The organism is Nocardioides sp. SR21 (assembly GCF_022761125.1).
GTDB lineage: Bacteria > Actinomycetota > Actinomycetes > Propionibacteriales > Nocardioidaceae > Nocardioides.
Window position 1 is genome coordinate 166,597 of the sequence record NZ_JAKWJR010000003.1, and the last position, 224,959, is coordinate 391,555.

Consider the following 224,959-nt stretch of genomic DNA (forward strand, 5'->3'; position numbering starts at 1 on the left):
ACCAGGCCTCCCCGCTCGGGCAGATCCTGGACCCGGTCGCCGACCGGCTCTACATCCTGGCGGTCGTCGTCGGGCTCGCGCTGCGCGACATCATCCCGTGGTGGGTGGCGCTGTCCCTGCCGTTGCGGGACCTGCTGCTGTGGGGGCTGGTGCCGCTGCTGCGCACCCGGGGCTACAGCGCCCTGCCGGTGCACTTCCTCGGCAAGGCCGCGACGTTCAACCTGCTCTACGCCTTCCCGCTGCTGCTGCTCGGCGACGGCGACGGCACGGTCGCGACGCTCGCCAACGTGTTCGGCTGGGCGTTCGCGCTGTGGGGGATCGGTCTCTACTGGTGGGCGGGGATCCTCTACGCCTGGCAGGTCCGCACCCTGCTGAGGACGACCGAGCGGCGACGGGCCGAGACCGATGCCTGACACCACCGACCGGGTCAACACCCCGCTGCTGACGCTGATCACGCAGCAGTCCCTCGACGAGGACTACCAGGCCGTCGCCGAGCGTCGCGCCGCCGGGAACGGTGGTACGCCGCCGCGGCGGCGTCCGGCTCGCACCGCGGGGATCGTGGTCGCCGCCTTCGGGCTCCTGGTCACGGTCGCAGCCGTGCAGACCAACGCGAACGAGGGCGTCCAGAGTGCTGGCCGCGAGTCCTTGATCCAGCAGATCGACGCGAGCAAGAGCGACCTCGCCCACCTGCAACGGCGCATCGTGCGGCTGCGCGAGCACAACCTGGCCCTGCAGAGCCGGTTCGACGACGTGGCCTCCGAGCAGCAGGAGGCCGTCGTCCGCAACGAGCGGCTGGCCGCGGGCTCCGGCTTCGGCCCGGTGCAGGGCCCCGGCGTCCGGGTGACGGTCGACGACTCGCCGACCGGCGGCCTGGTCGTCGACCACGACCTGCGCCCATTGGTCAACGGCCTGTGGGACGCCGGCGCCGAGGCGATCTCGGTCAACGGCCAGCGGCTCACGTCGCGCTCCGCGATCCGCAACTCCGGGAACGCCATCCAGGTCAACTCCCGGCCGCTGTCGCCGCCGTACGTCGTCCAGGCGATCGGCGACCCGCTGACGCTCGAGGCGAACCTGATGGAGACGACCGGCGGGCTGCTCTTCCGCGACCGGGTCACCAGCTTCGGGTACCCCTGGGACATGGACACGGTCGACGACCTGCAGCTCCCGGCGGCGCCCGCCAAGCTCCTCCGGTTGCGCAACGCCGCCGAGGGCACCGCAGTGCAGAACCTGAACGACGACAAGACCGAGCAGAAGATGGAGGCTCCGCAGTGATCGCAGCTCTCGGGTTGCTGGTCGGGATCGTCCTGGGCATCGTGTTCCAGCCCGACGTCCCGCTCGGCCTGGAGCCCTACCTACCGATCGCGGTCGTCGCCGCGCTCGACGCCGTGTTCGGCGGCCTGCGCGCGTACCTCGACGGCATCTTCGACGACAAGGTCTTCGTGGTGTCGTTCGTCAGCAACGTCGTGATCGCGGCCGGCATCGTCTACCTCGGGGACAAGCTCGGCGTCGGCGGCCAGCTCTCCACGGGCGTGATCGTCGTCCTGGGCATCCGGATCTTCTCCAACGTCGCCGCCATCCGAAGGCACCTGTTCCATGCCTGACCACGACCCGACCCCGGCCCCGACTCCGGCACCGACCCCGGGGCCCGACGAGCAGCCCACCGGGCGGGAGCGGCTGCGCCGTGCCCTGACCCGCCCGAGCCGCGGGCAGGTCGTGGTCGCCGTGCTGCTCGCCGCCGTCGGCTTCGCCGCGGTCACGCAGGTGCGCTTCAACGACGTCGACAACTCCTACGGCAGCCTGCGCGAGCAGGACCTGATCGACGTGCTCAACGGCCTCGCGGTCACCAGCCAGCGCGCCGAGGCCGAGATCGCCCGGCTCGAGAGCACCCGCGACGACCTGCTGTCGGACACCGGTGCCCGCGAGGCCGCGCTGGCCCAGGCCCAGAAGGACGCGGACACGTTCTCGATCCTGGCCGGGCTGGTCCCGGTCACCGGCCCCGGCATCCGGATCACCGTCACCGAGACCGACGCCCCGGTCGAGGTCCAGGACATGGTCGACACCTTCCAGGAGCTGCGCACCGCCGGCGCCGAGGCGATCCAGGTCAACGGCCAGGTCCGCGTCGTCGCCAACACCGCCGTCGAGGACGCGACCGGGGGGCTGCTGATCGGTGGTGAGCTGGTCACCTCGCCGTACGTCATCGACGTGATCGGCGACCCGGACACGCTGTCCTCGTCGGGAGTCGAGTTCCCGTCCGGTCCTCGGGACCTGTTCGAGGAGGACCGCGCCACCGTCGAGGTCGAGAAGCTCTCGTCGCTCGACATCGAGAGCACCGTGAAGCTGCCCCGGACCGAGTTCGCGGACCCCGCGCAGTAGGGTCTGCGTCATGTACCCCGAGGACCTCAAGTACACCGTTGAGCACGAGTGGGTTCGCCGGCCCGGCGAGCACGAGGGCTCGGTCCGCATCGGCATCACCGAGTACGCCCAGGACGCGCTCGGTGACATCGTCTACGTGTCGCTGCCGGAGGTGGGCGAGACCGTCGCCGCCGGCTCGACCTGCGGTGAGCTCGAGTCGACCAAGTCCGTCAGTGACATCTACGCCCCGGTCTCCGGCGAGGTCGTCGCGCGCAACGACGCGCTCGACGCGACGCCGGAGCTCGTGAACAGCGACCCGTACGGCGGCGGCTGGCTCTTCGAGGTCGTCCCGACCGACGCCGGCGAGGTCGACGGTCTGCTCGACGCGGCGGCCTACCAGGGCACGCTGGCCGGCTGAGCCCGTCTGGCCGATCTGGCCTTGCTCGGCTCGATCTGGCTGATAGGTTCGGGGCAACCGTCAACCTCAAGCCAGCCTTGAGGGTTTGCGACCCGATCTCGAAGGACTGACCGATGCCGTTCTGCACCTCGTGTGGCACGCGGAACCCCGACGACGCACGCTTCTGCTCGCAGTGCGGCTCCCCGCTGGTGGCCGCCGCGCCGGCAGCCGGTGACGTCGGCGGCGAGTCCACCGCGACGATCTCGATCGGCATGGACAAGGCCGAGACGTCGGACCGCCAGCTGAACCCGGTCGACGAGGCCGCGGTCGACGCGCTGCCCGCCGGGCACGCCCTGCTGGTCGTCCAGCGCGGCCCGGGCTCCGGCAGCCGGTTCCTGCTCGACGTGGACGTCGTGCATGCCGGCCGGCACCCCGAGAGCGAGATCTTCCTCGATGACGTCACCGTGTCGCGCCGGCACGCGGAGTTCCACCGCGACGGTGAGTCCTTCACGGTCAGTGATGTCGGCAGCCTCAACGGCACCTACGTCAACCGCGACCGGATCGACCGCGTCCGTCTCAACGACGGTGACGAGGTCCAGATCGGCAAGTACCGCCTGGTGTTCTTCGCGGGGCACTCGAGTTGAACATGGCTTCCGGGGCGGCCGCCTCCGGGCGGGCGCGGATGAACATCGGGGAGGTCCTCGACGAGTTGCGTCCGGACTTCCCCGGGATCACCATCCCCAAGATCCGGTTCCTCGAGGACAAGGGTCTGATCAAGCCCGAGCGCACCCCGGCCGGCTACCGGAAGTTCTCCCACGACGACGTCGACCGGCTCCGCTACGTGCTGCGCATGCAGCGCGACCACTACCTGCCGCTCAAGGTGATCGGCGAGCACCTCGACGCCATCGACCGCGGCCTCGAGCCGCCGCCGATCGACCCCGTCGTCCCCACGGTCCCGAAGGTGAGCCTGGCCGCCGACGGTCTGCCCAGCCCGGAGTCCTTCCTGCGCCGCGACCAGGTCCGCCTCTCGCGCCGTGAGCTGGTCAAGATCGCCGAGATCTCCGAGGAGCTGCTCGACCAGCTCGAGTCCTTCGGGCTGGTCTCGGCCTCCCGCACCGGCCACTACGACACCGACGCGCTGGTCGTGGCCCAGACCGCCCGCGAGCTCGCGGACTACGGCTTCGAGCCGCGGCACCTGCGCGCGTTCAAGACCGCCGCCGACCGCGAGGTCGGCCTCGTCGAGCAGGTCGTCGCACCGCAGAAGGCGGGCCGCGACACCGCCGCCGCGGCTCGTGCCGCCGAGACGGTCTCCGAGATCGCCGCTCTGTCGGTGCGGCTGCACGCCACCCTGGTCAAGGCAGGTCTCCGCTCCCGCTAGCCACTGTGACCACCGGAGTAGGGTGACCACGTGCGCGAAGTCGATGTCATGGGAGTCCGGGTCGAGATGCCTTCGAACCAGCCGATCGTGCTGCTGCGCGAGGTCTCGGGGGAGCGCTACCTGCCGATCTGGATCGGGGCCGTCGAGGCGACCGCGATCGCGTTCGCGCAGCAGGGCGTGGTGCCGCCACGGCCGCTGACGCACGACCTGTTCAAGGACGTCCTCGACGCGACGGGCACCGAGCTCACCGAGGTCCAGATCACCGACGTCAAGGACGGCGTCTTCTTCGCGACCCTGGTGTTCGGCTCCGGTGAGGAGGTCAGCGCCCGACCCTCGGACTCGATCGCGCTGGCCCTGCGCACCGGTACCCGCATCGTCTGCTCGGAGGAGGTGCTCGACGAGGCCGGCCTCGCCGTCCCCGCCGAGCAGGAGGACGAGGTCGAGAAGTTCCGCGAGTTCCTCGATCAGGTCACCCCCGAGGACTTCGACGCCCACTGAGAGCCCCGATCGCACGCACCTGGCGGCGTTGTCGTCGCTCGACGTCCGCTCCGCTCCCAGGACGCCTTCGTCTCGTCAGTCACACCTGAATCACGCGTAACACTGACCCTCAACCTGAGGTTGAGGGTTGCGACACGCCGCCGCCGTCGTTGACCGGGATCGCAACGGGGGCCTACCTTGAACTGTCTCTGTTGTAACTCCAACGCTGTGGTGCCCTCGGGCCGGACGGCACCTTCCCCGGGAGTTACGCGCAAACGGAGTAGCCGCGGAGGACCTGTGAACGAGAACGAGCAGCTGGACAACGCAGAAGCAGCTGTCGCTGCGCAGACCGCGGAGGAGCAGGGTCTGCTGTTCTCCGACGACGTCTCGCCGCTGCCGAGCGACACCGGCTACCGCGGCCCGACCGCCTGCAACGCGGCCGGCATCACCTACCGCCAGCTCGACTACTGGGCGCGCACCGGCCTGATCGAGCCGACCGTCCGTGGCGCCAAGGGCTCGGGCTCGCAGCGGCTCTACTCCTTCCAGGACATCCTGCTGCTCAAGGTCGTCAAGCGGCTGCTCGACGCGGGCATCTCCCTGCAGCAGATCCGCACGGCCGTCCAGCACCTGCGCGAGCGCGGCACCGACGACCTGACCCGCGTCACGCTGATGAGCGACGGTGTCTCGGTCTACGAGTGCACCAGCAACGACGAGATCATCGACCTGCTCCAGGGCGGCCAGGGCGTCTTCGGCATCGCGATCGGCGGTGTGTGGCAGGAGATCGAGGGCACCCTCGCCGAGCTGCCGAGCGAGCGCACCGCGGAGGCCGACGCCGAGCCGGCCGCCGGCGACGAGCTGGCTGCTCGCCGTGCGGCCCGCAACGCGGGGTAGTGGGCTCCATCCGTTAGTCTGGTCTCGCTGACAATCCCACGCGGGAGAGTCTCCGTCCGGCCAGGGCGGAGCGCCGAAGGGGCAATTCCTCCCCGGAACCTCTCAGGCGCCAGGACCGCGAGGATCAGGCAACTCTGAAGGTGCCCCAGAAATCGTGGGGAGCGCGCTGACAGAGGGGGAGGCACCCGAACTCATTTCGAGGAGCCCCCGTTGACCGACCGTCCCACCCTGACCGAGCTGGACGGCGCGCTGCCGTTCGTCGAGCGCCACATCGGCGTCCGCGAGTCCGACGTCGCCGTGATGCTGGAGCGTCTCGGCTTCGACTCCCTCGACGCGCTGATGTCCGCGGCCGTGCCCGGCGGCATCCGCACCGCCGCCGAGCTGGACCTGCCGACGGCACTGAGCGAGGAGGCCACGGCCCGCGAGCTGCGCCAGATCGCGCACGCGAACCGGCCGGGCGAGGCGATGATCGGCCTCGGCTACCACGCCACCATCACGCCGCCGGTGATCCGCCGCAACGTGCTCGAGGACCCGAGCTGGTACACCGCGTACACGCCGTACCAGCCGGAGATCTCGCAGGGTCGGCTCGAGGCGCTGCTGAACTTCCAGACCGTCGTCGGCGACCTCACCGGTCTCCCGACCGCGAACGCCTCGCTCCTCGACGAGGGCACCGCCGCCGCGGAGGCGATGACGCTGGTACGCCGCGCCAACCGGAAGGCGTCGGGCCCGTTCGTGGTCGACGCCGACGCGCTGCCGCAGACGATCGACGTCGTGCGGACCCGCGCCGAGGCGATGGGCATCGAGGTCGTCGTCGCGGACCTCGCCGAGGGTCTGCCCGACGGCGAGCTGTGCGGTGTCCTGGTGCAGTATCCCGGCGCCTCGGGCCGGGTCCTCGACCCGCGCGGCGTGATCGAGCAGGCCCACGAGCGCGACGCGCTCGCCGTCGTGGCTGCCGACCTCCTCGCGCTCACCCTGCTCGAGTCGCCGGGAGCGCTCGGCGCCGACGTCGCGATCGGCTCCAGCCAGCGCTTCGGCGTCCCGCTGTTCTACGGCGGCCCGCACGCCGGCTACATGTCGGTCGCCGCCGGCCTCGAGCGGCACCTGCCCGGACGCCTCGTGGGCGTCTCGGTCGACGCGGAGGGACGCCCGGCGTACCGCCTCGCCCTGCAGACCCGCGAGCAGCACATCCGCCGTGACAAGGCGACCTCGAACATCTGCACCGCCCAGGTGCTGCTCGCGGTCGTCGCGTCGATGTACGCCGTCTACCACGGTCCCGAGGGGCTGCGCTCGATCGCGATGCGCACCCACCGGTACGCCGCGGTGCTCGCCGGGGCGCTCGCCGACGCGGGCTTCCCGGTCGAGCACCAGGAGTTCTTCGACACCCTCACGGTCCCCGTCTCCGGGGCGGCCGACGTGGTGGCCTCCGCCCGCGCGCTCGGCGTGCAGCTCCGACTGATCGACGCCGACCACGTCGGCATCACGACGTCGGAGTGCACCACCCGCTCGACGATCAGCAGCGTGCTCAAGGCGTTCGGGGTCTCGACGGGCTCGACCACCGGGACGCTCGACCTCGACGCCGTCGACGCGGCCACCGCGGACGCGCTGCCCGAGCCGCTGCTGCGCGAGACCGAGTACCTCACGCACGAGGTGTTCTCGACGCACCACAGCGAGACCGCGATGCTGCGCTACCTGCGCAAGCTCTCGGCCCGCGACTACGCGCTGGACCGCGGCATGATCCCGCTCGGCTCGTGCACGATGAAGCTCAACGCGACCACCGAGATGGAGCCGGTCTCGCTGCCGGGCTTCGCCGACCTGCACCCGTTCGCCCCGGCCGAGGACGCCGCCGGCTACCGGCAGCTGGTCAACGACCTCGAGGGCTGGCTGGCCGAGGTCACCGGCTACGACCGGGTCTCGATCCAGCCGAACGCCGGCTCGCAGGGTGAGCTCGCTGGCCTGCTCGCGATCCGCGGCTACCACCGTGCCAACGGCCAGGCCGCACGCGACGTCTGCCTGATCCCGTCCTCGGCGCACGGCACCAACGCCGCGTCCGCGGTGATGGCCGGCATGCGCGTCGTCGTGGTGAAGTCCACCGACGACGGGGCCGTCGACCTCGACGACCTGCGCGCGCAGTGCGAGGCGCACTCCGAGGACCTCGCCGCGATCATGGTGACCTATCCGTCGACGCACGGCGCCTACGAGGACACCATCTCCGAGCTGTGCGCGATCGTGCACGAGCACGGCGGTCAGGTGTACGTCGACGGCGCGAACCTCAACGCGCTGCTCGGCTACGCCAAGCCCGGAGAGTTCGGCGGCGACGTGTCGCACCTGAACCTGCACAAGACGTTCTGCATCCCGCACGGCGGCGGCGGCCCCGGCGTCGGCCCGGTCGCGGTCCGCGCGCACCTCGCGCCGTACCTGCCCTCGCACGCGATGCACCCCGAGGACGCCAAGCGCGCCGGCATCGGCCCGATCAGCGCGGCGCCGTACGGCTCCGCGGGCATCCTGCCGATCTCGTGGGCGTACATCCGGCTGATGGGCGCCGCGGGCCTGACCCGGGCGACCGCGGTCGCCGTGCTGTCGGCGAACTACATCGCAGCGCGGCTGGGCGAGGCGTACCCGGTCCTCTACCGCGGGCACGGCGGGCTGGTCGCCCACGAGTGCATCCTCGACCTGCGCGGGATCACCAAGGACACCGGCGTCTCCGTCGACGACGTGGCCAAGCGGCTGGTCGACTACGGCTTCCACGCGCCGACGATGTCGTTCCCGGTCGCCGGCACGCTGATGGTCGAGCCGACCGAGTCCGAGGACCTCGCCGAGATCGACCGGTTCGTCGACGCGATGATCGCGATCAAGGGCGAGATCGACCGGGTCGCCGCGGGGGAGTGGACCCCGGAGAGCTCGCCGCTGCGCGGCGCTCCGCACACCTCGCGCGCGCTCGTCGGCGAGTGGGACCGGGCGTACTCCCGCGAGCTCGCGGTGTTCCCGACCGGCATCGACCCCGACAAGTACTGGCCGCCGGTCGCGCGCATCGACCAGGCGTACGGCGACCGCAACCTGGTCTGCGCCTGCCCGCCTCTGGAAGCATTCGCTGAGTGACCGCCTCCGTCTCTGACTCCACCGGCCGCCGGCTCCTGGGCCGGCTCGCCAACGCCCAGTCCACCGGGAAGCTCCCGTCCGTCGTCGGTGGCGTGGTGCGCGACGGTGAACCGGTGTGGTTCGGGACGTACGGCGGTCCTGCGGTCGACGGGCACGACCCCTTCGACGTGCAGTACCGGATCGGGTCGATCACCAAGACCATGACCGCGGTGCTGATCCTGCAGCTGGAGCGCGACGGCCGGCTCACGCTGGACGATCCCGCCTCCACGCTGCTCGGCGACGTCGGGTACGCCGACCGCTCGCTGCGCGACCTGCTCGCGCACAGCTCCGGCATGCAGTCCGAGCCGGCCGGCTCGTGGTGGGAGCGTTCGGCGGGGCTGTCGTTCGACGAGCTGGCGGCGCTCCACGACGGATCGGGCGCGGCGTTCGCCGCCAATGACCGGTTCCACTACTCCAACCTCGGCTACGCGCTGCTCGGCGAGGTCGCCGCGCGGCTGCTCGGCTGCACCTGGTGGGAGGCCGTGCTCCAGCGGGTTCTCACGCCGCTCGGCATGGGCCGGACGTCGTACCTCCCCGAGGGTGCGGCCGCGCAGGGCCAGTCCGTGCACCCGTACGACGGCACGTTGGTCCCCGAGCCCGCGACCGACACCGGCGCGATGGCCCCGGCCGGCCAGGTGTGGGCGACGATCCAGGACCTCGCGACGTACGCCGCGTTCCTGGGCCAGGGGCACCCCGACGTGCTGACGATCGAGGAGCTCGACCGCGCCTACGTGCCGCAGTCGAGCACCCCCGAGGACGGGCTCAGGTCCGTGCACGGGCTGGGCTTCCAGGTCTTCGCGGGCGGCTCGGGCACGCTCGCCGGGCACACCGGCTCGATGCCGGGGTTCCTCGCGACCGTGCTGGTCGACCGGAAGCGGCGCACCGGTGGCGTGGTGCTCGCCAACGCCACCGCCGGCTACTCACCGGCCGCGATCGTGATCGAGCTGCTCGACGAGCTGGAGCGCTGGGAGCCGGCGCTGCCCGAGCCGTGGCGCCCCTCGGCCGGCGTACCCCCGGAGCTCGCCGGCGTCCCCGGCGTGTGGCACTGGGGCAACACGCCGTTCGTGTTCGCGATGGAGGGCACCCGCCTGACAGCCCGCCGCAACGGGATGGCGGCGTACTCCTTCGAGGTGCGCGACGGACGCGTCCTGGGCGTCACCGGCTACCACGCCGGCGAGGAGCTGAAGATCGTGCGCCGGGCTGACGGGACCGTCGGTCACCTCGACATCGCGACGTTCATCTACACACGGACGCCGTACGACCCGGAGGCGCCGATCCCGGGCGGACTGCCCTAGCGCCCTCCGACGGCGGCGATGCTGATCGAGCAGCCGCTGCCGCGAGGGCCCTGGGGCGCGGAGGGACCGGCGAGCTCGATGCCGCGCAGCCGACCTCGGTCGGCGACCCCGCCGTTGCCGATGTAGGCCGTCCAGGCGATGTCGTGGCGCTCCACCCGGACCACGCGGGAGTCGTGGGCCGGCACGCGCACCCGGCCGTCCTGCCGGCATCCGGTCCGGTCGGTGGCCCGGAACCTGATCGCCTGGTCGTTCGTGTTCGTCACCTTCAGGACTCCCGGCCGGCCGGCGACCTTGGTCACCGCGACGGGGGAGACGGGACGTACCGTGACCGTCAGGGTCGCCGGGGTGAGCCGGGTGCGGCTGCAGACGTAGTAGTCGATGGTGTGCGTTCCCCGGGTCCTGTCGTCGCTGCTCACCAGGAGGCGCCCGGCCGGGAAGCCGTACACCGACATGTCCAGCGCGTAGACCGCCGGCACCTGGGACGACACGATGTCGAACCCCGGGAGCCGGCACACGGCGAGGTCGTCCCCGGTCGGGTCGCTGTCGTTGGTGAGCACGTCGATCTCGCGGGACTCGCCGGGCCAGACCGTGATCGCGTCGTCGACGACGACCGGGGCCTGCGGGTCCACCTCGTCGGCGAGTGCCGGCGAGGTCGTCGCGAGCGTGATGCCGAGGGTGAGTGCGACCAACGTGGTGAGAGCGCGTGCCTTCATGTGTTCCGTCCCGAGCTAGAAGTTCGAGCAGAACGGTAGGTCACGCGCCCTCGCCACGCGGCGTTTCCGGTCAGTCGACCGTCGACTCCTTCGTGACCTGGAGGTCGTACACGAACGCGTTGTCGCAGTCGAGCGGCACCGAGGTGCCCTTCCAGGTGAGCGTCAGGTCGTTGGCCAGCCGGCGGTGGGTGCCGTCGATCGTGATGTGCTGGCCGGCGTCGTCGTGCTCCTCGTGGACCGGGGTCTTCTTGCCCACGGCGCGCGCGGTGCCCTCGACGACGGCCTTCTTGCCCTTCAGCTTGAGGACGCCGCGCACGTCGCGCCCGTCCTTGAAGGCCTTCGTGGTCTCGCGGAGGCCGCCGGCGACGTCGCCGTCGGCGATCACGATCTGGATCGTGTTGCCGTAGGTGTTGTTCTCGTAGAGCGAGGCGTAGACCTCCTCGCCCCGCCAGGTGCCGGAGCACTCGAGGAGGATGCCCTTCTCGTTGGTGGTGGTCGGCTCTCCGGCGTACGCCGCGGTGCCCGAGCCGAACAGGCTCGAGGTCGCGACGACGGCCAGGGCGCCCGTGATCAGCTGGGTGCTGCGCATGACGGTTGTTCTCCTGTGTGTCGTGGGTGACTGTCAGGAGGGATACGCCCGGACCTGCGGTCCGGTTGCATGCGAGTTTCGACTGGGCCGAATACCGGCCGACTTGTGGGCCGACTTGTGGGCCGACTACTGGGCCTGGGACACGCTCGACATGTTGAAGTCCGGCACCCGCAGCGCCGGCATCGCGGTGCGTGAGAAGTAGTCGTCGCCCCACTCGCGGCTGAACGCCGGCACGGTGGCCGAGGCGTGCGTGAACCGGTTGAGCAGGTCGATCGGGCTCTCGTTGAAGCGGTAGTTGTTCACCGCGCCGGTGATCTCGCCGTTCTCGACCAGGTAGACGCCGTCGCGGGTGATGCCGGTCAGCAGCAGCGACTGCGGGTCGACCTCGCGGATGTACCACAGGCAGGTCAGCAACAGGCCACGCTCGGTGCCGGCCACCAGGTCCTCGATCGACCCGCTCGCGCCGTCGACCGCCAGCACCAGGTTGTCGATGCCCGGAGTCACCGGCTGCTCGGTCATCGCCGCGGAGTGCCGCGTCTGGATCAGCGACGTCAGCTCGCCGTCGCGGATCCAGTCCGTGCGGCCGAGCGGCAGGCCGTTGTCGAACACCGACTCCTCGTTGCCCGAGCTCGTGGCCGACGCGAACGGCTGGCACTGGAGACCGGCGTACGCCGGGTCCGAGAACAGGGTGACGCCCGTCTTCGCGATCCGGTCGCCGAGCCGGGTGCCACCACCTCGCCGGCTGTAGACCGACTGGCCCTCGTGCGCGGTGCGCGCGCCGGCGTACCAGTAGGCGTCGATCATCAGGTCGGCCATCGCGGTCGGCGGCAGGATCGTGTCGTAGCGCCCGGCGGGCAGGTCGACCTGGCGCTCGGCCCACCCCAGGCGCCGGGTGAGCTCCGCGTCGATCGCCAGCGGGTCGACGTCGCTGAAGTCGCGCGTCGCCGCACCGACCCAGGCGCTGCGCGAGAGGTCGGCGGACTTGGCGGTGCAGCCGACGTGACCGGTCGGCTGCACGTGGCGCAGCCGCACGCCGGTCGTCGAGCCGAGGTACGTCGTGGTCAGCTCGTGGTTGACGAAGCCGTAGAGCACGCGCTGCTCGGCGGCCGCGCGGCGGAACGCCTCGCCGAGTGCCGGTGCGAGAGCGTCGTACACGTGGATGTCCGTCGGCTCGGAGGCGGCGTCCCAGTCAGGGGAGACGGCGTCGCGGACCAGCTCGTTGGCGTCCTCGGCGGGTGACGCCGCGCGGGCGGCGCGGTCGGCCGCCTCGACCAGCGCGGTCACGCCGGCCTGGGTCGTGACGCTGCCGGTCATCGAGCCGGTCGCCGTGCCGACGAAGGAGATCACGGTGACGTCCATGCCGGTCATCACGCCGTTGGTCGTGAGGGTGTTGTTCGCCCAGCGCAGGTTCGCGCTGGTGCGGTCGTGGACGATCACGACGCAGTCGTCGGCCGTGCTGGTCGCGACGGCGTGCTCCACGAACGTCTGGGGCGTGCTCATCAGTGACCCGCCTCCTCGGTGGTGTTCAGGATCCGTACGCCGCGGAACAGTGAGGTCGGACAGCCGTGGCTGACGCTCGCGACCTGTCCTGGTTGGGCCTTGCCGCAGTTGAACGCCCCGCCGAGCTCCCAGGTGTCCGGGCCGCCGACCGCCTCCATCGAGTTCCAGAAGTCGGTCGTCGTGGCCTGGTACGCCGCGTCGCGGACCTGGCCGACCAGCTCGCCGTCGCGGATCGCGTAGAAGCGCTGTCCGGTGAACTGGAAGTTGAAGCGCTGCATGTCGATGCTCCACGACTTGTCGCCGACGACGTAGAGACCGCGTTCCACGCGACCGATCAGCTCGTCGGTGGACGGTCCGTCGGCAGCCGGTTGGAGCGAGACGTTCGCCATCCGCTGGATCGGGATGTGCCCGGGGGAGTCGGCGTACGCGCATCCGTTGGATCGGCCGGCATTCAGCTCGGGCAGCATCCGGCCCATCGCGCGGTCGAGCTGGTAGCCGACGAACACCCCGTCGCGGACGATGTCCCACGACTGGGTCTGCACGCCCTCGTCGTCGTAGCCGATGGACGCGAGGCCGTGCTCGACGGTGCGGTCGCCGGTCACGTTCATGACCGGCGAGCCGTACTGCATGGAGTTGAGCCTGTCCGGCGTCGCGAACGACGTGCCGGCGTAGTTGGCCTCGTAGCCGAGCGCGCGGTCGAGCTCGGTGGCGTGCCCGATCGACTCGTGGATCGTGAGCCAGAGGTTCGACGGGTGGATCACCAGGTCGTAGGTGCCGGCCTCGACGCTGGGCGCCTTCAGCTTCTCGGCGAGCAGCTCGGGGACCTGCTCGATCTCGGCGTCCCAGTCCCAGGCGCCGGCGCCGCCGGTGAGGTACTCCCAGCCGCGGCCGACCGGGGGAGCGATGCTCGCCATCGAGTCGAACGTGTCGGCGCCGGCACCCATCGCCTCGAACCCGGGATGCACGCGGACCCGCTGCTGGGTGGTGCGGGTGCCGGCGAGGTCGGCGTAGTACTTGTGCTCCTCGACCTGGAGCAGGTGCGCGGAGGCGTGGTCGACCGCGGCGCCGGTGCGCAGCCGGTTCGTCCAGTCGACGAGCAGCGCGGCCTTCTCGGGGATCGGGACCTGGAACGGGTTCACGTCGTACGACGAGATCCACTCGACGTCGTCGTACACGGGCTCGTCGGCCAGCTCCACGGGGGCGGTGGTCATCTGCGCGGCGACCCGGGCGACCGCGACGGCGCTCTCGGCGACGCGGACCGCCTCCTCGGGAGTGAGCACGACGCCGGATGCGAAACCCCAGGCGCCGCCGTGGATCACGCGGACCGCGAAGCCGAGGTCCTCCGTGTCGTTGGCGCCCTGCAGCACGCCGTCGCGCACCGCGAGCGTCTGGTAGCGGACCCGCTCGAACCGGAAGTCGGCATGCGTCGCGCCGAGCTCACGGGCTCGGCCGAGCGCGGCGTCGCCGAGGCTGCGGTAGGGGAGGGAGGTGAACGTCGGATCGAGGGCGCGGCCGTTCATGGTTCGAACCTATCGGGTACCGGCTCTCCATGGCTGACGACACCAAGAAGCTCGTGGACCTGCTCGACGACATGCCGATCGGGATGCTGACGACGTTCGGGCCGGAGGGCCCGCGCAGCATCCCGATGGCCCGCCAGGAGGTGGAGCCGGACGCGGACCTGTGGTTCATCACCGTCAAGGACTCCGCGCACTCGCGCGCGATCGCGGCCGACCCGCGGGTCTCCCTGACGTTCACCGCACGCGACTCGTGGGTGGCGGTCTACGGCCGGGCCACGCTCGTGGACGACCGCGCCAAGCTCGCCGAGCTCTGGACGACGTTCGCGGAGGCGTGGCTCCCCGGCGGGCCGGACGACCCGAACGCCGTGCTGCTGCGTGTCGACGTCGAGAGCGGGGAGTACTGGGACACCCCTGGCGGCACGATCGCCTCGCTGCTGAGCTTCGCGAAGACCAAGCTGACCGGCGAGACGTACGACGCCGACCACGGCACCGTCAGCGGCTGATCGCGAGGCTCGAGCCGTGCCGTGACTTGCTGACCGCGAGCTGGGTGGGGATCCGGTCGCGCATCTCCGCGACGTGGCTGACCACGCCGACCACCCGGCCGCCGTCGCGCAGCGAGTCGAGGGTGTCCATCACGTCGTCGAGCGTGTCGGCGTCGAGGCTGCCGAAGCCCTCGTCGACGAACAGCGTGTCGAGGTCGGCGCCCCCGGCCTCCTGGGTGACGACGTCGGCGAGGCCGAGCGCGAGGGCGAGCGAGACCACGAACGTCTCGCCGCCGGACAGGGTGGCCGGGTCGCGGGCCTCGCCCGACCAGTCGTCGCGGACCAGCAGGCTGAGCCCGCCGCGGGTCTCGCCTGCGCCTCGGCGGCCGGTGTGCTCGAGGGAGTAGCGCTGGTCGCTCATCCCGCAGAGCCGGGCGTTCGCGGCCGCGACCACCTGGGTGAGCCGGTAGGCGAGGACGTACGCCGAGAGCCGCATCTGCAGGGGGTTGTCCGCTGACTTGCCCTCGACGAAGCTCGACAGGCTCGTGACCAGCGCGAGCTCCTCGCGCAGCGGTGCCCCGTCGGCCAGCGCCTGCTCGAGCTCGGCGACGAGCGAGGCGAGGCGCTCGGAGAGCGTCCGCCAGCGGGCCTCGTCGGCCCGCGCCGCCCCGAGCGTGTCGAGGGCTGCCGCGTGGGCGTCGCCGAGCGCCACCAGGTCGGGGAGCACGGCGGCCGCGACCTCGTCGGCGCCCGGCTCGGTCAGCACGGCGGTGACCGCGGCGAGCCGGCGGTCGTGCTCGGCGACCCGGCGGGCGAGCTGGTCGTACTGGCGCTGGTCGAGCGCCGCCTCCAGTGCCTCGTCGTCGGAGCCGAAGCCCGCCTCGAGGGTGGCGCTGCTGAGTGCCGCCTCGGCCTCGGTGACGGCGGCCCGCGTGGCCGCCAGCCGGTCGAGTGCGCCGAGCGCGGCGCGGGAGTCCCGCTCGGCCGCCTGGCAGGCGGCGAGCCGCGTCTCGTCGTACTCCGCGAGCTCGAGCGTGAGCGCGGCGGCCTCGGTCGTGAGGGCGTCCAGCGTCGCGGCCACGGCGCCGGCCTCGGTGGCGATCTCGGCCGGCACGACGTCGATCCGCTCCCGCGCGGCCTCGAGCGCGCCGGTCAGGACCCGAACGTCGTCCTTGTGGGCGAACTCCGCGACCGCGGCGTCGTCGGCGGACTTCTGCGCGGCCTTCTCGGCCGTCTCGTCGGGAGCGTCGTGGGACGCGACCGCCTTGTGCGGATGCTCGCAGGAGCCGCAGACGGGGCACGAGCCGCCGACCACGAGACCGGCCGCGATCTCGGCCGCCATGCCGTTGACGCGCTGCTCCCGCAGCCCGATCGCGTGCTCGCGCCGGTCGAGGGTCTGCCGGCGCGCCGCGGCGTACGCCGCCTCCGCCTCGGCCAGCTGGGCGCTCAGCGAGACCACGGCCGCGCGGGTCTCGGCGCGGGCGCGCTCACCGGCGTCGGTGAGCTCGACCGCCCGGCGCTCGAGGCGGGAGACCTCGGACCGGACCGTGCGGAGGCGCTGCGCGCGCGGCTGGAGGGCGCGGATCCGGGCGGCCTCGTCGACGGCGGCGGCCAGGGCCAGGTCGAGCGCCTCGCGGTCGGTGGCGGTGACGGCGGAGCGGGCCGCACTGTGGGTCCGCCGGGCCGTGACGGCGACGCGGTGGAGCGGGACGACCCCGGCAGCCCGTCGGGCGGCGGCGAGGCGCGCGCGGGCGGCGTCGTGCTCGGCCGACTCGCCGACCAGGCGGGTGTGCTCAGCGCGAGCGGAGTCGAGGCGGGCGCGCTGCTCGGTCAGGGCCCGGGCCGCCTCGACGCAGGCGCGTGTCGCCGCCTCGGCCTCCGCGGCACCGGAGGCAACGGTGGCCGTCTCCGCGGCCCGGGTCGTGGCGTGGTCGCGCAGGCCCTGGGCCCAGCCGGCGAGGTCGTGCTCGGGCGGGGCGGTGGCGGTCGCCTCGCTGACCCGGCTGACCAGGTCGGCGACCACGGTGTCGGCGGCCTCGGACCGGCGGCGCAGCGCGAGCCGGTGGTCGCGCAGCCACTTCTCGACGTCCTCGAAGCGGCCGGTGCGGAAGAGCTGCTGGAGCAGCTGGTGCCGCTCCTCGGAGCGGGCCCGGAGGAACGCCTGGAACCGGCCCTGCGGGAGCATCGCGACCTGGGTGAACTGGCCGACGTTCATGCCGAGCAACCGGGTCACGAGGTGTCCGGTCTCGTCGAGGCGCGTGGAGTGGGTGAGCCACTCGCCGTCGGTGCGCTCGGCGATGGAGACGGAGGCCTGCTCCGTCGTCGTGCCGGTGCCGCGCTTCTTCGGTCGCTCCCAGGCGGGGGAGCGGACGATGCGGAAGCGGCGTCCCGACAGCGTGGCCTCCAGCGTCACCCGCGGCCGGGCGTCGGGTGCGGCCTGGTCGGAGCGGAGCCGCCGCGCGGAGCCGCGGTCACCGGGCACGTCGCCGTACAGCGCGAAGCAGACGGCGTCGAGCACGCTGGTCTTGCCGGCGCCGGTGGGGCCGGTGAGCAGGAACAGCCCCGCGTCGGAGAGCTGGTCGAAGTCGACCGTGACGGTCTCGGCGAAGGGGCCGAACGCGGTGACCTCGAGGGAGTGCAGCCTCATCCGGCGGCCCCGGAGACGAGCACGTCGAAGTCGGGGTCCTCGCAGCAGGCGTCGACCGCCGTCTGCAGGAGCGCCGACTCGGCCTTCGTGGCCGGGGTGCCGCGCAGGTCGGCCACGAAGTCGAGCGCGATCGCGTGGTCGGATCGGCCCTGGGTGCGCGCCACCGGGACCCGGAGCCGGTCGCCGCCGGTGGGCTCGAACGCGATCACGAGCGTGTGGGGGAAGCGGTCGCGGAGCCGGTCCATCGCCTGCAGCGGGCGGGTGCTGTCGGTGAGGGTCGCGTGGACCCAGGCGTCCTCGTGCTCGGTGATCGTGAGGTCGTGAAGCAGGTCGTCGAGGCTGCCGCGGATGCGCGCGAGCCGCCTCGGGACGGGGGCCTCGATGAACTCGGCGGCGGTGACGCCGTCGCGGCCGAGGTCGACCAGCCAGGAGCCCTTGCGGTGGTTGGCCTCGGAGAAGGAGTAGGCGAGCGGCGAGCCGGAGTAGCGCACCGTGTCGGTGAGGGTGTGCCGCCCGTGCAGGTGGCCGAGCGCGGTGTAGTCGACGCCGTCGAAGACGCTCGTCGGGACCAGGCTGACGCCGCCCACGCTGATGTCGCGCTCGGAGTCGCTCGGCTGGGCGCCCGCGACGAAGGCGTGGGCCAGGACGACGGACCGGGCGTTGCGCCCGGCCTTGTCGGCGTTGATGCGCCGCATCGCCTCGGTCAGCGCGGCCTCGTGGGAGCGTCCGGCCAGCCCCCACGGCTCGCGGACCGAGTCGGGGTCGAGGTAAGGGATGCCGTAGACGGCGACCTGGCCGTGCTCGTCGTCCAGGAGGACCGGGGCGCCGACCCCGCCGGCGTCGGTGCGGATGAACACCCCGGCGGCGTCGATCAGCCGCGAGCTGAACCCGAGCCGCTGGGCGGAGTCGTGGTTGCCGCTGGTGAGCACCACCTGCGCCCGGCTCGCTGCGAGCCGCGCGAGGGTCTCGTCGGCGAGGCGCACCGCGTCGACGTGGGGGAGGGCGCGGTCGTAGATGTCGCCCGCGACGACCACCAGGTCGACCCGCTCGCTCTCCACGACCGCCACGAGGTGGTCGACGTACGCAGCCTGGTGCCCGAGCATGCCCTCCCGGTGGAAGGACCGCCCGAGGTGCCAGTCAGACGTGTGGAGGATGCGCACACCGCCACGCTAGGAGCGAGCACCGACAGTACGGCGCTCACACGCCGGGATCAGGTGTAACGAACACAACGCTCGGGCGAGGCGAACCCGTAGAGCACCAGCCCGGCGTCGGCCGCCAGCCGCACCGACAGCGACGTGGGAGCACCGACGGCGACGAGCGAGCCGATGCCGGCCGCGACCGCCTTCTGCACCAGCTCGAAGCCGGCGCGGCCCGACACGACGAGGCACGCCTCGGCGGGCGAGGCGCCGGTGAGCACGCGGGAGCCCGTGACCTTGTCGACCGCGTTGTGCCGTCCGACGTCCTCGCGGACGACCAGCAGCGTCCCGTCGGCGGTGGCCAGCCCGGCGGCGTGCACCCCGCCGGTCCGCTCGAACAGCGGCTGCTGCGAGCGCAGCAGCGACGGCAGGCCGCGCACGACGGCGTCCGAGGGCAGCTCGCCCGACCACGCCGAGGAGGCGGGGGCCGACAGCGCCTCGGCGATGCTGTCCTTGCCGCACACCCCGCACGCCGACGAGCCGGAGCCGCCGTGCCGGTGCCCGGGGTCGCGCAGCGGCGGACCGCTCAGCGTCACCGTGACGACGTTGAGCTCCTGCTCCGCGGTGAGGTCCTCGTCGGTGCAGTAGGCCACGCCGTGGACGGCGGCAGGAGGCGCCAGCCCTTCGTGCACCAGCCATCCGGCCGCGAGCTCGAAGTCGTGGCCGGGCGTCCGCATCGTCACCCACACCCGCCGCGCGGGCGCACCGGGCCAGGTCAGCCGGACCTCCAGCGGCTCCTCGGTCGCCAGCCGGTCCTCAGGACGGCGCTCCGACGACGGCGTGATCTCGTGCACCCGCGCCCGGACGGTGGGTCCGGGACGTCGGGCACGGTCGGGACTCACGAGTGCGGGAACGCCTTGCGTACGGCGAGCTTGCGGGCCAGCTCGTCGGCCCGGTCGACCAGGCGTCGGCGTACCGAGAGGTCCAGCGTCTGGTCGGCGGCAGCCGCGCGGGCGCGCTCGAGCAGGTCCTCGGAGAGGACGTTGCCCGGGAAGTAGAACTCCGCGGCGTCGGCCAGCACCCATCCGCTGCGCACCCTGACGGTCTCGGGAAGGTCGGTGAAGTACCTGTCGACGTACGGCGCCGTGATCGCCTCCTGCCCCCCGCGCCACATGCCCGAGGCCGCGGCCTCGAGCTCGTAGTTGGGGACGTCGACCTCGCCGGTGAACCGCGCCCACGCCCAGGCCTTCGCCTCGGCGTCGGGCAGCGACGCGACGGCGAGCGTGTGCTCGACGCGCGAGCGGGCGGTCGGCTCGGCGTCGAGCGCGCGCTGCAGCTCGTCGCGGTCGGCAGCGCCGATCGCGGCCAGCCGGACGAGCACCTTCCAGCGCAGGTCGAGGTCCATGTCGATGCCGACCGGGGGCACGGCGAGCCAGCCGCGCAGGATCGCCTCGTCGTCGGCCGAGCGGATCGCCGCTCGCAGCGCGGCGAGCTGGCGCTCGGAGCCCGGCGTGGCCGCGACCATCGCCTCGAGCGCTGCCTCGTGGACCCGCGCGGCAGCGCCCGTCGGGGCGAGCGGCACCACCCAGGAGAAGACCCAGGTCCAGGTCCGGCGCAGCGTGTCCTCCGGGTCCTCGACGGGCGGGCTGGCGACCACCAGGTCGAGCACGTCCGCCGGGTCGATGGCCGCGTTGTGCAGGGCGCTGCGGACGTTGTTCCAGACCCCGGCGCGCAGGTGGCCGTCCTTGACGTCGGCCAGCAGCGGCACCAGGGAGCGGACGGTGGCCGGGTCGGCCTGGGCGACCGCCCAGGTCTCGTCGTACGCGTCGATGACCACCGGCGCGCCCTCGGGCACCACGAACGGGGTCTCCGGCCCGGTGACCTCGACCGTCCGGTCCTCCCAGGCCCCGTCGACCGCGACCGCGGCGCGGAACGTGTGGGTGCGCTCGGCCGGGTGCTCCGCCGGAGGAGTACGCCGGATGACGCCCGCGGCACGGTCCAGCACCAGCGCGTCGGGACCGGCGGTGCGCAGCCAGTTCGACGTGAACGACGACAGGTCGCCGGCGCCGGCCCGCTCCCAGCTCTCGAACAGGTCGTGCATGGTCGCGTTGCCGAAGCGGTGCCGCGTGAAGTGGTCGATGGCGCCCGCGAAGAACACGTCGTCGCCGAGCGTCGCGTTGAGCTGCTTGAGGACCGCGGAGCCCTTGGAGTACGAGATGCCGTCGAAGTCCTGCAGCGCGGCCGACGCGTCGAACGCGCCGTTGCCCGCGACCGGGTGCGTGCTCGGGCGCTGGTCGGCGACCAGGCCCCACTGGCGCCGGGCGTAGGCCATGTCGGACCAGACGTCGGCGTACTGCGTGACGTCGGCGGTGACGCGGTTGCCCATGTACTCCGCGAACGACTCGTTGAGCCACAGGTCGTCCCACCACTTCGGCGTGACGATGTTGCCGAACCACTGGTGGGCCATCTCGTGCGCCAGCGTGGTCGCCCGGGCGATCCGCATGCCGCGGGTGACGCGCGAGGAGAAGATCAGCGGGTCGCGGAAGGTCACGCAGCCCGGGTTCTCCATCGCCCCGGCGTTGAACTCCGGCACGAACGCCTGGTGGTAGTCGCCGAACGGGTAGCGGATCCCGAACAGCCGGTGGAACTCGTCGAAGCACTGCTTGGTCATCGTGAACAGCTCGTCGGCGTCCGCGTCGAGGTCCTTCGCGACGCTGGCCCGCGCGGACAGCCCGAGCGGGATGCCGTCGTGCTCGTCGCGGATCAGGTGGTACGGCCCGGCGACCAGCGTCACGAAGTACGTCGACAGCGGCTGGGTGCGCTCGAACTCCCACACCCCCTTCTCGGGGTTGGACCCGGGCGCGTTCCCGATCACCACCCAGTCCTCGGGAGCGCGGACGTGGAACGTGTACGGCGCCTTCAGGTCCGGCTGGTCGAAGCACGCGAAGATCGTGGGCGCGGCGTCCATGAACGACATGCCGTAGACGTAGCTCTTGCCGTCGGCCGGGTCGACGCTGCGGTGCAGCCCCTCGCCGTCATTGCGGAACGGCATCACGGCGTCGACGACCAGCTCGTTCGCGCCCGCGACGGTGTCCAGCGGCAGCCGGCCGCGCTCCAGCAGGTCCGGGTCCAGCACGACGCCGTTGAACCGGATCTCGTTGACCCGCGTCGGCTTCAGGTCGACGAACGTCGCCCCGCCGCGGCTGGTGAACCGGATCGTGGTCACGGAGCCGAAGGTCCTCTCGTCGCTCGCCAGGTCGAGGCGGATGTCGTACTCCTCGACGGTGAGGAGGTCGAACCTGGCGACGGCTTCGGTGTGCTGGAGGCTCTGGTAGGGGCTGGTCACGCCGCCACCATATGTCCGGGCCTATCGTGGGCACGTGGAGGAGGGCAAGCAGGCGCTCCTCGCCCTGATCCGCGAGTCGGTGATCGGCGAGGACCACGTCATGGAGACGCCGTACGGCCCGCGACGGGTGACGTACGCCGACTACACCGCGTCGGGCCGCGCGCTGGGCTTCATCGAGGACTTCATCCGCGACGAGGTGCTGCCGAGCTACGCCAACACCCACACCGAGTCCAGCGGCACCGGCCTGCAGACGACCCGGCTGCGCGAGGACGCCCGGGCGATCATCCACGAGTCGCTCGGCGGCGACGAGGACACGGTCGTGCTGTTCGCCGGCTCCGGGTGCACCGGGGCGATCGCGAAGCTGATCGGGGTGCTCGGGCTCCGCGTCCCGTCGGTGCTCGACGACGCCCACGCGCTCACCGAGCGGATCCCGCCCGCGCAGCGACCGGTCGTGTTCATCGGACCGTACGAGCACCACTCCAACGAGCTGCCGTGGCGCGAGTCGATCGCCGACGTGGTCACGATCCGCCAGGACATCGACGGCGGCGTCGACCTGAGTGACCTCGCCGAGCAGCTCGAGAAGTACGCCGACCGCCCGCTGCGGATCGGGTCGTTCTCCGCCGCCTCGAACGTCACCGGCATCGTGTCCGACACCGCCCGCATCGCCGAGCTCCTGCACGAGCACGGAGCCCTCAGCTTCTGGGACTTCGCCGCGGCGGCGCCGTACGTCGACATCACGATGGGTGCGGCGGAGGGCCGGCCGCTGTCGTACAAGGACGCGGTGTTCCTGTCGACGCACAAGTTCATCGGTGGGCCGTCGACCCCGGGCGTGCTGGCCGCGCGCCGCGAGCTGTTCGCGAACCGCGTGCCGGACGTGCCCGGCGGCGGCACGGTGTCGTACGTCAACGACGACGACCACGCCTACCTCGCCGACCCCACCCACCGCGAGGAGGGCGGCACGCCCGCGATCATCGAGTCGATCCGCGCGGGCCTGGTGTTCCAGCTCAAGCAGGCGGTCGGCACCGACACGATCCGCGAGCAGGAGGAGCGGCACCTGGAGCGCGCCGTCAGCGCCTGGCGCGACGAGCCGGGGATCGAGCTGCTCGGCAACCTCGACGCCGAGCGCCTCTCGATCGTGTCCTTCATCGTCCGCTCGCCCTCGGGCCGCTACCTCCACCACAACTACGTGGTCGCCCTGCTCAACGACCTCTTCGGCATCCAGTCGCGCGGCGGCTGTTCCTGCGCGGGACCGTACGGCCACCGGCTGCTCGGCATCGACATCGACCGCTCCCACGAGTTCGAGCGCGAGATCACCGGCGGCTGCGAGGGCATCAAGCCGGGCTGGGTGCGGATCAACTTCAACTACTTCGTCTCCGACGCGGTGGTCGACTACCTCATCGAGGCGGTCCGCCTCGTCGCCCGCGACGGCTGGAAGCTGCTCGGCGACTACTGCTTCGAGCCGACCTCCGGCCTCTGGCGCCACCGCGACGGCGTCGTCACCCCGCCGCTGAGCCTGCGGGACGTCTCGTACGCCGGCGGCCGCGCCTCGATGCCCACGAACCGGGCCACCGGGGGAGAGGACCTGCTCACCGAGCACCTGCGCGAGGGGGCGGAGATCCTCGCCGCGGCCCCGTCGCCGGACCTGGCCTCGCACCCGGGTCACCTGAGCGCCGACTTCGAGCACCTGCGGTGGTTCGACCTTCCGGCGTCGAGCCTGCGAGAAGCCGAGTAGAAGGTCAGGCGAGCAGTCGCGCGACCGAGGAACGAGGTCGCGGCCGACGTATCGAGGCCGTCCGGCAGCAGGCGAGCGATCCACCGCACGTTGCCGGGCAGCTCGTCGTCACAGGTTCACCATGTGATGCAGGTGAACCGACACTTCTCATGGCGTGCAGACCATGTGAAGTGCAGGTTCGGCCACATCACATGGTGAACCTGCGGCGGGAGGTACGACGCCCCCACCGTAACCGCCGACGAACGCCGCTCGTTGCCTGCGCATGGGACTCGCGATCAGGACGCTGGCGGCTGTGACGCTGCTGCTCGGCCTCGCCACGCCCGCGAGCGCGGGTGACCAGCGCGCGGTGCTGGACCCCGGCCCCGACCTGCGCCGCGTCGTGTTCGTCGGCAACAACTGGGAGGGCACCGCCGACCTCCTCGCTCCCGGGAGCTTCGAGCGCCTCGGCCGCATCGACGTGGTGCCCGACAGGGAGGAGCGGATCCGGGAGATCGCGACCGACCCGTACCGACTCGCGTACTTCCTGGCGATCCGCGCGCTGATCGGTGAGGGCCACGACCAGTACGTCGACGACATGTACTCCTCGCCCGACGGCCGGCTGCTGGTCGTCTCCCGCCCGTCCTTCGCTGACGTCGTCGCGATCAGCCTCGACACCGAGGAGATCGTCTGGCGCTTCGAGGTCGACGGCGTCCGCTCCGACCACATGGCGATCTCGCCCGACGGCAGGCACGTGGTCGTCAGCGCCTCGACCGCCAACGTCGTCCACGTGCTCCGCGTCCGGGACGGCAAGGAGATCGGCCGCTTCCCGTCGGGCGGCTCGCCCCACGAGAACGTCTACATCGACGGCGGCAGGCGGATCATCCACGCCAGCATCGGCATGGTCTACAGCCCGCTCGACGACCCGGTGCTCGACCCGACCAAGCAGGAGCGGCGGCTCCAGATCGTCGACGCGAGGACGTTCGAGGTGCTGCGCACCTACGACCTGCGGGCCGCGCTCGACGAGGCGGGCCTGGAGGACACCAGCACCGCCGTACGCCCGATGACGCTCTCGCCGGACGACCGGAGCGTGTACTTCCAGCTGTCCTTCCTGCACGGGTTCGTCGAGATGGACCGCGCCACCGGCAGGATCACCCGGGTCAAGAACCTGCCGAACCTGGTGCCGGAGATGCCCAGGGAGCAGTACCTCCTGGACTCCGCCCACCACGGCATCGCGATGAACCCGAGCGGCACCAAGATCTGTGTCGCCGGGACGATGTCCGACTATGCGACGGTCGTTGACGCCGACACGCTCCGTCGCGGACCGCTGCTGAAGAAGGCGGACGGCAAGCCGTACTGGTTGACCCAGAGCTGGGACGGCCGGTACTGCTACATCTCGTGGAGCGGCACCGACGAGGTCGCGAAGATCTCGTACCGCACCCAGAGGGTCGTCAAGACGGTCCCGGTCGGCGACCACCCGCAGCGGGTGCGCAACGGCGTCGTACGACGTGGGTTCCTCTAGTCAGCCGCGAGCGACGTAGTCGGACTTCGCGATCTCGTCGTTCGCCTCGGGCTTCACCTGGGCGTCCCGGTCCGCCTCGACCACCGCGATGAGGCGGAGCGCACCGTAGTTGCCCTTCGACAGGCATCGCGACGGCAGGTCGAAGATGATCGTCGGGAGAGAGCCGGCGAAGCCCTGACGCAGCTTCAGCCCGGGGCACCGGAGCCGGGTGTTCTTGCCGGCGCCGTCGTCGGTGACCGCCTGGTCGAGCAGGAAGGTCCGGGACTTGCCGGCCGGCCGGAACCGGCTGACGATCCGCACCCCATCGCCCTGGCGCGGCTTGACGTTCACGAACAGGTCGCCGTCGCGGGTGGCGTCCTCGACGGTGAGCTCGATGCGGAGGTGCAGGTCGTTGTTGCTCGCGGTGAACCCGAGCAGGTCGAGCGGCGCCTCGGGACTGTCCCCCTGCGGGTCGGGAACGGTCACCTGCGCCGCGCCCGCGGGCGCGGCTGACAGTGCGAGGGCGGTGACGACGGAGATTGCAACGGTGCCGAGAGCGCGCTTCATGCAGGGAAGGTGCCTCGTGGCGCCGCCGCGAAACCTCGCGTCCTGGATCAAGCCCGTGGGCGCTCCGCGCACACGAGGGCACGCCCTCCGGCTCAGGACACTAGAGCCGGACCAGCATCTTCCCGGTGTTGTCGCCGCGGTGCAGGCCGAGGAACGCGTCGACGGCGTTGTCGATCCCGTCGACGACGGTCTCGCGCCAGGTGAGGGAGCCGTCCGCGACCCAGCCGCCGGCGCGCTGGTAGAACTCCGAGGCGGCATCGCCGTGGTCGGTGACGATGAAGCCGCGCAGCGTCAGGCGCTTGCTGACGAACATCATCATGTTGCGAGGGCCGGGGGAGGGCGCCTCGGCGTTGTACTCGGCGATCGCGCCGCACGCGGCGATCCGCCCGAAGTCGGCCATCGCGAAGATCGCGGCCTCGAGGTGGTCGCCGCCCACGTTGTCGAAGTAGACGTCGACCGGCGCGTGCTCCCGCAGCTGCTTGCCGATCGGCGCGGCCTTGTAGTCCAGGGCGACGTCGAAGCCGAGCTCATCGGTCAGCCACGCGCACTTCTCGGGGCCACCGGCGGAGCCGATCACCTTCGCGGCACCGAGCTGCTTGGCCATCTGGCCGGCGGCCGACCCGACCGCGCCGGCCGCGCCCGAGATGAAGACGGTCTCGCCCTCCTTCATCTCGGCGATCCGGGTGAGGCCGACGTACGCCGTCATCCCGGGCATGCCGAGGGCGCCGAGGTACGCCGACGCGGGGACCTGCGAGACGTCGACGCGGCGGACCGCGGCGGCCGGGAGCAGCGCGTGGGTGCGCCATCCGGCCTGGTGCAGCACGGTGTCGCCGACCGCGAGGTCGGGGGTGCCGGAGGCGACGACCTCGCCGACCGCGCCGCCGTCCATGACGGCGTCGAGCCGGAACGGCGGCACGTACGACTTCACGTCGTTCATCCGGCCGCGCATGTACGGGTCGACCGACATGTACGTGTTGCGCACCAGCACCTGGTCGGGGCCGGGGTCGGGCAGCGTGGTCTCGACGGTCCGGAAGTCGTCCGGCGTCGGCCAGCCCTGCGGTCGGGAGGCCAGGTGGATCTCGCGTGCGGTCGTCATACCGCGATCCTGCCAAAGCCTCCCGAACCGCCGGCGTCAGCCCTGGAGGGCCAGGGCGAACTCCACCTTGCCGGTGGGGTCGACCGCGGCATCGAGGATCTTGTCCTCCAGGAGCACGGCCGCGGACTCCTCGACGTAGACGGTCGCTCCCGCCTGCTCGACGACCTGGTCGCCGGGTGCGCCCTCCTGGGCTGCGGAGATCGCGAACGCGGGCTCCGGTCCGGGCTCGGAGGTGATCCGGAGACCGGCGGTCTCGGCGACCCCGGGCTGCGAGGTGATCTCGTTGACGATGGCACTGGCGTTCTCGGTGAGGGTGAGCATGCTCGCCTTCCACGTTGCGGTCAGTTGTCCTTCCACCGTGACAAATCGGGCGGAAGGAGACAACCGGGCGCCGATCCCGGGCGTGTCGGCGGTCTGGCACGCTGTGCGCATGACGACCTCGGAGACGAGCCCGGACACGCTGCGCCAGATCGACCTCACCAAGATGGGGGAGGGCCGCTACCGGGCCACGAACCAGCGCGGCGGCGTGCTCCCGATCGGCTCCGGCGCCGACCCGGACTTCACCCCGGTCGAGCTGCTGCTCGCGGCGCTGGCCGGCTGTGGCGCGATCGACGTCGACCTCATCACGGGCAAGCGCGCCGAGGCCACGTCGTTCGCCGTGCACGCCCAGGGCGACAAGATCCGCGACGAGCACGGCAACCGCCTGGTCAACCTCCAGATCACGTTCGACGTGCGCTTCCCCGAGGGCGCGGCGGGCGACCAGGCACGCGAGGTGATGCCGCGCGCGCTCGCCCAGACCCGCGACCGCCTGTGCACGGTCGGCCGCACCGTCGAGGTCGGGAGCCCGGTCGAGTACGTCGAGGCGCCGCGGTGACGAGAGCCCGCTGGGCGCTGGGTCGCCAGGACGGGCGCCGTTTCGTCGTCACCGGCGCCAGCAGCGGGCTGGGCCTCGAGACCGCACGCGCGCTGGCCGCCGCGGGCGGCGAGGTGGTGCTCGCCGTACGCAACACCGACAAGGGTGGGACCGCGGCGCGGTCGATGACCGGCATGGTCGAGGTACGCCGCCTCGACGTCGCGGACCTGTCGTCGGTGCGGGAGTTCGCCGGCTCGGTCGGCCCCGTCGACGTGCTGGTCAACAACGCCGGGGTGATGGCGGTGCCGTACGGCCGGACCGTCGACGGCTTCGAGACCCAGCTCGGCACCAACCACCTCGGCCACTTCGCGCTCACCAACCTGCTGCTGCCGTCGATCTCCGACCGTGTCGTGGTGATCTCCTCCGACGCGCACGCCCGCGGCGAGGTCGACCTCGACGACCTCGACTGGCAGCGCCGGCGGTACAAGCCGTTCCGCGCCTACCGCGCCTCGAAGCTGGCGAACCTCCTGTTCCTGCTCGAGCTCGACCGGCGCCTGCGCGAGACCGGCTCGTCCGTCCGTGCCGTCGGCGCGCACCCCGGCTCGACGGCCACGTCGATCACCGGCAACACCGGCAACCGGTTCAAGACCTGGGTCGGCTCGTGGGGCCACAAGCTCGCCGGGATGCCGGTCGAGCGCGGCGCGCTGACCACGCTGTACGCCGCGACCGTGGACGTGCCCGGCAACACCTACATCGGCCCCGACGGCTTCCTGGAGATGCGCGGCTGGCCGACGGAGGTCGGCCGGAGCGCCACAGCCCGCGACACCGTCCTGGCGCGCGGGCTGTGGGAGCGTTCGGAGGAGCTGACCGGGGTCCGGTTCCCGCTCTAGTTCTCGACGGTGGCCGACTCGATGTCGACCGGGGTGGCCGGCGGGCCGTCGGGAGCGCCGGTCGTGGTGCCGGCGTCGCCGATCTCCTGGACGACCGCCAGGCCGTCCTCGTCGACGGTGCCGAACACGGTGTACGACGCGGGCAGCGGCGTGTCGCCGTACACGATGAAGAACTGCGAGCCGTTGGTGTTCGGGCCGGCGTTCGCCATCGCCAGCGTGCCGGCCGGGTAGGTCTCGTCACCGGTGAGCTCGTCCTCGAACGAGTACCCCGGGCCGCCGGTGCCGGTGCCCGTCGGGTCGCCGCACTGCAGCACCGCGATCCCGGACTCCGGGGTCGTGAGGCGGTGACAGGTGGTCCCGTCGAAGTAGCCCTGCTCGGCGAGCGAGACGAACGAGTGGACCGTGCACGGCGTCGCGTCGGCGTCGAGCTCCAGGCCGATGTCGCCGGCCGAGGTGGCCAGCGTGACCTCGACGGTCCCGGTCTCGGTCGCCAGCTGCGACGGCTGCTCCACCTCCTTGGAGGCGCCCTGGGTGTCGGCCGGGTACAGGCACTCGACGCCGGTCGTGGGAGCGGGGTCGCTCGCGGAGGCGTCCGAGGACTCGTCGCTGCCGGAGCAGCCGGCGAGGGCGAGGACGGTGGTCAGGGCGAGCGCAGCGGTGCGAACGAGCATGCGGAGATCGTAGGGGAGCGGCTCAGGAGTTGCGCCCGCGCCCGGCCACCGGCCACCGGAGCAGGTCGTCGCCGGTGTCGGCCCAGAGCTCGTCGACCAGGTTCACGGCGTTGCAGACGTGGTTCGGTATGACGTCCACCTGGCTGCCGAGTGGAGGCAGCGGCGCCCCGCCCAGGTCGACCACGGCGTGGTGCTCCGAGAGCTGCACGACCCGCGCGTCGGGGTGCTGGAGCAACCGGCCGAACCCGGTGGCGTACGCCGCCCGGTCCGCGCCGAGCAGCTTGCTCCCGCTGTCGAGCACGAGCCGACCGCCCGCATGGCTGACCACCGTCGCGCGGCACGTCAGCGCGATGCGGTCGGAGCCGACCGTGCCGAGCTCCCACTGCTGCGCGTCGTTGAAGACGTAGACGCCCGGGCGCAGCTCGGTCAGCACGCCCGTGTCGGAGTCGGCCAGGCTCGGGGTGGAGCCGCCGCTGACCACCTCCGGCTCGATGCCCGCCGCCCGCAACGCGCCGGCCGCCACCGCGAGGGCGCGGGCCTCGTCCTGGGCCGCGGCGGCCCGGCCGTCCGGCGCGTAGCTGTGCCCGGGGAACGTGAACACGCCCCGCACCTCGACGCCCGCCTGGGCCACCTCGGCGGCGCGCTGCGGCGGACCGCCGCTGCGGTGGTGGCCGCTGTCGACCTCGACCAGCGCCGAGACGCGGTCACCGAGCAGCCGGCCGGCGTTGGCCGCGCCGGCGACGGAGTCGACGCCGATCGTGACCCGGGCGCGGTCGGCCAGGGCGCGCAGCCGCTCGGCGGCACGCGCGTCGACCCACAGCGGGTACGCGATGAACACGTCGTCGAACCCGGCGTCCACGAACGCCTCGGCCTCGCCGATCGTCGCCACCGTGATGCCCTGCGCTCCTGCCGCGACCTGCATCCGCGCGATCTCGACGCACTTGTGCGTCTTGACGTGCGGTCTCAGCGCGACGCCGATGGCCGCCGCCTTCTCGATGTTCGCGGCCAGCCGGGCGACATCGACCCGCAGGTACGGCGTCGGTGGCGCGCTCACATCTCCTCGTGGGTGTCCGGGTCGCCGCCGAAGAGCCGGCCGTCGGGGCGGCCGAGCGCGGTGATCGCCGCGACCTCGTCGTCGGTGAGCTCGAAGCCGAACACGTCGAGGTTCTGCCGCTGCCGCTCGGGTGTCGCGGACTTCGGGATCGGGACCGCGCCGAGCTGCACCTGCCAGCGCAGGATCACCTGGCCGGGCGTGACGCCGAGCCGCTCCGCGGCCGCCGCGACCGGCGGCTCGGCGAACGGCGCCCGGCGCTTGCCGAGCGGGCTCCACGACTCGGTGCGGATGCCGTACTTCTCGTTGGCGTCCCGCATCACCGACTGCGGGAAGTAGGGATGCAGCTCGATCTGGTTCACCGCGGGCGTCACGCCGGTCTCGTCGATGATCCGCTCGAGGTGCTCGGCGCTGAAGTTCGAGACGCCGATCGAGCGCACGAGTCCCTGCTCCTGCAGGTCGATCAGTGCGCGCCAGGCCTCGACGTACTGCCCGACCGAGGGGTTCGGCCAGTGGATGAGCTGCAGGTCGAGGCGTTCGAGGCCGAGCCGCTCCAGCGAGCCGTGCACGCTGGCGATCGCGTCGTCGTACCCGTGGTGCCGGCCCGGGATCTTGCTCGCGACGACGAGCTCGTCGCGGTCGAGGCCGGAGCGGCGGATCGCCTCGCCGACCTCGGTCTCGTTCTCGTAGTTCACCGCGGTGTCGATCAGCCGGTAGCCGTTCTCGATCGCGCTCTGGACCGCCGCCACGCCGTCGTCGCCGCGCAGCGGGTAGGTGCCGAAGCCGATCGCGGGGAGGGCGGTGCCGTCGTTGAGGGTGTGGGTCGGGATCGCCATGGGATCAACGTACTCAGGCATCGCCGGGCGTCGCGTCGTGCCCGTCCTCGCCGTCGGTACGACGGTCCTCCTTCATCTCGGCCTCGTAGAGGTGTCGTCTGCCGCCCACGAGCTCGTCGCGGGCGGCCCGCTCGAGCTCACGGAAGGCGGCGTAGTAGCCGTCGTCGTACTCCTCGACGACCTGGAACGTCCAGCGCCCGTCGAGCACGTTGCGACCCACGAGCTCCCGCTCGATGCGGTCGGCGAGCTCGGTGTGGCCGGCGTGGCGGAGCTTCGCGACGGCGTCGCCGAGGGTCAGGTCGGCGGTGCCGGAGAGGCGGTGGAACGTGTAGAGGTGCCCGCGCGCGATCTCGATCGCCTCGAGCGCCTCGGAGAGCCGGCCGAGCGCCTCGACCGTCGCGTCGGAGACCCCGTCGGGACGCCGGTGGTCGGCGTCCGGACCGGTCATCCGGCGAGGACCCGTTCGGCAGAGACGGCACCGTGCTCGGACTCGATCGCGTCCGCGAGCCTGCGGGTGTCGTGCTCGGAGACGTCGACGCCGACCTCGCCGAAGCCCTTGCGGAGCTCGGCCTCGACGGTGCCCTCGGGCGCGCCGTCCTGCCAGGAGGTCACGCGGTCGACCACGTTCTGGATGGCTTCCATCTTCTCGTCAGTCATGACGAGGGCGTACCCGGTCACCCCGTCGTGCACGCGCGTCCGGCAGGCTTCCTTCGTGACCGCCGCCGACGTCCTGTCCTCGATCTGGGACGACGTCACCGGCTCCCAGCCCGCGCCCGCCCAGCTGGAGGTGCTGCTGACCGCGGTGGCCGCCGCCCTGGTGGTGGTGCTGCCGTGGACGTGGCGGATCGGCCGGCACGTCGTCACGATCGCGCACGAGGGTGCGCACGGCGTCGCCGCGCTGCTGAGTGGCCGCCGGCTCTCCGGGATCCGGCTGCACTCCGACACCTCCGGTGTGACCGTGTCCCGTGGCCGGCCGACCGGGCCGGGCATGGTCGCCACCGCGTTCGCCGGGTACGTCGGCCCGGCACTGCTCGGCCTCGGAGCGGCGTACCTGCTGCACCGTCAGCACGCGTTGGCCGTGCTGTGGCTCGTGGTGCTCCTGCTGGCGCTGCTGCTCGTCCAGATCCGTAACTTCTACGGGCTGTACGCCGTCGGGATCGCCGGCGCCGCGGTGTTCGCGGTGAGCTGGTGGGGGAGCGAGACCGTGCAGTCGCTGGCGGCGTACGCCGGCACCTGGTTCCTGCTGATCGCGGCGCCCCGGCCGGTGCTCGAGCTGCAGACGCTGCGGCGCGCCGGTGGCGCCCGCACGTCGGACGCCGACCAGCTGGCGCGGCTGACCCGGGTGCCCGGCCTGGTCTGGGTCGGGATCTTCCTGCTCGTCACCTGCGGCTGCCTGTTCGTGGGCGGCCGGTGGTTGTGGGCCGCGGCGTAGGGTCGAGCGCGTGCGCATCGGCATCCACTACGCGAACTTCACCCACCCCGACTGGCAGTCCACGCTCCTCGATCGGCTGACCGCGACGGCCCGGGCCGCGGACCAGGGCGGCGCGGCGTGGTTCACCGTGATGGACCACTACTTCCAGATGGAGAACCTCGGCGGTCCGCCGGAGCCGATGCTGGAGGGCTACACGACGCTCGGCTACCTCGCGGGCCAGACGTCGGACGTGCGGCTCGGCCTGCTGGTGACCGGCGCGACGTACCGCCATCCGGGTCTGCTCGCCAAGATCGTCACGACGCTCGACGTGCTCTCGGAAGGCCGGGCGATGCTCGGCATCGGCGCCGCCTGGTACGACCGGGAGCACGAGGGCCTGGGCGTGCCGTTCCCGCCGATGAGCGAGCGGTTCGAGCGGCTCGAGGAGACGCTCGAGGTCGTGCAGCAGATGTGGTCGAGCAACGACGGGAGCTACGAGGGCCGGCACTACCGGCTCGCCGAGACTGTCAACGTCCCGCCGCCCGTGCAGGACCCGCACCCGCCGATCCTGATCGGGGGGAGTGGTGAGAAGAAGACGCTGCGCCTGGTCGCCCAGCACGCCGACGCGTGCAACCTGTTCGGCGAGAACCCGGCCGCGATCCAGCACAAGCTCGACGTCCTGCGCCGGCACTGCGACGACGTCGGCCGCGACTACGACACGATCGAGAAGACGATGATCGTCGAGACCGACCCGCTCCGGGACACCGACGCGTTCGTGGCGTCGATGGGGGAGTACGCCGCCCTCGGCATCGAGCTGATCACGCTGGCGCCGATGGCCGACGACCCGGCCGGCTGGACCACGGCGGTGTGCGCCGACGTGCTGCCGCGGCTCGCGGAGCTCTGAGGACGCGGAATGGTCACCAACCGCAGATTGGGAACGCTCCCGGCTGCGGTTGGTGACCATTCGGTGCGGTGAGCCGGCGATGCGGTGGGCCGGCGCTCCGTCGGCCCCGCTGCGGCTTCTGGTGGCACGGAATGGTCACCAACCGCAGATCTCGGCCCCGCAAACGTGCGGTTGGTGACCATTCCGCGCACCTGAGTCGCACGAATGGTCAGAGAACCTTCGTCCCGTACATCTCGCCGAGCGGGTCGGAGATCAGCTCGACGCGGGTGCCGTCGGGGTCGCGGAAGTAGATCGACGTGCCGCTCTCGTGGAGGTACTCCACGCCGGCGGCGTCGAGCTTGCCCTTGAGCCGCGCCCAGTTCTCGGGCGCGACCGAGATCGCCAGGTGGTGCAGGCCGCCGAGCACCTCGGCGTAGGGCCCGACGCCGAGGCCCGGGAAGTCGAAGAACGCGATCAGGTTGCCGTTGCCGATGTCGAAGAAGAAGTGGTTCGAGCCCGGGTAGTCACGGTTCTCGAACAGCTCGGTGAGCGGGAACTCCAGGAGCTCCTGGTAGAACCGCACGGTCGTCTCGACGTCGGCGACCACGATCGCGACGTGGTGGACCCCGCGCGCCGACGACGCCGGCCGGGTCTCCTCGGGGGCGAGGTAGGTGTCGCGGATCCGGGTCCGCTCGGCATCGATCGCGGCGAGGGCGGCGGCATCGGGGGCGCTCATAGCGCGACGGTAGCCCTCGCCTCACCGGCCGCGCCAGCCGTCTCGTCCCCGGTCGCGAGCGGGAACCGCGCGGCGGTGGTCCACGGGCCGTCGGGCGCGGCCTGGGTCATCAGCGTGACCGCGCGGGCGGTCGAGCGGATCGGCAGGTGCTGCTTCACGTAGAGCTCGGCCAGCTCCATCTCCTCGAGCTGCTCGCCGTGCCCGACGGTGAGGTGCGGCACGACGTCGGCGTACAGCCCCGCGAACGGCGGGAACTCCGGGTACGCCGCGTGCACCAGCGCCGTGAGAGCGCGGAACGGCGCCGGGTCCTCGGGCGCCAGCCACAGCACGTGGCGGTCGAACCACGCGGTGCGCGTGAGGGCGATGTCGAACGCCGGGACCGCCCCGAAGAGCGCGGTCAGGTGCTCCAGGACGGCGCCGTCGATCCGGTCCGGCGGGAGGAACGGGAAGAGCACCGTGAAGTGGGCCGGCACCCCGCCGCGCGCGTTGACGTCGAGGGCGTCGCGGTGGTGCGAGACGGCGGCCTCGGACTCGGGGACCTCGACGATCAGTCCGCTGTGGGGGCGCGGCTCGGGCATGGCGGAAACCTAGGGGAGAGGGCGAGGGAGGCGGTGCATTTCTGCACAGGTACCCACGTTGGCGGCCGATAGGAACCGACAGCAACTGGTCGCCAACGGATTGGCGACAGGTCCAGACAGCACTCGGACCGACAGCCAACGGAATGGAGTCCCAGGTGACGCGCGCACTCGTCGCTGCTGCACTCACGGTCGCGCTCGGCGCACCGCTGGGGACCTCCGTCATGGCCAACGCGAGGACGGCCGACGCCGTCGACAGCGCACGCGTGTCCGGCGTGGTCACCGAGCTCGTCGCAGAGGCACCGGACCACGCCAGGGGAGGGGAGGAGACGGACCTCGCGCTCGCGACCCCGGACGGCTTCGTCCCGCTGGCCGACGGGATCGACGTGGCGCCCGGCCAGCACGTGACGGCCGAGGTGCGCGGCGGCGAGGCCGCCGACGTCGTCGCCACCCGAGCGGCCCGCGAGGGGTCGACTCCTGCCGTTCTCGATCGCCGGGTGTACGTCGGCATCGTGTCGCCCGCCGGCTACACGCTCGCCGACAACACCAACACGGTCGCGTCGGTCCAGCGGACCCTGGCGAGCGCCAGCGACTACTGGGGGAGCCAGACCGGGGGAGCCGTCACCTTCGAGTACGGCGGAACGCTGGGCAAGTACGTGTCCGAGCACCCGTGCGGCGACACCACGGCGATGTGGAACGAGGCGATCGAGAAGTTCGCCGACGAGGGCGTCGACGTGCTCGGGCCGGGGCGGTACCTGATGCTGGTGGCTCCGACCGGGTCGTCCGCGACCGACGACTGCCAGTACGGCTACGGCACGCTGGGCGGGCTCGAGGCGGCTCGCAACGCGACGTTCGTCTCCGACGACAACCAGTCGCTCTACGCCCACGAACTGGGCCACAACCTGGGCCTGGCGCACGCGAGCGCGCTGCGCTGCGCCGGCGCGCAGGACGGCGTGTGGAACGGCCGGACCTACGGCTCGAACTGTGCACGGTGGCGCTACGAGGACCTGCTCGACGTGATGGGCTACTCGGGGAAGCGGTACGGCGAGGGCAACCTCAATGCCCCGCACCTCGACGACCTCGGCCTGGACCCGGGCGCGATCCGCGCCGTCGCCGGTCCGGCGACGGTCACGATCCCGCCGCTGTCCGACACCACGGCGCCGGGCCGAGGTCTCAGGCTCACGGACACCAACGGCGAGCGCTACTACGTGGAGTACCGAACGGCCACCGGCCGGGACGCGGTGTGGTCGCTCAATCCGTACAAGCCCTCGCTGGGCGTGCTGCTGTACCGCGAGGACCCGTCGGCCTACCACCTCCACGGCAGCTACCACCTCGATGCGACCCCGCTGGGCACCGACTCCTTCGACTACGACCGCGCACTGCTGCCCGGGACGATGTTCACGACCGGCACCGGGACGCTGACCGTGACCACGATCAGGCAGGACGAGAACGGCGCGGTCGTCGAGATCGCCGGGGGAGCGTCCGACGTCGATCCCGAGCTCCCGGTCGGCAGCTCCGCTCACAAGGTCCGGCTGAGCGGCCCCAGCGTCGCGCGCCGCAGCGGGTGGGTGCGGCTGACCGCCGTGGTGCTCTCGGAGACCGGTGCCGTCGTACCGGGCAGCCGGGTCAGCTTCCAGCGCAGGACCGACGAGGGCTGGCGCACGGTCCGGACGACGACGACGTCGCGGAAGGGCGTGGCCCGGGTCAAGGTCCGGCTACGACAGTCGACGACCTTCCGGGTCGCGGCCGGTACGCCGGTGGCCCCGAGCCGCAGCGTGACCGTGCGGCTGCCGCGGACACGCAGCTAGGTGAGCCACGAGGCGTAGAAGATCCCCAGCCCGACGGCGGCACAGATCGCCGCGATGATCCAGAAGCGGATCACCACGGTGACCTCGTCCCAGCCCACGTGCTCGAAGTGGTGGTGGATCGGGGCGATCCGGAAGAGCCGGCGGCCGGTGCCGGTGAGTCGCCTGCTCAGCTTGAAGTAGCCCATCTGCAGCATCACCGAGAGCGTCTCGATCACGAACAGCCCGGCGATGACCGCCATCAGCAGCTCGGTGCGCGACATGATGGCCAGCCCGGCGAGGGCGCCGCCGAGCGCCAGGGACCCGACGTCGCCCATGATGATCCGCGCGGGCTTGGCGTTCCACCACAGGAAGCCCACGCACGCCGCGGCGATGGCGGCGGCGAACACCGCGAGGTCCAGGGGATCGCGCACCTCGTAGCACTGCGCCTCGACGGTCGTGGGCCTCGAGGAGCCGCACAGCTGGTTGTTCTGCCAGATGTTCACGACGACGTACGCGCCGAAGAGCAGCGCGGACGTGCCGGCGAGCAGGCCGTCCGCACCGTCGGTGAGGTTCGCGCCGTTGGACGTCGCGGTGACGATGAACCAGATCACCAGCAGCGTGACGACCAGCGGGAGCTTGACGCCGAAGTCATGCGTCGTCGAGAGGTACTGCGACGCGGGCCGGACGCCACGCTCGTCGGCGAAGAAGCTCGTGGCCAGGACGCCGAACACCAGGGCGACCAGCGTCTGGCCGGCCAGCTTGGCGCGGCTGCTGAGGCCCTGGTTGTCCTGCTGGTAGACCTTGATGAAGTCGTCCAGGAAGCCCACGGCGCCGCAGCCGAGCAGGAGCAGCACCAGGAGCCAGGCGCTGGCGCTGGGGGAGCCACCGGTCGCGAACGTCGCGACGAGGTACGCCGCCACGGCGCTCAGCAGGATCACCAGCCCGCCCATGGTCGGCGTGCCGCGCTTCACGTGGTGCGTCGACGGGCCGTCGACACGGATCGGCTGCCCGAATCCCTGCCGGGCGAAGTACCCGATGGCGTACCGGGTGCCGAGCAACGAGCAGACCATCGCCAGGGTGCCGCTGAGGAGGATCGCCCGCATTGACCTCATTCTGGGCCAGGGGCGGGGCAGAGCGGTCGAGGCGCACCGACCGGCTCCCGCCTAGGCAAGATGACATAATGTCAGTTATCGGCGGTATATCCAGGAGTCGGGACGAACGTCGACACCGGTGTAGTTTTCCCGCATGAACCGCAAGGACCTGCCCTGGGGATGGATCATCCTCGGCCTGCTCGGGCTCTGGTTCCTCGGGATCAACCTCGCGGACGGCGACTGGACGATGGTCGCCCTCGCTGCGTTCGTCGTGGTCTTCTCGGTGGTCCGGATCATCCGGCGACGTACGCCGCCAGGTGCTGCCCGGTGAGCGTCTTCTTCTTCGCGCCGACCAGGTCGGCGGGCGTGCCCTCGTAGACGACCTTGCCGCCGTCGTGACCGGCGCCCGGGCCGAGGTCGATGATCCAGTCGCCGTGCGCCATCACCGCCTGGTGGTGCTCGATGACGATCACCGACTTGCCCGAGTCGACCAGCCGGTCCAGCAGCCCGAGCAGGTTCTCGACATCGGCGAGGTGGAGGCCGGTCGTGGGCTCGTCGAGGATGTAGACGTCGCCCTTCTCCCCCATCTGCACGGTCAGCTTCAGGCGCTGCCGCTCGCCGCCGGACAGCGTGGTGAGCGGCTGGCCGAGCGTGATGTAGCCGAGGCCGACGTCGACGAGCCGCTCGAGGATCTTCGCCGCGGCCGGGATCCTCGCCTCGCCGTCGCTGAAGTGCGCGAGCGCGTCGGTCACCGACATCTCGTGGACCTGCGCGATGTCCTTGCCGCCGAGCGTGTGCTCGAGCACCTCGGCCTTGAACCGGCGGCCCTCGCACTCCTCGCACGGTGACTCGACGGTGGCCATCGGGCCGAGCTCGGTGAAGATCACGCCAGCGCCGTTGCAGGTCGAGCAGGCGCCCTCGGAGTTGGAGCTGAACAGCGCCGGCTTCACGCCGTTGGCCTTGGCGAAGGCCTTGCGGATCGGCTCGAGGAGACCGGTGTAGGTGGCCGGGTTGCTGCGCCGTGAGCCCTTGATCGCGCCCTGGTCGATGACGACGACGCCGTCGCGCCCGGCGAGCGACCCGTGGATCAGCGAGCTCTTGCCGGAGCCCGCGACGCCGGTGACGACGGTCAGGACGCCCAGCGGGACGTCGACGTCGACGTCGACCAGGTTGTGCGTGCTGGCGCCGCGCACCTCCAGCTGACCGGTGGCCGAGCGGACGGAGCCCTTGAGCGAGGCGCGGTCGTCGAGGTGCTTGCCGGTGATCGTGCCGCTCCCGCGGAGGCCGTCGATGTCCCCCTCGAAGCAGATCGTGCCGCCCCCGGTGCCGGCCCCCGGGCCGATGTCGACGACGTGGTCGGCGATCGCGATCGTCTCCGGCTTGTGCTCGACCACCAGCACCGTGTTGCCCTTGTCGCGCAGCTGGCGCAGGAGGCCGTTCATCTGCTCGATGTCGTGGGGGTGCAGGCCGATCGTGGGCTCGTCGAAGACGTAGGTCACGTCGGTGAGGGACGACCCGAGGTGCCGGATCATCTTGGTCCGCTGGGCCTCTCCCCCGGACAGCGTGCCGGCCGGCCGGTCGAGGGACAGGTAGCCCAGCCCGATCTCGGAGAACGAGTCGAGCAGGTGCTGCAGCCCCTTGAGCAGCGGCGCGACGGACGGCTCCTTCAGCGCGCGCACCCAGTCGGCGAGGTCGCTGATCTGCATCTCGCACAGGTCCGCGATCGACTTGCCGTGGATCTTGGACGCCCGCGCCTCGGGCGTCAGCCGGGTGCCGTCGCAGTCGGGACACGTCTGGAACGTCACCGCCCGCTCGACGAACCGCCGGATGTGCGGCTGCATCGCCTCGGGGTCCTTGGAGAGCATCGACTTCTGGATCTGCGGGATGATGCCGTTGAACGTGAGGTTGACCCCCTCGACCTTGATCTTGGTCGGCTCGGCCCACAGCATCGTCTCGAGCTGCTTCTTGGTGAAGGCCTTGATCGGCTTGTCCATCGGCAGGCCCATGCCCTCGAAGATCCGGCCGTACCACCCGTCCATCGAGTAGCCCGGCACCGTGAGGGCGCCCTCGTTCAGCGACTTCTCGTCGTCGTACAGGGCGGTCAGGTCGATGTCGTTGACCCTGCCCATGCCTTCGCAGCGCGGGCACATGCCGCCGAGGTAGATCTCCTGCTTGGCGACCTTCCGCTCGGTGCGCCCGCCCTTCTCGGTGGTCATCATCCCGCTGGCCTTGCGGGTGGGGACGTTGAAGGAGTACGCCGTCGGCGGACCGACGTAAGGGTCGCCGAGGCGGCTGAACAGGATCCGCAGCATCGCGTTCGCGTCGGTCGCAGTGCCGACCGTCGAGCGAGGGTTGGCCCCCATCCGCTCCTGGTCGACGATGATCGCCGTCGTGAGGCCCTCGAGGTGGTCGACCTCGGGGCGGGCCAGGGAGGGCATGAAGCCCTGCACGAACGCGCTGTAGGTCTCGTTGATGAGCCGCTGCGACTCCGCCGCGATCGTCCCGAACACCAGCGAGCTCTTGCCGGACCCGGAGACCCCGGTGAACACCGTCAGCCGGCGCTTCGGGATCTCCACGCTGACGTCGCGCAGGTTGTTCACCCGGGCGCCCTGCACGCGGATCAGGTCATGGCTGTCGGCGGCATGCGTCGTCATGCGGGCATTCTCTCCATCGTTCGTGGCCAACGTTCGGGATCAGTCGTCGGGGAGGGCGGCGAACGCCTTCTTCGTGTCCTTGTACCAGCCCATCCCCTTGATGGGGTGCTTCCACCGGCCGCGCATGTCCTTGTTCGCGGGCACGTGCGCCTCGTCGCCGGCGGCGACCATGTCCTTGAGGTGCTGGTCCTGCTGGTTGATCACGGCGTCGGCGTCCTTGCCCTGGAACGCCTGGTCGCAGGGGCCGCCCATCTGGCGGCAGGTCATCGTCTTCATGTCAGGCCACCTGTCGGATGCGGACGGTGTTGCCGGCCGGGTCGCGGAACGCGCAGTCCCGCAGGCCGTACGGCTGGTCGATCGGCTCCTGGATCACCTCGGCGCCGGTGGCCTGCACGGTATCGAACGTCGCGTCGACGTCGGTGCTGGCCAGCAGGATCCAGCCGTAGGTGCCCTTGGCCATCATGTCGCCGATGACCCGGCGCTCGTCGTCGGTGATGCCCGGGTCCACCGCGGGCGGCCCCAGCAGGATCGACGTCTCCGGCTGCCCCACGGGTCCGACGACGATCCAGCGCATCGTCCCTTCGCCGTGGTCGGAGCGGACCTCGAAGCCGAGGGCGTCGCGGTAGAACGCCACGGAGGCGTCCGGGTCCTCGTGCGGGAGGACGGTGGTGTGGATGGTGAGGTTCATGACGCTCACGCTAGGGGCGGATCGCCGGCGGGCGCTTCTCGATTCCTGATCGGTCTGATGACCTGCTTGACCACGCACGGCGGCACGCCGTCCATCTCGCGCGCGGCGTCCCGGTAGGCGCTCGGCGACATCCCGACCAGCTCCTTGAAGCGGGTGCTGAACGTGCCCAGGGACTGGCAGCCCACCTCGAAGCAGACGTCGGTGACGCTCAGGTCGCCGCGCTGGAGCAGCGCCATGGCCCGCTCGATGCGGCGCGTCATCAGATAGCTGTACGGCGACTCGCCGTACGCCGCCTTGAACGCGCGACTGAGGTGGCCGGCGGACAGGTGCACACCGCGGGCGAGCGCCTCGACGTCGAGCGGTTGCGCGTACTCGCGGTCCATCCGGTCCCGCACCCGGCGCAGCAGCACGAGCTCGCGCCGACGCTGCTCCGAGGCGGGGGTGCTGGTCACAGCTGGATCGTCCCATCTGTCTCAAGTCGAGGGCGTCGCTGCCGATGTATCCAGCATGCCGGACAGCGCTCCTGTCGGGTGATGAGGAACAGGGACCGAAGCAAGGTCGGCGAAGGAGGAGCACCATGTGGGACACCGTCACGGACAACGTCGTGCACCTGACGCACGACCTGCCGTGCCTGCACTGTGGGCACGCGCCGCACACCTACCTCCCCTGCGGTGACAGCTGCGACTGCCACCCGCTGAAGGCGTCCTGACCCGAGCTACTCCAGCTCGTCCGCGCAGCTCGTGGCGTCATCGGTCGCCGAGCTGACCACCCAGCCGCCCTGGTCGGTGCGCGCCGCGGTGACGTACCAGCCGGCGCCGTCCTCGTTGGTGATCGACACCTCCGTGGCGGCCGGGTCGCCGTCGTCGGCGATCACCCAGTCCTCGACCGGCGGCTCGGGCAGTCCCCCGTGGGTCCCGAGCCAGGACTCGAGCGCCTGGATCGGCGTCTCGGCGCCGTCCCCACCGAGGTCGGGTTGGTAGGCCTGGCCGTCGCAGCCGTCGTCGGAGCAGCCGGTCGGCAGCGCCACGAGGAGCACACAGCTCAAGAAGCCGGCCGCGAGCCGGGACGACGAGTGCACGCGCACAGCATGACAAGGCATCCCGGCCGCGTCCGCCGAACGCCGAGACGACGGAGAGCACCCCAGGCCCGAACGGACTACGCGACATCCCCCGGGTGGGTCATTCGTCCGGGTTCGCGCCCCAACGGTCGCTGCCGTCCCTACCGTCACAAGCGAGGTTCGTACCGCTCGTCGAGCGATGGACGAACCGCATTGGGGGGCTTCAGCGAGGCGTGGGGGGAGGTAGAGCCATGTGGGACACCGTCCAGACCAACACGGTGCACTTGTCGCACGACATGCCATGCCCACAGTGCGGGCATGCCCTCCACACCTACCTTGCGTGTGGAGACAGCTGCGACTGTGTGCCGGCGCGCATGCCGGGTCGGTCCGCCGACCTGGTCGCCGTCTGACCTCGCCCTCACCGACCCCCATCAGGAACGTCGGACGTAGCGCGATCCACGCTTCCTCCGACTGGGTCGACGGTCGCCAACCCGCTTGAGCACGGGCAGTTCCGGGCGACCGTCGACCTATCCCGATCCTGGCCCTGATCCTGGCCCTGATCCAGGCCCCGCTCCCCTGCGCCCGGGCGCGTCGCGGACCCACTACGATTCCGCTCATGGCGACTCCCGTGAAGACCGGCAGCAACGTCCCGGCGACCGCGACCACGATCACCCCGGCCGAGCCCGTGCACGTCGTCGGCCCGGTGGGCTGGGTGCTGATCCTCTCGTCGGGGATCGGCCTGATCCTCGCGACCTGGATGCTCTACCCGCTCGACGCCGAGGGCATGTGGGCCGGCTACCGCGGCGGGTTCACCGCGACCATCGTGGTCACCTGCGCGATGGCGCTGTGCTCCTCGCTCCCCAAGAAGCCGATCATCGGTCTGCTCGGCATCTGCGGCATCCTGCTCGTCCTGTTCGGCGTGTTCCTCGACAACTCGCACGTGGTCTTCCTGTCCGAGGTCATCGCCGGCGCGGTGCTCCTCGCGGGCACCGGGATGTACGCCGCCGGCAACCGGGACTGAGCCGGCGCCTGGGCGTCAGGGCTCGATCAGCACCTTGATCGCGCGCCGCTCGTCCATCGCGCGGTAGCCCTCGGCCACCTCGTCGAGCGGCAGCGTGCTGTCGAAGACCAGTCCGGGCTGGATGCTGCCGTCGAGCACCTTCGCCAGCAGCTCGGGCATGTACTTGCGCGTCGGCGCCATGCCGCCCCCGAGACCGATGTTGTTGACGAACATCCGGCGTACCGGGAGCGTCACGCCGTGCGGGGCGCCCACGAAGCCGACCCGCGAGCCCGGCCGGGCGATCTGGAACGCGGTCCGCATCGAGTCGTCGGTGCCGACGCACTCGAGGACGGCGTCGGCCCCCACTCCCCCGGTCAGCTCCATGATCGCGGCCACGCCCTCGTCGCCCCGCTCGGCGACGATGTGCGTGGCGCCGAAGGTCCGCGCCACGGCCTGACGCGGCTCGTGCCGCGACATCGCGACGATCGTCTCGGCGCCGAGCATCGAGGCGGCGAGCACGCCGCACAGCCCGACGGCACCGTCACCGACGACGACCGCCGTACCTCCCGGGCGGACGCCCGAGGTGACCGCGGCGTGCCAGCCGGTCGGCATCACGTCGGAGATCGTCAGCACCGACGGCAGCAGGGACTTGTCGGGCACGCCGTCGGTCTTCACCAGGCTGCCGTCGGCCTGGGTGACCCGGGCGTACTCCGCCTGCCCGCTGGCGGTGAACCCGATGTTGTCGCAGGCGTTCTGGGCGCCGTACTGGCAGTGCGGGCAGGTGTTGTCGCAGTGGTCGAACGGCACGACGACGAAGTCGCCGGGCTTGAACGAGCGCACGTCGGCGCCGACCTCCTCGACGATCCCGACGCACTCGTGGCCGATGGTGTCGCCGGCGGTGACCGGGTTCTCGCCGCGGTACGGCCACAGGTCCGAGCCGCAGATGCACCCGGCGACGACCTTGACGATGGCGTCGGTCGGGGCGCTGATGGTCGGGTCGGGAACTTCGGTGACGCGGATGTCGCGGGTACCGTGGATGGTGGTGGCGCGCATGTCCGCCATCCTCGCAGGGGCTCCCCCGGCCCCGCGACTCGCCCGGACCTGGCGAAGTTGCGTTATCTCATATGTGAGTTACCGTGGCGGTATGACTGAGGGATACAAGAATCGCATCGGGAACCTCATTCGCGACGCCCGCAAGCACCGCGGGCTCACCCAGCACCAGCTCGCGGATCTCCTCGGCACCAGCCAGAGCGCGATCAACCGGATCGAGAAGGGTCACCAGAACCTCTCGCTCGAGATGATCGCCCGGATCGGTGCCGCCCTGGACTCCGAGATCGTCGCGCTCGGCGCCGGCCCCACGCACCTGCGGGTGAACGGGCCGACCACGCTGTCCGGCGAGATCGACGTCAAGACCTCCAAGAACGCCGGCGTCGCGCTGCTCTGCGCCACGCTGCTCAACCGGGGTCGCACCACGCTGCGCAAGGTCGCCCGGATCGAGGAGGTCAACCGCCTCCTCGAGGTGCTGACCAGCCTGGGCGTGCAGTGCCGCTGGCTCAACGACGACAACGACCTCGAGATCATCCCGCCGAAGGAGCTCGACCTCGACCACGTCGACGCCGAGGCCGCGCGCCGTACCCGCTCGATCATCATGTTCCTCGGCCCGCTGCTGCACCGCGCGGACGTCTTCGAGCTGCCGTACGCCGGTGGCTGCGACCTCGGCACCCGCACGGTGGAGCCGCACATGGCCGCGCTGCGGCCGTTCGGCCTCGAGGTGAAGGCGACCGAGGGGAGCTACCACGCGCAGGTGAACCGGGCCATCGAGCCGGGCCGGCCGATCGTCCTCACCGAGCGTGGCGACACCGTCACCGAGAACGCGCTGATGGCGGCCGCGCTGCACCCGGGCACCACCGTGATCCGCAACGCGTCGTCGAACTACATGGTCCAGGACCTCTGCTTCTACCTGCAGAGACTCGGCGTCACCGTCGAGGGCATCGGCTCCACGACGCTCACCGTGACCGGGCTCGAGGACATCGACGTCGACGTCGACTACGCGCCCAGCGAGGACCCGATCGAGGCGATGTCGCTGCTCGCCGCGGCCATCGTCACGCAGTCCTCGATCACGATCCGCCGGGTCCCGATCGAGTTCCTCGAGATCGAGCTCGCGCTGCTCGAGGAGATGGGCTTCCAGTACGACCGCTCCGAGGAGTACGTCGCCCTCAACGGCCACACCCGCCTGGTCGACCTGACCACGAAGCCGTCCCAGCTGCACGCTCCGCTGGACAAGATCCACCCGATGCCGTTCCCGGGCCTCAACATCGACAACCTGCCGTTCTTCGCGGTGATCGCGGCGGTCGCCGAGGGCCAGACCCTCCTGCACGACTGGGTCTACGAGAACCGCGCGATCTACCTCACCGACCTGAACAAGCTCGGCGCCAAGGTCAAGCTGCTCGACCCGCACCGCGTGATGATCGAGGGTCCGGTCTCGTTCACCGGCACCGAGCTCGTCTGCCCCCCGGCGCTCCGCCCGGCGGTCGTGATCCTGCTGGCGATGCTCGCCTCCAAGGGCACCTCGGTGCTGCGGTCGACGTACGTCATCCACCGTGGCTACGAGGACCTCGCCGAGCGCCTCAACCACCTCGGCGCCTCGATCGAGACGTTCCGGGACATCTGAGCTGCCCCGGCCGGAGTGTGCGAAGGCCGGGACCCAGCAGCCAGATTGAGTAGCCGCGACCGGCGTATCGAGATCTCCACTCGGTCCCGATACGTCCGTCGCGGCTTCGTTCCTCAGCCGCGGGGCTACTCGACCCGGTGACCGCGTCCGAGACTTCGCAAGCTCAGTCTCGGGTCACTCGAACAGCGTCTCGACCCACGCCCGCGGCGGGGCCTTGGCGGCCGGGGGCGCGGTCATGTCGGCGGTGATGCGCGGCATCGGCGCGGTGTGCTGGCCGGCGTGGCGGTGCCAGTCGTTCTCGGCCTCGATCAGGTCACCGAGCTCGGCGCGCGCCAGGAAGACCCCGTGCCCGGCCGGACACTGGCTGATCCCGCCCTCCCCCACGGCGGCGGCGATCGCGCGGGTGACCATCTCGGCGCTGCAGACAGGACAGGTCAAGGTCTCCATGCTGCGACGCTACCGGGGTGGTTGATACTGCACCAGTGACCTCGCCGCGGACCGGTTTCCCCTTTCTCGACACGGTGCTCGACCAACCCGGATCCGTCCTCGCCTACGCCCACCGCGGCGGCGCCTACCACCCCGAGATCGAGGGCCTGGAGAACACGCTCGCCGCGTTCCGGCACGCCGTGGAGCTCGGCTACGACTACCTCGAGACCGACGTGCACGTCACTCGCGACGGGGTGCTGCTGGCCTTCCACGACAGCGTCCTGGACCGGGTCACCGACCGCGTCGGGGAGATCAGCCGGCTCAGCCACGCCGAGGTGCGCGGTGCGCTGGTCGGCGGCCGCGAGGCGGTGCCGACGCTCGCCGAGCTGTTCGACGCCTTCCCGGCCGCCCGGTTCAACATCGACCTGAAGTCCGACGGCGCTGTCAGCGCGCTGGCCGACTTCGTCGCCGCTCGCCAGGCATGGGACCGGGTCCTGGTGGGCTCGTTCTCCGCGAGCCGGCTGCGCCGCTTCCGGGCGTACGCCGCCGGGCGGGTCCCGACGTCCGCCTCCCCGCTCGAGGTCGTGCTCTGCCGGCTGCTGCCGCTCGCCCGCCTCGGCCGGTTCCAGGCCTACCAGGTCCCCCACCGCCGCGGCCGGGTCCGCGTCGTCACCCCGGGCTTCGTACGCCGGGCGCACGCCGCCGGTCGGCACGTCCACGTGTGGACGGTCGACGACCCCGCCGAGATGCACGAGCTGCTCGACCGGGGCGTCGACGGCCTGTTCACCGACCGCACCGACATACTCAAGGACGTGCTGATCGAGCGCGGCCAGTGGAGGGGCGAGCGATGACCGCGGAGCAGCTCCAGGAGCAGAAGGCCTGGTACTGGTACGACTGGGCCAACAGCGCCTTCGTCACCACCACCGCCGCGGTGCTGTTCGCGCCGTACCTCACCGCCGTCGCCGAGAAGGCCGCGTGCGGCCGCGCGACCGACGAGGACGCCGGCTTCAAGTGCACCCAGGACCTGCACGTCCTCGGCCTCGACGTCTCCGCGGGCTCGCTGGTCTTCTACCTCGTCACCGCGTCGACGATCCTGTCCGCCCTGGTGCTGCCGATCGTCGGCGCGGTCGCCGACCGCAGCGCCCACAAGCCACGGCTCCTCGGCGGCTTCGCCTGGGCCGGCAGCCTGATGGCGGCGGCGATGTTCCTGGTCGCGGGCTCGAACTGGCAGCTCGGGGCGGCACTGCTGGTCCTCGCGACGCTGTGCCTCGGCGCCAGCCTGGTCGTGTACGACGCCCTGCTCGTCGAGGTCGCCGAGCCCGACGACCGCGACCGGGTGTCGTCGCGCGGCTGGGCGCTGGGCTACCTCGGCGGCGGCCTGCTGCTCGCGGCGAACTTCGTGCTGCTCACCGTGATGAGCGACAACACCGAGCTCGCGGTGCGGATCAGCCTGCTGTCGGCCGGCATCTGGTGGGCGGTCTTCACGATCATCCCGGTGCGCGGCATCCGCTCCCGCCCGCCGGTCAACCCCGTGGCCGAGCGGGGCGGCCTCCTCCAGTCGAGCTTCGGGCAGCTGTGGCGCACGCTGAAGGACCTGCGCCGCTACCCCGTCACGCTGACGTTCCTCGTCGCCTACCTCTTCTACAACGACGGCATCCAGACCGTGATCTACGCGGCCTCGGTGTACGGCGAGAAGGAGCTCGGCTTCGAGAAGAGCACCGTGCTGCTGGCGTTCCTCGTCGTGCAGTTCGTGGGCATCGGCGGAGCGCTGCTCTTCGGGCGCGTCGCGAAGGTCCGCGGCGCCTACCGCGTGATCCTGGCCGGGCTCTTCATCTGGCTGGTCGTGGTCGTCGGCGGCTGGCTGGTCCCGAACGAGAACCTCGCGCTGTTCCTGCTCCTCGCGGTGGCCATCGGGGTCGTGCTGGGTGGAACACAGGCGCTGTCGCGCTCGTTCTACAGCCAGCTCATCCCCCGCGGCCGCGAGGCGGAGTACTTCTCGCTCTACCAGGCGTGCGAGCGAGGCACGAGCTGGATCGGCACCCTGGTGTTCGGTCTCGTGCACCAGTGGACGGACTCCTACCGCCCGGCGTTGCTGGCCCTGATGCTGCTCTTCGTGATCGGCATCGTGTTCCTCCTGCGCGTCGATGCGCGCCGCGGCATCGAGGAGGCCGGGAACCCGCTCCCGAGCGTCGTCTGAGAGTCTTCTAAGGATGTGAGTTCACCCACCCTGGCGATTCCCGGAATCTTGTCCTCGCCAGTACCGTTGAACTGGTTGAGACGTCATCAAGACGGGTAAGCGTCTTGATTCCAGCGCACATGTTCTCCATGTTCGTGCGCTGCAGGTCCGACTATCCGGGGGAACAGATTCGGGAGGTGGCTCATGGCAGAGCGCACACTGCGTGGAGCGCGGCTCGGGGGCCAGAGTTTTGAGGACGAGCGCGGCATCGAGTTCGCCGCTCGTCAGCAGGTTGGTTACCGGTGCCCGCAGGCGCACGAGTTCGAGATCACGATGTCGGTCGAGGCCGACGTCCCGGCGGTGTGGGAGTGCCCGCGCTGCGGTGCCGAGGCGCTGAGCGTCTCGGGCATCGTGCCCGAGGTGAAGGCCGAGAAGCCGGCCCGCACCCACTGGGACATGCTGCTGGAGCGGCGCTCGGAGAAGGAGCTCGAGGACATCCTCAAGGAGCGCCTCGAGCTGCTGCGCGGCGGCGAGATCGGTCCCGCGCACCTGCACCGCGCGAACCAGAAGAAGAAGAAGGTCTCCTGACAGCAGGCCACGCCGAGCGTGGGCTGCGTCGTCAGGCAGGCGACCAGCGTTCAGTCGTCGTCGACGACCTCGCCCCGGACCACCGGGCCCTGACCAGGGCTCTGGGGTCCGGGGCGCTTCACGTCCAGGACCGTGATCCGGCTCGCGACGACGGCCGCCAGCAGCCGCCGGAACAGCGGCCGTGTGAACGGCAGGATCAGCAGGATGCCGAACGCGTCGGTGACGAACCCCGGCGCCAGCATCAGCGTGCCGCCCACGAGGATCAGCGCGCCGTCCGCGAGCTCGGTGGCGGGCATCCGCCCGTCCTCCAGCGCCTCGCGCAGGCCGCGCCAGGCCCGGCCGCCCTCGTGCTTGATCAGCCAGGCGCCGAAGATGCTGTCGGCCACGAGCAGCAGCACCGTCCACCAGGCGCCGATCACCTGGCCGACCTGGATGATCACGTAGATCTCGACGATCGGCACGATGATGAACATCGTGAACAGCACGGCCGGCAGGATCGACCGGCGCCGGGTGGCCATCAGCGTCGTCCCCAGGCGCGGCGTACCTGCGCGGCCCGCTCCCGCAGACCCCACACGGTGATCCGCTTCAGCGACTCGGTCGCGACCGCGCCGCTCATCTTCGAGTCCCCACGGACCCGCTCGACGAACTCGATCGGCACCTCCCGGACCGTGAGCCCGGCCGCCAGCGTGCGCGCGACCATGTCGGTCTGGAAGACGTAGCCGGTCGACTCCACCGAGGCGAGGTCGATCTTCTCGAGTGTCGTACGCCGGAACAGGCGGTAGCCGGCCGTCGCGTCGCGGACCTTGATGCCCAGGAGCATCCGCACGTACAGGTTGCCGCCGCGGGAGAGCGCCTCGCGCCGCCGCGGCCAGTTGACCACCGAGCCGCCCGGGATCCAGCGGGAGCCGATCACGAGGTCGGCGCTGCCCAGGGCGTCGAGCAGCAGGTGCAGCTGCTCGGGCTGGTGGGAGCCGTCGGCGTCCATCTCGCCGATCACGTCGTAGCCCGCGTCGAGCGCGACCTGGAAGCCGTGGAGGTACGCCGCACCGAGCCCCGCCTTCTCGGTGCGGTGGAGCACCGAGACCGCGCTGTCGGCGGCCGCCAGCCGGTCGGCGATCGTCCCCGTGCCGTCGGGCGAACCGTCGTCCACGACGAGGATGTCGACCTCGGGCTGCGCGGTGCGCAGCCGACCAACGATCCACTCGAGGTTGCTCGCCTCGTTGTAGGTCGGGATCACGACGACCACCCGTCCCAAGCTCACCCGTTCGTCCCTTCGCTCGCGGTGGCGGCCAGCGGGACGTCGGAGCCTGGCGGGCCGTCGTCCTCGGCCTGCTGCCGGTTCCGGCGCCGACCATACGGGACCTTGGCCGAGAGAAGGGTGACCACGAGGCCAACGGCAGTCAGCGCGACGAGGAACCGCCCGGGCCACGCGCCCATCCGCACGGCCGGCGTGATGCTGGTGGTCAGGCCCATCGTCTCGACCATCGCCGCCTGGGTGCGCGGGTCCGCGGTGGCCACCACGCGGCCGTCCGGGGCGATCACGCCGGAGATGCCGTTGGTCGACGCGACCGCCAGCCACCGGCCGGTCTCGATGGCCCGCAGCCGGGTGATCGCGAACTGCTGGTCGATCTGGTCGGTGTGGATGAACGTCGCGTTGCTGGTCTGCACGGTCAACAGCTCGGCGCCGTTGCGGATCTGGGCGTAGATCGCGTCGTCGTAGGCGACGTCGAAGCAGATCGAGTTCGCCACCGGGACGCCGGCGACAAGCAGCGGCTCCTCCCGCGTCCCGGCCAGCATGTCGCGCCCGACCATGGTCAGCCGCCCGATCTGCAGGCTGTCGAGGTAGCGGCGGAACGGGATGTACTCACCGAACACCACGGGGTGGTGCTTGGTGTACCGGTCCCCCGCGCCTGTGACGGGATCCCACACGATGCCCTGGTTGAGCACGTGGTCGGGACCGGCGTCGACGATCGCGCCGACCATGATCGGCACGCCGATCGCGGCGCTCGCCGTCCGGATGTTCGCGTTGATCTGGACGTCGCGGAACGGGTCGACCGCCGTGGAGTTCTCGGGCCAGAGCACGAAGTCCGGGAGCGGCTCGGCGCCCGCCTCGACGTCGTCGGCGAGCCGGCTGGTCAGGTCGACGAGGTTCTGGGTGACCTGGCGGTGGTCGAACAGGATGTTGTCGCCGTTGCCGGGGACGTCGGGCTGGATCGCCGCGACCGTCACCTCGCCGGACGACTCGCTCTCCCAGCCGACGACCACGGGCACCAGGCTGACCAGCACGAGGCCGGCGAGCACCCCGCCGGCGATCCAGCGCTCGCGCTCGCGCGCGACCACGATCCAGGCGAGCAGCGTGCCGCTGAGCGCCAGCAGGAAGCTGACCCCGGTGCTGCCGATCCACGGGAGCGCATCGGCGACCGGGGTGTCGACGACGGCGAAGCCGAGCCGGCCCCACGGCATCCCGCTGAACGGCCAGTGGGTGAACCACAGCTCGTTTGTCACCCAGGCAGCAGCGACCCACAACGGCCAGAGGCCGTGTCGCTGCAGCACCGCGGTGGCCGCACCGAGGACGGCGAAGAAGAGGGACTGCCAGATCGAGAGACCGATCCAGGCGTCCGGCCCGACGGTGCGCATCCAGAAGAGCAGCACGAACTCGAACCCGAGACCGAACGCCCACCCCACCAGCAGGGCCCTGCGAACGCCCAGATCGCGGCAGCTGAGCACGAACCCGGCGACCGCGAACGGGATCAGGACCGGCAGCGCCACCGGCTCGAACGCGAGCGCCAGCGCAACGCCGGAGGCGAGGGCAGCGAGAAGGCGGATCGGCACGTCTAGAAAATACCGGGTGGGCACGACCCGAGGACGCGGAAGGGTCCGCGCCCTTCGTACCAGCTCGGGACCGGCTGGTTGCCGGGACCGGGCTGTTGTCTAAGGGACGCAGACCCTTTCCGTGTCAGCTCTCGTGGTGCGCAACGCTGCCGAGTACACACCGGCCGGGTGTTGGCGTTCACCCGCCGAGGTGACCGTCGGTCATCGATCGCAGCCCTCGATCTGCATGAGCAGACGGCACAGGTTGGATCCTGCGGAGGCCGGCTGTCAAGCGTCTCCTGACCTGCGAAAACGCGCATCTGCGCAGGTCACCGGGACTGTCTCCCCGGCGAAGTCCGCACCGAATTTCACCGAGGCACGGCGTGTCGCTCGCGACGCGCCGCACGGCTAGCCGGGGACGACGACGGTGCCGGTCGCCGACGTGGCGAGGATCGGCTCGTCGAGGACCTCGGCGGCGCCGGGCTTCTCCTCGGTGGCAGCGCCGCGCGCGACGACGTGGACCGCGAACTCCATGACCCGCGAGCGGGTGCCGACCCGGACCAGCTCGCAGCGGATCTCGAGCACGTCACCGGCGCGGACGGGCGCCTTGAACTGCACGTCGGAGTACGACGCGAACAGGCCCTCGTCGCCGTCGGTGCGGATGCACATCTCCGTGGCGACGTCGCCGAAGAGGCCGAGGCTGTACGCGCCGTCCACGAGGTTCCCCGCGTAGTGGGCGTGGGAGTACGGCACGTAGCGGCGGTGGGTGACGACGGTTCCGACCTCGGCAGCCATCAGGACGCCTTCCTCTCAACGAGCTGGTGGACGAGGTACGACGCGACCTCGCCCGGTGTGGTGCCGCGGCCGAAGACCCGGTCGACGCCGAGGTCCGCGGCCGCGCCCTCGTCGAAGCGCGGACCCCCGACGATCAGCAACGGGCGCTTGTCGGCGGGGTACGACTCGCGGAAGGCCGCCGACATCTCGCGGGTGTTGAGCAGGTGCGCGTCGCGCTGGGTGACGACCTGCGAGACCAGCACCGCGTCGGCCTTCTCGGCGCGGGCCCGCTCGACGAGCTGCGGCACCGACACCTGGGCGCCGAGGTTCACGACCTTGAGCTCGCGGTAGTACTCGAGGCCCTTCTCCCCCGCGAAGCCCTTGATGTTGAGGATCGCGTCGATGCCGACCGTGTGCGCGTCGGTGCCGATGCAGGCGCCGACCACGGTGAGCCGGCGGCGCAGCGCCCGCTTGATCGCGGCGTTGGCCTCCTTGGGCGACAACAGGGGGTAGTCGCGCTCGACCACCTCCACCTTGCTCACGTCGACCAGGTGGTTGACCCGGCCGTAGACGACGAAGAAGGTGAAGTCCGGGCCCATCGCCTTGGCGTGCACGACCATCGCGGGGTCGATGCCCATCTTGTTGGCGAGCTGGGCGGCCGCGCCTTCGGCGACCTTGGAGTGCGGCATCGGGAGCGTGAAGCTCACCTGCACCATGCCGTCGCCGGTCGTGTCGCCGTACGGCCGGATGATGTGTCCGTCGCTCGCCTGCTTGTTCACTGAGCCTCCAGGATCTCGGACGCCGGGTTGTAGTAGGCGCTGGACTTCTTGGCGACGCCCTCGAGGCCGCGGCCGGCGTCGGCCGGCCGCTTCATCAGGCCGAACGTGCCGTCCGCGATCGCGTCGAGCAGCCCGTGCTCGTGGTCGAGGATCTGGTGCATCAGGTCGACCGACTCCCCCAGCACCTGGCGGGCGCGGTTCGCGATGAAGCCGTCCGGCTGCGGACGGAAGTCCTCGTGCAGGTTGCCGGCGGCGTTCATCACGTAGCGCACGTTCTGCAACGCCAGGTCGCGGTCGGACAGCCAGGGCGTCACCACGGCCTCGGTCATCATCCCGACGAGCAGGATGCCCTGGCCGGTGAGCGCGCCGACCAGGTTGAAGAACCCGTCGAGGAGGTAGCCCTGGAAGACGTCGCCGGTCATGTGCCGCGTCGGCGGCATCCACTTGAGCGGGGCGTTCGGGAACAGGTCGCGCGCCAGCATCGCGTGGGCGAGCTCGAGGCGGAACGAGTCCGGGACGTTGGGGTCGATCTCGAACGCGTGCCCGAGTCCGAGCTGCCAGTCCTCGAGCCCGGCCTCCTTGGCGAAGTACTCGTTGAGCAGCTGGCTGGTGGTGACCGTGTGCGCAGCCTCGACCGCGTCCGCGGTCGTGAGGTAGTTGTCCTCGCCGGTGTTGATGATGATCCCGGCGCGGGCGTGGACCTGGCGGCTGAAGCGCTGGTCGACGAAGGTGCGGACCGGGTTGATGTCGCGGAAGAGGATCCCGTACATCGAGTCGTTGAGCATCATGTCGAGACGCTCCATGCCGGCCAGCGCCGCGATCTCCGGCATGCACAGCCCGGAGGCGTAGTTGGTCAGCCGGACGTAGCGCCCGAGCTCCTTGCTGGACTCGTCCAGCGCGGCTCGCATCAGCCGGAAGTTCTCCTGGGTGGCGTACGTGCCGGCGAAGCCCTCCCGGGTCGCGCCTTCGGGCACGAAGTCCAGCAGGCTCTGGCCGGTCGAGCGGATCACCGCGATCACGTCGGCGCCCTCGCGCGCGGCCTGCTGGGCCTGCGGGATGTCCTCGTAGATGTCACCGGTCGCGACGATCAGGTAGATCCACGGCTGGCGCGGCGCGTCGCCGTGTCGCTTGATCATCCGGTCGCGCTCCACCCGGCGGGTGTCGATGAGCTTGATGCCGCGACCGACCTGCCGTGCCGAGGCCTTGCGGGCGCGCTCGGCGTCCTTGCCCTCCGGCAGCCGGAACCTCACCGACCCCGCGGACGCCTTCTGCGCCAGCGTGGGCAGGTCGTCGGCCTCGCCGCGCAGCAGCGCGTCCCACACCGGCAGGGCGACGCCGTGCTCCAGCCCGGTGTCGGCCCGGACCACGTCGAGCAGCCGGTTGACCCACGGCGTGCCCTCGGCGTCGGCGCCCTGGAGGCCGGCGAGGCGGAGCGTGGCCCGCTCGACGGCGACGGTCGTGTGCTTCTTGGCCATCGTCACGATCGGCCGGCCGGCCTTGCGGGCGAGCGCCCGCGCCTGCTTGACGGTCTGCGGGTCGAGCTCGAGCTTGCCCACGTGTCGGGTCATGCCAGCCGCCTCTCGAACAGGCTGCGCACGCCGGACGACTCGCGCAGCAGGGACAGGGCGTACGCCGCGTGGCCGGGGGTGTACCCGGTCCCGACCAGCATCGTGACATCTGCGGCCAGGCCCTCGGCGCCCAGTGCGGCGGCGGAGAACGACGTCGCCATCGAGAAGAAGACGACCGTGCCCCGGTCGGCGGTGGCGAGGATCGCGCCGCCCTCGCAGCCGGGTACGTCGACGCAGACGACGGTGACGTCGGCGGGGCCACCGGCGGCGGTGACGGCGTCGCGCAGGGCGATCGGGTCGCGCGCGTCCGAGATGACGACCTCGTCGGCGAGCCCGGAGTCGCGCAGCAGGTCGGCCTCCGCCTGGTGCGGGACCACGCCGATGGTGCGCTTGGCGCCCGCGGCGCGCGCGGCCGCGAGGCTCAGCGAGCCCGACTTGCCGGCGCCGCCGATCACGGCGACGACCGGTGCGTCGTACTCGCCCACGACCCGGGCGGTGAGAGCGGGGGCGCCGCACACGTCCATGACCGCAAGACTCAGCTCGGTCGGCAGGTCGTCGGGGAGGACCGCGGCGATGGAGCGGCCGAACAGGACGGCGTACCCGTCGCAGGGCACCTGCTCCCCCAAACCGTCCCAGCCGGCGAGGGCGTCCTCGATGACCAGGGGCGTCAGCGTGAGCGAGACGAGGGTCGCGACGTGGTCGCCGACCGCGAGGCCCAGCGGCGAGTCGGTGCCGACCTCCTCGACAGTGCCGATGAGCATGCCGCCGGAGCCGGTCTCGGGGTTCTGCATCTTGCCGCGGGCGCCCACGATCTCCAGCACCTCGGCGCGGATCGCGGCGCCGTCGCCCCCGTGCTTGCGCTCGAGCTGGCGGTACGACGCGGCGTCCAGGTTGAGCCGCTCGACGCGGATCCGCACCTCGTCGGGCCAGAGCTCGCGGCGGGTGTCGAGCCGATCGGCGGCCTGCGGCAGCCGGACCTCGCCGTCGAGCACCCGGTGCAGACCGGTCGGGTCAGAGTGAACGTCTCGCATATCCGCAGCCTAACGGGAAAATCTACGGCGCGGCATTCGACAAGCCGGAGAATCGCCGCCTACAGTGGACGAATGAGCATCGAGACCGCTATCGGCCTGGAGACCGGCCAGCCGTACCCGTACTCCCGGGTCGAGCTCGTCGAGCCCGACTGGACCCGCTTCCCGGGCTGGAAGGACGTCACCGCCGAGGACTGGGCGTCCGTGCAGTGGCAGCGGGCGCACTGCATCAAGAACGTCAAGCAGCTGCGCGAGCTGCTCGGTGACCTCGTCGACGAGCGGTTCTACGCCGACCTCGAGCGCGACCAGGCCGAGCGGGCCACCATGTCGATGCTGGTGCCGCCGCAGATGATGAACACGATGGTTCCGCACGCCCTGGATCAAGGGGGTCCCTCCGGTCCCGGCTCGCTGACCGACGCGTTCTACGCCGACCCGGTCCGCCACTACATGATCCCGGTCTTCTCCGACCGGCGCACGGACTGGTCCTCGCACCCCCACGCCACGCGGGACTCGCTGCACGAGCACGACATGTGGGTGGCCGAGGGGCTGACCCACCGCTACCCCACCAAGGTGCTCGCCGAGCTGCTCCCCACCTGCCCGCAGTACTGCGGCCACTGCACGCGCATGGACCTCGTCGGCAACTCGACGGCTGTCATCGACAAGCTGAAGTTCGTCGGCAAGCCCAACGACCGCCTCGGCGACATGATCGACTACCTCCGTCGTACGCCGCAGGTCCGCGACGTGGTCGTGTCGGGCGGCGACGTCGCGAACATGCCGTGGCCGCGGCTCGAGTCGTTCCTGATGTCGGTGCTCGAGGTCGAGAACATCCGCGACATCCGGCTCGCCACCAAGGCGCTGGTCGGACTCCCCCAGCACTGGCTGCAGGACGACGTCGTCGAGGGCATGTCGCGCGTGGCGGGTGTGGCCCGCTCGCGTGGCGTCTCGCTCGCGATCCACACGCACGCCAACCACGCGAACTCCATCACCCCGCTCGTCGCCGACGCGACCCGCGCGATGCTCGACGCCGGCGTGCGCGACGTGCGCAACCAGGGCGTGCTGCTCAACGGCGTCAACGCCGACCCGCACGCGCTGCTCGACCTGTGCTTCCGGCTCCTCGATGGCGCGCAGATCATGCCGTACTACTTCTACATGTGCGACATGATCCCGTTCTCGGAGCACTGGCGGGTGTCGGTCGCCGACGCCCAGCGGCTGCAGCACCACATCATGGGCTACCTGCCGGGCTTCGCGACGCCGCGGATCGTGTGCGACGTGCCGTTCGTCGGCAAGCGCTGGGTGCACCAGCTCGCCGACTACGACCAGGAGCGCGGCATCTCCTACTGGACGAAGAACTACCGCACCTCGATCGAGGCGGAGTCCGCCGACGCGCTGTCGCGGACCTACGAGTACTACGACCCGATCCACACGCTGCCGGAGGCCGGCCAGCGCTGGTGGGCCGAGCACTCCGACCTCGACAGCTCCGCCCTCAAGGCCGCCGAGGTGGCCGAGGCGTCGCGACGGACGGCCGCGCTCCAGGCCTGGTGATCGCTCCCGCATGACGCGGAATGGTCACCAACCGCAGATTTCAGGCCCGAAATCTGCGGTTGGTGACCATTCCGTGCGTCCCAGCGACGCGGAGGTCAGCTGACCGGGCGGCCTTCGTACGGCGTCGACAGCACGATCGTGGTCCGCGTCGAGACGTTGGCCGCCGCGCGGATCCGGGCCAGCAGGTCCTCCAGCGCGAGCGGCGAGGAGACGCGGACCTTGAGGATGTAGGACTCGTCCCCCGCGACCGACCAGCAGGACTCGATCTCGGGGATCTCGCGCACCCGCTCCGGGGAGTCGTCGGGCTGGGAGGGGTCGATGGGCCGGATCGAGATGAACGCCGTGAGCGGCAGCCCCAGCTGTTCGTGGTCCAGCGTCGCGCCGTAGCCCGTGATCAGCCCGCGCGACTCGAGCCGCTTGACGCGTTGATGGACCGCGGAGGTGGACAGCCCGGTCGCCTTGCCGAGGTCGGTGAACGACATCCGGCCGTCGTGCGCGAGCAGCTCGAGGATCTTCCGGTCGGTGCCTTCGAGTTCGGACTGAGTCACGCGGGACACAGTAGCGGCGCATGACAGGATGCGGCTCGTGACACCGCAGCCCGGACGCCTGATGCTCCTCGACACCGCCTCGATGTACTTCCGCGCCTTCTTCGGCGTGCCGGAGATCAAGGGGCCGGACGGTACGCCGGTCAACGCGGTGCGCGGGCTGCTCGACTTCATCTCGCGCCTGGTCGGCGACTATCGCCCCACCGACCTGGTCTGCTGCTGGGACAACGACTGGCGGCCGCAGTGGCGCGTCGACCTGGTGCCGTCGTACAAGGGCCACCGGGTGGTCAAGGAGCGTGACGGCGCCCCGGACGTCGAGGAGGTCCCGCACCCGCTCGAGGTGCAGATCCCGATCATCCTGGAGGTGCTGGACGCGTTCGGGATCACGGTCGTCGGCAAGGACGGGTTCGAGGCCGACGACGTGATCGGCTCCTTCGCCGCCCAGGCGCAGCAGCCGGTCGACATCGTGACCGGCGACCGCGACCTGTTCCAGCTCGTCGACGACAAGCGTGACGTGCGCGTGCTCTACATCGCCCGCGGGGTCGGCAAGCACGAGCGCGTCACCAACGACTGGGTCCGGGAGAAGTACGGCATCGACGCGCGGCAGTACGCCGACTTCGCGACGCTGCGCGGCGACGCCTCCGACGGGCTGCCCGGCGTCGCCGGCATCGGCGAGAAGACCGCGGCGACGCTGCTCGGTCGGTTCGGCGACATGGACGGCATCATCGCGGCGTCGCTCGACCCCGACGCCGACCTCGGCCCCGGCCCGCGGAGCAAGATCAAGGCGGCGGCGGCGTACCTCGAGGTCGCGCCGACCGTCGTCGCGGTGGCCCGAGACATCGACCTCGGCTCCCCCGACACCCGGCTCCCCCGCGAGCCGCGCGACCTGGCTCGGGTCGCCGAGCTGGGCGCGCGCTACGGGCTCGAGAGCCCGGTCACCCGGCTCACCGAGGTGCTCTGCACCTAGCCCGTACGGTGGTCGGCATGACCCGAGTAGCGATCGTCGGGGGCCACGGACAGGTGGCCCGTCAGCTCATCCACGTGCTGCGGCGCGCCGACCACGACGCGGTGGCGCTGGTGCGCAAGGAGGAGTACCGCGCCGAGCTCGAGCAGCGCGGGGCCGAGGTGCGGATCCTCGACATCGAGGCGCAGGACGCGGATGCGTTCGCCGCCGCGTTCGACGGCTGCGGCGCGGTGGTCTTCGCCGCCGGCGGCGGTCCGGACGGCAACGTCGAGCGCAAGCGCACCGTGGACCTCGAGGGCTCGCTGAAGTCCATCGCCGGGGCGCGGTCCGCCGGCATCGACCGGTTCGTCCAGATCTCCGCCATCAACGTGGACGACCCGCTGCCCGAGGACACCGGTGAGGTCTGGCGGGCCTACGTCGAGGCCAAGCGCGACGCGGACGCCGCGCTGCGCGACAGCGGGCTCGCCTGGACGATCATCCGGCCCGGCCGGCTGACCGACGACCCGGCGACCGGCAAGGTGGCGCTCGGTCCCGACGTGGCGCGCGGCGACGTCACCCGCGCCGACGTGGCCGCCGTGGTCGCCGCCGTCATCGACGTCGACACGACGATCGACCGGCAGTGGAACCTCGTCAACGGCGACGTGCCGGTCGAGGAGGCCGTTCAGTCCTCGAGCGCCGAGTAGACGACCGCGCCGCGGCGCAGCCGCTTCACGACCTCGCGCGCGGTCTCGCGCAGCGGCGAGTCGCCGGCCGCGTCGGCGACCTGCCCGGCGAGGTCGATGAGCTGCTTGGTGTTGCGCACGAAGTCGCCGGCCGCCATGTCGCTCGCGTCCAGCACGCTGTTGAGGTCGTCGCCCTCGGCCCAGCGGTAGGCGACCCACGCGAAGCCGAGGTCGGGCTGGCGCAGGAAGTCGAGCTTGTGGTCGCGCTCGAGGGCGTCGAGCTGGCCCCACAGCCGGACCATCTCCGCGATGACGTCGCGCACGCCGTCGCCGCCGGGGATGCGCGGCGAGGAGGCGTCGTCCGGTCGCCGGGACTCGAAGACCAGGGTCGAGAGGGCGGCCGCCAGGCCGGACGGCGAGAGGTCGTCCCAGAGCCCCAGCCGGATCGACTCCGCGGCGACCAGGTCGAGCTCGGAGTAGATCCGGCGCAGGTGGCCACCCCGGTCGGTCACCGAGTCGCCGTCGAGGTAGTCGAGCGCCGTGAGCACGTCGCAGACCCGGTCGAACTGGCGCGCTACCGTGTTGGTGCGCTGCTCGACGCGGCGCTTGAGTGTCTGCGCGTCGCGGTCGAGCTTGAAGTAGCGCTCCGCCCACCGGGAGTGGTCCTCGCGGTCCGGGCATTCGTGGCACGGGTGCGCCTTGAGCTCGGCCCGCAGCTTCGCCACCTGGTCGTCGGCGAGGGTGCGCGCCGGGTCGCGCTGCGGCTTGCCCTTGCCGGGAGGCGGCGGCGCGAGGTCGTGGGTGCGGGAGCGCAGCGCGGACGCGAGGTCGCGGCGCATCTGCGGGTTGCGGCCGTTGAAGTTCTTCGGGATCCGCACCCGGCCCAGCGCCGCGACGGGCTCGGGGAAGTCGATCATCGCCAGCCGCCGGGCCTGTCGGTCCGCGGTCACGACGAACGGCCGGGGGCCGTCCGGTGACCAGCCCGGGTCGACGACGACGGCGTACCCGGCGAACTTCCCGGTGGGCACCTGGATGATGTCGCCCGGCTTGAGGTGGCGCAGCGACTCCAGCGCCTCCTCGCGCCGGTCCGCGCGGCGGGCGCGGCTCGCGCCCTTCTCGGCCTCGTTGATGCGCCGGCGCAGGTCGGCGTACTCCATGAAGTCGCCGAGGTGGCAGGTCGCGGCCTCGCGGTAGCCGGTCAGCGCCTCCTCGCTCTTGTGCAGCTGGCGGGCCAGGCCGACCACGGCCTTGTCTGCCTGGAACTGGGCGAACGACTGCTCGAGCAGTTCGCGCGAGGTCTCGCGGCCGAACTGGTGCACGAGATTGACCGCCATGTTGTACGACGGCCGGAAGGACGAGCGCAGCGGGTAGGTCCGGGTGGAGGCGAGGCCGGCCACCTCGCGCGGGTTGATGCCCGGCTGCCAGAGGACGACGCCGTGACCCTCGACGTCGAGGCCGCGGCGGCCGGCGCGGCCGGTGAGCTGGGTGTACTCCCCCGGCGTGATCGCGGCGTGGGTCTCGCCGTTCCACTTGTCGAGCTTCTCGATGACGACCGTGCGGGCCGGCATGTTGATGCCGAGTGCGAGCGTCTCGGTCGCGAACACGACCTTGCACAGCCCGCGGAGGAACAGCGCCTCTACGCACTCCTTGAACTTCGGCAGCATGCCGGCGTGGTGGGCGGCGACGCCGCGGCTGATCCCGTCGAGGAAGTCGTGGTAGCCGAGCACCTCGAGGTCGGCGGCCGGGAGCGACTTGCAGGCGTCCTGGACGAACTCGTAGATCTCGTCGCGCTCCTCCGGGGTGGTCAGCCGGACGTTCGCGTTCAGGCACTGGGTCACGGCCGCGTCGCAGCCCACCCTGCTGAAGATGAAGACGATCGCCGGGAGCAGGCCCTCGCGGTCGAGCCGCTCGATCACGTCGACACGGCTGGGGATCCAGACCCGGCGGCCGTTGCCGACGTTGTACTTGTTGGTGGCGCGCCGGTTGCGGTCGCGCGGAGACCGGCGGTCGCGCATCCGGTTGCTCGCCCAGTCGTCGCGGGCGACCTTGATCAGCTCGTCGTTGACCGGGGCGCCCTCCTTGACGAACCCGGCGGCCGCGTCCACGTCGGAGGAGGCGAACAGGTCGAGGAGCCGCTTGCCGACCATCACGTGCTGGTAGAGCGGGACCGGGCGGCGCTCCTCGACGATCGTGTCGGTGTCACCGCGGACCGTCGCCAGCCACTCGCCGAACTCCTCGGCGTTGGAGACGGTGGCTGACAGGGAGATCACCGACACCGACTCGGGCAGGTGGATGATCACCTCCTCCCACACCGCGCCGCGGGCACGATCGGCCAGGTAGTGCACCTCGTCCATGACGACGAAGCCCAGCCCGAGCAGGGTGCGGGAGCCGGCGTACAGCATGTTGCGGAGGACCTCGGTCGTCATCACCACGATCGGCGCCTCGCCGTTGACGACGTTGTCGCCGGTGAGCAGGCCGACCTTCTCGGGGCCGTACCGCGCGACCAGGTCGTTGTACTTCTGGTTCGACAGCGCCTTGATCGGCGTCGTGTAGAAGCACTTGCGCGCGGTCTCGAGCGCGAGGTGCACGGCGAACTCGCCGACGATCGTCTTGCCGGAGCCGGTCGGGGCGGCGACGAGCACGCCGCGGCCCTCCTCGATCGCCTCGCAGCCGCGGACCTGGAAGTCGTCGAGCGGGAAGTCGTAGAGCGCCCGGAAGCCGCGCAGCACCGGGTGCTGGCGGCCCTTGCGGTAGTCGGCGTACCTCTCGGACGGGGAGAGGTCCTGCTCGTCCGCGGTGCTCATGGCGCCAAACCTACGCGAGGACGGTCAGCGCTCCGGGGGCGCACTCCACGGTGAGGGGCAGCGCGCCGAACCGCTCGCCGTCGGCGTACGACACGATGCCGGGCGCGGCCACGGTGACGCTGCGGACCCGGTGGTGCTCGTACTGCGGGTGGGTGACGTGGGTGCCCTTGAAGAGCTTGGGGTAGGTCTTGATCAGCGCCGGCTTGCTCATCGGCTTGATGATCACGACGTCGAGCAGCCCGTCGTCGAGGATCGCGCCCTCGGTGATGCGCAGGCCGCCGCCGAACGACGGGCCGTTGCCGACCGCGACCAGCATCGCCTCGAGGCTCACGGTCCGACCGTCGAGGTCGAGGGTGTACGGCAGCGGCTCGAACACGCGGAGCTCGGCGAGGGTGGCGATGTTGTAGCGCATCTGGCCCTTCGGCCAGGTCATCCGGTTGGCCCGCTCGTTCACGATCGCGTCGAACCCGGCGGCCAGCACCGTGATGAAGTGCTTGGTGCCGCAGCGGGCCAGGTCGACCACGCGCTGGTCGCCGGCGAGCATCCGGTCGGCGGCAGCGGCCGGATCCTTGCGCGGGATGTCGAAGTAGCGGGCGACGTCGTTGCCGGTGCCGGCCGGGATGATGCCCAGCGGCGTGCTGGTACCGGCCACGGCCTGGACCGCGAGGTGGACCATCCCGTCCCCGCCGACCGCGACCAGCGCCTCGGCACCGTCCGCGACGGCCTGGCGGGCCAGGTCGAGCGCCTCGTCGGCGTCACGGCCCTCCATGCTGGTGACGTCGCGGCCCGCGGCCCGGATCCGGGCCAGCGCGGCATCTCGGGCCCGCGCGCCCTTGCCCTTGCCCGCGGTCGGGTTGGTCAGCAGCGCGATCGTCACGGGCGCACCCTAAGGCTTGGCGGTGCCGATCCGCAGGCGGACGGAGTAGTGGTCGGCCGAGGCGCCGACCGCCTTGGCGAGCCGCGCCATCGCGTCGAGCACGAGGTCGGCGGTGAAGCGGGTGCCGGGGACGGCCAGGGTGAGCCGCTCCCCCACCTCGACGAGCAGCACCTGGCCGTGCCGCCACGCCTGGTGGGCGTCGTGGCGGACGCGGTCGTCAGCGACCGGGGTCGGGTAGGCCTCGTCGATCGCGAGCAGGTCGCAGGCGACGTGGCCGTGGCCCTCGGCGCTCAGGGTGCCCGGCACGTAGTGGCCGGTGCGCAGTCCACCGTCGGCCGTCCACTCGACGTCGCTCTCGCCGAGCCACTCGGGGAGGTCGAACGGGTCGACGGGCATCACAGCGGGGACGCCTCGTCGGGGCTGAGGTCCTTGAACGGATCCTTGTCCTTCGTGCGCCGGTCGTGGATGTGCGCCATCACCTCGGAGATGAGGTAGAGGACCACCATCGGCACCGCCATGAAGGTCATCGTGAACGGGTCCGTCGAGGGCGTGGCGACCGCGGCGAACAGGAAGATGCCGATGATCGTCCAGGACCGGTAGCGGGCGAGCGTCTTGCCCGTCACGACGCCGGCGCGGTTCAGCATGAAGACGAACACCGGGATCTCGAACGCGATCCCGAACACCAGCAGGGTCCGGGTGAAGAAGGTGAGGTAGTCGTTGAAGTCGACGAGGTTGGTGATCCCGTCCGGGTTCAGCCCGATCAGGACCTCGAGACCCTTGGGCAGCGTCACGAAGCCGAGCAGCAGGCCGACGCCGAACAGCGGGGTGGCCACCGCGACGAAGATCGCCGTCCAGCGCTTCTCGCTCGGGTGCAGGCCGGGCATGATGAACGCCCAGATCTGGTAGAGCCAGATCGGGCTGGTGCCGACCAGTGCGGCGAACCCGCAGAGCTTCAGGTACAGGGTGAGGCCGCCGCCGGCGCCGCTGGTCGTGGCGAAGCTCGACCCCTCGGGCAGCTTGTCCTTGGCCTGCTCGTACGGCCCGTAGACGAAGTCGAAGATCGGGTCGAAGAAGAACAGCGCGACGATCATCGCGACCGTGATGGTCAGCGCGATCTTCAGGATCCGGGCGCGCAGCTCTCGCAGGTGGTCGGAGAGCGCCATCCGCCCGTCGGCACCGACCGGGTGTACGGGGGCACCGGAGAAGATCCGGTAGATACCTCGAAGCGCCACGTGCGGCAGAAGGGAAGCAGACTGGCCCGGAGGGCTCAGCCGTTGTGCTTGTCGGTCTGGTGGTCCTCGACGGGGCTCGTCGGCTGCGGCGGCGTCGTGGGCGGCAGCTCACCGGTCACCGGCGGGGCCGGCGGCGGCGTCGACTGGGCGTCCTTCTCGTCGTCGTCGCGCAGACCCTTGGTCTCGGACTTGAAGATCCGCAGTGCCTGGCCGGTGCCGCGCGCCAGGTCGGGCAGCTTGGCCGCGCCGAAGACCAGGATCACGATCGCCAGGATGACGAGCCATTCGGCTCCCTGGGGCATTCCGAGCAAGGGGTTGAGCATCGTGACCTCATCTGTCTGTAGGGACGCGTCCATAGTACGCCGCGTCAACGGTAGAGCTTGAGCGTGTCCTCTGCTCGGGAGGTGAACATCTCGTCGTACTCCGGTGGACTGAGCACCCGGGCGTGCGGCGCGAGGCGCAGCAGCAGCCTCTGGAGCCACCGCTCGTCGGCGATGCGGAGGTCCACCTCGAGCACCCCGCCGCGGCGGGAGCGGACCGCCTCGACCGGGTAGTACTCGACGATCCAGCGGGCCTCCCGGTCCAGCCGGAGCGTGACCAGGGTGGTCCCGTCGGCCTGGGTGAACAGCCCGTCGGCGAGGTCGCGCGGACCGTCTGCCGTGGTGACGACCGGCTGGTCGGAGACCTCGGCCTTCCGGATCCGGTCCAGGCGGAACAGCCGGGGCGCCTCCGCGCTGTGGCACCAGGCGTCGAGATAGGTGAAGCCGTGTGCGCTGACCAGTCCGCGGGGGTCGACGACCCGCTCGGACTCCTCGTCGCGCGACGGGACGAAGTAGGTGATCTCGACCTGCACACCGCGGGTGGCGGCGTCCTGGAGGCGGGTCGCGAGCCGGACCCGGTCGGCGTCGAGGGCGTCGTCCCCGGGGTCGATCTGCGGCGCGGAGGCGCCGGCGGCGGCCGCCTCGAGCTTCGCGAGCGCCCGGTCGACGACCTCGCGAGTCTCGTCCTCGGCGCCGCTGCGCAGGGCACGCAGGGCCACGATGATCGCGGTCGCCTCGGTGGGCGTGAGCCGCAGCGGGCGAGCCAGGTAGTCGGCGTTGGACACCCGGATCACGCCATCGGCCTCCGGGCCCTCGAGCGCGTCGAGGTCGACGTCGATCAGGTCGTCGGGGTAGCCGCCCGGCAGGCCGCACATCAGCAGCACCTTGAGGTCGCTGAGCAGCTGCTCGGGCGGGATGCCCAGGGCCGCCGCGGCGTCGTCGACGCGTACCTGGCCGTGGGCGTGCAGGAACGGCACCAGGGTCAGCAGCCGCGCGACCTGGTCCTTGGCGCCGGAGGCGGCGGTGCTCACGAGGCACCTTCCAGGACGCCGGTGAGCCGCTCGACGACGTGCTGGCGCAGCGTCTCGGGCTCCTCGACGTACACGTCGGGGCCGTAGCCGAGCAGCTCGTCGGCGGCGCCGGGGCCGCCGCGGTTGATCACGACCCGGTCCCAGCCGGTGCGGTCGTCGGGGCCGGGCACGCCGGTCTCGACAGACTCCGCGTCACGGCGCAGCGCCAGGCCGGCGCCCACGCGCACCAGCACGACCGCGCGGCCGGTGGGCGGCTCGGGAGCGAGCCGGAGGGTCGTGGCACGGACATCGGTGCCGGGAGGTACGTCGTACGAGCCGGGCTGGCCGACCTTGCGCGCCTCGCCCTGGACGCGGGAGAGCCGGAACACCCGCTCCTCGCCGCGGTCGGTGTCGAGGCCGACGACGTACCAGCGGCCGGAGTACCGGACGACTCCCCACGGCTGGAGGTGGCGCTTGGTGGTGGTCGTGGCGCCGGAGCGGCGGTAGTCGAACTCGACCGGGGTGCGCTCCTGGGTGGCCTCCCAGAAGACGTCGAACGACGGCTCGTCGGCGCTCAGCCGGGGCTGGGCGATGTCGAGCGCACTGACGTCGAGCGGGACGCCGAGGGCGGTGAGCTTGCGGACCGCCTCGGTGGTCGCCTCGGCGAGCCGGGCGTGCTCCCAGACGCGGGTCGCGAGACCGATCACCGCGGCCTCGTCAGCGGTCAGGGAGATGTCCGGGAGCGCGAACTCGTCGGGGCGGATCCGGTAGCCCGGCTCGTCGTCGAAGTAGGCGTCCATGTTGCCCACCTCGATCGGCACGCCGAGGCTGCGCAGCTCCTCCTTGTCGCGCTCGAACATCTTCTCGAAGGCCTCGGTGCTGGAGCCCGGGTAGAGGATCGCGCGGATCCGCTCCTTCGAGACGAAGTGACGCTGGACCAGCAGCATGATGAGCAGGTTGAGCAGGCGCTCACTCTTCTGCACCGCCATGCTGCTGGTCCTCGTGCTTCTTGCTAGGTGCTTACTTGGCAGAGATGACGTCGACGACGAAGTACAGCGTGCTGCCGGCCGGGATGTTGGCCTGCTCCTGGTCGCCGTACCCGAGGGCCGGCGGGATCGCGAGCAGCACGCGGCTGCCGACCTTGACACCCTCGAGGCCGTAGGTCCAGCCCTGGACGACGCCGGTCAGCGCGAACTCCACCGGCTCCTTGCTGTAGCTCTCGTCGAACGGCTTCTTGGCGTCGTACGTCGAACCGAGGTAGTTGACCTTGACGGTCATGTCGGTGGTGAGCTCCTCGCCGTCACCCTCCGTGACGACGGTGCGCTTGAGCTCGTCGTCCGCCTTCGGCTCCGGGAGGCCGGTGAAGTCGAGGCCGACCGGCTTGCCCTTCTCCTCGACGACCTTCGGCATCTCGGAGGCGGGGACGTCCTGGGGCGTCGGCGGCACGTACATCTCCATGAGGTCGACGATGATCAGGACGGTGTCCTTGTTGCCGATGCCCATGTTCGGGTTGCCGGCCTCACCGAACGCCTCCTCGGCGGTCGTGGTCACGGCGACGCGCGAGCCGAGCTTCTGGCCGAGCACGGCGTCCTTGAACACCGGGCTCAGGTCCGCGCTCGCGGTCACGGTCTCGGCCGCCCCGCCCTCGTCGTACGTGCTGTAGGCCTGCTCCTGCGTGGTGCCGTTGCCGACCCACAGGTTCGCCTGGACCTGGTCGCCCTCGGCGACCTCGGCACCGTCGCCCTCGGTGACGACCGTGGTCTCGGTCTCGTCGGTGTCGAGCTCGCCGTCCCACTCGACCTCGGGCGCCGTGCCGATGTCACCGGTGATCACGATGCCGTGCAGGGCGTCGTCACTGCCGGAGGACTCACCGCCGCCGGAGTCGCTCCCGCAGGCGACCAGCGTGGTCGCGAGCAGTGCGGGGACGAGGAGAAGCGGGAGGCGTCGGAGACGTCGAGACACGAGTTCAACCTTCACAGTCGGGTGCTGGACAGCGCGGCCACACTATCCGGCGAGCCTGAGTGCGCGCTGTGAGGTGGGCCCTGTCGTGTTGCGGTTTGGTCACATACCGCACGTTCTCGGGGCTCCGGGACGCGGTTGGTGACCATTCCGCGTAGATCACATGCCGTCGATCAGCCGCTGGACCCTCTCGTCGTGGGCGCGGAACGGGTCCTTGCAGAGAACGGTGCGCTGCGCCTGGTCGTTCAGCTTCAGGTGCACCCAGTCGACGGTGAAGTCGCGCCGGCGCTCCTGGGCCTTGCGGATGAACTCACCGCGCAGCCGGGCCCGTGTGGACTGCGGCGGCACCGACTTGGCCTCGAAGATCTTCAGGTCGGTGGTGACCCGCGCGACCATGCCGCGCTTCTCGAGCAGGTAGTAGAGCCCGCGACCGCGGTGGATGTCGTGGTACGCGAGATCGAGCTGCGCGATCCGCGGGTGGCCGAGCGGGAGACCGTGCTTGGCGCGGTACTGCTCGATCAGCTTCCACTTGATGACCCAGTCGATCTCCCGGTCGACCAGGCTGAGGTCATCGGCCTCCACCGCCTTGAGCCCGCGCTCCCACAGGTCGAGCGCCGCCTCGATGGTCGGCGTACTGATCTCCCGGCGGTCCACGAAGTCGCGGGCCTTCTGGAGGTACTCCGCCTGGATCTCCAGGGCGCTCGCCTCCCGGCCGTTCGCCAGCCGGATCTTGCGGCGGCCGGTGACGTCGTGGGAGATCTCGCGGATCGCGCGGATCGGGTTCTCCATCGTGAGGTCGCGCATCACCACGCCCTCCTCGATCATCCGCAGCACCAGGTCGCAGCTGGCGACCTTGAGCATCGTGGTCGTCTCGCTCATGTTGCTGTCGCCGACGATCACGTGCAGGCGGCGGTACTTCTCCGCGTCCGCGTGCGGCTCGTCGCGGGTGTTGATGATCGGGCGGGACCGCGTGGTGGCGCTGGAGACGCCCTCCCAGATGTGCTCGGCGCGCTGGCTGACGCTGTAGCTGGCGCCGCGCGGGGTCTGGGTGATCTTGCCGGCGCCGACGATGATCTGGCGCGTCACGAGGAACGGGATCAGTACGTCGGCCAGCCTGGAGAACTCCCCCGCCCGGCCGACGAGGTAGTTCTCGTGGCAGCCGTAGGAGTTGCCCGCCGAGTCGGTGTTGTTCTTGAACAGGTAGATCTCGCCGGCGATGCCCTCGTCGTGCAGCCGCTGCTCGGCGTCCAGGAGCAGTCCCTCCAGGACCCGCTCCCCCGCCTTGTCGTGCGTCACTAGCTCGACGACGTCGTCGCACTCGGGCGTGGCGTACTCCGGGTGACTGCCGACATCGAGGTACAGACGGGCGCCGTTGCGCAGGAAGACGTTGCTGCTGCGCCCCCAGCTGACCACCTTGCGGAACAGGTAGCGCGCTACCTCATCCGGGCTGAGGCGGCGCTGACCCTTGAACGTGCACGTCACGCCGTACTCGTTCTCGATCCCGAAGATCCGCCGGTCCACGTCCTCAGCCTAGGCGCAGGTTGGTCGCTCGCGGGGCTCCTGATGCCGCGGTTTGGTCACCAACCGCAGGAAATCGGTGCCGAGTCATGCGATTCGTGACCAATCGATGAGCCCGTTCTGACGGCGCCAGCGGTTCATCATCCGCTCCCGGCCGGTCTCGGTGTACATCGAGTTGTCGACCAGCGCCTGCCAGCGCCAGAGGCGGCGCAGGTCGTGTCGGCGACCCAGCGCGCGGTCGATCTCGTGCATCACCACGCTGGCGTGGTTGATCAGGTCGTCGAGGACGAAGCCACGCCGGGTGTAGGAAGCGTCGGTGAGACGGCGCTCTCGACGAAGGTCGGATCGATGCTGCCGTTTGTCGCGGTGGTGTGCGCCGTCGTACTCATGAAGCATCGGGGTGCCCTCGATGAGGAGGTCCGCGCGGCCCAGGAACCGCCCGCGGTCGTCACGGATCTCGGCCTGGGCGGCGAACGGGACGTCCATCACGACGTGGAACTGCTGCAGCACGCTCTCTCCAGCTGACTCGGCGTGCCCGGTGGATCGGCGCCAGGCTTCGCGCAGCATCCGTACGCCGGGGCGCCTCGTGGCCAGGAGCAGCCCCATCCGATCCGGATCGAGGTCGCCGCATCGGTGCGCGGAGTCGACGAGCACCACGAGGTCGAGCAGGCTGAGGTCGCGCGCAGCGCGGAGCAGGATCTCCTCAGCAGCTTCGACCGGCAGGTCATGTCGTGTGGTTGGTCGCCGATCTCGGACCAGGCGCGACACGATGAGACCGTGCCGTCGGGGCCGGGGATCTTTCTGGTCGACCGCGACGAAGACCGGGATCTGCTCGGGGAGCTTGGGCAGCTGCCAGCCCAGCAGCCGCGCGGCGGTCAGGTGGGTGAAGACGGCCGACGGCGGAAGGACCAGGAGGTACGCCCGCAGGTCGCGCTCGAACTCCTCGTCCGCGGAGAGGTCGTTCCGCTTGCGCAGCCCGAGTCCGTGGCTGACTCGACGGTGCCCGGCGAGGCGCACCTCGCCCCGGAACGGCTGGTCCTCGGCCCTGATCTTCATGCCAAGACCGTGCGCCCGAACGGTCGTGGTCGAAACCGCCGGCTGTCGCGCCTGTGGATGAGCGCCTCACGCGACTGCCTGTTGACGCGGAATGGTCACCAACCGCAGACCGGGAGCGCTCCCGCACGCGGTTGGTGACCATTCCGCACGACGGGCGCAGGCGACCGAGGGTCGATCAGGCAGGCGGCGCAACCGGAGGCTCGTCGGAGCCGTCGGCCTCGGCGGGTGCCGACACGGCCGCGCCGCGGTCGCCCAGCAGCGCCTCGAGCCGGGCCGGGCTGAGCCGGCTGAACTTCCGGGGCTGGGTGCGGGTGCGGTCGAGGACGGCGACCTCGAGGTCCTCGACCGGGATGATCCGGTCGTCGGCCTCGGAGTGGCCGAGCGCGGCGACGGCGACCTGGAGGGCCGCCTCGAGGGCCGCACCCTCGGCGTAGCGCTCCTTGAGGTACCCCGCGACCACGTCGGCAGCGCCACCCATCACGGCGTAGCCATGCTCGTCGGCGACCTGGCCGTCGTACGTCAGCCGGTAGAGCTGGTCGTCGGCGGGGGCGTCGCCGATCTCGCCGACGAACAGCTCCACCTCGTACGGCTTCTCGCCACCCGACGAGAAGATCGTGCCGAGGGTCTGGGCGTAGGCGTTCGCGAGGCCGCGGCCGGTGACGTCGCGCCGGTCGTAGGCGTAGCCGCGCATGTCGGCGAGGCGTACGCCGGCGATGCGGAGGTTCTCGAACTCGTTGTACCGGCCGACCGCGGCGAACGCGATCCGGTCGTAGATCTCGGAGACCTTGTGCAGCGCCTGCGACGGGTTCTCGGAGACGAACAGGACGCCGTCGGCGTACTGCACCGCCACCACCGACCGGCCGCGGGAGATGCCCTTGCGCGCGAAGTCCGCGCGGTCCTTCATCAGCTGCTCGGGCGAGACGTAGTACGGCGTGCTCATCGGGCGTCACCCCCGGTGGTCAGCGGAGCGGCGGGTCCGTCGGGGCGGGTCATCCGCCCGGCGATCACGGCGTCCGCGATCGCGGCCACCTCGGTGTCGGGCAGCCGGCGGCCGCCGTCGGCGGTGATCACCTGCACGACCGGGAAGATCCGCCGGGTCAGGTCGGGGCCGCCGGTCGCGGAGTCGTCGTCGGCGGCGTCGTACAGCGCCTGCACGACCGCGGTCACGCAACCGGTGGCGTCGAGGTCCTCGCGATAGAGCTTCTTGAGCGAGCCGCGCGCGAACAGCGAGCCCGAGCCGACCGAGTGGAACGCGGTCTCCTCGTAGCGGCCGCCGGTGACGTCGTAGCTGAAGATCCGGCCCTGGTCCGACGTCAGGTCGAAGCCGGCGAAGAGCGGTACGACGGCCAGCCCCTGCATCGCCATGCCGAGGTTCGAGCGGATCAGCGTCGCGAGCCGGTTGGCCTTGCCGTCCATCGAGAGCGTGGTGCCCTCGATCTTCTCGTAGTGCTCGAGCTCGGTCTGGAACAGCCGCACCATCTCGACCGCGAGCCCGGCGGTGCCGGCGATGCCGACCGCGGAGTACTCGTCGGCCGGGAAGACCTTCTCGATGTCGCGCTGGGCGATGATGTTGCCCATCGTGGCGCGCCGGTCACCGGCCATCACCACGCCGCCGGGGAACGTCGCCGCCACGATCGTGGTGCCGTGCGGGGCGAGGTCGCCCGCGTGTCCCTGGGGTACGGCGCGACGCCCGGGCAGCAGGTCGGGTGCCTGCTCGGCGAGGAAGTCACTGAACGACGACATGCCCGGCTGCAGGAACGCGGCCGGGAGGCGCGGGTCGCCCAAGGCCTACTCCCCGCCCTTCTGGATGAACGACTTCACGAAGTCCTCGGCATTGGTCTCGAGCACGTCGTCGATCTCGTCGAGGATGTCGTCGATGTCGCTGTCGAGCGCTTCCTTGCGCTCGGCGACGTCGGTCTCGGGGGCCGTCTCGACGGCCTCCTCGGTCTCCGAGCCCTTGCGCGGCTGCTTCTGCTCCTGTGCCATACGTCGACCCTATCCACTCAACGGGTGAGAGCGGTGAACAAAGCCTCCGCCGTCTCACAGCGGTCGAGCAGCTCACCGACGTGCGCCTTGCTGCCGCGCAGCGGATCGATGGTCGGCACGCGCTGCAGCGACTCGCGCCCGGGCAGGTCGAAGATCACCGAGTCCCAGGACGCCGCGGCGACGTGCTCGGCGTACTTCTCCAGGCAGCGGCCGCGGAAGTACGCCCGCGTGTCCTCCGGCGGGTCGTGCATGGCGGCCTCGATCGAGACGTCGTCGAGCAGCCGCTCGATCCGGCCACCGGCCGCCAGCCGGTGGTAGAGACCCTTCTCGGGCCGGATGTCGGAGTACTGCAGGTCGATCAGCTGCAGCTTCGCGTCGTCCCACTCCAGCCCGTCGCGCTGGCGGTACTGCTCCAGCAGCTTCAGCTTCGCCACCCAGTCGAGCTCGCCGGCGCACAGCATCGGGTCGCGCTCGAGCCGGTCGAGCACCGACTCCCACCGCGCCAGCACGTCGACGGTCTGGGCGTCCGCGTCGGCGCCGTACCGGTCCTCGACGAACTTCTTGGCGAGGTCGAGGTACTCCAGCTGCAGCTGGACGCCGGTCAGCTTCCGCCCGTCGTGCAGGGTGACGGTGCGGCGCAGCGTCGGGTCGTGCGAGATCGCGCGCAGCCCGGCGACCGGGCCCTCGATGCTGAGGTCCGCGGTGATGAAGCGTTCCTCGATCATCGCCAGCACCAGCGCGGTCGTGCCGACCTTGAGGTACGTCGACACCTCGGCGAGGTTCGCATCGCCGATGATCACGTGCAGCCGTCGGTAGCGCTCCGGGTCCGCGTGCGGCTCGTCGCGGGTGTTGATGATCGGCCGCTTCAGCGTGGTCTCCAGGCCGACCTCGACCTCGAAGAAGTCCGCGCGCTGGCTGATCTGGAAGCCGTGCTCGCGCCCGTCCTGGCCGATGCCGACGCGCCCGGCGCCGCACACGACCTGGCGGCTGACGAAGAAGGGGGTGAGGTGCCGGACGATGTCGCCGAACGGCGTCGAGCGCCGCATCAGGTAGTTCTCGTGAGTGCCGTACGACGCGCCCTTGTTGTCGGTGTTGTTCTTGTACATCGCGATCGGCGCGCCGCCCGGCAGCTGGCTGGCGCGGCGCTGCGCGTCGAGCATGATCTGCTCCCCCGCCTTCTCCCAGCGCACCGCGTCGAGCGGGGTCGTCACCTCGGGCGAGGAGTACTCCGGGTGCGCGTGGTCGACGTACAACCGCGCGCCGTTGGTGAGGATGACGTTCGCGAGGCCGAGGTCCTCGTCGGTGAGCTGGGTCGGGTCGGCGACCTGCCGCGACATGTCGAAGCCGCGCGCGTCGCGCAGCGGTGACTCCTCCTCGAAGTCCCAGCGTGCGCGGCGCGCCTTGACGGTCGCCGACGCGTACGCGTTGACGACCTGCGAGGAGGCGACCATCGGGTTGGCCAGCGGCTGACCCTGCACGGCGATGCCGTACTCCACCTCGGTCCCCATGACCCGGCGCACGCTCATGTTGCCGAGCGTACGCGAGCGGTCCTCGCAGTAGCCTCGCTCCGTGGCCTTCTGGACCGACCGGGTCGTCCCGCGGATCGTCGACCGCGCCCTGTCCACCGACGACGTGATGGCGCTGCGGAGGCTCGCGTGCGCCGGTCTGCGCGGCCGGGTGCTGGAGATCGGGTTCGGCAGCGGCCTCAACACCGGCCTCTACCCCGCGGAGGTCGAGCGGGTCGACGCGGTCGAGCCCTCCGACCTCGGCTGGGAGATGTCGACGCAGCGGCGGGCGGGATCGCGCGTCCCGATCGAGCGCACCGGCCTCGACGGCCAGCGGCTGGCCGCAGGCGACGGTCAGTACGACGCGGTGCTGTCGACGTTCACGCTCTGCACTATCCCGGATGCAGGGCTCGCGCTCGCGGAGGTACGCCGGGTGCTGCGCCCGGGCGGGTCGTTCCACTTCCTCGAGCACGGGCTCGCTCCTGACCCCGGGGTCGCGCGCTGGCAGCGCCGCCTCGACCCCGTGCAGCGTCGCGTCGCGGGCGGCTGCCACCTCAGCCGGGACATCCCGGCTCTCGTCGCGGGCGCCGGTCTGACCGTCGGCTCCGTCGAGGCGGCGTACCTCCCCGGTCCGACGCTCGCGAAGCCCTGGGGCTACGGGTTCGTGGGGACGGCGACGGCGTGAGCGAGGAACGGGCGATCGCTGCCGCCGAAGCACTCGGGATCGCGTACGCCGTCACGCGGCACGGCCCGGTGCGCTCCCTCGAGGAGGCTGCGGCAGCGCGCGGGGTCGAGCCGCACCAGCTCGTGAAGACCATGGTGGTGAGGGTGAGCGAGGGCGACCACCGCTTCGTGCTCGTCCCGGGCGACCGCGAGATCGCGTGGCCCAAGCTGCGCGCGCTGCTCGGTGTGAACCGGCTCTCGATGCCGAGCGCGGAGGCGGCGTACGACGTCACCGGCTACGTGCGCGGGACGATCACACCCCTGGGCAGCAGTACGCCGCTGCCGGTGATCGCGGACGCGTCGATCGCGGGTGCCATCAGCATCGGCGGCGGCGCGCACGGCGTCGCGCTCACCGTCGACTCCGGTGAGCTCATCGCGGTGCTGGGTGCGACGGTCGCCGACGTCACTGAAGTGAGCGGCGCGTCCTCCACCAGCTGACGCTGCCAGCGCCCAGCCCGATCAGCACGACCCCGGTCCAGAACATGCACGTACGGTGCCCCGGGTCTCCCGGCGACAAACGCCGGGTCAGGCGAGGGCGGCGAGATCCGCGCGCGCGAGGTCGAGCACGCCGGTCGGCGTCAGCTGCTCCGCCTCCGCGCGGAGGTCGGCGATCTCGGACGGCTCGACGATGTCCTCGAGCGGCACGAACAGCCGCCCGCTGTGCCGGGCGATCGCCGGGCTGACCGTCGCGGCGCCGGGCTGCTCGTCCGCACTGATCAGCAGGAGTGCCGCGGTGCGCGTGTGGCCCGTCGCTGCCAGCAGCGCAGCGGCGTTGCGGGCGGTGGTCCACAGCTGGGTCGTGTGACCACTGCGACGCCAGGAGTCCAGCAGGTAGCCGAAGGTCCCGGCCGCGCCCACCACGTCGCCCGCGCGCGCCCGCGCGGAGGCGAGCGCCACGTTGGCGACGCCGTCCACGAACCACGCTCCGCAGCGCCTGGCCGCGTCGATCGCCTCCAGGTAGTGCGGGATCGACTGCTCCGGGGCGGCAGTGACGCGCAGCTCGCCCTCGACGTACGCCGTGTAGGCCGCGTGCGAGACGCTCCGGGTCTCCTGGTTGCACTGGTGGCTCCGGTCGAGCAGCAGGCGGGCCGCGGCGACGTCCCCGCCGTAGGACGTCGCGAGGGCGGCCGAGGTCAGCCAGACGCCGGCGGTCTGCGGCCGGGCCGCGGCGGCGCGGAACCAGCGCTCGCGCGCCAGGTCGAACCCGCCGCGGAAGTGCGCCACGCAGCCCTGCTCCGCCCAGGCGCGGTGCACCAGCACGGGATCGGGGTCCGGTCCGGCTGCGTCGAGGGACTGCTCTGCGAGGCTCGCAGCGAGGTCGAGGTCGCCGAGGAGCCGGGCACTGGCAGCGGCGAACCCCAGGACCGCGGCCCGGCGGGGGTCGTCGCGGAGGGAGGGGTCGGCGGCCAGCTCGAGCGCCCAGCTCCAGATCTCGCGCAGGTCGCGCCAGAGCGCTGCGTCGGCGAGCGCCAGGACGAGCGGGACCCGGAGGTCACCGTGCGCCGGCGCGAGGTCCCACGCGGCACGCAGGTTGTCGATCTCGGCTCGCAGCATCCGGTCGGCGAGGTCCTCGTCCGGTCCGATGGACGCGGCGGCGACCGCCTCGGCCACGGCGACGCACCGTTCGAGGAACCGGGCCTCGGCAGCGGTGGTCTCCCCGAGGGAGCGCAGCTCGTCGAGGAGGAAGGCGCGCACGGTGAACAGCAGCCGGAACCGCCCGGACCGGGGCTCGGCGACCACCAGGGACGAGTCGACCAGCCGGTGGAGCAGGTCCACCGGGTCGAGCCCGCCCGGCGCGAGCGTCTCGACGGTCGCGAGGTCCACACCTCCCGGGAACGGTGCCAGCGCCCGCAGCAGCGCCCGCTCGTCGTCGCCGAGGAGCTGGTAGGAGGAGCCGATCGTCGCCCGGAGCGTGCGCTGCCGGTCGTCGTCCGGGCCGCCCCGGCCGGTGGCGAGGTCGAGAGCGCGGTCGAGCCGTTCGCGGACCGCCCGGAGGGGCATCAGGCTAACCTGGCGGGCCGCCAGCTCGATGCCGAGCGGCAGGCCGTCGAGGGCGCGCAGGACCTCGACGACGTCCGCCGCGTCCTCGGGCTCCAGCTCGAACCCGGGACGGCGGCGACGTACGTGCTCGACGAACGCGCGCACGGCCGGCTGCCGTCGCAGCGCCCCGAGGTCGGCGGCGCTCCGTGGCACCGGCAGTGGCTGGATCCGGAGGACGTACTCCCCCGGCACGTGCAGCGTGACCCGCGAGGTGGCGAGCACCCGCACGCCCGGCGCAAGACGCCGCACGGTCGACACGAGGTCGCGGCAGGCGTCGGGCAGGTGCTCGCAGTTGTCCAGGACCAGGAGCAGGTCCCGCCCCGCGAGGGCGGCGGCGACGTCGGCGGCGCGCACCGTCCCCGCGACGCGCAGGCCGAGGGTCGACGCGACCGCCTGGCAGAGCCGGTCCGGCCTGTCGACCGCTGCCAGGTCGGCCACCACCACGTCGCTCGCCGTGGTGGCGGAGACCTCGGCGGCCACGTCGAGCGCCAGCCGGGTCTTGCCCACCCCGCCGGGACCGGCGATCGTCACCGCGGCGTGCGAGCCCAGCAGGCGCAACACCGCCTCGCGGTCCTGCTGGCGGCCCACGAGCGGGCCGTCGGGACGGCCGACCACGTGCCGCACCGTCGGTCCGGTGATCCCGGCGGCCACCTGTTGCTCGAGCTCGGCCAGGGCGGCCCCCGGGTCGAGGCCGGTCTCGTCGGCCAGGCGGGCGCGGTACTCGCGCGCTGCGTCCATCGCCTCCGCCGTACGACCCTCGGTGGCGAGGGCGCGCACGAGCAGCAGGACCGTGCGCTCGCGCAGGGGGTCGGCGACCACGGCCGCCGCGGCATCGGCAGCGACGGCGAGGTCGCCGGTGCGCAGGCGCGCCTCGAGGAGGTCGTCGGCCAGCCGTACCCGCAGCTCGTCCAGGCCGACCGCCTCGGCCTCCAGGCCCGCGATGGCCCGGAACTCCTCCAGCGCCGGTGCCCGCCACAGCGCGAGGGCCTCGCGCGGCCGGTCGGCGGCGGCGAGCCGGCGGGCCTCGTCGACATCGAGCTCGTCGGTCAGGAGGTCGAGCACGTAGCCGCCGCCGCGTCGTTGCAGGCGCTCGGCGTACGGCTTCAGATGGCCGCGGAGCCGGGAGACGTGGTTGTACAGCGCCTGGTCGGCGTTCACCGGCGGGTCGTCCGGCCACAGCGCGTCGACCAGTCGGTCCGTCCCGACGAGGCGGCCGGCGCCGAGGGCGAGCACGGCGAGCAGGGCTCGGCGTTGCGGACCGGGTACGTCGACAGGACGGCCGTCGACGTGGAGCGCGAGCGGTCCCAGGACGTCCACGCGCACGGCGTGGACGGACCGGTCGGCGGCGCTCATGCAGGCACTGTGCCCGAGCACCGCCGGGAGCGTCATCCGGTTTGGCGGGGCTCGGCGAGGTACTCGGTCGCGACCCAGGCGCGGAACCGTTCGATCCCGACGGCCGACACCAGGCCCGCTGTCTGGGACTCCTGGAGCAGCAGGGCGGCGACCTTGCGGTCGAGGAGATGGCCGGACAGGGGCAGGTGAACGGCCAGTTCGTCGACGCTGCAGATGCGCGGGCGGCCGAGCTCGAAGACCCCGAAGTCCGAGTCGAGCTCGGGGTCGACGGCCGGCTCGACCATGACGGCATGCAGGAGTCGTGGTCCGGCGTCGCCCCGGAGGGCGAGGTCGACCCAGCGGCTGACGGCCCGGTGGTCGGGGTGACCCGTGAACCCGTCCGGCCCGAACGTGATGACGGTGTCGGGCCGCACCTCGTCGACCAGGCAGCGCAGCTTCTCGGCTGCGCCGACCGGGTCGTCCTCGGCGCAGTGCCCGTCGGCGTGGTCCAGCCAGTGGTGCTCGGCCACCCCGAGGACCGCCAGGGCGTCCTCGAGCTCGGCGGTGCGGCGTCGTGCGAGAGCGGCCCGCTCCCCCGGCGTCGCATCCGGGTCGGCCGCCTCACCGCGCGTGGCGGTCACGCAGACGACGCGGTTGCCGGAGTCGCGGAGGGCGGCCGTCAGGCCGCCGACGAGGTAGGTCTCGTCGTCGGGATGGGCCCACACGGTGAGCACGGTGCCGAGCCGGTCGAAGTCGATCATGGGTTCACTCTCCCGTCGTCCGCTGTCACGAGCCTGTCACGGAGTCCGGCAGCGCGGTGACAGCGCGGTGACAGCGGTGACCTGGACGGTGGTCCTCCGCCGACGCCGACCGGGCGCCGACGAACGAGAGGAAGAACATGACCACCCAGCTGGACGCACCCACGATCGACGTCGCCGCCGTCGAGGAGTTCTACGGCAAGGTCGCCGTCGACCAGGCCGCCGCCTACAACGCCGTGCTCGCCTACCTCGGCGACCGCCTCGGCCTGTGGAGCGCGCTGGCCTCCGTCGACGCGGCCACGAGCGCGCAGCTCGCCGAGCGCTCCGGTCTGGCCGAGCGCTACCTCCGTGAGTGGCTCGCCGCCCAGGCCGCCGCCGGCTACATCACCTACGACGCAGCGACGCAGGCGTTCAGCCTCTCGGCGGAGGCCGCCCTGGTCCTCGCCGACGAGGGCAGCGCCGTCTTCGCAGGTGCGACGTACGAGGTCATCGCCGCCGTGTGGGCCGCGACCGACAAGCTCGCGAACGCGTACGCGACCGGCGAGGGTGTGGCGTGGGACGACCACGACCCGCGGCTCTACACCGGGGTCGACCGGTTCTACAGCGTCGCGTATCGCGCCTCCCTGGTCGCCGAGTGGCTGCCGGCCGTCGACGGGCTCGTCGCGCGGCTCGAGGCGGGCATCCGGGTCGCCGACATCGGGTGCGGGCTCGGGACGGCCACCATCTTGATGGCCGAGGCGTTCCCGCGCTCGACGTTCGTCGGCATCGACAACCACGAGGAGTCGATCCGGCGGGCCCGCGTGGCCGCGCAGGGTGCCGGGGTGGGCGACCGGGTGCGCTTCGAGGTCGGCGACGCGTCGTCGTACGCCGGCGACTTCGACCTGGTCTGCTTCTTCGACGCCCTCCACGACCTGGGCGACCCGGTCGGGGCGCTCGAGCACGCCCGCGGTCTGCTGGCCCCCGGCGGCGTGGTGTTCGCGGTCGAGCCGTTCGCCGAGGACACCCTGGAGGCGAACCTGGCCAACCCGGTCGCGCTGCCGTTCTACGCCGCCAGCTCGTGCCTGTGCGTCCCGCACAGCCTGGCCGACGGCGGCGCCGCGCTCGGTGCGCAGGCCGGACCGGCACGGCTGACCGCGGCGTTCGTCGAGGCCGGCTACACCACCGCGCGGGTGGCCGCGGCCACCGTCGGCAACCTGGTGCTCGAGGCGCGCGCCTGAGCCGCCCAGGGGCGCGGAATGGTCACCAACCGCATGACGGGAACGCTCCCATCTGCGGTTGGTGACCATTCCGCATGGTCAGGACGCCGCTGCTCCTAGAGGTACTGACCGGTGTTGGAGACCGTGTCGATGGAGCGCCCCGGCTCGGTGCCCTGCTTGCCGGTGATGAGCGTGCGGATGAAGACGATCCGCTCGCCCTTCTTGCCGGAGATGCGGGCCCAGTCGTCCGGGTTGGTGGTGTTCGGGAGGTCCTCGTTCTCCTTGAACTCGTCCACGCACGCCTGGAGCAGGTGCGAGACCCGCAGGCCGTGCTGGTCGTGGTCGAGGAAGTCCTTGATCGCCATCTTCTTGGCGCGGTCGACGATGTTCTGGATCATCGCGCCCGAGTTGAAGTCCTTGAAGTACAGGACCTCCTTGTCGCCGTTGGCGTAGGTGACCTCCAGGAAGCGGTTCTCCTCGGTCTCGGTGTACATCCGCTCGACCGTGGCCCGGATCATCCCGGCGACCGTCGCGTCGCGGTCGCCGCCGAACTCGGCGACGTCGTCGGCGTGCAGCGGCAGGGAGGTCGTGAGGTACTTGCTGAAGATGTCGCGCGCGGACTCGGCGTCCGGGCGCTCGATCTTGATCTTCACGTCCAACCGGCCGGGCCGCAGGATCGCGGGGTCGATCATGTCCTCGCGGTTGGACGCACCGATGACCAGCACGTTCTCGAGCAGCTCGACGCCGTCGATCTCGCTGAGCAGTTGCGGGACGATGGTGTTCTCGACGTCGGAGGAGACACCGGAGCCGCGGGTGCGGAACAGCGAGTCCATCTCGTCGAAGAACACGATCACCGGCGTGCCGGAGCTGGCCTTCTCGCGCGCCCGCTGGAAGACCAGGCGGATGTGGCGCTCGGTCTCGCCGACGTACTTGTTGAGCAGCTCGGGGCCCTTGATGTTGAGGAAGTACGACTTCCCCTCCTGGCCCGTCTTCGCGGCGACCTTCTTGGCCAGCGAGTTCGCGACAGCCTTGGCGATCAGCGTCTTGCCGCAGCCCGGAGGGCCGTAGAGCAGCACGCCCTTCGGCGGGCGGAGCTCGTGCTCCTTGAACAGCTCCGGGTGCAGGTACGGCAGCTCGACGGCGTCCTGGATCGCCTCGATCTGCCCGCTGAGACCGCCGATCGACTCGTAGGCGATGTCCGGGACCTCTTCGAGGACGAGCTCCTCGACCTCGGACTTCGGGACCTTCTCGTAGACGTAGCCGGCGCGGGAGTCCAGCAGCAGCGAGTCCCCGGCGCGGATCGTGTCGGCCAGCAGCGGCTCGGCGATGCGGACGACGCGCTCCTCGTCGGCGTTCGCGATCACCAGGGCGCGCTCGCCGTCGGCGAGCAGCTCCTTGAACATCACGACCTCGCCGACCTGCTCGAACTCGAGCGCAGCGACGACGTTGAGCGCCTCGTTGAGCATGACCTCCTGGCCGCGCTGCAGGCTGTCGACGTCGACGCTGGGGCTGACGTTGACGCGCAGCTTCCGGCCGCCGGTGAAGACATCGATCGACTCGTCCTCGTTGCGGCCGAGGAACGTGCCGAAGCCGGCCGGCGGCTGGGCCAGCCGGTCGACCTCCTCCTTGAGCTTCAGGATCTGGTCGCGGGCCTCGCGCAGGGTCTGCGCCAAGCGTTCGTTCTGCGACGTCAGGCCGGCCAGCGAGCGCTGGGCGTCGGCCAGTCGGAGCTCGAGGCCGCGTGAACCTGGAGGCCCGTCACTCAACCGGCGGCGGAGGTCCGAGACCTCTGCCTCCAGGAGTCGGACCTGGCTCACGAGCTCCTCGGGGCTGCGACCTCCCGAGCCGGACAGACCTTCAGATGTCGACATCAGCGCCACCTCCTGTCCGATTGACCCTACCCGCGAGACCCCGGGACGGAAGGGCACATTTCGCGGTGTTGGTCACGATTTGGACATCGGGTGTCGCGAAGCGACCTACTCGGTGGACTCCCCGGTGGACTCCCCGGTGGGCTCCTCGACCGGAATGCCGGCCGGTCGCGGGCCGGTGTAGTCGGGCCCGTAGGCACCCGGGGCGGGGCGCCGCTTCTTCAGCGGTGGCTTCTGTCCGGGGGCCATCCGGCGCGCGGTGACGAGGAAGGCGGTGTGGCCGATCATCTTGTGGCCGGGGCGTACGGCGAGTCCCTCGACGTGCCAGTCGCGCACCAGCGACTCCCAGGCCTGCGGCTCGGTGAAGCCGCCGTGGACCCGGACGGTCTCCACGAACTTCGACAGCTGCGTGGTCGTCGCGACGTACGCGCAGACGATGCCGCCGGGGCGCAGCGCGTCGGCGGTGGCCTCGAGGCAGTCCCACGGCGCGAGCATGTCGAGGATGACGCGGTCGGCGCGCTCGCCGGACGCGGGCAGCGCCTCGGCGAGGTCGCCGAGCGTGAGGTTCCACGCCGGGTGGGACTGGCCTTCCGGGGCGCCGAAGAACTGGTTGACGTTCTTGCGGGCGACGTCGGCGAACTCCTCGCGGCGCTCGTACGACGACACGCGGCCGTACGGTCCGACCGCGCGGAGCAGCGAGCAGGTCAAGGCGCCGGAGCCGACGCCCGCCTCGACGACGTGGGCGCCGGGGAAGATGTCGGCGAGCGCGACGATCTGGGCGGCGTCCTTGGGGTACACGACCGCCGCGCCGCGCGGCATCGAGACCACGAACTCCGACAGCAGTGGACGGAAGCAGAGGTACTCGCCGCCGGCCGACGAGGTGACCGTGAAGCCCTCCTCGCGCCCGATCAGCTCGTCGTGCTCGATGTGGCCGCGGTTGGAGAAGAACCGCTTGCCCTCGACGAGCTCGAAGTTGTGGCGACGACCCTTCTGGTCGACCAGCCGGATCCACTCACCGACGCGGAGCGGTCCGCGGTGGACGCCGGACCATGCCTCGGCGGGGACATCGGGGGCGACCTCAGGGCTCTCGGACACCCCGGAACTCTAGGGGGATGTGCCGCGGAACGCCCTATCGACGTCGGCGGTCGACAGCACGCCCAGGACGGTGCCGTCGGCCTCGACGAGGAGGTACTCGGTGGCTGGCGTGCGACTGATCGCGATCACCAGCTCGTCGCCGTGGATGTCGGCCGGCAGCCGCAGACCGCTCTCGAGCGTCCGCGCGACCGACGACACCTGCACCCACGGCCTGCGGTCCTCGGGCGTGGCCGCCAGCGCGGCCTCGTTCACGATGCCGACGGGCTCGCCCGCCGCCGTGGAGGTGACGATGCTGCCGGCGCCGGCGTCCTGCGCCCGGCGTACCGCCTCGGCCAGCGGCAGATCACCGGGTACGGCGAGCGCGGGCCGGACGAGCCGGCGCGCGACGAGGTCGGGCAGCCGGCGGCGCATCCGGGCCGACGCCATCGCCGCCGTGGAGCCCGACCACAGGAACGCCGCCACGATGAAGGCGAGCGCGAAGTCGAGGATGTCCGGCTCGTCGTCGATGACGCGACTCTGCAGCAGCGGCCAGGCCATCGCCGCCACCGCGGTGATCCGGCCGCCCCAGCCGGCGACGATCGTCCCGAGGTGGACGTCGCCGCCGAGGCGCCAGACGAGCGACTTGAGCACGCGGCCGCCGTCGAGCGGCAGGCCGGGGACGAGGTTGAGGATGCCGACCAGGAGGTTCGCGCCGGCCAGCCCGCCGACGGCCATCTGCAGCAGACCGTCGGGGGTGAACGGATGCAGGAGGAGGGCGACCAGTCCGACCCCGATCGAGGTGAGCGGCCCGACGACCGCGATGAAGAACTCCTGGCGCGCGGTCCGCGCCTCGCCCTCGATCGCGGTCATGCCGCCCAAGAAGTGGAGCGTGATCGAGGAGACCGGGAAGCCGTAGCGCCGCGCCATGATCGCGTGCGAGGCCTCGTGCAGCAGTACCGAGAGGTACAGGATCACCGCGAACGCGAAGCCGGCGAGGTACTTCCACGCGCCGAGCCCCGGCTGCTCGACCTCCACCGCCGGCGCGATGATGATCGCGATCAGGCCGGCGACGAGGAACCACGACGACGACACGAGGACGTCGCTGCCCGCGATCGTGCCGATCTTGAACGTGCCCGCGGGGCGGGGCCGGGTGGGTTGGTCGGGCACGGTTCGAGGCTAGCCGAAGGAGTGTCCGTGCCCTGTCCACGGGCTCGCCTAGGGTGAGCGCGTGAGCGTGCAGCAGGACTCCCCGGCCGAGCGCCTCGGCACCCCGGTCGACGGCGTCGAGGTCCTGGGCGCGCTCTCGCCGAGCCGGGCCGGCGACTTCATCAGCTGCCCGCTGCTGTTCCGCTACCGCACCATCGACAAGCTGCCCGAGCCGCCGTCGCCCGACGCCGTGCGCGGGACGGTCGTCCACAAGGTGCTGGAGGACCTCTTCGACCTCCCGGCGGCGGAGCGTACGCCGGAGCGGGCCGGCGGCATGCTCGCTCCTGCCTGGGACGCGCTGGTCGAGCTGGAGCCGGCGCTCGCCGACATGCCTGCGTCGCCGGAGTGGCTGGCGTCGTGCCGTGAGGTCCTCGACCGCTACTTCACGCTCGAGGACCCGCGTCGCCTCGAGCCCGCCGAGCGGGAGCTGTACGTCGAGGCGCTCCTCGACTCGAAGCTGCTGCTGCGCGGCTTCGTCGACCGGATCGACGTCGCGCCCGACGGGGCCATCCGCGTGGTCGACTACAAGACCGGCCGGTCCCCCGGTGAGATGTTCGAGGCCAAGGCGCTGTTCCAGATGAAGTTCTACGCCCTGGTCATCTGGCGCACCCGCGGGATCGTGCCCGCGATGCTGCAGCTGGTGTACCTCGGCAACGGCGAGATCCTGCGCTACGTCCCCGACGAGCGGGACCTGCTGGCCACCGAGCGCAAGGTCGAGGCGATCTGGCGCGCCATCCGGCTGGCCGACGAGGAGAGCGACTGGCGTCCGAACCCGGGCCGGCAGTGCGACTGGTGCGCCCACCAGGCGATCTGTCCGGCCTGGGGCGGCACTCCCCCGCCGCTGCCGGAGTAGTCGCCGTTCATCGTGCGGAATGGTCACCAACCGCACGCGGGAACGCTCCCAACGTGCGGTTGGTGACCATTCCGCGACAGATCCGGCGCGTCAGAGACCGTTCCGCTCGGCCCAGAGCGCGGCCTGGGTGCGGTCGGAGACGCCGATCCGGGCGAACGCCGATGTCAGGTGCGCCTTGACGGTCCGCTCGCTGATGTCGAGGCGACGGGCGATCTGCTTGTTCGCCAGACCGGCGCGCACCAGGGTGAGGACCTCGGTCTCGCGACTGGTCAGCTGGACCTGGCTGGAGCCGGCGCGGACGCCGAGCAGCGCGCGGGCGGCCTTCGGGTGGATCGGGGACTCGCCACGGCTGACCGCGCGGATGCCCTGCAGCACGTCCTCGGGGTCGGCGTCCTTGAGCAGGTAGCCGACGGCGCCCGCGTCGAGAGCGGCGATGATCCGCTCGCTGTCGGAGAACGACGTCAGCACGAGCACGTCGACTCCGAGGTCCTCGCTCATGATCGAGCGGGTCGCGGCGACGCCGTCGACCTCGGGCATCTGCAGGTCCATGAGGACGACGTCCGGGCGGATCCGGCGTACGACGTCCAGCGCCTCGGCGCCGTTCGCGGCGGTGCCGACGACCTCGATGTCGTCGGTGCCACCGAGCAGCTGCTCGAGGCCGGCCCGGATGACCGCGTGGTCGTCGACCAGGACGACTCGGATGGGTGTCGTGGTCACTGGGCATCCACCTCCATGATCACGGTCGTCCCCTCTCCGGGCGCAGAGCGCACCTCCAGGGTGCCGCCGTTGTCAACGACCAGGCTGCGCAGGCCGCGCAACCCGTAGCTGTGCGGGTCCTGGACGACGGCCGGGTTGAACCCGACCCCGTCGTCGACGACCTCGAGGATCAGCCGCCTGCCGTCCGCGTTGACGGTGACGGCCAGGGTCGAGGCCTGGCTGTGCCGGATCGCGTTGCGGACCGCCTCCTGGGCGACCCGCCACACCAGCGCCGCCTTGTCGTCCGACACCGTCTCGGCGCCCTCGACGCTCACCGACGCCTGGACGCCGGCGGTGCTGGCGGACGCGATCAGATCGGACAGTGCCGCGGGAAGCCCGGCGGCGTGCAGGTCCGGCGGGTGGATCTCGGCGAGCAGCGAGCGCAACGACTTGAGGCTGGTGCGCAGGGACGTGCCCGCGGCCTCCAGGGTGTCGCGGGAGTCGTCGGCCGTCTCGGGGTTGCGGGCGACCGCGCTGACCGCGAACGCCGAGCCGGCGAGGTCCTGGACGACGCTGTCGTGCAGGTCGCGGGCGATGCGGCGACGCTCGGCGTCGGAAGCGTCCATCGCGGAGCGCATCAGGCGCTCCTCCTCCTGGGCGCCGCGGCGGACCTGACGGGTCAGGCCGGCGAGGATCGCGGTGGCGACCAGGATCATCAGGACCAGCGGGCCGAGGGTGATCCAGCGGAACGCCGAGAAGATCTCGTTGCTCCGGGCCTCGATCTCGTCCAGCGTGTAGTACGCCTCGAGGAGAAGCGGCTCGCCCTCGGGAGACATGATCTGGGTGTAGGTCTGGACGAGTCCCCCGTCAGGGATCACGGCCTCGTCCGTCTCACTGACGCCCTGGCTCTCCGCGAGCTCGGCACGGAATCGCGCGAGCTCGACGTTCTCCGGCCGGTCCGGGTCGGCGACGCCGCCGCCCCGACCGCCGTTCTCCAGCACGGTGAGCTGGTCGTCGTCCAGGCCGAACCGCTGACCGACCAGCGGCATGGCATCGCTGGAGTAGACGATGCGACCGTCGCGGGTCCAGATGTTGACCCGGTCGACGGTCTCGACCTTGAGGAGTCTCGGCGTGACCGTGCGGTCCATCTGGTCCGCCTTGGCGATCTTGCGACGAGTGACGTTGCTCAGGCCCTTGGGTACGTCCGGCCCGATGACCGAGTCGGCGAGCACCTGGGTGGTGCCTTGCGCCTCGGCGATGGCCTCCTGGCGGGCGGCGCGGTCGGCGAGCTTGTTGGTGCCGAGGAAGATCGCGACGACGGTGAAGGTCCCGATCAGCAGGAAGAGCGCGACCGGACTGCGAAGGACGCGCAAGCGGGTCACCTTTCGACGGGGCCCGCTCAGGATAGGTCCTTCACCTGAGGACTCAGTAAGGGACGTACGCCCGGCAGACCTCGCCGGTACGAGCGTTCTCGGCCCGGAAGACGATGTCGTCGGTGCCGTAGGCATTCAGCATGACGCTGTTGACGCGGAAGCTGATGCCCGAGTCCTCGCTGCCGCGAGAGCGGCCGGAGTCGGAGACCTCGCCGTTGTGCTTCAGCTTCCAGTCCCACGAGTCGGTGTCGTTGCTCCAGACGGTGCCGATCACGACCAGCCGGAAGCTGTTGTTCTCTGCCGTCCCGACCTTGAGCTTGGCTCGCGTCGACGTACCGGCGCCACACGGGTCGCGGTCGACCTGAGGGTCCTGCGCGTTCCCGCCATCACTCCAAGCCACGCTAGGCGTGACAAGGAGGGCCGCTGCACCCAGCGCAAGGCTGAGCACGATGGCGGGACCGCGTCGGACCAACATGAGTGAAAACCGCTTCCTGAGAACATCCAGGCGGAACTTGCTCCCCCTTGATGACTCAATCTTCGGCCACGCGTGGGGCACCGCACCATTGTCCTGTGGTCCTAGTACCTCCGGTCCAGACGTCCTAGACCGTTCCTAGGCACGGCCGTAGTCCTGGTCGTGATCTCTGCCCTGCTCGGCCCACACGGAGGCCAGGTCGATCCCCTCGAGGGTGTCGGCGAAGACCCGCCGCTCGGTCGGGATGACCGGGACGTGGTTCTCCACGACCAGCACGAGACAACCGGCCGCCTCGGCCGACTTGGCGCCGGTGTTCGAGTCCTCGATCGCCAGGCACTCCGCCGCGTCGAGGCCGAGCGCCGCCGCGGCCGTGAGGTACGGCTCCGGGTGCGGCTTGCCCTGCGCCACGCGGTCGCCGGTCACCACGACCCGGAACGTCTCGGGTGGCAGGTGCGCCAGGATCGGCGCGACGAAACGGTCGTACGACATGGTCACCAGCGCGCACGGGACGCCGGCCGCGCGAGTGCGCTCGACGAGGTCGACCGCGCCCGGACGCCACGGCACGTTCTCCTGCACCTTGCGCACGACCCCGTCGAGAAGCGCCTCGACGATGTCATCGACCGCGAGGTCGATGCCCATGTGCTCCTGGATGTACGCCGCCGACACGGTCAGCTCGTTGCCGACCAGGTTCAGCGCGTGCGCCTCGCTCCAGGTGCCGCCGTAGCGCTCCGCGAGCTCGAACTCCGTCGCGATCCAGTACGGCTCGGTGTCCACGAGCGTGCCGTCCATGTCCCACAGGACGGCCTTGGGCAGGGCGGACGGCTCAGTCATCGGGGTCGTAGCCCAGGTTGGGCGAGAGCCAGCGCTCGGCCTCGGCGAGGCTCCAGCCCTTGCGCTCGGCGTACGACGCGACCTGGTCGGGGCCGACGCGGCCGACGACGAAGTACTGGGCCTGCGGGTGCGAGAAGTACCAGCCGGACACCGCGGCGCCGGGCCACATCGCCATGCTCTCGGTGAGCTCGATCCCGGCGCTGTCCTGGACGTCGAGCAGCTCCCACAGGGTGCGCTTCTCGGTGTGCTCGGGACACGCGGGGTAGCCGGGCGCGGGGCGGATGCCGCGGTACTTCTCCGCGATCAGCGCCTGGTTGTCGAGCTCCTCGTCGGGCTGGTAGCCCCAGAACTCGGTGCGGACCCGCTGGTGGAGCCGCTCGGCGAACGCCTCGGCGAGCCGGTCGGCGAGCGCCTCGAGCATGATCGCCGAGTAGTCGTCGTTCTCCGCCTTGAACGCGAGGATCCGGTCCTCCGCGCCGAGACCGGCCGTGACCGCGAACGCCCCCACGTGGTCGCGGAGCCCGGTGTCGCGGGGCGCGACGTAGTCGGCCAGTGACCGGTTCGGTACGCCGTCGCGGTGCTCGCCCTGCTGGCGCAGGTGGTGGAGCGTCGTGAGGACGTCGGAGCGCGCGTCGTCGGCGTAGACCTCGATGTCGTCACCGACCGCGTTGGCCGGGAAGAACCCGAAGACCGCGTTCGCCGTCAGCCACTTCTCCTCGATGATCCGGTCGAGCATCCGCTGCGCGTCGTCGAACAGCGGGCGCGCGGCCTCGCTGGTGGCCGGGTTGTTGAGGATGTCGGGGAACTTGCCCTTCATCTCCCAGGCGTTGAAGAACGGCTGCCAGTCGATGTACTCGCGCAGCTCGGCCAGGTCGTAGCCCGAGAGCACGTGCGTGCCCGGCGACCGCGGCGCCGGCGGCGCGTAGCCGTCCCACTCGACCGGGGTCCGGTTGGCGCGCGCCTGCTCGAACGACAGCATCGGCCGGTCGTGCTTGGCGGCGTGCCGCTCGCGCAGCGAGTCGTAGTCGGCCTTGACCTCGGCGAGCAGCTTCGGCCGCTGCGCGTCGTTCAGCAGGGTGGCGAGCACCGGCACGGACCGGGAGGCGTCCTTCACCCAGACCACGGGTGCGTCGTACTTGCCGTCCACCTTCACCGCGGTGTGCGCACGCGAGGTGGTGGCACCGCCGATGAGCAGCGGGATCTCGAAGCCCTGGCGCTGCATCTCGGCGGCGACGTTCACCATCTCGTCGAGCGACGGGGTGATCAGGCCGGAGAGGCCGATCGCGTCCGCGCCGATCTCCTTGGCGGTGTCCAGGATCTTCTGCGCCGGCACCATCACACCGAGGTCGATGACCTCGAAGTTGTTGCACTGCAGCACGACGCCGACGATGTTCTTGCCGATGTCGTGGACGTCGCCCTTCACGGTCGCCATCACGATCGTGCCGTTGGTGTCCTTCGCAGTCGCCAGCTCGGGGTTGTCGACCTTCTCCTGCTCGATGAACGGGATCAGGTAGGCGACGGCCTTCTTCATCACGCGCGCGGACTTCACGACCTGCGGGAGGAACATCTTGCCGGCGCCGAACAGGTCGCCGACGACGTTCATGCCGTCCATCAGCGGGCCCTCGATGACCTCGATCGGGCGGCCGCCGCGGTCGGCGATCTCCTGGCGGAGCTCCTCGGTGTCGCTCTCGACGTGCGCGTCGATGCCCTTCACCAGCGCGTGCGTGATCCGCTCCCCGACGGGCAGTGAGCGCCACTCCTCGGCCGCCGCCTCGACGACCTCCCCGGCCTTGTTGTGCTCCTCCGCGATCTCGAGGAGCCGCTCGGCGGCGTCCGGCCGTCGGTTGAGGACGACGTCCTCGATCCGCTCGCGCAGCTCGGGCTCGACCTCGGTGTACGGGATCAGGGCGCCGGCGTTGACGATGCCCATGTCGAGGCCGGCCTCGATCGCGTGGAACAGGAACACCGCGTGGATCGCCTCGCGGACCGGGTTGTTGCCGCGGAACGAGAAGCTGACGTTCGAGATGCCGCCCGAGACCTTGGCGCCGGGCAGGTTCTGCTTGATCCAGCGGGTCGCCTCGATGAAGTCGCGGCCGTACGACGCGTGCTCCTCGATGCCGGTCGCGACCGCGAAGACGTTCGGGTCGAAGATGATGTCCTCGGGCGGGAAGCCGACCTCGTCGACGAGGATCCGGTAGGCCCGCTCGCAGATCGCGATGCGGCGGTCGAGGTTGTCGGCCTGGCCGTCCTCGTCGAACGCCATCACGACGGCGGCCGCGCCGTACTTGCGGCAGAGGCGGGCCTGCTCACGGAACTTGTCCTCGCCCTCCTTCATCGAGATGGAGTTGACGATCGGCTTGCCCTGGACGTTCTTCAGGCCAGCCTCGATGACCTCCCACTTCGAGGAGTCGACCATCACGGGCACGCGGGAGATGTCGGGCTCGCTGGCGACCAGCTTGAGGAAGCGGTCCATCGCGGCGACGCCGTCGATCATGCCCTCGTCCATGTTGACGTCGATGACCTGCGCGCCGTTCTCGACCTGCTGGGCCGCGACCGAGAGCGCGGTGTCGTAGTCGCCGGCCTTGATGAGGTTGCGGAACCGGGCCGAGCCGGTGATGTTCGTGCGCTCGCCGACGTTCACGAACAGGCTGTCCCCGTCGATCGTGAACGGCTCGAGGCCGGAGAGCCGCATCGCGGACGCGACCGCGGGGACGGTACGCCGCTCGGCGCCGTCGACGGCGCCGCGGATCGCGGCGATGTGCGCGGGCGTCGTGCCGCAGCAGCCACCGACCAGGTTCACGAAGCCGCTGTGGGCGAACTCCGCGACGATCGCAGCCGTCTCGTCGGGCGCCTCGTCGTACTCGCCGAACGCGTTCGGAAGGCCGGCGTTCGGGTAGCAGGACACGAACGTGTCGGCGACCCGCGAGAGCTCGGCGATGTAGGGCCGCATCTCCTTCGCGCCGAGCGCGCAGTTGAGGCCGACGAGCAGCGGTCGGACGTGCCGGACGGAGTCCCAGAACGCCTCGGTCACCTGGCCGGAGAGCGTGCGCCCCGAGGCGTCGGTGATGGTGCCGGAGATGATCACCGGCCAGCGCCGGCCGTACTCCTCGAACAGCGTCTCGACCGCGAAGATCGCGGCCTTGGCGTTCAGGGTGTCGAAGATCGTCTCGATGACGAGGAGGTCGGAGCCGCCGTCGACGAGGCCGCGCGCGGCTTCGAGGTACGCCGCGACCAGCTGGTCGTACGACACGTTGCGGGCGGCCGGGTCGTTGACGTCCGGCGAGATCGACGCGGTCCGCGTGGTCGGCCCGAGCGCGCCACCGACGTACCGCGGGTGCTCGGGGGTGCCGACCTCGTCGGCCGCACGACGGGCGAGCCGCGCGGCCTCGTAGTTGAGCTCGTAGGCGAGGTCCTGCATGCCGTAGTCGGCGAGGGAGACGGCGTTCGCGTTGAACGTGTTGGTCTCGATGATGTCGGCGCCGGCCTCGAGGTACTCACGGTGGATGCCGGCGATGATGTCGGGCTGCGTCAGCGTGAGCAGGTCGTTGTTGCCGATGAGGTCGCTCGGCCAGTCCTGGAACCGCTCACCCCGGTAGCCGGCCTCGTCGGGCCGGTCCCGCTGGATCGCGGTGCCCATCGCCCCATCGAGCACCATGATCCGTTCCTCCAGGGAACGGGTCAGCTCGTCGGTGAGGTCCGGGCGCAGGTCGGGCGAGGGGGACACGCGACTCCTCTCGAGGTCACCCCGGGTGGGCGACATGTCCAGCGTAGGAACCGCGTCCAATTGGTGGACGGGTTTCCCAGATCGTGACACCGAGCGTCTCAAGGGGAGAAATCCCAGCGCGCGACTAGGCTGCAGGAGTGATCGCGCTGGAGGACGTCCCGGACCTGGTGGAACCCGTCGTCATCGCGGCTTTCGAGGGCTGGAACGACGCCGCCGACGCCGCCAGCTCGGTCGTCGACCACCTGATCCGGGTGTGGAACGCGCGCACCGTCGGCGCGGTCGACCCCGAGGACTTCTACGACTTCCAGGTGAACCGCCCGATGGTCGGCACGGACGAGAACGGGCACCGCAAGATCACCTGGCCCAGCACCCAGATCGCGATCGCCTCTCCCCCGGACCTCGACCGCGACGTGATCCTCGTGCGCGGCATCGAGCCCAACATGCGCTGGCGCCAGTTCTGCGCCGAGCTGCTCGCGGCGTGTGACGACCTCGGTGGCGAGCTGGTGATCACGCTCGGCGCGCTGCTCGCCGACACCCCGCACACCCGGCCGATCCCGGTGACCGGCACCGCCACCGAGCCCGAGCTCGTCGACCGGTTGAAGCTGGAGCACTCGACGTACGAAGGCCCGACCGGCATCGTCGGCGTCTTCCAGGACGCGTGCTCGCTGCTGGACATCCCCGCGGTGTCGTACTGGGCGGCGGTCCCGCACTACGTCGCGCAGCCGCCGTGCCCGAAGGCGACGCTCGCGCTGATCGGCCAGCTCGAGGACCTCCTGCAGACCAGCATCCCGCTCGGCGACCTGCCCGAGGACGCCCGCGCCTGGGAGCGTGGCGTCGACGAGCTCGCCGAGGAGGACGAGGACGTCGCCGACTACGTCCGGGCGCTCGAGGAGACCCGCGACACCACCGACCTGCCGGAGGCGTCCGGCGAGGCGATCGCGCGCGAGTTCGAGCGGTACCTCAAGCGGCGGCAGGACGACGGCTGAGGCGGTCGTCCGCTGCGGGCTGAGGTCGCGGAATGGTCACCAACCGCAGATTTCGGGCCCCAGAACGTGCGGTTGGTGACCATTCCACGCACCGACCGCAACCACCCGGTTGACGTCAGTGGGCGATCCAGACCTTCAGCACGACGATCGCGGCCCCGATCGCGGCGACGCCGATGCCCCACCAGTGGGCACGCGCGGACGGCAGCTCGCCGTTGAGGTGAGCGACCAGCGCGCCCATGCTCGCGAGCCGGACCAGCACGACGCCGGCGGCGAGCAGCGTCCAGAGCGCGGTGCCGTGGGTGTCGAAGATCGGCGGGACGAGGAAGACCAGCGTCGGCACCGACCCCGAGGAGATGATCGGGAGCGCGTCGCGCAGCTCGTCCCGGTCTGACTCGTGCTCGAGGGCGCCGTGCCCGACCTGCTCGGCGACGAAGTGGGCGAAGACGTGCGCGATGTACGTCGTGACCGTGGTCGCGGCGACGGCGAGCGCGGCGAAGCCGGTCTCGATCATGTGCGGCGTGCACGTCGCGATCGCGGTCAGGACCAGGATGTTGCCGTAGACGTACGCCGAGATCCGCGTGCGGATCCGGATCGTCGACAACCCGACCGCTGCCTCGTCGACCCTCCGCGGGTGCCCGCGCACGCTGGATGTCCCGCTAGAGCGCGAGCCCGAGGGCGGCGTCGAGGACGGCGAGCATGGCCACCGCGGCCTCCGGGTCGCTGGTGTCGGCCAGACCGTTCGTGCCGAGCGTCGCGTCGACCCACGCGTCGACCGCGGCTACGGCGGTCGGGGCGTCCAGGTCGTTCGCCAGCGCAGCGAGGACCGCGTCGCGGACCGGCGCGGCCGGCGCCCCCGCGCCGAGCGCCACGGCCCGGCGCCAGCGGTCGAGGTCGTCCACGGCGTCGAAGAGCTCGGCGTCGGCGTACTCCCAGTCGGCGCGGTAGTGGTGGCGCAGGAGCGCGAGCCGGATCGCCATCGGGTCGACGTCGCTGTTGCGCAGCGCGGACACGAAGACCAGGTTGCCGCGCGACTTCGACATCTTCTCGCCGTCGTACCCGACCATCCCGCCGTGGCTGTAGACCTTCGCGAACGGCGTGCCGGGCTCGGCCACCTGTGCGTGGCCGGCGCACATCTCGTGGTGCGGGAACACCAGGTCGCTGCCGCCGCCCTGGACGTCGAACGCCCCGCCGAGGTGCTCCATCGCGATCGCGGCACACTCGATGTGCCAACCGGGGCGGCCGTTGCCCCACGGGCTCTCCCAGTACGGCTCGCCCTCGACGTGGCCGCGCCACACGATGCAGTCCAACGGGTCCTTCTTGCCCTCGCGGTCGGGGTCGCCGCCGCGCTCGGGGTAGATGTCGAGCATGTGCTCGCGCGTCCAGCCGGACTCGGCGCCGAACGCCGGGTCGGCGGTCACCGAGAAGTAGAGGTCGTTCTCGACCCGGTAGACCGATCCCGCGGCCTCGAGGCGCTGGATGAGTGCGATCACGAGCGGGATCGACTCGACCGCGCCGACGTAGTGCGCCGGCGGCAGCACCCGGAGCGCGGCCATGTCCTGACGGAACAGCTCGGTCTCGCGCTCGGCGAGCTCCACCCAGTCGACGTGGACCTTCTCGGCGCGCTCGAGCAGCGGGTCGTCGACGTCGGTGACGTTCTGCACGTAGGTGACGTCGTGGCCGGCGTTGCGCCAGGCACGGTTCAGGAGGTCGAAGGCGACGTACGTCGCGGCGTGCCCGAGGTGGGTCGCGTCGTACGGCGTGATCCCGCAGACGTACATCCGCGCCGGGCCGTCCGGGGACGTGGTGACCGGCCCACCGGAGGGGGTGTCGTGGAGCACCACGGCCGGCCCGGTCACGGGAAGGGTCGGGATCTCCGGGGAGGGCCAGGCTCGCATGGTCGAGAGCCTAGTAGGACGGTGTCGACGCGTCTCAGAACGGGGGCCACGGGATCGCCGGCCACTCGCCGCGCGGCGCGGGCATCTCGGCCCGCTCGGCCAGCCGGGAGCAGCGTCGGGCCAGCGCCTCGATCTCGGCGTCCGTGAGGTGCTGGGCCAGGGCGGCGCCGAGCTCGCCTCGCACCTCGGCGCCGATCGCGCGGACGACGGCCACCTCCTCGGTGCTCAGCGACTCCCCCAGCCAGCCCCACAGCACCGTGCGCAGCTTGTGGTCGGTGTGGAACGTGACGCCGTGGTCGACGCCGTAGCGGTGCCCGCCGGTCATCGCCAGCACGTGCCCGCCCTTGCGGTCGGCGTTGTTGATGACGATGTCGAGCACCGCCATCCGGCGCAGCGGTGCCGAGTCCTCGTGGATCAGCGACACCGGCCGGTCCTCGGCGTCGTACCCGTCGAACACGTGGCGCCAGCCGCCCGGCACCGCGCCCTCGGCGACCAGGGTGACCGCGACGTCCTCCTCGTCCGGCTCCTGCCAGCGCTGCACCATCCCCGGCCCGTGCGGCCCCGTGCGCAGCCAGGTCTCGGGCACGACGTCCCAGCCCGACGCCTCGGAGACGAGGTACGCCGCGCGCTCGCGGTCGGCCAGGGTGCCGTCGGGGAAGTCCCACAGCGGCCGCTCCCCCGCGACCGGCTTGTAGACGACCTGGAGGCCGTCGATCTCACCGATGAACGTCGCGTTGGAGGCCGGCATGATCCGGCCGTGGAGGACCAGCTCGCCCTCCACCAGGTCGACGGACGGGTCGGCGGTCACGGATCGCGGCGCCGGAAGCCGTTGGCCCGGACGCAGAGGTGGCCGTCGGGGTCGATGGGCCCGCCGCAGAACGGGCAGCTCGGCCGGCCGGCCTCGAGGACCTGCTCGGCCCGCTTGACGAAGGCCCGCGCAGGGCCGGCGGGCAGCCGGACCAGGAAGACCTCGTCGGGCTCCGGCTCCTGGAACTCCTCCTCGTCGAGCTGGTCCAGCTGCTCGGGGCTGATGACCGCCGCCTCGGTGTACGGGAACACCTCGATGACGACGCGCTCGTCGTCCGGGTCCCACGACAGGGTCATGGTGCCGGCGCGGAACTCCTCCTCGATGGGCTGCTCGAGCGGGTCGGCGTCGTCGAGCCCGAGCGGCGCGACCGCCGGGATCATCGCCTCGTTGCGCCCGCTGCTCATCACCTCGTCGAGCAGCTCGTCGATGCGCCCCGCGAGCGCCTGGACCTGCTCCTTCTCCAGCGCGACGCTGACCACCCGGGCGCCGGAGCGCGCCTGGAGGAAGAACGTGCGCTGTCCCGGTGGGCCGACCGTGCCCGTGACGAACCGCTCCGGGGGGTCGAATCCGTGGACGATGGGCATGTCCCTCACCCTAGGCCGTCACCGAAGGGCCGGCGCCACCGCCGACCACGGCGTCGGTCGAGGCGTCGGTCGAGGCGCGGCCGCGCTTCTTGGCGGGCGGAGGCGCCAGCCAGGACAGGTCGCCGGCGTGGGTGTTCGTGGCCAGGACGTAGGGACGGCTGGCCGTGTAGCGCACGATCGAGATCGAGGCCGGGTCGACGTTGAGCCGCTGGAACAGGTCGAGATGCATGCCGAGCGCGTCCGCGAGCAGCGACTTGATGATGTCGCCGTGGCTCACCGCGACCCAGACCGCTCCGGGACCGTGCTCGGCCTCGACGGCCGCGTCGCGGCGGCGTACGGCGGCGACCGCGCGGGCCTGCATCGCGGTCATCGACTCGCCGCCGGGGAACGTCGCGGCCGAGGGCTGAGCCTGCACCGTCGACCAGAGCTTCTCCTTGCCGAGCTCCTTGAGCGGCCGGCCCTGCCAGTCGCCGTAGTCGCACTCGGTGATCCCGCGGTCCGTGTCGATCGCGATCCGCTCGCCGCGCACCCGGGTGATCTCACGGGCGGTCTGCTTGCACCGCTCGAGGGGGCTGCTCACGACCGCCACGAGCGGCACGGGTGCGAGCCGCTCGCCCGCGCGGACCGCCTGGGCGAGGCCGGTGTCGTCGAGCTTCACGCCGGGGAGCCGGCCGGCGAGGGTGCCGGCGGCGTTGGCCGTGGTCCGGCCGTGTCGGACCAGGATCACGGTTGCCATGTCGTGGAGGGTACTGGCGTCCGTGGCAACCACTACCGTGAGCACGTGATCGTCGACAGCGCCATCTACCGGGACGGCTCGCGGGTGGAGGCGGACGGCGACTGCCGTGAGCTCCGGATCCGAGCCTGCGAGCCGGGCGACTTCGTCTGGGTCGGGCTCTCGGACCCGACGCAGGAGGAGATCGCCGAGGTCGCAGACGTCTTCGACCTGCACCCGCTCGCCGTCGAGGACGCGGTCAAGGCCCACCAGCGGCCCAAGCTCGAGCGGTACGAGCACATGTTCTTCCTGGTCCTCAAGACGCTCTGGTACGTCGACGAGCAGGACGCCGTCGAGACCGGTGAGATCTCGATCTTCGCCGGCCACGACTTCGTCGTCACCGTCCGCCACGGCCAGGGCAACGAGCTGCACAGCGCCCGCACCCAGCTGGAGTCGTCGCCGAAGGTGCTGCGGCACGGACCGGGCGGCGTCCTCTACTCCGTGCTGGACCGCGTCGTCGACGGCTACCTCGCGGTCGCCGACGAGCTCGTGATCGACGTCGACGAGATCGAGTCCTCGGTGTTCTCGACCGACCGGACCAACGACTCCGAGCGCATCTACACGCTCAAGCGTGAGATCGCCGAGGTACGCCGGGCGGTCCTCCCGCTGCGTGAGCCGCTGCAGCGGTTCGTCTCCGGGACCGTCGCCGGGGTGCACCAGGAAGCCGCGCCGTTCTTTCGCGACGTGGCGGACCACCTCGCCCGGGTCGCCGAGACGGTCGACTCGCTCGACGCCCTGCTGTCGACGGCGTTCGACGCCCATGTCGCGCAGATCTCGGTGCAGCAGAACAACGACATGCGCAAGATCTCCGCCGGCGCCGCGATCATCGTGGTGCCGACGCTGATCGCCGGGATCTACGGCATGAACTTCGACCACATGCCGGAGCTCGGCTGGACCTACGGCTACCCGTTCGCGCTGATCCTGATGGGCATCGTCGCGGGCGGCCTCTGGGCGTTCTTCAAGAAGTCGGGCTGGCTCTAGCCCCGAGGCTGCTACGCCGCGATGGCGCCGGTGGCGACGAGGACCAGGGTCCCGGCGCCGAGCGCGATCCGGTAGATCACGAACGGCGTGAACGAGTGCGTCGAGACGAAGCGCAGCAGCCACGCGATCGCGGCGTACCCGATGACGAAGGAGACGGCCGTGGCCACGATCGTCGGCCCCCAGCCGTAGAGGTTGTCGCCGTTCGGCACCTCCTTGAGCTCGAAGAGGCCGGCGCCGATGACGGCCGGGATCGCGAGCAGGAACGCGTAGCGAGTGGCGGTCTCGCGCTCGTAGCCGAGGAAGCGGCCCATCGAGAGGGTCGCGCCGGACCGGGAGACGCCCGGGATCAGCGCGCACGCCTGGGCGAGGCCCATCAGGACCGCGTCGCGCAGGGTGAGCTGCTTGAGGGTCTTCTCGGTGCGGCCGACCCGGTCGGCGATGCCGAGGACGATGCCGCCGACGATCAGCGTGACGCCGATGATCCAGAGGCTGCGGAAGTCCTCCTCGATGAAGTCCTTGAGCAGGATGCCGAGCACGACGATCGGCAGCGAGCCGACGATGATGAACCAGCCCATCCGGGCGTCGAGGTGGCCGCGGTACTCCGCGTGCCGCAGGGACTTCAGCCACATCGAGGCGATCCGCCAGATGTCCTTGCGGAAGTAGAGCAGCACCGCGAGCTCCGTGCCGATCTGGATGACCGCGGTGAACGCGGCGCCGGGGTCTCCCCAGCCGAACGTCTCGGGCAGGATCCGCAGGTGGGCGCTGCTGGAGATCGGTAGGAACTCGGTCAGGCCCTGGATGAGCCCGAGCACGACGGCCTGCAGGTAGTCCACCACGGTCGGTCACTCTACGGTCGGCCTCCCCGCGTGCCGCGAAGACCCGGCGTGGTGTCGCCGACTACCTTGTCGCCATGCAACAGCGGCGTGTCGGCAACACCGGCCTCACGGTGTCCCGCCTCGGTCTCGGCACGATGACGTGGGGGCGCGACACCGACGAGCACGAGGCACGAGACCAGCTGATCTCCTTCACGGAGGCCGGCGGCACGCTCCTCGACACCGCGGCCGGCTACGGCAACGGCGCGTCCGAGGAGCTGATCGGCACCCTGATCGGCGACGTCGTCGGTCGCGACGACATCGTGCTCGCGACCAAGGCCGGCATCAGCGCCGTACGCGGTGGTCGCTCGTACAACACCTCGCGCGGACACCTGCTCAGCACCCTGGACGCCTCGCTGCGCCGGCTCGGCGTCGACCACGTCGACCTGTGGCAGGTGCACATCTGGACCGACGAGACGCCGATCGAGGAGACGCTCGCGGCGCTCGACACCGCCGTGCAGAGCGGCCGGGTGTCGTACGTCGGGATCTCGAACTACACCGGCTGGCAGACCGCCCAGGCCGCCACGTGGCAGCGCGCCGTCCCCGGCCGGACGCCGCTGGCGTGCACGCAGGTGGAGTACTCGCTGCTGAACCGCGCCGTCGAGCACGAGGTGCTGCCCGCCGCGGACGCGCTCGGGCTCGGCGTGCTGCCGTGGTCGCCGCTCGGCCGGGGCGTGCTCACCGGGAAGTACCGCACCGGTACGCCGTCGGACTCGCGCGCTGCGTCCTCGCACTTCGCGAACTTCGTCAGCCCGTACCTCGACGACCGCGCCTCGGGCATCGTCGAGGCGGTCGCCCGGGCCGCGGACGGCCTCGGCTGGACCGCCCTCGAGGTCGCGCTGACGTGGGTGCGCGACCGCCCCGGCGTCACCGCGCCGATCCTCGGCGCCCGCACCGCCTCCCAGCTCAAGGCCGCGCTCGGGGTCGAGGAGCTGAGCCTGCCCGACGAGATCAACGCCGCCCTGGACGACGTCTCGGCCGACTGAAGGGAACCCTCGCGATGAGCCGTGCCACCCGCCGCCCTCCCGCCCCCGGCGTGGAGTGGGAGTTCGAGAAGGTGTCGTTCTCGCGCGAGTACCCGCGCAGCGTGGTCACGAAGCTGCTCGTCGAGCGCGCCGAGCACGGCGGCTGGGAGCTCGACCGGGTCCGGATCGGTCCCGACGGCACCCGGCGCGTGATCCTGCGGCGCAAGATCATCCGTCAGGCGCGGCCGAGCTTCTACTACGTCTAGCTGGCGGTCCCCGATGGTGCGGAATGGTCACCAACCGCAGATGGGGAGCGCGCACACCTGCGGTTTCTGACCATTCGTGGCCCCATGGTGGCCAGCGGTCGGAAGTCCGCCCGTTCTGGATGTCGGGCGGTGGGCCAGGCAGCGCCGTCCCGCCGAAGGGTCGCGGAATGGTCACCAACCGCACGCCGGAGGGCCCGAAATCTGCGGTTGGTGACCATTCCGCGCAACCAGCAACGCGCAACCAGCAGCCGTCAGACGTCGTCGAGGAACTTGTCGAACACCCTGGCGCCGAACTCCAGCGCGTCGACCGGGACCCGCTCGTCGACACCGTGGAACAGCGCCGTGAAGTCGAGGTCCGCGGGCAGGCGCAGCGGCGCGAAGCCGTAGGAGCGCATGCCGAGCTTGCGGAAGTGCTTGGCGTCGGTGCCGCCGCTCATCAGGTACGGCGCGACGATGCCGTCGGGGTCCTCGGCGAGGATCGCGCGGGTCATCGAGTCGACGAGCTCGCCGTCGTACGGCGTCTCCCAGGGCGGCTGCTTGGAGACGTACTCCATCTCGATGTCGTCCCCGACCAGCGTGGCGAGGGTCGCGAAGAACTCGTCCTCGTAGCCGGGCAGGAAGCGGCCGTCGACGTGGGCGGTCGCCTCCGTGGGGATCACGTTCACCTTGTAGCCGGCGCCGAGCATCGTCGGGTTGCAGGTGTTGCGGATGACAGCGCCCATCATCCGCGCGGCGCTGCCGAACTCGGTCACGAGCGCCTCGGCGTTCTCCGGCGTCGCCTCCTCGCCGGCCAGCTCGCCGACGGACGCCAGCAGGGTGCGCATCGTCGGCGTCAGCCGCACCGGCCAGTCGTACGCCCCGATCCGGGCGACCGCGGCGGCCAGGGTCGACACGGCGTTGTCGTCGTTGATCATCGAGCCGTGCCCGGCCCGGCCGCGTGCGGTCAGGCGGACCCAGGCCATGCCCTTCTCGGCGGCCTCGATGAGGTACATCCGGCGCCCGCGCACGGTCGCGCTGAAGCCGCCGACTTCCCCGACCGCCTCGGTGCAGCCCTCGATCTCCTCGGCGTGCTGCTCGACGATGACCTGGGCGCCCTTGTGCCCACCGGCCTCCTCGTCGGCGGTGAAGCACAGCGTGATCGGGCGCTCCGGCACCCGGCCCGTGCGCTGTCGGTCGCGTACGACGGACAGCAGCATCGCGTCGAAGTCCTTCATGTCGACCGCGCCGCGGCCCCAGACGTAGCCGTCCTGGACCTCACCGGAGAACGGATCGACCTGCCAGTCCTCGGCGGCGGCCGGTACGACGTCGAGGTGGCCGTGCAGCAACAGTCCGTCGCCCTCGCGTCCACCCCACTGCGCGACGACCGACGTCCGGCCCGGCTCGGACTCGTACAGCCGGGACTCGATGCCGACCTCGTCGAGCAAGGTGGCGACGTACTCGGCCGCCTTGCGCTCGCCGGGACCGTCCTGGTCGCCGTAGTTCGAGGTGTCGATGCGGATCAGCTCGCGACACAGCTCGACGACCTCGGCATCGGGGCGAGGATCCGGGCGGGGTTCCGTCATGTGCCCAGCATGGCACCGGATGCCAGGACCCCCTCCCGATGCGGAGGTTCGGCCCACCGTTTGCTAGTGTTCCACCGCACTCGTCCGGGTGGCGGAATTGGCAGACGCGCTAGCTTGAGGTGCTAGTGCCCGTATTAGGGCGTGGGGGTTCAAGTCCCCCCTCGGACACCGGAAACACGAAGAAGGCCCCCTCTCGAGGGGGCCTTTTCTCGTTGCCCGGCAGCTTGCTCAGTTCAGCGCGGTGAACAGGTCGTAGACCATGATCGCCGGCCAGACGAAGCCCTCGACGATCCCGAGCGCGTGCTCCCAGAACCCGTCGGCCTCCTGCCAGAAGTAGACCCAGGCGCCGAACAGGCCGAACCCGTAGATCGCCCCGCCGGCTGCCGCCCCGCTGTTCTCGGCCATGTCGCTCTCCCTCTCGAAAATCGATCGCCTCTCAGGCTCATGGTGGCGAGCGGGACGACCGATGATGACGACGACACGGGAAATGACACCGGTGTAATTAGTTGGCGACACGCCGAGGGAAATGTTTGACAATTTCTGTAACAACTATCCCACGAACGAACAATTGTCCCTAGACTCCCACCCGTGCCGCTGCGGAACCGACTTCTCGCGTCCCTCACCAGCGCCCTCTCGGGGCTCCTGGTCGTGGGGCTGCTGGCCATGACCCCGGCACCCGCGCAGGCGGCCGTCGCGGACGAGAAGCCGCGTCCCGGGAAGACCTACATCAAGCGCGAGCCGTCCGCGGTCTTCAAGCGCAGCTCCTACCTCTGCATGGGCTACTCCGCGTGCAAGGACGCGGGCTACGGCAACGCCGGCTACGCGCAGGTCAACGACAAGATGTACTGGCGGATGTACTCCGGCCACAACTGCACCAACTACGCGGCGTACCGCATGGTGCGCAGCGGGATGCCCAACGAGCGCCCGTGGTCCGGTGGCGGCAACGCGACGTACTGGGGCACCTCGATGGCGAGCATCACCGACGGCACCCCGCGCATCGGTGCGGTCGCCTGGTGGAAGGCCAACGTCGGCCCGGCCGGCTCCGCGGGCCACGTCGCGTACGTCGAGCAGGTCGTCTCCCCCGACGAGATCATCATCAGCCAGGACAGCTGGGGCGGCGACTTCTCCTGGGCGGTCGTCACCCGCAGCAGCGGCAACTGGCCGAGCGGGTTCGTCCACTTCAACGACAAGCCGCTCACCAACACCGAGGCCCCCGTGATCTCCGGCATCGCCAAGGTCGGCGCGGCGCTCACCGCGACGCCCGGGGCCTGGAAGCCGTCGACGGTCGCGATCTCCTACCAGTGGTACGCCGACGGTGCGGCCCTCAAGAAGGCCACCGGCGCGACCCTGAAGCTCAACCGTGCCCGCCTCGGCCAGAAGCTCACGGTGAAGACGACCGCGGCGCAGCTCGGGTACCCCACCCGCTCCGCGGTCTCCACGCCGACCGAGGCGGTCCTGCCCGGCCAGCTGCGCAACACCGTCGCCCCCACCATCTCCGGCAACCCGAAGGTCGACTCCACGCTGCAGCTCGACACCGGCACCTGGGTCCCGGACCCCACCCTCGACATCCAGTGGTACGCCGACGGCCAGGCGATCGACGGCGCCACCGGTTCCACGCTCGCGCTCGGTCCCGACCTCGTCTCCCGGGTGATCACCGCGGACGTGACCGCGCGCCGTCCGGGCTACGACGCCGTCACCGCCACCTCGGCCCCGACGGCCCCGGTCGCCCCGGGCACGTTCACGATCGTCACCGCGCCGCACCTGCTCGGCACCGCCGAGCTCAACGGTGTCCTGACCGTCGACCCCGGCGTCTACGCCCCGTCCGACGCGGACGTCGCCGTGGAGTGGCTGCGCAACGGCATCCCGGTCGCGACCGGCGCCGACTACCGGATCACGAACGTCGACCTCGGCTCCAAGATCTCCGCGCGGCTCACGCTGACCCGCCCGGGCTACACGGACTCGACGGTCACGACCCCGACCACCGCGCGGATCAAGACCGACCCCACGATCGACGTCCAGACCGTGGCCAAGCGCCACCGCCTGCGCGTGGTCGTGAAGGTCACCGCCCTCGGCCTCGACGAGGTCACCGGGCCGGTCGTGATCCGCTACGGCGGCAACGTCCAGACCGTGGAGCTCACCAAGGGTCGGGCCCGGGTCACGCTGGTCGGGCTGACCGAGGGCGTCCGCACGCTGACGGTCCGGTACGACGGCACTGACGCGGTCAACCGCGGGGTCTACACCCGCCAGGTGCGGATCGGCTGAGGCCACACCGGCCGCAGCCCGGGGTGGCCCCGCGGGCAGCCCCCGTCACGCCTCCGGGTGGTACCCGCAGGCGTCCTCGGCCTTCACCGCCGTACCCGGGTCGTCCTTGGGGCCGCCCTGCTTCGGGCCGAGCGCCTTGGCGACCACCGACTGCATCCAGGTGAAGTCCGGGTCGCCGGAGTAGAACTTGTCGGAGCTGACGAAGGCGATCGACTTCATCTTCTTCTCCTTCACCTTCAGCGCGAGGTCGACGAAGGCGGGCATCAGCTTGCGCGGGATGTCGGTGCGGAGGATCTCCTCGCCCGCCTTCGCGAGGTCCTCGTAGCGGCGCAGCACGTTCAGCGGGTCGGCCTCGTCGACGATCGCGTTGACCATGCAGCGCTGCCGCAGCATCCGCTCGTAGTCGTCGGAGCCCCAGCGCCCGCGGGAGTACCAGAGCGCGTGGAAGCCGTCGAGGTGCTGGTCGGGGCCGGGCTCGAGGTAGCCGGTCGGCGGGATGTTGAGGTCGGTGTTGCCGTTGATCGCGACCGGCTCGTTGATGTTGACCGTGACCCCGCCGATCGCGTCGACGAGCTGCTGGAAGCCCATCAGGTTGATCAGCAGGTAGTAGTCGACGTTCGTCCCGAGGCTGCCGGCAACCGCCTGCTTGATCGCATCGGCGCCCTCGTTCTCGGACTTGCCGAGGATGCTCGGGTACAGCTCCGGCACGGTCTTGTAGACGGCGTTCAGCATCCAGGTGCCCGGGTCGCCCTCGCCGCTGAAGCCGTAGGGGAAGACGTCGTGCAGCGGGCTGTCCTCGGGGAACTGCGCGTTCATCATGTTGCGCGGCAGGCTGAACATCACCGACTTGCCGGTCTGGGTGTCCATGCTGAGCAGGATCATGCTGTCGGTGCGGATGCCGCTGCGCCCGACTCCCCCGTCACCACCGAGCAGGAGCACGTTCACCCGGTCGCGCCCGGCCCAGGGATCCTCCTCGGTGACTCCGTCCGGGGTGGTCTGGGTCTGCTCGTCGTCGAAGACGGTGGCGACGAAGTCGGCCTGAGTGGTCGAGATCCGCACGCTCTTCACGGCCGGGACGGCGACGAGGATGCAGAGCAGCGTCACCACGAGCACGCCGAGGGACTTCTCGAGCCGGTTCATGCCGGGCGGCCGGGCCATGGCGTACGTCGTGACGACCGTGAACGCCCAGACGACGTAGGCGACGCCGAGGACGACCGCGGTCACGCGCAGCCACGCCGGGTCGAACGCGAGCTGGGCGGCGTGGTGCACGTCGGTGAAGTAGTACGCCGCGAGCCCGACCGAGGCGACGAACGGCAGCAGCACCAGCCAGCCGAGCCGGCGCCGGGTCCAGAGGTAGCCCGCTCCGGGCAGGACCGCGCCGAGCACGGTCACCCAGAGGGCGCCGGCCAGGGTCTTCGCGCGACGGAACGCGCGCGGAGGCTTGATCGCGCGGTGCTTCGGGCGCGCCGAAGGCGCGTCTGTCCGCACCGATGTCGACATTGCGCACCCTCCCCGCCGATATCGCGGGTGAGGCTACCCGGACTCAGGCGGGAACGGTGACTTCCGGCGCGTACGCCGTCCCGCGTGCCGCGCGGGTCCAGAGGGTCCCGTCGCCGGCGGTCGGGCCCTCCGCCGCCAGCTCCCGCTTGAGCACCTTGTTGGTCGCGGTGCTGGGCAGGTCCGGTGCGAGCCGGACGAAGCGCGGCCACGCCTTGGCCGACAGGTCGGGCTGGGCGGCGAGGAACTCCTCGAGCTCGGCCGGGGTCAGCGTGGCGTCGTCCTGGAGCACGATCGCGGCCATCACCTGGTCGCCGACGTTCTCGTCCGGCACGGCGTAGACCGCGACCCGGTTGACGGCGGGCAGCCGCTGGAGGACCCGCTCGATCGGCGCGGCGGCGAGGTTCTCGCCGTCCACCCGCATCCAGTCGGCGGTCCGGCCCGCGAGGTAGATCCAGCCGTCGGCGTCGCGGTAGGCGAGGTCGCCCGACCAGTACATGCCGTGGCGCATCCGCTCGTCGTTCGCGTCCTGGTCGTTGTAGTAGCCGTTGAAGTACCCGGCGCCCTGGGTGTTGACCAGCTCCCCCACCGCCTGGTCGGCGTTCGCGAGCGCGCCGTTCTCGTCGAACTCCGCGACCGCGCACTCGGTGACGGTCTCGGAGTCGTAGATCGCGACGCCGTCGAAGCCCTTGCCGATCGAGCCCTTCGGCGTGCCCGGCTCGCGGGTGATGATCACCGCGAGCTCGGTCGAGCCGAAGCCGTCCCACACGTCGCAGGCGAAGCGCCGGCTGAACTCGTCGATGTCGCGGTCGCTCGCCTCGTTGCCGAAGGCGACGCGGAGCGTGTTGTCGGCGTCGTCGGGCTGCTCGGGCGTTGCCAGCACGTAGGCCAGCGGCTTGCCGACGTAGTTCATGTACGTGACGCCGTACCTCCGCACGTCGGCGAGGAAGCCGGACGCGCTGAACTTCGCCGGCACGATCGTCGAGCCGCCGCAGACCGCCGGGCTCCAGCCGGCGACCACGGCGTTCGAGTGGAACAGCGGCATCGCGACGTAGCAGACGTCGTCGGCGCCGAGCCCGAACCGCCCCTGGAGGTTGAGGCCCGAGAACAGCACCATCAGGTGGTTCACCTGGACCGCCTTCGGGTCCCCGCTCGTGCCCGAGGTGAAGATCATCATGAAGGTGTCCATCGCCTCGACCTCGCGGTACGGCGTCAGCTCGCCCGCACCGGCCACCAGGTCGGCCCACTCCTCGGTCGAGGTGTCGAGGATCCGCACGCCGTCCAGGTCGAGGCCGTCGAGCAGCGGCCGGTGCTCGGCGTCGGTCACCAGGAGCTGGCACTCCGCCCGCCGGATGTCCTTGAGCAGCCCCTCGCCGCGTCGGGTGTTGTTGATCCCGCACAGGGTGTAGCCACCGAGGGCCGCCGCGGCCATGGCGCGCAGCATGTCCGGCGTGTTCCCGAGCAGGGTGCCGACGTGCATCGGCCGGTCGGCCTCGGCCAGGCCGATCAGCGCCGCCGCGACCGCCGAGGACTCGGCGACGTGCTCGCGCCAGGTCCAGCTGCGATCGCCGTACCGGACTCCGGTGTTGTCGTCCTCCGCGCGCTCGCGCAGCAGCTGCTGGACGGTCTCGGCCACGTCACCCTCCCTCGTAGTTGACGCGTGTCAACCTACGACATTTCTAGAACGTGTTCCAGTAGGACGCTCGGTCATACTGGTCGCGTGCCAGTGACTCGCGGCTTCCTGGGCCGGCGCCGAACCGCCCGCCCCGACCGGCTGCCGCCCGGTCAGTACGACGCCGGCAGCGCGTGGCCGACGCTCACCGCGGAGGCGACGCCCCGCCTGGACCTCGACGCGTGGCGGATGACCGTCGACGGCGCGGTCGAGAGCCGGCAGGAGTGGACGTGGTCCGACGTCCAGGCCATGCCGGGCTCGTCGTACGTCGGCGACATCCACTGCGTGACCACGTGGTCGAAGTTCGACATGACGTTCACCGGGGTCAGCGTGGACACGCTGCTCGAGGCCGCCCGGCCGACCGCGGCGGCGCGGTTCGTGATGGCGCACTCGACCACCGGCTACACGACGAACCTCCCGCTCGAGGACGTCACCGGCGGCAAGGCGTGGGTCGTCTGGTCGGTCGACGGCAAGCCGCTCCCGACCGGGCACGGTGGCCCGGTCCGGCTGCTGGTGCCCCACCTCTACTTCTGGAAGTCGGCCAAGTGGATCACCCGGCTCGAGCTGATGGCGCGGGACCGGCCGGGCTTCTGGGAGCAGAACGGCTACCACGACCGCGGCGACCCCTGGCTCGAGCAGCGCTATCAGGGAGATCCGTAAGTGGCGGCGCCCGCCGGTGACTGGACGACCGGCACGATCATCGAGCTCGACCACCCCACCGACCGCCTGGTCCGCCTGCGTCTTCACGTCGACGACCGTGTCGACCACCTTCCGGGCCAGCACTACGTGGTCCGGCTGCGTGCGCCCGACGGCTACACCGCCCAGCGGTCGTACTCCATCGCCTCCGACCCCGACGACCCGCTGCTCGAGCTGATGGTCGAGTGCCTGCCCGGCGGCGAGGTCTCGGGATTCCTGCACGACGTCGCCGAGGTCGGTGACGTGCTGGAGCTGCGTGGCCCGATCGGCGGCTGGTTCGTGTGGGAGGGCGACCTGCCCGCGGTGGCCGTCGCCGGTGGCTCCGGCGTCGTCCCGCTGGTGGCGATGGCTCGCTACGCCCGGCGGCTCGGCCTGCAGGACAAGCTGCGCATCGTCGTGGTGGCGCGGACGTGGGACGACCTCCCCTACGCCGCCGAGCTGCAGCGGTACGGCGCGTTCATCGCGCTCACCCGCGAGAACGTCGCCCTCGAGAACGGGCAGAGCCGGGTCGCGGCGCCGCCGTACCCCGACGAGATGAAGGCGTACGTCGCCGGCGCGGAGCGCGCCTACGTGTGCGGTTCGGTCGGCTTCGCGTCGTTCGCGACGCGGCTGCTCGAGGACGCCGGCGTCGACACGGACGCCATCAGGGTGGAGCAGTTCGGCGAGACGGGCTGACCTACCCCTAGGATCGCGACATGCTCATCCTGGGAATCATCCTGTTCGGCATGGTCATCGGTGCCGGCGCTCAGCTCATCCTCGGCAAGGGCGGCCAGGGCATCGACTGGACGCTCGCGATCGTGGCGGGCCTGGTCGGGTCGTTCGTCGGCGGTCTGCTCATCAGCCTGCTGAGCGGCGACGGCCTGGACCTCCGCGCGAGCGGGATCATCGGCTCCCTCGTCGGCGCCATCGTCGTCACGCTCGGCTGGCGCTGGTACGCCGGCCGCTCGAAGGCAGTGTGAGCTCGGACTACGGTCACTTCGACGTCGGGTTCGTCACCGGGGCGACCCCGGACAAGTGGGCGCGCATCTGGCGTGAGCGCTTCGCGCGCGACCCGCTCGAGCTGGTCCCCCTCACCGAGGCGGAGCAGGAGGACGGCATCCGCGACGGCCGCCTGGACATGGCGCTGGTGCGACTCCCGATCGACCGGGACGGACTGCACTGCATCCCGCTGTACGACGAGCTCCCCGTCGCGGTGATGGGCGTCGAGCACCTGCTCACGCTCACGGAGGAGGTCACGCTCGCGGACCTCGCGGACGAGCAGCTCGTGCTCCCGCACCGGTCGGGCTGGACCCCGGAGGCCGAGCAGCTCGCGTGGCCGGAGATGTCGGTCCCGGACGCGGTCGAGGTGGTCGCCTCCGGCACCGGGGTCGTGATCGTGCCCATGTCCGTCGCCCGGCTCCACCACCGCAAGGACGTGACCCACCGCGTCGTCACCGACCTCGAGCCGACGAAGATCGGCCTGGCCTGGCGCATCGACAACGAGGATCCCTGGGTGCAGCGGTTCATCGGGATCGTGCGCGGCCGCTCGGAGCGCAGCTCGCGCGGGTGAGGCTGCTCACGGGGTAGCCGACCGCGAGGGCGGGTAGGCGGTCCGGGTGACCAGCCTGCACCGCCCACCGACGTCCGACCCCATCCCCCACCCCGCTCTCGACGTCCCTGTCGAGGAGGCCAGCCCGGAGCGTCCCGGGCTGGACACGCTCGTCTTCGGGGTGACCGCGGCGATCGCGGTCGCGTTCCTCGCCTGGGGATTCATCAGCACCGCGAGCCTCGCGGACGCGTCGAGCACTGCGCTGACCTGGGTGATGGAGGACATGGGGTGGCTGTTCGTCACGACCGCCAGCGCGTTCGTGGTGTTCGTGATCTGGCTGGCCGCCAGCAGGTTCGGCAACATCCCGTTGGGGCGCGACGACGAGGACCCGGAGTTCCGCACCGTGTCCTGGGTCGCGATGATGTTCAGCGCGGGGATGGGCATCGGCCTGATGTTCTACGGCGTCAGCGAGCCGATCAGTCACTTCGTCACCCCGCCCCCGGGCACGGGTGAGGAGGGCGACCCGGCGGCCGTCCAGAACGCGATGGCCACCACGCTCTTCCACTGGACCCTGCACCCGTGGGCGATCTACGCCGTCGTCGGCCTGGCGATCGCGTACGGCGTCTACCGGAAGGGCCGGCTGCAGCTGATCTCGGCCGCGTTCGAGCCGCTGATCGGCGAGCACGCCAAGGGCGGCTGGGGCAAGGTCATCGACATGCTGGCGATCTTCGCCACGCTGTTCGGCTCCGCCGCCTCGTTGGGCCTGGGGGCGCTGCAGATCAGCAGCGGTCTCGAGATCGTCGGTGGGGTCGGCGACGTCGGCAACGGCGTGCTCGTCGGCATCATCGCCGTCCTGACCGTGGCGTTCATCCTGTCCGCCGTCACCGGGGTCGCGAAGGGCATCCAGTACCTGTCGAACATCAACATGGTCCTGGCGGTCGCCCTGGCCGTCTTCCTCTTCGTGGTCGGGCCGACCGTGTTCATGCTCAACCTCGTCCCGACGTCCATCGGCAGCTACGTCGACGACCTGCCGATGATGGCCGCGCGCACGGGCGCCGAGGGTCAGGAGACCAGCGACTGGCTCCAGACGTGGACCGTCTTCTACTGGGCGTGGTGGATCTCCTGGACGCCGTTCGTCGGCATGTTCATCGCCCGCATCTCGCGCGGTCGGACGATCCGCCAGTTCGTGACCGGCGTCCTGCTGGTTCCCAGCCTGGTGAGCCTGGTCTGGTTCTGCATCTTCGGTGGCGCCGCCATCAACCTCCAGCAGACGGGCCGCGACATCGCGGGCGCCGGCGACGGTGCGGTCGAGTCGCAGCTGTTCACCACGCTCGAGGCCTACCCGTGGGCGACGCTCACGAGCGTGCTCGTGATGGTCCTGGTCGGCATCTTCTTCGTCTCCGGCGCCGATGCCGCGTCGATCGTGATGGGCACGCTCTCGGAGCGAGGCACCCAGCACCCGTCCCGCCCGACTGTCATCTTCTGGGGCGTCGCGACCGGTGCCGTGGCAGCGGTCATGCTGCTGGTCGGAGGGGACGATGCACTCACCGGCCTCCAGAACATCACGATCGTCGCGGCCCTGCCGTTCGTGCTGGTGATGATCGGGCTCGCGGTCGCGCTCGTGAAGGACCTGCGGACCGACCCGCTCATGGTCCGGCGGAAGTACGCCGAGGAGGCGGTCGTGCAGGCGGTCGTCACGGGCGTCACGGCCCATGGCGACGACTTCGTCATCGCCGTCGACCACGACCCGGAGAACTCCGCCGACTGGTCAGTGACCTCGTCGAGCGACCGCGGGGCGGGTGAGTCCCCCAGCTGACCGGGTCTCGACACGCCGGTCGCGTCCCCGCTACCAGCTCTGGGACAGCGGACGACCCTCGTTGAAGCCCGCGGTGCTCTGGACGCCGACGACCGCGCGCTCGTGCAGGTCGTCGAGCGAGCGGGCGCCGGCGTACGTGCACGCCGAACGGACGCCCGAGCAGATCTGGTCGATGAGGTCCTCGACGCCCGGGCGAGCCGGGTCGAGGTACATCCGCGACGAGGAGATGCCCTCCTCGTACAGACCCTTGCGGGCGCGGTCGTACGCCGACTCGGCGCTGGTCCGGTTCGCGACCGCGCGAGCGGAGGCCATGCCGAACGACACCTTGTAGGCGCGGCCGTCGGCGTCGAGCATCAGGTCGCCGGGCGACTCGTGCGTGCCGGCGAACCACGAGCCGATCATCACCGCGGAGGCGCCGGCGGCCAGCGCGAGCGCGACGTCGCGCGGGTGGCGGACTCCCCCGTCGGCCCACACGTGCTTGCCCAGGGACGCGGCGGCCTCGGCGCACTCGAGGACGGCGGAGAACTGCGGGCGGCCGACTCCGGTCATCATCCGCGTCGTGCACATGGCGCCGGGACCGACACCGACCTTGACGATGTCCGCGCCGGCCTCGATCAGCGCGCGGGTGCCCTCGGCCGAGACGACGTTGCCGGCCGCGACCGGGACCTGCGGGTCGAGGCCGCGGACGGCGCCGAGCGCCTCGATCATCCGAGCCTGGTCGCCGTGCGCCGTGTCGACCACCAGGCAGTCGACGCCGGCGTCGAGCAGCTCCTTGGCGCGCATGCCGACCTCGCCGTTCACGCCGACGGCGGCCGCGATCCGCAGGCCACCGTTCGCGTCGACGGCCGGGGCGTAGAGCGTGGCGCGCAGCGCGCCGGTGCGGGTGAGCACGCCGACCAGGGCGCCGTCACCGTCCACGGCCACCGCGAGCTGTTCGTGCGCGCGGTCGAGCGCGTCGAAGGCCTCGCGCGGGTTGGCGTCGTCGGCCAGCAGCACGGCCGGCGGGCGCATCACGTGCTGGACCTGCGCGAACCGGTCGACCTCGACGCAGTCGGCCTCGGAGACCACGCCGATCGGGCGGCCCTCGGCGACCACGACCGCGGCCCGGTGGGCGCGCTTGGGGATCAGCGAGAGCGCCTCGGCGACGGTCTGGTGGGGGCTCAGCTCGATGGGGGTGTCGAAGACGAGGTGCCGCGACTTCACGAACCGCACGACCTCGGCGACCACCGACGTCGGGATGTCCTGCGGGATCACGGTCAGGCCGCCGCGGCGGGCGATGGTCTCGGCCATCCGCTTGCCGGCGATCGCGGTCATGTTCGCGACGACGAGCGGGATCGTGGCCCCGGTGCCGTCGGTGCTGGCCAGGTCGACGTCGTACCTGCTGGCGACCTCGGAGTGCCGAGGCACCATGAAGACGTCGTCGTACGTGAGGTCGTGGGCCGGGACGGTGTCGTTGAGGAACTGCACGTCGTGCGAGTCTACGTCTTGTGTCCGACACAGCGTTCGTTCGTCCCGGGGTCCCTGCCGAGCTGGCGGACGCGGTCCGCGCGGGGTTCGTGGAGGCGTACGGCGCTCAGCCGACGGTGATCGGCCGCGCCCCGGGCCGGGTGAACCTGATCGGCGAGCACACCGACTACAACCGCGGCCTGGTCCTGCCGCTGGCGCTCCCCCACGCGACGTACGCCGCGGTGGCGCCGCGGACCGACGGCCGGGTACGGATCGCGAGCGCCGAGGAGCAGTCGGACTGGAGTGGCACGGTGGACGCCCTCGGCCCCGGCCACGTCGAAGGATGGGCGACGTACGTCGCCGGCGTCCTGTGGGCGATGCGCGAGGACGGCTTCGACGTGCCGGGCATGGACGTCCTCGTCCACGGCACCGTGCCGTACGGCGCCGGCCTCTCGAGCTCGGCCGCCCTGGAGTGCTCGGTCGCGGTCGCGACGTGCGGGGTGCTCGGCGTCGAGGCCACTGCGGAGGTCCGCCGACGTCTGATCGACGCGTGCATCCGCGCCGAGACCGAGGTCGCCGGCGCGCCGACCGGCGGCATGGACCAGACGATCTCGCTGCTGGCCACCGCGGGCGCCGCGCTGCTCATCGACTTCGACGACCACAGCAGCCGCGAGGTGCCGCTGGTGCTGGAGCCCGCCGGGCTGGCGCTGCTGGTCACCGACACCCGGGTGTCGCACGCGCTGGTCGACGGCGGGTACGCCGCGCGACGGGCCGACTGCGAGACGGCGGCGGCCGAGCTCGGGCTGACGTCCTTGCGCCAGGCGACCCTGGCCGACCTCGACCGGCTGAGCGATGAGCGGGTTCGCCGCCGGGCGAAGCACGTGGTCACCGAGAACGACCGGGTGACCGCAGCCGGAGAGGCGCTCGCGGCCGGCGACTGGGCGGCCGTCGGCACGCTGATGCGCGACTCCCACGTCTCGATGCGCGACGACTTCGAGATCTCATGCGACGAGCTCGACGTCGCGGTGACCACCGCGGTCGAGGCCGGGGCGATCGGGGCCCGGATGACCGGCGGTGGGTTCGGCGGCTCCGCGATCGCGCTGGTGCCGCTCGACCGCCTCGACGCCGTCGTCCAGGCGATCGACCTCGCGTTCGCGGGTGCCGCCTTCCGCGCGCCGCAGCACCTGCTGGCCGAGCCGGGTCCGGCCGCAGGACTGGCCACGTAGCTCCGCGGTGCCCTGATCGCTGCCGCGTGCTTGAATCGACGACAGGACCGCACGAGCCAACGAAGGGATCCCCGTGACCGAGAAGAGCCCGTTGCAGAAGATCCAGGACACCGTCATCGACACGGTGAAGGGCGTGGTCAAGGACCCGGCCGGCGCTGCGGGCAAGGCTGCCGAGCAGGCCAAGGGGGCGCTCGCTCTCGGGAAGATGGTCGCCGGGTCGGTGGCGAAGACGGCGACGGACAGGGTCTCGGGTGCGTCGAGCCGGAAGCCTGCGCCGGTGGTCACTCCCCCTCGTGAGGTGCCGGCCGCGGAGCCCGAGAAGACCGCCGACGTGACGCCGATCGACGTGGCCCGCGTGGTCGCGAAGAAGGCACCCGCCAAGAAGGCGCCGGCGAAGAAGGCTCCGGCCAGGAAGGCGCCCGCGAAGAAGGCCACCACTCCGAGCGCCAAGCTCCCGGCCAAGAAGGCGCCCGCGAAGAAGGCTCCGGCCAAGAAGACGCCCGCCAAGAAGGCGACGCCCAAGCCCGAGCAGGGCTGAGCGTCCACGCCGGGTCGTCCGCCTGAGGCGGGCCGGGAGCAGGCCGAGAGGCGGACGACCCGCTCAGCGGAGCTCGGCGCTGCTCAGCCCGAGCACCCGGCGTGCGACGATCAGCTGCTGCACCTGCTGGGTCCCCTCGAAGATGTCGAGGATCTTGGAGTCACGGGCCCACTTCTCGAGCAGCTCGCCCTCGGCGTACCCGAGCGTCCCGGCCAGCTCCACGCACGACAGCGTGATGTCGGAGCCGACCCGGCCGGCCTTCGCCTTGGCCATCGAGGCCTCGAGCGAGTTGGGCTTGCGGTTGTCGGCCAGCCACGCGGCCTGCAGCATCAGCAGGTGCGCGGCCTCCCAATCCGCCTCCATCTGCAGGAACTTCGCGGCCGCCGCGGACTGCGTCAGCGCGGGCCGGTCGTAGTCGACCTCGACCCCCGCCTGCTCCAGCAGCTCCCGGGTCAGGTCGAGCGCGGCGCGGGCGCAGCCGACCGCCATCGCGGCGACCAGCGGCCGGGTGTTGTCGAACGTCGCCATCGCACCGGCGAAGCCCTGCTTGGTGTCGACCTCCGGCGACCCGAGGAGGTTCTCGGCCGGCACCCGGCAGTTGTCGAAGATGATCGTGGCGGTGTCGGACGCCTTGATGCCGAGCTTGTGCTCGAGACGCTCGACGGTCATCCCGGGCGTGCCCTTCGGCACCACGAACGACTTGATCGCGGCGCGGCCGAGCGACCGGTCGAGCGTCGCCCACACCACGACGGCGTCGGCGCGCTCACCGGAGGTCACGAAGATCTTCTCGCCGTTGATGACGTACTCGTCGCTGTCGAGCACCGCGGTGGTCTTGATGTTGGCGGAGTCCGAACCGGTCCCGGGCTCGGTGATCGCCATCGCTGCCCAGGAGCCGGCGAACCGCTCCTGCTGCTCGGCGTCGGCCACCGACGCGATCGCGGAGTTGCCGAGGCCCTGGCGCGGCATCGAGAGCAGCAGCCCCACGTCGCCCCAGCACATCTCGGCGATCGACATCACCGACGCGAGGTTGGTGCCGTTCTTCACCGAGCCGTCGTCGTCCGCGCCCTCGTCGCGCTTCACGCCGGCCGCACCCGCGCCCTGGCTCGCGCCGGACTCGGACACGCCGTCGATCATCGCGGCGAGCATGTCGAGCTCCTTGGGATAGGCGTGCTCGGCCTTGTCGTAGGTGCGTGAGATCGGGCGCAGCGCGTTCATCGCGAGCTGGTGCGCCTGGCCCACGAGGGCCTTGAACTTCTTCGGGTCGTCCAGATAGATAGCCATCAGACCAGCACTGCTCCTTCCATGAGACCGATCGCCCGGAGGTCGCGGTACCACCGCTCCACCGGATGCTCCTTGACGAACCCGTGACCGCCGAGCAGCTGCACGCCGTCGAGGCCGATCCGCATGCCCTTCTCGGCGCAGACGTTGCGCGCCAGCGCGACCTCGCGGGCGAAGTCCTTGCCGGCAGCCGCGCGCGAGGCGGCCTTCCAGGTCAGCAGCCGCATCGCCTGCAGCTCGATCGCCATGTCGGCGACCATGAAGGCGACCGACTGCCGGTGCGCGATCGGCTCGCCGAACGCCTCGCGCTCCTTGACGTACGGCGTCACGTAGTCGAGCACCGCCTGCCCGGTGCCGACCGCCAGCGCGCACCACGCCAGCCGGGCCAGCCGGACGCACTCCGTGTACGTCGTACCGTCCGTGCTGCCGAGCACCGCGTCGGCCGGGACGGTGACGTCGGTCAGCTCGAGCCGGGCCAGGCCTGCGGCCCGGACACCCATGGACGGGTCCGCCACCACCGACAGACCGGCGGCGCCGGACTCGACGAGGAACAGCACCGGCCGGCCCTCGAGCTGCGCGCCGACCACGAAGAGCTCGGCCGCGTCGCCGCGGGGCACGCCGGACTTCACACCGTTCAGGCGGAAGCCGTCAGCGGTCCGCTCCGCGGTCGTCGCCGGCGAGAGCACGTCGAAGAGCACCCTGGGCTCCGCGAGCGCGACAGCGGCGGCCGCGACGTCGTCGCCGGTGAACGCCGGGAGGTAGGTCTGCTGCTGCGCGTCGGTGCCCCAGAGGCCCAGCGCGGTCGCGACCGACCCGGGCGCGAGCAGCCCGACGGCCAGCCCCATGTCGCCGCGAGCCAGCGCCTCGGCGACCAGGGTCCCGGCCATCGCCGAGCGCTCCTCCGCGATCCCGCCGAGGGACTCGGGCACCCCGAGGATCGGCAGCCCGACCTCGAGCGCGGCCTTCTGCACGGCCTCCGGGACCGCACAGGTCTCGTCGGCCTCGGCCGCCGCCGGTCGCAGCACCTCGTCGGCCAGCTCCGTCACCACGTCGACGAGCATCTGCTCGTCCTCGGTCGGGGTGAGGTCGAAGACGCCCGAGGTACGGGCCGGCGACGGACGCGTGCCCGGCTCCGCGGCCCTCCCCGCCCGGCTGAACGTCCGGCCGCCGGCGGTGATCGCCCTGAACCCGCTGCGGGTCGCCGTGTAGACGGCCTGCTCGGTCTGCTTGCGCACGCCGAGCCGGTCGAGCAGGTCGCTCTGCGCGAGCCGGTTGAGCGCGGTGACGGCGTACCCGATGGGATCGCGGCGTTCCGTCGATGCCAACCCGTGTCGTGTCATGCCTGAACTGTAACTCCGAGTTACAACATCTGCGCCGTGTGCCCGGTCACAGTTGCCCCTCTTCTAGGATCGCGCCATGCCTGATCAGCCCGACCACGCCCCGCACGGCCCGCTCCCCACGGGCGGGACGGTCCGCCCGATGACCCGCTGGGGCACCCCGGTGATGCACCGGCCGCAGCAGCAGGTGACGACGTACGACGACGCGCTGCGCGCGCTCGCCGCGGACATGGTCGCGACGATGTACGCCGCCGACGGCGTCGGGCTGGCCGCGTGCCAGGTCGGCGAGGACGTCGCGATGTTCGTCTTCGACTGCCCCGACGAGTCCGGCGAGCGCACCGTCGGCGTGGTCTGCAACCCGGTGCTCACGTTGCCCGAGGGCAAGGACCGGCAGCTCGACGACGGCGACGAGGGCTGCCTGTCGTTCCCGGGCGCCTTCATCGAGTGCGCCCGGCCCGACTACGCGAGCGTGACCGGCACCGGGCTGGACGGTGAGCCGGTGTCGTTCGCCGGCGACGGGCTGCTGGCCCGCTGCCTGCAGCACGAGACCGACCACACGCTCGGCACCGTGTTCGGCGACCGGCTGCCGACCAAGCAGCGCAAGAAGCTCCAGAAGGCGCAGGAGAAGACCGCCGACCAGTACCCGCCCGAGTGGCCGGCGTGACGGTCAGCATCGTCCGTCTCTCGACGGAGGCGTTGACCGCTCTGGCCGCCGGCGATCTCGCAGCCGCCACCGCGCTGTCACCGGTGCCGCTCTCCCCGTGGCACGTCTCGGAGGACTGCTCCTGGGTGTGGCAGTACCGCGCGAAGCAGGCCGTCGAGACCCCCGGGGACCTGCCGTGGATCACCGGCATCCTCTGGGACGAGTCGGCCGGGGTCGCCGTCGGCCAGTCCGGCTTCCACGGCGCTCCGGATGCCGACGGCATGGTCGAGGTCGGGTACGCCGTGGACCCGGCGTACCGCCGGCGCGGCTACGCCCGGGCGGCGCTGGAGCTGGCGATCGAGCGTGCCCGGCTGGAGCCGTCGGTGCGCACGCTGCGGGCCACGATCTCGCCCGAGAACGAGGCGTCGCTGGCGCTGCTCGCGCAGTACCCGTTCGTCCGCAACGGCGAGCAGTGGGACGAGGAGGACGGGCTCGAGCTGATCTTCGAGCTGTCCGTCTGAGCTCCGCTCAGTGCACGGAATGGTCACCAACCGCAGATTTCGGGCCCGCGAACGTGCGGTTGGTGACCATTCCGCGCATCTCTACCGGCGCGCGGTGATGTAGCAGGCGACCGCGGAGGCGGCGGCAACGTTCAGCGAGTCGATGCCCTCGCGCATCGGGATGATCGCGCGCCGGTCGGCGGTCTGCTCCCAGCGCTTCGACAGCCCGTGGCCCTCGGAGCCCAGGACCAGCGCGACCCGGTCGAGCCCGGCGACGGCCTCCTCGATCGCCGTGGCGTCGTCGGCGAGCGTGAGCGCGACCGTCGTGAAGCCGAGGGCCGACAGGGACGGCAGGGCGTCGGCCCAGTCCGGCAGCCGCGTCCACGGCATCGTGAACGCCGCGCCCATCGCGACCTTGATCGAGCGGCGGTAGAGAGGGTCGGCGCAGCGCGGGGCGAGCAGGACGGCGTCGAAGCCGAGCGCGGCACCCGAGCGGAACACCGCCCCGACGTTGGTGTGGTCGACGAGGTCCTCGAGGACGAGCACGGAGCGGGCCCTGGCCAGCACGGAGGGCACCGTCGGCAGCGGCTTGCGCGCGAACGACGCGAGCGCGCCGCGGTGGACATGGAAGCCGGTGACGTCCTCGGCGAGCTCCTCCGGCAGCACGTAGCAGGGCGCGTCGCTCGCCGAGAGGACGTCGGCCAGGCCGTCGACCCAGCGCGGCGCCATCAGGAACGACCGCGGCTCGAAGCCGGCCTCCGCCGCGCGGCGGATCACCTTCTCCCCCTCGGCCAGGAACAGCCCGTGCTCGGCCTCGAGGCTCTTGCGCAGCTGGACGTCGCGCAGGTCCCGGTAGTCCGCGAGCCGCGGATCGCTCGGCTGGACCGGGACGAGGTTCATCAGAGTCTCGATGCGCCGGTTCGTCCCTCACCGGCTGCTCGTCCACCGAAGACGGCGGGGTGGGCGACCGCGACGACCTCGCCGATCACGATGATCGCGGGCGGGCGTACGCCGTTCTCCGCGAGAGCGGTCGCCAGGCCGCCGAGCGTGGCGAGCACGGTCCGCTCCCCCGGCATCGTCCCGTCGCACACGACCGCGACCGGGGTCGACGCCGACCGGCCGCCCTCGATCAGCGCGGTGGCGATGGCCGGCGCGTTCTCGACCGCCATCATCAGCACGACGGTGCCGGTCTGGGCGCCGACCGCCGACCAGTTCGTCAGCGACTCCGGGTGCCCCGGGGGCAGGTGCCCGGAGATGACGGTGAACTCGTGCGCGACACCGCGGTGGGTCACCGGGATGCCCGCGACGGCAGGTACGGCGATCGGGCTGGTCAGCCCCGGGATCACCGTGACGGGCACGCCGGCCTCGCGGCAGGCGAGCACCTCCTCGTACCCCCGGCCGAACACGAAGTTGTCGCCGCCCTTGAAGCGCACCACGACCTTGCCGGCCAGCGCCCGGTCGACGATGACGCGGTTGATCTCCTCCTGCTGTGCGGAGCGGCCGCGCGGCAGCTTGGCGACGTCGATCAGCTCGACGTCCGCGGGCAGGTCGCCGAGCAGCTCGCGGGGCGCGAGCCGGTCCGCCACGACGACGTCGGCCTCCATCAGCGCCTTGCGCCCGGCGACCGAGATCAGCTCGGGATCGCCCGGGCCGCCGCCGACCAGCACCACGCCCGGCGTCCGGTCCTTCTCGTGGCGGGCCGCCAGCGTTCCCTCGCGCAGACCTTCCAGGATCTCGTCCCGTACGGCGGCCGAGCGGCGCGGATCCCGCTGGCTGAGCACCCCGACGGTGACGCCGGCGTGCCGGCCCACGGCGGGCGTCCACGCCGTGGCCTGCGTGGCGTCGTCGGAGCGCACGCAGAAGATCCGCCGTGTCTCGGCCGCGGCCGACACCTGCTCGTTCACGGCGGTGTCGGCGGTCGCGGCGATGACGTACCAGGCGCCGTCCAGGTCGGCGTCCTCGAAGCCGCGCTCCTGCCAGGTGACCTCGCCTGCGCCGATCATGCCCTCGATGGCGGGCGTCACCTCGGGCGAGACGAGGTGCACGTCCGCGCCGACCGCGATCAGGTGGGGGACGCGGCGCTGGGCGACGTGGCCGCCACCGACCACGACGACACGCCGCCCGGTCAGTCGCAGGCCGGAGGGGTACGTCGGGAACTCGTCCATCCGCACATCATCCCGGCCCGGCGTTTCGGGTCGGTGACGTGGGCTCACCCACCGGACTACGTTGGGATCCATGACACTCGACCGTCCGGTGACCCCAGACCCGTACGACCTGCTCCCCGCCGTCCCCTCGTTCACGGTGACCAGTGCCGACGTCACCGACGGCCAGCCGCTCAAGGACGACCAGGTGGCCGCCGCCGGGAACGCCTCGCCGCAGCTGTCGTGGTCCGGCGCCCCCGAGGACACCAAGAGCTTCACCGTCACCTGCTTCGACCCCGACGCCCCGACGCCGAGCGGCTTCTGGCACTGGGTGCTGGTCGACCTGCCGGCCGACGTCACGTCGCTCGACACCAGCGCGGGAGCCGAGGGCGCGGACCTCCCGGGCAACGCCTTCATGTGTCGCAACGACGGCGGGCCGAAGGCGTTCATGGGCGCCGCTCCTCCGGAGGGCGACCAGGTGCACCGCTACTTCTTCGTCGTTCACGCGGTGAAGGAGGAGTCGCTCGGCGTCGACTCCGACGCCTCGGCCGCCGTGGTGTCGTTCAACCTCGCGTTCAAGACGGCCGGCCGCGCCATCCTGCACGGGACGTACCAGCACTAGTGGCCGAGACCGTGCTGGTCGGCGGCTCCATCGTCGACATGTCCGGCGTGGCGCGCGGCAAGTACGTCCCCGCCGCCCGGCTCGATGCGTTCCACAAGGTCGGGATGGGCGCCTCGCCGTCCTGGAGCGTGTTCTGCGTCGACGGCTCGATCGCGTTCACGCCGGAGCTCGGCGTCGTCGGCGACAACCGGATCCGGATCGACCCCGCGAACCTGCACACCGTCGAGGACGGCGTCGGCTGGGCTCCTGGCGACCTCCACCTCCAGGACGGCGGTCGCTCGCCGATGTGCGGCCGCGGGGTGCTGACCCGCGTCGTGGAGGATGCGCGCAGCGCCGGGTTGACCGCGCGGGTCGGCGCCGAGCTCGAGTGCACGCTGCTCTCCGCCGACGGTGGGCACGCGTCGACCGGCCCGTGGGCGCCGTACGGCGTCCGCACGTCGCTGGAGCGCTCCGCGCTGCTCGTCGACCTGACGGTCGCCGCCGAGCGGGCCGGACTCGGTCTCGAGCAGCTGCACACGGAGTACGGCCACGACCAGCTCGAGGTCTCGCTGTCGCCCACCGACCCGGTGAGTGCCGCCGATGACGTGGTGCTCGCCCGCATCGTGCTCGGGCGGGTCGCTGCGCGGCACGGGCTCGCGGTGTCGTTCTCGCCGCTGCCGTTCGCCGGTGAGGCCGGGAACGGCGCGCACCTGCACCTGTCGCTCGCGGATGCCGACGGTCGCCCGGTCCTCGACGGCGGGACCGGGCCGCACGGCCTGACGCCGGCCGGGGAGGCCGCGATCGCCGGGATCCTCGACGCCCTTCCGGGGCTGCTCGGCGTGTACGCCGGCTCCGCGCTCTCCCTGCGCCGGTTGGTGCCCGGCAACTGGGCCGGCGCGGCGGTCTGCTGGGGCCTGGAGAACCGCGAGGCCGCGGTGCGGCTCGTCGGCGGCGGACCGGCCAGCGCGCACGGCGCGAACATCGAGCTCAAGGTCGTCGACCCGAGCGCGAACCCGTACCTCGCCGTCGCGGCCCTGCTCGGCAGTGCGGTCGCCGGTGTGCGGGCGGGTCTCTCCCCTGCCGACGAGGTCGCGGTCCACCCGGGCGAGTCGGGCCGCGAGCTGCCGCAGCTGCCGGCCAGCCAGAGCGAGGCGATCGACGCCCTGGAGGCGTCGGCGGTCGCGCGCGACGTGCTGGGCGCGCCGGTCGTGGCCGGGGTGGCCGCGGTCCGGCGGCGCGAGGTCGAGGTGTTCGGCAGCCAGCCGCTCGCCGACACCGCCGAGGCGCTGCGCCTGGCCTGGAGCTGCTGAGGTGACCCTCGACGAGCACCTGCGCGCCGTGCGGCTCGTCGACCACCACGTGCACGGGTGGTTCACCGAGCCGGGAGACCGGGCGTCGTTCGAGGAGGCGCTCAACGAGGGCTCGACCGGTCCGGTGAGCTCGGGATTCGACCTCCCCGTCGGCGTCGCCGTACGTCGCTGGTGCGCTCCCCTGCTCGGCCTGCCGACGCACGCCTCCGCGGACGAGTACTGGGCGGCCCGGTCGGCGACGCCGTACGACGACCTCGTCGCGACGTTCCTCGGTGCCGCCGGCGTCGAGCACTGGATCGTCGACACCGGCCTCACGCCGGACCTCGTCACCGACCCCTCCCCGCGCTCGGAGGTGCTGCGCCTCGAGCTGCTGATGGAGCAGGTGCTCGGCGAGCCCGACGTGCCCGGTGCGTTCCGCGAGCGCCTCGCGGCCGCCGACGTCGTGGCGACCAAGACGATCGCGGCGTACCGCTGCGGCCTCGACATCGACTGGTCCAGGCCCGACGACGCTGCGGTCGCCGCTGCGGCGAGTGCGTCAGGAGCCCGGGTCACCGATCCGGTGCTCGTCGCCTTCGGGGTGCACGAGGCCGCGGAGCGCGGGCTGCCGGTCCAGGTCCACACCGGCCTCGGCGACCGCGATCTCGACCTGCACCGCGCCGACCCGCTGCACCTGCTGCCGCTGATCCGCGCGGTCGAGGTGCCGATCCTGCTCCTGCACTGCTACCCGTTCCACCGGAGCGCCGGCTACCTGGCCCAGGCCTTCGACCACGTCTCGTTCGACGTCGGGCTCGCGGTCAACCACCTCGGCGCGAGATCGGTGGAGCTGGTCGGCGAGGCGATGGAGCTGGCGCCGTTCGCCAAGCAGCTCTACTCCTCCGACGCCTACGGGCTCCCCGAGCTGCACTACCTCGGGGCTCAGCTGTGGCGCCGCGCGATGGGCGCCGTCCTCGGCGAGTGGGTGCGCCGCGGCGACTGGTCGGAGGACGACGCGATCCGCGTCGTCGACCTGGTCGCGGCCGGGAACGCGAGACGCATCTACGGGCTGTGAGGGTTGCCGGCACGTTCGAAGCGCAACCATCTGCCGCTGGTCGCCCGCTTTGACAGGTGTGACACTCCGCCGCCCTCCGGCGCGAGTCACGAGCGAGCAATGAGCGCGCCTCTCCCGCCGGGAGTCATCGCGAGGACGCCCTCGCCTGGTCCCCAACATTGGCGAAAAGGAGAGGGCCCGACTCCCTCGGCCAGCGCGGCTGCACAGGATGACTCACAGTCCACACGCGTGGGTTGCGGCCCGTTGGGAACGCCTGAGGTCCGCGGGATACGACGTCTCGCCAGACAGGGCTTCCGACGCGAAGGGCCGGGAGAAGCGCTCTACTTCACCACCCAAGGCTGGTTGTCATGTGGATTCTTGCGGTTTTCGCTCTGGCGGGCGGACTTGCTCAGCTCGTCGACGGCACTCTGGGAATGGGCTTCGGGGTCACGTCGGCCACCGTGCTGCTCTTCATGGGTGTAGCGCCGGTCACGGCGAGCGCCGCCACGCACGCCGCGAAGTTGCCGACGACGCTGGTCAGCGGCCTGTCGCACTGGCGTGAGGGCAACGTCGACCCGGCGGTCCTGCTCCGGGTCGCGCTGCCCGGCATGGCGGGGGGATTCTTGGGCGCGGTCGTCCTCACCAACATCAGCCTCACCTCGGCGAAGGCCTGGATGTCGGGTCTGCTGATCTTCTTCGGACTGGTCATCTTCGCCCGGTTCGGCCTCGGGGTCCGGCTGATCCCGACGCCCGAGAGGGGCCACACCGCACGCTGGCTCTCGCCCATCGGACTGCTCGGCGGCTTCGTCGACGCCACGGGCGGCGGAGGCTGGGGTCCGGTCGTCACGCCCAGCCTGATGACGGTCACGCGCCACGAGCCGCGCAAGGTGATCGGCACCGTGAATGCCGCGGAGTTCCTGGTCGCCGTCTCCGTGTCGTTCGGCTTCCTCACCGGCGCTGCGCAGCACGGAATCCCCTGGCTGCCCGTGGCCGGCCTCGCCCTCGGCGGCGTCATCATGGCCCCCATCGCGGCGCGCCTGGCCGGCAGACTTCCGCACGCAGCGATGGGCACGATGGTCGGCGGTCTGGTGATCCTGGTCAACGCCATCACGATCGTCGCCGCCCTGGGCGGACTGCCGGGCTGGGTCGACGCAGTCCTGATCCTGTTCACGGTCGCCGTTGTCGGCACCGTCGCCCGCCGAGCCTGGCGGCGCGAGCGGGATGAGCGCGCGGTCGCCGCCCCCGTCACGCCTGGTCAGCCTCAGCCCTGCCCGGAGGCGGTCTTGCAGGAGAGGGCGACTCGCGAGCCGATCTGACGGAGGCGGGTGCCTCACTCCTCGACCTGCCCAGCCGGGGAGGATGCCGTGGCAGCATGCCAGGGGTGAGCGATGACCCGGCACGGCGCACCGTTCGACCGGAGTCCGGTCTGAGCGGCGACGACTACTCGCCGACCTGGACCGACGACGACCGTCCACGCATCCCGCGGGTGGCGGGCGAACGTGAGGCTCTCATCGCCTACCTGGACTACTACCGGGCGACGGTCGAGATGAAGTGCCGAGGTCTGACGTCCGCACAGGCACGGGCGCGGGCCATGCCGCCGTCGACCATGTCTCTTCACGGCGTGGTGCGACACCTCGCCGGCGTCGAGCGTTGGTGGTTCCAGCAGAACTTCGAGCGTCGAGATGTGCCGCACCTGTACTTCGAGGCAGACCACCCTGACATGGACTTCGATCCGCCTCCCGACGCGGACTTCGCCGCCGACCTCGCCGTGTGGCGGGCGGAGTGTGCGACCTCCCGGGAGATCGTCGCCGGCCACGACCTCGACGACACCGCGCGGCCACTGGACTGGGACGAGGACGTCGACCTGCGCTGGCTGATGCTCCGGATGATCGGCGAGTACGCCCAGCACTGTGGGCACATCGACCTACTTCGCGAGGGGGTTGACGGGCGCACGGGTGCCTAGCCGCCGGTCGAACACCGACGGGCACGTCAGGTGCGATGCCAACCACCACGCACGGGCAGCTACGACCAGTAGACGACCACGGTGTCGCCCACCTGCACCTGGGAGTAGAGGTGCGCCAGGCCGTCGTAGTCGCGCACGTTCACGCAGCCGTGCGACGCCCCGGAGTACCCCACGGACGCGAAGTCCGAGGAGTAGTGCACGGCCTGGCCCCCGGAGAAGAACATCGAGTACGGCATGGACGAGCCGTAGAGCCTCGACACGTGCTCGGCGTCCTTGAGGTAGACGTGGAACACGCCCTCGCGGGTCGGCGTCGTCGAGGCGCCGAAGCGGACGTCGAGGGTCTGCAGCACCTTCCCGTCCACCACCCAGCGCAGCGTCGAGGACGACTTGTCGACGCACAGGACCCGGCCGGTGCGGCAGCGCGGGTCGAGCGCGCCCGGCGTGTTGCCGCGGTTGTGCAGCTCGGCGTCGGTGGGCACCGAGGTCATCGCGTACAACCGGTCCAGCGTGCGCTGGTCGACCTCGCCGGTCACCGGGATCTCGCGCTTGGCCTGGAAGCCTCGGACGGCGGTCGTGGTGACGTCGCCGTACACCCCGGTGACGTCGGTGTTGAACCAGAAGATCTGCCGGAGGCGGGCCTGGAGGTCGCGGACGTCGTCGCCGTGATCGCCGGGACCGAGCAGCCGCGGACCAGGCTCGAGCCGCGGCTCACGGGTGGGCTTGGGGGTGGGCTCGGGGGTGGGCTCAGCCGTCGGTTCCCTGGTGGGCTCCGTCGCGGGCGTGGTCGGGGTGCTCGCCGGTGTCGGTGTCGGGTCCGTGGTGGGCACGCCACCGGTGCCCGAGGCCGTCGGCCGGGACGACGACTCGTCCTGGGAGGCGTACCCGGCCACGAAGGCGGCCGAGCACAACAGGGCCGCGATCGTGGCCACGAGAAGGATGCGACGCAACATGGGAGCTCTCCGGGGAAGAAGTGAGGAGCCGGACACCAGGGTGACGCCTGGGCGGACCACTCGGTTGCATCTGCGCGGCGAGTTCCCGTCGCCGTGACCATCCTGTGACACGAGGGCGCCCCGTCGACGGTCGTCGACGGGGCGCCCTCGGGCCTCGGATCAGGCGCCGCGGATCAGGCGCCGCGGATCAGGCGCCGCGGAGCAGGTCCTCGAACGGCGTCGGGTCGGCGAACTCGTCCTCGACGGTGCGAACCCGCTGGCGCGGGGCACCGGTCAGCAGCGCGCCGAGCTCACCGGCGGCGCGCTCGATCCGGGACTGGAGCCCGGCCTCGCCGAAGTCCTCGCTCGCGGCAAAGACACCGGTCGGCACCACGGTCGCGTGCAGGTAGGTGAACAGCGGCCGCAGCGCGTGCTCCAGCACCAGCGAGTGCCGCGCGGTGCCGGCGGTCGCGCCGATCAGCACCGGGACGCCCGCGAGGGTGTCCGGCTCCAGGACGTCGAAGAACGTCTTGAACAGACCGGAGTACGACGCGGAGAACACCGGCGTCACGACGATCAGGGCGTCGGCGCGGCGTACCGTCTCGATCGCCTCGGCGAGCTCGCCGGAAGGGAAGCCGGTGAGCAGGTGGTCGGCGAGCGGGTGCGCCAGCGGGCGCAGCTCGACCACGTCGACCTCGACCGGCTCGTGGAGCGCGGCGACGGTGGCGTCGGCCAGCCGGTCGGCGAGCAGCCGGGTCGAGGACGGCACGCTGAGGCCGGCACTGATCACGGCGATGCGGGTCATACGGAGACTCCTGTCACGTCGTCGACGGCGTGGATGGTGGTGTCCTTGGCACCGCCGGCGGCGGCGACCAGGGACGCGTGGGTGGGGGCGTCCGGGATGTGCGCGGGCCGGCCCTCGGCGAAGCCCTTGCGCATCTCCGGGAGGATCTCGCCGAGCAGGTCGAGCTGCTCGAGGACGGTCTTCAGCGGGAGCCCGGCGTGGTCGACCAGGAACAGCTGGCGCTGGTAGTGGCCGGCGTACTCACGGAAGGACAGCGTCCGCTCCAGCACCTGCTGGGGCGAGCCGACGGTCAGCGGGGTCGCCTCGGTGAAGTCCTCGAGCGACGGGCCGTGGCCGTAGACCGGCGCGTTGTCGAAGTACGGGCGGAACTCGTCGACCGCGTCCTGGCTGTTCTTCCGCATGAAGAACTGTCCGCCGAGGCCGACGATCGCCGTGTCCGCCGGGCCGTGGCCGTAGTGCTCGAAGCGGCGGCGGTAGAGGTCGACCATCTGCTTGGTGTGCCCGGCCGGCCAGAAGATGTGGTTGTGGAAGAACCCGTCGCCGTAGTAGGCCGCCTGCTCGGCGATCTCGGGGCTGCGGATCGAGCCGTGCCACACGAACGGCGCCACGCCGTCCAGCGGCCGCGGGGTCGAGGTGTAGCCCTGCAGCGGCGTGCGGAACTTGCCCTCCCAGTTCACGACGTCCTCGGTCCAGAGCCTGCGCAGCAGCGCGTAGTTCTCGATCGCGAGATTGATGCCCTCACGGATGTCCTTGCCGAACCAGGGGTAGACCGGGCCGGTGTTGCCGCGGCCCATCATCAGGTCGACGCGGCCGTCGGTGAGGTGCTGGATCTTCGCGTAGTCCTCGGCGATCAGCACCGGGTCGGTGGTGGTGATCAGCGTGGTCGCGGTCGACAGGATGATGTTCTCGGTCTGGGCGCCGATGTAGGCCAGCGTGGCGGTCGGGTTGGACGCGATGAACGGCGGGTTGTGGTGCTCACCGGTCGCGAACACGTCCAGGCCCACCTCCTCGGCCTTCTTGGCGATCTCGACCGTCGCCTTGATCCGCTCGTGCTCCGTGGGAGTACGCCCGGTGGTCGGGTCCGGCGTCACATCTCCGACGGTGAAGATGCCGATCTGCATGTCCGCTCACTGTCCTTCAGTCGATTGTCGCGTTAGTTGAATTCCGTACGACCGGGTCAACCGCGCGCACGTCACTGCTATTCCTGCCACCATCCTCGCGTGAAGCGAGTCCCGTGGTGGGTCCCCGTCCTCGTGATCCTGCTGACGGTCGGCCAGCTGGCCGTGGCCGAGTGGGTCCCCGGAATCGAGAGGTTCGCCGACAAGGCGTTCGGCGCGCGGCTGCTCGCCTATCCCCTCATGATGCTGGTCGCGCCGGCCATCTGGTGGTCGGCGGCCCGGCGGCGTACGCCGCGACCGGCCAGGATCTGGAGCACAGCACCGTACGGCGCGTTCACGCTGATCATGCTGCCGTTCCTCATCGACGTGACCGGCAACAGCCTCGACCTCTACGACTCCCTGGTGTGGTGGGACGACTTCAACCACTTCTTCAACTGGTTCCTGCTGCTCACCGGCGTCGGGCTGCTGATCTGCGGCTCGGTGCGCCCGCGGTGGGCGGTCGTGCTGCTGATCTGCGGACTGGGCGCGATCCTCGCGATCGGCTGGGAGCTCGGGGAGTGGTGGACGTTCATCCGGCACGGCACCGAGATCGAGACCGCCTACGAGGACACGCTCGGCGACGAGACGCTCGGCACCCTCGGAGCGCTGTGCGCGGGCCTCCTGGTGGCCTTCCGGGTCCCGCGTGAGGACACGGTTCGGTAACGGGCGTCGGTCCGCGACCGGTGACTTGCAGCCCGACCGTCAACTTCTTGCAGGAGATCGCAAGGCACTTGCACTGATCGCGAGCTAGATTGCCGCCCATGACGCGACGACTGGCCGAGGTGGCCGCCCGCGCGGGCGTGAGCGAGGCGACGGTCAGCCGGGTGCTGAACAGCAAGCCCGGGGTGTCCGAGGCGACGCGCGAGACCGTGCTGACCGCGCTCGACGTCCTCGGCTACGAGCGGCCGACCAAGCTGCGCGGTGAGCGGGCCCGCCTGGTCGGGCTGGTGCTCCCCGAGCTGTCGAACCCGATCTTCCCCGCGCTGGCGGAGGTGGTCGGCGCGCTGCTGTCGCAGAACGGCCTCACGCCCGTGCTGTGCACCCAGATCAACGAGGCGGGCGCCGAGGCGGGGTACGTCGACATGCTCCTCGAGCAGCAGCAGGTCGCCGGGATCATCTTCGCCGGTGGGCAGTACAGCCAGACCGAGGCCGACCATGCCCACTACGACCGCCTCGCCCGGCGCAAGCTGCCGGTCGTCCTCCTCAACGCCGGCATCGACCGGCTGCCGTTCCCGAGCGTGGTCTGCGACGACGCCAGCGCTGTCGAGCAGGCGCTGGAGCACCTGCAGGCGTTGGGGCACGAGCGCATCGGCCTGGTCCTCGGACCGCGCGACCACGAGCCGTCGATGCGCAAGCTCGCGGCCGCCCGCGCCATGCTCGACCTCCCCGACGACCTGGTCGGGCACAGCCAGTTCTCCCTGCAGAGCGGCCAGGCGACGGCGTCCACGCTGATCGGCCGGGGCGCGACCGCGCTGGTGTGCGCGAGCGACCCGCTCGCGCTGGGCGCGATCCGGGCGGTGCGCCGCGCTGGCCTGCGGGTGCCCGAGGACGTGTCCGTGGTCGGGTACGACGACTCCGCGTTCATGTCGTCGGTGGAGCCTCCGCTGACCACGGTCCGCCAGCCGATCGAGGCGATGGGCCGGGCCGCCGTGGCCGCCCTGCTCGCCCAGATCCGCGGCGAGGAGGCCCCCGCGGATGAGCTCCTCTTCGAGCCCGAGCTCGTGGTCCGCCGGTCCACCCGGCCTGCAAACGCGCCGTCTTCCGCTGCAAGATCTGAAAGTTAATTACTCACTGTCAGGTTCTTGCAGCGCCCTGCAAGCCCTTTTAGCGTTCCCGGCGCCGTCACCCACCGTGACGGCCACCACAACGGGAACGAGGCCTGCACAGCGTGAGCACCGACCAGCACGACCCCGCGCCGAGCGCCGACTGGTGGCGCAGCGCGGCGATCTACCAGGTGTACCCGCGCAGCTTCGCGGACGGGAACGCCGACGGGACCGGCGACCTCGCCGGCGTGCACTCCCGGCTCCCCTACCTGGCCGAGCTCGGCATCGACGCGCTCTGGTTCACGCCGTGGTACCCGTCCCCGATGGCCGACGGCGGCTACGACGTGGCCGACTACCGCGACATCGAGCCCGCGTTCGGCGACCTCGACCAGGCCGAGGTGCTGATCGCCGACGCGCTCGCGCTCGGCATCCGCACGATCATCGACGTCGTCCCCAACCACGTCTCCGACCGGCACCTGTGGTTCCAGGCGGCGCTGGCCGCCGGCCCCGGGTCACCCGAGCGTGAACGGTTCTGGTTCCGCGACGGCGGTGGCACCGACGGCGAGCTCGCCCCGAACGGCTGGATCTCGGAGTTCGGCGGCCCGGCCTGGTCCCGCGTGGTCGGTTCGGACGGCCCCGAGCAGTGGTACCTCCACCTGTTCTCGCCCGGGCAGCCCGACCTGAACTGGGGCCACCCCGAGGTCGTCGCCGAGCACGAGGACATCCTGCGGTTCTGGTTCGACCGCGGGGTCGCGGGCATCCGGATCGACTCCGCCGCGCTGCTCGCCAAGGACTCCGAGCTGCCCGAGGTCGACCCGTCCCACGATCCCGGTGAGCACCCGTACGTCGACCGGGAGGACCTCCAGGGCATCTACCGCGGCTGGCGCCGGATCGCCGAGTCGTACGGCGCCGACCGGGTGCTGATCGGCGAGATCTGGCTGCCGGACGCGGAGCGGTTCGCACGCTACCTGCGCCCGGGCGTCCTGCACTCGGCGTTCAACTTCGACTTCATGTCGTCCCCGTGGGACGCCAAGGCGCTGGACCAGTCGATCCGGCAGACGCTGGAGGTGCACGACCGGGTCGGCGCGCCGGCGACGTGGGTGCTGTCGAACCACGACGTGACCCGCCCCGCCACCCGGTACGGCCGCGAGGACACGGCGTTCGCCTTCGAGACCAAGCGGTTCGGCACGCCGACCGACCTCCCGCTCGGCACCCGGCGGGCGCGGGCAGCGGCTCTGCTCGCCATGGCGCTCCCGGGCGCCTACTACCTGTTCCAGGGCGAGGAGCTCGGGCTCCCGGAGGCGGACATCCCCGTCGAGCGCATCGACGACCCGATGCACGCCCGGTCCGGTGGTGTCGACCCCGGCCGCGACGGCTGTCGCGTGCCCTTCCCGTGGTCGGGGACGACACCGCCGTACGGCTTCAGCGACGTACCCGTCGAGACCTGGCTCCCCCAGCCCGGCGACTGGGCGGGCCTCACCGCCGCAGCCCAGTCCGATGACCCCGACTCGATGCTGGCGCTCTACCGCGCCGCGCTCCGGCTGCGCCACGAGCGCCCGGAGCTCGGCGACGGCGCCCTCGAGTGGCTCGACCTCGGCCCGGAGGTCATCGCCTTCCGCCGCGGCGGCTTCGTGCACGTCACCAACTTCTCGGACGGTCCGATCGACCTGCCGACTCCCGCGCAGACCTGGCTCGCCAGCGTGCCGGTGGAAGGAGGACGCCTGCCCGCCGATGCCAGCGCCTGGCTGCAGACCGACTGACCTCCAGGCACCCAGAACCGCAACACCACCAAGGAGCAACCATGAGGAACCACCGGCGGCGCGGACTCACCGCGCTGGCGACCATCGCATCCCTCGCCTCCGTCTCGGTGCTCGCGGCCGCGTGCGGCAGCGACGGCGACGACAGCGAGAGCGACGGCAAGGTGAAGATCACCGTCGAGGGCTGGAGGCCCGGCGACGAGCAGGGCACCATCGACGCTGTCAACAAGCTCGCCGACGAGTTCATGAAGGACAACCCGGACATCGTCGTGGAGCCGGTCGAGTGGGAGTGGAGCGCCGAGACGTTCTCCACCCAGCTCGCGGGCGACACGCTGCCGACGACGTTCCGCGTGCCGTTCACCGACACCAAGGGCCTCGCCGAGCGCCAGCAGATCGCCGACGTGACCGAGTACGTCAACGAGCTGCCGTACGCCGAGGAGTTCAACCCGAGCGTGCTCGCCGCCGCGACCGGCACCGACGGCAAGATCTACGGCCTGCCGACCGACGTGTACGGCGTCGGCCTGCACTACAACCGCGACCTGTTCGAGGAGGCCGGGCTGGACCCGGACGCGCCGCCGACCACGTGGGACGAGGTCCGCGAGGACGCCGACGCGATCGCGGAGGCCACCGGCCAGGCCGGCTACGTCCAGATGAGCGCCAACAACACCGGCGGCTGGATGCTGACCACGCTGACCTACACGCTCGGTGGCCGACTGCAGTCCGAGGACGGCACGACCGCCAGCGTCGACAACCCCGCCACCGCCGAGGGTCTCCAGATGCTGCACGACATGCGGTGGGAGGACGACTCGATGGGCAAGAACACGAACTTCGAGTGGGGCACGATCAACGAGGCGTTCGCGGCCGGCAAGATCGGCATGTACATGTCCGGCTCGGACGTCTACAACGCGCTGGTCACCACCAACCAGGTCGACCCGGACAGCTACGGGCTCGCCGTGCTGCCGCTGTCGGACAGCCCCGACGCCGGCGTCCTGGGCGGCGGCTCGGTGGCCGCGGTCAGCGCCAAGGCGTCGGACGAGGAGCAGTCCGCCGCCGTGCTCTGGAACGACTTCTACCGCGAGAAGAAGAACTACGACCCCGCGGCCGCCGAGGCGGACGCGAAGGTCCTGGCCGAGAGCGACCAGCCGATCGGCACCCCGACGCTGCCGATCTTCGACGAGCCGACCTGGCAGGGCGTGCAGGACGCGATCGCGCCGTACGTGAACGTCCCCCAGGACCAGATGTCGTCGTTCCGTGAGGGCATCTTCGACCAGAGCCTGGTCCCCGAGCCCGCCAGCCACACCCAGGAGCTGTACGCGATCCTCGACGCCGTCGTGCAGAAGGTGCTCACGGACGAGAACGCGGACATCGCCGCGCTGCTCGCCGACGCGCAGAGCCAGGCACAGGCGCTGCTCGACTCCTGACCGGTAGGGGCCGGCCGGCACTTCATCCTCGACGGTGCCGGCCGGTCCGTACCCCTGTGACCCGAAAGGTCTTCATGTCCTCGCTCCTCACCCGAGCGCGCGGATCGGCGAGCACCCTGGTGTTCCTGCTGCCGATGCTGCTGGTGTTCGGGCTGTTCTCGTGGTGGCCGATCGTCCGCTCGGTCATCATGAGCGTCCAGCAGACCAACCTGGTGACCGACCCGGAGTTCGTCGGCCTCGACAACTTCCGCGCGGTCCTCGAGGACCCCCTGCTCGCCACGGCCGTGCAGAACACCCTGTGGTTCGCGCTGCTGGCGCTCGTCTTCGGGTACCCGGTGCCGCTGATCCTCGCGGTGATCATGAGCGACGTACGGCGGGCCAAGGGCCTGTACTCGCTGCTCGCCTACCTGCCGGTCGTGATCCCGCCCGCGGTCGCCGTGCTGCTGTGGCGGTTCTTCTACGACGCCGAGCCGACCGGGGTCTTCAACTCGATCCTCGGGAAGGTCGGACTGGGGCCGGTGCCCTGGCTGGAGGATCCGGCCTGGGCGATGCCCTCCCTCGTCATCGAGGCGACGTGGGCAGCGGCCGGCGGCACCGTGATCATCTACCTCGCGGCGCTCGTGTCGGTGCCGCCCGAGCAGTACGACGCCGCGGAGGTCGACGGGGCCGGCGTACTCGGGAAGGTCTGGCACGTCACGCTCCCGCACCTGCGGGGGATCATGCTGATCACGCTGATCCTGCAGATCATCGGGACGGCGCAGGTCTTCCTCGAGCCGTACCTCTTCACCGACGGCGGACCGAACAACTCGACGCTGACCGTGCTCCTGCTGGTCTACCGCTACGCGTTCCAGAACACGACCGGCGGTGACTACGGCAAGGCGACCGCGCTCAGCCTGATGCTCGCCGTCGCGCTCGCGCTGCTGTCGCTCGTGTACTTCCGGCTGACCCGGCGGTGGTCGGAGTGAGCGCCGACGAGTCGCGCGGGATCACGTCGGAGTACGAGCGCGGCCGGCCGCTGTTCAAGATCGGGCGGACGCTGCTCAACGGCCTGGTCCTGCTCTTCCTCGTGCTCGTGTGCCTGGGCCCGATCCTCTGGCTGGCGAAGTCGGCGATCACGCCGACCCAGGACACGCTGCGCTACCCGCTCGAGCTCTGGCCGAACGGCGTCGACTGGGAGAACCTGCGCACCGCCTGGGTCGACATCGACCTCAAGCTCTACTTCTGGAACACGGTGATCATCGCGTTCGGCTCCTGGGCCGTGCAGATGCTGGTCGCCGTCACCGGCGGCTACGCGCTGTCCGTGCTGCAGCCGCGCTACGGCCGGGTCCTCTACGGGCTGGTGCTCGCCACGATGTTCGTCCCGGCGGTCGTGCTGCTGGTGCCGCTCTACCTGACCGTCCTCGACATGCCGTTCACGCACTGGAACCTCGTGAACACCTACTGGGGCGCGTTCCTCCCCGCCGGTGCCAGCGCCTTCAACATCGCGCTGGTGAAGCGGTTCTTCGACAACCTGCCGCGCGAGGTCATCCAGGCCGCGCGGGTCGACGGCTGCGGCGACTTCCGGCTGTTCTGGTACGTCGTGCTCCCGATGTCCCGACCGGTCCTCGGCGTGGTCTCGGTGTTCGCCGTGCTCGCCGCCTGGAAGGACTTCATCTGGCCGCTCGTCGTGCTCCCCGACCCCGCGAAGCAGCCGCTCTCGGTGCGACTCCCCCGGCTCGCCGGCGTCACCGAGCTCGACGTGATGATGGCCGCGCTGCTGATCTCCTGCGCGCTGCCGATCGCGTTCTTCCTGGTGTTCCAGCGGCTCTTCCTGCGCGGCGGGCTGGACGGCGCGGTCAAGGGCTGACGGGTGCGGAATGGTCACCAACCGCAGGTGGGAGCGCTCCAGATCTGCGGTTGGTGACCATTCCCCGCGATCGCCGGGCGCCGGGCTAGCGTGGCGGCATGCGCCGCGGACTCGGGATCCTGCTGATCGTGGCGACGCTCGCGGCCACCGGGTGCGACGACGACGAGGTCCCGATCACGCCGCAGGCACTGGCGTACGTCGCGGCCGACCACGCCGGGACACCGGCCTCCGCCAGCGCCGAGAGCCTCGACTGGTTCGACGCCTTCGAGGACCCGGTGATCGCCGACCTGCGCTACGGGCCCGAGAAGAACGACCCGGGTGACTCGCTGACCATCACCCTGGGCACGCTCGACGCGGAGACGGAGCTCGTCGACTGCGACACCACCGAGGGTTGGTACACCCACCACTGCGTGGAGACCGACGACGGCACCCTCCGCTGGAACACCGACGACCCGGAGGAGGATCCAGGTGCCGTCTTCGCGCTCGTCCCGAAGAGTGACGGGCAGATCGTGATGGTGGCGTTCGCCGGACCTCGGCTCACCCAGGATCCTCGGGACGTCGACCTGCCGGTGAGCGTGGAGACGCTGTTCGACATCGCCAACGACGACCGCATCGACGTCACGACCACCCAGGACGTCGTCGACGCCGGCGCGGAGCTCGACTACTGGACCGACGGCATCGAGCTCCGGTCTGCGCTCCGGGTCACCGGGCTCGACCGCCCGGCCCGCAAGGAGATCGCGATGCGGCTCGTCTCGAGTGCGGAGAACTCCACACTGAGGTGGCGACGGCAGTACACCTACCTCGAGGACATCGGCGACGGCCGCGGTTACACCGGAGGGATCATCGGCTTCTGCTCCGGCACCGGCGACCTGCTCGTCGTCGTACGCCGCTACACCGACGCACAGCCCGGCAACCCGCTGGCGAGGTTCATCCCCGCGCTCGAGCGCGTGAACGGCACCGACTCCCACGAGGGACTCGGCCGGCCGTTCGTCCGCGCCTGGCACCGTGCCGCCCACGACCCGGCATTCCGACGGGTGCAGGATGCCGAGCGGGACCGGGTCTACTTCGACCCCGCCGTACGCCGGGCGAAGCAGGACGGACTGCGCGCGCTCGGACAGTTCGTCTACTACGACGCGGTGGTCATGCACGGACCCGGCGGTGACGCGTCGAGCTTCGGCGGGATCCGCCGCGCCGCGTTGCGGCACGCCCGCACGCCGGCCGAGGGTGGCTCGGAGGGTGCCTACCTCGACGCGTTCCTCGACGCTCGCACTCGCGTGATGAAGCAGGAGTCCGCGCACGAGGACACCTCACGGATCGACACGGCGCAGCGCCGGTTCCTCCGTGAGCGGAACTTCGGTCTCCGGCCACCGCTCACCTGGCACGTGTACGGCGATCGGTTCCACATCAGTCGGGAACCGCGGTGACCACCACGTTGCTGAGGTAGCGGGTGCCGTCCCAGTCCTCGCAGGTGATCAGCACCAACCGCCCCGGCGAGTCCTGGCTGAACAGCCGTGTGGCGTCGTCGGCGATCCGGCCCTTCGAGTAGACCCGCACCCGGTCGACCGTGTACCGCACGGTTCCCCGATCGGTGCGCACCACGACCTCGTCGCCGGCCTCCAGCTCCTCGAGGTCGTCCAGCGCACCACCACCGGTGTGCACCGTGTGGCCGGCGATCAGCGCGCTGCCCTCGCGGGCTCCTGGCTTGGCGCCGTCGGCCCACCAACCAAGCCGGTCGGGGTCCGCCGGCGGGACGAGCGTCCGGTCCGGTGCCGTGACGGGCATGACGGGTGCGCTCACGCCGAGCGCCGGGATCAGGACCCGGCGCGGGGCGCCGGGCTCCGGCGCGGCACGCACCGGCAGCGCCGTCGTACCGACCGGAGGTGGGGTCGTCGCCCGCGCACCGGGGTCGGCGGTGACCGACACGGCGTCGCCGTGCGTCAGCCACACCACCGCTCCCGCGGCCGCCAGCAGTGAGCCGGCGGCCGCGAGCGCGAGCGATCGTGCGTCAGGCACCGTTCCGCGCGCGGCGAGCGACGGCCGCGGCCAGGAGGACGAGTCCGCCGGCGATCGCGGCGAGCGGCACCGGCGAGCGCACCCACTCCGGCAGCACCTCGGAGCCCTCGCCCGCGTCGACCGCGGTCGGGACCGGGGCGTCGCTGTCGGCGCGCTCGTCGGAAGTCGAGGCGGTCGAGTCGTCCACCCCGTTCGTCACGGACAGGGTGTGGCTGCTCGCGCCCTGGTCGGTGGTCTGCGCCGGCGGCTCACCCGCGTGCGTGGTGGCACTCGGCGTCTTCACGTCCGGCGCCTCCTCGACCGGGACGTCGGCGCACGGCTCGACCCAGAAGACCTTGGACTTCGTGTCGTTGCCGAGCGAGCGCGGCGTCGCGACGGTGAGCTTCACGTGGAAGCCCTGCTTCGGGTGAGGGTCCCCGGTGAACGTGAGGGTGTAGGCCTGGCGGCCGTCGAGGTCGGTGCCGCCGGACGCCGCATCGCCGCCGACGAAGACCGTCGCCGGAGCGGTGCCACCGATGGTCACGTCGGACGTCGGCGCCTGCGGCGCGAAGTCGACCGTCGACACCACGTCGTCGCCCGCGTCGAAGCCGAACCACTCCACGACCACCGTGCAGCCCGGGTGCGGGTTGTTGCTCGGGTGGCCGACCGCGTCGCCCGGCGCCGCGATCTTCACGGTGCCGTTGTTGCCCGGCGGGTCGGCGTGGTCGCCCTGGTTGCCGTTGCCGTTGCCGTTGCTGCCGTTCCCGTTGTTCCCGTTGTTCCCGTTGTTCCCGTTGTTGCCGTGGCCGGCCTGCTGGCCGGGCGCGTGGGCGTGACCGTGGGCGTGGCCGTTCCCCTTGCCCTTGTCGCCCTTCGGACCCTTGTCCTGGCTCTTGTCACCGTGCTTGTCACCGTGCTGGTCACCGTGCTTGACCTGGCCGCTGTGCTTGCCGTTGTCCCCCTGGTGCGGGACGCTGCCGGGGTCGGCTGCGGCCACGCTCACCAGAGCTCCGCAGGACAGTGATGCCAGGGTTGCCGCCGAGGCCATCGCCAGGCCGTACCGCGTTCGAGACATGCTCAACACACTCCGTTCGTGGTCATGGTTTCCGAGTGACCGACGTCCGTCCCCACATCCGTCGCGCACCGTGCTGATGGAGGCTCTGTGCCCCGTCAAGACGCGCGCTCACATCGGTCTGGACCAGTGGGAGGTCACACGTAACCCGGCGACCACCGGGTCGTTGGACTTCGTCTCGGTCGTCAGGGCAGCGCGGGCGGTTCGAGCCCGACCGACACGATCGGCCGGCTGTCGGCCTCCTCGCGCACCACGCGCTGCACGATCCGGGCGATCACCGCGTCGACGGCAGAGACCTCGTCCGGCGCGATCCCGGGCAGCTCCCCGATGATCCACGCGCGGAACGCCTCCACCAGCCGGGCCATCTGCTCGTCGCCGGCGCCGGTCATCCGCAGGTCGTCGGGCGAGCCGCCGATGAGGCCGCGCTCGAGCAGCTCGTCGAACGCCGGCTGCAGCAGGACCGCGGGCACGGCGCGGGCGCGCGCGACGTCGTGCACGGACGCGGTGCGCCCGGCCTCGGTGAGGCCGTGCACCTGGACCAGCGCCCAGACCCGACCCTCGTCCATGCCGAGGTCGGCGCGCTCGAGCATCTCCTGCACACCCTCGCGGCCACGGGCGTAGAGCACGTTGGCCACCCGCTGGGCGATCCGCTCCTCGGCGTCGCGCGCCTCCGGGAGACCGAAGCCCTCGCCGAGGTCCGCGGCACTCGGCTGCAGGTCGTCGCTCAACCTCACCTGCGGCAGCGCGATCGCCAGCGCGAGCGCGACCAGCGCCACCGGCGCCGCCCAGAGGAACACCTGCGAGAGGGCGGCGGCGTAGGCGTCGAGGATCGGCGCGATCAGCAGCTCGTCCAGCTGGTGCAGCGCCGACGGCGTCGCGAGGTCGGCCGGCGTGACGCCGGGTGCGCGCGCCAGGGCGCCCGGCAGCTCGTCCTCGAGGAAGTTGGCGTACAGCGATCCGAACACGGCCGCGCCGAACGCGCTGCCCAGGGTGCGCATGAAGGTCACCCCGGAGGTGGCGACGCCGAGCTGGGTGTAGGGCACGGAGTTCTGCACGATGATCGTGAGCACCTGCATGCACATCCCGATGCCGAGCCCGAGCACGAACATCGAGAGCGACGAGACGCCGACCGAGGTGGACGCGTCCATCCGCGAGAGCAGGTAGAGGCCGACGGCCATCAGGATCGAGCCGGCCACCGGGAACATCTTGTAGCGGCCGGTGCGGCTCACCACGATCCCGGAGCTGATGGACGTCAGCAGCAGCCCGAGGACCAGCGGCAGCATCCGCAGGCCCGACTCGGTCGCGCTGACGCCGTCGACGTACTGCAGGAAGGTCGGCAGGAACGTCATCGCCCCGAGCATCGTGAACCCGACGACGAAGCTCAGCGCGGCGCACAGCGAGAACACCCGCTTGCGGAAGAGCCCCATCGGCAGGATCGGGTCCGTGGCGCGCAGCTCGACCAGGACGAACGCCGCCATGCCGACGGCACCGAGGACGAAGAGCCCGATGATCTGCGACGAGCCCCAGTCGTACGTCGTACCGCCCCAGCTGGTCGCCAGGATCAGGGCCGCCGAACCGATCCCGACGGTGGCGATCCCGAGCCAGTCGATGCTCGCCCGGTGGTGGGCCTTGGTCCCGGGGATGGTCCGCTGCGCCAGCACGACCACGACGAGGGCGAGTGGCACGTTGATGTAGAACGCCCACCGCCAGGACAGCTGGTCGGTGAAGAAGCCGCCGAGGAGCGGGCCGAGGACCGTGGTCACTCCGAAGACCGCGCCCAGTGAGCCTTGGTACTTGCCGCGGTCGCGCAGCGGGATGACGTCGGCGATCAGCGCGGTGGCGGTGACCACCAGGCCGCCGGCCCCGAGGCCCTGCACCGCCCGCGCCGCGATCAGCCACGACATCCCCTGCGCCGCGCCGCACAGCGCCGAGCCGAGGATGAAGACGGTGACGCTGGTCTGGAAGACCAGCTTGCGGCCGAACTGGTCGCCGAGCTTCCCGACCACGGCCGACGAGATCGTCTGCGCGAGCAGGTACGACGTCACCACCCACGAGACGTGGTTGCCCCCGCCGAGGTCCCCGACGATGGTCGGCAACGCCGTCGAGACGATGGTGCCGTCGAGCGCCGCGAGCAGCATGCCGAGGGCGATCGTCCCGAACGCGAGGTTGCGCGCCCGCCCGTAGATGATCTGGGACGAGCGTGAGGTCTCCGGCGCCGCCGTCGTCGGCATCGCTTCACCCTAGGGGCGCCCCGCATGTGGCGTCGAGGCGCGGAACGTGAGCACCTGTCCGGTGCGCTCACCACCGCCGTGCTGCCAGTCGAGGTGCTCCCAGTCGGTCGCCACGATGTACAGCGTGCGGCCGTCCGGCCCGCCGAGCATGCAGGCGAAGCAGCCACGGTCGACCTCGACGGTCTCCAGCACCTCGCCGCCCTCGGCTACCCGGCGGCAGTGCCGGTTCGGGACGTCGGCGTACCAGATCGCGCCGTCCGCATCGAGGCAGATCCCGTCCGGCGCTGCGCCCTCGCCGAGGTCGGCCCAGACCCGACGGTCGGCCAGGGAGCCGTCAGTACCGATCGTGAACGCGGTCAGCCGCTGCGCGTGCGACTCGGCCACGATCAGCGTCGCCCCGTCGGGCGTCACCGCCATCCCGTTCGGGAACCACAGGTCGTCGGCCACCTGGCGCGTCTCGCCGTCGGGCGTGACGAGCGCAGCGATCCCGGGCCGTGGCTCCTCGCCGGGCATCGAGCCGGGCATGTTCACGTAGACCCGACCGGCGGGGTCGACCACGATCTCGTTCCACGGCCGGCCGGTGCCGCCGTACGGCGCGAGGTCCGACCCGGCCACCACGCCGGCGTCGGTCGTGTAGACCTCGCGGCCGTCGGGCAGCCAGTCCACCGAGAACGGCAGCCCCTCGAGCCGGCGTACGACGGTGGCACGGCCCTTGTCGTCGATCGTGAGGACCTCGCCGGCCAGCCAGTCGCACACCCAGAGCGCGCCGTCGTGCCAGCGCGGCGACTCCCCCATGGCGAGGCCGTCGTAAAGCACGTGTGTCGTCATGACGGGATGGACCAGACTGACGACGGCAACTCATCGAAAGGCTTCGCAGTAGAGATCCAGGGGTCCGTCGCCGCTCGTTTCGCGGCTGTCCGGGACGTGTTCGCGGAGGTGCTCGCCGAGCAGCCCGGCACCGGCGCGTCGTTCGCGGTCTGGCATGACGGCGAGTGGCTCGTCGACCTGTGGGGCGGGTACGCCGACGCGGCGCACACGCGGCCGTGGGCGTCGGACACGCTGGTGATGCCGTACTCGGTGACCAAGCCGATCGCCGCGCTGCCCGTGCTCACGCTCGTCGACCGCGGGCTGGTCGGCCTCGACGACCCGCTGCAGCAGTACTGGTCCGACCTCCTCGCCGAGACGACGGTGCGTGAGGCGCTGTCGCACCGGTCCGGCCTGGTCGCGCTCGACGAGGAGGCGCCGACCGAGGCGTTCTACGACTGGGACCTGATGTGCTCGCTGCTCGCGGCGCAGCGGCCGTCGTGGGAGCCGGGGACGGCCCAGGGCGAGTCGGCGCTGTTCTACGGCCACCCCCTCGGCCAGGTCGTGCGCGCGGTCGACGGCCGCACGCTCGGCCAGTTCCTCCGCGAGGAGGTCTGCGCCCCGCACGGCATCGACTTCCACATCGGGCTCGGTGACGGCGAGCTCGGCCGGGTCGCGGAGCTGACCGGGTTCGGCGACGAGTTCTGGGCCTCGCAGGAGGGCTATCCCGAGCTCTACTACCCCGCGATCGCCAACCCACCCGGCGCTCGCGACCCGCAGGTCGTGAACGGCGAGCGGTGGCGCCGCGCCGAGGTCCCGGCCGTCAACGGCCACGGCACCGCCCGCGCGGTCGCCGAGCTCTACGTCGCGCTGTCGCAGGGACGGCTGCTGAGCCCGGCGCTGATGACGGAGCTGACCCGCAGCTCCGGCGTCGGACCGGACCTGGTGGTCGGCGGTGGTGACCGCGAGTGGGGACTCGGCGTCGCGCTCGACCCCGACGGCTACGGCATGGGCGGCACCGGCGGCAGCTTCGGGTGGTGGAGCGAGCCCGGCCAGTACGCCGTCGCCTTCCTCACCGGCTACGTCGGCACGTTCGACCGGGGCGACCGCCTCGAGAACGCCGTGCGCGAGGTGCTCGGCCTGCCGCTGCTCTGAGGGGATACTCCCTGACGTTTCCGGGGTCCCCCAGCCCGATCCAGGCCCGAAACGTCAGGGACTACCCCTGACGGCGCTCGTGGAGGCGCTGCTGGGCCGCGTCCAGGTAGGCCAGGCACGGCGCCTCGGCACCGGGGTGCCGCTCGGTGAGGTGGAAGGTCCAGCGGTCCATCGCGGCCAGGTAGCCGTTGTCCTCGCCGGCGCGGTACGTCGACCACTTCCGGTGCCCCTTGGCGGTGCACTCGGTGCAGGTGACCTTGTAGACGAACTGCTGCGCGTCGCCGACGTCGATCTTCACCGTCGCCAGCGCTCCCGCCTCGACGGCGGCCTTCCGCTCCCGAGCTGATCTGCTGGCCACCATGACGGACGAGCCTAGGGCAGCGGCGCCTTCAGCGACGCGCGGGCGGCGTACCGCTCCCCCGCCACGTCGACCTCGAAGCCGCCGCCCGCCAGCCACTCGCCGGTGACCGGGCCGTCGTGACGGAGGTAGGCGAGCGCCACGCACGAGCCGACGGTCGCGCCCCAGGCGGCGCTGGTCACCTGGCCGACGGGCGAGCCGCCGCGCAGCACCAGCTCGCCGCCCCAGAGCATCGGCTCGGGTGACTCGACCACCAGCGAGACCAGCCGCCTTCGAGGCCCGCCGGCCCGCAGCGCCTCCCGGTGCGCGGCCAACGCCTGCTTGCCGAGGAAGTCCTTGTCGCCGTCGAGGGCGGTCGCGAACACCAGGCCCGCCTCGACCGGCCCGTAGTCGGGCGTCAGCTCGCGCCCGAACGCCCGGTAGCCCTTCTCGAGGCGCAGCGACTCGATCGCGTAGTAGCCGGCGTCGGTCCCGTCGAGCGCGTCGTAGACCGTCCCGGCGCCGGCCACCGGGATCATCAGCTCCCAGCCGAGCTCCCCGACGTACGTCATCCGGGTGGCGCGCAGCCGCACGCCCGCGACCGACACCTCGCGCGACGTCGCGAACGGGAAGTCCTCCCAGTCGTCCGGTGACAACGTCGCCAGCACCGACCTGGAGCTGGGACCCATCACACCGATCACGGCGTGCTCCTCCGTGACGTCCCGAGCGGGTACGCCGTGGCGGGCCAGCCAGTCGAGGTCGCGGACCGTCGTCGCCGAGCTGGAGACGAGCAGGAACGAGTCGGCGCCCGTGCGGGTGACCGTCAGGTCGGCCTCGTACGTGCCGCGCGAGTTCAGGAACGGCGTGTAGACGCAGCTGCCGACCTCGACGTCGACGTCGGCCGCGCACACCCACTGCAGGCCCTCGAGGGCCGTCGGGCCTGCGACGACGTACTTCGAGAACGACGTCTGGTCGAAGAGCGCGACGTCCGTGCGGCAGGCGACCTGCTCGGAGGCCGACCACGGCAGCCACGACGGCTTGCCCCACGAGTACTCGAGCGAGCGGCCGAAGACGTTCGGCCGCTCCCAGCCCATCCGTGCCCCGAAGATCGCTCCGTTGGACTCGAGCCGCGTGTGCAGCGGCGAGGTGCGCTGGGGACGGGCCGACTCCATCTCCCGGTTGGGCCACGGCACGGCGTAGTGCAGGCCGAGCACCTCCGCGACGCGCGACCGCAGCCACCGGTTGTCGCCGTGGAACGGCGCGAACCGGCGTACGTCGACGCCGACCAGGTCGTCCTGTGGCTCGCCCGCGACGATCCACTCCGCCAACGCGCGCCCGGCACCGCCGGCCGACGCGATGCCGACCGAGTTGAAGCCGGCGCCGACGAAGAAGCCCGCGAGCTCGGGCGCCTCGCCGAGCAGGAACTGGTTGTCGGGCGTGAACGACTCCGGGCCGTTGTAGAACTTCCGGATCCCGGTCTCCTCCAGGGCCGGGATCCGCAGCAGCGCCTCGTCCATCAGCACCGAGAAGTGGTCCCAGTCCTCCTCGAGGAGCTGGAACTCGAAGGGGTACGGCAGGTCGTCGGGCGAGCGCCAGGGCTTCGCCTCGGGCTCGAAGCCGCCGACCACCAGGCCGCCGACCTCCTCCTTGAAGTACGTCCAACCGTCCGGGTCCCGCATGATCGGCAGGTCCGGGTGGGTCCCCGGGACCTGCTCGGTCACGACGTAGAAGTGCTCGGCCGAGTGCAGCGGCACGGTCACGCCGACCAGGTCCCCGAGGGCCTTGGCCCACTGGCCGGCGCAGTTCACGACGACCTCGGCCTCGACGTGGCCGTGGTCGGTGTCGACACCGGTGACCCGGCCCTCGGCGGTCGTGAACCCGGTGACCCGCACCCGTTCCGCGATCAGCGCACCGCGCTGCCGCGCGCCCTTGGCCAGCGACTGGGTGAGGTCGGTCGGGTTGACCTTGCCGTCACCCGGCAGCCAGATCGCACCGAGCAGGTCGTCGACCCGCATCGGTGGCCAGAGCTCCTGCGCCCGCTCGGGCGAGACCAGCTCGCAGGGCAGGTCGTAGGCGACCGCGTTCGCGGCGGTACGACGCAGCTGCACCATCCGCTCCTCGGTGCGGGCGACCACGACGCCGCCGACGTTGCGGTACCCGGTCGACAGACCGGTCTCGGCCTCCAGCGACTCGTACAGCTCGGCGGAGTACTGCACCAGGCGGGTGCCGCTCTCCGACGCCCGCAGCGGGCCGACCAGCCCGGCCGCGTGCCAGGTGGTGCCGCACGACAGGGCGCCCTGCTCCAGCAGCAGCACGTCGGTCCACCCCAGCTTGGTCAGGTGGTAGGCGACCGACGTACCGATGACGCCGCCGCCGACGATCACGACCCGGGCGCGCGAGGGAAGCTCAACCACCGTTGCTCACGTCCTCCAGCAGCCGGGTGAACGACGGGCTCCCGAACCGGGCCGCCGCCTTCTCGTAGCGCTCCATGCCCCACTCGGTGAAGTCGTACTCGATCGGGCTGGCGGCGGCCTGGATGAAGCCCCAGAGCGACCAGCCGTACTCGCTGCACAGCGCCTGCAGCCGGACCCGCGCGAGGTCGGCTCGGCTCGGCGCGCCGAAGTACGCCTCGACGTAGGCGTCGACCTGCTCCTCGGAGAAGTTGCACTCGGTGGTCGTGTTGCCGAGCTCGAAGCACGGGTCGTTGTTGCCGGAGTACTCGTAGTCGATCAGCCGCGCCCGCTCGCCGTCGTCGATGAAGTTCGCGGCGAGCAGGTCGTTGTTGCACGGCACCGTCGGGCGCGGTGCCGCGTGCAACGCGCGGCGTACGTCGGCCCAGGCGTCGGCGTGGTCGTCGTACCCGGGAGGCAGCCAGTAGCCCTGCTCCCGCACGGTGCGGAGGTACGCCGCCTGCCGCGCGAACATGTCGAAGTCGTTGACGAACCTCGGCCCGACGTGGAGGAGGCGCGTCGCGACGGCGGCACGCTCCAGCACTCCCGCGTCGGCGAAGTCCGCGTCCTCCAGGGATCGACCCTGGAGGAAGGCGATCACCAGCAACGAGTCCTCGGGCCGGTACTCCAGCACTGCGGCACCGACGCCGGCATCAGCAGCCAGTGCCGTGTTGGCGGCCTCGGCGTCGCGGTCGATGCCCAGCAGGGTCGCGTCGCCGAGAGCCCAGCGGACCACCAGGTCGAGCCCGTCGTCGGTGACCACGTGGAAGTTGCGGTTGGTGAGCCCGCCGGGCAGGTCCGCGACGCGCCAGGACCGCCCCGCCAGGCAGGCGAGGCGGTCCAGGGCAGGAGTGTCGGTCAAGCGGTCAGTCGTCGAACGCCTCGACCACGGCCTGGTCGATCGTCTTCACCGGTCCCTTGAACCACGTCCGCGCCGAGGCGAACCACCAGATCACGAGGAGCAGGAGCACCCCGAAGACCATGATCGGCGCGTAGTTGACGGCCGCCCAGTCGAACTCGTCGCGCCACGGAGCGCCGAACGGTGACGTCGGGAGCATCAGCATGAACCCGACCACCACGATCTCGATGACCGCGATCAGGTTCATCCACTTGTACTTCTTGCCGTTGTTCCAGCTGCCCACCTCGAACGCGTCACCGGCCCGCCACCGCAGGTAGATCGGGATCGCGAAGGAGAAGTACAGGCCGATGACCGACACCGAGGTGACCGCGTAGAACGCCGTCGGGATGCCGTTGACCGACTTCAGGGCCGGCAGCGTGATGAGCGCACCGAGCAGCGCGGCGAAGATGACGGCGTTGGCGGGCGTCCGCTGGGCATTGACCTTCGACCACAGCGCGGAGCCGGGCACCGCGCGGTCGCGGCTGAAGGCGAACATCATCCGCGAGGTCGAGGTCAGGCACGCCGTCGCGCAGAAGAGCTGGGCGGACGACGAGATGAACAGCAGGAACCCGGCCCAGTTCGACCCCAGCGCGGCGTCGAAGATGTAGGCCACACCGCCGGCGGGGATGTTCGCGTAGTCCGGTGCTCCGTCGACCTCGGGGATGGCGAACGTGACCGCGAGCAGCAGGATGTAGCCGCCGACCGCCGAGTAGAAGATCGACTGCCAGATGCCCCGTGCCGCCGACTTGGCCGCACCCTGCGTCTCCTCGGACAGGTGCACCGAGGCGTCGAACCCGGTGATCGTGTACTGCGTGAGGATGAACCCGAACGGGATGATCACGAAGAAGTACACGAACCCGCTCGTGGAGCCGCCGTCCCACCCGGAGAGGTTCACCCGGTCGGTGAAGACCTGCGACACGCTCAGGTGGTTGTCCGGGACGAAGATCAGCACGCCGACGAGGACGGCAGCTCCGACCACGTGCCACCACACCGACACGTTGTTGATCAGGGCGAGCAGGTGGCTGGAGAAGATGTTGATCAGCGTGATCAGAGCCAGGATCACCAGGAACGTCAGGAAGACGGCGTTCAGCGAGAACTCGTCCATCCAGCCCCACGCCAGGAACGTCAGGTTGAAGAACGTCGCGCACCCGTAGGCGACCGACGCGGTGACGGCGATCAGGCCGATCAGGTTCAGCCAGCCGGTGAAGAACCCCGCTGCCGGGCCGCCCAGCTTCGACGACCAGTAGTAGATGCCGCCGGAGGTCGGCATCGCGGAGACCAGCTCCGACATCGTGAAGCCGATGATCAAGATGAAGATCGAGATGATCGGCCAGGACCACGAGATCGAGACCGGGCCGCCGTTCGCGATGCCTGCGCCGTACGTCGTCAGACAGCCGGCCAGGATCGAGATGATCGAGAACGAGATCGCGAAGTTCGAGAACCCGGACCAGGTCCGGGAGAGCTCCTGCTTGTACCCGAGTTTCGCCAGATGCTGCTCGTCCGCGCTGAGATGAGCCTCGACGGGCTCGTGTGCTTCGGGCATGCCTCACACCTTCCGGGGGCGATCGTGCGAATGTGAACCGGACGCTAGACCCGCCCTGCCGGGCTGTAAATACTCGCTGACAAAAATGGTATGAACTCAGACCATTGAGCGATTGACACCTGGTCGGTCGCGTCCGAAGGATGGGCCCGTGACCGCTTCCCCCGACCACCGTCTCCCGGAGGCGGTCCTGCGACCGGTGCGCGGTCACCATGCGTTCGAGGCGTGCGTGGAGCAGCTGGCGACCGCGATCCGGCTCGGCGTCTACCCGCTCGGCACCACGCTTCCCGCCGAGCGCGACCTCGCGGTCATGCTGGGCGTGTCCAGGCCCACCCTGCGCGAGGCCATCGCCGCACTGCGCGAGGCCGGGCTGGTCGAGACGACCCGGGGCCGCAACGGCGGGACCGTCGTCACGCTCAAGCCCAGGTCGCCGTCCGCCCGGGCCGCGGCGCGGATCTCCGCGGAGAAGCGGGCCGCGTGGCTCGATGCGCTGGAGTTCCGCCGGATCGTCGAGCCGGGTGCGGCGTACCTCGCCGCCGCCGCGACGCTCGACGACGACGATCGCGAGCACCTGGTTGCGGCGCACGCCGAGGTGGCGGCCGCGCGCAAGCCGGCCGAGCACCGCCAGGCCGACTCGCGGTTCCACCTCACGGTCGCGTCGCTCACCGGCTCGGCGCGCACCGTCGAGGCCGTGACGTCGGTGCAGGCCACGCTGCACGAGATGCTGCTGGCGATCCCGGTGCTCGGCGCCAACATCGCCCACTCCGACCGCCAGCACGCTGCCCTGGTGAAGGCGATCCTCGCCGGACAGTCCGCGAAGGCCCGATCGGTCATGGAAGAACACTGCGACGACACGGCCGCGCTGCTGCGCGGCCTGCTGGGATAGGAGAACGCGTGAGCGAGCTGCGCAACAACCGCCACCTGACCATGGAGCGCCTTCTCGACCTGATCGGGACGGCGAAGGTCGACACGGTCGTCGTCGCGTTCACCGACATGCAGGGCCGCCTGCAGGGCAAGCGCCTGCACGGCCAGTACTTCAAGGACGTGGTCGTTCCGCACGGCACCGAGGGCTGCAACTACCTGCTCGCCGTCGACGTCGACATGAACACCGTCGACGGCTACTCGATCTCCTCCTGGGAGCAGGGGTACGGCGACATGGAGTTCGTGCTCGACGAGCGCACGATCCGGCTGCTCGCCCACCTGCCGGCCACGGCGATGGTCCAGTGCGACCTGGTCTGGCCTCCCGACGATTCAGGGCAGCACTCCCCCGTGATCCAGTCGCCGCGCACGATCCTGAACCAGCAGCTCGACCGTGTGGCAGCGCACGGCTGGGAGGCGCTGGCCGGCACCGAGCTCGAGTTCATCGCGTTCGACACGACGTACGAGGCCGCGCACGACGCGGGCTACCGCGACCTGCGCCCGGTCAACCAGTACAACGTGGACTACTCGATCCTCGGGACCTCGCGGGTCGAACCGTTGCTGCGCGAGATCCGCAACACGATGTACGCCGCCGGTCTCGACGTCGAGGGCGCCAAGGGCGAGTGCAACTTCGGCCAGCACGAGGTGGGCTTCCTGTACGCCGACGCGCTCACGACCGCCGACAACCACGTGGTCTACAAGACCGCCGCCAAGGAGATCGCGGCCCAGCAGGGCAAGGCGATCACCTTCATGGCGAAGTACAACCAGCGCGAGGGCAGCTCGTGCCACATCCACCTGTCACTGCGGGGGCAGGACGGCGACCTGGTGTTCTGGAAGGACGGCGCCCGTACGCCGCTCTACGACCAGTTCGTGGCCGGGGTCCTGGCGACGGTCGCGGACTTCACGCTGCTGTACGCGCCGAACATCAACTCCTACAAGCGGTTCGCGGACGGCTCGTTCGCCCCGACGACGATCGCCTGGGGCCTCGACAACCGCACCTGTGCGGTCCGCCTGGTCGGGCACGGCGCAGGCGCCCGGATGGAGAACCGGATCCCGGGCGCGGACGTGAACCCCTACCTCGCGCTGGCGGCCATGCTGGCCGGCGGTCTCCACGGGATCGAGAACGAGCTGGAGCTGGAGCCCGCGCTCGAGGGCAACGCCTACACGTCCGGCCGGCCGAAGGTCCCGAGCACGATGGCGGCGGCCCGGGAGGCCTTCTCCTCGTCGGCGGTCGCCCGGGCGACCCTGGGCGACGAGGTCGTCGACCACTACGCGAACATGGCCGACGTCGAGCTGGCGGCGTACAACGCCGCCGTGACCGACTGGGAGCTCCACCGCGGATTCGAGAGGCTGTAAGTGACCGAGGTATTCACCGTCATCAACCCGGCCACTGCGCGAGCGGTCGCCGAGGTGCCGGAGGCCGGGCTGGCCGAGGCGGACGCCGCCATCGAGGCAGCGGCCGCGGCGTTCCCCGCCTGGAAGGCGATGCCGCCGGGTGAGCGGGCCGCGCTGCTGCGGCGGTTCGCCGCCGTCGTCGACGCGCACGTCGACGAGCTCGCCGAGCTCGAGGTGCGCAACGCCGGCCACACCTGGGGCAACGCGCGCTGGGAGGCCGGCAACGTGCGCGACTGCCTGAACTACTACGCGGGCGCGCCGGAGCGGCTCTTCGGCCGCCAGATCCCGGTCGCCGGCGGCCTGGACGTCACGTTCTACGAGCCGCTCGGCGTGGTCGGCATCATCGTGCCCTGGAACTTCCCGATGCCGATCGCCGGCTGGGGCTTCGCGCCCGCGCTGGCGGCGGGCAACACCGTCGTGCTGAAGCCGGCCGAGCTGACGCCGCTCACCGCGATCCGGCTCGGAGAGCTGGCCATCGATGCGGGCCTGCCCGAGCACGTGCTCACCGTGATCCCCGGCAAGGGCTCGGTCGTCGGCGAGCGGTTCGTGACACACCCGCTGGTGCGCAAGGTCTGCTTCACCGGCTCGACCGAGGTCGGCAAGCGGATCATGCGCGGCTGCGCCGACCAGGTGAAGCGGGTGACCCTCGAGCTCGGCGGCAAGAGCGCGAACATCGTGTTCGCGGACGCCGACATCGCTGCCGCGGCCGCGAGCGCGCCGTACGCCGTCTTCGACAACGCCGGCCAGGACTGCTGTGCCCGCTCGCGGATCCTGGTCGAGCGATCGGCGTACGACGAGTTCGTGTCGAGGCTCGAGCCCGCGGTCGCCGGCGTGAAGGTGCTCGACCCGAGCGACGAGTCGTCCGAGATGGGCCCGCTCATCTCCGCGCAGCAGAAGGCCAGCGTGACGGCGTACCTCGACGAGGTCGAGGTGGCGTTCGCCGGATCGACGCCCGGTGGTGACGGCTTCTGGGTGCCGCCGTCGGTGGTCACCGTCGAGGACCCGGCCGCGCGGATCTGGCGCGAGGAGGTGTTCGGCCCGGTGGTCGCGGTGATGCCGTTCGACGACGAGGCGCACGCCATCGAGCTCGCCAACGACACGGAGTACGGCCTGTCCGGCTCGATCTTCACCAACGACCTCGGCCGCGGCATGCGGGTCGCGCGCGGCGTCGAGGCCGGCAACCTCAGCGTGAACTCGCACTCGTCGGTCCGCTACTGGACCCCGTTCGGCGGCTACAAGCAGTCCGGCCTCGGCCGCGAGCTCGGGCCCGACGCACCGCAGTCGTTCAGCGAGCTCAAGAACGTCTTCTTCGCACACTGACTCCACCGGTGGTCGAGCTTGTCGAGACCCCGTAAGCCGAGAGGGAACACGAACATGGCAGGACGCATCCAGGACCGGGTCGCGGTCATCACCGGCGGCTGCTCGGGCATCGGCCTGGCGACCGTGCGGCGCTTCGTCGCCGAGGGCGCGAAGGTCGTCATCGGCGACATCGACGACGCCCGCGGCGCCGAGCTGGTCGAGGAGCTCGGGGGCGCCGGTGTCGCGACCTACGTCCACGTCGACGTGACGTCGAAGGACGAGGTCGACGCGCTGTTCAAGACCGCCAAGGACACCTACGGATCGGTCGACATCGCGTTCAACAACGCCGGCATCAGCCCGCCGGAGGACGACTCGATCCTCGACACCGACCTGGATGCGTGGCGCAAGGTACAGGAGGTCAACCTGACCTCGGTCTACCTGTGCTGCAAGGCCGCGCTGCCCTACATGATCGAGCAGGGCAGGGGCTCGATCATCAACACCGCGTCGTTCGTCGCGGTGATGGGTGCGGCGACGTCGCAGATCTCGTACTCCGCCTCCAAGGGAGGCGTCCTGTCGATGACCCGTGAGCTGGGCGTGCAGTTCGCCCGCGAAGGCGTGCGCGTGAACGCACTGTGCCCCGGCCCCGTGAACACCCCGCTGCTGCAAGAGCTGTTCGCCAAGGACGCGGAGCGCGCCGCGCGCCGCCTCGTGCACATCCCGATGGGTCGCTTCGGTGAGCCCGAGGAGATGGCGTCCGCGGTGCTGTTCCTCGCCTCCGACGACTCGTCGTTCATGACCGCCAACACGTTCCTCGTGGACGGCGGCATCTCCGGGGCCTACGTCACGCCGCTGTGAGCACGCCACTCATCGGACTGACCACCTACCGCGAGGAAGCGGCCTGGGGGGTCTGGAAGCAGCGCGCCGACGTGCTGCCGGCGCAGTACGCCGCCGCGGTCGAGGCGTCGGGCGGCGTACCGGTCCTGCTGCCGCCGTCCGACCCGGCTGGTGCGGCAGCAGTCGCCGCCCGGCTGGACGGGCTGGTGATCAGCGGCGGCGCGGACGTCGACCCCGGGCGGTACGGCGAGGACGCGCACCCACGGACCGCGAGCTGGCGACCGGACCGCGACGCCTGGGAGACCGCGCTGCTGGACGCCGCCGATGCGGTCGGCCTCCCGGTGCTCGGAGTCTGCCGCGGCATGCAGGTCATGGCGGTCCGGGCCGGCGGAGCGCTCGACCAGCACGTGCCCGACCTGGTCGACCACGAGGAGCACTCCCCCGGCGCCGACGCGTTCGGCGAGATCGCGGTGTCCACCGTGGCCGGCACCCGGTTGGCCGGCCTGGTCGGCCGGCAGCTCTCGGTGAACTGCCACCACCACCAGTCGGTGCGGACACACCCCGGCTTCGACGCCGTCGCGCACGCCGCGGATGGCACGCTGGAGGCCATGGAGGCACCAGGGGAACGGTTCTGCGTCGGCGTGCAGTGGCACCCGGAGACGGCGGCCGATGTCGGTCTGCTCGCCGGTCTCGTCGCGGCAGCCGCGTCGTACGCCGAAGCGCGATGACGCTGATCTCGGCCCATCGCTGCCTGACGGCGGCCGACATCGGGTCCGCGATCGCGCTCGGTGCCGACTACGTGGAGTTCGACGTGCAGCGCTGCGCCGACGGCTCCCTGGTGCTGCTGCACGACCCCGCCGAGGTCGCGCCACCCGGCACGTTGGGGTACGCCGAGGCACTCGACCTGATCGCGGGTCGGGTCCGGCTCCACCTGGACCTCAAGGTCGAGGACGACGAGGTGGAGGTGGTGGCGCAGGCCGTCGAGCGCCTCGGCGCCGACCAGCTGCTCGTGACGACCCTGAGCGACCGGGGCGTCCGGACCGTCCGCGACTGGGCCGATACCGAGGGCCATGACCTCCTGGTCGGGCTCTCCCTCGGCCGTGGCGTCCACGACATCCCGGTCCTGCACGCGATCCGGGTCCGGCTGTCCGAGCTGTTCCCGCATGCGCGCTACCGGTTCGCCCGCGCGAACATCGTCGTCTCGCACCACTGGCTGGCCCGCCTCGGGCTGCGGCGCTTCGCGCGGCGGCACCGCCTGCCCCTGCTCGTCTGGACGGTCGACACGCCCAAGGCGCTGGCGTACTGGATGCGGCCCGGTCGCGCGTGGCTGGTGACCACGAACGTGCCGGAGACCGCCCTCGGACTGCGTCGGCCTGACAGACTTTCCCCATGAGGACCGGTGCCTTCGACGAGCTCGTCCCCGACGTCCTGGGTGAGCCCTACCTGGCCGAGACGATCTCGCTGCCTCCCGACGAGGAGGGCGCGGTCGTCGCGACGCTCGTCGTCCGCCGCGCCGAGCAGCCGACGAGCAGGGCCGTGCTGCACGTGCACGGCTTCTGCGACTACTTCTTCCAGACGGCGTACGCCGAGTGGTGGAACGAGCGGGGCTACGACTTCTACGCGGTCGACCTGCGCAAGTACGGCCGCTCGCTGCGGCCCCACCAGACGCCCAACTACGTCACCGACCTGCGCCAGCACTTCCCCGACCTGGACGCCGCGTTCCATCGCGTCGCCGAGCGGGACGGCCACGACCACGTCGTGATCAGCGCCCACTCCACCGGCGGGCTGATCTCCTCGCTCTGGGCCAACGAGCGCAAGCCGAAGATCGCCGGGATGGCGCTGAACTCCCCCTGGCTGGACATGCAGGGCGGCCGCCTGGTCCAGGGCCTCGGCACCTCGGTGATCAAGCAGGTCGGCGCACGTCAGCCGACCCGCCAGATCCCCCGGGTCGTCGACGGGGTGTACGGCCGCAGCCTCCACGTCGACCACGACGGCGAGTGGATGTTCAACACCGAGTGGAAGCCGCTCGACTCGTTCCCGGTCACGTTCGGCTGGCTGCGCGCGATCCGGCTCGGCCACGACGAGCTGCACCGCGGCCTCGAGGTCGGGTGCCCGACGCTCGTGCTCTCCTCGACCGGCACCCGGTGGCCTAAGGCGATGGCCGAGGACGCGCACGACTTCGACATCGTGCTCGAGGTCCCGCAGATCCGGCAGTGGGCCACCGCACTCGGCAGCCACGTCACCTACGTCGCCATCGAGGGCGCCCGGCACGACGTCGTGCTCTCTCGCGAGGGCCCGCGCACGAAGGCGTACGCCGAGCTCGGCCGCTGGCTCACGACGTACGTCGACTGACTGACGCGCCTACTAGGCTCACCACCATGCGGACCAGCGTGTACGTCGCCTCCGTGGAGGGCTCGGCCGGCAAGTCCGCCCTCGCGCTCGGCGCGCTCGACGCCCTGTCGCGGCGCGTGGAGCGGGTCGAGGTGTTCCGCCCGATCGTGCGCAGCGACCGCCAGACCGCCCGCGGTGAGCGCGACTTCGTGCTCGACCTGCTCATCGCCCACGAGGCGACCTCGCTCCCCTACGACGAGTGCACCGGAGTCACGTACGACGACGTGCACGCCGACCCGGTCGCGGCGCTGGACACGATCGTCGAGCGCTACCACCGGGTCGCGGACCGCGCCGACGCCGTGGTCATCGTCGGCTCCGACTACACCGACGTCGGCACCCCCACCGAGGCCGCCTACAACGCGCGGATCGCCGCCAACCTGAGCGCGCCGGTGCTGCTGGTGCTCAACAGTGCCGGGCGCACACCCACGGAGATCGCGACCCTCGCGGACCTGGCCGCAGGCACGATCGCGGAGAACCACGCGACGCTCTTCGCCGTGGCCGCCAACCGGGTCACCCACCCCGACCTCGACGCCGTCGTCGCAGCGCTGTCGCGTCCGGGGGTGCCGGCGTACGCCCTGCCGGAGGTGCCGCTGCTGTCCGCACCGACGCTGGCCGACATGGTGCCGGCGGTCGACGGCCGGCTGGTCTCCGGCGACCCGGCGCTCCTCGACCGCGAGGCGATGGGCGTCGTGGTCGCCGGCATGACGATGCCGAACGTGCTGGACCGGCTGTTCGAGGGCGCCGCCGTGGTGACCGCCGGCGACCGGCCGGAGGTGGTGCTCGGCGTCCTGATGGCCCACCACTCCGCCAGCTTCCCGCAGGTGACCGGGATCATCCTCAACGGCGGGATCGAGCTGCCGCCCCAGGTGACGAGGCTGCTCGAGGGCACCGGGACGACGCTGCCGATCATCGCCACGGATCTCGGCACCCACCAGACCTCGTCGGCGCTCACCGCTGTCCGAGGACGGCTCACGTCGGGCTCGCCGCGCAAGATCACCGCCGCGCTCGCGCTGTTCGCCGAGCACGTCGGCGGCGACGCGCTGCTCGACCTCCTCGACGTCGCGCACACGACGGCGGTGACGCCGCTGATGTTCGAGCACCAGCTGGTCCACGCGGCCGCGTCGGACCGCCAGCACATCGTGCTCCCCGAGGGCGACGACGACCGCGTGCTCAGGGCCGCCGACATCCTGCTGCGCCGCGGCGTCGCGGACCTGACGCTTCTCGGCGACCCGATCCGCATCAACGCCCGGGCTGCGGGGCTCGGCGTCGACGTGTCCGGGGCGAGCCTCGTGAACCCCGACGACAGCGAGCTCACCGAGCGCTTCGCCGAGGAGTACTACCAGCGCCGCAAGCACAAGGGCACCGAGCGCGGCTTCGCCCACGACGTGGTGCGCGACGTGTCGTACTTCGGCACCCTGATGGTGGAGCTCGGCATCGCCGACGGCATGGTCTCCGGCGCCGCCCACACGACCGCGCACACGATCCGCCCGTCGCTGGAGGTCGTGAAGACCGTGCCGGGCGTCTCCGTGGTCTCGTCGGTGTTCTTCATGTGCCTGCAGCACCAGGTGCTCGTCTACGGCGACTGCGCGGTCAACCCGGACCCGACCGCCGAGCAGCTCGCGGACATCGCGATCTCCTCGGCCGAGACCGCGGCCGCGTTCGGTGTCGAGCCGCGGGTCGCGATGCTGTCGTACTCCACCGGCACCTCGGGTGCCGGCAGCGACGTCGAGAAGGTCTCGGCGGCGACCGCGCTGGTGCGGTCCCGGGCGCCGCACCTGATGGTCGAGGGCCCGATCCAGTACGACGCGGCGATCGACCCCGCCGTCGCCCGCACGAAGCTGCCGGACTCACCGGTGGCCGGGCGCGCGACGGTCTTCGTCTTCCCGGACCTGAACACCGGCAACAACACCTACAAGGCCGTGCAGCGCTCGGCCGGCGCGGTCGCGATCGGGCCCGTCCTGCAGGGCCTGCGGAAGCCGGTGAACGACCTCTCCCGCGGCGCGACGGTCCGCGACATCGTCAACACGGTCGCGATCACCGCGATCCAGGCCCAGCAGCTGAAGGAGCGCGCTTCGTGAGCAACCTGGTCCTGGTCGTCAACGCCGGCTCGTCGTCGCTGAAGTACAGCCTGGTCGACGGCGAGACCGGCGAGACGCAGGCGGTCGGCGTCGCCGAGCGCGTCGGCGGTGACGACGGGATCCTCACCCACACCGGACCCGACGGCGAGAAGCACCGCAGTGAGCTCGCGCTTCCCTCCCACGAGGCGGCGCTCGAGGCGGCACTGCAGGCGTTCGACGAGCACGGGCCCACGCTCGACGCCAGCGCCCTGGCGGCGGTCGGTCACCGCGTGGTGCACGGCGGCGAGCGGTTCTCGGCCCCGGCGCTGGTCGACGACGACCTGGTCAGCGCCGTGGAGGAGCTGGTGCCGCTGGCCCCCCTCCACAACCCGGCCAACCTCGAGGGACTCTCGGTCGCCCGCAAGCTCTTCCCGGACGTGCCCCAGGTCGCGGTGTTCGACACTGCGTTCCACCAGACGATGCCGGAGGCGGCGTACACCTACGCGGTGCCGCTGGCGTGGCGCGACGAGCACGGCATCCGGCGCTACGGCTTCCACGGGACGTCCCACAAGTTCGTCGCCGGTGAGACCGCGCGGTTGCTGGGGCGGCCGCCCGAGGACGTGAACGTGATCGTGCTGCACCTCGGCAACGGCGCGTCCGCGTCGGCGGTCGCCGGTGGCCGCTCGATCGACACGTCGATGGGCATGACCCCGCTCGAGGGCCTGGTGATGGGCACCCGCTCCGGGGACCTCGACCCGGCGCTCCACGCCCACCTGCACCGGCAGCTGGGCTGGTCCCTGGAGGAGATCGACGCCGCGCTCAACCGCGAGTCCGGCATCAAGGGGCTGGTCGGCCACAGCGACTTCCGCGAGCTCGCGCAGATGCTCGCCGACGGCGACGAGCGAGCCAGGATGACGTTCGACGTCTACTGCTACCGGCTGCGCAAGTACGTCGGCGCCTACTACGCCGCGCTGGGCACCGTCGATGCCATCGCGTTCACCGCCGGCATCGGCGAGCGCGCCGCCGACGTGCGCGAGCGGACGCTGGAGGGCCTGGAGCGGCTCGGCATCCGCATCGACGCCGAGGCCAACCTCTCCGCGACCGACGGCGCTTCCCGGATCTCCACCGACGACAGCGAGGTCGCGGTGTTCGTCGTCCCCACCAACGAGGAGTGGCAGATCGCCCGCGAGGCCCTCGAGGTCGTCAGAAGGTAGGACCGTCGAAGCGCTCGCGGGTCACGAACTCCTCGACCGGGCTGCGGCGCAGCCTGGTGATCTCCTTGGCCGGCCTGCCGAGCGGCACGACCGCGGCGACGGCGTACGTCTCGGGGATCCCCAGCAGCTCCTTGACCGCCGGCTCCTCCGCGACCGCCATCGTCGTGATGGTGCCCCCGAAGCCTTCGTTGCGCGCGGCGAGCAGCACGTTCCACACCAGGGGGTAGACCGACGCGCCGCTGATCAGGCCGATCCGGTCGAGGTCCTGGTCCATCGCCGCCACGACCGCGAGGTCGACGCAGACGACGAGAACCGCGCCGGCGGTCAGCACCGGGCTGGTGAACCGGTCCGAGACCTCGGTCGCGGCGATCTCCTCGGGCGTCGGGATCGGCGCCTCGAGCGGGTTGTACGGGCTCTGGCCGGCGTTGATCTGCGCGACGTACCGGCGGGCTGCCGTGAGGTTCAGCGCCGCCAGCTGTGCGCGGGTCTCCTGGTCGCGCACGACGATCACGTGGGCGCCCTGGCGGTTGCCGCCGCTCGGGGCGAACCGCGCGTTGTCGAGGATCCGGTGGAGCGTCTCGTCCGGCAGCGGGTCGCCGGTGAACTCGCGGACCGCGGGAGTCGTGCGCATGACGTCGTACAGGTCCATGGTTCGCACGCTAGCGTGCAGCCCATGAACCCTGTCCTCGGACTGTCCATCGGCCGGATCGCCGTCGGCGCACTCGCGCTCGCGAGGCCGGACGTCGCGTCAAAGACGTTCCAGCTCGACGCGGTCTCGAACCCGCAGGTGCCGTACGTCGTCCGGCTGTTCGGCGCCCGTGAGGTCGCGCTCGGCCTGATCACGATCTTCGCCGGCGGCAAGACCCGGCGCGGCGTGATCGCCGTCGGGGTGGCGGTCGACGCCGCGGACGCCGCGACCGCCTACCTCGCGCTCAAGGACGGCACGGTCTCCAAGAAGACGGCCTACACGCTCATCGGGCCCGCCGCCGGTGCGGTCGGCTCCGGGCTGCTGGCCCTGGCCAAGCGCTCGAAGTAGCCCGTCCCCGGCCGTCTCTCCCGTCTCGACGGAGAACGGTCTGCCGCAGACACGTCACGGTCGGTGGTTCACTGGGCCCACTCAGGTGCCGGCAATGCGGAGGAATGCACAGGATGGTCTACGTATACGGGTTCGCCAGCGGCAGCAAGGACCAGCGCGACCTGCTGGGCGGCAAGGGGGCGAACCTCGCCGAGATGACCAACCTCGGCCTGCCGGTGCCGCCCGGGTTCACCATCACCACCGAGGCCTGCCGTGCCTACCTCGACAGTGGCGGCGACCCGGAGGGCCTGGCCGAGGAGATCACCGATCACCTCGCCGCGCTCGAGGAGACCATGGGCCGACGGCTCGGGCAGGTCGACGACCCGCTGCTGGTGAGCGTGCGGTCCGGTGCGAAGTTCTCGATGCCCGGAATGATGGAGACGGTCCTCAACATCGGGTTGAACGACGAGTCGGTCGTCGGCCTCGCCCGGCAGAGCGAGGACGAGCGGTTCGCGCAGGACTCCTACCGCCGGCTGCTGCAGATGTTCGGCGCAACCGTCCTCGACATCGACCCGGAGCACTTCTCCGAGGCGCTCGACGCCGCCAAGAAGGCACGCGGCACCGAGGACGACCTCGGCCTCGACGCCGACGACCTGCGCTCGCTGGTCGAGACGTTCAAGGGCATCGTGCGCGAGCACGCCGGCCGCGAGTTCCCGCAGGACCCGCGCGAGCAGCTCGACCTCGCGATGCGCGCCGTCTTCGAGTCCTGGAACGGCGACCGGGCACGCTTGTACCGCCGCCAGGAGCGGATCCCGGACGACCTCGGCACCGCCGTGAACGTGCAGGCGATGGTGTTCGGCAACTTCGGCATGAGCTCCGGGTCCGGGGTCGCCTTCACGCGCGACCCGGCCAGCGGCGCGCAGGGCGAGTACGGCGACTACCTGCAGAACGCCCAGGGTGAGGACGTCGTCGCCGGCATCCGCAACACCGTCAGCCTGGCCGAGTTCGCCGAGGTCGACCGCACCTCCCACGACGAGCTGCTGGCGATCATGTCGCGCCTGGAGCGGCACTACCGCGACATGTGCGACATCGAGTTCACCGTCGAGCGCGGCAAGCTCTGGATGCTGCAGACCCGCGTCGGCAAGCGGACGCCCGAGGCGGCGTTCCGGATCGCGGTCCACATGGTCGACGAGGGCCTGATCCAGATGGACGAGGCGGTCACCCGGGTCACGGGCGAGCAGCTCGCGCAGCTGATGTTCCCCCGGTTCGACGAGTCCGCCGACCGCACCCTGCTCGCCACGGGCATGAACGCCTCCCCCGGCGCCGCGGTCGGCAAGGCCGTCTTCGACTCCGACACCGCCGTGGAGTACGCCGAGCGCGGCGAGGACGTGATCCTGGTCCGCAAGGAGACCAACCCCGACGACCTGCGCGGCATGGTCGCCGCCCGCGGCATCCTCACCAGCCGCGGCGGCAAGACCTCGCACGCTGCGGTCGTGGCGCGCGGCATGGGCCGCACCTGCGTGTGCGGCGCCGACGCGCTCGACGTCGACACCAAGGCACGCGAGTTCCGCACCCGCGACGGCGTGACGGTGCGCGAGGGCGACCTGATCTCGATCGACGGCACGAACGGCGAGGTGTACGCCGGCGAGGTCCCCGTCTCGGCTGCCCTCGTCGTCCGCCACTTCGAGGGCGAGAAGGTCGACGACGACCTCGTGGCCGCGGTCTCTCGGATCATGGCGCACGCCGACGGCGCCCGGCGCCTCCGCGTGCGCACCAACGCCGACACCCCCGAGGACGCTGCTCGCGCGCGCCGGTTCGGCGCCCAGGGCATCGGCCTGTGCCGCACCGAGCACATGTTCCTCGGTGACCGGCGCGAGCTGGTCGAGCGCCTGGTCGTGGCCGAGAGCGAGGACGAGCAGGTCGCCGCGCTCGAGGCGCTGCTGCCCATGCAGCGCCAGGACTTCACCGAGATCTTCGACGCGATGGACGGCCTGCCGGTCACCATCCGCCTGATCGACCCGCCGCTGCACGAGTTCCTCCCCGACCTGACCGACCTGTCGGTCAAGGTCGCGCTGGACGAGGAGCGCGGCGAGGTCGACGAGCACGACCGCGTCCTGCTCCGGCACGTACGCCGCCTGCACGAGCAGAACCCGATGCTGGGCCTGCGCGGCGTCCGCCTCGGCATCCAGATCCCCGGCCTGTTCCAGATGCAAGCCCGCGCGATCCTCGAGGCCGCGGCCGACTGCACGGCCGCCGGGATGCGGCCGGTTCCCGAGATCATGATCCCGCTGGTCGCCAGCGTCCGGGAGCTCGAGATCGTCAAGGCCGACATCCTCGCCGTGGCGCGGGAGATCGAGGAGAGCCGCGGCGTCACGCTGACCTACTCCGTCGGCACCATGATCGAGCTGCCGCGCGCGGCCTTCCTGGCGAACCGGATCGCCGTCGAGGCGGAGTTCTTCTCCTTCGGCACCAACGACCTGACCCAGATGGCGTGGGGCTTCTCGCGCGACGACGTGGAGGCGTCGTTCTTCTCGCGGTACTTCGAGCACGCGATCTTCGACGTCTCCCCCTTCGAGTCGCTCGACCAGCTCGGCGTCGGCGGCATGGTCGAGATGGGCACGAAGAAGGGCCGCAAGACCCGCCCCGACCTCAAGGTCGGCGTCTGCGGCGAGCACGGCGGCGACCCGCGCTCGATCCACTTCTTCGACCGGGTCGGGCTCGACTACGTCTCCTGCTCGCCGTTCCGGGTCCCCGTGGCCCGCCTCGAGGCCGGGCGGGCGGTGCTGCTCGCGCGGAAGAGCGGCTGACCGAGCCGACCCGTCAGCTGAGCAGGAACACCGTCAGCGCGACGACGCCGACGAGCACGATCACCACGCGCAGCGCAGCGCTGGGGAGCCGGCGGCCGACGGTGGCGCCGATCTGGCCGCCGATCACCGAGCCGACACCGATCAGCAGCACGATCCACCAGTCGACGTCGGCGACCACGATGAAGATCAGGCCGGCGACCGCGTTGACGACGGCGGCGAGCACGTTCTTGACGGCGTTCAGCCGCTGCAGGTTCTCGTCGACCCCGGTGCCGAGCACCGCCATCAGCAGGACGCCCTGGGCGGCACCGAAGTAGCCGCCGTACACGCCGGTCAGCGCGACGCCGGGCCACACCCACCAGGTGCCGTGGTACGGCATGCCTCCGGTCGCGTCGTGGCGCCGGGAGACCCAGGCGGAGATCCGCGGCTGGAGCACGACGAGCACGAGGCCGAGCACGATCAGCGCCGGCACGATCGCGGTGAAGGCGTCGTCAGGCAGGACCAGCAGGAGCACGGCGCCCGCCGTACCGCCGATCAGCGAGGCGACGCACAGCCGCAGCACCCTGGAGCGCTGGCCGACCAGCTCGCGTCGGTAGCCGATCGCCCCGGAGACGGAGCCCGGGACCAGGCCGACGGTGTTGGACACGTTGGCGGTCACGGGCGGTACGCCGAACGCGAGGAGGGTCGGGAACGTGATCAGCGTTCCCGACCCCACCACGGTGTTGATGGTGCCGGCCGCGACCCCGGCGAGCAGGATCGCGACGACCTCGAAGACACTCACTGAGCGGGAGGCACCTCACCTGGGTCGACGGCCGGGTCGGTGGCGGTCGGCGGTGTGCTCCTGCCCGGGATCGCCGCGCTCGCGGCCTCGGCGATCGCGGCCTCGACAGCCGCGTTCGTCCTGCGCAGCTCGGCGTCCGCCAGGGGCTCCTGCGGCTCCGACGGGCCCATGTCGACCCGCTTGAGCGGCCCGTCGACCTGCTGCGGGATGCCCTGCAGGCTGTTCATCGTCGAGCCGAGGCCCTCGAGTGCCTTGCCGATCTCGCTGGGGACGATCCAGACCTTGTTCGCGTCGCCCTCGGCGATCTTCGGCATCATCTGGAGGTACTGGTAGGCCAGCAGCGACTGGTCCGGCTGGCCGTCATGGATGGCCTGGAAGACCGTCTGGATCGCCTGGCCCTCACCCTGCGCCCGCAGGATCGCGGCCTCGCGCTCGGCCTGGGCCCGCAGGATGGCGGCCTCGCGGTCACCCTCGGCGTTCAGGATCGAGGACTGCTTGTTGCCCTCCGCGGTGAGGATCGCCGACTGGCGCTGGCCCTCGGCGGTCAGGATGAGCGCCCGCTTGTCGCGGTCGGCGCGCATCTGCTTCTCCATCGCGTCCTTGATCGACGGCGGCGGGTCGATGCCCTTGATCTCGACGCGGTTGACGCGGATGCCCCACTTGCCGGTGGCCTCGTCGAGCACGCCACGCAGGCCGTTGTTGATCTCCTCGCGGCTCGTCAGCGTCTGCTCGAGGTCCATGCCACCGACGATGTTGCGCAGCGTGGTCATCGTGAGCTGCTCGACGGCCTGGATGTAGTTCGAGATCTCGTAGGTCGCCGCGATCGGGTCGGTCACCTGGAAGTAGATGACGGTGTCGATCGACACGGTCAGGTTGTCCTCGGTGATCACCGGCTGCGGCGGGAAGCTCACGACCTGCTCGCGCAGGTCGATGAGGTAGCGCACCTTGTCGACGAACGGCACGACGATGTTGAGGCCGGCCGGCAGCGTCTTGAGGTACTTGCCGAAGCGCTCGACCACGCCGGCGCGGGCCTGCGGGATGATGCGCACGGTCTTCGCCAGCAGCACCACCACGAACAACAGCAGCAGGACCGCCAGGATCAACAGCACCAGGGGCACAGGACTCTCCTAATTCTCGCCGAGCTCGGGCAGAGGATGGACGTACGCCGTGGCACCGCGGATCTCGAAGACCTCGACGGTCGCGCCGACCTCGATCGTCACGTGCTCGTCGTACGGCGCTGCCGACCAGGTCTCCCCCGCCAGCTTGATCTGACCGACGTCGAGGCCCGTGATCCGCTTCGTGACGGTGGCCCGCTGGCCGAGCAGCTTGCCGGTGCCGAGCACCAGGTCCGGGCCCTGGTGCAGTCGGGCGACCAGCGACGGGCGGACCAGCCACAGCATCGCGACCGAGGTGACGCCGGCGATGATCACCTGGAGCGGTACGCCCGCGCCGAGGGCCGCGCTCACGGCGCCCGCGAGCGCGCCGACGGCGAGCATCGCGAGGACCAGGTCCAGGCTCATCAGCTCGGCCATGCCGAGCAGGACGGCCAGACCGGTCCACACCGCCCAGGCGTGCTCACTCAGCCAGTCCATGACCCGACCCTAACGGGAGCGTGTTCGTCGACGAGCACTCCACCGGCCGTCCTCGTAGACGAGCCGCAGCGGCATCGCGAACGTCGCGGAGAGGTTGGTCTCGGTGATGACCTCGTGGATCGGGCCGGCGGCCATCACAGCGCCCTTGCGGAGCAGCAGCGCATGCGTGAAGCCCGGGGGGATCTCCTCGACGTGGTGGGAGACCAGGACGGTCGCGGGCGAGGCCGGGTCCTGGGCCAGCACCGCCATCGTGGACACCAGGTCCTCGCGGCCACCGAGGTCGAGACCCGCGGCGGGCTCGTCGAGCAGCAGCAGCTCCGGGTCGGCCATCAGCGCCCGGGCGATCTGGACCCGCTTGCGCTCGCCCTCGCTGAGCGTGCCGAACGTCCGGTCGGTCAGGTGGAGCGCCCCGACCTCGGTCAGCAGCTGCGAGGCCCGCTCGTGGTCGAGGTCGTCGTACGCCTCACGCCAGCGCCCGACCACCCCGTAGGACGCCGACACCACCACGTCGTGCACGCGTTCGCTGCGCGGGATCCGCTCGGCCAGGGCAGCGCTGGTGACACCGATGCGCGGGCGGAGGTCGAAGACGTCGACCGTGCCGAGCACCTCGTCGAGGATGCCCGCGACCCCGGATGTGGGGTGGATCTGCGCGGACGCGACCTGCAGCAGCGTGGTCTTCCCGGCACCGTTCGGCCCGAGGATCACCCAGCGGTCGTCGGGGCCGACCCGCCAGCTCACCCGGTCCAGCAGCGTGGCCTGACCGCGCCGGATGGTCACCTCGGCGAAGTCGATCACGGCGGTCATGCCGGTCACCCTATCGAGACGGTGTTCGTCCATCGCGGCGTATCCTCACGGGCCGTGACCACCCTGCTGCCCGACACCGCCCGCCTGGCCTGGTGGGGCACGTCGTGGCTGCGCGGTCAGGTGGTCACCGACCTCCTCATCGACGCGGTCCTGGGCGACGACGCGACCCACGTCGTGGCCGGGCTGCCGGGCGCCGAGGGTACGGAGACGCTCGTCGCCGGGCTCGCTCGCCTGCGCGCGCTGGGCGCGACCGAGGTCGGCGCGGCGTTCCCCGTCGAGGGTGACGCGCTCGGGCTGGGCGGACCGCGCGCGTTCAACGCGGAGGCGATCGAGGAGGGCGAGGCGGTCGTGGTCTCCGGCACCGGCCTCGGCCTGGTGCCGCAGCGCACCGGCGCCGCGGTCGCGTGGCGAGCGATGCCCGCCGAGCGCCGCCAGCTCCCGGACGTCGGCGACGCCGATCGCGAGCTCCGGGCCGCACTCCTGGCGACCGCGAACGAGCTGGCCCGTCTCGACGTCGCGAAGTGGCGACCCGAGGTCGCCGACCGGCTGATGAACCTGCGGCACCGCGAGCCGATCGACGCGCCGCCGGGCGTGCCCGGCCGGTGCGTCGACCTGGCCGGCCGCGGGCTCCAGGCCACCGAGATCGTGGCGCTCGCGCTGGAGGACGACGGCGGCGCGCTGTCGTCGTACGAGATCGAGCAGCGCCGCTCCGCGCTGACGCCCCTGGACCGCGCGGGACGGCGGGCACTCACCGCGGCGTGCTCGCCCGAGGTGTGGCCGCCGGCCTAGGACTGCTGATTCAGGACACTAGTGTCCTGAATCGGAGGTCCAGACCCCGAGCTCGTTGCCGCTCGGGTCGGCGAAGTGGAATCGACGGCCGCCCGGGAAGTCGTACGGCTCCTCGACGATCTGTCCGCCCGCGGATCGCACCGCGGCCACGCTCGCCTCGAGGTCGTCCGAGAAGAGGATGACCAGCGGCCCGCCCCGGACCACCGCGCCGGAGGGGTTGAGGCCGCCGACCTCGCCGTCACCGTCGGGGGCGACGATCCCGGCGTAGTCGGGGCCGTAGTCGTTGAAGCGCCAACCGAAGGCGTCCGCGTAGAAGGCCTTCGACGCGGCCAGGTCGGTGACGTTCAGCTCGATGTAGTCGATCGCGTGATGTGTCGGGGCCATGGCTCCAGCATGGACCGGCCCACCGACAGCGCGTCGGCACCGCTAGCCTCGGGTGCTGAGATGACTGACGCGAACCTCGGGCCACGCCCGGAGACCCTGCTCATCACGCTGACCGGCACCGATCGTCCGGGCGTGACGTCCGCGGTGTTCACCGCGTTGTCCAGCGCCGGCGTCGAGGTGCTCGACATCGAGCAGATCGTGCTCCGCGGCCGGCTGATCCTCGGCGTGCTGGTCACCGCGCCGCGGAAGCTGCCGAAGATCATCGAGACGGTCCAGTCGACGGCGTCCGCGCTCGGCATGCACGTCGAGGTCGAGCAGGGCGTCGGCGACAACAAGGCCCGCGGCGCCGGACGGTCGCACGTCACCGTGATCGGCTCTCCCCTGCACGCCTCCGCGATGGCGGCGGTGGCCGGGCGGATCGCCGACGCGGGCGCGAACATCGACCGCATCGAGCGGATGGCGCGCTACCCCGTCACCGCCATCGACCTGCACGTCTCCGGCGCGTCGACCGAGGCACTGCGCACCGTGCTCGCCTCCGAGGCCGCGCGGCAGTCGATCGACATCGCCGTCCAGCCCGCCTCGCTCATGCGCCGCGGCACCCGGCTGATCGTGATGGACGTCGACTCCACGCTGATCCAGGGCGAGGTCATCGAGATGCTCGCCGCGCACGCCGGCTTCGAGCCCGAGGTCGCCGAGATCACCGAGGCCGCGATGCGCGGCGAGATCGACTTCGAGGAGTCGCTGCGCCGCCGGGTCGCGCTGCTCGAGGGGGTACCGGCCACCGCCATCGACGAGGTGTACGACGCCATCGTGCTCGCCCCGGGCGCCCGCACCATGGTGCGGACCCTGCGCCGGCTGGGCTACCGGTTCGCGATCGTCTCCGGCGGCTTCAGCCAGATCACCGACCGGCTCGCCGAGGACCTCGGCATCCACTTCGCCCGCGCCAACGAGCTCGAGATCGCCGACGGGAGGCTGACCGGCCGGATCGTCGGGCCGGTCGTCGACCGGGCCGGCAAGGCGGCAGCGCTGCGGGAGTTCGCCGCCGAGATCGGCGTACCCGTGGCGGCGGTCATCGCGATCGGCGACGGTGCGAACGACCTCGACATGCTGAACGCCGCCGGGCTTGGCATCGCCTACAACGCCAAGCCGCTGGTCCGCGACGCCGCGGACACGTCGGTGAACGTCCCCTACCTGGACGCGATCCTGTACCTGCTCGGGATCTCCCGCGAGGAGATCGAGTTCGCCGACGCCGAGGCGGGCATCGTCACGCCTCGGCCCCCTGTCTGACGGGATCCTCGAGCGCGCGCTTGAGGGTCTCGCGAGCCGCGGCGTACCGTCCGCGCGCGGTCGACGGGTTGAGCCCGAGCAGCTCCGCGGCCTCGACGATGGTGAAGCCGTCCCAGTGGATGAGCATCACCAGCTCCCGTTGCGCGTCGTGGAGGCGCAGCACGGCGTCGCGGACGGCGTGCCGATCGGCCGGGTCCGGGTCGGGCCGGGTCGTGGCGATCTCGGCCCGGAGCCGGTCGGTCAGGGACGTACGTCGCCGCAGCGAGCGGCGGTGGTTCGCGAGCACGTTCGCCGCGATCGTGAACAGCCACATCCGCTGCCGCGCCCGCTCGTCCGGGAGACTCGCCCGGCGGCGCCAGGCCTGGAGCATGACCTCGCCGAGCAGGTCGGCGGCGTCCTCGCGGACGGAGACCCGTCGCTCGAGGTAGCCGAGGAGGTCCGGCGACGTGCTCCGGAGCGCTTCGCGGAGCGCTGCTCGCGACTGCGGCGTCACAGCGTGCAGCCGGTCGTGCTGGTGCCGACCATGACCGCGCGGATGTCGAGTCCTTCGGTCGCGAGGTGCGTCCGGAGGTGGTCGATCACCCAGCGCGACACCGCGGTGACCTCGAGGTCGTCGCCGGTCAGCCGCGGCTGGCGCTCGGCCGGGTCGTCCTGCGCCGCCCGCACCCGGCGCTCCGCCCCCTGCCACGCGGCGATCGCCTCGTCGCGGTCGACCGCGCCGTAGTCGAAGTCGTCGAGGTAGGCACGCGCCGCGGCCAGCGTCTCCTCCCGCTCGGCGGCGGTGAACGTGCTGGAGCTCGGCTCACCTTCGCCGGGGGCGAGCTCCTCGGCCCACACCTCGATGCTGCAGGTCTGCCCGGACGAGGTCGAGAAGGACGGCCAGCCCGGCAGGATCCCGGCCGCGGAGGCCGCCGCCCCCAGCCCCAGGACGCCGGCGGTCACCCCCGCGGCGACCGCTACGCGACCGGGCCAGCGGCTGCGCGTCCCGGCGGCCTCGGCCGCGGCGACCAGGTCGTGCAGGTCGCGCTCCAGGCGCGGGGTCCGCGGCGTGACGGGCGGGGCGGACTCGTCGAGCAGCTGGTCGAGATCCATCGGTCGGCTTCCTCTCGCGTGGTGGCGCTGTCACCTCCTACATGTCCAGCACTCGCGAAAGCGTCCAGGTCAGGCGCGACCGATGTGGAACCCGACGAGGCGCGCGTCCCCCTCGCCGAGGTCGGCCCAGGAGCCGTCGTACTCGAAGACGGCGGCCGCGCTGGTCGGGTACCCCGCGAACAGCTGCGCGGCCAGCTCGCTGTCGGCGTCGCCGTCGTCGAGCACCTGCGCGAGCGAGGCCATGGTCGGGTTGTGCCCGATGACCAGCAGCCGGTCGACGTCGTCGCCGACCTCGCGGACCAGGTCGAGGGCGGCGTCGGTCCCGGCGGCGTACAGGCTCCGGTCGAAGTCCGGGTCCAGGGCCCACCCGGCGCCCTCGGCGACGCTCGCCCACGTCTCCCGCGTGCGGAGCGCGGCGGAGACCAGGACGTGCTCCGGCTCGAAGCCCGACCCGGACAGCCAGGCACCGGCAGCGTGCGCGTCCTGGTGACCGCGGTCGGCCAGCGGGCGGTCGAAGTCGGTGGGTCCGGCCTGCTCGGCCTTCGCGTGCCGCATCACGACGATCGTCCTCATGCGGCCACCTTCTCAGCAGCGGGTGCGGCTGTCATGCCCCCATGGCGTGAAGGCCGCCGTCGACGTGCACGATCTCGCCGGTCGTCGCCGGGAAGAGGTCGGACAGCAGCGCGCACACGGCCTTCGCGGTCGGCGTGTGGTCGGCGTTGTCCCACCCCAGCGGAGCGCGATCGCTCCACATCGTGTCGAGGTCCTCGAACCCCGGGATGGCCTTGGCGGCCAGCGTCTTGAGCGGGCCGGCGGAGACCAGGTTCGACCGGATGCCGTGCGGCCCCAGGTCGCGGGCGAGGTAGCGCGAGGTCGACTCGAGGGCCGCCTTCGCGACGCCCATCCAGTCGTACGCCGGCCAGGCGACGGTCGCGTCGAACGTCAGCCCGACGATGGACCCGCCCGGCTGCATCAGCGGGCGGCACGCCTCGGCCAGCGACTTGAGGGAGTACGCCGAGACCTGCACGGCCTGGGCGACGTCCGGCCACGGGCCGGTGAGGAACTTCCCGCCGAGCAGCGTCTCGGGGTTGCCGTACGCGATCGAGTGCACGACGCCGTCGAGGCCGTCGACGTGCTCACGCACCTGCGCCTCGAGCCCGGCCAGGTGGTCCTCGTCGGTGACGTCGAGCTCCAGCACCGGGGGCTCGACCGGGAGCCGCTTGGCGATCCGCCGGGTGATGCCCAGCGCCCGCCCGAAGTTGGAGATCAGGACGGTCGCGCCCTGCTCCTGCGCGACCTTCGCGGTCGCGAACCCGATGGAGGAGTCCATCGTGACCCCCGCGACGAGGATCCGCTTGCCCTCGAGGATTCCGCTCATGTCAGTGCCCCATTCCGAGTCCACCGTCGACCGGGATCACGGCCCCGGTGACGTACGCCGCGCCGGGGCCGGTCAGCCACAGCACCGTCTCCGCGATCTCGTCGACCGCGCCGTACCGCCCGAGCGGGACCTGCGCGAGGATCGCGGCCTTCTGGTCGTCGGTGAGCACCCCGGTCATGTCGGTGTCGATGAAGCCGGGTGCGACGACGTTCGCGGTGATCGAGCGGGACCCGAGCTCGCGCGCGATCGACCGGGCCATGCCCACCAGGCCCGCCTTGGAGGCGGCGTAGTTGACCTGGCCGGCCGAGCCGAGCAGGCCGACGACCGACGAGATGAAGACGATGCGGCCGCGCTTGAGCCGGAGCATCCCCTTCGAGGCCCGCTTCGCGAGCCGGAACGAACCGGTGAGGTTGGTGTCGATCACCGACGACCAGTCGTCGTCCGACATCCGCAGCAGGAGGGTGTCGGCGGTGATGCCGGCGTTCGCGACCAGCACCTCGACCGGTCCGTGCGCGGCCTCGATCTCGGCGAACGCCGCGTCGACCTGCGCGGGGTCGGTGATGTCGCAGCGGACGTCCAGCGCCCCCTCGGGCGCCCCGCCGCTGCGCGTGGTGATCGCGACCTTGTCGCCGTTGGCGATGAACGCCTCGGCCATGGCGCGGCCGATGCCGCGGTTGCCGCCGGTCACCAGGACCGACCTGGGCTCCTGTGCTTCGCTCACGTCCGCGACGCTAGCGATTACCCCTCAGTACGCCGAACTGTGCTGCCCTCGCCTGAGCCTGCGAGGCGGAGTCCCAGCGGCCAGGTCGAGTAGCCGCGTGTCCGACGTCAGGAGGACGCGACCGGCGTACCGGACCTAGTCGTCCTCGAGGCGGAAGCCGACCTTCATGCCGACCTGGAAGTGCTCCACGGTGCCGTCCTTGATCTGGCCGCGGACCTGGGTGACCTCGAACCAGTCGAGGTGGCGGAGGGTCTTGCCGGCGCGCTCGACGCCGTTGCGGATCGCAGCGTCGATGCCGTCCGGCGAGGTGCCGACGATCTCCGTGACGCGGTAGGTGCGGTTGGTCATGGTGTCTCCTGATCCGGTCTGGGTCGTCGAGCCTAGTGGTTGCCGCCGGAGGTCTGTCGTCGGTGGCCCGTGCTTCGGGTGCGTGCTTCGGGTGCGGGCATCGCCAGCCGCCGGAGCGATGCCGTCCTGGGTCGTCCGGCGAGCGACGGCCCTGCTGGGAGGTGCGTGCCCGGGATGCGGGACGCCAGGCGGCCCTCCGGTGGCAGGCACCCGCGACGTACAGTGGAGCAATGGCCCGGGACCTGCGTCGCGACCGCGACGAGGCGGTGCGGATCACCACGGCGTCCTCGAACCGCCAGGACGAGATCTGGGCGCGCCAGCGGCGCTACCTCTTCTCGATGGTCATCCGCACGGCCTGCTTCCTGGGCGCCATCGTCGCCACCGGATGGCTGCGGTGGACGCTGGTCGCGGGCGCCGTGCTGCTGCCGTACATCGCCGTCGTGATGGCCAACGCGGTCTCGTCGAAGGACGACGGGATCGACCTTCAGGAGGGCTTCAACGGCCGGATCCTGGGCCCCGGGGCCGACGATGATCGTCCGTCGGACTCCCTAGGAGATCACCCGGACGCGTGACACAATCGCCAGCGCGAGCCGGGTCTCCCCCGTTCCGGTTCGCCGAGGTGCCGGACGGCTTCCCCCGTGGCTGTCCGGCACCACGCATTTCCCGAAAGGTACGCATGACCGAGAACGAGGCCCCGGACGTCGCCGTCTGCTCGGCCAAGGGCTGCACGACTCCCGCCGCGTGGGAGCTGCTCTGGAACAACCCCAAGCTGCACACCCCGGACCGTCGCAAGGTCTGGCTGGCGTGTGACGAGCACCGGCAGTCGCTGTCGGACTTCCTGGGCTCGCGGAAGTTCCTGAAGGACGTGCAGCCGCACACCTGAGTGCGCTGAGCCCACCAGTCGCGACGCCCTGGCGCGGTCGGGATCAGCCGCCGATGGCGGACATCGGCCGGTCCGGCTGGAGGAACGTCGGGTCGTCGATGCCGTGCCCGGCGCGCTTGCCGGCCATGGCGGTCACCCAGCGCGTGGCGATCTCCTCGTCGCTCGCGCCGGCTCGCAGCGCGGCCCGCAGGTCCGACTCCTCGCGGGCGAACAGGCAGTTGCGGATCTGCCCGTCGGCGGTGAGCCGGACCCGGTCGCAGTCACCGCAGAACGGGCGGGTCACGCTCGCGATCACCCCGACGGTGGCGGGTCCGCCGTCGACCAGGAACAGCTCGGCCGGCGCGCTGCCGCGCGGCTCGATCGCGGGCGAGAGCGTGAACTCTCGCTCGAGGTGGCCGAAGATCTCGTCCGCGGTGATCATGCCGTCGCGGCTCCAGCGGTGCTGGGCGTCCAGCGGCATCTGCTCGATGAAGCGCAGCTCGTAGCCCTCGCCGATCGCCCAGCGCAGCAGCTCCGGCGCCTGGTCGTCGTTGATCCCGCGCATCAGCACGGCGTTGACCTTCACCGGCCCGAGCCCGGCCTCCTGCGCGGCGGCCAGCCCGGCGATCACGTCGGCGAGCCGGTCACGCCGGGTGATCTCCTTGAACGACTCCCGCCGGATGCTGTCGAGGCTGACGTTCACGCGGTCGAGGCCGGCCTCGGCGAGCGCGTGGGCGGTGCGGGCCAGCCCGAGCGCGTTCGTGGTCAGCGACGTCTCGACGCCCAGGGCGCTCGTGCGGCACACGATGTCGACGAGACCGCGGCGTACCAGCGGCTCCCCGCCGGTGAACCGCACCTCACGGATGCCGAGCAGCTCGACGCCGATCCGGACCAGCCGGACCACCTCGTCGTCGCTCAGGACGGTCTCGTCGGGCAGCCAGTCCAGGCCCTCGGCGGGCATGCAGTACGAGCAGCGCAGGTTGCAGCGGTCGGTCAGCGACACCCGCAGGTCGGTGGCGACCCGGCCGTAGCGGTCCTCGAGCTTCCTCGTCTGCACCCCTGCAGTCTATGGGGCGGATGGGCGCCGGATAGCCTGTGGCGTGCGTTCGTTCAGGTTCCTGCTGAGCCGCCGGTGGGTGCTCTTCGCGCTGATCGTCGGCCTGCTCTGCTACGCGGCCTGGTGGCTCGGCGAATGGCAGTTCGGCCGGTTGGACGACCGCAAGGACAGCAACGCCGTCATCCGGGCGAACGAGGACCTCGCGCCCACGCCCGTCGAGGACGTCCTGTCCCCCGGCGGGAGCGTCGACGAGGACGACGAGTGGCGCCTGGTCACGGCCACCGGGACGTACGACACCCCGAACACCGTGATCGTGCGGTACCGCACCCGTGACGGCCAGTCCGGGGTCGACGCCGTCGTCCCGCTCGTGACCGCAGGCGGCACCGTGCTCCTCGTGGACCGCGGCTGGATGCCGTCGGAGAACCAGGGCACCAGCCCGACCGACCTGCCTGCGCCGCCGGAGGGCGAGGTCACGGTGGAGGGCTGGGTCCGCGCGGACGCGACCGGCGACAGCACCGCCGTCGACGGGCACTCGACGCGTGCCATCTCCAGCACCGAGATCTCCGAGGCGATCGACCAGCCGGCGTTCGGCGGGTTCGTCCAGCTCAAGACCGAGGACGGCGAGCCCGCGGCGGACCTCGAGGCGGTCGAGCTGCCGGAGCTGAACAACGGACCGCACTTCTTCTACGGGTTGCAGTGGTGGTTCTTCGGGCTGCTCGCGATCTTCGGCTTCGGCTACCTCGCCTTCGACGAGTGGCGCACCGGTCGCCGCGCCGAGGAGGCCGCCGACGAGGAGGTCGTCTCCGAGCGGAAGCAGAAGCGGGCGGCGAAGAACGCCCGCAAGCAGAAGGTCCGAGCGGCCTACCAGGCGGCGTACCAGGCCGAGCGCGATCAGAGGGCGCGCAGCATCCCGCCGTCGACGGGCAGCATCGAGCCTGAGACGAACGACGAGGCCGGCGACAACAGGAACGCCGCCACCCGGCCGAACTCATCCGGATCGCCGTAGCGTCCCAGCGGGATCGTCCTCGCCGCCGCCTCGCGTGCGGCGTCGGCGTCCCCGGTGGAGGCGTCGAGCTCCTCGACCCGCTCCGTGCCGATCCGGCCCGGCAGCAACCCGTTGACCCGCACGCCCGCGGGGCCGAGCTCGTCGGCCATCGTCTTGGCGACCATCGCCAGGCCAGGACGGAGCCCGTTCGAGATCGTCAGGTTCGGCAGCGGGGCGCGGACGCTCGAGGACAGCACGAACGCGATCGACCCGCCGGTCGGCAGCGCGGCACCGATCTCGCGGCCGAGGCGCACCGCGCCGAGGAACACCGACTGGAACGCCGCGGTCCACTGGTCGTCGGTGGTCGACGCGACCGTGCCGGTCGGCGGCCCGCCGACGCTGATCAGCGCGCCGTCGAGCCGGCCCCAACGCGCCTGCGCGGCCGCGATCAGCCGCCGCGGCGTCTCCGGGTCGGCGTTGTCGGCGACCACCGCCTCGACGGAGTCGCCACGCGCGGTGGCGAGCGTCTCCTCGGTGCGCCCGGACAGCACCACCTTGGCGCCCTCGGCCACCAGCACGTCGGCGGTCGCGCGCCCGAGCCCCCGGGCGCCGCCGGTGACGATGTAGACGCGGTCGGTCAGGTCGAGGTCCATGACGCCAACCCTAGGCGCGGGCTACCTGCGGCGGGCCAGCTGGACGTCGATGTCCTGGACGAGCTCGACCGACTCCGGCAGGAGGGCGCGGACCCGGGCGAGCACGCTCGCGCGCGCGTCCGGCTCCAGGACCAGGTACGCGGAGACCGTGGCGAGATGCCTGACGTAGTCGTCGGCAGGCTGCTCAGCGCGTCGCGGGAGGACCGTGAGCTCCACCGCCTCGAGCTCGGGGACGTCCACCGGCTCGAGGTACGGCGCTGCCAGGTCCGCGATGGTCCCGTCGATCCCCGCCTCGATCTCCGCCTCGATCTCCGCCTCGATCTCGGCCTCGATCGCCGCGACGGCCGCGGCGAGGGCCGCGTCGGCGAGCACCGTCTGGGCGCCGAAGATCGCGACCACGCCGCCCGGCCGGAGCGCCTCGGCCACGCGGTGCCACCGCGTCGCGGGGTCGGTCCAGTGGAACGCCGCCGCCGCGAAGCAGAGGTCGACCGGACCCAGCCGGGCCAGGTCGACCTCCTCGAAGGTCGTCGGCTGGACCGTGACCGGCAGGCCCCGGGTGCCTGCCTCCAGGACCGTCCGCATGCCGGCGTCCGGCTCGATGGCCGTCACCTGGATGCCACGCTCGGCGAACAACCGCGTCGCCTTGCCCGTGCCAGCCCCGATCTCGAGCGCCCGGGTTACCGGCCCGGTCGCGTGCGCCAGGACCACGTCCGCCAGCTCGGCCGGATAGCCCGGCCGGAACCGGTGGTAGTCACGAGCGGCGGCACCGAAGCTCTGGGCGCGGCTCATGGCTCAGACCGGCGCCTCGTCGACGACGAACTGGGTGCGGTAGAGGTCGGCGTACAGCCCGCCCTCGGCCAGCAGCGTCGCGTGCGTGCCGCGCTGCACGACGCGGCCGTCGTCGACCACCAGGATCTGGTCGGCGTGGCGGACCGTGGAGAGCCGGTGCGCGATCACCAGCGACGTGCGGCCCTCGAGGGCGGCGTCGAGGGCGCGCTGCACCGCGGCCTCCGACTCGCTGTCGAGGTGGGCGGTCGCCTCGTCGAGCACCACGATGGCGGGCGCCTTCAGCAGCAGCCGGGCGATCGCGAGCCGTTGCCGCTCGCCGCCGGAGAGCCGGTAGCCGCGGTCGCCGACGACGGTGTCGAGGCCGTCGGGCAGGGTGCGCAGCAACGGCGCGACCTGCGCGGCCTCCAGCGCCTCCCAGATCTCGGGGTCGCTCGCGCCGGGGCGCGCGTAGAGCAGGTTGGCCCGGATGGTGTCATGGAACATGTGGGCGTCCTGGGTGACGTAGCCGACCGCGTCCTCCAGGGACTGCAGCGTCACGTCGCGTACGTCGCGGCCGCCGACGCGGACCGCACCGCCGCCGACGTCGTACAACCGGGCCACCAGGTGGGTGATCGTCGTCTTGCCGGCACCGGACGGCCCCACCAGGGCGACCATCTGGCCGGGCGCGGCGGTGAAGCTGATGTCGGTGAGCACCGGTCCGGAGTCGCGCGACTCGGCGCGGGCGACCGTCTCGAGCGAGGCCAGCGAGATCTCGTCGGCGCGCGGGTAGCTGAACGCGACGTGGTCGAACTCCAGCCGGGAGGCGGTGCGCGGCAGCTCCTCGGCGTCCGGCTTCTCCTGGATCAGCGACGGCAGGTCCAGCACCTCGAAGACCCGCTCGAAGCTCACCAGTGCGGTCATCACGTCGATGCGGACGTTCGACAGGCTCTGCAGCGGCCCGAGCAGCCGCAGCAGCAGGGTCGCGAGCGCGACCAGGGTGCCGACGGTGAGGGCCTCGTCGATGACGAGCTGGCCGCCGACGCCGTACACGAGCGCCGTCGCGAGCGCCGGGACGAGCATCATCGACGCCGCGAAGATCCGCGTGAGCAGCGAGATGCGCACGCCGTAGTCGCGGACGGTGGCCGCCTTGGTGGCGAACAGCGCGTCCTCGTCGGCGCGCCGGCCGAACAGCTTGAGCAGCATCGCGCCGCCGACGTTGAAGCGCTCGGTCATCGCGTTGCCCATGTCGGCGTTGCCGTCCATCTGCAGACGGGTCAGCCCGGCCAGCCGCGCGCTCACCCAGCGCGAGCTGAGCAGCATCAGCGGGAAGATCGCGAGGCAGAGCAGGGTGACCTGCCAGCTCAGCGCCACCATCGCGATGCCGACCACGACCACCGAGATCGTGCTGGCGACGGTGCTGGACAGCGTCGAGGTGAACGCGCGCTGGGCCCCGATCACGTCGTTGTTGAGCCGCGAGACCAGCGCGCCGGTCTGCGTGCGGGTGAAGAACGCCAGTGACTGACGCTGCACGTGGCCGAACACCTGGGTGCGCAGGTCGAAGATGAGGCCCTCACCGATCCGGGAGGAGAGCCAACCCTCCCCCACGGTCAGCATCGCGCTGATCAGCGCGACGCCGGCCATCGCGAGGGCGAGCACCCAGACGAGCTGGCTGTCGCCGCCGATGATGCCGTCGTCGATGATGCGCTGCGCCAGCAGCGGCGAGACGACGACCAGGCCGGCGTCGATGACGGTCAGGATGAGGAAGAACGTGATCAGCCGCCGGTGCGGCCGGGCGAAGCCGAGGACTCGGCGGACGGTGCCGGACTCGATCCGGTTGTGGACCACGCTGCGGTCCGAGCGCAGGTGCCGCCAGGCGGCTCCCGCTCCTTGCATACCGGACATCCGGCCCTCCCCCTACTGTCCCATCAGTGCTGCGAGCTCCCGGAATCGGCGGATCTGCGCCTCCCGCTCCAGGCGGCGCTGGTCGTCGAGACTCCGGTCGGAGGCTCCCTGCAGCAGCGCCTTGGTCTCGCGGACCGCACCGGCCAGCGGTGCGGTCAGGGCGGCAGCCAGGTCGGCCACCGTCGCGTCGAGCTCGTCGGCGGGTACGGCGGTCAGTGCGAGCCCGATGCCCACGGCCTCGTCGGCCCCGACCATCCGGGCGGTCGCGCAGATCTCCAGCGCCCTGGCGTATCCAACACACTCGACCAGCGGCTTTGTTCCCGTGAGGTCGGGGACCAGCCCGAGCGCCGACTCCTTCATGGAGAACTGCACGTCGTCCGCGACGACCCGCAGGTCGCACGAGAGCGCCAGCTGGAACCCCGCGCCGATCGCGTAGCCCTGGACGGCGGCGATCGACACGAACCGCGGGTCACGCAGGAACGTGAAGCCCTGCTGGAAGTCGTCGATGGTCGCCGAGATCTCGTCGTCGGGCCTGCCGAGCAGCCCGGCCACGGACTCCTCGCCGGTCGTGCTCGGGTCCAGCATGGAGCGGTCGAGACCGGCCGAGAACGTCGGTCCGGCGCCCTTCACGACCACGACCCGCACGTCGTCGGGGATCTCCTGGCCGAGCGCGGCCAGCGCGCGCCACATGGTCGGGGTCTGCGCGTTGCGCACGGCGGGGCGGTCGAGCGTGATCGTGGCGACGGCGCCGTCCATGGCGTACTGCAGGCCGGCGTTCGTGAGGGTCTCAGCGTCCATGGTCGAAGACTAGATGCGGGTCAGGACGGCGTGGGCAGCCGGTCGGCGAGCACGGCTCCGTCGAGCGCCGCGACCGTCGCGCTCGCGAGGTCGAGGGCGCTCGACGGGACGGGCGGGTCGGTCAGGAGGTCGAGCTGGTGTAGGACGTCCTCGACCGCCCAGATCGTGAGGAAGTCGCCTGCCGTGAAGACGTGCCCCTGCCACGACAGGGGCCGGTCGGCGCACGAGGCGGCCCCGCGGAGCACCGCGTCGGCGACGTCGCGGAGCTCCCGGCGGGCGTCGTCGGGGCGCGCGTACGCCGCCGTCCGGCGGCGCTGCGCCATCAGCACCAGGACCGGGTCGTCGTCGTCGACCTCATCGAAGGCGGGCCAGTACGACGCCGCGTCGACGCTCGGCTGGTCGTCGACCGGTGACACGAAGCCGCTCAGCATCTCCTGCCAGCCCGCGAGCACGTGCGTCACGACGTCGAGGCGGGTCCAGCCGTGGCAGCGCGAGGCGCCGAGGAGCGCCCACTCGTCGAGGCCGTCGACGGCGGCGACGAAGCCGCGCACCGAGTCGACGAACGCCGTGCGCCCTGTCTCGAGGTCGATCGTGAGAGCCATGCGCCCACCGTAGGCACCGGCACCGACACTCAGGCCAGCGACACCAGGTCGGCGTAGCCGTCGTTCCAGAGGTCCTCGTCGCCGTCAGGGAGCAGCAGCACGCGGTCCGGCTCGAGCGCGAACACCGCGCCCTCGTCGTGGGTGACCAGGATGATCGCGCCCTCGTAGGTGCGGATCGCGGCCAGCACCTCCTCGCGGGAGGCCGGGTCGAGGTTGTTGGTGGGCTCGTCGAGGAGCAGCACGTTGGCACTGGAGACGACCAGGGCCGCGAGCGCCAACCGGGTCTTCTCACCGCCCGACAGCACCTTGGCCGACTTGTGGGCGTCCTCGCCCGAGAAGAGGAACGAACCGAGCACGGAGCGGGCCTCGGTGTCGGTGAGCTGGGGCGCGGCGCTCTGCATGTTCTCGAGCACCGTGCGGTTGACGTCGAGGGTCTCGTGCTCCTGGGCGTAGTAGCCGATCTTGAGCCCGTGACCCGGGACGACCGTGCCGGTGTCGGGCTGGTCGACGCCGGCCAGGATCCGCAGCATCGTGGTCTTGCCCGCACCGTTGAGGCCCAGGATCACGACCCGCGACCCCTTGTCGATGGCGAGGTCGACGTCGGTGAACACCTCGAGCGAGCCGTAGGACTTCGACAGCTCGGACGCGGTGAGCGGCGTCTTGCCGCAGGGCGCCGGGGCGGGGAACTTGATCCGCGCGACCTTGTCGGCCGCGCGCTCGCCCTCGAGCCCGGCGACCAGCTTCTCCGCGCGCTTGAGCATCGACTGCGCCGCCTGGGCCTTGCTGGCCTTGGCGCGCATCCGGTTGGCCTGGTCGGTGAGGGTCTTCGCCTTCGACTCGGCGTTCGCCCGCTCGCGCTTGCGGCGCTTCTCGTCGGTCTCGCGCTGGGTGAGGTACGCCTTCCACCCCATGTTGTAGACGTCGATCTCGCCGCGGTTGGCATCCAGGTGGAGGACCTTGTTCACGGTCTCCTCCAGCAGCGCGTTGTCGTGGCTGATCACGATCAGCCCGCCCTTGTGCGCCTTGAGGAACCCGCGCAGCCACACGATCGAGTCCGCGTCGAGGTGGTTGGTCGGCTCGTCGAGGAGCAGCGTCTCGGCCCCGGAGAACAGGATCCGGGCCAGCTCTACGCGGCGGCGCTGACCACCGGAGAGCGTCTTGAGCGGCTGGCTCAGGATCCGCTCCTCGATCCCGAGGCTGGACGCGATCGTCGCGGCCTCGGACTCCGCGGCGTACCCGCCGTTGGCGTGCAGCTCGGCGTCGGCGCGCTCGTAGCGGCGCATCGCCTTCTCGCGCTTGTTCGCGTCGTCGCTGCCCATGTCGGCCTCGGCCTGGCGCAGGCGGCGTACGACGTCGTCGAGGCCACGAGCGGAGAGGATCCGGTCGCGGGCGAGGACCTCGGGGTTGCCGATGCGCGGGTCCTGCGGGAGGTAGCCGACCTCGCCGCTCGCCTGCACGGTGCCGGCGGCGGGCAGCGCCTCGCCGGCCAGGATCTTGGTGAGCGTGGTCTTGCCGGCGCCGTTGCGCCCGACCAGGCCGACCTTGTCGCCAGCTGCGACCCGGAAGCTGACGTTCTCCATGAGGAGGCGGGCGCCGGCGCGGACCTCGAGCTGATGAGCAGTGATCATGACTGAGCAATCGTAGGGGTGGGTAGCGTCCAGCCTGACATCGAGGAGGACGGATGCGGTTCAACCCCAAGGCCCGGCTGAACACCAGGCGGATGGGCGACTCCGGTCGCTCGGGCGCGCGCGGTGGCGGCGGCGCCGGCCTCCCGATCCCCGGCGGCCTCGCCGCGGGCGGGGGCATCACCGGCCTGATCGTCGTCATCGTCATCGTCGTGGCCACGCTGTGGCTGGGCGGCGGGCCGGGCGGCGGCTCCGGCGACAGCGCGTACGACACCTCGCGGATGTCGGACACCGACCGCTACGAGAACTGCAAGACCGGCGAGGACGCGAACAACGACGTCGACTGCGCCCGGGTCGCGGTCGAGAACTCGCTGTACGACTACTGGTCGGACACGCTGGACGGGTTCCAGCCCGAGCGGAAGCTGCAGACGTTCAGCGGTGGAGTCTCGACCGGCTGCGGTCAGGCGTCGGCCGCCGTCGGGCCGTTCTACTGCCCCAGCGACCAGACGATCTACCTGGACACGACGTTCTTCGACGAGGTGCTGGAGCGCCAGCTCGGCGGCCCGGACGGCGGGTTCGTGGAGCCGTACGTGCTGGCCCACGAGTACGGCCACCACATCCAGAACCTCATGGGCACGATGGGTCGGGTGAAGACCCAGCAGGGCCCGACGAGCGATGCGGTCCGGCTGGAGCTCCAGGCCGACTGCTACGCGGGCCTGTGGGCGGGTGCCGCCACGCAGACGGAGGACGAGAACGGCGAGGTGCTGATCGCCGAGCTGACCCAGCAGGACGTCCAGCAGGCCATCGAGGCGGCCGAGGCCGTCGGTGACGACCGGATCCAGTCGGCCGGCGGCGGCGACGTCGACCCCGACTCGTTCACCCACGGTTCTGCCGCGCAACGGGTCGAGTGGTTCCGGACCGGATTCGAGTCCGGATCGCTCGACGCCTGCGACACGTTCGCGGCGGGAGCCCTCTAGAGCTCGAGGAGCGCCTCGAGGTGCGGGAACTGCCGTTGCAGCGCCCGCAGGTGCGGGGCGACCGACGGGTGGCGGTACTTCCCCGCCAGGGCGCCCTCTCCCCCGGCGACCCGGGCCAGCGCCCACTCCGCGCGGTTCAGCACGGTGTAGACGGCGGTGATCCGGGCACCGAGCGTCACCTCCTCGCGGGTGGCGAGGCCGTCGGGCAGCCCCATGAGGTACGCGTCGATGAGCGGCTCGAGCTCCTCGCGGGCCGCCAGCGCGTAGTAGCCGAGGTCGCCGCCGACCGGACCCGTGCCGAGCATCGCCCAGTCGACCGCGACCACGTCGTCGCCGTCGCGACCGCGGAGGTTCGCGGGGGTGGGGTCGCCGTGCTGCGGGACCTGCATCAGGGCGTCGGCCTTCGCGAGCATCTCGGTACGCCGCCCCCACAGGACGTCGGCGACGTCGGCGACCGTCGTCCGGGCCAGGGTCGGCCAGCCGCCGCGGCGTTCGACCCGGTCCATCCGGTCGCGCAGCTGGTTGCGCGCGAGCCACGGCGCCGGCGTCAGCTGGGCGCCGGCGAAGCGACCGAGCGCGTGGGCGACGAACAGGCCGCTGGTCGCGGCGTCCTCGACCCACTCCTCGGTGAGCGTGATGCCCTCGACGTCCTCGTCGACCGCGCCGAGCGCCGGGCCGCGCAGGCCCGGCGTACCGGCGACGATCCCGGCGAGGACCACGTCAGCGGCGCGGCGCCAGTAGGCGAAGTGCCGCGGCTGGCTCAGCTCGGCCTGGTCGTCCTCGAGCGGGGCGGCGAGCCGCTTCACGACCACGGGCTGATCGCCGAGCGAGGTGCGCCAGACGCCGACCGTGGAGGCACTCGAGCCTGCCGGGAGCGCCAGCCACCCGGGTTCGGGCTGCCACATGGCTCGCACGCTAGTGCACGTCGCGCCGCCGGAAGGCCATCTGGCCCGCGACACTCAGGGCGAGTGCCACCGCGGCCACGACCAGCACCGGTGCCCAGTCGAAGTCCTCGGCGGGCACCATCGGCAGGTGCTCGAACGGTGACACGTCCTGGAGCCACTGCGGGATCTGGAACAGGTCGCCGAACAGCATCACGACCGCCGAGAACGCCAACGGCGCCCACGCGAGCACGGTCCACCGCGGGAGCACCCCGAACAGCAACCGGGCGAACCCGCTCAGCACCAGCACCGGAGCGAGGTACTGCAGCACCGGCCAGCTGAACGACCACGCTGCCTCGCCGTCACCGGTGACCAGCAGGTAGCCGGCTCCGAGCCCCAGCCCGGCGACCGCCAGCACGAGCGCCGTACCGCCCACGGTCACGAGGACGTGGCCGAGCAGCCACCGGCTGCGCGGCAACGCGGTCGCCAGCGTGACCTCGAGGTGTCCGTTCTCCTCCTCGCCGCGCGGCCGCAGCGCCGAGGCGATCGCGAACCCGGCGCAGATGACCGCGAGCATGAGGATCGACGTGCCGTAGAAGCCGGTGACCAGGTCGTCGCCGGCCTGCACGAACAGGTCCTGCGAGGTCTGGGAGTCGCCGATCAGCGCCTTCACGTCGTCGCCGATCGCGCCGTACGCGAGGCCCCCGAGGAACATCCCGCCCGCCCAGCCGAGCACCGCGCCACGCTGGAGCGACCATGCGAGCCCCTCACCGCTGAGCAGCCCACGCCGGGCGCGCGGGCGCCCGGGTCTCGTGGCGACGATCCCGGACCCGTAGTCGCGGCGGCCGAAGAGGGAGTACGCCGTCGTGAGCGCGACGCCGGCGCCCGCGAGGAGCAGCAGCATCGGCCACCAGCGAAGCCCGGAGAACTGGTGCATCGCCTGGTACCACCCGATCGGCGAGCACCAGCTGAGCACGCCGTTACCGACGTCCCCGATCGCGCGAAGCACGTACGAGAGCGCGATGACGATCCCGGCCACGCCGTACGCCGAACGCGTGCTGGCAGTGAGCTGCATGGCGATGAGCGCGGTGCCGGTGAAGAACCAGCCCACCGCTGTCGCGCCGAGGCCGAGGCCGAAGGAGTCGGCGCCCGCCAGGCCGTACGCCGTCAGCGAGACCGACACGAGCAGCCCGACGAGCAGGTTCGCGACCGCCGCGACGAGGACCGCCGCGGTGGTCGGCGCGTAGCGGCCGACGGCGGACGCGCGGAGCAGCTCGTCGCGCCCGGCCTCCTCCTCGGCGCGGGTGTGGCGGCCGACGACGAACATGCTCATCAGCCCGACGAGGATCGCGCCGAACGCGGTCGTCTGCCATGCGGTCTGGCCGCCGAGGGTGTCGAGCGCGCGCGGCGGACCGGCCATCGCGATGAACGCGGCGTTGCCTTCCATGCTCGCGGCCGCCTCGTCGTACTGCTGCTGCGTCGTGTACAGCTGGTCGACGGAGTAGCAGGTGACGACGTACAGCCCGGCCGCGCCGAGGATCCACCACAGGAGCATCCACTTGTCGCGCTTGAGGAACGTCCAGAGGAACGTGCCGGTCCCGCTCATGGGAGGTCGTCGCCGTAGTGACGGAGGAACAGCTCCTCGAGCGTCGGCGGCTGGCTGGTGAGGCTGCGGACCCCCGCCGGGAGGAGCGCCTGCAGGGCCGCGTCGAGACGGGCGGTGTCGACCTGGAACCGCACCCGGGTGCCCTCGACGCTCAGGTCGTGGACCCCCTCCAGCGCGTCGAGCCCCGTGGGCGGCCGCTCGAGCTCGGCGGAGATCGACGTACGGGTCAGGTGCCGCAGGTCCGCGAGCGTCCCGGACTCGACGACCTTGCCCGCACGGATGATGCTGACGCGGTCGCAGAGCTGCTCGACCTCGGCGAGGATGTGGCTGCTGAGGAGCACGGCGTGGCCGCGGTCGCGGAACTGGTCGACGTAGGTCTGGAAGACCTCCTCCATCAGCGGGTCCAGGCCGGAGGTCGGCTCGTCGAGCACGAGCAGGTCCACGTCGGAGGCGAGCGCGGCGACCAGCGCGACCTTCTGCCGGTTGCCCTTGGAGTAGGCGCGGCCCTTCTTGGTCGGGTCGAGCTCGAACGCGTCGACGAGCTCCTGGCGGCGGGCCTCGTCGAGGCTGCCGCGCAGCCGGCCGAGCAGGTCGATGACCTCGCCGCCGGTGAGGTTCGGCCAGAGGTTCACGTCGCCGGGGACGTACGCGAGACGCTTGTGCAGCGCGGCCGCCTCGCTCCACGGGTCGCCACCGAACAGCCGCACCTCGCCGCCGTCGCGCCGCAGCAGGCCCAGGAGGACGCGGATCGTGGTGGACTTGCCGGCGCCGTTCGGCCCGAGGAACCCGTGCACCTCCCCCGGACCCACGTCCAGGTCGAGCCCGTCCAGCGCCCGGAAGCTGCCGAACCTCTTCACCAGGCCGCGGATGTCGATGACGCGCTCGTCGGTCACGACTCGACGTTAGCGGTTCTCCACCTCGATCCGCGCCGCCTGCGCGTCGGCCACCGCCGCCTCGAGAACGCCCCGCCGGGGGTCGGGTACGGCGAGCCACAGGTCGGTCCGCGTCGCGTGCTTGAGCCGGGCGTCGGCGAGCACCTCGTCCACCGCCGTGTGGTCCCCGCCCGTCACCAGCGGGCCTCGGAGACCGGCGAGGATCCGCGCCGCGTGGTCCGCGGCGGCCTCGTAGGCCTGCCGCGCCTGGTTGCCGCGCCGACGGGCGAACCGCTGCTGGCTCTGGCCGCCGGCCTTGGTCCGCCCCTGCACGTGCCGCTGCCCGACCTTGCTCTCGGTCGTGGTGCCGCCGTGCAGGCGTGCCACCGCGAACCCGCCCTTGCGGACCAGCAGCACGCCCCAGTCGTCGGGGGCGCCCATCTGCTCCCGGAACGCCTTGCTGTCCGCAGCGCCGGCGTACGACGTGTCGAAGGGAAGCCGCGCGGCGAAGGTACTGCCGTCCTCGGCCACTCCCGTCAGGGCGCCGTCAGCGACGGCCAGCTCGGTCGTGCCGTGCCGTGCCCCGAAGTTGAGGACCCACCGCTCGAAACGCTCAGCAGGCACCAGGACAGGCATACCGTGACGCTATCGGAATCGGCACCGCTGGTGATTGAGGTGAGAGCGAAGCGAGCCTCCACACCAACGTCGGCGACGCGGCGTCCGTCAGATGCGCGACTGAGGTTTCGAGCCGCCCGTCGCGGCTTCGCAAGCTCAGCCGCGGGGCTCCCTCAACCTCTTCGGGTTGCTGCCACCAACTTCGTTGGCGGCAGCACCTCAGACGTTGAAGCCGAGCGCCCGCAGCTGCTCGCGGCCGTCGGGGGTGATCTTGTCGGGGCCCCACGGCGGCATCCAGACCCAGTTGATCGCGACGTCGTTGACCAGGCCCTCGAGCGCGCCGTTGGTCTGGTCCTGGATCACGTCGGTCAGCGGGCAGGCCGCGGAGGTGAGCGTCATGTCGATGACGCAGTTCGAGCTCTCGTCGACGTGCACGCCGTAGACCAGGCCGAGGTCGACGACGTTGATCCCGAGCTCGGGGTCGACGACGTCCTTCATCGCCTCGGTGACGTCCTCGATCGACACGGTCGCGACCGCACCCGAGGCCTCGGGCACGTCGGGCAGGTCAGAGTGGTCAGCCATGAGAGTCCTCCAGAGATTGGGCCGTGGCGTCCTTCCAGGCCATCCACGACAGTAGTGCGCACTTCACCCGGGCCGGGAACTTGGCGACACCGGCGAACGCGATGCCGTCCTCCAGCACGTCCTCGTCGGGAACGACGGTGCCCTTGCCCTGCATGAGGGTCAGGAACTCCTCGTGGATCGACATCGCGTCGTCGACCTTCTTGCCGATCACGAGGTCGGTCAGCACGGACGCCGACGCCTGCGAGATCGAGCAGCCGACCGCGTCGTACGACACGTCCTCCACGACGCCGTCGGTGACGTGGACGCGCAGCGTCACCTCGTCGCCGCAGGTCGGGTTGACGTGGTGGACCTCAGCCTCGAAGGGGTCGCGCAGGCCCTTGTTGTGAGGGTTCTTGTAGTGGTCCAGGATGATCTCCTGGTACAGCGCATCGAGCTCTTGTGTCATCGATCAACCCAACTTGAAGTACGAGCGGGTGTATTCCAGGCCCTCGACGAGCGCGTCGATCTCGGCCGGCGTCGTGTAGAGGTACGACGACATCCGGGTCGAGCTCTGCACGCCGAACCGCGCGTGCGCGGGCTTGGCGCAGTGGTGGCCGGCGCGCACGCCGATACCCCGCGAGTCCAGCACCTGCGCGATGTCGTGCGGGTGCACGCCGTCGAGCTCGAACGAGATCGCTCCGCCGCGCGACGCGGCGTCCAGCGGACCGAGCACGGTCAGGCCGGGGATCGTGGCCAGGCCCTCGAGCGCGTACGCCGTGATGGCCTGCTCGTGCCGGTGGATCGCGTCCATGCCGACGTGCGCGAGGTAGTCGACGGCCGCGCCGAGCCCGACCGCCTCGACGATCGGCGGCGTACCCGCCTCGAAGCGGTGCGGCGCCTTCGCGTAGGTGGACCTCGCCATGGTGACGGTCTCGATCATCTCGCCGCCGCCGTGGAACGGCGGGAGCTGGTTCAGCAGCTCCTCGCGTCCCCACAGCACGCCGATGCCGGTCGGGCCGACGACCTTGTGCCCGGTGAACACCAGGAAGTCGCAGCCGGTGGCGGCGACGTCGACGGGCAGCTGCGGCGCTGCCTGCGACGCATCGACCACCGAGTAGGCGCCGACCGCCTTGGCCCGAGCCACCAGGTCCTCGACCGGGTTGATCGTGCCGAGCATGTTCGAGACCCAGGTGAACGCGACGACCTTGGTGTTCTCGTCGACCAGCTGGTCGGCGTTCGACAGGTCGAGCCGGCCGTCGTCGGTCAGGCCGAACCACCGCAGCTCCGCGCCGGACCGCTCGCACGCGAGCTGCCAGGACACGATGTTGGAGTGGTGCTCCATCTCGGTGATGACGACGTTGTCGCCGGGACCCAGCTCGATCGTGCGGGCCAGCAGGTTCAGCGCCTCGGTGGCGTTCTTGGTGAACACGACCTCGTTGCGCGACGGCGCGTTCAGGAACGCCGCGACCTTGTCGCGGGCGCCCTCGAACGCCTCGGTCGACTCGGCGCCGAGCATGTGCATCGCGCGGGCGACGTTCGCGTTGTGCCGCTCGAGGTGGTCGACCATCGTGTCGATGACGACCTGCGGCTTCTGCGAGGTGTTCGCGCTGTCGAGGTAGACCAGCGGCAGACCACCCGGACCGGTCCGCGACAGGATCGGGAAGTCGGCGCGGATCACCTCCAGCTCAGGGAGGAGTCCGGGCAGCTGCACGGTGGTCATGTCAGACCGCCGCCTCGGTGAGGAAGCGCTCGTAGCCGTTGGCCTCCAGCTCCTCGGCCAGCTCCGGGCCACCGGACTCGGCGACCCTGCCGTTGACGAACACGTGCACGTGGTCGGGCTGGATGTAGCGCAGGATCCGCGTGTAGTGCGTGATCAGCAGGACGCCCTTGCCGTCCTGCTCACGGAAGCGGTTGACGCCCTCGGACACGACCTTGAGCGCGTCGATGTCGAGGCCGGAGTCGGTCTCGTCGAGGATCGCGACCTTCGGGTTCAGCAGCTCGAGCTGGGCGATCTCGTGGCGCTTCTTCTCGCCACCGGAGAAGCCCTCGTTCACCGACCGGGTGCCGAACGTCGGGTCGAGGTTGAGCTTCTCGAGCGCGGTGTTGACGTCCTTGACCCAGGTGCGGAGCTTCGGGGCCTCGCCGTCGAGCGCGGTCTTCGCCGTACGCAGGAAGTTCGACACCGAGACGCCGGGGACCTCGACGGGGTACTGCATCGCGAGGAACAGGCCGGCGCGGGCGCGCTCGTCGACCGACATCGCGAGGACGTCCTCGCCGTCGAGGGTCACCGAGCCGCCGGTGATCGTGTACTTGGGGTGACCGGCGATGGAGTACGCCAGGGTCGACTTGCCGGAGCCGTTCGGGCCCATGATCGCGTGGGTCTCGCCGTCCTTGATGGTCAGCGTGACGCCCTTGAGGATCTCCTTCGGACCGTCCTCGGTGTCGACGGACACCTGCAGGTCCTTGATGATCAGCTCGCTCATGAGGGGGTGACTCCGTTCAGGGTGGTGGTGGTGTCGACATAGATGTCGTCGCCGCGCACTTCCAGCGGGAAAGTGGCGACAGGTTCGGTGGCCGGCAGGCCGGTCGGCTTGCCGGTGCGGAGGTCGAAGCGCGAGCCGTGGAGCCAGCACTCGACCGTGCAGTCGTCGACCTCGCCCTCGCTGAGCGAGACAGCGGCGTGGCTGCAGAGGTCCTGGAGCGCGAAGTACTCGCCGTCGTGACCGGCGACCGCGACGTCGTACTCACCGATCGTGACGCCGAGCGCCTCGTCGGTGGGGACGTCGGAGACCGCGCAGGCGCGCTCGAACGGCATCAGTCGAGGTCCTTCAGCACGTTCTTCGCGAGCTCGGCCTCGACCGTGCTCAGCAGCTGCTCCTCGATCATCGGGATGCCGACCTTGCGGATCAGGTCGTTGAAGAAGCCGTGCACGACCAGCCGGCGCGCCTCCTTCTCCGAGACACCGCGCGAGCGCAGGTAGAACAGCTGCTCGTCGTCGAACCGGGCGGTCGCGGACGCGTGGCCGGCGCCCTCGATCTCGCCGGTCTCGATCTCGAGGTTCGGCACCGAGTCGGCCTGGCAGCCGTCGGAGAGGACCAGGTTGCGGTTCTCCTCGTAGGTCTCGATGCCCTCGGCGACCTTGCGGATCAGCACGTTGCCGATCCAGACCGTGTGCGCGCCCTGACCCTGCAGCGCGCCCTTGTAGACCACGTGGCTCTTGGTCTTCGGCGCGGTGTGGTCGGCGAACAGCCGGTGCTCGAGGTGCTGGCCCGCGTCGGCGAAGTACAGGCCGAGCAGCTCGGCGTCGCCGCCCGGGCCGGCGTACTCGACGTTGGCGTGCATGCGGACGACGTCGCCGCCGAAGCTGATCGACGTGTGCTTGACCGTGGCGTCGCGGCCGACCCGGATCGCGTCGCGGCCGAGGTGCACCGCGTCGTCATCCCAGTCCTGCAGCGAGAGGACGTTCGCGGCGGCGCCGTCACCGACCAGCACGGTCGTGATGGCGGCGTAGCGGGCGGAGCCGGTGTGCACGATCGCGACGGTCGCCTGGGCGTGCCGTCCGACGCGGACGATGAGCCGGCCCCAGACCAGGTCGTCGACGGACTCGCCGTGCAGGCGCAGCACGATCGGCTCGGCGATCTCGGCCTCGGCCGGGACGTCGAGCAGCAGCGCACCGGCGTTCGCGGCGGCCAGCGCCGACGGCCGGTCGTTGGGTGCGAGCTCGCCGATCTCGCGCGCCTCGGCGTCGCTGATCTCGGTGAGGGTCACGCCGGCCGGCAGCGTGGTCTCCCACGTCAGCGCGGCGGTCGAGGCCTCACCGTCGAGGATCCCGCGCAGCCGCTTGAGCGGCGTGAAGCGCCAGATCTCCTCGCGCCCGGTCGGCACCGGGTGGTCGCCCAGGTCGTACGACGGCGGCGGGTTCAGGTGGCTGAACCCCGGGCCGAGCTCCAGGGCGGACGCCGCGCTCTCGAGCGCGTTGTCAGTCACAGTCGAAGTCACTACTACGTCTACTTTCTAAAACTACGTGCGGAAGGCTGGGGAACGAGTTCCCCGCGTATCGAGAGAGGGGCCGGCGCGGCGGAGCGAAGCGACGACGCGCTAGCCCACTGCCCCCTCCATCTGGAGCTCGATGAGCCGGTTCAGCTCGAGGGCGTACTCCATCGGCAGCTCCTTGGCGATCGGCTCGATGAAGCCGCGGACGATCATGGCCATCGCCTCGTCCTGCTCCATGCCGCGCGACATCAGGTAGAAGAGCTGGTCGTCGGAGACCTTCGACACCGAGGCCTCGTGGCCCATCGACACGTCGTCCTCGCGGATGTCGACGTACGGGTAGGTGTCCGAGCGCGAGATCTGGTCGACCAGGAGCGCGTCGCAAAGCACGTTGGACTTCGAGCCGTGCGCGCCCTCGTTGACCTGGATCAGGCCGCGGTACGACGTCCGGCCACCGCCACGGGCGACGGACTTCGACAGGATCGAGGACGACGTGTGGGGCGCCGCGTGCACCATCTTGGCGCCGGCGTCCTGGTGCTGGCCCTCGCCCGCGAACGCGATCGACAGGGTCTCGCCCTTGGCGTGCTCGCCCATGAGGTAGACCGCGGGGTACTTCATGGTCACCTTGGAGCCGATGTTGCCGTCGACCCACTCCATGGTCGCGCCGGCCTCGCAGACCGCGCGCTTGGTGACCAGGTTGTACACGTTGTTCGACCAGTTCTGGATCGTCGTGTAGCGGCACCGGCCGCCCTTCTTCACGATGATCTCGACGACGGCCGAGTGCAGCGAGTCCGAGCTGTAGATCGGCGCCGTACAACCCTCGACGTAGTGCACGTAGGCGCCCTCGTCGACGATGATCAGGGTCCGCTCGAACTGGCCCATGTTCTCGGTGTTGATCCGGAAGTAGGCCTGGAGCGGGATGTCGACGTGCACACCCGGCGGGACGTAGATGAACGAGCCACCCGACCACACGGCGGTGTTCAGCGCGGCGAACTTGTTGTCGCCGACCGGGATCACGGTGCCGAAGTACTCCTGGAACAGCTCCGGCTGCTCCTTGAGCGCGGTGTCGGTGTCGAGGAAGAGGACGCCCTTCTCCTCGAGGTCCTCGCGGATCGAGTGGTAGACGACCTCGGACTCGTACTGCGCGGCGACACCGGCGACCAGGCGCTGCTTCTCCGCCTCCGGGATGCCGAGCTTGTCGTAGGTGTTCTTGATGTCCTCGGGGAGGTCCTCCCACGAGGTCGCCTGCTTCTCGCTCGAGCGGACGAAGTACTTGATGTTGTCGAAGTCGATCCCCGACAGGTCCGAGCCCCAGTTCGGCATCGGCTTGCGGCCGAACAGCTTGAGGCCCTTCAGGCGCAGGTCGAGCATCCACTGCGGCTCGCTCTTCTTCGAGGAGATGTCGCGGACGACGTCCTCGTTGAGGCCACGCTTCGCAGTCGCCCCGGCGACGTCCGTGTCGGCCCAGCCGAAGTCGTACCGGCCGATGCCCTGAAGCTCCGGGTTGAGCTCTTCGATGGAGGTCATGAGCTGACCCGCTCCTTCTTCTCGATGGGTGTGCTCGGAATGCATGTGGTGCAGACCCCGTCGCCGTGGGCGATGGTGGCCAGCCGCTGCACGTGCCGGCCGAGGACCTTGCTGATCGCCTCGGTCTCGGCCTCGCACAGCTGGGGGAACTCGTGGGCCACGTGGGCGACCGGGCAGTGCTGCTGGCACAGCTGCTCCCCCACGACGGGAAGGTCGCGAACGGACGCGGCGTACCCCTCGTCGGAGAAGATCCTGGCCAGGACCTCTGCTGCTCCGAGCTCGGGGTGCTCCGCGCGGACGCTCTCGAACCGCTCTCCGATGAACGCCGCCCGGCGGGTCGCGAATTCCCGGACCGCCTCCTCGCCGCCGGTCTCCGCCAGGAAGCGGAGCGCCTGCGCGGCGAGGTCGTCGTACTGCTGGTCGAAGCCGTCGCGACCGGACTCGGTGAGCGCGAAGACCTTGGCGGGGCGGCCCCGGCCGCGGTGCGCCTGGTTGCGCGGCTCGCGCGCCTCGACGGCGCCCTCCTCGAGCAGCTGGTCGAGGTGGCGGCGGACCGCCGCGGGCGTCAGGTCGAGGCGCTCGGCGAGGGCCGCCGCGGTCGACGGACCGTTGACGAGGATCGACCGGGAGACACGCTGACGCGTGGTCTGGTCGTGCGCCTCGGCGAATTCCACAACACCAGTGTGCCTTTATTGATTCGGCCCGTTCAAGGAAGGCAACCCTTAGTTGGTTCCCTCGCTACGGGAGGGCGTGAGCCGGGCCACACGAGCCCCGTCCCTACACTGACGGGCGTGCCCGACGCCTCCCCTGCCGTGTCCGTCGACGGGCTGGTGATGAGGTACGGCGACAAGACCGCCGTCGACAGTCTCTCCCTGACCGTCGAGCGCGCCACGATCACCGCCGTGCTCGGTCCCAACGGCGCGGGCAAGACCACCACGCTGGAGACCTGTGAGGGCTACCGCAAGCCCCAGCAGGGCACGGTCCGCGTGCTCGGGCTCGACCCGACCCGCGACCGCCGCGAGCTGCTCCCGCGCATCGGCGTGATGCTGCAGGCCGGTGGCGCCTGGAGCGGCGTGCGCGCGATGGAGATGCTCGAGCACGTCGCCAAGCTGCACGCGAATCCGCTGGACACCGACATGCTCGCGGAGCGCCTCGGCCTGGGCGACTGCGGGCGTACGCCGTACCGCCGCCTCTCCGGTGGCCAGCAGCAGCGGCTCGGCCTGGCGATGGCCCTGGTCGGCCGGCCGGAGATCGTGTTCGTCGACGAGCCGACCGCCGGCATGGACCCGGCCGCCCGCCGTACGACGTGGGAGCTGCTCGAGGAGCTCCGCGCCGACGGCGTGACCGTGGTGCTGACCACGCACTACATGGAGGAGGCCGAGCGCCTCGCCGACCACATCCACATCATCGACCGCGGCCGGCTGATCGCCTCGGGCTCACCCGAGGAGCTCACGCGGGGCACGTCGGCGACGGTGCGCCTGGTCGTCGACCAGGAGCTGCCGGCCGACGCGGAGGCCGCCCTGCGCGCGTCCGTGGATCGGTGGAGCGCCGACCACGGGGTCGGCGTGCGGTCGATCAGCTTCGGCTCGCGGACCCTCGAGGACGTCTTCCTCGAGCTGACCGGACGGGAGCTGCAGCCGTGACCGGCAGGCAGGGCACCTTCACCCCGATCCCGGGCGCGGCGCCGCTGTGGCGCCAGGTGCTCGCCCAGGCGCGCATGGAGTCGCGGCTGATGCTCCGCAACGGCGAGCAGCTGCTGCTGGCCGTCGTCATCCCGGTGATCGTGCTGATCGGGGGCGTGACCGCCGGCGAGCACCTCTCGCTCGACCTGGAGACGGCGCACCCACTGGTCGACATCTTCACGCCCGGCGTCATCGCGCTGGCGGTGATGTCGACGTCGTTCACCTCGCTGGCGATCGCGACCGGCTTCGAGCGGCGCTACGGCGTGATCAAGCGGCTGGGTGCCTCGCCGCTCCCCCGCTCGGGCCTGCTCGCCGGCAAGGTCGGCGCGCTGCTGCTGGTGCAGCTGCTCCAGGTCATCGTCATCGGCGGCGTCGGGCAGCTGCTCGGCTGGACGCCCGAGCCCGAGGTGCTGGGGGTCGCGCTCGCGATCGCCTTCGGCACCGCCGCGTTCGCCTCGCTCGGACTGTTCGTCGCGGGTGTGTTCCGCGCCGAGGCGACGCTCGCGGTCGCCAACCTGATCTACCTGCTGCTGCTGGCCGGCGGCGCCGTCGTACTCCCGCTGGGGGCGTACGGCGCGTTCGGCGACATCGTGCGGTGGCTCCCGTCCGGCGCGCTCGGCGAGGCGATGCGGACGGCGTTCATCGACGGCGAGGTCGCGTGGCGCGACCTCGGCGTCCTCGCGGTGTGGGCAGTCGTCGGCACCACCCTGACGGCAAGGACCTTCAAGTGGGAGTGACCGACCGGCTGCGCCGCCAGCACGAGTGGATCCGCGGCTGGGCCTGGGCCTCGATCGTCGCGAACATCGGCATCGTGGTCACCGGAGGCGTGGTCCGGCTGACCGGCTCGGGGCTCGGCTGCCCGACCTGGCCGCGGTGCACCGAGGAGTCGTTCACGCCGCACGGTGCGTACGACGTCAACTCGATCATCGAGTTCGGCAACCGGCTGCTGACCTACGTCCTGGTGGCGGTCGCGATCGGCACGTTCGTCGCCGCGTGGCAGTCCGGGCGTCGCGACCTGCGCACGATCGCGTTCGTCATGGGCCTCGGCATCCCGGCGCAGGCGGTCATCGGCGGCATCACGGTGCTCACCGACCTCAACCCGTGGGTCGTCTCGTTCCACCTGCTGTGCTCGATGGCGATCATCTGCGTCTCGATGCTGTTCCTCCAGCGGGTCGACCGCCCGGCCCCCGCCGAGGCACCTCGCGGACCACTCGTCGTCCTGGGCTGGGCCACGTTCGCCTCCGCCTGGGCGGTCCTGTACGTCGGCACGATCGTCACCGGATCGGGCCCGCACGCGGGTGACGCGGATGCCAAGCGCAACGGCCTCGACCCGCTCCAGTGGAGCCAGGTGCACGCCGACCTGGTGTTCCTGCTCCTCGGCCTCACCATCGGGCTGCTGCTCGCGGCGATGGCGATGCGGCAGCCGGCCGAGACGATCCGGGCGGTCTGGGTGCTGCTCGCCGTCGAGCTCGCGCAGGGCCTGATCGGCTTCGTGCAGTACTTCACCGATCTGCCGGTCGTGCTGGTCGGGTTCCACATGCTCGGCGCCGCGCTGGTCGCGGCCACCGTCGCCTGGGCGCTGATCCAGGTGCGCGAGCCGGCTCGCTGACTCGCTTCCTGTCCCAGCTGTCGCAGTTTCACCATGTGATGGCGTCGAACCTGCACTTCCCATGGCGGGCAGACCGTGGGAAGTGACGGTTCGCCTGCATCACATGGTGAAACTGCGACGGAGCCACCTGACAGCCGAAACCCGCACGACGCGCCGTTGCCGCTCGGCGTGTCCTGCGGGTTTCACCGGGCCGCCGGTGAAACCCGCACCGCCCAGGCAGAGCGACGGCGGCCGCCCATACCCCCGTGGACGGGCTGGCCGCCGTCATACCTCAGACGTCGTGGCGGCCGGATCGGTTGCCTCGAGTGCGGAACTATTTTCCGGGAGTCTGGAATCTCACCGGGACTCGGCACGCAGGTCGCGACTTCGCGGGCTCCGTCGCACCGCCCGCTCGACCATCGTCAGCGAGTCCGCTGACGCGTCCTCGCTAGCGCTTCAGCAGCGGGTCGACGGCCACCGCGACGAACAGCAGCGAGAGGTAGAGGTTCGACGAGTGGAACAGCCGCATCGGCTGGATCACCGTGAGGTTCTCGGTGCCCTTCGAGCGGTTCCACATCCGGTGCGCCTCGACCAGGAAGATCGCGCCCAGGACCGCCGCGGCGATCGGGTAGAAGAGGCTGGTGTCGGCGACCGGCCACAGCAGCAGCGAGGTCGCGACCATCACCCAGCTGTAGATCACGATCTGCTTGCCGACCTCGGCGGCCGGCCGCACGACCGGCAGCATCGGGACGTCGACGTTGGCGTAGTCCTCGCGGTAGCGCAGCGCCAGCGCCCACGTGTGCGGCGGCGTCCAGAAGAACACGACCATGAACAGCACGACCGGCACCCACGAGAGAGAGCCGGTGACCGCGGTCCAGCCGATCAGCGCCGGGAAACAGCCGGCGAGGCCACCCCAGACGATGTTCTGGGTCGTACGCCGCTTCAGCAGCATCGTGTAGCCGAACACGTAGAACGCGTTGGCGGCGACCGCGAGCAGCGCCGACAGCGGGTTGACCCAGACGTAGAGGATCACCGTCGACAGGATCCCGAGCACGAAGCCGAAGACCAGCGCCGCGCGCGGCGAGACGATGTGCCGCGGGATCGCCCGGCGACGGGTGCGCCGCATCTGCTCGTCGATGTCGCGGTCGTAGACGCAGTTGAAGACGGACGCGGAGCCCGCCGAGAACGTGCCGCCGACCACGGTCGCGACGACCAGGCCGAGGTCCGGGACGCCGCCGGCGGCGAAGAACATCACCGGGACGGTCGTGAGGAGCAGCAGCTCGATGACCCGGGGCTTCGTGAGTCCGACGTACGCCGCGACGACGTCCTTGACGGTCGCGCGTTCGGCCGCGGGCTGCTGGGCAGCAGAAGCCGACTGGCCGACGTAGGTCACGAAGTTCCTCGAGCGAAGTGGGTACCGGCTCAGGGCCGGTGGACGATGGCGAGTCTATCGCCAGAGGTGGGTAGGCTCGGCATCGCCTGATCCACCCGAAAGGAACCCTGTGAGCAAGACCTCTGCGCTGGACTGGACCGAGCTCGACCAGAAGGCGGTGGACACGGCCCGAGTCCTCGCCATGGACTCCGTCCAGAAGGTCGGCAACGGTCACCCCGGCACGGCCATGAGCCTGGCCCCGGCGGCGTACCTGCTGTTCCAGAAGGTGATGCGCCACGACCCCGCCGACCCGCGCTGGATCGCCCGCGACCGCTTCGTGCTGTCGTGCGGCCACTCGAGCATCACGCTCTACACGCAGCTGTTCCTCGGTGGCTTCGGGCTCGAGCTCAGCGACCTCGAGGCGCTGCGCACCTGGGGCTCCAAGACCCCCGGCCACCCCGAGCTCCACCACACCGCCGGCGTCGAGGTCACGACCGGCCCGCTCGGCCAGGGCGTCGGCAACGCGGTCGGCATGGCCATGGACGCCCGGCGCGTGCACGGCCTGCTCGACGCGGACGCCGCGCCCGGCGAGAGCCTCTTCGACCACCACGTCTACGTGCTCGCCTCCGACGGCGACCTGCAGGAGGGCGTCAGCGGCGAGGCCAGCTCGATCGCCGGCACCCAGGAGCTCGGCAACCTGACGGTCATCTACGACCGCAACCGGATCTCCATCGAGGGCGACACCGACATCGCCTTCACCGAGGACGTCGCCAAGCGCTACGAGGCCTACGGCTGGCACGTCCAGACCGTCGACTGGACCAACGGCGGCACGGAGTACGTCGAGGACGTCCCGAAGCTGTACGACGCCGTCGTCGCGGCCGGCAAGGTCACCGACAAGCCGTCGCTCATCGTCCTCGACACGATCATCGCCTGGCCCGCGCCGAACGCGCAGGGCACCGAGGCCGCCCACGGCAGCGCGCTCGGCGCCGACGAGGTCGCGGCCACCAAGAAGATCCTCGGCTGGGACCCCGAGCTCAGCTTCCAGGTGCCGGACGACGTCCTCACCCACACCCGCGCCCTCGCCGAGCGTGGCGCCGCGCTGGGTGCCGAGTGGGACGAGAAGTACGCCGCCTGGGCGGCCGCCAACCCCGAGGGTGCGACCCTCCTCCACCGGCTCAAGGCCCGCACGCTGCCCGAGGGCCTCGCCGACGCCCTCCCGGTCTTCGAGGCCAGCGAGAAGGGCGTCGCGACCCGTTCGGCGTCCGGTCAGGTCATCAACGCGATCGCGCCGCTGATGCCCGAGCTGTGGGGCGGCTCGGCCGACCTCGCGGGCTCGAACAACACCACGATCAAGGGCGTTCCGTCGTTCCTGCCCGAGAGCCGGGGCGTGGAGGAGTGGAAGGCCGACCCGTTCCAGGGCCGTGTGCTCCACTTCGGCATCCGCGAGCACGGCATGGGCGCGATCATGAACGGCATCGCCTCGCAGGCGCTGACCCGCGTCTTCGGCGGCACGTTCCTCACGTTCTCCGACTACATGCGCGGCGCGGTCCGGGTGGCGGCGCTCAGCCAGCTGCCGACGACGTACGTCTGGACCCACGACTCGATCGGGCTCGGCGAGGACGGCCCGACGCACCAGCCGATCGAGCACCTCGCGGCGCTCCGCGCGATCCCGGGCCTCGACGTCGTCCGCCCCGCGGACGCCAACGAGACCGCCGCCTGCTGGCACACGATCCTCCGCCACACCGACCGGCCGGCCGCGCTGGCGCTGACCCGGCAGAACGTGCCGGTGTTCCCTCGCGGCGAGGACGGCTTCGCCGAGACCAGTGACGTCCACCGCGGCGGCTACGTCCTCGTCGACGCCGAGGGCGGGCGTCCCGACGTCGTCCTGATCGGCACCGGCTCCGAGGTGCAGATCGCCGTCGCCGCTCGCGCCCAGCTCGCCGAGGCGGGCATCAAGGCCCGCGTCGTGTCGATGCCGTGCCTCGAGTGGTTCGAGGCCCAGGACCAGTCGTACCGCGACACCGTCATCCCGCCGATCGTGAAGGCGCGCGTCTCCGTCGAGGCCGGCGTGAAGCAGGGGTGGCGCGAGTACGTCGGCGACGCCGGCCGGATCGTCTCCATCGACCACTACGGAGCCTCTGCCGACTACTCCCGGCTCTACCAGGAGTTCGGCCTCACCGCCGAGGCGGTCGTCGCGGCCGCCCACGACTCCATCGCCGCAGCCACCAGCTAGAGAGGAACTCCCATGAGTGACCGACTGAAGGCCCTGTCCGACGCGGGCGTGTCCATCTGGCTCGACGACCTGTCGCGTGAGCGCATCGAGACCGGCAACCTCGCCCAGCTGATCGCCGACAAGCACGTCGTCGGCGTCACCACGAACCCCACGATCTTCGCGTCCGCGATCGCGAACGGCGAGCGGTACGACGAGCAGGTCCGCCAGCTGGTCGACAAGGGCGAGCCGGTCGACCGGGTCGTCTTCGAGCTGACGACCGAGGACGTCCGCAACGCGTGCGACCTCATGAAGCCCGTCTTCGAGTCCACCAGGGCCGACGGCCGGGTCTCGATCGAGGTCGAGCCGACCCTCGCCAACGACACCGAAGGCACCATCGCCTCGGCTCAGGCGCTCTGGGCCGCGGTCGACCGCCCGAACGTGCTGATCAAGATCCCCGCCACCCAGGAGGGCCTGCCGGCGATCACCGCCGCGATCGCCCAGGGCATCAGCGTGAACGTGACGCTGATCTTCGGCACCGAGCGCTACCGCGAGGTCATGGACGCCTACCTCACCGGCCTCGAGGCGGCCCGTGACGCCGGTCTCGACCTCGGCAAGATCCAGTCGGTCGCGTCGTTCTTCGTCTCCCGCGTCGACACCGAGATCGACCCGCGGCTCGAGAAGATCGGCACCGACGAGGCCCTCGCGCTCCGCGGCCAGGCAGCGGTCGCCAACGCCCGGCTCGCGTACGGCGCGTTCGAGGAGGTGCACGCCAGCGACCGGTGGAAGGTGCTCGCCGACGCCGGCGCGAACGCCCAGCGCCCGCTCTGGGCGTCGACCGGCGTGAAGAACCCGGACTACTCCGACACGCTCTACGTCGCCGACCTGGTCGTCGCCGACACCGTGAACACGATGCCGGAGAAGACGCTCGAGGCGTTCGCCGACCACGGCGAGGTCACCGGTGACCAGGTCACCGGCAAGGCCGCCGAGGCGCAGGCGGTGCTCGACAGGCTCACCGCCGTGGGCGTCGACTTCGAGGACGTGCTCGTCGTGCTCGAGACCGAGGGCGTCGACAAGTTCAAGAAGTCCTGGATCGAGCTGCTCGAGACCGTCGAGGGCCAGATGGCGGCGGCCCGCCAGTGACGCCCTCCCCCGTCGACCCGGTATCGACGGAGGCGTGGGCGCGCCTGTGCGCCCTCGCCGTAGGCTTCGCGCCCGACCTGCGGCGATGGTTCGCCGACGACCCGAGCCGGGTCGATCGGCTGACGTTCACCGCAGGCGACCTCCACGTCGACCTGTCGAAGTCGCTGCTGGACGACGCGGTGCTCGGCGCGCTGCTCGCGCTGGCCGACGAGGTCGGTGTGACGGCGCGCCGCGACGCGATGCTTCGGGGCGAGCACATCAACGTCACCGAGGACCGAGCCGTGCTGCACACGGCCCTCCGGCTCCCCGCAGACGCATCTCTCGAGGTCGACGGCCAGGACGTCGTGGCCGACGTGCACCAGGTCCTCCAGCGGGTCTACTCGTTCGCCGAGCAGGTCCGCAGCGGCGCCTGGACCGGCGTCACCGGCGAGCGGATCCGCACGGTGGTGAACATCGGCATCGGCGGCTCCGATCTCGGCCCGGTGATGGCGTACGAGGCGCTCGCGCCGTACCGCCAGGACGGGTTGGAGTGCCGCTTCATCAGCAACATCGACCCGACCGACGCGGCGACGACGCTGGCCGGGCTCGACCCCGCGACGACGCTGTTCATCGTGTCGAGCAAGACGTTCGGGACGCTCGAGACGCTGACCAACGCCCGGCTCTGCAAGGCCTGGCTGCTGGACGGACTGGCCGGGCACGACGCGAAGGAGGCGGTCGCGAGGCACTTCGTCGCCGTCTCGACCGCGCTCGACAAGGTCGCCGACTTCGGCATCGACCCCGCCAACGCCTTCGGCTTCTGGGACTGGGTCGGCGGGCGCTACTCCCTGGACTCGGCGATCGGTACGTCGCTCGTGGTGGCGATCGGTCCGGAGCGCTTCGCGGAGCTGCTGGCCGGGTTCCACGCGATGGACGAGCACTTCCGCACGGCCGAGCCCGCGCGCAACGTGCCACTGCTGATGGGCCTCCTCAACGTCTGGTACACGAACTTCCTCGGCGCCGAGAGCCACGCGGTGCTCCCCTACGCCCAGCTCCTGCACCGGTTCCCGGCCTACCTCCAGCAGCTCACCATGGAGTCCAACGGCAAGGGCGTCCGCTGGGACGGCTCCCCGGTCACGACCGACACCGGCGAGATCTTCTGGGGCGAGCCCGGCACCAACGGCCAGCACGCGTTCTACCAACTCATCCACCAGGGCACCCGGCTGATCCCGGCGGACTTCATCGCCGTCGCGAACCCGCCGTACGACCTGCAGGACGGCGACACCGACGTCCACGAGCTGTTCCTGGCGAACTTCCTCGCGCAGACCGCGGCCCTCGCGTTCGGCAAGACCGCCGACGAGGTCCGCGCCGAGGGCACGGCCGAGGCCGTCGTCCCCGCCCGCGTGTTCACCGGGAACCGGCCGACCACCTCGATCATGGCGCCCGAGCTCTCGCCGTCCGTCCTCGGCCAGCTGGTCGCGCTCTACGAGCACCTGACGTTCGTGCAGGGCGTCGTGTGGGGCATCGACAGCTTCGACCAGTGGGGCGTCGAGCTCGGCAAGCAGCTGGCCCAGAAGGTCGGCCCCGCGATCGCCGGCGACGCGTCGGCGCTGGCCGCCCAGGACACCTCCACGCAAGCCCTGATCGCCTACTACAGGGAGCACCGCAGCCGATGACCCAACCCAACCCGCTTCGCGACCCCCGCGACCGGCGACTGCCACGCATCGCCGGCCCCTGCGGCATGGTGCTGTTCGGCGTCACCGGCGACCTGTCGCGCAAGAAGATCATGCCGGCGATCTACGACCTCGCGAACCGCGGCCTGCTGCCGCCGGGCTTCAGCCTGACCGGCTTCGCCCGCCGGGACTGGGCCGACCAGGACTTCGCGCAGATCGTCCACGACTCGGTGAAGGCCCACGCGCGCACGGAGTTCCGCGAGGAGGTGTGGAAGCAGCTCGCCGAGGGCTTCCGCTTCGTCCCCGGCGACTTCGACGACGACCACGCCTTCGACCAGCTCAGGCGCACCATCGAGGAGCTCGACGAGGAGCGCGGCACCGGCGGCAACCACGCGTTCTACCTGGCGATCCCGCCGGGGTTCTTCGGTGACGTCGTCGGCCAGCTCAAGGAGCACGGCCTGTCGACGCCGCGCGACGGCTCGTGGCGCCGGGTCGTCGTCGAGAAGCCGTTCGGCCACGACCTCGAGTCGGCGCGCGAGCTCAACGCGACGCTCGGCGAGGTGTTCCCGCCCGGCTCGGTGTTCCGCATCGACCACTACCTCGGCAAGGAGACGGTCCAGAACATCCTGGCGCTGCGCTTCGCCAACGAGATGTTCGAGCCGATCTGGAACAACACCTACGTCGACCACGTGCAGATCACGATGGCCGAGGACGTCGGGATCGGCGGCCGCGCCGGCTACTACGACGGCATCGGCGCCGCGCGAGACGTCATCCAGAACCACCTGCTCCAGCTGATGTGCCTGGTGGCGATGGAGGAGCCGGTCTCCTTCGACGCCGAGAACGTGCGCATCGAGAAGGAGAAGGTGCTCGCCAGCGTCCAGCTCCCCGCGCGGCTCGACAAGACCACCGCGCGCGGGCAGTACGCCGCCGGCTGGGCCGGCGGCCAGAAGGTCGAGGGCTTCCTCGACGAGGACGGCATCAAGAAGTCCTCGACGACCGAGACGTACGCCGCGGTGACGCTGAACGTCGCCACCCGCCGCTGGGCCGGGGTGCCGTTCTACCTGCGCACCGGCAAGCGCCTGGGCCGCCGGGTCACCGAGGTCGCGATCGTCTTCAAGCGCGCGCCGCACCTGCCGTTCGCGGCCTCCTCGGTCGAGGAGCTCACCCAGAACGCACTGGTGATCCGGGTGCAGCCCGACGAGGGCGTCACCCTGCGGTTCGGCTCCAAGGTGCCCGGCACCCAGATGGAGATCCGCGACGTGAACATGGACTTCGTGTACGGCGGCTCCTTCACCGAGGAGTCCCCGGAGGCCTACGAGCGGCTGATCCTCGACGTGCTGCTCGGCGACCCGCCGCTGTTCCCGCGGCACGAGGAGGTCGAGCTCTCGTGGAAGATCCTCGACCCGATCCTCGCCCACTGGGCCAAGCAGGACGCGAACGGCAAGGGCAGGCCCGAGGCGTACCCCTCGGGCGGCTGGGGGCCGAAGTCGGCCGACGACATGTTGGCCCGTGACGGCCGGACCTGGAGGCGACCGTGATCGAGCTGATGGACACCAATGCCGCGCAGATCGCCGCGGAGTTCACCCGCGCCCGCGCGCGGGCGGGCTCGCCCGCGATGGGCATGGTGATGACGCTGGTCATCGTCGTCGACGAGGACGACGCCGAGGACGCGATGAAGGCGGCACGCGCCGCCTCGCACGAGCACCCGGCGCGGGTGCTCGGCGTGATCCTCGGCGACGGCCGTGGCGCGCCGCAGGTCAACGCCCAGGTCGGCACCGGTTCCGGCTGGAGCGGTGAGACCGCGGTCATCCGGCTCAGCGGCGAGGTGGTCAAGCACGCGGAGTCCGTCGTACTCCCCCTGCTCCTCCCGGACTCGCCGGTCGCGATCTGGTGGCCCAACCACCCGCCGGAGGACCCGGCCGCCGATCCCCTCGGCCGCCTCGCCCAGCGCCGGATCACCGACGCGGCGAGCGCGACGCGCGGCAAGACGCGGGCGATCCACCACCAGTGCCAGGTCTACACGCCCGGCAACACCGACCTGGCCTGGACGCGCCTCACGCCGTGGCGCGCGCTGCTGGCCGCGATCCTCGACCAGCGCCCGGTGAAGGTCACCAGCGCCTCGGTCACCGCCGAGCGGATCAGCCCGAGCGCGGACCTGCTGGCGGCGTGGCTGGTGGACCGGCTGAAGATCCCGGTGGAGCGCAAGAACTCCAACGGGCCCGGCATCACCGAGGTCGTGCTGCGCACCAACCAGGGTGATGCGCGCATCTCCCGCCCCGACGGCAAGCTCGCGGTCTTCTCGGTGCCCGACCGGCCCGACCGGCCGGTCGCGCTCAAGCGCCGGGAGCTGCCCGAGCTGCTCGCCGAGGAGCTGCGCCGGCTCGACGAGGACGACGTGTACGCCGAGACCGCCCGCAGGCTGGTGGCCCTGGAAGGGAAGAGGACGAAGTGAGCACCGAACCCCGCATCGAGGTGCACGACGACTCCGCGACCCTGGCCACGGCCGTCGCCGGGGAGCTGCTCTCCCGGCTGGCGGACATCCAGGCGACGCCGCGGGTGCCGCACATCTCGCTGACCGGCGGCACGATCGCCGAGGACATCCACCGCGAGCTCGCCCGGCTGGCTCCGGCCTCCGACGTCGACTGGAGCAAGGTGGTCGTGTGGTTCGGCGACGAGCGCTTCGTCGCCCCCGACTCCCCCGACCGCAACGTCGGCCAGGCCCGCGAGGCGTTCCTCGACGCGGTCGGCGCCACCCAGGTCCACCCGATGCCGTCGACGGCGGACGCCGCCGACGTCGACGCCGGGGCGGCGGCGTACGCCGAGACCCTGCGCGAGCACGGCAGCGGCGAGTTCGACGTGATGATGCTCGGCATCGGACCGGACGGGCACATCGCCTCGCTGTTCCCCGGCTTCCCGCAGCTCGACGTGATCGACGAGGTCGCCGTCGGGGTCACCGGTTCGCCGAAGCCGCCGCCGGAGCGGATCAGCCTGACGCTGTCCGCGCTGGACCGGTCGCGGTCGGTGTGGTTCCTCGTCAGCGGCTCGGGCAAGGCCCCCGCGGTCGCGTCAGCACTCGGCGGCGCCGACGTGCACGAGATCCCCGCCGCCGGCGTCACCGGACGCGAGGAGACCATCTGGTTCCTCGACCGCGAGGCCGCTTCCGAGCTGTGACCTCTCGCCGGTCGAGTAGCGACCTCTCGCCGGTCGAGTAGCGACCTCTCGCCGGTCGAGTAGCGACCTCTCGCCGGTCGAGTAGCGACCTCTCGCCGGTCGAGTAGCGACCTCTCGCCGGTCGAGTAGCGACCTCTCGCCGGTCGAGTAGCGATCTCTCGCCGGTCGAGTAGCGATCTCTCGCCGGTCGAGTAGCGATATTTTCGTTGGTCGAGTAGCGAGCGCCAGCGAGCGTATCGAGACCTACTGGGTCTCGATACGCCGGCAACGAGCTCCTACGTCACTCGCGCGGCTGCTCGACCTTGGTGCAGCTTCGTCGTCTCCCAGCTCCGCTGGGAGACGATGGCACCTAGAAGATGATGTCGCCGGACTTGCGTCGGGACCGGAGCAGCTGCAGGGCCTCGTCGAGGATGTCGGCCGCCTCCTGGTCGGAGCGACGCTCCTTCACGTAGGCGAGGTGCGTCTTGTACGGCTCGATCTTGGGCGCGGGCGGCGCGTTCTCCGAGTCCCGGCCGGCCGGGAGGCCGCACTTCGGGCAGTCCCACGAGTCCGGCACGGTGGCCTCGATCGAGAACGCGATCACGGAGCGGTGCTCGTGCGCGCAGAAGTACGTCACCGCCTGGCGCGGTGCGGCTTCGCCACGCTCCGCCTCGCCCATCGGGCCGGCACCGACCCGGCTGCCCCGAATTGCGTTTCCTCCACCAGCCACGAACGGATCCCTTTCGAAACGAGCTTGTCAGTACGCGAGAAGAAGCCCGAGGGCGATCACGCAGGCAAACCAGATGACGCCGATACCGACCGTGAGCCGGTCGAGGTTCCGCTCCGCGACGGACGAGCCGCCGAGCGAGCTGGAGACGCCACCGCCGAACATGTCCGAGAGGCCGCCACCGCGGCCCTTGTGCAGGAGCACCAGCACGATCATCAGACCGCTGGTGATCATGAGGATGATGGTGAAGAGAAGTTCCACAGTCGCAGAGCCTACGTCAGTCGTCCGGTAATCAGATGATCGGCATGTCGTAGAACCGGCAAATGCCGCCGAACTCGTCCACCTGCAGGCTCGCGCCGCCCACGAGGCAGCCGTCCACGTCGGGCTGCGCCATGATGCCGGCGACGTTCGACGCATTCACCGAGCCGCCGTACTGGATGCGTACGGCGTCCGCGGCGGCGTCGCCGTGCGTCTCGCGGACCCATGCCCGGATGGCCGCGCAGACCTCCTGCGCGTCGTCCGGGGTCGCTACCTCGCCGGTGCCGATCGCCCAGACCGGCTCGTATGCGATGACCAGGCCGCCGACCTGCTCGGCGGTGAAGCCGGCGAGCGAGCCCTCGGTCTGCGCGACGCAGTGCGCGACGTGCGTGCCGGCCTGGCGGATCTCCAGACCCTCACCCACGCACACGATCGGCGTCATGCCGGCCGCGAGCGCCTTGTGGGCCTTGGCGTTCACGACCGCGTCGGTCTCGGCGTGGTACTGCCGGCGCTCGCTGTGGCCGACGACGACGTACGAGCAGCCCAGCTTCGCGAGCATGCTCGCCGAGATCTCGCCGGTGTACGCCCCGGAGTCGTGCTCGGAGACGTCCTGGGCGCCGTACTTGAGCGACAGGCGGTCGCCGTCCACGAGCGTCTGCACCGAGCGCAGGTCCGTGAACGGAGGGACGACGACGACCTCGGCCTTGGCGTAGTCGTGCTTCTTGTCCGAGAGCGTGATCGCGAGCTTCTGGGTGAGCACCACCGCTTCCTGGTGGTTGAGGTTCATCTTCCAGTTGCCCGCCATCAGCGGGGTGCGAGACGACGCCATCAGTCCTCCAAGACCTTGATGCCCGGGAGCTCCTTGCCCTCGAGGTACTCCAGGCTCGCGCCACCACCCGTCGAGATGTGGCCGAACGACGACTCGGCGAACCCGAGTCGAACGGTGGCCGCGGCAGAGTCGCCGCCACCGACGACGGAGAGGCCGTCGACCTTGGTCAGCGCCTCGGCGACGGCGCGGGTGCCGCCGGCGAACTCGTCGACCTCGAACACGCCCATCGGGCCGTTCCAGAACACCGTCTTGGCGTCGGCGAGGGCCGCGGCGAACGCCGCACCCGAGTCGGGGCCGATGTCGAGACCGAGGCTGTCGCTCGGGATCTCGTCGGCCGGTACGACGCGCGGCTCCGGCGTGCGGTCGCCGGACGGGAACGCGGTGTCCACCACGATGTCGGTGGGCAGCACGATCTCGACGCCGGACTCCTGGGCCCGCTCGAGGTAGCTGCGGCAGGTGTCGAGCTGGTCCGCCTCGAGGAGGCTCTTGCCGACCTCGTGGCCCTGGGCCTTGAGGAAGGTGAACACCATGCCGCCGCCGATCAGCAGCTTGTCGGCCTTGCCGAGCAGGTTGTCGATGACGCCGAGCTTGTCGGAGACCTTCGAGCCGCCGAGCACGACGACGTACGGACGCGCCGGGGACTCCGTGAGCCGACGGAGCACGTCGATCTCGGCCGACACCAGGCCACCCATCGCATGCGGCAGCCGCTGCGCCACGTCGTACACCGACGCCTGCTTGCGGTGGACGACACCGAAGCCGTCGGACACGAACGCGTCGGCGAGCGAGGCGAGCTGGTCGGCGAACGCGCCCCGCTCGGCCTCGTCCTTGCTGGTCTCGCCCGCGTTGAACCGGACGTTCTCCAGCACCGCGACCTGGCCGTCGGCCAGGCCCGCGACGGTCTCCTGTGCGCTCCCACCGACGGTGTCGGTCGCGAAGGCGACGTCCTGGCCGAGCAGCTCGCCGAGCCGCGCGGCCACCGGCCGGAGGGAGTACCGGTCCTCGGGCGCGCCCTTGGGACGCCCGAGGTGGGCGGTGACGACCACCCGGGCGCCGGCCTCGGCCAGCGCCTGGATGGTCGGGACACTCGCCCGGATCCGCTTGTCGTCGGTGATCGTCGTGCCGTCGAGCGGCACGTTCAGGTCCGATCGGACCAGGACGCGCTTCCCGGCGACGTCCCCCAGGCCGGCGTACTCGCTCACGGTCAGAGGGTCTCGCCGATGTAGACGATCAGGTCCGCGAGGCGGTTGGAGTAGCCCCACTCGTTGTCGTACCAGCCGAGCACCTTGACCTGGTTGCCGATCACCTTGGTGAGCGGGGCGTCGAAGATGCAGGAGGCCGGGTCGGTGACGATGTCGGTCGACACCAGCGGGTCGGTGGAGTACTTGAGGAACTTGCCGTCCGCGGCGGCCTTGATGATCTCGTTGACCTCCTCGACGGTGGTCTCGCGCGACGCCTCGAAGGTGAGGTCGGTGGCGGAGCCGGTCGGGGTCGGGACGCGCATCGCGTAGCCGTCGAGCTTGCCCTTGAGCTCGGGCAGCACCAGGCCGATGGCCTTCGCGGCACCGGTCGAGGTCGGGACCATGTTCAGCGCGGCGGCGCGGGCGCGGCGCGGGTCCTTGTGGATGTTGTCCTGGAGGTTCTGGTCCGCGGTGTAGGCGTGGATCGTGGTCATCAGACCCTTGTTGATGCCAAGGCCCTCGTGCAGCGCCTTGGCCATCGGCGCGAGGCAGTTCGTCGTGCAGGACGCGTTGGAGATCACGGTGTGCGCGGCCGGGTCGTACGACGTGTGGTTGACGCCCATGACCACGGTGACGTCCTCGTTCGAGGCCGGCGCCGAGATGATGACCTTCTTGGCGCCGCCGTTGTCGACGTGCGCACGCGCCTTGGTGGCGTCGGTGAAGAAGCCGGTGGACTCGACGACCACGTCGACGCCCAGGTCGGCCCACTTGAGGTTCGCGGGGTCGCGCTCGGCGAACGTCTTGACGACCTTGTCGCCCACGCGGATCTCGTCCTCGGTGTGCGTGACGTCGGCGTCGAGGCGGCCGAGGATCGAGTCGAACTTCAGCAGCGGCGCGAGGGCCTTGTTGTCGGTCAGGTCGTTGACCGCCACGATCTCGATGTCCAGGCCCGAGGCGCGGACCGCGCGGTAGAAGTTGCGGCCGATCCGGCCGAATCCGTTGATACCTACTCGAACAGTCACAACTGGCTCCTGCTTCTCGATCGTGTCGTGCGTGCGGGGAACAGTCCGACCCTATCGCCCACCCGTGGAGCGTTCACCGGGCCGTCCGGCCTACGTGCGGGTAACCAAAGACCCGGCGACACCCACGCCGCTCGACCGCGCGAACGACTGGGTTCGATGCGCCCATCGCGACCTCGTCCCTCGGTCGCGAGGCTTACTCAACCTGCCTTCGCCCACGGCGCGCGTTCGTTCCTCACGCGCACCTGCTCACGCATCGTCGGCGAGCATCTCGGGCGTCAGCGAGGACTCCGTGTCGGGGATGCCGAGCTCCTCGGCGCGCTTGTCCGCCATCGCGAGCAGCCGGCGGATCCGGCCGGCGATCGCGTCCTTGGTGAGGACCGGGTCGTGCAGCTGGCCGAGCTCCTCGAGCGACGCCTGCTTGTGCTCGAGCCGGAGCTCGCCGGCCATCCGCAGGTGGTCGGGGACCTCCTCGCCGAGGATCTCCATCGCGCGGTCGACGCGGGCACCGGCCGCCACGGCGGCACGCGCGGAACGGCGCAGGTTGGCGTCGTCGAAGTTCGCGAGCCGGTTGGCCGTCGCGCGGACCTCGCGGCGCATCCGGCGTTCTTCCCACGCCATCAGCGACTCGTGGGCGCCGAGCCGGGTCAGCAGCTGGCCGATCGCGTCACCGTCGCGGATCACGACCCGGTCGACGCCGCGGACCTCGCGGGCCTTGGCGTGGATGCCGAGCCGCCGGGCGACGCCGACGAGGGCGAGCGCGGCCTCAGGTCCGGGGCAGGTGACCTCGAGCGCCGAGGAGCGGCCGGGCTCGGTCAGCGAGCCGTGCGCGAGGAAGGCCCCGCGCCACGCGGCGACGGCGTCGCAGCCACCGCCGGACACGACCGCCGGCGGCAGGCCGCGCACCGGGCGGCCGCGCTGGTCGAGAAGCCCGGTCTGCCGGGCGAGCGCCTCGCCGTCCTTGACGACGCGGACGATGTAGCGGCTGCCCTTGCGGATCCCGTTGCCCTGCACCATCACGACGTCGGACTGGTGGCCGTAGACCTCCGCGATGTTCGTTCGCAGTCGCCGCGCCGCGGCGCCGGTGTCGAACTCCGCCTCGACGACGATCTTGCCGCTCACGATGTGCAGCCCGCCGGCGAACCGGAGCATCGTGGCGACCTCAGCCTTGCGGCAGCACGTCTTCGTGATCTGGGTGCTCGACAGCTCCGCCTTCACCTGTGCCGTCATCGCCATGGGGTGGATCCTTTCACGCTCGTCAACGCGACGGGGCCTGCTCGTCGCGATCAGCGGCGCCCATGATGCGGGAGTACGCCGCGGCGAGCTTCACCGGGTCGTGTCTCGGGGTTCCGTCGCCGCGTGCGACGTCCGCGACCACGAGCTCCGCGCCGAGTGCGGACGCGATCCGCTCGAGGTCCTCGAGGTCGTCGCGCACGCTGTCCGCGTCGGCGAGGACGGTGTGCACGCGCAGGTCCGGCGCGTGCTCGGCGAGCACCGCGAGGTGGTCGGCAGCGTCGAAGCCGGGGGTCTCCCCCGCCTGCTCGCCGAGGTTCAGGGTGACCACCACCCGGGCGTCGCTGGTGACGATCGCCTCGCGCAGCGCGGGGACCATCAGGTGCGGGATCACGGACGTGAACCACGACCCCGGACCGAGCACCAGCCAGTCGGCGACCTGGACGGCGTCGATCGCCTCCGGGCACGGCGCAGGCTCGGCCGGCTCGAGCGCGATCGAGGTGATGATGCCGTCGGTCGTGGCCACCTCGACCTGACCGCGCACCGAGGTCAGCGCATCGGGATCGGCCGGGTCGACGCCTCGCACCTGCGCGGTGATGTCGATCGGTGTGAGCGCCATGGGCAGCACCCGGCCGCTGGTGCCGAGCAGCCGCCCGACCCAGTCGAGTGCGGCCACCGGGTCTCCGAGCTGCTCCCAGAGCCCGACGATCAGCAGGTTCCCGATGGTGTGCCCGCGGATCTCGCCCTGCCCGGCGAACCGGTGCTGGAGCACCCGCGCCCAGGTGTCGCCCCACTGGTGGTCACCGCAGAGCGCGGCCAGCGCCATCCGCAGGTCGCCGGGAGGGAGCACGCCGAACTCCGAGCGCAGCCGCCCGGACGAGCCGCCGTTGTCGGCGACGGTGACGACCGCGGTCAGGTCGTCGACGACGAGGTCGTGGACGAGCTGCCTCAGCGCGCCCAGCGAGGCCGAGAGCCCGTGCCCGCCCCCGAAGGCGACCACCGACTGCGCGCGCTCACTCACGTCCCAGGTCCCGGTGGGCCGCCTTGACGTCGTACCCCGACGCGAGGAGCCGGCGGTTGATCTCCTCGGTCATCGCGACGCTGCGGTGCTTGCCGCCGGTGCACCCGACGGCGACGGTCATGAACCGCTTGCCCTCGCGGAGGTAGCCCTCCGCGACGCCCTCGAGCACCGGCACGTAGCCGTCGAGGAACTCCGCGGCGCCCATCTGCTCCATGACGTACTCCGCCACGTCCTTGTCGCGGCCGGTGTGCGGTCGCAGCTCGGGGATCCAGAACGGGTTGGGCAGGAAGCGCATGTCGGCGACGAAGTCGGCGTCGACCGGGATGCCGTACTTGAAGCCGAAGCTGCTCACGGTGATCTTCAGCCGCGTGGAGTCCGGCGTGCCGAACGCCTCCGCGATCTTCTCGGTCAGCTGGTGCACGTTGAGCCGCGACGTGTCGATGACCAGGTCGGCGTCGCTGCGCAGGTCGGCGAGCACCTCGCGCTCGCGGATCAGCCCGTCGAGCAGCCGCCCGCTGCCCTGCAGCGGGTGCGGCCGGCGCGCGGCGTCCTGGCGGCGGACCAGCACGTCGTCGGCGCAGTCGAGGAACAGCAGCGTCGCGTGCCGACCGGTCGCGCCCTGGGCCAGGTTGGCCTGGAGGGACTGGAAGAACGAGCCGGAGCGGACGTCGACGACGACCGCGATCGGCTGCTCGGTGCCGCGGCTCTCGTCGACCAGCTGGACGACCTCGCGCAGCAGGCTCGGCGGCAGGTTGTCGACCACGTAGAAGCCGAGGTCCTCCAGCTCCTTGGCCGCCGTGCTCCGACCGGCACCGGTCATGCCGGTGACGACCACGAGCTCGCCGTGACGCTCCCCACTCATGATTCCTCGATCTCGCCCGTGGCGGTGTTGATGCTGACGATGGCAGGCCCAGTCTTGTCCTTCTCGCCGGCGACCGCATCCTTGATGGCCGTCGCCGTCGCCGGGCCGATGCCCGGCACCTGCGCGAGCTCCTCGACGCTGGCCGCCCGGAGCTTCTTGAGCGAGCCGAAGTGCTTCAGCAGCGTCCTGCGGCGTACCTCGCCCAGGCCGGGGACGTCGTCGAGCAGGCTCTCCACCATCGTCTTCGACCGCCGGGAGCGGTGGTGGGTGATGGCGAAGCGGTGCGCCTCGTCGCGGATCCGCTGCAGCAGGTAGAGGCCCTCGCTCGAGCGGGCCAGGATGACCGGGTCCTCCTGGTCGGGGAGCCAGACCTCCTCCAGCCGCTTGGCCAGGCCGCACACCGGGATGTCGACGATCCCGAGCTCGGCGAGCGCGCGCTGCGCGGCCGCGACCTGGGGTGCGCCACCGTCGACGACGACGAGTCCGGGCGCGTAGGCGAACTTGCGCGGCCGGCCGGTCTCGGGGTCGACGAGCATCGGGCCGCTCTCGGTCACCACCGACTCGCTCGCGCCCTGCTCGTCGAGCAGGCGGCGGAACCGTCGGGTGATGACCTCGCGCATGGCCCGCACGTCGTCGGAGCCGTCCTGACCCTTGATCACGAACCGGCGGTACTCGCTCTTGCGCGCCAGCCCGTCCTCGAACACCACCATCGAGGCGACGATCTCGGAGCCCTGGAGGTGGGACACGTCGGCGCACTCGATGCGCAGCGGTACCTCGTCGAGACCGAGCGCCTCCTGGATCTCCTCGAGCGCCCGGTTGCGGGTGGTGAGGTCGCTGGCGCGCTTGGTCTTGTGGAGCATCAGCGCCTGCTTGGCGTTCTGCGCGACCGTCTCCTGCAGGGTGCGCTTGTCACCGCGCTGCGGGATCCGGATCGCGACCTTCGAGCCGCGCACGTCGCTGAGGAGGTGTTCGTACGTCGCGTGGTCGGGCGGCAGCGCCGGGACCAGGATCTCGCGCGGGATCTCGTCGGGCCCGGCGCCGGCGTACAGCTGGAGCAGGAAGTCGTCGACGAGCTGCGCGGTGTCGCCCTCGTCGACGCGGTCGGCGACCCAGCCGCGCTGGCCGCGGATCCGGCCGCCACGGACGTAGAAGATCTGCACCGCGACCTCGAGCGGGTCCTCGGCCAGCGCGATCACGTCGGCGTCGGTGCCGTCGCCGAGGACCACGGCCTGCTTCTCCAGCGCCTTGTTCAGCGCGCCGAGGTCGTCGCGCAGGCGTGCCGCCTTCTCGAAGTCGAGCGCCTCGGAGGCGGCGTACATCTCCTTCTCGACGCGGCGCACGAACGCCGTCGTCTGCCCCGCCATGAAGTCGCAGAAGTCGTCGACGATCGCGCGGTGCTCGTCGGCCGAGACCTTGCCGACGCACGGCGCGGAGCACTTGTCGATGTAGCCGAGCAGGCACGGCCGGCCGATCTGCGCCGACCGCTTGAACACGCCGTTGCTGCACGAGCGCATCGGGAAGACCCGCAGCAGCAGGTCGACGGTCTCGCGGATCGCCCAGGCGTGGCTGTACGGGCCGAAGTAGCGGGTGCCCTTGCGCTTGGCGCCGCGCCCGACCATCACCCGCGGGTACTCCTCGCCGACGGTCACCGCCAGCCACGGGTACGACTTGTCGTCGCGGTACTTCACGTTGAAGCGCGGGTCGTACTCCTTGATCCAGGAGTACTCCAGCTGCAGCGCCTCGACCTCGGTCTTCACGACCGTCCACTCGACACTGGCGGCGGTGGTCACCATCGTGGCGGTGCGCGCGTGCAGGTTGCCGAGGTCCTGGAAGTACGACGACAGCCGGGCGCGGAGGTTCTTCGCCTTGCCGACGTAGACGACCCGGCCCTTGGGGTCGCGGAACCGGTAGACACCCGGTTGGGTCGGGATCGACCCCGGTTCGGGCCGGTACGACGCGGGCGATGGCACGCCGCAACCCTACGGTCCGGCACCGACACCAGATCCACCCCCGGCATTGTTGAGTGTTCTACTCTACTTACATGCCTTGTCGTGACCCCTACGGCTACGCCCTCACCTGCAGCCCCGCGGCGGGCGCCGCCTACAACCGCGGCGTCACCGACCTGCTGCGGCTGCGGGCCGGGGCGGAGCAGGCCGTGGCCGCCTCGATCGCGCTCGACCCGACGTTCGCCCTCGGTCACGCGACCCTGGCGCTGCTCGGCCACGAGCTGTGCGCCGCCGTCGACGTGCAGGCGCGGCTGCGCGACGCACTGCTGCACGTGGTCCGGGCCACCGACCGCGAGCGCAGCCACGTCCTGGCCGTCGCCGCCCACCTGCGCGGGGACTCCGAACCGCTGGTGCGGCACCTCCACGAGTACCCGCGCGACGCGGTCCTGCTCTCGACCGCCGTCCCGACGATCGCGTTCGCCGGCGTGACCGAGGTGCCCGAGGAGGCCTGGGCGCTGGTCGAGCGGGCGATCCCGGCGTACGGCGACGACTGGTGGTTCACCGGCCTGCTCGCGTTCATCCGCCAGGAGCAGGGCCGCTTCGACGAGGCGATGGACCTCTCCTGCCGCTCCCTGGCCGAGGAGCCCGGCGCCGGGCACTCCGCGCACGCGCGGGCGCACGCGCACTACGAGACCGGCGACCACGAGGCCGGGCTCGCCTGGATGGACGGCTGGGTGACCGGCGACGGCGCCTCGATCGAGAGCCTCAGCCACTTCTCCTGGCACGCCGCGCTGCACGAGCTCTCGCTCGGCGACCTCGACGCCGTACGCCGGCGGTACGACGCACAGCTGCGCCCCGAGCACGGGCTCGGCTGCCGGGCCCTGGTCGACAGCGGCTCACTGCTGTTCCGATGGGCGATCACCCCGGATGCGAGCGCCGTACCGCCGATGGACGGCGTCGCCGACCTCGCCGGCCGGGACACCCTCGAGCGGCCGGCCACGCCGTTCCTCGCCCTCCACGCCGCGATCGCGCTGCTCGCCACCGACGACCGGATCGGCCTCGGCCGGCTCGAGGCCTGGGCCGCCGTGCACCCCCACCCCACCCAGCGCGAGGTCGTCGCTCCCCTGGCCTCGGCCCTCCGCCTGATGGCGACCGGCCGATGTACGGCGGCGGCCGACGCGCTCGCGGCCCTGCAGCCGCAGGTGCGACGTCTCGGCGGCTCCGACGCCCAGCGCGAGATCGTCGAGGAGGCCCGGATCGCGGCGCTGCTGCGGGCGGACCGGCTCGACGAGGCCCGCGTCGTGCTGGACGCGCGGATCGACCGGCGTCGCTCGCCGCGCGACGAGCGCTGGCGTCAGGAGTGCCGGCCCGCCGCGCGGGTCACCTGACCGTCGGTCGCCTCCACCGCGACCGACCGGAGCGCCTGGCTCGCCGGACCGGCGAGCACCGCTCCGTCCTCGATCGAGAACCGGCTGCCGTGGCACGGGCAGCCGATCGCACCGCCCGACACCTGGGACACCACGCACCCCCGGTGGGTGCAGATCGCCGAGAACGCGCGGAACACGCCCTTCGACGGCTGGGTCACCACGAGCTCACCGTCGGTGAGCACCCGGCCACCCCCGACCGGCACATCGGACACCGGGACCAGCGACTCGACCGCCCGCTCGGACGGCGTGGGCTCGGGCGCCGACGACGACGTCGCGGGGTCGCTGGGCTCGGGCGTGCTGCTCGCGGTCGGGGTCGGAGCCGTCACCGACGGCTCGCTCCCACCGCCGCACGCCGCGAGCAACGGCACGCCGGCGGCACCGGCGAGCGTCGCTCTCCTGCTGGTCCGGGCAGCCATCGCGTCAGGCGATCGAGATGTCGTCGCCCTCGACGCTGACGTCGACGCTCGAGAGCGCCGACGGCGCCGGGCCGCCGAGCACGGAGCCGTCCTCGATCGAGAACGAGCTCCCGTGGCAGGTGCAGTTGATCGCGCCGTCCTTCACGTTCGACACCAGGCAGCCCTGGTGGGTGCACACGGCCGAGAAGCACTTGAAGTCACCCTCGGTCGGCTGCGTCACCACGACGCTCTGGTCGGCGAAGATCTCGCCGCCGCCGACCGGGATGTCCGACGTCGACGCCAGCACCTCCCCGGGCGTCGTGGCACTTCCCGGATCCTTCGCCGTGGTCTCCTCGCTGCCCCCGCACGCGGCGAGCAGCGGCAGCGCCACGCCCGCGGTCGCGGCGCCCGACAGCGCATTCCTCCTGGTGATGCCCTCGCGGCTCACAGTGTTCCTCTCGACGGATCTCGTAGAACGTTCACCCTACAAACGGACGAACGGGCTCCGAGGTTCGGATCGATGAGAGTTCGCTGTGAATCAGCGGGTGGCGGCCTTCTTCGTGGTCTTCTTGGCCGGCGCCTTCTTCGTGGCCTTCTTGGCCGCGCTCGTGGTGGCCGCGGTCTTGGTGGCCACCGCCTTCTTCGCGGGCGCCTTCTTCGCGGGAGCCTTCTTCGTGGCGGCCTTCTTGGACGGAGCCGTGGACGCTGCCCTGGGTGCCGACTTCGCGACGGACTGGCGAGCGGCCCGTCCTTCGAGCAGCGGCGCGAGGAACTCGCCGGTGTAGCTGCCAGGGGTGGCCGCGACCGTCTCGGGCGTGCCCTCCGCGACCACCATGCCGCCGCGCGAGCCACCCTCGGGACCCATGTCGACGAGCCAGTCGGCGGTCTTGATGACGTCGAGGTTGTGCTCGATCACCAGCACCGTGTTGCCCTGGTCGACCAGGCGGCCGAGCACGAGCAGCAGCTTGCGGATGTCCTCGAAGTGCAGGCCGGTGGTCGGCTCGTCGAGCACGTACACCGTGCGCCCGGTCGACCGCTTCTGCAGCTCCGACGAGAGCTTCACGCGCTGCGCCTCGCCACCCGAGAGCGTGGTCGCGGGCTGGCCCAGCCGTACGTAGCCGAGGCCGACCTCGACCAGGGTCTTCATGTGCCGCGCGATCGCCGGGACGGCCGCGAAGAACTCGGCGGCCTCCTCGATCGGCATGTCCAGGACCTCGGCGATGGTCTTGCCCTTGTAGTGGACCTCGAGCGTCTCGCGGTTGTAGCGCGCCCCGTGGCAGACCTCGCACGGGACGTAGACGTCCGGGAGGAAGTTCATCTCGATCTTGATCGTGCCGTCGCCGGAGCACGCCTCGCAGCGACCACCCTTCACGTTGAAGGAGAACCGGCCCTGCAGGTAGCCGCGCATCTTCGCCTCGGGCGTCGAGGCGAAGAGCTTGCGGATGTGGTCGAAGACGCCGGTGTACGTCGCTGGGTTCGACCGCGGGGTGCGCCCGATCGGCGACTGGTCGACGTGGATGACCTTGTCGACGTGCTCGAGACCGGAGATCTTCTGGTGCCGACCCGGGACCGCGCGGGCGTTGTAGATCTGCTTGGCAAGCGAGGTGTAGAGGATGTCGTTGACGAGCGTGGACTTGCCGGAGCCGGAGACACCGGTGACCGCGACGAACATGCCCAGCGGGAACGAGACGTCGACGTTCTTCAGGTTGTTCTCGCGGGCGCCGTGCACGGTGAGCTCGCGGCCCTTGGTGCGCGGGCGGCGGATCTCGGGAACCGCGATCTCGCGACGGCCCGAGAGGTACTGCCCGGTCATCGAGTCCGCGTGCGTCAGCAGGCCCTCGACGCTGCCGCTGTGGACGACCTGGCCGCCGTGCTCGCCGGCGCCCGGGCCGATGTCGACCACCCAGTCGGCGACCCTGATGGTGTCCTCGTCGTGCTCGACGACGATGAGGGTGTTGCCGAGGTCCTTGAGCCGGACCAGGGTCTCGATCAGCCGGTGGTTGTCACGCTGGTGCAGGCCGATGGACGGCTCGTCGAGCACGTAGAGGACGCCGACCAGGCCGGCGCCGATCTGCGTCGCCAGCCGGATCCGCTGCGCCTCTCCCCCGGACAGCGACCCGGAGGGCCGGTCCAGCGAGAGGTAGTCGAGGCCGACGTCGAGCAGGAAGTTCAGCCGCTCCTGGATCTCCTTGAGCACGCGCTCACCGATCTGCCGCTCGCGCGCGGTGAGGTCGAGGGTGCGGAGGTAGTCGGCGGTCTCGTTGATGGGCATCGCGCAGACCTCGGCGATGTTCTTGCCGCCGTCCTGCAGGGACGCTCCGAGGGTCACCGACATCGAGACCGGCTTGAGCCGGCTGCCGCCGCACGCCGGGCACGGGACCTCGCGCATGAAGCCCTCGAACCGCTCCCGGCTGGTGTCGGACTCGGCCTCGTTGTGCCGCCGCTCGATGTAGGAGCCGACGCCCTCGAACTCGGCGTAGTAGGCGCGCTGGCGGCCGTACCGGTTGCGGGTGACGACGTGCACCTTCGTCGGGTGCCCGTGGAGGATCGCCTTCTGCCCCTTGGCCGGCAGGTCCTCCCACGGCGTGTTCAGGTCGAAGCCGAGCTCGTCGCCGAGCGCGCCCATCAGGCGCAGGAAGTAGTCGGCGACGTGCGCCTGGCTCCACGGCTGGATCGCGCCCTCGCCGAGCGTCGCCTGCGGGTTCGGCACCACGAGCTCGGGGTCCACCTCGAGGCGGGTGCCGAGGCCGTGACAGGTCGGGCACGCACCGAAGGGCGAGTTGAACGAGAACGAGCGCGGCTCGAGCTCGTCGGTGTCGATGGTGTGCTCATTGGGGCACGCCATCTTCTCGCTGAACTTCATCTCGCGGCCCGGGTCCTTGGCGTCCAGGTCCACGAAGTCGAAGAGCACCAGGCCGCCGGCGAGCTGCAGGGCGGTCTCGACCGAGTCGGTGAGCCGGCGCTTCGACGACTCCTTGACCGCGAGCCGGTCGACGACGACCTCGATCGTGTGCTTCTTCTGCTTGTCGAGCTTGGGCGGCTCGTCGAGCGAGTAGGTCTCGCCGTTCACGCGGGCGCGGGAGAAGCCCTGCGTCTGGAGCTGCTTGAAGAGCTCGACGTACTCGCCCTTGCGGCCGCGGATCACCGGCGCCAGCACCTGGAAGCGCCGGCCCTCCTCGAGGGAGAGGATCTTGTCGACGATCTGCTGCGGCGTCTGCCGCTCGATCGGCGCGCCGCACGTCGGGCAGTGCGGGCGCCCGGCGCGCGCGTAGAGCAGGCGGAGGTAGTCGTAGACCTCGGTGATGGTGCCGACCGTCGAGCGCGGGTTCTTCGAGGTGGACTTCTGGTCGATCGAGACCGCGGGCGACAGGCCCTCGATGAAGTCGACGTCCGGCTTGTCCATCTGGCCGAGGAACTGGCGGGCGTACGCCGACAGCGACTCGACGTACCGGCGCTGGCCCTCGGCGAAGATCGTGTCGAACGCCAGCGAGGACTTGCCGGAGCCCGAGAGGCCGGTGAACACGATCAGGGAGTCCCGTGGAAGGTCCAGCGACACGTCCTTGAGGTTGTGCTCCCGAGCGCCCCGGATGATGAGCTGGTCCGCCACTGATTCCCCTCGCTTCGAACAGGTGTTCGTCATCGTACGCGGTCAGACAAGGCCGCCTCGGCTCCGTACCCGGCCGCGCCGCCCACGATCTCACGCGCCACCGACAGCCGGAATTCGAGCGTCCGTCGGGCAGGATGGGCCCATGGCCGAGACGCCCCAGGACCCGCTGCCCGACGCCACGCGCCGGTTGATCCGCACCGCGGACGCCCTGGCCGAGACGGCGTACGCCGAGCCGAGCGGGCTGCCCGGTTGGAGCCGGGCGCACGTGCTCGCCCACCTGACGCTGAACGCCGAGGGGCTCGCCGGCGCCCTCAACGGGCTCGGCGGCGAGGCCACCACGATGTACACGTCCGAGGAGGCACGGGACGCCGACATCGCCACCCTGGCCGGCCAGGACCCCGCGGTCGTGCGTGACCGGCTCCTCGCCGCGTGCACCGCCTTCGGCGACGCCCTCGCGGCGGTGCCCGCGGACGCGTGGGACGCCGAGATCGAGCGCACCCCGGGAGGCCGCCGCTTCCCGGCCGCGATGGTGCCCACCATGCGGCTGCGCGAGGTGGAGATCCACCACGCCGACCTCGACGCCGGCTACACCCGGGCCGACTGGAGTCCCGAGTTCAGCGTCTCGCTCCTCGACGCCGCGGTCGAGCGGCCGGGGCAGCCCGCCTTCGTGGCCGAACCGACCGACCTCGACCGCCGCTGGGAGGCCGGTACCGGTGGCCCGACCGTGACCGGCGCGGTCGCCGACCTCGGCTGGTGGGTCACCGGCCGCGGCGGCGGGAGTGGACTGAGCAGCAACGACGGCGCCGTACCGACGATCGGAGCGATCTGATGACCTACACCGGAGCGGTCTCCCCCGGAGGCCCCGCGGACGTGCGCGAGCTCGCGCACCTGACGATCACCAAGGTGGCCGTCGACGAGAAGATGTCCAACAACTGCTACCTCCTGCACTGCCGCGACACCGGCGAGCAGGTGCTGATCGACGCCGCCGACGCGTCCGCGACGCTGCTGCCCCTGATCGGCGACGCCGGGCTCACCTCGGTGATCACGACCCACCAGCACTGGGACCACCACCGCGCGCTCGCCGACGTGGTCGCCGCGACCGGCGCCTCGGTCGTCGCCGGCGTACCTGATGCCGCGGCGATCACCGAGCAGACGGGCGTGCCCGTCACGCACCCGCTCGGCGCCGGCGACACGGTGTCGGTGGGGTCCTGCACGCTCGAGGTGATCCCGATCGCCGGGCACACCCCGGGCTCGATCGCGCTCCTGTACGACGACCCCGACGGCCACCCGCACCTGTGGACCGGCGACTCGCTGTTCCCCGGAGGCGTCGGCAACACGTTCGGCGACGCCGCGGCCTTCGCGCAGCTCATCGACGAGGTCGAGACGAAGATCTTCGGCCGGCTCCCCGACGACACCTGGTTCTACCCCGGCCACGGCAACGACTCGACGCTCGGCGCCGAGCGCGCGTCGCTGGGCGAGTGGCGGGCGCGGGGCTGGTAGCCCGCGCGATCACGACGCGGAATGGTCACCAACCGCACGATTTCGGGCCCAGAACGCGCGGTTTGTGACCATTCCGCGACTCCACGGCTCACCCAAGCGCCAGGATGAGGCATGGTGACGAGCACCGAGCAGGAACGCGAGGACGGCCGCGCGCGGCGGTCGACGATCCCCCGGAGCGCGCACCGCGACTGGCGACCGACGGCGGACCGACCGGACCCCGTGGAGGTCCTGCAGGCCGCCAACGCCGACCGGCTGCCCGACCTGGTCCCGATCCGGTTCGGGCGGATGGCCGCCAGCCCGTTCGCCTTCCTGCGGGGCTCGGCGTCGGTGATGGCGGCCGACCTGGGCGCCGTCCCCACGACCGGCCTCCGGGTCCAGGCGTCGGGCGACTGCCACCTGATGAACTTCGGGCTGTTCGCCACCCCGGAGCGGCACGTGGTGTTCGGCCTCAACGACTTCGACGAGACGATGCCCGGGCCGTGGGAGTGGGACGTCAAGCGGTTGGCGGCGAGCTTCATGGTCGCCTCCCAGGACGTGCGGCTCTCCGACGAGCAGGCCCGGGAGATCGCGGTCACGTCGGTCCGCTCCTACCGCGAGCGGATCAGGGAGATGGCGGCGATGTCGCCTCTCGAGGTCTGGTACGACCGCCTGGACCTGGAGAAGGGGATCGAGGAGGCGCCCGACAAGGCCGCCCGTGAGGCGCGGACGACGCTGCTGAAGAAGGCGCGCCGGCGGGTCGCGGAGGACCTGTACCCCAAGCTCATCCGGGACGCCGGCGGCGGGCGCGGGATCAAGGACCAGCCGCCGCTGATCTTCCACCTCGACGACGTCACGCCGGCCTCCGTCGTCCCGTTCGTCGAGTCCTACCGGTCGTCGCTGGACGACGATCGGCGCGTCCTCTTCGACCGGTTCGAGGTCGAGGACGTCGCCATCAAGGTCGTCGGCGTCGGCAGCGTCGGCACCCGGTGCTTCGTCGTCCTGCTGCGCGACCACGCGGACCGGCCGCTGCTCCTGCAGGTCAAGGAGGCCAGCGACTCCGTCCTCGCGCCGTACGTCGGCGGCGAGCCGGACGAGCCGGTCAACAACGGTCACCGGGTCGTGGTCGGTCAGCGGTTGATGCAGCCGGCCAGCGACCTCTTCCTCGGCTGGGGCACGGCCCCGACCGGACGGCACTTCTACATCCGCCAGCTGCGCGACATGAAGCTGTCGGTCACGCTCACCGGCGACGTCGGCCGGATGACCCGCTACGCCGAGTTCTGCGGCAAGGCGCTCGCCCGGGCACACGCCAACAGTGGCTCCGCGACCGCGATCTCCGCCTACCTCGGGTCGAGCGGCAGGTTCGACGACGCGATCGGCGAGTTCGCAGCCCGGTACGCCGTCCAGACGGTGGAGGACCACCGGGCGCTGGTCGCCGCGATCCAGGACGGCCGGGTCGAGGCGATCTTCGAGACCGACTGAACCCCTGGAGACGAGTGTCGGCCCGCCCCGGCAGAACGGTGGCGGGCCAACTCGAACGGGTCAGGCGACGGCCGGCCAGTCGCCCCCTCCCTCGGGCTTCTTGGGCTCGGCACGCTCATCGGGTGCGGTCTCGGCGTCCTCGGCGCGCGTCCGCGCGGCCTCGCGCAGCGCCTCGTCCGCCGAGAAAGGGCCGAAGCCGGGATCGGCGATCGGCGGCAGCGCGTCGAAGCCCGCCAGCTCCTCGTCGGGTTGCGTCGTCCAGTCGTCGAGGCCGTCGAACATCAGGTCCTCGAACGCGGGTACGGCGTCGAGGTCGACCAGCTCGTCGAGCGGCATGCCCGCGGGAAGCTCCACGTTGGCGAGGTCGGCGAAGACGCTGATCGAGGTCCACTCGGGCGTGGTGCCGGCGTCGAGGTGGTCGAGCAACGAGTCCTCCGAGAGCCCGGCGTCGAGGACCGTCACCAGTCGGGCGGCGCCGTGCGCATCGATCCAGCGCCACATGGTGCGGGCACTGATGCGGTGCCGCTCGGCCCGGCGCATCGCGCGTTCGACGGCGTCAGCGGGCACGCCGTCGGCGCGCAGGAGCTTCTCGACGTCGAGCAGGTTGACCAGCTCCGGGTTGCGGAAGACCCGGCGGAACCGGCGGTCGTCGTCGCGCGCCGAGGGTCGCGTGGCCACGATGGCCACGGCCCACCCCAGGAGGGCCATGCTGATCACGCACAATCCGAGAATCATCGCTCCGCCTTCTGTCCGACCCGCTGCGGTCGGTGATGGGGGACCTGAGTGGTCGCCGGCAGGCACGACTCTCGTGCAACGTGGTTGCGCGGGACCCTCCCCGCCGGCGCTCTCCCCAACCATGGTGACGCAAAAACATGCGCTGGTCTGGACCAGAGGGCTCTTTAGTTCGAAAAGGCGCTGTGCTGCGGAATCAGTGGTACGTCACCTTGACCACGTCCGTGACCGGCACCGACTGGCACCCGAGACGGATGCCTTCCTCGATGTCGTCGGCATCGAGGACGTCGTTGTGGAGCATCTTGACCTCGCCCTCGAGCAGCCGGATCGCGCAGGCCGAGCACTCCCCCTCACGGCAGGAGTACGGCGCCTTCACGCCCTTCGACTCGAGGTGGTCGAGCATCTTCGTGCCGGGCGCCCAGTCGTCGAAGGCGTAGTTCTCCCCGTCGAGCTCGACCTCGAGCCGCACGGGTCCCTGCGGGCCGGGCTCGTCCGCGCCCGGGACGTCGACGTCCTCGAGGTCGCGCTCCGCGTCCTCGATCTCGTGCTCCGCCACCTCCTGGTCGTGCAGGTCGCCGAACGGGTTGCCGCCCAGGGAGACGAACTTCTCCTGGTGGCGCCGCTCGCGCGGGAACTCCAGCTCCTTGAGCGCGGAGATCGTCATCTTCATGAACGGCGCCGGTCCGCAGACGAAGGCGTCGTACGACACGTAGCCGGAGGCGAACGCCCGCAGCTGCTCCTGGCTGGGCAGGCCCTGGACGGACTCGAGCCAGTGCACGACGACGAGGCGGTCGGGGTGCTCGGCCGACAGCCGGGTCAGCTCGCCGGCGAAGATCACGGACTTCTCGTCGCGGTTCGCGTAGAACAGCACGATCCGGCCGGTGCCCTGCTGGAGCGCCGTACGCGTGATCGAGATGATCGGGGTGATACCGCTTCCGCCGGCGAACAGCAGCAGGTCCGCGCTCAGCGACGCCGGGGTGAAGATGCCGCTCGGCGGCAGGACCCGCACCGAGTCGCCCTCGCGGACGTTGTCGCACACCCAGTTCGAGGCGTAGCCCTCGGCGGTCCGCTTCACCGTGATCGTGAGCGGTCCCCCGCCGACCGGGCTGCTGGACAGCGAGTAGCACCGCGCCGCCACGCCCGTCTGGTCGGACGGCACGGCGAGCGTCAGGAACTGCCCGGGCTTGTACGCGAACTGCTCCTCGGCGCCGGCCGGCACCTCGAACGAGATCGAGTGCGCGTCCGCGGTCTCCTCGACCACGTCCACGACCTTCAGCTCATAGCTGTCGTCGGCCATCTGTTCAGTAACCGTCCTCGGCTCCGATGGACACCTGGCCCTCGCGTACGGCGCTCTCGATGCTCGCCATCAGCCGCGGGCAGGCCGGGTGACCCTCGCGCCCGCTGCTGCGGCGGCCGAGCTCCGGGCACGCCTGCCGGGCCTCGCCGGTCCACTGGATCGACGTGTGGTGCTCGCTGTTCTTCTTGACGCCGACCTTGGCCAGGCAGTCCAGGCAGGCCACCTCGACCAGCCGCGCACTGGTGTACAGCCGCTGGTCCTCGAGGGTGTCGGCGCTGGTCGGGACGAACGAGGCCATGGCCTAGGTCCCCGACATCATCTGCGGGGTCTCGGGCTGCGCCTCCTCGGCCGCGTCCTCGTCGGCCTTCTTGCGGAGGTTCTCCGCGACCTCCTCCTGCCAGAACTCGTTGGCCTTGGTGGTGTCCACCTCGAACTCGAAGCGGTCGACCATCTCCGGCTCGACGTCGGCCTGGTCGACGTAGAACTGCTCGTACCACCGGCGCAGCTGGTAGACGGGCCCGTCCTCCTCGCAGAGCAGCGGGTTCTGGACCGGCACCTTGTTCTTCCAGATGTGCACGTCCTGCAGGAAGCCGCTGCCGAACATGTCGGCGTACTTCTTCGCGATGAAGTTCGCGGTCTTCTCGTCGAGGCCCTCGGGGCGCTTGACCGTGATGCCGTACTGCAGCCGGAACGAGTCGGGGCCGGTCGGCACGTGACAGTTGACCAGGACGACCTCGGTGTTGAAGCCCTTGTAGTCGGTGTCGAGCCAGTTGATCATGTACGACGGCCCGTAGTACGTGGCCTCGGACTTGAGGAACAGCTCGGCGTCGCCGTACCCGCCGGTCTTGTCGGGGCGGCCCTTCGACTCCATGAACTGCGTCGCCTGGGTGCCCTCGAAGACGTTGCGGAAGCTGGTCGGGAACGCGAAGTGCACGTAGTAGAAGTGCGCCATGTCGACGACGTTGTCGATGAGCTCGCGGCAGTTGGAGCCCTCGATCTCCTCGGCGACCCAGACCCAGTCGGTGTACTCGCCCTCGGCGAGGCCCGGCAGCTGCGGCGGGAGGACGTCGTAGTCGGCCTTCGAGCCCTCGACGTCGTGCCAGATCAGCAGCTGGTCGTTGACGATCGCGGTCTCGTAGCGCTGAGTGCGTGCGCGCAGCGGCACCCGGCGGGCGTAGGGGATCTGCTTGCACTTGCCGTCGCCGCCCCAGCGCCAGTCGTGGAACGGGCAGGCGATCTCGTCGCCCTTCACCTCACCCTGGGTGAGGTCGCCGCCCATGTGCCGGCAGTAGCCGTCGAGGACGTTGAGCTCGCCGTCGGTGCTCTGCCAGACGACGAGCTTGCCGCCGAAGGCCTCGATCCCGTGCGGCTTGCCGTCGCGGAACGAGTCGGCCATGCCGATGCAGTGCCAGCCCCTGGCGAACCTCTCCGGCGGCTTTCCCTGATCCAAGAACCGCGTCTCAGCCATGCCGTGCCTCCAGACCCTGTGGACCAAAACGAGAACAGGTTATAGTTTTTGGCGCCGGGATTCCAGCGACGCAACCGTGATGAAAGCAGCGTGCCCATGCACATCGCCCTGACACCTGACCAGGAGAACCTGCGTGAGGAGCTGCGTGACTACTTCGCAGCACTGGTCACGCCCGAGGTGAAGGCCGGTCTCGCGTCGGCCACCGGCGAGTTCGGCGACGACGTCGTCTACAAGAAGGTGATCCGGCAGCTCGGCACCGACGGGTGGCTGGGCATCGGCTGGCCGACGGAGTACGGCGGCCAGGCACGCTCGATGGTCGACCAGCTCATCTTCACCGACGCGGCCGCGGTGGCCGGCGTCCCCATCCCCTACCTGACACTGAACACGGTCGGGCCGACGATCATGCGCTACGGCAGCGACGAGCAGAAGGACTACTTCCTCCCGAAGATCCTCAAGGGCGACCTCCACTTCTCGATCGGCTACTCCGAGCCCGGCTCGGGCACCGACCTCGCGTCGCTCAAGACCCGCGCGGTGCGCGAGGGCGACGAGTGGGTGATCAACGGCCAGAAGATGTGGACGTCGCTGATCCAGTACGCCGACTGGATCTGGATGGCCTGCCGCACCGATCCCGACCTGCCGCGC

General features: G+C 71.2%; 223 protein-coding genes, 1 tRNA gene and 1 riboswitch (2 of these 225 running past the window's edge). Of the genes, 92 read left to right on the forward strand and 132 right to left on the reverse strand.

Annotation, left to right across the window (positions count from 1 at the left end; translation table 11 throughout):
• From MJ604_RS06810 to MJ604_RS06860, 11 genes are all read left to right on the forward strand, one after another.
• A protein-coding gene (locus tag MJ604_RS06810; RefSeq protein WP_374458334.1) for a CDP-alcohol phosphatidyltransferase family protein crosses the window boundary here: on the forward strand, positions 1-413 show its 3' portion. The gene continues 151 nt to the left of window position 1, outside the view; only the last 413 of its 564 coding nucleotides appear in the window; its start codon lies off the left edge, out of view; the stop codon is at positions 411-413.
• Positions 406-1,272: a DUF881 domain-containing protein gene (locus MJ604_RS06815; protein ID WP_243057567.1), complete on the forward strand. Its 867-nt coding sequence runs from the start codon at positions 406-408 to the stop codon at positions 1,270-1,272. Before MJ604_RS06810 ends, MJ604_RS06815 begins: the two co-directional genes overlap by 8 nt.
• Positions 1,269-1,601, forward strand: a complete 333-nt coding sequence (locus MJ604_RS06820; protein ID WP_243057568.1) for a small basic family protein — start codon at positions 1,269-1,271, stop codon at positions 1,599-1,601. The genes MJ604_RS06815 and MJ604_RS06820 overlap by 4 nt, the downstream gene beginning before the upstream one ends.
• Positions 1,594-2,373, forward strand: a complete 780-nt coding sequence (locus MJ604_RS06825; RefSeq protein ID WP_243057569.1) for a DUF881 domain-containing protein — start codon at positions 1,594-1,596, stop codon at positions 2,371-2,373. Before MJ604_RS06820 ends, MJ604_RS06825 begins: the two co-directional genes overlap by 8 nt.
• A 10-nt stretch (positions 2,374-2,383) precedes the next feature.
• Positions 2,384-2,770: a glycine cleavage system protein GcvH gene (gene gcvH, locus MJ604_RS06830; RefSeq protein ID WP_243057570.1), complete on the forward strand. Its 387-nt coding sequence runs from the start codon at positions 2,384-2,386 to the stop codon at positions 2,768-2,770.
• Between the two features lie 113 nt (positions 2,771-2,883).
• The gene (locus MJ604_RS06835; protein WP_243057571.1) at positions 2,884-3,393 is read left to right on the forward strand and encodes an FHA domain-containing protein; all 510 of its coding nucleotides are present in this window, start codon (positions 2,884-2,886) and stop codon (positions 3,391-3,393) included.
• 2 nt (positions 3,394-3,395) lie between these two features.
• Entirely contained in the window at positions 3,396-4,127 is a 732-nt protein-coding gene (locus MJ604_RS06840; protein ID WP_243057572.1) for a MerR family transcriptional regulator, read from the forward strand.
• A gap of 30 nt (positions 4,128-4,157) precedes the next feature.
• Positions 4,158-4,625: a bifunctional nuclease family protein gene (locus MJ604_RS06845; protein WP_243057573.1), complete on the forward strand. Its 468-nt coding sequence runs from the start codon at positions 4,158-4,160 to the stop codon at positions 4,623-4,625.
• Between the two features lie 294 nt (positions 4,626-4,919).
• Positions 4,920-5,495: a MerR family transcriptional regulator gene (locus MJ604_RS06850; protein ID WP_279235576.1), complete on the forward strand. Its 576-nt coding sequence runs from the start codon at positions 4,920-4,922 to the stop codon at positions 5,493-5,495.
• A gap of 31 nt (positions 5,496-5,526) precedes the next feature.
• Positions 5,527-5,623: riboswitch (glycine riboswitch) on the forward strand.
• A gap of 82 nt (positions 5,624-5,705) precedes the next feature.
• Positions 5,706-8,591: an aminomethyl-transferring glycine dehydrogenase gene (gene gcvP / locus MJ604_RS06855; protein WP_243057574.1), complete on the forward strand. Its 2,886-nt coding sequence runs from the start codon at positions 5,706-5,708 to the stop codon at positions 8,589-8,591.
• On the forward strand, positions 8,588-9,925 hold the full coding sequence (locus MJ604_RS06860) for a serine hydrolase (RefSeq protein WP_243057575.1): 1,338 nt from the start codon (positions 8,588-8,590) through the stop codon (positions 9,923-9,925). The genes gcvP and MJ604_RS06860 overlap by 4 nt, the downstream gene beginning before the upstream one ends.
• Here MJ604_RS06860 and MJ604_RS06865 read toward each other — a convergent pair.
• The 4 genes from MJ604_RS06865 to MJ604_RS06880 form a co-directional block, all read right to left on the reverse strand.
• Complete coding sequence (locus tag MJ604_RS06865) at positions 9,922-10,638, reverse strand: Ig-like domain-containing protein (protein ID WP_243057576.1); 717 nt, start codon at positions 10,636-10,638, stop codon at positions 9,922-9,924. The genes MJ604_RS06860 and MJ604_RS06865 overlap by 4 nt on opposite strands.
• Positions 10,639-10,708: 70 nt before the next feature.
• Positions 10,709-11,227, reverse strand: a complete 519-nt coding sequence (locus MJ604_RS06870; RefSeq protein WP_243057577.1) for a hypothetical protein — start codon at positions 11,225-11,227, stop codon at positions 10,709-10,711.
• A gap of 126 nt (positions 11,228-11,353) precedes the next feature.
• Positions 11,354-12,727, reverse strand: a complete 1,374-nt coding sequence (locus tag MJ604_RS06875) for a metallopeptidase TldD-related protein (RefSeq protein WP_243057579.1) — start codon at positions 12,725-12,727, stop codon at positions 11,354-11,356.
• Positions 12,727-14,247 (reverse strand): TldD/PmbA family protein, encoded by a 1,521-nt coding sequence (locus MJ604_RS06880; protein ID WP_243057580.1) that lies wholly within the window; start codon positions 14,245-14,247, stop codon positions 12,727-12,729. The genes MJ604_RS06875 and MJ604_RS06880 overlap by 1 nt, the downstream gene beginning before the upstream one ends.
• 29 nt (positions 14,248-14,276) lie before the next feature.
• Here MJ604_RS06880 and MJ604_RS06885 point away from each other — a divergent pair, with 29 nt between their 5' ends.
• On the forward strand, positions 14,277-14,747 hold the full coding sequence (locus MJ604_RS06885; RefSeq protein WP_243057581.1) for a pyridoxamine 5'-phosphate oxidase family protein: 471 nt from the start codon (positions 14,277-14,279) through the stop codon (positions 14,745-14,747).
• Here MJ604_RS06885 and MJ604_RS06890 read toward each other — a convergent pair.
• Genes MJ604_RS06890 through pepN form a run of 4 tightly spaced genes read right to left on the reverse strand, consistent with a single transcriptional unit; the run spans position 14,737 to position 21,855 of the window.
• Positions 14,737-17,373: an AAA family ATPase gene (locus MJ604_RS06890; protein WP_243057582.1), complete on the reverse strand. Its 2,637-nt coding sequence runs from the start codon at positions 17,371-17,373 to the stop codon at positions 14,737-14,739. The genes MJ604_RS06885 and MJ604_RS06890 overlap by 11 nt on opposite strands.
• Entirely contained in the window at positions 17,370-18,533 is a 1,164-nt protein-coding gene (locus MJ604_RS24175; protein ID WP_243057583.1) for an exonuclease SbcCD subunit D, read from the reverse strand. The genes MJ604_RS06890 and MJ604_RS24175 overlap by 4 nt, the downstream gene beginning before the upstream one ends.
• Positions 18,534-18,583: 50 nt before the next feature.
• Positions 18,584-19,411 carry a formate dehydrogenase accessory sulfurtransferase FdhD gene (locus tag MJ604_RS06900; protein ID WP_243057584.1) on the reverse strand — a complete coding sequence of 276 codons (828 nt, stop codon included), beginning with the start codon at positions 19,409-19,411 and terminating at the stop codon, positions 18,584-18,586.
• Positions 19,408-21,855, reverse strand: coding sequence for an aminopeptidase N (pepN, locus tag MJ604_RS06905; RefSeq protein WP_243057585.1), 2,448 nt, complete (start codon positions 21,853-21,855; stop codon positions 19,408-19,410). The genes MJ604_RS06900 and pepN overlap by 4 nt, the downstream gene beginning before the upstream one ends.
• 34 nt (positions 21,856-21,889) lie before the next feature.
• On the opposite strand from pepN, the gene MJ604_RS06910 reads away from it, so the two are divergent.
• On the forward strand, positions 21,890-23,587 hold the full coding sequence (locus MJ604_RS06910) for an aminotransferase class V-fold PLP-dependent enzyme (protein WP_243057586.1): 1,698 nt from the start codon (positions 21,890-21,892) through the stop codon (positions 23,585-23,587).
• A gap of 262 nt (positions 23,588-23,849) precedes the next feature.
• Entirely contained in the window at positions 23,850-25,085 is a 1,236-nt protein-coding gene (locus MJ604_RS06915) for a YncE family protein (protein ID WP_243057587.1), read from the forward strand.
• Here the strand turns inward: MJ604_RS06915 and MJ604_RS06920 are convergent, their stop codons facing one another.
• From MJ604_RS06920 to MJ604_RS06930, 3 genes are all read right to left on the reverse strand, one after another.
• Positions 25,086-25,631 carry a hypothetical protein gene (locus MJ604_RS06920; protein WP_243057588.1) on the reverse strand — a complete coding sequence of 182 codons (546 nt, stop codon included), beginning with the start codon at positions 25,629-25,631 and terminating at the stop codon, positions 25,086-25,088.
• A 100-nt stretch (positions 25,632-25,731) separates the two neighbouring features.
• Positions 25,732-26,727, reverse strand: coding sequence for an NADP-dependent oxidoreductase (locus MJ604_RS06925; RefSeq protein ID WP_243057589.1), 996 nt, complete (start codon positions 26,725-26,727; stop codon positions 25,732-25,734).
• Positions 26,728-26,763: 36 nt separating this feature from the next.
• Entirely contained in the window at positions 26,764-27,048 is a 285-nt protein-coding gene (locus MJ604_RS06930) for a Fe-S cluster assembly protein HesB (protein WP_243057590.1), read from the reverse strand.
• A 109-nt stretch (positions 27,049-27,157) separates the two neighbouring features.
• On the opposite strand from MJ604_RS06930, the gene MJ604_RS06935 reads away from it, so the two are divergent.
• Both MJ604_RS06935 and MJ604_RS06940 read left to right on the forward strand, forming a co-directional pair.
• On the forward strand, positions 27,158-27,601 hold the full coding sequence (locus MJ604_RS06935; protein WP_243057591.1) for an OsmC family protein: 444 nt from the start codon (positions 27,158-27,160) through the stop codon (positions 27,599-27,601).
• Positions 27,598-28,470: an oxidoreductase gene (locus MJ604_RS06940; protein WP_243057592.1), complete on the forward strand. Its 873-nt coding sequence runs from the start codon at positions 27,598-27,600 to the stop codon at positions 28,468-28,470. The genes MJ604_RS06935 and MJ604_RS06940 overlap by 4 nt, the downstream gene beginning before the upstream one ends.
• Here the strand turns inward: MJ604_RS06940 and MJ604_RS06945 are convergent.
• Genes MJ604_RS06945 through MJ604_RS06965 form a run of 5 tightly spaced genes read right to left on the reverse strand, consistent with a single transcriptional unit; the run spans position 28,467 to position 31,685 of the window.
• Positions 28,467-29,141 carry a peptidylprolyl isomerase gene (locus MJ604_RS06945; RefSeq protein WP_243057593.1) on the reverse strand — a complete coding sequence of 225 codons (675 nt, stop codon included), beginning with the start codon at positions 29,139-29,141 and terminating at the stop codon, positions 28,467-28,469. The two genes, MJ604_RS06940 and MJ604_RS06945, sit on opposite strands and share 4 nt — an antisense overlap.
• A gap of 22 nt (positions 29,142-29,163) precedes the next feature.
• Positions 29,164-30,195 (reverse strand): alanine racemase, encoded by a 1,032-nt coding sequence (locus MJ604_RS06950; protein ID WP_243057594.1) that lies wholly within the window; start codon positions 30,193-30,195, stop codon positions 29,164-29,166.
• On the reverse strand, positions 30,192-31,028 hold the full coding sequence (locus tag MJ604_RS06955; protein WP_243057595.1) for an aldo/keto reductase: 837 nt from the start codon (positions 31,026-31,028) through the stop codon (positions 30,192-30,194). The genes MJ604_RS06950 and MJ604_RS06955 overlap by 4 nt, the downstream gene beginning before the upstream one ends.
• Before the next feature lie 13 nt (positions 31,029-31,041).
• On the reverse strand, positions 31,042-31,476 hold the full coding sequence (locus MJ604_RS06960; RefSeq protein WP_243057596.1) for a hypothetical protein: 435 nt from the start codon (positions 31,474-31,476) through the stop codon (positions 31,042-31,044).
• Positions 31,473-31,685 (reverse strand): hypothetical protein, encoded by a 213-nt coding sequence (locus MJ604_RS06965; protein ID WP_243057597.1) that lies wholly within the window; start codon positions 31,683-31,685, stop codon positions 31,473-31,475. The genes MJ604_RS06960 and MJ604_RS06965 overlap by 4 nt, the downstream gene beginning before the upstream one ends.
• A 55-nt stretch (positions 31,686-31,740) precedes the next feature.
• Here MJ604_RS06965 and MJ604_RS06970 point away from each other — a divergent pair, with 55 nt between their 5' ends.
• Together MJ604_RS06970 and MJ604_RS06975 are read left to right on the forward strand one after the other, a co-directional pair.
• Positions 31,741-32,460 (forward strand): M50 family metallopeptidase, encoded by a 720-nt coding sequence (locus MJ604_RS06970; RefSeq protein WP_243057598.1) that lies wholly within the window; start codon positions 31,741-31,743, stop codon positions 32,458-32,460.
• Positions 32,461-32,470: 10 nt separating this feature from the next.
• Positions 32,471-33,340 carry an LLM class F420-dependent oxidoreductase gene (locus MJ604_RS06975; protein ID WP_243057599.1) on the forward strand — a complete coding sequence of 290 codons (870 nt, stop codon included), beginning with the start codon at positions 32,471-32,473 and terminating at the stop codon, positions 33,338-33,340.
• Positions 33,341-33,548: 208 nt separating this feature from the next.
• On the opposite strand, the gene MJ604_RS06980 is transcribed toward MJ604_RS06975, so the two are convergent.
• Complete coding sequence (locus tag MJ604_RS06980) at positions 33,549-34,055, reverse strand: VOC family protein (RefSeq protein WP_243057600.1); 507 nt, start codon at positions 34,053-34,055, stop codon at positions 33,549-33,551.
• The gene (locus tag MJ604_RS06985) at positions 34,052-34,633 is read right to left on the reverse strand and encodes a 2'-5' RNA ligase family protein (protein WP_243057601.1); all 582 of its coding nucleotides are present in this window, start codon (positions 34,631-34,633) and stop codon (positions 34,052-34,054) included. Before MJ604_RS06985 ends, MJ604_RS06980 begins: the two co-directional genes overlap by 4 nt.
• A 155-nt stretch (positions 34,634-34,788) precedes the next feature.
• Here MJ604_RS06985 and MJ604_RS06990 point away from each other — a divergent pair, with 155 nt between their 5' ends.
• Positions 34,789-36,438 carry a hypothetical protein gene (locus tag MJ604_RS06990; protein WP_243057602.1) on the forward strand — a complete coding sequence of 550 codons (1,650 nt, stop codon included), beginning with the start codon at positions 34,789-34,791 and terminating at the stop codon, positions 36,436-36,438.
• Here MJ604_RS06990 and mraY read toward each other — a convergent pair.
• On the reverse strand, positions 36,435-37,520 hold the full coding sequence (gene mraY / locus MJ604_RS06995; RefSeq protein ID WP_243057603.1) for a phospho-N-acetylmuramoyl-pentapeptide-transferase: 1,086 nt from the start codon (positions 37,518-37,520) through the stop codon (positions 36,435-36,437). The two genes, MJ604_RS06990 and mraY, sit on opposite strands and share 4 nt — an antisense overlap.
• A 142-nt stretch (positions 37,521-37,662) precedes the next feature.
• Here mraY and MJ604_RS07000 point away from each other — a divergent pair, with 142 nt between their 5' ends.
• Positions 37,663-37,839, forward strand: coding sequence for a hypothetical protein (locus MJ604_RS07000; protein WP_243057604.1), 177 nt, complete (start codon positions 37,663-37,665; stop codon positions 37,837-37,839).
• Here MJ604_RS07000 and MJ604_RS07005 read toward each other — a convergent pair.
• The 4 genes from MJ604_RS07005 to MJ604_RS07020 are packed head-to-tail and all read right to left on the reverse strand — an operon-like array spanning position 37,802 to position 41,302.
• The gene (locus MJ604_RS07005) at positions 37,802-40,162 is read right to left on the reverse strand and encodes an excinuclease ABC subunit UvrA (RefSeq protein WP_243057605.1); all 2,361 of its coding nucleotides are present in this window, start codon (positions 40,160-40,162) and stop codon (positions 37,802-37,804) included. The two genes, MJ604_RS07000 and MJ604_RS07005, sit on opposite strands and share 38 nt — an antisense overlap.
• A gap of 39 nt (positions 40,163-40,201) precedes the next feature.
• Positions 40,202-40,438 carry a hypothetical protein gene (locus tag MJ604_RS07010; RefSeq protein ID WP_243057606.1) on the reverse strand — a complete coding sequence of 79 codons (237 nt, stop codon included), beginning with the start codon at positions 40,436-40,438 and terminating at the stop codon, positions 40,202-40,204.
• 1 nt (position 40,439) lies between these two features.
• Entirely contained in the window at positions 40,440-40,850 is a 411-nt protein-coding gene (locus tag MJ604_RS07015; RefSeq protein ID WP_243057607.1) for a VOC family protein, read from the reverse strand.
• Between the two features lie 5 nt (positions 40,851-40,855).
• The gene (locus MJ604_RS07020; RefSeq protein ID WP_374458335.1) at positions 40,856-41,302 is read right to left on the reverse strand and encodes a helix-turn-helix transcriptional regulator; all 447 of its coding nucleotides are present in this window, start codon (positions 41,300-41,302) and stop codon (positions 40,856-40,858) included.
• A 125-nt stretch (positions 41,303-41,427) separates the two neighbouring features.
• Here MJ604_RS07020 and MJ604_RS23760 point away from each other — a divergent pair, with 125 nt between their 5' ends.
• A complete protein-coding gene (locus tag MJ604_RS23760) occupies positions 41,428-41,559 on the forward strand; it encodes a hypothetical protein (RefSeq protein WP_279235509.1) in 132 nt (43 codons plus the stop codon).
• Between the two features lie 6 nt (positions 41,560-41,565).
• On the opposite strand, the gene MJ604_RS07025 is transcribed toward MJ604_RS23760, so the two are convergent.
• Positions 41,566-41,928: a hypothetical protein gene (locus MJ604_RS07025; RefSeq protein ID WP_243057608.1), complete on the reverse strand. Its 363-nt coding sequence runs from the start codon at positions 41,926-41,928 to the stop codon at positions 41,566-41,568.
• Between the two features lie 595 nt (positions 41,929-42,523).
• Here MJ604_RS07025 and MJ604_RS07030 point away from each other — a divergent pair.
• The gene (locus MJ604_RS07030; RefSeq protein ID WP_243057609.1) at positions 42,524-42,928 is read left to right on the forward strand and encodes a hypothetical protein; all 405 of its coding nucleotides are present in this window, start codon (positions 42,524-42,526) and stop codon (positions 42,926-42,928) included.
• 15 nt (positions 42,929-42,943) lie between these two features.
• On the opposite strand, the gene MJ604_RS07035 is transcribed toward MJ604_RS07030, so the two are convergent.
• Entirely contained in the window at positions 42,944-43,960 is a 1,017-nt protein-coding gene (locus tag MJ604_RS07035) for a zinc-dependent alcohol dehydrogenase family protein (RefSeq protein WP_243057610.1), read from the reverse strand.
• 91 nt (positions 43,961-44,051) lie between these two features.
• On the opposite strand from MJ604_RS07035, the gene MJ604_RS07040 reads away from it, so the two are divergent.
• Entirely contained in the window at positions 44,052-45,578 is a 1,527-nt protein-coding gene (locus tag MJ604_RS07040) for a UDP-N-acetylglucosamine 1-carboxyvinyltransferase (RefSeq protein WP_243057611.1), read from the forward strand.
• A gap of 174 nt (positions 45,579-45,752) precedes the next feature.
• Here MJ604_RS07040 and MJ604_RS07045 read toward each other — a convergent pair whose 3' ends face one another.
• Positions 45,753-46,025 carry a zf-TFIIB domain-containing protein gene (locus tag MJ604_RS07045; protein ID WP_243057612.1) on the reverse strand — a complete coding sequence of 91 codons (273 nt, stop codon included), beginning with the start codon at positions 46,023-46,025 and terminating at the stop codon, positions 45,753-45,755.
• Between the two features lie 35 nt (positions 46,026-46,060).
• Between MJ604_RS07045 and MJ604_RS07050 the strand changes: the two genes are divergently transcribed.
• The 3 genes from MJ604_RS07050 to MJ604_RS07060 all read left to right on the forward strand — a co-directional run bounded on the left by MJ604_RS07050 (position 46,061) and on the right by MJ604_RS07060 (position 48,768).
• The gene (locus MJ604_RS07050; protein ID WP_243057613.1) at positions 46,061-46,855 is read left to right on the forward strand and encodes a glycerophosphodiester phosphodiesterase; all 795 of its coding nucleotides are present in this window, start codon (positions 46,061-46,063) and stop codon (positions 46,853-46,855) included.
• The gene (locus MJ604_RS07055) at positions 46,852-48,201 is read left to right on the forward strand and encodes an MFS transporter (RefSeq protein ID WP_243057614.1); all 1,350 of its coding nucleotides are present in this window, start codon (positions 46,852-46,854) and stop codon (positions 48,199-48,201) included. Before MJ604_RS07050 ends, MJ604_RS07055 begins: the two co-directional genes overlap by 4 nt.
• Positions 48,202-48,384: 183 nt before the next feature.
• Complete coding sequence (locus tag MJ604_RS07060) at positions 48,385-48,768, forward strand: RNA polymerase-binding protein RbpA (protein WP_243057615.1); 384 nt, start codon at positions 48,385-48,387, stop codon at positions 48,766-48,768.
• A 50-nt stretch (positions 48,769-48,818) separates the two neighbouring features.
• Here the strand turns inward: MJ604_RS07060 and MJ604_RS07065 are convergent, their stop codons facing one another.
• From MJ604_RS07065 to MJ604_RS07095, 7 genes are all read right to left on the reverse strand, one after another.
• Positions 48,819-49,286, reverse strand: coding sequence for an FxsA family protein (locus tag MJ604_RS07065; protein ID WP_243057616.1), 468 nt, complete (start codon positions 49,284-49,286; stop codon positions 48,819-48,821).
• Positions 49,286-50,029, reverse strand: coding sequence for a polyprenol monophosphomannose synthase (locus tag MJ604_RS07070; protein ID WP_243057617.1), 744 nt, complete (start codon positions 50,027-50,029; stop codon positions 49,286-49,288). The genes MJ604_RS07065 and MJ604_RS07070 overlap by 1 nt, the downstream gene beginning before the upstream one ends.
• A complete protein-coding gene (gene lnt / locus MJ604_RS07075; protein ID WP_243057618.1) occupies positions 50,026-51,600 on the reverse strand; it encodes an apolipoprotein N-acyltransferase in 1,575 nt (524 codons plus the stop codon). Before lnt ends, MJ604_RS07070 begins: the two co-directional genes overlap by 4 nt.
• 387 nt (positions 51,601-51,987) lie before the next feature.
• Positions 51,988-52,374 carry a hotdog domain-containing protein gene (locus MJ604_RS07080; protein ID WP_243057619.1) on the reverse strand — a complete coding sequence of 129 codons (387 nt, stop codon included), beginning with the start codon at positions 52,372-52,374 and terminating at the stop codon, positions 51,988-51,990.
• Positions 52,374-53,132 (reverse strand): OAM dimerization domain-containing protein, encoded by a 759-nt coding sequence (locus MJ604_RS24180; protein ID WP_243057620.1) that lies wholly within the window; start codon positions 53,130-53,132, stop codon positions 52,374-52,376. Before MJ604_RS24180 ends, MJ604_RS07080 begins: the two co-directional genes overlap by 1 nt.
• The gene (locus MJ604_RS07090; protein WP_243057621.1) at positions 53,129-54,700 is read right to left on the reverse strand and encodes a lysine 5,6-aminomutase subunit alpha; all 1,572 of its coding nucleotides are present in this window, start codon (positions 54,698-54,700) and stop codon (positions 53,129-53,131) included. Before MJ604_RS07090 ends, MJ604_RS24180 begins: the two co-directional genes overlap by 4 nt.
• Positions 54,697-55,731: a zinc-binding dehydrogenase gene (locus MJ604_RS07095; protein WP_243057622.1), complete on the reverse strand. Its 1,035-nt coding sequence runs from the start codon at positions 55,729-55,731 to the stop codon at positions 54,697-54,699. The genes MJ604_RS07090 and MJ604_RS07095 overlap by 4 nt, the downstream gene beginning before the upstream one ends.
• 72 nt (positions 55,732-55,803) lie before the next feature.
• Here MJ604_RS07095 and MJ604_RS07100 point away from each other — a divergent pair, with 72 nt between their 5' ends.
• Positions 55,804-57,270, forward strand: a complete 1,467-nt coding sequence (locus MJ604_RS07100) for a KamA family radical SAM protein (RefSeq protein ID WP_243057623.1) — start codon at positions 55,804-55,806, stop codon at positions 57,268-57,270.
• A 95-nt stretch (positions 57,271-57,365) separates the two neighbouring features.
• On the opposite strand, the gene MJ604_RS07105 is transcribed toward MJ604_RS07100, so the two are convergent.
• Positions 57,366-57,818: an Lrp/AsnC family transcriptional regulator gene (locus MJ604_RS07105; protein WP_243057624.1), complete on the reverse strand. Its 453-nt coding sequence runs from the start codon at positions 57,816-57,818 to the stop codon at positions 57,366-57,368.
• A 28-nt stretch (positions 57,819-57,846) separates the two neighbouring features.
• Here MJ604_RS07105 and MJ604_RS07110 point away from each other — a divergent pair, with 28 nt between their 5' ends.
• Entirely contained in the window at positions 57,847-58,782 is a 936-nt protein-coding gene (locus MJ604_RS07110; RefSeq protein ID WP_374458336.1) for a 5'-3' exonuclease H3TH domain-containing protein, read from the forward strand.
• Between the two features lie 17 nt (positions 58,783-58,799).
• Positions 58,800-59,462 carry an NAD(P)H-binding protein gene (locus MJ604_RS07115; protein ID WP_243057625.1) on the forward strand — a complete coding sequence of 221 codons (663 nt, stop codon included), beginning with the start codon at positions 58,800-58,802 and terminating at the stop codon, positions 59,460-59,462.
• Here the strand turns inward: MJ604_RS07115 and MJ604_RS07120 are convergent.
• The 14 genes from MJ604_RS07120 to dop all read right to left on the reverse strand — a co-directional run bounded on the left by MJ604_RS07120 (position 59,441) and on the right by dop (position 73,729).
• Entirely contained in the window at positions 59,441-62,245 is a 2,805-nt protein-coding gene (locus tag MJ604_RS07120; protein WP_243057626.1) for an RNA helicase, read from the reverse strand. The two genes, MJ604_RS07115 and MJ604_RS07120, sit on opposite strands and share 22 nt — an antisense overlap.
• Positions 62,246-62,255: 10 nt before the next feature.
• Complete coding sequence (locus tag MJ604_RS07125) at positions 62,256-63,122, reverse strand: diacylglycerol kinase (protein WP_243057627.1); 867 nt, start codon at positions 63,120-63,122, stop codon at positions 62,256-62,258.
• 9 nt (positions 63,123-63,131) lie between these two features.
• A complete protein-coding gene (locus MJ604_RS07130; RefSeq protein ID WP_243057628.1) occupies positions 63,132-63,518 on the reverse strand; it encodes a hypothetical protein in 387 nt (128 codons plus the stop codon).
• Positions 63,518-64,354 (reverse strand): twin-arginine translocase subunit TatC, encoded by an 837-nt coding sequence (tatC, locus tag MJ604_RS07135; RefSeq protein WP_243057629.1) that lies wholly within the window; start codon positions 64,352-64,354, stop codon positions 63,518-63,520. The genes MJ604_RS07130 and tatC overlap by 1 nt, the downstream gene beginning before the upstream one ends.
• A 35-nt stretch (positions 64,355-64,389) precedes the next feature.
• Complete coding sequence (gene tatA, locus MJ604_RS07140) at positions 64,390-64,677, reverse strand: Sec-independent protein translocase subunit TatA (RefSeq protein WP_243057630.1); 288 nt, start codon at positions 64,675-64,677, stop codon at positions 64,390-64,392.
• 44 nt (positions 64,678-64,721) lie between these two features.
• Positions 64,722-65,705: a YafY family protein gene (locus MJ604_RS07145; protein WP_243057631.1), complete on the reverse strand. Its 984-nt coding sequence runs from the start codon at positions 65,703-65,705 to the stop codon at positions 64,722-64,724.
• Positions 65,702-66,673 (reverse strand): YafY family protein, encoded by a 972-nt coding sequence (locus tag MJ604_RS07150; protein ID WP_243057632.1) that lies wholly within the window; start codon positions 66,671-66,673, stop codon positions 65,702-65,704. Before MJ604_RS07150 ends, MJ604_RS07145 begins: the two co-directional genes overlap by 4 nt.
• Before the next feature lie 31 nt (positions 66,674-66,704).
• Positions 66,705-67,646 carry an FKBP-type peptidyl-prolyl cis-trans isomerase gene (locus tag MJ604_RS07155; RefSeq protein WP_243057633.1) on the reverse strand — a complete coding sequence of 314 codons (942 nt, stop codon included), beginning with the start codon at positions 67,644-67,646 and terminating at the stop codon, positions 66,705-66,707.
• A 156-nt stretch (positions 67,647-67,802) separates the two neighbouring features.
• A complete protein-coding gene (gene pafA, locus MJ604_RS07160; RefSeq protein ID WP_243057634.1) occupies positions 67,803-69,164 on the reverse strand; it encodes a Pup--protein ligase in 1,362 nt (453 codons plus the stop codon).
• Between the two features lie 84 nt (positions 69,165-69,248).
• Positions 69,249-70,217, reverse strand: a complete 969-nt coding sequence (locus tag MJ604_RS07165; RefSeq protein WP_243057635.1) for a hypothetical protein — start codon at positions 70,215-70,217, stop codon at positions 69,249-69,251.
• 175 nt (positions 70,218-70,392) lie between these two features.
• On the reverse strand, positions 70,393-71,157 hold the full coding sequence (prcA, locus tag MJ604_RS07170) for a proteasome subunit alpha (RefSeq protein ID WP_243057636.1): 765 nt from the start codon (positions 71,155-71,157) through the stop codon (positions 70,393-70,395).
• Positions 71,154-71,960 (reverse strand): proteasome subunit beta, encoded by an 807-nt coding sequence (gene prcB, locus MJ604_RS07175; protein WP_374458340.1) that lies wholly within the window; start codon positions 71,958-71,960, stop codon positions 71,154-71,156. The genes prcA and prcB overlap by 4 nt, the downstream gene beginning before the upstream one ends.
• A 45-nt stretch (positions 71,961-72,005) precedes the next feature.
• The gene (locus MJ604_RS07180) at positions 72,006-72,203 is read right to left on the reverse strand and encodes a ubiquitin-like protein Pup (protein ID WP_243057638.1); all 198 of its coding nucleotides are present in this window, start codon (positions 72,201-72,203) and stop codon (positions 72,006-72,008) included.
• A gap of 17 nt (positions 72,204-72,220) precedes the next feature.
• Positions 72,221-73,729, reverse strand: coding sequence for a depupylase/deamidase Dop (gene dop / locus MJ604_RS07185; RefSeq protein ID WP_279235511.1), 1,509 nt, complete (start codon positions 73,727-73,729; stop codon positions 72,221-72,223).
• Positions 73,730-73,772: 43 nt separating this feature from the next.
• Here dop and MJ604_RS07190 point away from each other — a divergent pair, with 43 nt between their 5' ends.
• Both MJ604_RS07190 and MJ604_RS07195 read left to right on the forward strand, forming a co-directional pair.
• A complete protein-coding gene (locus MJ604_RS07190; RefSeq protein WP_243057639.1) occupies positions 73,773-74,393 on the forward strand; it encodes a class I SAM-dependent methyltransferase in 621 nt (206 codons plus the stop codon).
• On the forward strand, positions 74,390-74,869 hold the full coding sequence (locus tag MJ604_RS07195) for an aminoacyl-tRNA deacylase (protein ID WP_243057640.1): 480 nt from the start codon (positions 74,390-74,392) through the stop codon (positions 74,867-74,869). The genes MJ604_RS07190 and MJ604_RS07195 overlap by 4 nt, the downstream gene beginning before the upstream one ends.
• An 87-nt stretch (positions 74,870-74,956) precedes the next feature.
• On the opposite strand, the gene MJ604_RS07200 is transcribed toward MJ604_RS07195, so the two are convergent.
• Together MJ604_RS07200 and MJ604_RS07205 are read right to left on the reverse strand one after the other, a co-directional pair.
• Positions 74,957-77,824 carry a BTAD domain-containing putative transcriptional regulator gene (locus tag MJ604_RS07200; RefSeq protein ID WP_243057641.1) on the reverse strand — a complete coding sequence of 956 codons (2,868 nt, stop codon included), beginning with the start codon at positions 77,822-77,824 and terminating at the stop codon, positions 74,957-74,959.
• 32 nt (positions 77,825-77,856) lie between these two features.
• Positions 77,857-78,564 carry a PIG-L deacetylase family protein gene (locus MJ604_RS07205; RefSeq protein ID WP_243057642.1) on the reverse strand — a complete coding sequence of 236 codons (708 nt, stop codon included), beginning with the start codon at positions 78,562-78,564 and terminating at the stop codon, positions 77,857-77,859.
• A 137-nt stretch (positions 78,565-78,701) separates the two neighbouring features.
• On the opposite strand from MJ604_RS07205, the gene MJ604_RS07210 reads away from it, so the two are divergent.
• A complete protein-coding gene (locus MJ604_RS07210; protein ID WP_243057643.1) occupies positions 78,702-79,778 on the forward strand; it encodes a class I SAM-dependent methyltransferase in 1,077 nt (358 codons plus the stop codon).
• A 95-nt stretch (positions 79,779-79,873) separates the two neighbouring features.
• On the opposite strand, the gene arc is transcribed toward MJ604_RS07210, so the two are convergent.
• The 3 genes from arc to MJ604_RS07225 form a co-directional block, all read right to left on the reverse strand.
• Positions 79,874-81,628 carry a proteasome ATPase gene (arc, locus tag MJ604_RS07215; RefSeq protein WP_243057644.1) on the reverse strand — a complete coding sequence of 585 codons (1,755 nt, stop codon included), beginning with the start codon at positions 81,626-81,628 and terminating at the stop codon, positions 79,874-79,876.
• Between the two features lie 105 nt (positions 81,629-81,733).
• Complete coding sequence (locus MJ604_RS07220) at positions 81,734-82,720, reverse strand: tRNA (adenine-N1)-methyltransferase (RefSeq protein WP_308194115.1); 987 nt, start codon at positions 82,718-82,720, stop codon at positions 81,734-81,736.
• Between the two features lie 9 nt (positions 82,721-82,729).
• Positions 82,730-83,866 (reverse strand): site-2 protease family protein, encoded by a 1,137-nt coding sequence (locus MJ604_RS07225; protein WP_243057645.1) that lies wholly within the window; start codon positions 83,864-83,866, stop codon positions 82,730-82,732.
• Between the two features lie 61 nt (positions 83,867-83,927).
• Between MJ604_RS07225 and MJ604_RS07230 the strand changes: the two genes are divergently transcribed.
• Positions 83,928-84,758 (forward strand): PD-(D/E)XK nuclease family protein, encoded by an 831-nt coding sequence (locus tag MJ604_RS07230; RefSeq protein ID WP_243057646.1) that lies wholly within the window; start codon positions 83,928-83,930, stop codon positions 84,756-84,758.
• Positions 84,759-84,848: 90 nt separating this feature from the next.
• Here the strand turns inward: MJ604_RS07230 and MJ604_RS07235 are convergent, their stop codons facing one another.
• The 5 genes from MJ604_RS07235 to metH all read right to left on the reverse strand — a co-directional run bounded on the left by MJ604_RS07235 (position 84,849) and on the right by metH (position 91,836).
• Positions 84,849-85,475: a response regulator transcription factor gene (locus tag MJ604_RS07235; protein WP_243057647.1), complete on the reverse strand. Its 627-nt coding sequence runs from the start codon at positions 85,473-85,475 to the stop codon at positions 84,849-84,851.
• Positions 85,472-86,827: a sensor histidine kinase gene (locus tag MJ604_RS07240; protein ID WP_243057648.1), complete on the reverse strand. Its 1,356-nt coding sequence runs from the start codon at positions 86,825-86,827 to the stop codon at positions 85,472-85,474. Before MJ604_RS07240 ends, MJ604_RS07235 begins: the two co-directional genes overlap by 4 nt.
• Positions 86,828-86,879: 52 nt before the next feature.
• Entirely contained in the window at positions 86,880-87,227 is a 348-nt protein-coding gene (locus MJ604_RS07245) for a hypothetical protein (RefSeq protein ID WP_243057649.1), read from the reverse strand.
• 210 nt (positions 87,228-87,437) lie between these two features.
• The gene (locus tag MJ604_RS07250; protein WP_243057650.1) at positions 87,438-88,130 is read right to left on the reverse strand and encodes an HAD family phosphatase; all 693 of its coding nucleotides are present in this window, start codon (positions 88,128-88,130) and stop codon (positions 87,438-87,440) included.
• On the reverse strand, positions 88,123-91,836 hold the full coding sequence (gene metH, locus MJ604_RS07255) for a methionine synthase (protein WP_279235594.1): 3,714 nt from the start codon (positions 91,834-91,836) through the stop codon (positions 88,123-88,125). The genes MJ604_RS07250 and metH overlap by 8 nt, the downstream gene beginning before the upstream one ends.
• A gap of 155 nt (positions 91,837-91,991) precedes the next feature.
• On the opposite strand from metH, the gene MJ604_RS07260 reads away from it, so the two are divergent.
• Positions 91,992-92,840 carry a PAC2 family protein gene (locus MJ604_RS07260; RefSeq protein WP_243057651.1) on the forward strand — a complete coding sequence of 283 codons (849 nt, stop codon included), beginning with the start codon at positions 91,992-91,994 and terminating at the stop codon, positions 92,838-92,840.
• A gap of 115 nt (positions 92,841-92,955) precedes the next feature.
• Here MJ604_RS07260 and MJ604_RS07265 read toward each other — a convergent pair whose 3' ends face one another.
• The 5 genes from MJ604_RS07265 to MJ604_RS07285 are packed head-to-tail and all read right to left on the reverse strand — an operon-like array spanning position 92,956 to position 96,863.
• The gene (locus tag MJ604_RS07265) at positions 92,956-93,483 is read right to left on the reverse strand and encodes a hypothetical protein (RefSeq protein WP_243057652.1); all 528 of its coding nucleotides are present in this window, start codon (positions 93,481-93,483) and stop codon (positions 92,956-92,958) included.
• 13 nt (positions 93,484-93,496) lie between these two features.
• Complete coding sequence (gene mshC / locus MJ604_RS07270; protein WP_243057653.1) at positions 93,497-94,735, reverse strand: cysteine--1-D-myo-inosityl 2-amino-2-deoxy-alpha-D-glucopyranoside ligase; 1,239 nt, start codon at positions 94,733-94,735, stop codon at positions 93,497-93,499.
• A gap of 34 nt (positions 94,736-94,769) precedes the next feature.
• Positions 94,770-95,543 (reverse strand): SCO1664 family protein, encoded by a 774-nt coding sequence (locus tag MJ604_RS07275; protein WP_308194117.1) that lies wholly within the window; start codon positions 95,541-95,543, stop codon positions 94,770-94,772.
• A complete protein-coding gene (locus tag MJ604_RS07280; protein ID WP_243057654.1) occupies positions 95,540-96,127 on the reverse strand; it encodes a DUF3090 domain-containing protein in 588 nt (195 codons plus the stop codon). The genes MJ604_RS07275 and MJ604_RS07280 overlap by 4 nt, the downstream gene beginning before the upstream one ends.
• A 10-nt stretch (positions 96,128-96,137) precedes the next feature.
• Positions 96,138-96,863 (reverse strand): histidine phosphatase family protein, encoded by a 726-nt coding sequence (locus MJ604_RS07285; protein ID WP_243057655.1) that lies wholly within the window; start codon positions 96,861-96,863, stop codon positions 96,138-96,140.
• Positions 96,864-96,908: 45 nt separating this feature from the next.
• On the opposite strand from MJ604_RS07285, the gene corA reads away from it, so the two are divergent.
• Positions 96,909-97,880 carry a magnesium/cobalt transporter CorA gene (gene corA / locus MJ604_RS07290; RefSeq protein WP_243057656.1) on the forward strand — a complete coding sequence of 324 codons (972 nt, stop codon included), beginning with the start codon at positions 96,909-96,911 and terminating at the stop codon, positions 97,878-97,880.
• 11 nt (positions 97,881-97,891) lie between these two features.
• Here corA and MJ604_RS07295 read toward each other — a convergent pair whose 3' ends face one another.
• Positions 97,892-98,716 carry an undecaprenyl-diphosphate phosphatase gene (locus MJ604_RS07295; protein ID WP_243057657.1) on the reverse strand — a complete coding sequence of 275 codons (825 nt, stop codon included), beginning with the start codon at positions 98,714-98,716 and terminating at the stop codon, positions 97,892-97,894.
• Between the two features lie 74 nt (positions 98,717-98,790).
• Here MJ604_RS07295 and MJ604_RS07300 point away from each other — a divergent pair, with 74 nt between their 5' ends.
• A complete protein-coding gene (locus tag MJ604_RS07300) occupies positions 98,791-99,738 on the forward strand; it encodes an aldo/keto reductase (RefSeq protein ID WP_243057658.1) in 948 nt (315 codons plus the stop codon).
• A 14-nt stretch (positions 99,739-99,752) separates the two neighbouring features.
• Positions 99,753-99,983, forward strand: a complete 231-nt coding sequence (locus tag MJ604_RS07305; protein WP_243057659.1) for a DUF5703 family protein — start codon at positions 99,753-99,755, stop codon at positions 99,981-99,983.
• A 251-nt stretch (positions 99,984-100,234) separates the two neighbouring features.
• On the opposite strand, the gene MJ604_RS07310 is transcribed toward MJ604_RS07305, so the two are convergent.
• Complete coding sequence (locus tag MJ604_RS07310) at positions 100,235-101,545, reverse strand: M20/M25/M40 family metallo-hydrolase (RefSeq protein WP_243057660.1); 1,311 nt, start codon at positions 101,543-101,545, stop codon at positions 100,235-100,237.
• A gap of 82 nt (positions 101,546-101,627) precedes the next feature.
• Between MJ604_RS07310 and MJ604_RS07315 the strand changes: the two genes are divergently transcribed.
• Positions 101,628-101,713, forward strand: a tRNA-Leu gene (locus tag MJ604_RS07315).
• 60 nt (positions 101,714-101,773) lie between these two features.
• On the opposite strand, the gene MJ604_RS07320 is transcribed toward MJ604_RS07315, so the two are convergent.
• Positions 101,774-101,950 (reverse strand): hypothetical protein, encoded by a 177-nt coding sequence (locus MJ604_RS07320; protein ID WP_243057661.1) that lies wholly within the window; start codon positions 101,948-101,950, stop codon positions 101,774-101,776.
• A 183-nt stretch (positions 101,951-102,133) separates the two neighbouring features.
• Between MJ604_RS07320 and MJ604_RS07325 the strand changes: the two genes are divergently transcribed.
• Positions 102,134-103,807 carry a CHAP domain-containing protein gene (locus MJ604_RS07325; RefSeq protein WP_243057662.1) on the forward strand — a complete coding sequence of 558 codons (1,674 nt, stop codon included), beginning with the start codon at positions 102,134-102,136 and terminating at the stop codon, positions 103,805-103,807.
• A 45-nt stretch (positions 103,808-103,852) separates the two neighbouring features.
• Here the strand turns inward: MJ604_RS07325 and MJ604_RS07330 are convergent, their stop codons facing one another.
• Both MJ604_RS07330 and fadD1 read right to left on the reverse strand, forming a co-directional pair.
• Entirely contained in the window at positions 103,853-105,307 is a 1,455-nt protein-coding gene (locus MJ604_RS07330; protein ID WP_243057663.1) for an LCP family protein, read from the reverse strand.
• A 43-nt stretch (positions 105,308-105,350) separates the two neighbouring features.
• The gene (gene fadD1 / locus MJ604_RS07335) at positions 105,351-106,940 is read right to left on the reverse strand and encodes a fatty-acid--CoA ligase FadD1 (RefSeq protein ID WP_243057664.1); all 1,590 of its coding nucleotides are present in this window, start codon (positions 106,938-106,940) and stop codon (positions 105,351-105,353) included.
• Positions 106,941-107,024: 84 nt separating this feature from the next.
• Between fadD1 and MJ604_RS07340 the strand changes: the two genes are divergently transcribed.
• From MJ604_RS07340 to MJ604_RS07360, 5 genes are read left to right on the forward strand one after another with little or no spacing between them, the layout of a single operon-like run.
• Positions 107,025-107,636 (forward strand): sulfite oxidase-like oxidoreductase, encoded by a 612-nt coding sequence (locus MJ604_RS07340; protein ID WP_243057665.1) that lies wholly within the window; start codon positions 107,025-107,027, stop codon positions 107,634-107,636.
• On the forward strand, positions 107,637-108,347 hold the full coding sequence (locus MJ604_RS07345; protein WP_243057666.1) for an FAD-binding oxidoreductase: 711 nt from the start codon (positions 107,637-107,639) through the stop codon (positions 108,345-108,347).
• Positions 108,348-108,367: 20 nt separating this feature from the next.
• Positions 108,368-108,631, forward strand: coding sequence for a GlsB/YeaQ/YmgE family stress response membrane protein (locus MJ604_RS07350; protein WP_243057667.1), 264 nt, complete (start codon positions 108,368-108,370; stop codon positions 108,629-108,631).
• A complete protein-coding gene (locus MJ604_RS07355) occupies positions 108,628-109,221 on the forward strand; it encodes a LysR family substrate-binding domain-containing protein (protein WP_243057668.1) in 594 nt (197 codons plus the stop codon). The genes MJ604_RS07350 and MJ604_RS07355 overlap by 4 nt, the downstream gene beginning before the upstream one ends.
• Positions 109,222-109,267: 46 nt before the next feature.
• The gene (locus MJ604_RS07360; protein WP_243057669.1) at positions 109,268-111,016 is read left to right on the forward strand and encodes a BCCT family transporter; all 1,749 of its coding nucleotides are present in this window, start codon (positions 109,268-109,270) and stop codon (positions 111,014-111,016) included.
• 30 nt (positions 111,017-111,046) lie between these two features.
• On the opposite strand, the gene MJ604_RS07365 is transcribed toward MJ604_RS07360, so the two are convergent.
• A complete protein-coding gene (locus MJ604_RS07365; protein WP_243057670.1) occupies positions 111,047-112,483 on the reverse strand; it encodes a GuaB1 family IMP dehydrogenase-related protein in 1,437 nt (478 codons plus the stop codon).
• Between the two features lie 20 nt (positions 112,484-112,503).
• On the opposite strand from MJ604_RS07365, the gene galK reads away from it, so the two are divergent.
• Positions 112,504-113,688 (forward strand): galactokinase, encoded by a 1,185-nt coding sequence (gene galK / locus MJ604_RS07370; protein WP_243057671.1) that lies wholly within the window; start codon positions 112,504-112,506, stop codon positions 113,686-113,688.
• 73 nt (positions 113,689-113,761) lie between these two features.
• Positions 113,762-114,226: a hypothetical protein gene (locus MJ604_RS07375; protein WP_243057672.1), complete on the forward strand. Its 465-nt coding sequence runs from the start codon at positions 113,762-113,764 to the stop codon at positions 114,224-114,226.
• 63 nt (positions 114,227-114,289) lie between these two features.
• Here the strand turns inward: MJ604_RS07375 and MJ604_RS07380 are convergent, their stop codons facing one another.
• A complete protein-coding gene (locus MJ604_RS07380; protein ID WP_243057673.1) occupies positions 114,290-115,507 on the reverse strand; it encodes an acyl-CoA dehydrogenase family protein in 1,218 nt (405 codons plus the stop codon).
• The gene (locus MJ604_RS07385) at positions 115,507-116,844 is read right to left on the reverse strand and encodes an acyl-CoA dehydrogenase family protein (RefSeq protein WP_243057674.1); all 1,338 of its coding nucleotides are present in this window, start codon (positions 116,842-116,844) and stop codon (positions 115,507-115,509) included. Before MJ604_RS07385 ends, MJ604_RS07380 begins: the two co-directional genes overlap by 1 nt.
• A gap of 76 nt (positions 116,845-116,920) precedes the next feature.
• Between MJ604_RS07385 and def the strand changes: the two genes are divergently transcribed.
• Positions 116,921-117,505, forward strand: coding sequence for a peptide deformylase (gene def / locus MJ604_RS07390; protein ID WP_243057675.1), 585 nt, complete (start codon positions 116,921-116,923; stop codon positions 117,503-117,505).
• Entirely contained in the window at positions 117,502-118,005 is a 504-nt protein-coding gene (locus tag MJ604_RS07395) for a GNAT family N-acetyltransferase (protein WP_243057676.1), read from the forward strand. The genes def and MJ604_RS07395 overlap by 4 nt, the downstream gene beginning before the upstream one ends.
• A gap of 81 nt (positions 118,006-118,086) precedes the next feature.
• On the opposite strand, the gene MJ604_RS07400 is transcribed toward MJ604_RS07395, so the two are convergent.
• A complete protein-coding gene (locus MJ604_RS07400; protein WP_243057677.1) occupies positions 118,087-118,884 on the reverse strand; it encodes an RNA methyltransferase in 798 nt (265 codons plus the stop codon).
• A complete protein-coding gene (gene cobA / locus MJ604_RS07405) occupies positions 118,884-120,149 on the reverse strand; it encodes a uroporphyrinogen-III C-methyltransferase (RefSeq protein WP_243057678.1) in 1,266 nt (421 codons plus the stop codon). Before cobA ends, MJ604_RS07400 begins: the two co-directional genes overlap by 1 nt.
• A 70-nt stretch (positions 120,150-120,219) precedes the next feature.
• On the opposite strand from cobA, the gene MJ604_RS07410 reads away from it, so the two are divergent.
• The 5 genes from MJ604_RS07410 (at position 120,220) to MJ604_RS07430 (ending at position 125,026) form a co-directional block, all read left to right on the forward strand.
• Positions 120,220-120,747 (forward strand): YbhB/YbcL family Raf kinase inhibitor-like protein, encoded by a 528-nt coding sequence (locus MJ604_RS07410; protein ID WP_243057679.1) that lies wholly within the window; start codon positions 120,220-120,222, stop codon positions 120,745-120,747.
• Complete coding sequence (locus MJ604_RS07415) at positions 120,747-122,036, forward strand: glutamine synthetase family protein (RefSeq protein ID WP_243057680.1); 1,290 nt, start codon at positions 120,747-120,749, stop codon at positions 122,034-122,036. The genes MJ604_RS07410 and MJ604_RS07415 overlap by 1 nt, the downstream gene beginning before the upstream one ends.
• Position 122,037: 1 nt before the next feature.
• Positions 122,038-123,084: an amidohydrolase family protein gene (locus MJ604_RS24185; protein WP_243057681.1), complete on the forward strand. Its 1,047-nt coding sequence runs from the start codon at positions 122,038-122,040 to the stop codon at positions 123,082-123,084.
• A gap of 347 nt (positions 123,085-123,431) precedes the next feature.
• A complete protein-coding gene (locus MJ604_RS07425) occupies positions 123,432-124,379 on the forward strand; it encodes a sulfite exporter TauE/SafE family protein (RefSeq protein ID WP_279235513.1) in 948 nt (315 codons plus the stop codon).
• A gap of 65 nt (positions 124,380-124,444) precedes the next feature.
• Entirely contained in the window at positions 124,445-125,026 is a 582-nt protein-coding gene (locus MJ604_RS07430) for a DinB family protein (RefSeq protein ID WP_243057683.1), read from the forward strand.
• Between the two features lie 59 nt (positions 125,027-125,085).
• Here the strand turns inward: MJ604_RS07430 and MJ604_RS07435 are convergent, their stop codons facing one another.
• The 3 genes from MJ604_RS07435 to MJ604_RS07445 all read right to left on the reverse strand — a co-directional run bounded on the left by MJ604_RS07435 (position 125,086) and on the right by MJ604_RS07445 (position 127,881).
• Positions 125,086-125,976 (reverse strand): L,D-transpeptidase family protein, encoded by an 891-nt coding sequence (locus tag MJ604_RS07435; RefSeq protein WP_243057684.1) that lies wholly within the window; start codon positions 125,974-125,976, stop codon positions 125,086-125,088.
• Positions 125,977-126,163: 187 nt separating this feature from the next.
• On the reverse strand, positions 126,164-126,760 hold the full coding sequence (locus MJ604_RS07440) for an FMN reductase (RefSeq protein WP_243057685.1): 597 nt from the start codon (positions 126,758-126,760) through the stop codon (positions 126,164-126,166).
• On the reverse strand, positions 126,757-127,881 hold the full coding sequence (locus MJ604_RS07445; protein WP_243057686.1) for an LLM class flavin-dependent oxidoreductase: 1,125 nt from the start codon (positions 127,879-127,881) through the stop codon (positions 126,757-126,759). The genes MJ604_RS07440 and MJ604_RS07445 overlap by 4 nt, the downstream gene beginning before the upstream one ends.
• 99 nt (positions 127,882-127,980) lie before the next feature.
• Between MJ604_RS07445 and MJ604_RS07450 the strand changes: the two genes are divergently transcribed.
• The 7 genes from MJ604_RS07450 (at position 127,981) to MJ604_RS23780 (ending at position 136,128) form a co-directional block, all read left to right on the forward strand.
• Entirely contained in the window at positions 127,981-128,580 is a 600-nt protein-coding gene (locus MJ604_RS07450; protein ID WP_243057687.1) for a hypothetical protein, read from the forward strand.
• 98 nt (positions 128,581-128,678) lie between these two features.
• Positions 128,679-129,701 (forward strand): LacI family DNA-binding transcriptional regulator, encoded by a 1,023-nt coding sequence (locus tag MJ604_RS07455; protein ID WP_243057688.1) that lies wholly within the window; start codon positions 128,679-128,681, stop codon positions 129,699-129,701.
• A 104-nt stretch (positions 129,702-129,805) separates the two neighbouring features.
• On the forward strand, positions 129,806-131,440 hold the full coding sequence (locus tag MJ604_RS07460; protein WP_243057689.1) for a glycoside hydrolase family 13 protein: 1,635 nt from the start codon (positions 129,806-129,808) through the stop codon (positions 131,438-131,440).
• A 41-nt stretch (positions 131,441-131,481) separates the two neighbouring features.
• Positions 131,482-132,858, forward strand: coding sequence for an ABC transporter substrate-binding protein (locus MJ604_RS07465; protein WP_243057690.1), 1,377 nt, complete (start codon positions 131,482-131,484; stop codon positions 132,856-132,858).
• 74 nt (positions 132,859-132,932) lie between these two features.
• Entirely contained in the window at positions 132,933-133,823 is an 891-nt protein-coding gene (locus MJ604_RS07470; protein WP_243057691.1) for a carbohydrate ABC transporter permease, read from the forward strand.
• Complete coding sequence (locus MJ604_RS07475; RefSeq protein ID WP_243057692.1) at positions 133,820-134,704, forward strand: carbohydrate ABC transporter permease; 885 nt, start codon at positions 133,820-133,822, stop codon at positions 134,702-134,704. The genes MJ604_RS07470 and MJ604_RS07475 overlap by 4 nt, the downstream gene beginning before the upstream one ends.
• A 98-nt stretch (positions 134,705-134,802) precedes the next feature.
• The gene (locus MJ604_RS23780; protein WP_279235515.1) at positions 134,803-136,128 is read left to right on the forward strand and encodes a chitosanase; all 1,326 of its coding nucleotides are present in this window, start codon (positions 134,803-134,805) and stop codon (positions 136,126-136,128) included.
• Here MJ604_RS23780 and MJ604_RS07485 read toward each other — a convergent pair.
• From MJ604_RS07485 to MJ604_RS07500, 4 genes are all read right to left on the reverse strand, one after another.
• Positions 136,109-136,717 carry a class F sortase gene (locus MJ604_RS07485; RefSeq protein ID WP_243057693.1) on the reverse strand — a complete coding sequence of 203 codons (609 nt, stop codon included), beginning with the start codon at positions 136,715-136,717 and terminating at the stop codon, positions 136,109-136,111. The two genes, MJ604_RS23780 and MJ604_RS07485, sit on opposite strands and share 20 nt — an antisense overlap.
• Positions 136,710-137,699 carry a hypothetical protein gene (locus tag MJ604_RS07490; protein ID WP_243057694.1) on the reverse strand — a complete coding sequence of 330 codons (990 nt, stop codon included), beginning with the start codon at positions 137,697-137,699 and terminating at the stop codon, positions 136,710-136,712. Before MJ604_RS07490 ends, MJ604_RS07485 begins: the two co-directional genes overlap by 8 nt.
• 254 nt (positions 137,700-137,953) lie before the next feature.
• A complete protein-coding gene (locus MJ604_RS07495; protein WP_243057695.1) occupies positions 137,954-139,999 on the reverse strand; it encodes an MDR family MFS transporter in 2,046 nt (681 codons plus the stop codon).
• Between the two features lie 9 nt (positions 140,000-140,008).
• Positions 140,009-140,827 carry an SMP-30/gluconolactonase/LRE family protein gene (locus tag MJ604_RS07500; protein ID WP_243057696.1) on the reverse strand — a complete coding sequence of 273 codons (819 nt, stop codon included), beginning with the start codon at positions 140,825-140,827 and terminating at the stop codon, positions 140,009-140,011.
• A 6-nt stretch (positions 140,828-140,833) separates the two neighbouring features.
• Here MJ604_RS07500 and MJ604_RS07505 point away from each other — a divergent pair, with 6 nt between their 5' ends.
• Positions 140,834-141,958, forward strand: a complete 1,125-nt coding sequence (locus MJ604_RS07505; protein ID WP_243057697.1) for a serine hydrolase — start codon at positions 140,834-140,836, stop codon at positions 141,956-141,958.
• 61 nt (positions 141,959-142,019) lie between these two features.
• Here the strand turns inward: MJ604_RS07505 and MJ604_RS07510 are convergent, their stop codons facing one another.
• From MJ604_RS07510 to MJ604_RS07525, 4 genes are read right to left on the reverse strand one after another with little or no spacing between them, the layout of a single operon-like run.
• Positions 142,020-142,319 (reverse strand): hypothetical protein, encoded by a 300-nt coding sequence (locus MJ604_RS07510; protein ID WP_243057698.1) that lies wholly within the window; start codon positions 142,317-142,319, stop codon positions 142,020-142,022.
• 11 nt (positions 142,320-142,330) lie between these two features.
• Positions 142,331-144,709 carry an FAD-dependent oxidoreductase gene (locus MJ604_RS24190; protein WP_243057699.1) on the reverse strand — a complete coding sequence of 793 codons (2,379 nt, stop codon included), beginning with the start codon at positions 144,707-144,709 and terminating at the stop codon, positions 142,331-142,333.
• The gene (locus MJ604_RS07520) at positions 144,702-145,607 is read right to left on the reverse strand and encodes a choline kinase family protein (protein ID WP_243057700.1); all 906 of its coding nucleotides are present in this window, start codon (positions 145,605-145,607) and stop codon (positions 144,702-144,704) included. The genes MJ604_RS24190 and MJ604_RS07520 overlap by 8 nt, the downstream gene beginning before the upstream one ends.
• A gap of 4 nt (positions 145,608-145,611) precedes the next feature.
• Complete coding sequence (locus tag MJ604_RS07525; RefSeq protein WP_243057701.1) at positions 145,612-147,186, reverse strand: amino acid permease; 1,575 nt, start codon at positions 147,184-147,186, stop codon at positions 145,612-145,614.
• 148 nt (positions 147,187-147,334) lie between these two features.
• Here MJ604_RS07525 and MJ604_RS07530 point away from each other — a divergent pair, with 148 nt between their 5' ends.
• Genes MJ604_RS07530 through MJ604_RS07570 form a run of 9 tightly spaced genes read left to right on the forward strand, consistent with a single transcriptional unit; the run spans position 147,335 to position 157,291 of the window.
• Positions 147,335-148,069, forward strand: coding sequence for a FadR/GntR family transcriptional regulator (locus MJ604_RS07530; RefSeq protein ID WP_243057702.1), 735 nt, complete (start codon positions 147,335-147,337; stop codon positions 148,067-148,069).
• 8 nt (positions 148,070-148,077) lie between these two features.
• A complete protein-coding gene (locus MJ604_RS07535; protein ID WP_308194118.1) occupies positions 148,078-149,457 on the forward strand; it encodes a glutamine synthetase family protein in 1,380 nt (459 codons plus the stop codon).
• Positions 149,458-150,816 (forward strand): aldehyde dehydrogenase, encoded by a 1,359-nt coding sequence (locus tag MJ604_RS07540; RefSeq protein ID WP_243057703.1) that lies wholly within the window; start codon positions 149,458-149,460, stop codon positions 150,814-150,816. It begins immediately after the preceding gene.
• A gap of 54 nt (positions 150,817-150,870) precedes the next feature.
• Positions 150,871-151,650, forward strand: coding sequence for a 3-oxoacyl-ACP reductase (locus tag MJ604_RS07545; RefSeq protein ID WP_243057704.1), 780 nt, complete (start codon positions 150,871-150,873; stop codon positions 151,648-151,650).
• The gene (locus MJ604_RS07550; protein ID WP_243057705.1) at positions 151,647-152,357 is read left to right on the forward strand and encodes a gamma-glutamyl-gamma-aminobutyrate hydrolase family protein; all 711 of its coding nucleotides are present in this window, start codon (positions 151,647-151,649) and stop codon (positions 152,355-152,357) included. Before MJ604_RS07545 ends, MJ604_RS07550 begins: the two co-directional genes overlap by 4 nt.
• Positions 152,354-153,022, forward strand: a complete 669-nt coding sequence (locus tag MJ604_RS07555) for a glycerophosphodiester phosphodiesterase (protein WP_243057706.1) — start codon at positions 152,354-152,356, stop codon at positions 153,020-153,022. Before MJ604_RS07550 ends, MJ604_RS07555 begins: the two co-directional genes overlap by 4 nt.
• Positions 153,019-153,981, forward strand: coding sequence for an alpha/beta hydrolase (locus tag MJ604_RS07560; protein WP_243057707.1), 963 nt, complete (start codon positions 153,019-153,021; stop codon positions 153,979-153,981). Before MJ604_RS07555 ends, MJ604_RS07560 begins: the two co-directional genes overlap by 4 nt.
• A 26-nt stretch (positions 153,982-154,007) precedes the next feature.
• A complete protein-coding gene (gene pta, locus MJ604_RS07565) occupies positions 154,008-156,098 on the forward strand; it encodes a phosphate acetyltransferase (RefSeq protein ID WP_243057708.1) in 2,091 nt (696 codons plus the stop codon).
• Positions 156,095-157,291, forward strand: coding sequence for an acetate/propionate family kinase (locus MJ604_RS07570; protein ID WP_243057709.1), 1,197 nt, complete (start codon positions 156,095-156,097; stop codon positions 157,289-157,291). Before pta ends, MJ604_RS07570 begins: the two co-directional genes overlap by 4 nt.
• Here the strand turns inward: MJ604_RS07570 and MJ604_RS07575 are convergent.
• Positions 157,281-157,940, reverse strand: coding sequence for a nitroreductase family protein (locus tag MJ604_RS07575; protein WP_243057710.1), 660 nt, complete (start codon positions 157,938-157,940; stop codon positions 157,281-157,283). The genes MJ604_RS07570 and MJ604_RS07575 overlap by 11 nt on opposite strands.
• 24 nt (positions 157,941-157,964) lie before the next feature.
• Between MJ604_RS07575 and MJ604_RS07580 the strand changes: the two genes are divergently transcribed.
• Together MJ604_RS07580 and ppdK are read left to right on the forward strand one after the other, a co-directional pair.
• On the forward strand, positions 157,965-158,327 hold the full coding sequence (locus tag MJ604_RS07580; protein ID WP_243057711.1) for a DUF4267 domain-containing protein: 363 nt from the start codon (positions 157,965-157,967) through the stop codon (positions 158,325-158,327).
• 113 nt (positions 158,328-158,440) lie between these two features.
• Positions 158,441-161,113 (forward strand): pyruvate, phosphate dikinase, encoded by a 2,673-nt coding sequence (gene ppdK / locus MJ604_RS07585; RefSeq protein ID WP_243057712.1) that lies wholly within the window; start codon positions 158,441-158,443, stop codon positions 161,111-161,113.
• Positions 161,114-161,126: 13 nt separating this feature from the next.
• On the opposite strand, the gene MJ604_RS07590 is transcribed toward ppdK, so the two are convergent.
• The 4 genes from MJ604_RS07590 to MJ604_RS07605 are packed head-to-tail and all read right to left on the reverse strand — an operon-like array spanning position 161,127 to position 164,287.
• Positions 161,127-161,891 carry a sulfite exporter TauE/SafE family protein gene (locus MJ604_RS07590; protein WP_243057713.1) on the reverse strand — a complete coding sequence of 255 codons (765 nt, stop codon included), beginning with the start codon at positions 161,889-161,891 and terminating at the stop codon, positions 161,127-161,129.
• A complete protein-coding gene (locus tag MJ604_RS07595; RefSeq protein ID WP_243057714.1) occupies positions 161,888-163,009 on the reverse strand; it encodes an SPFH domain-containing protein in 1,122 nt (373 codons plus the stop codon). Before MJ604_RS07595 ends, MJ604_RS07590 begins: the two co-directional genes overlap by 4 nt.
• A 9-nt stretch (positions 163,010-163,018) precedes the next feature.
• Complete coding sequence (locus tag MJ604_RS07600; RefSeq protein ID WP_243057715.1) at positions 163,019-163,483, reverse strand: NfeD family protein; 465 nt, start codon at positions 163,481-163,483, stop codon at positions 163,019-163,021.
• A gap of 9 nt (positions 163,484-163,492) precedes the next feature.
• Positions 163,493-164,287 (reverse strand): ABC transporter ATP-binding protein, encoded by a 795-nt coding sequence (locus MJ604_RS07605; protein ID WP_243057716.1) that lies wholly within the window; start codon positions 164,285-164,287, stop codon positions 163,493-163,495.
• A gap of 54 nt (positions 164,288-164,341) precedes the next feature.
• Here MJ604_RS07605 and MJ604_RS07610 point away from each other — a divergent pair, with 54 nt between their 5' ends.
• The gene (locus tag MJ604_RS07610; protein ID WP_243057717.1) at positions 164,342-165,076 is read left to right on the forward strand and encodes a hypothetical protein; all 735 of its coding nucleotides are present in this window, start codon (positions 164,342-164,344) and stop codon (positions 165,074-165,076) included.
• A gap of 18 nt (positions 165,077-165,094) precedes the next feature.
• On the opposite strand, the gene MJ604_RS07615 is transcribed toward MJ604_RS07610, so the two are convergent.
• Entirely contained in the window at positions 165,095-165,460 is a 366-nt protein-coding gene (locus MJ604_RS07615) for a VOC family protein (protein ID WP_243057718.1), read from the reverse strand.
• Between the two features lie 60 nt (positions 165,461-165,520).
• Here MJ604_RS07615 and serB point away from each other — a divergent pair, with 60 nt between their 5' ends.
• A complete protein-coding gene (gene serB, locus MJ604_RS07620) occupies positions 165,521-166,747 on the forward strand; it encodes a phosphoserine phosphatase SerB (RefSeq protein ID WP_243057719.1) in 1,227 nt (408 codons plus the stop codon).
• Here serB and MJ604_RS07625 read toward each other — a convergent pair.
• From MJ604_RS07625 to MJ604_RS07650, 6 genes are all read right to left on the reverse strand, one after another.
• Positions 166,725-167,240, reverse strand: coding sequence for an RNA polymerase sigma factor (locus MJ604_RS07625; protein WP_243057720.1), 516 nt, complete (start codon positions 167,238-167,240; stop codon positions 166,725-166,727). The genes serB and MJ604_RS07625 overlap by 23 nt on opposite strands.
• On the reverse strand, positions 167,237-167,839 hold the full coding sequence (locus MJ604_RS07630) for a hypothetical protein (protein ID WP_243057721.1): 603 nt from the start codon (positions 167,837-167,839) through the stop codon (positions 167,237-167,239). Before MJ604_RS07630 ends, MJ604_RS07625 begins: the two co-directional genes overlap by 4 nt.
• A gap of 69 nt (positions 167,840-167,908) precedes the next feature.
• A complete protein-coding gene (locus MJ604_RS07635) occupies positions 167,909-168,412 on the reverse strand; it encodes a histidine phosphatase family protein (RefSeq protein WP_243057722.1) in 504 nt (167 codons plus the stop codon).
• A 31-nt stretch (positions 168,413-168,443) separates the two neighbouring features.
• Positions 168,444-169,217: an enoyl-ACP reductase FabI gene (gene fabI, locus MJ604_RS07640; RefSeq protein WP_243057723.1), complete on the reverse strand. Its 774-nt coding sequence runs from the start codon at positions 169,215-169,217 to the stop codon at positions 168,444-168,446.
• Position 169,218: 1 nt separating this feature from the next.
• Positions 169,219-169,938 (reverse strand): 3-oxoacyl-ACP reductase FabG, encoded by a 720-nt coding sequence (fabG, locus tag MJ604_RS07645; RefSeq protein WP_308194119.1) that lies wholly within the window; start codon positions 169,936-169,938, stop codon positions 169,219-169,221.
• 135 nt (positions 169,939-170,073) lie between these two features.
• Entirely contained in the window at positions 170,074-170,286 is a 213-nt protein-coding gene (locus MJ604_RS07650) for a dodecin (protein ID WP_243057724.1), read from the reverse strand.
• A gap of 230 nt (positions 170,287-170,516) precedes the next feature.
• On the opposite strand from MJ604_RS07650, the gene MJ604_RS07655 reads away from it, so the two are divergent.
• Both MJ604_RS07655 and MJ604_RS07660 read left to right on the forward strand, forming a co-directional pair.
• A complete protein-coding gene (locus MJ604_RS07655; RefSeq protein ID WP_243057725.1) occupies positions 170,517-170,858 on the forward strand; it encodes a DUF3099 domain-containing protein in 342 nt (113 codons plus the stop codon).
• A gap of 104 nt (positions 170,859-170,962) precedes the next feature.
• On the forward strand, positions 170,963-171,169 hold the full coding sequence (locus MJ604_RS07660) for an acetone carboxylase (protein ID WP_243057726.1): 207 nt from the start codon (positions 170,963-170,965) through the stop codon (positions 171,167-171,169).
• A gap of 43 nt (positions 171,170-171,212) precedes the next feature.
• On the opposite strand, the gene moaA is transcribed toward MJ604_RS07660, so the two are convergent.
• Positions 171,213-172,205: a GTP 3',8-cyclase MoaA gene (gene moaA / locus MJ604_RS07665; protein ID WP_243057727.1), complete on the reverse strand. Its 993-nt coding sequence runs from the start codon at positions 172,203-172,205 to the stop codon at positions 171,213-171,215.
• 43 nt (positions 172,206-172,248) lie between these two features.
• On the opposite strand from moaA, the gene MJ604_RS07670 reads away from it, so the two are divergent.
• The gene (locus MJ604_RS07670; RefSeq protein WP_243057728.1) at positions 172,249-173,211 is read left to right on the forward strand and encodes an SURF1 family protein; all 963 of its coding nucleotides are present in this window, start codon (positions 172,249-172,251) and stop codon (positions 173,209-173,211) included.
• On the opposite strand, the gene MJ604_RS07675 is transcribed toward MJ604_RS07670, so the two are convergent.
• From MJ604_RS07675 to MJ604_RS07700, 6 genes are read right to left on the reverse strand one after another with little or no spacing between them, the layout of a single operon-like run.
• On the reverse strand, positions 173,097-173,843 hold the full coding sequence (locus tag MJ604_RS07675; RefSeq protein ID WP_243057729.1) for an SDR family oxidoreductase: 747 nt from the start codon (positions 173,841-173,843) through the stop codon (positions 173,097-173,099). The genes MJ604_RS07670 and MJ604_RS07675 overlap by 115 nt on opposite strands.
• Positions 173,844-173,864: 21 nt before the next feature.
• Complete coding sequence (locus tag MJ604_RS07680) at positions 173,865-174,632, reverse strand: trans-aconitate 2-methyltransferase (RefSeq protein WP_243057730.1); 768 nt, start codon at positions 174,630-174,632, stop codon at positions 173,865-173,867.
• A 3-nt stretch (positions 174,633-174,635) separates the two neighbouring features.
• Positions 174,636-176,513, reverse strand: a complete 1,878-nt coding sequence (locus MJ604_RS07685; RefSeq protein WP_243057731.1) for an ABC transporter ATP-binding protein — start codon at positions 176,511-176,513, stop codon at positions 174,636-174,638.
• A gap of 12 nt (positions 176,514-176,525) precedes the next feature.
• Entirely contained in the window at positions 176,526-177,311 is a 786-nt protein-coding gene (locus MJ604_RS07690) for an enoyl-CoA hydratase/isomerase family protein (protein WP_243057732.1), read from the reverse strand.
• Between the two features lie 20 nt (positions 177,312-177,331).
• On the reverse strand, positions 177,332-177,913 hold the full coding sequence (locus MJ604_RS07695) for a maleylpyruvate isomerase N-terminal domain-containing protein (RefSeq protein ID WP_243057733.1): 582 nt from the start codon (positions 177,911-177,913) through the stop codon (positions 177,332-177,334).
• A 29-nt stretch (positions 177,914-177,942) separates the two neighbouring features.
• Entirely contained in the window at positions 177,943-179,493 is a 1,551-nt protein-coding gene (locus tag MJ604_RS07700; RefSeq protein WP_374458341.1) for an ABC-F family ATP-binding cassette domain-containing protein, read from the reverse strand.
• Positions 179,494-179,594: 101 nt separating this feature from the next.
• Here MJ604_RS07700 and MJ604_RS07705 point away from each other — a divergent pair, with 101 nt between their 5' ends.
• Positions 179,595-180,515 carry a neutral zinc metallopeptidase gene (locus MJ604_RS07705; RefSeq protein WP_243057735.1) on the forward strand — a complete coding sequence of 307 codons (921 nt, stop codon included), beginning with the start codon at positions 179,595-179,597 and terminating at the stop codon, positions 180,513-180,515.
• On the opposite strand, the gene MJ604_RS07710 is transcribed toward MJ604_RS07705, so the two are convergent.
• The 12 genes from MJ604_RS07710 to MJ604_RS07765 all read right to left on the reverse strand — a co-directional run bounded on the left by MJ604_RS07710 (position 180,512) and on the right by MJ604_RS07765 (position 191,241).
• A complete protein-coding gene (locus MJ604_RS07710) occupies positions 180,512-181,420 on the reverse strand; it encodes a phosphotransferase (protein ID WP_243057736.1) in 909 nt (302 codons plus the stop codon). The two genes, MJ604_RS07705 and MJ604_RS07710, sit on opposite strands and share 4 nt — an antisense overlap.
• 10 nt (positions 181,421-181,430) lie before the next feature.
• Positions 181,431-183,002 carry an ABC transporter permease gene (locus MJ604_RS07715; protein ID WP_243057737.1) on the reverse strand — a complete coding sequence of 524 codons (1,572 nt, stop codon included), beginning with the start codon at positions 183,000-183,002 and terminating at the stop codon, positions 181,431-181,433.
• Positions 182,999-183,895: an ABC transporter ATP-binding protein gene (locus MJ604_RS07720; protein ID WP_243057738.1), complete on the reverse strand. Its 897-nt coding sequence runs from the start codon at positions 183,893-183,895 to the stop codon at positions 182,999-183,001. The genes MJ604_RS07715 and MJ604_RS07720 overlap by 4 nt, the downstream gene beginning before the upstream one ends.
• A gap of 9 nt (positions 183,896-183,904) precedes the next feature.
• Positions 183,905-184,510, reverse strand: a complete 606-nt coding sequence (locus tag MJ604_RS07725; RefSeq protein ID WP_243057739.1) for an acVLRF1 family peptidyl-tRNA hydrolase — start codon at positions 184,508-184,510, stop codon at positions 183,905-183,907.
• A gap of 198 nt (positions 184,511-184,708) precedes the next feature.
• Positions 184,709-185,071: a metal-sulfur cluster assembly factor gene (locus MJ604_RS07730; RefSeq protein WP_243057740.1), complete on the reverse strand. Its 363-nt coding sequence runs from the start codon at positions 185,069-185,071 to the stop codon at positions 184,709-184,711.
• On the reverse strand, positions 185,064-185,516 hold the full coding sequence (gene sufU, locus MJ604_RS07735) for a Fe-S cluster assembly sulfur transfer protein SufU (protein WP_243057741.1): 453 nt from the start codon (positions 185,514-185,516) through the stop codon (positions 185,064-185,066). Before sufU ends, MJ604_RS07730 begins: the two co-directional genes overlap by 8 nt.
• Before the next feature lie 3 nt (positions 185,517-185,519).
• Positions 185,520-186,770 carry an aminotransferase class V-fold PLP-dependent enzyme gene (locus tag MJ604_RS07740; protein WP_243057742.1) on the reverse strand — a complete coding sequence of 417 codons (1,251 nt, stop codon included), beginning with the start codon at positions 186,768-186,770 and terminating at the stop codon, positions 185,520-185,522.
• Between the two features lies 1 nt (position 186,771).
• On the reverse strand, positions 186,772-187,533 hold the full coding sequence (sufC, locus tag MJ604_RS07745) for a Fe-S cluster assembly ATPase SufC (protein ID WP_243057743.1): 762 nt from the start codon (positions 187,531-187,533) through the stop codon (positions 186,772-186,774).
• Entirely contained in the window at positions 187,530-187,865 is a 336-nt protein-coding gene (locus MJ604_RS07750) for a non-heme iron oxygenase ferredoxin subunit (protein ID WP_243057744.1), read from the reverse strand. The genes sufC and MJ604_RS07750 overlap by 4 nt, the downstream gene beginning before the upstream one ends.
• A complete protein-coding gene (gene sufD, locus MJ604_RS07755) occupies positions 187,865-189,037 on the reverse strand; it encodes a Fe-S cluster assembly protein SufD (protein WP_243057745.1) in 1,173 nt (390 codons plus the stop codon). The genes MJ604_RS07750 and sufD overlap by 1 nt, the downstream gene beginning before the upstream one ends.
• A 111-nt stretch (positions 189,038-189,148) precedes the next feature.
• Positions 189,149-190,567, reverse strand: coding sequence for a Fe-S cluster assembly protein SufB (gene sufB / locus MJ604_RS07760; RefSeq protein ID WP_243057746.1), 1,419 nt, complete (start codon positions 190,565-190,567; stop codon positions 189,149-189,151).
• The gene (locus MJ604_RS07765) at positions 190,564-191,241 is read right to left on the reverse strand and encodes a metalloregulator ArsR/SmtB family transcription factor (RefSeq protein WP_243057747.1); all 678 of its coding nucleotides are present in this window, start codon (positions 191,239-191,241) and stop codon (positions 190,564-190,566) included. The genes sufB and MJ604_RS07765 overlap by 4 nt, the downstream gene beginning before the upstream one ends.
• A gap of 159 nt (positions 191,242-191,400) precedes the next feature.
• Here MJ604_RS07765 and MJ604_RS07770 point away from each other — a divergent pair, with 159 nt between their 5' ends.
• From MJ604_RS07770 to MJ604_RS07780, 3 genes are read left to right on the forward strand one after another with little or no spacing between them, the layout of a single operon-like run.
• The gene (locus MJ604_RS07770) at positions 191,401-192,210 is read left to right on the forward strand and encodes an ABC transporter ATP-binding protein (protein WP_279235624.1); all 810 of its coding nucleotides are present in this window, start codon (positions 191,401-191,403) and stop codon (positions 192,208-192,210) included.
• Positions 192,207-192,986 carry an ABC transporter permease gene (locus MJ604_RS07775; protein ID WP_243057749.1) on the forward strand — a complete coding sequence of 260 codons (780 nt, stop codon included), beginning with the start codon at positions 192,207-192,209 and terminating at the stop codon, positions 192,984-192,986. The genes MJ604_RS07770 and MJ604_RS07775 overlap by 4 nt, the downstream gene beginning before the upstream one ends.
• Positions 192,977-193,858, forward strand: coding sequence for a heme A synthase (locus MJ604_RS07780; protein ID WP_243057750.1), 882 nt, complete (start codon positions 192,977-192,979; stop codon positions 193,856-193,858). The genes MJ604_RS07775 and MJ604_RS07780 overlap by 10 nt, the downstream gene beginning before the upstream one ends.
• A gap of 427 nt (positions 193,859-194,285) precedes the next feature.
• On the opposite strand, the gene MJ604_RS07785 is transcribed toward MJ604_RS07780, so the two are convergent.
• A complete protein-coding gene (locus MJ604_RS07785; RefSeq protein ID WP_243057751.1) occupies positions 194,286-195,230 on the reverse strand; it encodes a heme o synthase in 945 nt (314 codons plus the stop codon).
• 109 nt (positions 195,231-195,339) lie between these two features.
• On the opposite strand from MJ604_RS07785, the gene tkt reads away from it, so the two are divergent.
• From tkt to pgl, 6 genes are read left to right on the forward strand one after another with little or no spacing between them, the layout of a single operon-like run.
• Positions 195,340-197,442, forward strand: coding sequence for a transketolase (gene tkt, locus MJ604_RS07790; protein WP_308194120.1), 2,103 nt, complete (start codon positions 195,340-195,342; stop codon positions 197,440-197,442).
• A 12-nt stretch (positions 197,443-197,454) separates the two neighbouring features.
• Positions 197,455-198,561 (forward strand): transaldolase, encoded by a 1,107-nt coding sequence (gene tal, locus MJ604_RS07795; RefSeq protein WP_243057752.1) that lies wholly within the window; start codon positions 197,455-197,457, stop codon positions 198,559-198,561.
• Positions 198,558-200,213 carry a glucose-6-phosphate isomerase gene (gene pgi / locus MJ604_RS07800; protein ID WP_374458337.1) on the forward strand — a complete coding sequence of 552 codons (1,656 nt, stop codon included), beginning with the start codon at positions 198,558-198,560 and terminating at the stop codon, positions 200,211-200,213. The genes tal and pgi overlap by 4 nt, the downstream gene beginning before the upstream one ends.
• On the forward strand, positions 200,210-201,748 hold the full coding sequence (gene zwf, locus MJ604_RS07805) for a glucose-6-phosphate dehydrogenase (RefSeq protein WP_243057753.1): 1,539 nt from the start codon (positions 200,210-200,212) through the stop codon (positions 201,746-201,748). Before pgi ends, zwf begins: the two co-directional genes overlap by 4 nt.
• Positions 201,745-202,662 (forward strand): glucose-6-phosphate dehydrogenase assembly protein OpcA, encoded by a 918-nt coding sequence (locus MJ604_RS07810; RefSeq protein ID WP_243057754.1) that lies wholly within the window; start codon positions 201,745-201,747, stop codon positions 202,660-202,662. Before zwf ends, MJ604_RS07810 begins: the two co-directional genes overlap by 4 nt.
• On the forward strand, positions 202,659-203,381 hold the full coding sequence (pgl, locus tag MJ604_RS07815) for a 6-phosphogluconolactonase (RefSeq protein ID WP_243057755.1): 723 nt from the start codon (positions 202,659-202,661) through the stop codon (positions 203,379-203,381). The genes MJ604_RS07810 and pgl overlap by 4 nt, the downstream gene beginning before the upstream one ends.
• 349 nt (positions 203,382-203,730) lie before the next feature.
• Here the strand turns inward: pgl and MJ604_RS07820 are convergent, their stop codons facing one another.
• The 9 genes from MJ604_RS07820 to uvrC all read right to left on the reverse strand — a co-directional run bounded on the left by MJ604_RS07820 (position 203,731) and on the right by uvrC (position 212,457).
• Entirely contained in the window at positions 203,731-204,090 is a 360-nt protein-coding gene (locus MJ604_RS07820) for an RNA polymerase-binding protein RbpA (protein WP_308194121.1), read from the reverse strand.
• 27 nt (positions 204,091-204,117) lie between these two features.
• Positions 204,118-204,348 (reverse strand): preprotein translocase subunit SecG, encoded by a 231-nt coding sequence (secG, locus tag MJ604_RS07825; protein ID WP_243057757.1) that lies wholly within the window; start codon positions 204,346-204,348, stop codon positions 204,118-204,120.
• Between the two features lie 31 nt (positions 204,349-204,379).
• On the reverse strand, positions 204,380-205,174 hold the full coding sequence (gene tpiA / locus MJ604_RS07830) for a triose-phosphate isomerase (RefSeq protein ID WP_243057758.1): 795 nt from the start codon (positions 205,172-205,174) through the stop codon (positions 204,380-204,382).
• The gene (pgk, locus tag MJ604_RS07835) at positions 205,174-206,373 is read right to left on the reverse strand and encodes a phosphoglycerate kinase (RefSeq protein ID WP_243057759.1); all 1,200 of its coding nucleotides are present in this window, start codon (positions 206,371-206,373) and stop codon (positions 205,174-205,176) included. The genes tpiA and pgk overlap by 1 nt, the downstream gene beginning before the upstream one ends.
• A gap of 2 nt (positions 206,374-206,375) precedes the next feature.
• Positions 206,376-207,374: a type I glyceraldehyde-3-phosphate dehydrogenase gene (gene gap, locus MJ604_RS07840; RefSeq protein WP_243057760.1), complete on the reverse strand. Its 999-nt coding sequence runs from the start codon at positions 207,372-207,374 to the stop codon at positions 206,376-206,378.
• A 246-nt stretch (positions 207,375-207,620) separates the two neighbouring features.
• Complete coding sequence (gene whiA / locus MJ604_RS07845; protein ID WP_243057761.1) at positions 207,621-208,607, reverse strand: DNA-binding protein WhiA; 987 nt, start codon at positions 208,605-208,607, stop codon at positions 207,621-207,623.
• 22 nt (positions 208,608-208,629) lie between these two features.
• Positions 208,630-209,625, reverse strand: a complete 996-nt coding sequence (gene yvcK, locus MJ604_RS07850; RefSeq protein WP_243057762.1) for a uridine diphosphate-N-acetylglucosamine-binding protein YvcK — start codon at positions 209,623-209,625, stop codon at positions 208,630-208,632.
• The gene (gene rapZ / locus MJ604_RS07855) at positions 209,618-210,487 is read right to left on the reverse strand and encodes an RNase adapter RapZ (RefSeq protein WP_243057763.1); all 870 of its coding nucleotides are present in this window, start codon (positions 210,485-210,487) and stop codon (positions 209,618-209,620) included. Before rapZ ends, yvcK begins: the two co-directional genes overlap by 8 nt.
• Positions 210,484-212,457, reverse strand: a complete 1,974-nt coding sequence (gene uvrC / locus MJ604_RS07860) for an excinuclease ABC subunit UvrC (RefSeq protein WP_243057764.1) — start codon at positions 212,455-212,457, stop codon at positions 210,484-210,486. Before uvrC ends, rapZ begins: the two co-directional genes overlap by 4 nt.
• Before the next feature lie 71 nt (positions 212,458-212,528).
• On the opposite strand from uvrC, the gene MJ604_RS07865 reads away from it, so the two are divergent.
• Positions 212,529-213,821 (forward strand): pyridine nucleotide-disulfide oxidoreductase, encoded by a 1,293-nt coding sequence (locus MJ604_RS07865; RefSeq protein ID WP_243057765.1) that lies wholly within the window; start codon positions 212,529-212,531, stop codon positions 213,819-213,821.
• Here MJ604_RS07865 and MJ604_RS07870 read toward each other — a convergent pair.
• From MJ604_RS07870 to uvrA, 3 genes are all read right to left on the reverse strand, one after another.
• Positions 213,788-214,276, reverse strand: coding sequence for a Rieske (2Fe-2S) protein (locus MJ604_RS07870; protein ID WP_243057766.1), 489 nt, complete (start codon positions 214,274-214,276; stop codon positions 213,788-213,790). The two genes, MJ604_RS07865 and MJ604_RS07870, sit on opposite strands and share 34 nt — an antisense overlap.
• Before the next feature lie 4 nt (positions 214,277-214,280).
• Positions 214,281-214,703 carry a Rieske (2Fe-2S) protein gene (locus MJ604_RS07875; protein ID WP_243057767.1) on the reverse strand — a complete coding sequence of 141 codons (423 nt, stop codon included), beginning with the start codon at positions 214,701-214,703 and terminating at the stop codon, positions 214,281-214,283.
• Positions 214,704-214,793: 90 nt separating this feature from the next.
• Entirely contained in the window at positions 214,794-217,862 is a 3,069-nt protein-coding gene (gene uvrA, locus MJ604_RS07880; RefSeq protein WP_243057768.1) for an excinuclease ABC subunit UvrA, read from the reverse strand.
• A gap of 142 nt (positions 217,863-218,004) precedes the next feature.
• Here uvrA and MJ604_RS07885 point away from each other — a divergent pair, with 142 nt between their 5' ends.
• The 3 genes from MJ604_RS07885 to MJ604_RS07895 all read left to right on the forward strand — a co-directional run bounded on the left by MJ604_RS07885 (position 218,005) and on the right by MJ604_RS07895 (position 220,820).
• Positions 218,005-218,691, forward strand: a complete 687-nt coding sequence (locus MJ604_RS07885) for a maleylpyruvate isomerase family mycothiol-dependent enzyme (protein ID WP_243057769.1) — start codon at positions 218,005-218,007, stop codon at positions 218,689-218,691.
• Positions 218,691-219,362 (forward strand): MBL fold metallo-hydrolase, encoded by a 672-nt coding sequence (locus MJ604_RS07890; protein WP_243057770.1) that lies wholly within the window; start codon positions 218,691-218,693, stop codon positions 219,360-219,362. The genes MJ604_RS07885 and MJ604_RS07890 overlap by 1 nt, the downstream gene beginning before the upstream one ends.
• A 111-nt stretch (positions 219,363-219,473) precedes the next feature.
• A complete protein-coding gene (locus MJ604_RS07895; RefSeq protein ID WP_243057771.1) occupies positions 219,474-220,820 on the forward strand; it encodes a DUF2252 domain-containing protein in 1,347 nt (448 codons plus the stop codon).
• Between the two features lie 60 nt (positions 220,821-220,880).
• On the opposite strand, the gene MJ604_RS07900 is transcribed toward MJ604_RS07895, so the two are convergent.
• The 4 genes from MJ604_RS07900 to MJ604_RS07915 form a co-directional block, all read right to left on the reverse strand.
• The gene (locus MJ604_RS07900; RefSeq protein WP_243057772.1) at positions 220,881-221,528 is read right to left on the reverse strand and encodes a hypothetical protein; all 648 of its coding nucleotides are present in this window, start codon (positions 221,526-221,528) and stop codon (positions 220,881-220,883) included.
• Between the two features lie 220 nt (positions 221,529-221,748).
• Positions 221,749-222,849, reverse strand: coding sequence for a 2Fe-2S iron-sulfur cluster-binding protein (locus MJ604_RS07905; RefSeq protein WP_243057773.1), 1,101 nt, complete (start codon positions 222,847-222,849; stop codon positions 221,749-221,751).
• 4 nt (positions 222,850-222,853) lie between these two features.
• Positions 222,854-223,147, reverse strand: a complete 294-nt coding sequence (locus tag MJ604_RS07910; RefSeq protein ID WP_243057774.1) for a hypothetical protein — start codon at positions 223,145-223,147, stop codon at positions 222,854-222,856.
• 3 nt (positions 223,148-223,150) lie between these two features.
• Positions 223,151-224,317: a Rieske 2Fe-2S domain-containing protein gene (locus tag MJ604_RS07915; RefSeq protein WP_243057775.1), complete on the reverse strand. Its 1,167-nt coding sequence runs from the start codon at positions 224,315-224,317 to the stop codon at positions 223,151-223,153.
• A gap of 96 nt (positions 224,318-224,413) precedes the next feature.
• Here MJ604_RS07915 and MJ604_RS07920 point away from each other — a divergent pair, with 96 nt between their 5' ends.
• Positions 224,414-224,959 carry the start of an acyl-CoA dehydrogenase family protein gene (locus MJ604_RS07920; protein ID WP_243057776.1) on the forward strand. The gene runs 645 nt beyond the window's last position, so only the first 546 of its 1,191 coding nucleotides appear in the window; its start codon is at positions 224,414-224,416; its stop codon lies off the right edge, out of view.

Excerpts from the sequence above, each read along its gene's own strand:
- MJ604_RS07740 (WP_243057742.1), bottom strand. The coding sequence starts at position 186,770 with ATGACCACCGTGCAGCTGCCCGGACTCCTCCCTGAGCTGGAGGTGATC.
- MJ604_RS07005 (WP_243057605.1), bottom strand. The coding sequence starts at position 40,162 with ATGACGACGCATGCCGCCGACAGCCATGACCTGATCCGCGTGCAGGGC.
- MJ604_RS07435 (WP_243057684.1), bottom strand. The coding sequence starts at position 125,976 with ATGTTGCGTCGCATCCTTCTCGTGGCCACGATCGCGGCCCTGTTGTGC.
- MJ604_RS06865 (WP_243057576.1), bottom strand. The coding sequence starts at position 10,638 with ATGAAGGCACGCGCTCTCACCACGTTGGTCGCACTCACCCTCGGCATC.
- tpiA (WP_243057758.1), bottom strand. The coding sequence starts at position 205,174 with ATGGCGTCGTCTCGCACCCCGCTGATGGCGGGCAACTGGAAGATGAAC.
- MJ604_RS07285 (WP_243057655.1), bottom strand. The coding sequence starts at position 96,863 with ATGGCAACCGTGATCCTGGTCCGACACGGCCGGACCACGGCCAACGCC.
- whiA (WP_243057761.1), bottom strand. The coding sequence starts at position 208,607 with ATGGCGATGACGGCACAGGTGAAGGCGGAGCTGTCGAGCACCCAGATC.
- MJ604_RS06890 (WP_243057582.1), bottom strand. The coding sequence starts at position 17,373 with ATGAGGCTGCACTCCCTCGAGGTCACCGCGTTCGGCCCCTTCGCCGAG.
- MJ604_RS07715 (WP_243057737.1), bottom strand. The coding sequence starts at position 183,002 with ATGAGCGGGACCGGCACGTTCCTCTGGACGTTCCTCAAGCGCGACAAG.
- MJ604_RS07400 (WP_243057677.1), bottom strand. The coding sequence starts at position 118,884 with ATGAACCTCGTCCCGGTCCAGCCGAGCGATCCGCGGCTCGCGGACTAC.
- MJ604_RS07615 (WP_243057718.1), bottom strand. The coding sequence starts at position 165,460 with ATGGCCCCGACACATCACGCGATCGACTACATCGAGCTGAACGTCACC.
- prcB (WP_374458340.1), bottom strand. The coding sequence starts at position 71,960 with ATGTCGTCGTTCAGTGACTTCCTCGCCGAGCAGGCACCCGACCTGCTG.
- serB (WP_243057719.1), top strand. The coding sequence starts at position 165,521 with ATGACTGACGCGAACCTCGGGCCACGCCCGGAGACCCTGCTCATCACG.
- rapZ (WP_243057763.1), bottom strand. The coding sequence starts at position 210,487 with ATGAGTGGGGAGCGTCACGGCGAGCTCGTGGTCGTCACCGGCATGACC.
- MJ604_RS23780 (WP_279235515.1), top strand. The coding sequence starts at position 134,803 with ATGCGCCGCGGACTCGGGATCCTGCTGATCGTGGCGACGCTCGCGGCC.
- MJ604_RS07525 (WP_243057701.1), bottom strand. The coding sequence starts at position 147,186 with ATGCCCGAAGCACACGAGCCCGTCGAGGCTCATCTCAGCGCGGACGAG.
- MJ604_RS06925 (WP_243057589.1), bottom strand. The coding sequence starts at position 26,727 with ATGACGACCGCACGCGAGATCCACCTGGCCTCCCGACCGCAGGGCTGG.
- gcvH (WP_243057570.1), top strand. The coding sequence starts at position 2,384 with ATGTACCCCGAGGACCTCAAGTACACCGTTGAGCACGAGTGGGTTCGC.
- MJ604_RS06840 (WP_243057572.1), top strand. The coding sequence starts at position 3,396 with ATGGCTTCCGGGGCGGCCGCCTCCGGGCGGGCGCGGATGAACATCGGG.
- MJ604_RS23760 (WP_279235509.1), top strand. The coding sequence starts at position 41,428 with ATGTGGGACACCGTCACGGACAACGTCGTGCACCTGACGCACGACCTG.
- def (WP_243057675.1), top strand. The coding sequence starts at position 116,921 with ATGCCTGATCAGCCCGACCACGCCCCGCACGGCCCGCTCCCCACGGGC.
- MJ604_RS07675 (WP_243057729.1), bottom strand. The coding sequence starts at position 173,843 with ATGGACCTCGACCTGACCGACCGCGTCTACATCGTCACCGGCGGCGCC.
- MJ604_RS07180 (WP_243057638.1), bottom strand. The coding sequence starts at position 72,203 with ATGGCACAGGAGCAGAAGCAGCCGCGCAAGGGCTCGGAGACCGAGGAG.
- MJ604_RS07580 (WP_243057711.1), top strand. The coding sequence starts at position 157,965 with ATGAACCCTGTCCTCGGACTGTCCATCGGCCGGATCGCCGTCGGCGCA.
- MJ604_RS07310 (WP_243057660.1), bottom strand. The coding sequence starts at position 101,545 with ATGACGGAACCCCGCCCGGATCCTCGCCCCGATGCCGAGGTCGTCGAG.
- MJ604_RS07445 (WP_243057686.1), bottom strand. The coding sequence starts at position 127,881 with ATGCAGATCGGCATCTTCACCGTCGGAGATGTGACGCCGGACCCGACC.
- MJ604_RS07890 (WP_243057770.1), top strand. The coding sequence starts at position 218,691 with ATGACCTACACCGGAGCGGTCTCCCCCGGAGGCCCCGCGGACGTGCGC.
- MJ604_RS07330 (WP_243057663.1), bottom strand. The coding sequence starts at position 105,307 with ATGTCGACATCGGTGCGGACAGACGCGCCTTCGGCGCGCCCGAAGCAC.
- MJ604_RS07915 (WP_243057775.1), bottom strand. The coding sequence starts at position 224,317 with ATGGCTGAGACGCGGTTCTTGGATCAGGGAAAGCCGCCGGAGAGGTTC.
- MJ604_RS07305 (WP_243057659.1), top strand. The coding sequence starts at position 99,753 with ATGAGCCGTGCCACCCGCCGCCCTCCCGCCCCCGGCGTGGAGTGGGAG.
- MJ604_RS07710 (WP_243057736.1), bottom strand. The coding sequence starts at position 181,420 with ATGTGGCAGCCCGAACCCGGGTGGCTGGCGCTCCCGGCAGGCTCGAGT.
- MJ604_RS07910 (WP_243057774.1), bottom strand. The coding sequence starts at position 223,147 with ATGGCCTCGTTCGTCCCGACCAGCGCCGACACCCTCGAGGACCAGCGG.
- tatA (WP_243057630.1), bottom strand. The coding sequence starts at position 64,677 with ATGCTCAACCCCTTGCTCGGAATGCCCCAGGGAGCCGAATGGCTCGTC.
- MJ604_RS06960 (WP_243057596.1), bottom strand. The coding sequence starts at position 31,476 with ATGACCGGTCCGGACGCCGACCACCGGCGTCCCGACGGGGTCTCCGAC.
- MJ604_RS06945 (WP_243057593.1), bottom strand. The coding sequence starts at position 29,141 with ATGCTCGTTCGCACCGCTGCGCTCGCCCTGACCACCGTCCTCGCCCTC.
- MJ604_RS06880 (WP_243057580.1), bottom strand. The coding sequence starts at position 14,247 with ATGAACGGCCGCGCCCTCGATCCGACGTTCACCTCCCTCCCCTACCGC.
- MJ604_RS07065 (WP_243057616.1), bottom strand. The coding sequence starts at position 49,286 with ATGGCCACCCGGCGCCGGTCGATCCTGCCGGCCGTGCTGTTCACGATG.
- MJ604_RS07200 (WP_243057641.1), bottom strand. The coding sequence starts at position 77,824 with ATGAGCGCCGCCGACCGGTCCGTCCACGCCGTGCGCGTGGACGTCCTG.
- MJ604_RS07635 (WP_243057722.1), bottom strand. The coding sequence starts at position 168,412 with ATGAGGACGATCGTCGTGATGCGGCACGCGAAGGCCGAGCAGGCCGGA.
- MJ604_RS07690 (WP_243057732.1), bottom strand. The coding sequence starts at position 177,311 with ATGGACGCTGAGACCCTCACGAACGCCGGCCTGCAGTACGCCATGGAC.
- MJ604_RS07045 (WP_243057612.1), bottom strand. The coding sequence starts at position 46,025 with ATGGAGACCTTGACCTGTCCTGTCTGCAGCGCCGAGATGGTCACCCGC.
- MJ604_RS07470 (WP_243057691.1), top strand. The coding sequence starts at position 132,933 with ATGTCCTCGCTCCTCACCCGAGCGCGCGGATCGGCGAGCACCCTGGTG.
- MJ604_RS07095 (WP_243057622.1), bottom strand. The coding sequence starts at position 55,731 with ATGCGAGACGTTCACTCTGACCCGACCGGTCTGCACCGGGTGCTCGAC.
- MJ604_RS06885 (WP_243057581.1), top strand. The coding sequence starts at position 14,277 with ATGGCTGACGACACCAAGAAGCTCGTGGACCTGCTCGACGACATGCCG.
- MJ604_RS07055 (WP_243057614.1), top strand. The coding sequence starts at position 46,852 with ATGACCGCGGAGCAGCTCCAGGAGCAGAAGGCCTGGTACTGGTACGAC.
- MJ604_RS07300 (WP_243057658.1), top strand. The coding sequence starts at position 98,791 with ATGCAACAGCGGCGTGTCGGCAACACCGGCCTCACGGTGTCCCGCCTC.
- MJ604_RS07205 (WP_243057642.1), bottom strand. The coding sequence starts at position 78,564 with ATGATCGACTTCGACCGGCTCGGCACCGTGCTCACCGTGTGGGCCCAT.
- MJ604_RS07545 (WP_243057704.1), top strand. The coding sequence starts at position 150,871 with ATGGCAGGACGCATCCAGGACCGGGTCGCGGTCATCACCGGCGGCTGC.
- MJ604_RS07410 (WP_243057679.1), top strand. The coding sequence starts at position 120,220 with ATGACACTCGACCGTCCGGTGACCCCAGACCCGTACGACCTGCTCCCC.
- MJ604_RS07700 (WP_374458341.1), bottom strand. The coding sequence starts at position 179,493 with ATGGAGAACGTCAGCTTCCGGGTCGCAGCTGGCGACAAGGTCGGCCTG.
- MJ604_RS06980 (WP_243057600.1), bottom strand. The coding sequence starts at position 34,055 with ATGAGCGCCCCCGATGCCGCCGCCCTCGCCGCGATCGATGCCGAGCGG.
- MJ604_RS07495 (WP_243057695.1), bottom strand. The coding sequence starts at position 139,999 with ATGCCGACGACGGCGGCGCCGGAGACCTCACGCTCGTCCCAGATCATC.
- MJ604_RS07685 (WP_243057731.1), bottom strand. The coding sequence starts at position 176,513 with ATGTCCGGTATGCAAGGAGCGGGAGCCGCCTGGCGGCACCTGCGCTCG.
- MJ604_RS07600 (WP_243057715.1), bottom strand. The coding sequence starts at position 163,483 with ATGGACTGGCTGAGTGAGCACGCCTGGGCGGTGTGGACCGGTCTGGCC.
- MJ604_RS07695 (WP_243057733.1), bottom strand. The coding sequence starts at position 177,913 with ATGGCTCTCACGATCGACCTCGAGACAGGGCGCACGGCGTTCGTCGAC.
- MJ604_RS07100 (WP_243057623.1), top strand. The coding sequence starts at position 55,804 with ATGAGCATCGAGACCGCTATCGGCCTGGAGACCGGCCAGCCGTACCCG.
- MJ604_RS07000 (WP_243057604.1), top strand. The coding sequence starts at position 37,663 with ATGAACCGCAAGGACCTGCCCTGGGGATGGATCATCCTCGGCCTGCTC.
- MJ604_RS07250 (WP_243057650.1), bottom strand. The coding sequence starts at position 88,130 with ATGACTGAGCCGTCCGCCCTGCCCAAGGCCGTCCTGTGGGACATGGAC.
- MJ604_RS07385 (WP_243057674.1), bottom strand. The coding sequence starts at position 116,844 with ATGACACGACACGGGTTGGCATCGACGGAACGCCGCGATCCCATCGGG.
- MJ604_RS07465 (WP_243057690.1), top strand. The coding sequence starts at position 131,482 with ATGAGGAACCACCGGCGGCGCGGACTCACCGCGCTGGCGACCATCGCA.
- MJ604_RS07110 (WP_374458336.1), top strand. The coding sequence starts at position 57,847 with ATGCGGCTCGTGACACCGCAGCCCGGACGCCTGATGCTCCTCGACACC.
- MJ604_RS07770 (WP_279235624.1), top strand. The coding sequence starts at position 191,401 with ATGAGGTACGGCGACAAGACCGCCGTCGACAGTCTCTCCCTGACCGTC.
- ppdK (WP_243057712.1), top strand. The coding sequence starts at position 158,441 with ATGGTCTACGTATACGGGTTCGCCAGCGGCAGCAAGGACCAGCGCGAC.
- MJ604_RS07320 (WP_243057661.1), bottom strand. The coding sequence starts at position 101,950 with ATGGCCGAGAACAGCGGGGCGGCAGCCGGCGGGGCGATCTACGGGTTC.
- MJ604_RS07650 (WP_243057724.1), bottom strand. The coding sequence starts at position 170,286 with ATGACCAACCGCACCTACCGCGTCACGGAGATCGTCGGCACCTCGCCG.
- mraY (WP_243057603.1), bottom strand. The coding sequence starts at position 37,520 with ATGCGGGCGATCCTCCTCAGCGGCACCCTGGCGATGGTCTGCTCGTTG.
- MJ604_RS07010 (WP_243057606.1), bottom strand. The coding sequence starts at position 40,438 with ATGAAGACGATGACCTGCCGCCAGATGGGCGGCCCCTGCGACCAGGCG.
- MJ604_RS07130 (WP_243057628.1), bottom strand. The coding sequence starts at position 63,518 with ATGCCCGTCGACCCGTTCGACCTCCCCGAGTGGCTCGGCGAGAGCGAC.
- MJ604_RS07905 (WP_243057773.1), bottom strand. The coding sequence starts at position 222,849 with ATGGCCGACGACAGCTATGAGCTGAAGGTCGTGGACGTGGTCGAGGAG.
- sufB (WP_243057746.1), bottom strand. The coding sequence starts at position 190,567 with ATGACCTCCATCGAAGAGCTCAACCCGGAGCTTCAGGGCATCGGCCGG.
- MJ604_RS07210 (WP_243057643.1), top strand. The coding sequence starts at position 78,702 with ATGACCACCCAGCTGGACGCACCCACGATCGACGTCGCCGCCGTCGAG.
- MJ604_RS07350 (WP_243057667.1), top strand. The coding sequence starts at position 108,368 with ATGCTCATCCTGGGAATCATCCTGTTCGGCATGGTCATCGGTGCCGGC.
- MJ604_RS07165 (WP_243057635.1), bottom strand. The coding sequence starts at position 70,217 with ATGAAGATCAGGGCCGAGGACCAGCCGTTCCGGGGCGAGGTGCGCCTC.
- MJ604_RS07080 (WP_243057619.1), bottom strand. The coding sequence starts at position 52,374 with ATGGCTGCCGAGGTCGGAACCGTCGTCACCCACCGCCGCTACGTGCCG.
- MJ604_RS07900 (WP_243057772.1), bottom strand. The coding sequence starts at position 221,528 with ATGGCCCTCCTGGGGTGGGCCGTGGCCATCGTGGCCACGCGACCCTCG.
- MJ604_RS06955 (WP_243057595.1), bottom strand. The coding sequence starts at position 31,028 with ATGGCGATCCCGACCCACACCCTCAACGACGGCACCGCCCTCCCCGCG.
- MJ604_RS06985 (WP_243057601.1), bottom strand. The coding sequence starts at position 34,633 with ATGCCCGAGCCGCGCCCCCACAGCGGACTGATCGTCGAGGTCCCCGAG.
- MJ604_RS07150 (WP_243057632.1), bottom strand. The coding sequence starts at position 66,673 with ATGGCGGTGCAGAAGAGTGAGCGCCTGCTCAACCTGCTCATCATGCTG.
- MJ604_RS07660 (WP_243057726.1), top strand. The coding sequence starts at position 170,963 with ATGACCGAGAACGAGGCCCCGGACGTCGCCGTCTGCTCGGCCAAGGGC.
- MJ604_RS07015 (WP_243057607.1), bottom strand. The coding sequence starts at position 40,850 with ATGAACCTCACCATCCACACCACCGTCCTCCCGCACGAGGACCCGGAC.
- sufU (WP_243057741.1), bottom strand. The coding sequence starts at position 185,516 with ATGACACAAGAGCTCGATGCGCTGTACCAGGAGATCATCCTGGACCAC.
- MJ604_RS07750 (WP_243057744.1), bottom strand. The coding sequence starts at position 187,865 with ATGCCGTTCGAGCGCGCCTGCGCGGTCTCCGACGTCCCCACCGACGAG.
- sufC (WP_243057743.1), bottom strand. The coding sequence starts at position 187,533 with ATGAGCGAGCTGATCATCAAGGACCTGCAGGTGTCCGTCGACACCGAG.
- MJ604_RS07510 (WP_243057698.1), bottom strand. The coding sequence starts at position 142,319 with ATGGTGGCCAGCAGATCAGCTCGGGAGCGGAAGGCCGCCGTCGAGGCG.
- MJ604_RS07040 (WP_243057611.1), top strand. The coding sequence starts at position 44,052 with ATGACTGAGGGATACAAGAATCGCATCGGGAACCTCATTCGCGACGCC.
- MJ604_RS07895 (WP_243057771.1), top strand. The coding sequence starts at position 219,474 with ATGGTGACGAGCACCGAGCAGGAACGCGAGGACGGCCGCGCGCGGCGG.
- MJ604_RS07885 (WP_243057769.1), top strand. The coding sequence starts at position 218,005 with ATGGCCGAGACGCCCCAGGACCCGCTGCCCGACGCCACGCGCCGGTTG.
- MJ604_RS07455 (WP_243057688.1), top strand. The coding sequence starts at position 128,679 with ATGACGCGACGACTGGCCGAGGTGGCCGCCCGCGCGGGCGTGAGCGAG.
- MJ604_RS06935 (WP_243057591.1), top strand. The coding sequence starts at position 27,158 with ATGACGACCTCGGAGACGAGCCCGGACACGCTGCGCCAGATCGACCTC.
- pta (WP_243057708.1), top strand. The coding sequence starts at position 154,008 with ATGCGGACCAGCGTGTACGTCGCCTCCGTGGAGGGCTCGGCCGGCAAG.
- MJ604_RS07630 (WP_243057721.1), bottom strand. The coding sequence starts at position 167,839 with ATGGATCTCGACCAGCTGCTCGACGAGTCCGCCCCGCCCGTCACGCCG.
- MJ604_RS07380 (WP_243057673.1), bottom strand. The coding sequence starts at position 115,507 with ATGGCTATCTATCTGGACGACCCGAAGAAGTTCAAGGCCCTCGTGGGC.
- cobA (WP_243057678.1), bottom strand. The coding sequence starts at position 120,149 with ATGGACGAGTTCCCGACGTACCCCTCCGGCCTGCGACTGACCGGGCGG.
- MJ604_RS07505 (WP_243057697.1), top strand. The coding sequence starts at position 140,834 with ATGGACCAGACTGACGACGGCAACTCATCGAAAGGCTTCGCAGTAGAG.
- MJ604_RS07035 (WP_243057610.1), bottom strand. The coding sequence starts at position 43,960 with ATGCGCGCCACCACCATCCACGGTACCCGCGACATCCGCGTCACCGAA.
- fabI (WP_243057723.1), bottom strand. The coding sequence starts at position 169,217 with ATGAGCGGAATCCTCGAGGGCAAGCGGATCCTCGTCGCGGGGGTCACG.
- MJ604_RS06875 (WP_243057579.1), bottom strand. The coding sequence starts at position 12,727 with ATGAGCACGCCCCAGACGTTCGTGGAGCACGCCGTCGCGACCAGCACG.
- MJ604_RS07605 (WP_243057716.1), bottom strand. The coding sequence starts at position 164,287 with ATGACCGCCGTGATCGACTTCGCCGAGGTGACCATCCGGCGCGGTCAG.
- MJ604_RS06930 (WP_243057590.1), bottom strand. The coding sequence starts at position 27,048 with ATGCTCACCCTCACCGAGAACGCCAGTGCCATCGTCAACGAGATCACC.
- MJ604_RS07870 (WP_243057766.1), bottom strand. The coding sequence starts at position 214,276 with ATGGCTGCCCGGACCAGCAGGAGAGCGACGCTCGCCGGTGCCGCCGGC.
- MJ604_RS07555 (WP_243057706.1), top strand. The coding sequence starts at position 152,354 with ATGACGCTGATCTCGGCCCATCGCTGCCTGACGGCGGCCGACATCGGG.
- MJ604_RS06835 (WP_243057571.1), top strand. The coding sequence starts at position 2,884 with ATGCCGTTCTGCACCTCGTGTGGCACGCGGAACCCCGACGACGCACGC.
- MJ604_RS07705 (WP_243057735.1), top strand. The coding sequence starts at position 179,595 with ATGCGGTTCAACCCCAAGGCCCGGCTGAACACCAGGCGGATGGGCGAC.
- mshC (WP_243057653.1), bottom strand. The coding sequence starts at position 94,735 with ATGCGAGCCTGGCCCTCCCCGGAGATCCCGACCCTTCCCGTGACCGGG.
- MJ604_RS06920 (WP_243057588.1), bottom strand. The coding sequence starts at position 25,631 with ATGAAGCGCGCTCTCGGCACCGTTGCAATCTCCGTCGTCACCGCCCTC.
- MJ604_RS07030 (WP_243057609.1), top strand. The coding sequence starts at position 42,524 with ATGGCGACTCCCGTGAAGACCGGCAGCAACGTCCCGGCGACCGCGACC.
- prcA (WP_243057636.1), bottom strand. The coding sequence starts at position 71,157 with ATGAGCACGCCGTACTACGTCTCGCCCGAGCAGCTGATGAAGGACCGC.
- MJ604_RS07575 (WP_243057710.1), bottom strand. The coding sequence starts at position 157,940 with ATGGACCTGTACGACGTCATGCGCACGACTCCCGCGGTCCGCGAGTTC.
- zwf (WP_243057753.1), top strand. The coding sequence starts at position 200,210 with ATGACCCAACCCAACCCGCTTCGCGACCCCCGCGACCGGCGACTGCCA.
- MJ604_RS07115 (WP_243057625.1), top strand. The coding sequence starts at position 58,800 with ATGACCCGAGTAGCGATCGTCGGGGGCCACGGACAGGTGGCCCGTCAG.
- MJ604_RS07425 (WP_279235513.1), top strand. The coding sequence starts at position 123,432 with ATGTGGATTCTTGCGGTTTTCGCTCTGGCGGGCGGACTTGCTCAGCTC.
- tal (WP_243057752.1), top strand. The coding sequence starts at position 197,455 with ATGAGTGACCGACTGAAGGCCCTGTCCGACGCGGGCGTGTCCATCTGG.
- MJ604_RS07560 (WP_243057707.1), top strand. The coding sequence starts at position 153,019 with ATGAGGACCGGTGCCTTCGACGAGCTCGTCCCCGACGTCCTGGGTGAG.
- arc (WP_243057644.1), bottom strand. The coding sequence starts at position 81,628 with ATGTCGACATCTGAAGGTCTGTCCGGCTCGGGAGGTCGCAGCCCCGAG.
- MJ604_RS07060 (WP_243057615.1), top strand. The coding sequence starts at position 48,385 with ATGGCAGAGCGCACACTGCGTGGAGCGCGGCTCGGGGGCCAGAGTTTT.
- MJ604_RS07280 (WP_243057654.1), bottom strand. The coding sequence starts at position 96,127 with ATGCCCATCGTCCACGGATTCGACCCCCCGGAGCGGTTCGTCACGGGC.
- MJ604_RS07500 (WP_243057696.1), bottom strand. The coding sequence starts at position 140,827 with ATGACGACACACGTGCTTTACGACGGCCTCGCCATGGGGGAGTCGCCG.
- MJ604_RS07730 (WP_243057740.1), bottom strand. The coding sequence starts at position 185,071 with ATGGCTGACCACTCTGACCTGCCCGACGTGCCCGAGGCCTCGGGTGCG.
- MJ604_RS06825 (WP_243057569.1), top strand. The coding sequence starts at position 1,594 with ATGCCTGACCACGACCCGACCCCGGCCCCGACTCCGGCACCGACCCCG.
- dop (WP_279235511.1), bottom strand. The coding sequence starts at position 73,729 with ATGAGCGTGCGCCGGGTCATGGGGACCGAGGTGGAGTACGGCATCGCC.
- MJ604_RS07440 (WP_243057685.1), bottom strand. The coding sequence starts at position 126,760 with ATGACCCGCATCGCCGTGATCAGTGCCGGCCTCAGCGTGCCGTCCTCG.
- MJ604_RS07680 (WP_243057730.1), bottom strand. The coding sequence starts at position 174,632 with ATGAGCCGCGCCCAGAGCTTCGGTGCCGCCGCTCGTGACTACCACCGG.
- MJ604_RS07120 (WP_243057626.1), bottom strand. The coding sequence starts at position 62,245 with ATGAGCACCGCGGACGAGCAGGACCTCTCCCCGTCCGAGAGGTACGCC.
- MJ604_RS06815 (WP_243057567.1), top strand. The coding sequence starts at position 406 with ATGCCTGACACCACCGACCGGGTCAACACCCCGCTGCTGACGCTGATC.
- MJ604_RS07655 (WP_243057725.1), top strand. The coding sequence starts at position 170,517 with ATGGCCCGGGACCTGCGTCGCGACCGCGACGAGGCGGTGCGGATCACC.
- MJ604_RS06870 (WP_243057577.1), bottom strand. The coding sequence starts at position 11,227 with ATGCGCAGCACCCAGCTGATCACGGGCGCCCTGGCCGTCGTCGCGACC.
- MJ604_RS06965 (WP_243057597.1), bottom strand. The coding sequence starts at position 31,685 with ATGACTGACGAGAAGATGGAAGCCATCCAGAACGTGGTCGACCGCGTG.
- MJ604_RS07725 (WP_243057739.1), bottom strand. The coding sequence starts at position 184,510 with ATGCCTGTCCTGGTGCCTGCTGAGCGTTTCGAGCGGTGGGTCCTCAAC.
- MJ604_RS06915 (WP_243057587.1), top strand. The coding sequence starts at position 23,850 with ATGGGACTCGCGATCAGGACGCTGGCGGCTGTGACGCTGCTGCTCGGC.
- MJ604_RS07865 (WP_243057765.1), top strand. The coding sequence starts at position 212,529 with ATGCCTTGTCGTGACCCCTACGGCTACGCCCTCACCTGCAGCCCCGCG.
- MJ604_RS07090 (WP_243057621.1), bottom strand. The coding sequence starts at position 54,700 with ATGACCCGACACGTGGGCAAGCTCGAGCTCGACCCGCAGACCGTCAAG.